Below are 216,986 nucleotides of genomic sequence, written 5' to 3' on the forward strand. Positions count from 1 at the left end.
CAAAATAGTAAGTTTGTTCGTCAGTCAGGTGGTCGTGGTCAGTATGGTCATGTTGTGGTTAAGTTTGAGCCTTTAGAAGTCTCTACTAATGATGCTGGCGAAGAAAAAATATTTGAGTTCGTTGACGAGATTGTTGGTGGTGTGATTCCTAAGGAGTTCATTGGTCCTGTTGCTAAAGGTATAGAAGAGCAAATGACTAATGGTGTATTAGCTGGATATCCTATGATTGGTGTTAAGGCTACTCTATTTGATGGTTCATACCATGATGTTGACTCATCTGAGATGGCATTTAAGATTGCTGGTTCTATGGCTCTTAAAGAAGGTGCTAAGAAAGCTAATGCTTGTATACTTGAGCCAATCATGAAAGTTGAGGTTGTAACTCCTGAAGATTATCTTGGTGATGTTATGGGTGACCTTAACAGAAGAAGAGGTATCATTGAGGGTATGGATGAGAATCCAAGTGGTAGAGTGGTTAGTGCTCTAGTTCCTCTTGCTGAAATGTTTGGTTATGCTACTAACGTTCGTTCTATGAGCCAAGGTAGAGCATCTTTCTCAATGGAATTTAAGAAGTATGCAGAAGTGCCAAACAATATTGCAGATGAAATCATAAAATCACGTAACTCATAATTAAAAGGATAAATTTAAAATGGCTATAAATAATCAGCGTATTAGAATTAGATTGAAAGCCTTTGATCATAAGCTTATCGATATTTCTACTCAAGAAATTGTTGATACAGCTAAGAAAACAGGGGCGCAAGTTAAAGGACCAATCCCTTTACCAGTTCGTAAAGAGAAATTTACAATTCTTATTTCTCCGCACGTAAACAAAAAAGCAAGAGATCAATATGAAATCAGAACTCACAAGAGATTGATTGATATTGTAGAACCTACAGATAAAACTGTAGATGCTCTAATGAAGCTAGATTTAGCATCAGGTGTTGATGTTCAGATCAGTTTAAGCTAATATATACGTTACTTTTTTGAAAATCTTTCAAAAACGGTATCAATTAGGTCTTCACGGTCAATCGTAATCGTGAAGTTAATATAATAATAATAGAGGATATAATAATGTCTTTAGGATTAGTTGGTCGCAAATGTGGTATGACTCGTATATTTACTGAAGATGGTGTTTCTATTCCTGTAACAGTTGTTCAGGTTGAGTCAAATAAAGTAACTCAAATAAAGACTACTGAAACAGATGGTTATAATGCTATTCAAGTAACTACTGGTTTTAAAAAGCGTTCTAATGTAAACAAGCCTATGGCGGGTCACTATGCAAAAGCTAGTGTTGAGCCTGGTAGAGGTTTGTGGGAGTTTGCTATTGATAATGCTTCTGATTATGAAGTAGGTGCATCTATTGATGCTACTATTTTTGAAGCGGGTCAGAAGGTTGATGTCAGAGGTGTATCTAAAGGTAAAGGTTTCCAAGGTGGTGTTAAGCGTCACAACTTTGCAACTCAAGATGCTACTCATGGTAACTCTCTTTCACATAGGGTTCATGGTTCTACGGGTCAAAACCAGACTCCAGGTAGAGTGTTTAAGAACAAGAAGATGGCTGGTCATTTAGGTAGCGAGAATGTTACTATTCAGTCACTTGAAGTTGTGAGAGTAGACGCGGAAAATGGTTTATTGCTTCTAAAAGGCGGTATTCCAGGTTCAGTTGGTGGAGATGTTATTGTTACTCCAGCTGTTAAAAGTTAGTAGATAAGTATTAATTATACCGGAGAGTTGTTGTGGACTTAAATATAAAATCTTTAGCTGGTGCAGAGGCTGGTGTAGTAGGTGTTGCAGAAGGAGTTTTTGCAGCAGACTATAATGAATCTCTAATTCATCAGGTTGTTGTTGCTTATATGGCAGGCGCTCGTCAAGGTACTAAAGCTCAAAAAACTAGATCAGAAGTGTCTGGTGGTGGAGCTAAGCCTTGGAGACAAAAAGGTACAGGTAGAGCAAGAGCGGGTACTATCCGTTCACCTATCTTCAGAAAGGGTGGTGTTACATTTGCAGCTAAGCCTAAAAGCTATAAGCAAAAAGTGAATCGTAAGATGTACTCAGGTGCAGTTAAATCTATATTATCTGAGCTTGTAAGATCGGATAGAATGACTGTGGTTGAGTCATTGAGATTAGAAACTCCAAAAACAAAAGAATTCAAGGCAATTGTGGATTCTTTAGGTGTTAAGGATGTTCTTTTTGTTGTTGGTGTAGAAGAGTTTAATGAAAATTTATACTTATCTTCTAGAAACCTTAAGAATGTAGCAGTATGTGATTCTGTGGAAATTAATCCAGTTTCTTTAGTTTGTTTTGAAAATGTGGTTTTCACTAAGCAAGCTATTAAAGAAATAGAGGAGAAGCTAGTATGAATTCTCAAGAAAAATTATTAAAGACAGTTGTGAGGCCTCATGTTTCTGATAAAACTTATGGTTTATCAGATGCTAATTCAACTATAGTGTTCGAAGTAGCTAGAACTGCAACTAAGCAGGATGTAAAAAGTGCTGTAGAGAAGCTTTTTGAGGTAAAAGTTGAGTCTGTGAATATCCTTAACGTTAAGGGTAAAGCGCGTAGATTTGGTCGTGTTGAGGGTAGAACAAAAGCATGGAAGAAGGCTTATGTAAAACTTGCCGAAGGACATGACATCAATTTTGTTGGTGCAGAGTAACTTAAAGAAGGTTTATAATCATGATTGAAATAAAAAAAGCTAAACCTACTTCACCTGGCCGTCGCCACGTAGTGAGCGTAAAGAATACAGAATTACATACAGGTAAGCCATTCAAAGGTTTGGTAGAAGTTAAGAAAAGTAAAGCTGGTAGAAATAATACTGGTAGAATTACAGTTCGTCATCAAGGTGGCGGACATAAGCAGCATTATCGTATTGTTGACTTTAAGAGAAATAAAGATGATATCGTAGCTAGGGTTGAGAGAATCGAGTACGATCCTAACCGTAGTGCAAACATTGCATTAGTATTGTATGCTGATGGCGAGAGAAGATATATCATTGCTCCTAAGGGTCTAAAGAAAGATATGTCTGTTGTTTCAGGTGAAAAAGTAGATGTTGCGGTTGGTAACTGTATGCCTCTGAGAAATATTCCTCTAGGTACTGTTATTCACAACATTGAAATGAAGCCTAAAAAAGGTGCGCAAATGATTAGAAGTGCTGGAACTTTTGCTCAGTTGGTCGGTAAGGATAATGCTTACGCAATTATTCGTCTAAGATCGGGTGAGATGAGAAGGGTACTTTTAGATTGTAGAGCGGTTATTGGTGTTGTTTCTAATTCTGAGCACAACTTGAAGTCTTTAGGTAAAGCTGGTGCGAAGCGCTGGAGAGGTATAAGACCTACTGTTAGAGGTGTGGCTATGAACCCAGTAGATCACCCACATGGTGGTGGTGAGGGTCGTACATCTGGTGGTAGACATCCAGTTACACCATGGGGTATCCCAACTAAAGGTTATAAGACGCGTAAAAATAAGCGTTCTAATAAGTTGATTGTTCAAAAACGTAAGTAATTAGGGAGAAAGTTGTGCCTCGTTCATTAAAAAAAGGACCTTTTGTAGATCATCATCTTTTAAAGAAGGTTTTTGAAGCGCAAGAAAGTAATTCTAAAAAGCCAATCAAAACATGGTCAAGAAGATCATTGATTGTGCCGGATATGATAGGTTTAACTATAGCTGTACATAACGGTCAGCAGCATGTGCCTGTTCTTATGACTGAAGAAATGGTAGGTCATAAGTTAGGTGAGTTCGCTGTTACTCGTAACTACCGTGGTCATGCAGCTGATAAAAAAGCTAAGAAGAAATAGTTGAGGTTAGGATACATGGAAGTACAAGCTAAATTAAAATTTGCAAAAATCTCAGCTCAAAAATGTAGATTGGTTGCTGATCAGATCAGAGGTCTACCTGTAGAGAAAGCTATTAATCTTTTGACTTTTAGCAATAAGAAAGCAGCAGTGTTGATTAAAGATGTTTTAAATTCAGCAATTGCTAACGCAGAACACAATGACGGTATGGATGTTGATTCTTTATTTGTTTCAACTGTATTTGTTGATGAGGGTCCTACTATGAAGCGTTTTGAAGCTAGAGCAAAAGGTCGTGGTAATCGTATTTTAAAGAGAACTTCACATATTACTGTGAAAGTTGCTGAGAAAAATTAAGAGGTGTAGTAAAAATGGGTCAAAAAGTAAATCCTAATGGAATTCGATTAGGCATAGTAAAAGAGCATAATTCAACTTGGTATGCTGACTCTTCTGACTACGCTACTAAGCTTAATGAAGATATTAAGGTTAGAGAGTTTTTACATAAGAAACTTGCTTCAGCTGCAGTTAGTAAAATCCAGATTGAGAGACCTGCTCAAAATGCTAAGATTACAATTCATACAGCAAGACCTGGAATTGTGATTGGTAAGAAAGGTGAAGATGTAGAGAAGCTTCGTGCTGATGTTAATAAGTTGATGGGTGTGCCTGTACAGATTAATATCGAAGAAGTACGTAAGCCAGAAATCGATGCTAAGTTGGTTGCTGATAGCGTAGCGCAGCAATTAGAAAAAAGAGTAATGTTCAGAAGAGCTATGAAAAAAGCTATGCAGGCTGCTATGAAATCTGGTGCTAAAGGTATCAAGATAATGGTTAGTGGTCGTTTAGGTGGTGCTGAGATTGCTCGTTCTGAGTGGGCTAGAGATGGTAGAGTTCCTCTGCAAACTTTTAGAGCGGATGTAGATTATGCTACATCAAAAGCTTTGACTACTTATGGAATTATAGGTGTTAAAGTTTGGATCTATAAGGGTGAAGTTCTTCCTGGTCAAATGAATCAGAAAAATAATAAAAAAGGAGCTAAATAATGCTACAGCCTAAGCGTACAAAGTTTCGTAAACAACAAAAGATGCGTAATAGGGGCTTGGCTCACAGAGGTAACAAGGTAAGCTTTGGTGAGTTTGGTCTTCAAGCAACATCTAGAGGTAGAGTAACTGCTAGACAAATTGAGGCGGGAAGAAGAGCGATAAGTCGTCACATTAAGCGTGGTGGTAAGATCTGGATAAGAATTTTCCCTGATAAACCAATTACACAAAAGCCTCTTGAAGTTCGTATGGGTAAAGGTAAAGGTTCAGTTGAATATTGGGTAGCTCAAATTCAGCCGGGTCGTGTACTATATGAAATTACTGGTGTAAAAGAAGAATTAGCGCGTGAGGCTTTTGCTAGAGCAGCGGCTAAGATGCCAGTACAGACAACTTTTGTTGAAAAGCAGGTGATGTAATGAAAAGAAAAGATACTTTAAAAGATTTTAGAGGTAAAAGTATTGACCAATTGCAAGAAGCGAAAATAGAGTTATTGCAACAGTTATTTTCTCTTCGTATGCAGAAGGGAACAGGGCAATTAAAGAAAAATCACTTGTTCAAAAGTGCTAAAAGAGATATTGCTCGTATAAATACAATAATATCAGAAAAGAATAAATAGGTGCCTTGAAGATGAGCGATAAAATTAGATTGTTAGAAGGTAAAGTTTCTAGCGTAGCTATGGATAAAACTGTAGTTGTAAGAGCTGAAAGATATGTTAAGCACCCTTTATATGGTAAGTTTGTTAAAAAAACTACAAAATACTATGTTCATGATGAAAAAAATGAATGTAAAGAAGGTGATGTTATCAAGTTCAAAGAGACTAGACCATATTCGAAAACTAAGAAGTGGTGTCTAGTTGATATTATCAATAGAGAAAAATAATAAATTTGATTTTATTATAGTTTATTGGTATATTTATCGGACTGCAAAATACTCAGCAGTCCTGTATAATAATAATTAAGGGTTATTTGTATGATTCAAATGCAAACAGAACTTCAAGTTGCTGATAATAGTGGCGCTAAGAGAGTTGAATGTATTAAAGTTTTGGGTGGTTCGCACCGTAGATATGCATCTGTAGGAGATGTTATAAAAGTTACTGTGAAAGAAGCTGCTCCAAGAGGTAAAGCTAAAAAAGGATCTGTATATAATGCTGTTGTTGTGAGAACTGCTAAAGGTGTGCGTAGAAAAGATGGTTCTAAGGTCAGATTTGATGATAATGCAGCTGTGCTTCTAAACAATAATGGTCAGCCTATCGGAACTCGTATCTTTGGTCCTGTTACTAGAGAATTGCGTACAGAAAAGTTCATGAAGATCGTATCTTTAGCACCAGAAGTACTATAGTCATATTTATTGAGGTGTAGATAATGAATAGATTAAAAAAAGGCGATGATGTAATAGTTATTGCTGGTAAAGACAAGGGTCGTAGAGGCGTTGTTAAGTCATTCGCTAAAGGCGGTTCTTTAGTTTTAGTGGAAGGTATTAATATTGTTAAAAAACATGTTAAGCCTAATCCTAACAGAGGTGTAGAAGGTGGGGTTGTTGAAAAAGAACTTCCTGTTGATGCTTCTAACGTTGCTATCTTTAACCCTGCTACTGAGAAAGCAGATAGAGTGGGTTATAAGTTTGTTGATGAGAAAAAGGTTCGCTATTTTAAATCTAATGGCGAGCTTGTAGACTTATAGGACTAAGTTTTTATGGCAAGATTAAAAGATTATTATCAAAATGAGGTTGTAGCTAAATTAAAGTCTGAGCTAAATCTAGATAATATAATGGAAGTGCCTGCTATTAAGAAGATAACTCTTAATATGGGTGTTGGTGATGCGGCAAAAGATAAGAAAATAATGACTTTTGCGTTAAATGATTTGACAGCTATTGCTGGTCAAAAACCAGTTGTTACTATGTCTAAGAAATCAATTGCTGGTTTCAAAATTCGTGACGGATGGCCTATAGGTGCTAAAGTTACACTGCGTGGTGAGCGTATGTATGAATTTTTAGATAGACTTATAACAATTGCTATTCCTAGAATTAGAGATTTTAGGGGTTTAAGTGCTAAATCTTTTGATGGAAGAGGTAATTATAGTCTAGGTATGAAAGAGCAGATCTCTTTTCCAGAAATTGATTATGACAAAATTGACTCTATCAGAGGTTTAGATATTTCGATAACTACTACAGCTAAAAATGATGATCAAGGAAGAGCTTTGCTTAAAGCATTTGGTTTTCCTTTTAAGTCTTAATTTAAATTGGGGTTTTAAATGGCAAAAAAATCAATGATTCAGAGAGAATTAAAGAGAGAGAAACTAGTAGCTAAATATGCTCAAAAAAGAGCTGAGCTTAAAGCTATTATTCTTGATATAAATTCTACTGAAGAACAAGTATGGGAAGCTCAAATTAAACTGCAAAAGTTACCGGTAAATTCTTCAGCTTCTAGAGTTCAAAGAAGATGTAAGGTTACAGGTAGACCACATGCTGTATACAGAAAGTTTGGCTTATGCCGTAATAAGCTTAGAGAGTATGCAATGGCAGGTGATGTTCCTGGTTTGAAAAAAGCTAGTTGGTAATAAGGAATTTAAGTTATGAGTATGCAAGATCCAATCGCGGATATGTTTACAAGAATTAGAAACGGTCTTTCTGCAGAGAAAGAAGTTGTTTCTGTACCATTCTCTAAAATGAAAATGGAAATCGCGAACTTTTTAGTTAACGAAGGTTATATTAAGGGTTGTTCTAAAGGTACAACTTTAGCTGGTCATCCTTCAATTGAGATTGAGCTTAAGTATCATGCTGGCGCTCCTGTGATTGAAATGATAAAAAGAGTTTCTAGACCAAGTTTGAGAATTTATAAATCTCATGAAGAGCTACCAAAAGTATATGGTGGTTTTGGCGTTGCTATCATTTCTACATCTAAGGGTTTAGTGAGTGATAGAAAAGCGAGAGATCTTGGTGTTGGTGGCGAAATTATCGGCTACGTAGCTTAAGTTAGCAAGGAGATTTGATATGTCAAGAATAGGTAAAAAACCTGTTGCTATCCCAAGTGGTGTTACGATAAATGTTGCTGCTGGAAATCAGGTTGAAGTTAAAAGCACTAAAGCAACTTTAAATAAGACTTTTTCTGCAGATGTAACTTTCAATATTGAAGATGGAGTTGCAACTGTAACACCTAAAAATAATAGCAAAAATGCTATTGCTCAATCTGGTACTGCAAGAGCAATACTTAACAATATGGTTGAGGGTGTAAGCAAAGGGTTTGAAAGAAAGCTTAAAATTATTGGTGTTGGTTACCGTGCTAAAGCTCAAGGTAGTGAACTAAATCTTACATTAGGTTTTTCACACCCAGTAGTTTACAAATTACCTCAGGGTATAACAGCTGAAACTCCAGCCCCTACAGAAATTATTCTAAAAGGAGCAGATAAAGAAGTTTTAGGTAAAGTAGCTTCTGAAATTAGAGAATATAGAAAACCTGAGCCATATAAGGGCAAAGGAGTTCGCTATGAAGATGAGTATGTAGCGAAAAAAGAAGCTAAGAAGAAGTAGTTAGGTAAGGGATAGTATTATTATGGATAAAAAAACTGCTCGTTTAAGTCGTAGTAAGCGTACTAGAATTAAACTAAAAGAGCTTGGTCATACTAGACTGTGTGTCTATAGAACGCCTAGACATGTATATGCTCAGGTTATATCTGGTGATGGCTCTACTGTATTAGCTGCTGCATCTACTGTAGAGAAAGATGTGAAAGCTAAATGTAAATATACAGGGAATGTTAATTCTGCTGCAATTGTTGGTGAGATTATTGCTAACAGATGTAAGGAAAAGGGTATTTCACAGGTTGCTTTTGATAGATCTGGATATAAGTATCATGGACGTGTTAAAGCTTTAGCAGAAGCTGCTAGAGAGCATGGTCTTCAGTTTTAATAAATAAAATATGGATGATTATTCATTATGTCTAATGAAGTGAAAAAAAACGAAGAGCTGATTGAGAAGTTAGTTAGTGTTAAGAGACACTCAAAGACAGTTAAAGGTGGTAGAATTATGAGCTTTGCCGCTTTAACTGTTGTAGGTGATGGTAAAGGTAGAATTGGTGTTGGTAGAGGTAAATCAAGAGAAGTGCCTGCTGCTATCCAAAAAGCTATGGAAAACGCTAAAAAGAACATGGTATCAGTTAACTTAAATAATGATACGTTATGGTACCCTGTAATGTCTAATCATGGTGCTTCTAAAGTATTTATGCAGCCAGCTTCTGCTGGTACTGGTATTATTGCTGGTGGTGCTATGCGTTCGGTTTTTGAAGCTGTTGGTGTACACAACGTTTTAGCAAAAACTTATGGCTCAACTAATCCAGCTAATGTTGTAAGAGCAACAATTGCAGGTTTGGCAAAAATTAAATCACCAGAAGAGATCGCTGAGAAAAGAGGTCTATCTGTTGAAGAGGTTCAGGGGTAATTAGAAATGACTCAAGCTAAAACTTTTAAAGTTACTTTAACAAAAAGCTTAATTGGTCGTAAAGAAAACCATATAGCATCAGCTAGAGGTTTAGGACTAAGAAAAATAAACCATACTGTTGAAGTATTAGATACTCCAGAGAATCGTGGTATGGCAAACAAAATATATTATATGGTTAAGATAGAGGGGTAGTATAAGATGAAATTAAATACAATTGCTCCTGCTGCTGGCTCTAAAAGTGCTCCTAAAAGACTAGGGCGTGGTATTGGAAGTGGCTTAGGTAAAACTTCTGGTAAAGGTCATAAAGGTCAAAAAGCACGTTCAGGTGGCTATCATAAAGTAGGTTTTGAAGGCGGACAGATGCCTATACAAAGAAGATTACCAAAATTTGGTTTTACTTCTGCGTCAAAAAGATATGTTGCTGAAATCAGGTTGCATGAATTGAATAGTTTAGCTCTTGAAGAAGTAACAGTAGATACTTTAAAAGATTCTGGTCTTATAAGAAAAGATATCAAATCAGTAAAAATAATAGCTAGTGGAGAAATCCAAAAAGCTGTTAGCCTTAAGGGTATAGCTTGCACAAAAGGTGCTAAAGAAGCTATTGAAAAAGCTGGTGGTAAGGTAGAGTAAGATTTAAGATATGTCAAAGTATAATAGTGCTTCTGGTACAACAGGCGAATTAAAATCAAGACTAATCTTCGTAGTCATAGCTATATTGGTGTTTAGATTAGGAGTTTATATTCCTATACCAAATATTGATCCTACTAAATTAGTTGAGATTATATCAAATCAACATTCATCAACAGGTGGCTTGATGAGTATGTTTAATATGTTCTCTGGTGGCGCTCTTACTCAAATGAGTATCTTTGCATTGGGTGTGATGCCTTATATTTCGGCATCTATTATTTTTCAGATGCTTTCTGCTGTATATCCTAAGTTTATAGAGCTAAAAAAAGAAGGTGAGTCTGGTCAAAAGAAAATAACTCAATATACAAGATACTTAACACTTGCTTTGGCTATAGTACAATCATTTGGTATTGTTGCGTTTGTATTGCATCAGGATGGTTTAGTTACTACAAACAATATGGGATTATTTTATTTGACCACAATTGTTTCTGTAACTACGGGTAGCATGTTCTTAATGTGGTTAGGTGAGCAAATTACAGAAAGAGGTGTAGGTAATGGTATATCACTACTAATCTTTTCTGGTATCGTTGCAAACTTGCCATTTGAGATCTCTAATACGCTATCACAAGCTAACCAGCATGTAATATCGTACTTATCTGTTTGGGTTCTATTGATACTTCTTTTGTTAGTAATCGCTTTTGTAGTATTTATGGAGAGTGCTCAAAGAAAAATTACAGTAAATTATGCAAAGAGACAGCAGGGTAGAAAAATGTTTGCTGCTCAAACTAGCCATTTGCCATTAAAGTTAAATATGGCAGGCGTGATTCCAGCGATCTTTGCATCATCTATACTTATGGTGCCTGGTGTATTGCTTGGTTGGTTGTCTAACTATAATTCACTTGGTTGGTTTGCCGATGTTGCAGAAATGTTGCAACCCGGTAGTATTGTATACACTGTAGTATTTGCTGCGACAATCATTTTCTTTTGTTTCTTCTATACTTCATTGGTTTTTAATCCAAAAGAAACAGCAGATAATCTTAAAAAATCTGGTGCTTACATTTCTGGTGTGAGACCTGGTGAGCAGACAGCTAAGTATATTGATGCAGTTATGACTAGACTAACTTTGGTTGGTTCGTTGTATATCACAGCTATATGTTTATTGCCAATTTTTGTGGTTAAGTTCTTTGCTCAAGGACTATCATTTACATTTGGTGGTACGTCTTTGCTAATTGTAGTGGTTGTGATGATGGACTTTATGGCTCAAGTTAGATCTCATATGATGTCAACACAATATGATTCTTTACTAAAGAAAGCAAATCTTAGTGGTAAGAGAAAATAGAGAAATATTTTTGGAGAAATATAATGAAAGTTAGAGCTTCAGTTAAAAAAATGTGTAGAAACTGTAAAGTTATCAAGCGTAACAGAGTCGTTCGTGTGATATGTACAGACCCTAGACATAAGCAAAGACAAGGTTAGTCAATCAAGCAAATTAAATAAAGCTTGATTATTTGTTTTTAAAAAGCTATCCTAGCAAGTTACAAAATGCAGCAGATAGCAACTAAATTAAGAATAATTATTAGGAGTGAAGTAGATGGCTCGTATAGCTGGTGTTAATATTCCTGTTCATAAACATACAGTGATAGGATTAACTTCAATTTATGGAATAGGTAAAACAAGAGCGCAACAAATTTGCCAATCTTGCAAAGTAGATCCAACTGTTAAGATTAAAGATTTGTCTGAAGAACAGATTGAAACTTTAAGAACAGAAGTTGCTAAGTTTACGGTGGAAGGTGATTTACGCCGTGAAGTTTCTATGGACATAAAAAGACTTATGGACTTAGGTTGCTTCAGAGGTAGAAGACATCGTCGTAGCCTTCCTGTAAGAGGACAGAGAACAAAGACTAATGCGCGTACTCGTAAAGGTCCAAGAAAGCCAATTAAGGCGTAATACAATTATAACTATAAAGATTAAAGGGTAGATTATATGGCTAAGTCTGTTAGATCATCAAAGAAAAAAGTAAAAAGAGTAGTGACTGATGCAGTTGCTCATATTTACTCATCTTTTAATAACACTATAGTAACTATTACTGATAGACAAGGTAATGCATTATCTTGGGCTACTTCTGGTGGTAGTGGCTTTAGAGGTTCAAGAAAAAGTACACCTTTTGCTGCTCAAGTGGCTGCTGAAAGAGCTGCTGATATCGCAGCTGAATATGGTGTTAAAAACGTAGATGTTTTAGTTAAAGGACCAGGTTCAGGTAGAGATTCTGCTGTTAGAGCTTTAAATGCTAAAAACTTGAAAGTGACAAGCATAACAGATGTGACTCCATTACCTCATAATGGTTGTCGTCCTCCTAAGAAACGTCGTGTTTAATATTTTAAAGGGAAATTAATAATGGCTAGATATCTAGGACCAAAATGTAAGCTTTCTAGAAGAGAAGGTACAGACTTATTTTTAAAAAGTGGCGTAAAAGCTAACGATGAAAAATGTAAAATGAATACTGCACCAGGTCAACATGGAGCAAGAAGAGCGCGTCTATCTGACTATGGTTTACAGTTAAGAGAAAAGCAAAAAGTTCGTCGTATGTATGGTGTTTTAGAAGGTCAATTCAAAAAATACTATGTTGAAGCTAATAGAAGAAAAGGTAACACTGGTGCTACTTTACTAGAAATATTAGAATCAAGACTAGACAATGTTGTTTATAGAATGGGCTTTGCTGCTACACGTGCTGAAGCTAGACAGCTTGTTGTTCATAAAGGTATTATGCTTAATGGACATACTTGTAATGTGCCATCAGCTCAAGTTAAAGCTGGTGATGTAGTCGCAGTTAGAGAGAAATCTAAAAAACAGCTAAGAATTCAGAACGCTATTGAACTTGCTAAGCATAGAAAAGAACTTTCTTGGATTGATGTAAATACTGATTCTTTAGAAGGTACTATGAAGTCTTCACCAGACAGATCAGAATTATCTGCAGACATAAATGAACAATTAATCATCGAGCTTTACTCTAAGTAATAATTTATTATTTTTTAAAGACTCGTATATAGCCTTATTTCAAGGAGATTTTTTTAGTGAGTAATAATAATTCAAATCAGGAATTTGTACCTAATATACAGCTTAAAGAAGAGTTAGGGGCTTTTGGATATAAAATTCAAGTTTCTCCTGTAGAAAAAGGTATGGCTCATATCCTTGGTAACTCTATTAGAAGATTTTTGTTATCTTCATTATCAGGTGCTTCTATTATTAAAGTTAATATAGATGGTGTTCTTCATGAATATTCGACTTTAGAAGATGTTAAAGAGGATGTTGTTGAGATTGTTTCTAATTTAAAGAAGGTTGCAATAAAACTTGATAAAAATGTATCAAAAGTGGAATTAGAACTATCAGTAACTAAATCTGGCGTTGTGACTGCTGGTGATTTCAAAACTACTCAAGGTATTGAAATAATTAACAAGGATCAACCTATTGCTACTCTAACTAATGAGAGAGAGTTTAGTTTAACAGCTACTGTTAGCGTAGGTAGAAATGTAGGAATTCTTTCAGCATTACCAACTGAGCTTGAAAAAGTAGGAGATATAGCGGTAGATTCTGATTTTAATCCAATAAAAAGAGTTGCTTTTGAAATCTTTGATAATGGCACTAATGAAACTCTAGAAGTATTTGTGAAAACAAATGGTACTATCGAGCCACTAGTAGCTGTTACAAAAGCTCTTGAGTATTTCTGTGAACAGATATCTGTATTTGTATCTCTTAGAGTACCTAGTAATGGTAAAACAGGTGATGCATTGTTAGATTCTAATATTGATCCTATATTGCTTAAACCAATTGATGATCTAGAGTTAACGGTTAGATCATCTAATTGTTTGAGAGCTGAAAACATCAAGTATCTTGGTGACTTAGTACAGTATTCAGAATCACAACTTATGAAGATACCTAATTTAGGTAAAAAATCTTTAAATGAGATCAAGCAAATTTTAATAGACAATAACTTATCTCTAGGTGTTCAGATTGACAATTTTAGAGAACTAGTTGAAGGAAAATAAATATATATAGTAATCATATAATATTAACTATAAAGGAGTAATTACTATGAGACATCGTAAAAAAGGTAGTAAGTTTGGAAGAACTAGTAGTCATAGAAAAGCTATGTTTAAAAACATGTCAGCATCATTGATTAACCATGAGCTTATCAAAACTACTTTACCGAAAGCTAAAGAGTTAAGAACAATAGTTGAGCCTTTAGTAACATTAGCTAAGAGAGAATTCAAACTAAGAAATGAATTAGATGTAAATTCTAATGAATTTAAAGCGCAATCAGTTGCTCTTAGAAGACAAGCTTTTGATTTCTTAAGAAACAAAGCAGCTGTGACTAAGCTTTTTGAAGAGTTTGGTGCTCGTTATGCAGAAAGAGCTGGTGGTTATACTAGAATTCTTAAGTGTGGCTATAGATTCGGTGATAAAGCTCCTATGGCTTTCATTGAATTGGTTGATAGACCTCAAGTTGAAGAAGCTGTTGAAGCAGAATAATAATTTTTTCAATACTTTACATTCTCAATAAAATATTTCTATTTTAAATTTAACTAATAATTATAAAATTTTGTTAAACTCTTGATATAAGAGTTTTCGAAATGCTGTTATATGTTACAAAAAATTTACCAAAGTATAATTATCGTTTTTGTTGTTATAAATTCTTTCACTCTAATTGCTCAGATCGATTATGGAGATACTGATTATCTTAATTACATTAATATAACATTTTCGGCTATATTCTCTATTGAGTATATTATCAGATTAATTATTGCTCGTAGAAAGCTAGTTTTTATTTTTAGCTTTTATAATGTTATTGATTTCATAGCTATATTTCTACCATTAATATTATCTTTGTTTGGTATTAATTCTCATGAGTTAATAGTTTTGAGATTACTACGAGTATTCAAAATTTTCCAAAATACAGCGATAATGAATAGATTGATTAATGTTTTTAAGAAAATTTATTTAGAGCTATTGGTCTCATACTGCTTAATTTTTGTTATATTGATAATATCTTGTATCTTGATGTTCTATGCTGAGCATGAAGCTCAACCTCAGGTTTTTTCATCTATATCTAATACTTTGTGGTGGGGTGTTATTACTCTAACAACAGTAGGTTATGGAGATATGTATCCAATTACACTCTTAGGTAGGTTAATAGCAGCAATAGTTTCTATGTTGGGAATTGGAGTTTTTGCTATTCCAAGCGGTTTGATTGGGGGTGCTTTTATTGATGAAATACGTCAAGAAAGAGAATTGGCTACTAAAAATAAACAAAAATTAGAATAATTATCTAAAAATGCATTTTTTATATGCTAAAAAATCTTGAAAAAATAGTAATAACTCTCATATACATACTTGTCATAAAGTTATTTGAAAAAGTATAACAAAAGAGGGTTATATAAATGTCAGAGAAAAAATATACATTTGAAACAGAAGTTGATAAATTACTTCATCTTGTGATTCATTCATTATATTCAAATCGTGAGATATTCTTAAGAGAGCTTGTATCTAATAGTTCTGATGCTATAGAGAAGCTAAGATATGAAAGTATCTCAAATGCTGCTTTGAATGAAGATGATACTGATTATGCTATTAGAATTGATTTTGATAAAGATGCAAAAACAATTACTGTTAGTGATAATGGTATTGGTATGACTGAAGAAGAAGTTATTGAAAACCTTGGTACAATTGCAAAGTCTGGAACGAAGAAGTTTTTAGAAAGTCTAACTGGCGACAAGAGTAAAGATAACGAGTTGATAGGTCAGTTTGGTGTTGGTTTTTATTCATCATTTATCGTTGCTGATAAAGTTACAGTTAGAACTAGGAAAGCAGGCCAAGATAAGTCTCAAGCTACTAAGTGGATTTCGGATGCTCAAAATGGCTTCACAGTTAAGACTATTACAAAAGAGAAGCGTGGTACAGAAATAACTCTTCATATTAAAGAAGATCAGTTAGATCTACTAGATTATCATTTATTAAAAGGTTTGGTTAATAAATACTCAGATTGCATCAATACGCCAATTCAAATGAAGAAAGTTGAGCATGATAAAGATGGTAAGCAAATTATCAAAGATGAGTATGAAACAGTAAATAATACTAAGGCTATATGGCTAAGATCAAAAGATGAAGTGACTGATGAAGAATATCAGGAATTTTATAAATATATTTCCCATGACTTTGCAGATGCTTTAATGTGGATACATAACAAAGTTGAAGGTAATCTTGAATATAATAGCCTACTTTATATTCCACAAAATAAACCTTTTGATTTCTGGAACAGAGATAAAGACTATGGTTTATCACTGTATGTACGTAGAGTCTTTATTATGGAGAATAAGGAATTATTACCTCCATATTTAAGATTTGTTAAGGGTGTGATTGATTCTGCTGATTTACCACTTAATGTATCACGTGAGATATTACAGCATAATAAAGTTATTGATAAGATTAAAAAAGCAATAACGACTAAAATCCTAAGCGAACTTAAGAAGCTAGCTAGTAAAGATACAGAAAAATATCAAAAGTTCTGGGATAGTTTTGGTCAGGTGTTGAAAGAAGGTGTTTCTGATGATTACTCAAACAAAGAAAAGATCGCGGGCTTATTAAGATTTGCGACTACTGAAAGTGGTGATGCTAAGCAAACAGTTTCTTTAGCAGACTATATCTCTCGCATGAAAGAGGGGCAAGATACTATCTACTATATTACATCAGATAGTTATAAGGCTGCTGTAAATAATCCGCAACTTGAAGCATTCAAGAAGAAAGGTATTGAAGTTATCTTGATGACAGATAGAATCGATGAATGGATGATGTCTACTTTGACTGAGTTTGATGGTAAGCATATGAAGTCTATTATTAAAGGTGATATCAATCTTGATAAATTTGAGACTCCAGAGAACAAAGAGAAATTTGAGAAAGAAGCGAAAGACTTTGAAAAAGTTTTAAAAGAAATTAAAGAAGTTCTAAAAGATAAAGTTGAAGATGTACGCTTGTCTAAGCGTTTGACAGATTCTCCAAGCTGTGTGGTTGTAAATGACTATGGTATGAGTCTACACATGCAGAAGATGATGGAAGAGGCTGGTCAAGGATTTATGCCTGGTATGGGTATGAAGCCTATCTTAGAGCTTAATGCAGAACATAATTTAGTACAAAAATTAAAAGATGAAGCAGATACAGAAATATTTGCTGATTTATCTGAGCTTTTACTTCTTCAGGCAATGTTTGTTGAAGGCGCTAAAATAGAAGATCCTATGTCTTTTGTTAAGCTTGTAAATAAATATATCAGATAGTTTTTCTCATTCTTACTACTATTCCTAAAATATCAATTGTAATATATAAGTATTATGATATTTCTAGTACTTATAATATTATGCATAAAGAATTAGTTTCATCTATATTTAAAAATGTTAATTCATGGCAGCTTTTTAAGAATGAATTTGAATGTTTTTATCAATATGATTTTTCTGAAATAGGTAGGAAATTCGAAGTATTTACAAAGTATTATTTTCTTCTTGAAAAATCTTTCTGTAATGATTTTAAGAATATTTGGTTATATAAAGAAGTTCCTTTAAATATTCAAGAGTATCTTAATATTACTAGTCAAGACTACGGAATAGATCTTGTTTTAGAAGACTATAATGGAAAGTATTATGTGGTACAGTGTAAATATCGGAAAGATGAAAATAGCTCTTTATCATGGAGCAAAGACAAGATTGCTAATCTTTTTGCTTATGGGGCAAAAGCAGATTATTTTATAGTTTTTAGCAATGCTTCTTGTTTAGATAGTATAAGTAAATCAAGAACTGATAAGTTTCAATTTATTAGCATTGCTGATTTACTCAATTTAGAAGCTGACTTTTTTAAAGATGTATATAAATATATAGAGAATGGGTTTAAAAATAATCATATTAAGTTCTGTCCTAGAGGTCATCAGCAAGATGCTATTTTAAAATCAAAAGAATACTTTAGTAAACATGATAGAGGTCAATTAATTTTGCCATGTGGTGCCGGCAAAACTCTTACAGCTCTTTGGATAAAGGAAGCTTTAAATAGTCAAGCTACATTAGTTCTAGTTCCATCATTAGCTTTACTGAAACAGATTAAAAATGAGTGGAAATCTCAAGCTAATGATTATTTTGATTATCTATGTGTTTGCTCAGATAAAGATATTAATACTGATGATGATATAAATACGCATTCTTATGATATTGATGTAAAGGTTTCTACAAATCCAAATGATATAAGTCTCTTTTTAGGAAGAAATATTAATAAGATTATTTTCTCAACATACCAATCTTTAGACAAAGTCGCTACAGCAATAAAAGATTTGGAGCTTAGGTTTGACTTAACTATTTGTGATGAAGCTCATAGAACAGCTGGAGTTGGTACAAATAATTTTACAATGGTTCATAAGGATAAAAAAATACCATCTTTAAAGAGATTATATATGACAGCTACACCACGAGTTGCTAGTACCACTATAAGAAATAGAGCGAAATCTAATGAGGAGATTTATCTATATGATATGGATGATGCTAAAACATTTGGCTTTGAAATTCATAGAATGTCTTTTAAGGAAGCTATAGATAGAAATATATTAGTTGATTATAAGATATTAGCAGTTGGTGTTTCTGATGAAGAAATTTATAGATTTATCAAGAAAAGAAGGTTTGTTGAAAATGAACTAAGTATAGATGAAATTGCAAACAACTATGCCTTAGATTTTGTCATGAATAAATATAATTTGAATCATGCAATAACATTTCATAGTAGAATTAGATCTGCAAAATCATTTACAGATTTTCATTCAAAACTTTTTCATGAAACAGAGTCCTTTCATATAAGTAGTAAATACAATGCAATCGAGAAAACAAAACTATTAGATTCCTTTAGAAAAGCAAATAAAGCTGTAGTTTCTAATGCTAGGTGTTTAACAGAAGGTGTGGATGTACCATCTATTGATATCGTTTATTTTTCAGATAATAAAAACTCAAAGATTGATATAGTACAAGCCTGTGGTAGAGCTTTAAGAAAGTATAAAGATAAGAAGCTAGGATATATAGTTATACCAATATTTCATTATAAGAAAGAAGAGCTTAATCAAGAGATTGATGCAAGTGTGTTTAATAACTTGATACAAGTTGTTAAATCATTATGTGACCAAGATGAAAGGCTACAAGAAGAAATTAATAATATCGCTTATGGAAAAAACCTAAAGAGAGAAGGTTCTAAGCATCTAGAAGTCGATATGTCTGAGATTAATAATATAGTCACTCTGGAGAATTTTTCGAGTAAAGTTCTAGAGAGAAACATATTTGATCAGGTAATAGAGAGAAACAGTAATAATTGGGACTTAATGTTTCTAAAATTAAAAGATTGGTTAGATAAAAATGATAATTATCCATCTAAAAATGATGATGAAATGTTGTATGGGTGGATTAGTATTCAAAGAACTAGGTTTTCAGATAATAAGCTAGAAAGAAGTAAAATTAAAAAATTAGAAAGTATTAACTTTGTATTTAATAAACAAGATTATAAATGGAATCAAAATTTTAATGAGCTTGTAGAATGGAAGAAAGAAAATCCTCAACCATATAAGTGGCCAACTCAAAAAAGAGGTGAACGAGACGAAGTAGCTGAAAGAGAAAATAGTCTTGCAGTTTGGCAAAATGCAAACAGAAAGCTATTTAGAGATGGAACGCTATCCGATGAGAGATTGCAAAAATTACAGTCAATAGGGTTTATTTTTGATGCTCATCAAGAAAAATGGGATTTGAAATATCAAGAAATAATTGCTTATATAGAGAATCATGATAGATGGCTTGATATAAATAATAAAAAAGAAGCTAAATTTGTAGCTTGGATAAATTCAAATTCTAATAAAAAGCTAACTAGTAAACAGAATAATAAATTTGATAAACTATTAGGAATGCAAGAGAAATATAAAGATTTATCTTTAGGCTCATTAGAAAAAGGATTAGAAAAATTAAAACAATTTATACAGGAAAATAATAGACTACCAGCATCTACAGCTCGACAAGCTGGGGATGAAAGAAAACTGTATGCTTGGATGACTCTCAGAAGGTTAGCTTATAGAAATAATGAGCTAAACGATGGGCAAATTCAGGCATTATATGAAGCTGGACTAGAGGAATTCTTAAATACAGAGATAGAGCGCAGAGATAAGAAAAGTTTTGATGATTGGTTATTCGACTTAGAAAATTTTTATAATGAGAATCAAAGATGGCCAAGATATAATACTGGTGACGATCAAGAAAAAGCTTTAGGTTTTTGGTTGTCTAATCAAAGAAACTGGTTTAAAGGGAATTTGAAAAACTATTCTGAGTATTCACAAGAAAATCATATAAAGCTTAAAAATATCGGTTATGATTTGGATGATTCACCAAAAAATAGAAACTCTTTTGAAGAAAGTTTAGAGAAATTTAAAAGATTTTATGAAACGAATCAAAGATTACCTAGTCCTAAAGAAAATAAAACTTTATATAATTGGATTAATAATACAAAAAGTCAGATTAATAGAAGTCTATTATCTAAAGACAATATTGCCTTAATTAAACCTTTTCTTAATGTTATTGGAGAAGGAAAGGAAGTAAAGTCACAATCCGAGAGGGTTGCTGAACTAAGAGAGTTTGTTTTAGAAAATAATAGACTTCCGAAAGTGAAAGAAAACGATTCTCTATATCAATTTATTGCTAGGTTGAGAGCGAAGTTTAAAAAAAGTATATTATCCAAGCAAGAAATTGATGAGATAAATAATATCAGCTCAGATATATTAGGTGTTTATGGTGAATTATTTTAAGTTTGGTTGGGATGACTTGCCAAGTATTTGTAGCGAAGACCAAGATATAGAAGTGCTTCTTGATGATATTTATGAGTTAAATATTTATCCAAATATGTATTTTGATAGTAATTATAGCAATTTATTTCAGTTAAAAGATGGATATGGTAAATTGGAAATAGATACTATCGCTGATATTAGAAAATTTAAGGTTGATATATACAAGAGGTTATCACAACTGCATATTGATGCCACTAAAAAAAATATAGCTAAAGTTTTTAATGATATTCTTAGTATTGATAATAATGGTCTTGGTGAAGTATTAATCTACCTTAGTGGCTTATGGAGATTGACTGTTACTGATTCTGAAAATGGAAATATTAGATGGAGTGATTTTAGTTCAAGAATTAAACTTAGTGAATCAGATGATTATTTTATTGAACTATCAAGAACTGATTTACATACATCTTTTACTATTCATACAGACAAACATTGTTATATTGAACCTATTGTTTTTCAACCAGAGATAAGTGAGATTACTTTTAATTCACAAAAAAGTGATTATCCATCATATTTTAGTAGAATTAAATTTAGAGATATTGAGTTAGCACCGTGTGAAATCTATCAAAATAATATTGACTGGTGGGGAGATGAAAAATTAAGTTTTAATATTGAATGTTTAACTCTAAAGGTAGATGATAGTGGTAATATTTCATCTGATGGAAATGTATTTGAAAACTTTCAAATGAGAATTACTAACACAGATAAAAGTTTAAAACTAAATAATCATAGTTGTTCTTTACTACTTTCGGATAGAATTTTAAAATTAAATATAAGTAACTGTAATTTTACAAAATTAGATTTTAAAAACTGTGAATTTACAAGCATGCCAAATTTTGATGAAAAGACATCAATAAAACACTCAGTAAATATCGACAAAAAGTCTTTTGATAATCTTTTAAATGTCGAAAATACTGGCTCATTAGAGTACAGTCGCCTTGCAGAGTTTTTCAATCGTAATAATGCTTATATAGAAGCTCAACAATTACATAGACACTATCTGAAATCAAAAGCTAAAGAGTCTAGAAGTTGTGGTCTAAAAGCTTGGGTTCGGTTGTATGATTTTATAAGTGGTTGTGGGACTAGTTTATTAAAGCCTTTTATAGCTATGTTTTTTGTTTGGATTGTAAATGCTGTAATTTTGCAATACCAATTCAGTGATGGTGCTAAGGTCTTTTATCATTCCATAAATAATATTTTACCTCTTGCAGGGATATTCAACAATGCTGATAATATAACGCTACCATTTGTTATTTTAGCTCTGAAATTTACATCAATACTAGCCACATTATTATGGTTTTTGATTGCATTACAAATTAGAAAATTATTGAAGTTAAAAGATTAAATTAGATATTTTACTATGTCACAGGATTTCCCAATAACATATACAAAAGGGCTTTTTGTACAAATTTTCTATTTAAACTTTGTTGGAAAATAACGGAGCACTTATCATCGGGAAGATCTTCGCTAACTTCTTTGCCTCTTTCCATCGGCATACAATGCATAAAGATGGCATTATCATTTGCATATGACATTAGCTCTTTATTTACCTGAAACCCTACAAAAGCATCTTCTGCTGTTGGTTCAAAGCCCATGCTACACCAAACATCAGTATATACAGCATCACATCCTTTGACAGCTTCTTTAGGGTCATCAAAGCCTTTAACAATACTTAGATCTTGAAGTTGATCTAAAATCTTTTGATCTGGTTTATGACCTTCTGGACAAGCGTAGTGTACTTCTAACCCGATAGTATTAGCTAATAATAACAAACTGTATAAGATATTGTTAGAATCACCTATATAAGCTATTTTTAGGGAGTCTAAACTACCAAAAACTTCTTTTAAAGTTAGTAAGTCTGCTAATGTTTGACAAGGATGATATAAATCTGTCAAAGCATTTATAATTGGAACTTTAGAGTAAGAAACCATTTCCTCAACATCGCTATCAGCGAAAGTTCTAATCACAACGGCAGAACAATAGTTTTGTATCACTCTAATAAAATCCTTGGGTTGTTCATTTTTTCTAGAGGCGGAGACGCTCTCGATTAGATTACCACCCATCTCGATAATAGCAGCAGAAAAACTAAAACGAGTTCTAAGAGATGGTTTATCAAAAATCAGTGCAATTATCTTATCTTTTAAGGCATTGTTATATTTTTGAGGGTTAGTTTTCATATCTTGGGCTATTTGAATTATATTTTCAAAATCCTTAGTTGTTATTTCTGCCCCAGAAAGTAGATGATTAAAAGATAAGTTTTTCATATTCCTCCTCCAAATACACAAGTTGTTCCTAGTTCTTCTGCATTAAATAATATTTTTTTGGTTAAAATTTGCTCTTGATTACCATTTAGTATGCTGATGGTTTTCTTTGAGCAATTTAAAAAGTTTTTTATTGAGTCTAGTTTGATGCTCATTCCACCAACAGCTGTTTTATTTTCAATTAGTTTTGAAATATCTTTTACAGATAGGCTTTTGATTAAATTACCATTATTATCAAGTACACCATTTTGATCGGTTATATAGATAAGCTCATCGACATCACAAATAATAGCTAGCTCTGATGCAACATTATCTGCATTGACATTTACTGACTCAAATTTATCGGTAAGACAAATCGTTGCAACTATAGGTATTAGCCCTTGAGGTAGAGCTTTTAGAATAACTGTAGGATCAACATCTTTGACTAAACCGACATAGCCATATTTATCTTTATCGATTAGGCTACAAGTAATTAAGTTACTATCCTCACCAGATATGCTAATACCATCTAAATTGATACTACTAAACATTTGCGAGAGCTTTTTGTTAACTCTGTATAGAGCCATCTGAATTATCTCCATATGTTCTTTTGGAGTAACTCTTAAACCATCTAGAAATTTTGTTTGAACATTGTGCTTTTCTAGACACTTGGTTATAAATTTACCACCACCGTGGACAATGATTATTTCTGCCCCAGCTTCTTTTAGGTTTTTTATATCAATACATAGGTTTTTCATCACTTTTTCATCTTCAAGTACTGAGCCACCTAGTTTTATTAAGATTCTTTTATTTGCTAATTCTTTCATGATAAATAATCCGCATTTATATTTACATATTGCTGAGTTAGGTCACAGCCCCATGCTATTGCTTGTTGGTTTCCTTGAGAAAATGTAACATCAATGGTTATAGTATCTTCTTTCATGGCATTTTTAAGATTTGTTAAATCATCTGAAACAGGTAAGCCATTAGCAAAGATCTTTTGTCCTTGCATAAATATCTGACAACTTTCTAGAGTTTGCTCATCTATATCAACTTCGCCAATTTTTGCTAAAACTCTTCCCCAATTTGGAGATTCGCCATATACGGCTGTTTTGACTAGAGAGCTAGAGATTATTTTCTTTGCTAACTCTTTGGAAAGTGTTTCATCGTTTAGACCTGTAACTTTTGCTTCAATAAGCTTGGTTGCTCCTTCGCCATCACGAGCAATGCTTTTAGCTAAAATCACAGCTATTTCATGTAATGCTTCTTTGAATATATTTATATCTTCATTAGATGAAACTTCAATACCACTTACGCCATTTGCCAGCATAAATACACAATCATTAGTAGACATATCACCATCTACTGAGATCATATTGAAACTGTTGTCACTTGATTCTCTAAGGATTTCTTGAGCTAGCTGAATATCTATATCAGCATCTGTTAGAAAGTATCCAAGCATTGTTGCCATATTTGGGTTTATCATTCCAGAGCCTTTGCAAATTCCAGTAATAGTTATTTCCCCTGTGGATAGCTGTATTTTTTTGTAAACTGATTTAGGTAGTAGGTCTGTCGTTAGTATTGAGATCGCAAATTTATCGGCAATATTCGATACGCTGTTTATTAGTTTTGGTATAGCAGATGTTATTTTATCAATAGATATTTGCTGACCAATAACACCAGTGGAGGCAATCAAGACTTGCTCAGATGAACAGTTTAGTTCTGTTGCTAAACTATCAACTACTTGCTGGTTATGTTTATCGCCTATTTCTCCTGTAGCAGCATTAGCTTGACCACTATTTGTTATGATCGCTTTTATATTATCTGCAGGTAATAAATTCATGCAATATTTAACTGGTGCGGCTTTACATTTGTTTTTTGTAAAAACTCCTACAGCTTTACAGTTTTTTTCTGAAATTATAACTCCTAGATCTGGACGATAGAGCCTAACACCACAATTTACACCACTTGCTAAAAATCCTTTTGGTAATTTTGTTCTAAATAAGCTCTCCATGTCTATCTCCTTTTTTATAATCCTGTGGTTATAGGAAGCCCGTAATAACTGTTTAAATTCTCAATCGCTTGAGTAACAGCACCTTTTAGTAAGTTATCGATAAAAGAAAAAATTATGATTTTATTATTTTTAATCGAAAATCCTAAATGAGTGTTGGGTGTGCCAACTACACTTTTAATTGATAAAAATGACGATACTTCTGAGTTCGTAGTTGCTGCAATATAAATAAATTTAAATAAAGGGTACTGAGCATATTCCTTGTTATAGGCATCACTAACTAAATCATTAATATTCTCTTCTGAAGTTGTATTTTCTAAATTTAAATTAGCATAAATTGTCATCGCAATGCCAGAATGAATCGGTAACATACTTGTGTTGAAATAAAGCTCATCTTCTTTAATATCAAACTCTGTTAAAGCTTTTAGAATCTCAGGAATATGTTGATGTTTACCAATCTTATATGGAAAAAAGTTGTTAAGCATCTCTGAGAACATTAAATCTTGTCTTGGTTTTTTCCCTGCTCCGGAGACTCCTGATTTGGCATCTATAATTATATTGTTGGGTTTTATTAGATTATGCTTTAGTAGAGGGAGTAGTGATAATAATGCACATGTCGCATAGCATCCAGGGTTCGCTATTATAGTATCTTGCTGAGTAAATTTAACATATGGGGAAAGTCCATATTTTGCACCTTGTTCTATGCCTTCAATAGAGTGAGATAATCCATACCAAGATGCTAATAAACCTTTATCTAGTCTAAAAGCTCCGCTCAAATCTAAGACCTTTGTTTTTATATTCTTCTCATAGAGTTTTTGTAGTATCTCAATAGAAATTTCTGCTGGTGTAGCTAATAATAAAAAATCCACATCGAAGTTTTCAGCACTTAATTCATCCAAAGAATATGTGTATTCTTTATTTTCTTGCTTAGATATTCCTAAGCTCCCAGCTAATTCAAAATTTGGGTGTTTACTTATTAATTCTTTAAGAAGCTGTCCTGTGTAACCATTTATTCCAGCTATGCATATTTTCGAAATCATTATTTATCCACAACTAATAATATTTGATGAACACTGTAACATTTTAAAAACTTGCTGTGAATAATTATTTACCAAAAAAGAATAAAAATTTACAATAAAGATTAATTTGCGTTTATTTATTCATTTATTGTGAGGGAGAAAGATATGAAAGCAGTTATTGATATTACAAAGCAGTATGGTGCAAATATAGTAGCATCCATGCCTATAAATATAGTTAAAGGGGAAAATGCTTACGTATATGATGGTTTGGGTAAAAAATATATTGATATGGCAACAGGTATTTCATCTGTAAATTTTGGACATAATAACCCTAAAATTTTGTCAGCTCTGTTTGAACAAGTGAATAAAATTTCAGTTGTGCCTAGACTTTTTCACAATGAGCCGTTGGCAAATTTATTAAAAAAAGCTTGTGAGCTAACAAATATGGATAAGGCTATAGCTATGAATAGTGGTGCTGAAGCTATAGAAACTGCAATAAAAGTAGCTAGAAAGTGGGGATATGTAAAAAAGCAGATTCGAGATGGTTTGGTAGAGATAATAACTTTTGATAATAGCTTTCATGGTAGAACAATAACGGCAATAGGTACATCATCGAATCATGCGTATAAAGATAAGTTTGGTCCTATGCCTCAAGGTTTTATCTCAATACCTTATGATGACTTAGATGCCCTTGAAAAAGCTATTACAAAAAATACAGCAGCAATAATTATTGAGCCTATCCAAGGTGAGGGTGGAGTGATTATTCCAAATGAGGAGTATTTGTATAAGTGCCAAGAAATTTGCAAAAAGAATAATGTGTTGTTTATTCTAGATGAGATACAAACAGGTATGGGGCGTACTGGCAAAAATTTTGCTAAAGAGCATTATGGTTTAGATCCTGATGGGATGACATTGGGGAAATCTTTGGGAGGAGGAGTTTTACCTATTTCACTATTTCTAGGCAAAGAAGATCTTATGGAAGTGTTACACCCTGGCGATCATGGTAGTACTTTTGGAGGGAATCCATTGGCTTCTGCTGTGGCGTATAAGGCTCTTAATATTTTGGATGAAGAGGCTTTAGCTGATAGAGCAGGAGTTTTAGGAAGCTTATTTGTAGATCAGTTAAAAAAAATAAATTCTAAATATATCCAAGAAATAAGAGCAAAAGGCTTATTTATTGCTTTACAGATATGTCCACAGTATTTTGAGAGTTTTTATCAAGAGCTTTTAAATCTAGGTATACTTGCTGTAAAAACTAGAAATAATACTATTCGTTTATTGCCACCACTAACTATAGACAGAGAAACTCTTATTGAAGCTGTAAATATAATAAAAAATCTAAAACTTTGAAAATAAGAAGTTTTCTATGTTTGTTCTTAGTTTTTTAATATTTTTGATTGATGATGGAGCAACAAAAATTGTATCATCTCCAGCTACTATACCGATTATTTCAAAGCTATTTTTGTTGTAGTCTAAAGTTCTAGCAACTAATTGTGCAGCACCTGGAGCAGTATCTATTACTACAACAGCTTCATTTGCGTCAATCTTGATAACTAATGATGAAATATTATCAGTCATTATCGGAGGAGCTGGCTCATTAGGTATTTTATATACTAGAGTGCTTTTTTCATTTTTGACTTTAACGGCACCAATTTTTTTGAGCATTCTATTAACTTTTGACTGGCTAGCACTATAGCCTAAGCCCTCCAAAGTATCACAGATATCGTTCTGAGAAGAAAATTCTTTGCTAAGAATGAGCTGTCTTAAATCGTTATAAATATCAGATTTATCCATAAATTTTCCTTAAATAAACTAACTTCAGCTTTCGTTATTTTAACGATATTGAGATATCGCAATTATAAGCTTTTCAGAAAAATATATCTATTTTTTGCAAAAATACTAGAATTATTTATTTAGTTTAAGTTTGATAGCTACATAAGCATCACGGAAAGACAGACCTTGTTCTACTAATTTATATACTTCTTCGGTAGCATACAAGTCAGGGGTCATCGCTTGCTCTAGCTTATCTATATGAACATTCAAATCCTTGATTGTTGAGTTAAATAATAAAGCGGTATCTTCGATTAGAGTTATAGCTTCAAAGAATGGTAGTTTTGTTAGTTGGTAGTCACGATTATAACCACTAGGGACACTATCAATTATAGACGTGATTTGTTGGAGGTAACCTTGATACAGTTTTGCATTGCCTCTCATGATTTCAAATAAATCATAATTACGCTTTTGAGGCATAATTGAAGATCCTGTCGTATATGAGTTGTTTAGACTAAAGTAATCAAATTCTGCCATTGTAAATAACATCATATCATTAGCAAATCTTGAGTAGATGCTTATAGGGTTTGAGAATGTTTGTAGCGTCAGTTTTTCAAAATACCCTCTAGATAATGCGCAATAAATAGGGTTGTCTTGTGTTCTATTAAAGCCAAGTAGTTCGGTAGTATACTCTTTATCATGTTTGAAGTTGTTGATACCAAATCCTGATGCTGATCCTAGGGGGTTTTGGTTAATAACTTTGCTAGTAGCTGAAATTAATAATAGAGTGTCTGCTAGCGCATCAGCAAAAGAACCCAACCAAGTTGCAACCGTAGTTGGCATTGCTTTTTGCATGTGCGTATAGCCAGGCATGGGTATGTTTTTGAATTTACTAGCTTTAGAGCGAAGAGTGTAGATATTCTCTTGAATAGTTTTTTCTAAGAATTGAATCTTATCTATCATGAAAAGACGTAGCATCACTAATGACTGATCATTTCTACTTCTACCTGTGTGTATCTTTTTGCCAACTTCACCATAATGCGTACATAAATACTGTTCAATTGCAGTATGACCATCTTCTTGATCTTGAGTTATTCTAAATTCATTGTTAGATAGGAGCTCTTGTATTTCTTGTAATCCTTTTTTGAGAAGATTAAGTTCATCTTTAGTAATGACTTTCATCTTATAAAGCATTTTTGCATGAGCTAAACTAGCTTGTAGATCGTATTTTAATAGTTTCTGATCAAGTATATAGTCCTGACCTACAGTATATTTTTCAACTATAGGTAAGAGCTTATCTGTTTCTGTTTGCCAAAGTTTTTTGCTCATAATATTATTTCTTATTTTTCATTATTGAATATGCTGTACGCTGAGCTAAGCTATGAAGTTCTATAAATCCGGCAGAAGCATTATGATTAAATAAATCGCCACCAGCTTCAAAAGTTGCTAACTCAGGTTTTAGCATAGAAAATGGTGATTCGACTGCTACTACTTCTATATTGCCTTTATATAAAGATACAGTCACTTTTCCCGTTACTTTTTTATTTTGCTCTTCGATAAATGCAAGGATATTATTCATAACAGGGTTATACCATTCAGCGGCATAAGCAAGGTAAGCCCATTTGTTGTCCATAAATGTTTTTAGCTCATTTTCTTGACGGGTAGAAACAAGTTGCTCAAGCTTTTTATGAGCAGCTATTATAATGCTAGCACCTGGGTTTTCATAAATACCTCTAACTTTTAGACCAATCAATCTATCTTCAATAAGGTTAAATACCCCAACACCATGTTCGCCACCTATTTTATTAGATTGCATTATTAGCTCTGCTAAAGGCATAGCTTTTCCATCTAGCTTGGTTGGTATACCTTCGACAAACTCTAGGGTGATATTTTGTGGTTTATCAAGGGCATTTTCGGGAGTCTTACACCATTGTAAGATAGCCTCTTTAGGAGCAATTAAATTTGAATGTTCTATTTCGCCACCTTCTGCGGTATTACCCCACATATTTTCATCATATGAGTATGGCTTGTCTTTTTGTTGTTTAACTGGAATACCATGTTTTTCGGCGTATTCTAACTCTTGTTCTCTTCCCATTCCCCATTCTCTGACAGGAGCAATTGTTTTTATATTTTCATCTAATGTTGTTAGATAGCTTTCAAAACGAACTTGATCATTACCTTTGCCCGTACAGCCATGGGCAACCACTTGGCAATCATATTTCTTAGCTACTTCAACAGCTATCTCTGAAATAATAACTCTGCCAAGAGGAGTTGAAAGAGCATAGCCACCTTGATAATCAGCATTTGCTTTAATAGCTTTGCTTATAACCTCATCTGCAAAACGATCTTTGGCATCATATACCACAGCATCTATCGCACCTAAGTTGATAGCTTTTTGTTTTATTTGTTCTAGATTATCAGCAACTTGACCAATATCTATAGTTAAAGCAACAACTTCAACACCATATTCCTCTTGAATCCATTTGAGCATGACTGATGTGTCAAGACCACCTGAGTATAATAGAAGACAACGTGTAAAATCACCTTTTTTTGCTTCATGACTTGCGACTTTTTGATATGAGGTAGACATTTTAATTACCAATTATTTTGAATATTTATTCATTTTATCAAATTAATATTCGACATCAAGGATTTTATCGCGGCTATGGTGAATAAATATTTATATGATTATGGCTTTATTTGTACCCTATATACACAGCTATAATTATCATAATAGTACTTAAAGTCATTAGATAGAGATAGAATTTAAAGATGAATTTTAGCCATAAACCATAAGGTATCCTAGCAACACCAAGCACAGCCATAAGTGTAGCTGATGTAGGCATTAAGCAGTGTGTCCAGCCATCACCAAGTTGGAATGCTAAGACAGCAATTTGCCTACTTAGGCCCGTTAGGTCTGCTAATGGTGACATAATTGGCATGGTAAGAGCTGCTTGACCTGAGCCAGATGTGACAAAGAAATTAAATATTGATTGGAAGAAAAACATCCCTATAGCAGATACATATTCATTGGTGCCTGAGATGGCTTCTGAAGCATAGTGTAATATAGTGTTTAGCATTGTGTAATCTTGGGGATTAGAGCCTCCCATAAGATATATCAGACCATAAGCAAAACCAATGATTAAACAGACAGGCAAAAGATCTTTGGCACCATTTTTGAAAGCATCAATAGCAATGCTTAAGTTCATACCATTTACTTTACCAACTATAGCAAACAGTCCAGTTAATAGTCCTAGTATTGTAAAAAGTGTCGCAATTTCGGGGATATAATAGCCTAGTTCTACTACGCCATACACTAGCCATATTATCGTAGCGATTAAACTCAAGAGTATTAACCATGAGTAGATACACATTTTTTGTGTTTGTTCTAAACTATGTTCATCAGAGTTTCTATAGAAATTATCATAAATATACATAGGTGAGGATTGAGGTTTCTTTTGTATTTTTAGTGCATAGATGATTGCAAAAATACTTATAGATAGAGTAAATATAAACCACATAATAATTCTAAAAAGGCTACCTGATAATATTGGAATTTCTGCAATTCCTTGAGCAATACTAACTGAGAAAGGATTCATCCAAGAAGTTGCAAACCCTATTTGAGTTGCTAAGTAGATAACCACAGTGCAAGTTAGAGCGTCAAACCCAATAAGTACAAAAATTGGCACAAGCAACATTATAAAAGGAATCGTTTCCTCTCCCATACCAAATACAGCGCCACCTAAAGAAAAAATAAAACATAAAACGGGTAGTAGAATGATTTTGTTATTTTGGAATTTATTCACTACTCTGAGAATTGATTGATCAATAACTTTTGTTTTAAGAAGAACTCCGAAAGAGCCTCCTATAATTAATAAGAAAGCTATAATTGCAACAGCACCACCATCTTTTGAGCCTGAAGTTATACCATCATATATAAAATTAGTAAAACCTCGACTTTGACTATTTTCAGTTGCAAAGACTTTGACAGGTGATGTCTCTGGATTGCCTTGAGAATCTAATTTATATTGAAAGCTATCAGCAACTAATACATTTCTAGAATATGTTTGGCCATCTGAAGAGTATTGGATTTTTTTTACATCAAATTTACCAACTGGTATGAAATAGCTTGTGATAGCTACGAGGATTGCGATACAGAATAGTATCACTAAAGTATCAGGCATTTGTATTTTTTTTTGACTTCTCATCTATGGAATAATTTTATTATGAGTGTTTATTTAGATTATCAGTATTTGATAAAAAGTAGGTATAAAAATTAACAAAGATTGTCATATTTTCAAATAGCAACATGCCTTTAAAAATGTTATTATTGTGTTCCATGATTTTTTATATTTTCATGTGTTCAAATGAATCCTAATACTAAAATTATTTTTGTGACTGGTGGTGTTGTATCATCGTTGGGTAAAGGCGTAACTGCAGCCTCTTTGGCAACTCTTTTAGAAAGTCGTGGCTTAAATGTGACTATGATGAAGCTCGATCCGTATATAAATGTTGATCCAGGTACTATGAGTCCACTACAACATGGTGAAGTTTTTGTAACTGAAGATGGAGCAGAAACTGATCTTGACTTGGGTCACTATGAGCGTTTTATTCGTAATAAAATGACTCAAGCAAGCAACTTTACAACGGGTAAAGTTTATCAAAGTGTTCTAAGAAGAGAACGTAAGGGAGACTATCTTGGAGCTACTATACAGGTAATACCGCATATTACAGATGAGATAAAAAGACGAGTATGTGAAGGGATTGCTGAAGATGTTGATGTGGCAATTGTTGAGATTGGTGGAACTGTTGGAGATATAGAGTCTCAGCCATTTTTGGAGGCAATAAGACAACTAAGAATTGAGCTTGGTAGAAATAGAACATTATTTGTACATTTAACTTTGCTACCGTACATAAGAGTTGCTGGAGAATTAAAGACAAAGCCAACACAGCATTCTGTCAAAGAATTAAGAGGTATTGGAATTCAAGCGGATGTTTTGGTATGTCGTTGTGAGAAAAGATTTGATGATAGTGAGAAACGTAAAATTGCTCTTTTCACAAATGTTGATCAAGACTGTATATTTACAGCTGAAGATGTTGATACAATTTATGAGGTACCTCTTAGATATAATCAACAAGGTTTTGATGCAAAACTTGTAGAACTTTTGAATTTAAATACAAAAGAAGCTGATCTATCAGAATGGCAAAATGTTGTAAACACTATCAGAAATACTAAAGGTCAAGTAACAGTTGCAATGGTTGGTAAATATGTTTCTCTAACAGAGGCATATAAGTCTTTAAATGAAGCTCTTTATAATGCAGGGTATAAGAAGGGTGTTAAAGTCAAAATAAAATTTGTTGACTCTGAAGAGGTTAATGATACTAATGTGGGATCATTCTTTGAAGATGCTGATGCTATTTTGGTTCCAGGTGGTTTTGGTAGTAGAGGAGTTGAGGGTAAAATAGCATCAATTAAATATGCTAGAGAAAATCAGATTCCTTTCTTGGGTATTTGTCTAGGGATGCAGCTGGCAGTTGTAGAGTATGCTAGAAATGTGTTAGGCATACAAGATGCACACTCGAGTGAATTAAACCCATCAACTACTAATCCAGTTATAGGTCTAATAACAGAATGGCAAGCAGAGGATGGTACTATACACCAAAGAACACAAGACTCAGACTTAGGTGGTACAATGCGTCTAGGTGGGTATAAATGTGTATTAAAAGCAGGTTCTCGTGCTAGAGAAATTTATCAAGCGGATGAAGTGATTGAAAGACATCGTCATAGATATGAAGTTAATAATAACTATGTTGAGCGTTTAGAAGATGCTGGTTTGATTTTCTCAGGAAGATCCGAAGATAATAAACTAATGGAGCTCATAGAAATCCCAGAACATAAATGGTTTATAGCTTGTCAAGCTCACCCTGAATTTACATCTACTCCTAGATATGGGCATAAATTATTTGAATCATATATTCAAGCTGCAGTTGAAAAATCTAATAAATAATCCCTAGTTTTGAAATTTTGTTAATAAAAGTGATATAATCTGAATTAACTAAGAATTGGAGAATTAATTAAAATGAATAAACAAAGAACTTTGTCTATTATCAAACCTGATGCGGTAGAAAAAAATATAATTGGTGAAATCTATAGACGTTTTGAGAAGTCTGGGTTGAAAGTTGTTGCTGCTAAAATGAAACATTTGTCAAAAGCAGAAGCTGAAGGTTTTTATGCAGTACATAAGGATAGACCATTTTTTAGTGCTCTTGTGGAGTTTATGATTTCAGGTCCTGTGATGATACAGGTATTAGAAGGTGACAATGCTATAGCTAAAAATCGTGAGTTAATGGGTGCTACAAACCCTAAAGAAGCTGAAGCGGGAACTATTAGAGCTGATTTTGCTGACAGTATTGATGCTAATGCTGTCCATGGTTCAGATGCTCCAGAAACTGCAGCACAAGAAATTAAATATTTCTTTAGTGATATAGAGATTGTTGGCTAAGCCAGTCTATATCGAATAATATCTAGGAGGAGATTGATAATGAGTTGGTTAACTAGAGTAATTGGTAGAAGTCTTGGTTTAGAAGCACAGAAAAAAGATATGCCTACAGGAGTTTGGAGTCAATGCCCAAGCTGTGGAGTAACATTGTATTCTGAGGAGTTACACAATAATAAGTCAGTATGTCCGAGCTGTAACTATCATTATAGAATATCTGCTAGACATAGATTGAATTTATTCTTTGATAGAGAGAGTACAAAAGAGCATTTTGCTAATATCTCTCCTGTTGATATGTTGAAATTTAAAGACACTAAATCTTATAAAGATAGGCTGTCACAAGCGCAGAAAAAAACTGAAGAGCAAGACGCACTAGTTGTGATGGAAGGAACTGTAAAAGGATTCCCAGTAGTTGCTGCAGCTTTTAACTTTATGTTCCTAGGTGGATCTATGGGTTCAGTTGTGGGTGAAAAATTTGTCAGAGGAGTCAAGCTTGCTATTGAGAAGAAGGTTCCTTTTGTATGCTTCACAGCAAGTGGTGGAGCTAGAATGCAAGAGTCATTATTCTCATTGATGCAGATGGCAAAAACTAGTGCTGCTTTACAAAAATTGGCAGAAGCTAAGCTACCATACTTAGTTGTACTGACAGATCCTACTACAGGAGGTGTGTCTGCGTCTCTAGCTATGCTTGGTGATGTACATCTTGCTGAGCCAAAAGCTCTGATAGGTTTTGCTGGACCTAGAGTAATTGAACAAACAGTAAGAGAGAAACTGCCTGAAGGATTCCAAAGAAGTGAGTTTCTAGTAGAAAAAGGCATGGTAGATATGATCGTTGATCGTAGAAATTTAAGAGAAGAAGTTGCAAAGCTGATAGACAAGCTTATGCCTAATTTGACTAAAATCAACCATAATCACTCTCTAGAATACAAATCTGAGCAACAAGCGTAGTTCTTAACAAAATGAGCATCGAAGTTAAAATAGCTAAAATAATGGCTAAGCCAGATGCTCGCAATTGCGATCTTTTAGATTTACTACTTATCCTCGATAGATTTAATTTTACCAAGAAGTTTAAAGTAATAACCATTGCTGGAACAAATGGTAAAGGTACTGCAGTAGCCATGTTAGAAGAGCTGTTAGTGTCGAATAATAAACAAGTGCTAAGTCATACATCTCCTCATGTTTTTAAATTTAATGAAAGAATTTCTTTAAACAAGCAGTCAATTGCCGATAATGTTCTTTTGGAGCTTTTGGAAAGATTAGACGAGATAACACCAGAGTATCGACTATCTTATTATCAGATAGCTTTCTTATGTGCTTGTATGTATTCACAAAGAGTCGCTATTGATTATCTGATTTTAGAAGTCGGTATAGGTGGGCGTTTAGATGCTGCAAATCTAATAGATGCTGATATGACAGCAATTACAAATATCGATTTCGATCATTGCGAGATTCTTGGTGATACTCTAGATAAAATAGGGCGTGAAAAGGTTGGTATAGCTAGAGCAGAAGTGCCTTTGTTTTTGGGTACAAGTATGCCTAGTGGTGTTTATGAGTATGCACAAGCATGTGGCGCAATAATTTGTGAAGAAACTCATGAGTATAGTTCTAAAGATTGTTTTGTTCATAGTTATAATATTGCGATGGGTATCGCTGATTATCTTTTCAATAGATTGTTAATATCCTATATTCCAAATTTAGAAGGTATAAGAGCTAAAGCAAGGTTTGCGACTTTGAAAAGTGACTCTATAGATAATAGTTATATTGTCGTAGATGTTGCACATAACCCAGCTTCTGTAAGACATCTATTTGAGCTTTTAGATTCAAAATTTGGCGATAAAAGTATTAGGTATGAAGCAGTCTTTGGAATTTTGGCAAGTAAGGATCTCCATGAAATATTAAATATTGCAAAATCTCATATATATAAGTGGGATATTGTTGATCTTGGATATCTAGATAATCGAGCAGCAGATTTGGATAAAATAAAGCAAGAGTTTAAGTCACAGCAAATTGTGAGAGTTGATTTTAACAAAGACTTAAGTAGTATATATCTGTCAAAAAAAGACACAGTAACAGTTGTGTTTGGATCATTTGTATTAGCTGGAGAGTTTATAAAGCAGTATGAAAAGCATAATAGTGAAAAGTGAAAAGCAGATGTTTGAGTTTGCTCAAGAGTATGCTAAGAAACTCCAAGCAGGTCAGATTATATATTTACATGGGGACTTAGGTGCTGGTAAAACTACTTTTGTAAAAGGCGTGCTTAAGTCTTTGGGTTATAAAGGTAATGTCAAAAGTCCAACTTATACCTTGGTTGAGAGTTATGAGTTTGATAATTTTAATATTTATCATTTTGACTTGTATAGATTAGCCGATCCAGAAGAGTTGGAGTGGATAGGTATTCGAGATCATTTAAATGATAACTCTATTTGTTTTGTGGAGTGGCCAGAAAAAGGTAGGGGATTTTTACCAAAAAATAGTATTGATATATATATAAAATACTTGCCGGAAGGCAGGCAAGTAGATTTTTGTTAAAAATCTCTACAAATATGGTACGAAAGTATATTATACTGTTAAAAATATTTGTATTTATATTACTTGTCTGTGGGAGAGAGGGATGAAAGTTAGATTCGTAATCGCCTTTTTATCAGTTATGTTCTTTGGTTCATCATATGCAACTCTAAAAGAGTGTTATAAAGATGGTGTTGATCAAGAGTATGAAAAAGTTTTGGAATCATGTAAGCCGTATCTTAAAACTGATGCTAGAGCTACAGGATTATTAGCTGAAGCTAATGTTCAGCTTGATATGAGCGATAAAGATGCGCTAGATTATGCGTTGTGGGCTTCAGATTTTTATGAAAAAAATGGTGCTCCAACTGATCCTGAAGGAATTAGGTCTTATTCATATTTGGTATATTTGATTGGTGAGTTATATTTCTTTGGTTCAGAAGGTGTTGATGTAGATCAACCAAAAGGCATTGAGTATATAACTAAATCAGCGGATCTAGGTTATGATGTTGCGCAAAATCAGCTAGGCAATCTATATGTGAGAAATGATAAAGTGCCTGGTATGAATGTTGCTAAGGCTTATATGTGGTATAAGCTAGCTATAGCTAATGGTAGCTTAGAGGCTAGAGGAGCTTATTTGATTAATAATCAGCAAAAATTTATTCAGGAATATCCATATTGTATGTCTCTTGGCAGGGCTTTTATTGCTGATGCTTATTTAGATGGAACTGGAGGTCTTCCAAAGAGTCCTGATTATGCTATTAAATGGTACCAGAAAGCATATGATTTAGATCATTCAGCTGAGATAGAAGCTGGCTTGGCTGAAGCATATTATAAAGAGTATAAGAATATTAATCATGGTAAGCATTCATTTAAGCATGCAGGAATGGCAGAAGCACTTGTTGCCAAAGATGATAAACAACGAGCATATAAGTATGCGCGTGAAGCTATAACACAACCATATGCACCAGCATTTGCTATTATGGCAGAATTGACTGATAACAAAGTTGCTAAGTATGCTTATTTATCAGAAGCTATCAAGTTGTATAACAATCCGTTGGTTGGTTTCTGGCGTCAGTTCAATCCTTACTGTATGCCAGATCTTTCTGATAAAAAAGGATTAAAGAAAGCAGAGCAGGAGCTAGCTAAAATAAAGCTTACACCAGAGGAAAAAGAGTTGGCAATCAGGGAACAAGAGAGTCTAGAAATTTACTGGAATCCTAATGTTAAGCAAGAGCAACCAGTGCAAGAATCCTCTCAAATACAGCAACAAGCTAGTAAAAAAACACAAGTAGAGTCAAGTCAGCCTTAATGAATAAGTTTGCGATTTGAGAAAATGAAAAAGTTCTTCTCAAATAGTTTAATTGTATCTATATTTTTATTTTTATCGAAACTTTTAGGTTTTGTCAGAGATTTATTATTAGCTAGTTTTTTTGGTAGTGGATCTGCTTTACAAGCATTTTTGGTGGCTTTTAGATTTCCTGAGTTTATGCGTAAAGTGACTTCATCTGGAGTTTTGACACAAATAGTTAATCCATATCTTGACGGTAATGCTAACGATAAAAATAAAAAATTTATTATAACTGTGCTTTATTTTATAGCATTGTTGTTGTTGATTATAACTGTTGTAGCAATCGTATTTAGTAATATCTGGGTTGAGGTATATGCATATGGTTTGGTCGATGATAGTAATACTCTAAGCTTGGTTAGAAGTATGTTTGTCATCATGATCCCATACTTGCTGTTTAATGGTGTTATGGGAGTAATATCAGCAGTATTGAATAGTTATAGTAAATATCTTATATCATCAATATTACCGATAGTGTTAAATATTGTCATGATAATTGGTGTAATCATATCGCCTAGATTTAGTATTCCTATATTTAGCGTTGCTTATGCTGTGTTGTTAGCAGGAGTAATTCAAGTTGCTATTGGTGGGTATAGTCTTATAAAGCTAATTGGTAAATTTAAGCTTGATAAAGGTATGGTTCTAGTCAAAGATGTACGAGCAAGGACTTTTCTCAAAAAGCTTCCATCAGCATTTTTCGGAACAGCAATATTGCAAATAAATGGATTGGTAGAAACATTTTTTGCATCTTTTTTGCTATCTGGAAGTTTAGCTTGGTTGTATTATGCTGATAGAGTTAATCAGTTTTTATATGGTGTATTTGGCACAGCAATTGCAACGGTTATGATTCCATACTTAATTAGTTGTAAAAAGGATAAGCAAAAATTTTTTCAAACATTGGGATTAATTATAAGATTTACTTTGATAGTTACAGTTCCTGCTGTAGTGGGTTTACTTATATTAGCTAAGCCTGTGGTTATTTCACTATTTTTTTATGGTAGGTTTAGTCTTCAAGATGTTGATTTTACTTATTTAGCTATGCTTGGTTACCTTATATCACTATTTTGTTTTGTGCTTGTTAGAGTGATTGTCTCAGCACTATATACACAGAATAAAACATCAATAGTTTTTTATATTAGTTTAATATGTTTAGTAGTTACCATAGTTGCAGATATGATGATTGTTAATTTGTTTGTAAGCGATGATCATGCATTTTTATATTTAGCATTGGTAAGCTCGTTTGTGGCATTGTTGAATTTGTTTATTCAGCTGTGGGTTCTTTGCGATTTTAGCTTTAGACTATTTATCAAAAGCTATTTACATTTTATGACAATTTTAAGAATAACAGTTGCGAGTATATGTATGGTTTTAGTATTAAAATCATTTAATCTAAGTGATAGTTATTGGATTACTTTATCAATGTTTGATAGACTCAAAAGTATAGCTCTAATAGTTTGTGCTGGTGTGTTTGTTTATTCTGTGATTATGATAATACTAGGAGGCTTAGGGTCTTTTAAAGAATTGAAGCGATAAGTTAGTTGAATAGTTTATTAAGTGATCAGAACAAATTTATTTAGGATAAAAATGTACGACTTTAAAAAAATAAATAATCTTAGAGGAATAGAAAGAGAAACTCTAAGGATTGGTCATAATGGAGCCCTTGCTAGCTCTAACCATCCGTATGCTCTCGGGCATAAACTAACTAATAGTAGTATAACAGTAGATTTTTCAGAGAATCTCCTTGAGTTAATCACAAAGCCTCACGATAGTATTGAAAATGCTTTTTGTGAGCTATATGATCTTTCAGCTTTTACATTAGCTAATATGGATAGTAATGAGATTATTCTCAACACTAGTATGCCATTATCAGCTAATGAAAGTGAAATACAAGAGGCTAACTTTGGCCGTTCAAACTCTGGGCAAATGAAAAGAGTTTATCGTAAGGGGTTATCTGCTAGATATGGTAAGATTATGCAGATAATATCAGGTATACACTATAATTTTTCTTTTGATAAGAAATTAATACAAAGTATTGCTGATGAAAAACAGATTTCAACCTCGGATGTTTATTTTGACGTTCTTAATAAATACTTTGAATTTATGTGGTTATTACCATATCTGTTTGGCGCGAGTCCAATATGTGCTAAAACTTCGGTTAAAAGTAAGCCTAGTTATTTATCAGATCTAGATGAAGAGTTCTATATTGGTAAATATGCTACAAGTTTAAGGATGAGTGATTTGGGATATACAAGTCCAGCACAAAAAGATTTGGCTATATCTTATAATGATGTTAAATCTTATGTTAAAGATTTAATACATGCTACAGATGACACTTTTAATGATTATAAAAAATTAGGTCTGTATGACACTAGCGGTCAAAGAATACAGCTTAATGATAGTATTTTACAAATAGAAAACGAATACTACAGTGCGATTAGGCCTAAGCAAATTGCTAAAAGATGCGAAAGACCTGCGTGTGCTTTATATAATCGTGGTGTTGAATATATTGAAGTTAGAGTTCTAGATGTCGATCCTTTTGCACCTATTGGGATAAGTAAGAATACAGCTCTTTTTGTCGAAGCAATGCTGATGACATGTTTAGATGAAGGTAATATAAGATATGATAAAGAGCAAATTAAACAAGCTAAGCAGAATTTAACAGCTGTAGCAATAGCAGGGCGTAATCCGGATCTTAGGCTTAATAAACTTGGAGATTTTAGTGAAATTTCACTAAAAGATTATGCATTAGAGTTATTCAATAAAATTGAGATGGTAGCGAGTAACATGCCACTAGAGTATCTAGAAGCTGTAAAACTAGAGAAGCAGAAAGTTTTAGATGTTAGTAAAACTCCATCCGCTAAAATAGTTAGAATTGCACAAAAGCAAGGATATAAAGATTTTGCACTGGAGGTGTCTCAAAAAGTATCTCAAGAATTTAGAAACTATAAACTATCTGCAGATGTTAAGTCTAAATTACAAAATCAAGTTTCTACATCAATAGTTACAGAAAAAGAATTAGTGGCAAGTGATAATATATCTTTAGATGAATATATTAGTCGATATTATGAATCATCAAAAGGATGTTATTAATTATCTTAAACTACGATTGTCTTTATTATTTGTAAATCATTAGGTATAAAAAAACCAGCATAAAGCTGGTTTAGATATTTTGATATAAGTAAAGTACAATTATACTTTCTTAATACCACCGAATCTCTTCTTGAACTTATCAACACGACCAGCTGTATCAACGATTCTTTGCTTACCTGTATAGAATGGGTGACATTCTGAACAAATATCAATATTTAAATCATTTTTACCGATAGTTGATTTAGTAACAAAAGAGTTTCCACAACTACAAGTTACTGTTACTTCAGTATATTTAGGATGAATTTCTTGTCTCATTTTTATAGTTTCCTTATATTTATAATCTGACATCGCCACTTAGACTATCTCATCTAAGCACCATATCCCTTATTAGAATAGCTCAGAGATTGTAGCTTAAATTATCCACAGTATCAAGTTTAATTAGAAGAAATGTATTTCTCTCTACGTACGCTTTTAGGATTGAAACCGGCATTTGTCAGCATCTCATAAGATTGGTCGATCATATTAGGATTACCACAAACATAAACAACATCAGTCTCTGGATTTAGTCCTATAGTATCAAATTGATTTTGTACATATCCTGAGATTTCATAATCTTTAAGATCTTGTGTTTCTCTACTAAGGCAAAGTTTAAAATGAATATTGTGATGCTTCTTCGCAAACTCTACAAATTCATCTTGATAAAGAGCATCCTTACGATATTGAACACCTAGAAGAATATGAATTTCAGTATTATCAGCTTTCTTTAGTAGTTCTGGGAACATCGATTTGTATGGGACGATACCAGTACCAGTACCAACTAGAACTAGTTTGTTTATTTGCTCATCCTTTAGGACAAGTCTACCAGCTGGCCCCATAGCTGGTGTTGTATCACCAACTTTCATATTGAAGAACGTATCAGTTGCAATACCACCTTTTACATAAGTGATACCTATTTCTAAAAGCATATTGTCAGTAGGTAGGGAGCCTAAGCTATAGCTTCTACGCTTAAGATTGCCTTCTTCATCAGTAAGTAAAAAGGTAATGAATTGTCCTGCGATAAAGTTAAGAGGTTTACCATCAGTTCTTTTAAATGCAAAGTGTCTAACATTATCAGTGATATCTTTAAAAGAAACTAATTCAAGTTCAAATTTTTCTAAAGCCATTTTATTTAAAACTATTATGATTTATAACAGCAGTAATTATATACCCAAAATACCTAGAAATATAGATATCTACAAAATCTAAGTCATTAGGATATAGCATATATACGGATTGATACAAAGTTATGCATTTAGTTAGCTTTTGTGTATATAATTATCCTATATGGGTCGTGATTTTATACTTTGAGAATGTATCGAATATTAGTGCTTTTGTTGTTTTTTCCATATTTTGGGCTGGCAGAGATGACTCAGGCTGAGATAGATAAGATATACACAAAACCTATTGTTCTAGATAGTAAACAATATACTTTTAATATCGAGTTGCCTGTGGATTCAATAGATGGATATAGATGGTTTCTTATCCCACCGGATTATGATTATGTAGATGATACTGGTTACACTCATGAGAGTGTTGATATTGAAAATTCAAAATGGGGCGGTATGGATAATTTTAAACTTAAACTTACTAAGAAATTTAGAAAAGTGCCTCATAAAATTGTATTACATTTTGAGTGTTTTCGACCGTTTGAGGAACACCCTAAGATTTTAACAAAAGATGTGACAGTATTATCACTTTTAGACTAGGAGTATATATGAAGAAAATATTGATAATGATATCTACAATGTTGATTGCTTTGAGTGCAACTGCTGCGGATTGTAGTGATAAAAGCTTTGATTCAATAAGAGCTAAAGCTAGGCAAATGGAGCAAGCTTGGGATTCTGCAGATCTTGAAAAAGTAGTTTCCTTTTATAGTGATGATTTTATGTATATGAGTGGAGGTAAACCTTATGCAACTAAAGATGCTGTATTAAAGCATTACGTTGATGGATTTGCTGCAAATAAAACTGGTAAAAGAGATGTGGGTAAGTTAAAACTTAACTATGAGTATTGTAGAAACCTTGATGAAAATAATCAGCTAGTCATATTAAAGTTTATTTGGACAAGTTCTGATGGCAAAGTTGCTTCAGGGCATGATTTACTTGTTTGGCAAAAAGATAGTGAGAATAACTATAATATAATAGTGGATTTTCCACAGTCATAATTTATGTAATATAGGGAGATGTTTATGTTTTTTTTAATATTTTTGGTAATAATTTCTATATTTTTACTGGCTTTCTCAATAAGTATAGTTGAGACTCAGTCTGTAAATATAATAGAGAGATTTGGTAAGTTTGTGAGAATCCAACGAGCAGGACTTAACTTTAGAATACCTTTTATCGAGAGAATAGCTGGTAGAGTTAGTTTGAGAGTTCAGCAACTTGATATCGTTGCAGAGACAAAAACAAGAGATAACGTATTTGTGCATATGAAAGTATCGGTACAATTTCTAGTTGAAGAGTCGAAGGCTGTAGATGCTTTTTATAAACTAACAAATGCTAGAGCGCAGATGGAATCGTATGTTTTTGATGTGATTAGATCATCATTACCACGTATGAGCTTAGATGAATCTTTTGAGAATAAAGATGCAATAGCATTAGACATCAAAAAAGAGCTATCAGAAGAGATGAGTACTTATGGATATACAATAATTAAGTCATTAGTTGTTGATATTAATCCTGAGGAAAATGTTAAACGTTCGATGAACGAGATCAATGCCGCACAAAGACAGCTTGAAGCCACAAAAGCAAAAGCAGAAGCTGAGAAACTTATTAAAATCAAAGAAGCAGAAGGGCAAAAAGAGTCAATGAAGCTGCTAGGTGAAGGTATAGCAGAGCAGCGTAAGGCAATAGCAAGAGGTCTGCGTGTATCTATAGAAGATGTCAAAGAGGGTACTGGAGGAAATATTTCTTCTGAATATATTTCATCTCTAGTAATGATGTATCAATATTTAGATACATTAGAGAATATGACAAAATCTGGCAAATCAAATGTGATTTTTACTCCAAATTCACCAAAAGGCTTCAACAATCTAACTTCAGAAATGATAAGTGCTTTGTCTGCGGTTAAGGATATGTAAGTATACGTTAAATATCTACTAAAAAAGGGCAGTCGACATGCTCTGTATATTGGCAACTGAAATTATTTAAATAACGGTTAGGATATTCAAAGATACTAGTATTTTTAGTTGAAGATATTGTAGATGTGATTAAGTGTCCTTCAATATTTGAGTAATAGTAACATTTTATATCACATAGACTACCCTTACAGTTGACTAGATCAGCACCTTTAAATGTTAGAGGGTACTCAGGGAATTGAGAAGGTGTCTTATCTTCTGCTATCCAAGTATATTTAAACTGATGATATTTTGTTTTAGCTATTAGTTTATTATCTATATTTATAAAATCTTCAGGTGTGGGACAGTAGTAAATACCTTGCCAAGCTGTAGCATTATAAAAATAAAGAAGCGGTAGAGCAAAAAGCAATTTTTTTAAAGCTTCATAATATTTCATTTTCAGAGATTTTCTATGTATTATTTTATTAATTATATCTGTAGCAATAATGAAATATCAAATAATATTTATTTTAGTGCTTATTAATAAATGCCCTCAAGTGTATTGTAAAGATACTTTAAAAATGTTAATTATATTTTGATTATTTTTTTATGAATTAATTATTAGTTCAAAATATTTATTAAATATGGTGTGAGGCTTGGGTGTTTATGCATAGTGGAATATATTCTTTTTGTCAGATTGCTAACTTCAATAAAATAGCAGTAGATCCCAAACAAATAATTCACGAATATGCAGATCCAGATGGTAATATTTCTCAAACAAATCTTTTAAGAGCAATAAAAGCACAAGGCTTCAGAGCAAAAGCAGTTTATCTAAAAACGGAACATTTTAATCCAAGAACATTTCCAATAATTTTACAAGATAAACAAGATGAATATTTTATCTTAGCAGCTATCAATAAAGGGCAATATCTTGTATTAAGACAAGGTGAACAGAATGTGAAACCTTTAACGCAAGAAGAGTTTGGGGAATTATATTCAGATAAAGCAATATTAGTTACTCATAAAGGTAATGAAACATCACAACAAGATACATTTAATATTAAATGGTTTATACCAGCACTATGGAAATATAAGCATATATTTAGAGATGTATTAATAGCCTCTCTTTTTCTACAGTTATTTGGACTGGTAACACCATTTTTCTTTCAGGTAGTTATGGATAAGGTGATTATGCATAATGGTCTGACAACACTTAATACATTAGCAATAGTATTTTTTGTTGTAGCTATATTTGAAGTTATATTTGGAGGTATTAGGACATATTTATTTTCTCATACGACATCAAGAGTTGATGTGGTATTGGGATCTAAATTATTTAGTCATTTAATGAAATTACCACTATCATATTTTGAAACACGCCAAGTAGGACAGAATGTAGCTAGGGTAAAAGAGTTAGATAAGATAAGAAGCTTCATCACAAGTACTGCACTTACTTTAATAATAGATCTATCATTTACATTTATATTTATAGCAGTGCTATTTATGTATAGCTGGCAATTAACATTAATAGTATTAGCAACTATCCCAATCTATTTTATATTATCAGTATTTATAACACCTATATTAAAACATCGTTTAGATAAAGTTTTCTATACTGGAGCGAAGAACCAATCTTTTTTAACAGAATCTATAACAGGTATTCAAACAGTAAAATCTAGTGCTATAGAACCGCAGATGCAAAGAAAGTGGGAAGATAATCTAACAGAGTATGTTAAGGCATCATTTAGGTCACAGAATTTAGGAAATGTCGCAGGGCAGATAGCGGAGTTGGTTAATAAGCTAACAACTATAGCAATTATCTTTGTTGGAGCACATATGGTTATAGCTGGTCATCTTACAGTTGGTCAGCTAATAGCATTTAATATGTTAGCAGGAAGAGTAACTCAACCAATCCTTAAACTTGTGAATATTTGGCAAGAGTTTCAACAAGCTGGAGTTTCATTGAAAAGATTAGGTGATATCTTAAATACACCTACAGAGAGTAGTAACAAATCAAGTAAGAGTGCATTACCTACATTTAAGGGGCAAGTTAGTTTTGTGGATGTTAAGTTTAGATATTCTGCTGATACTAGACTTATCTTAGATGGTGTTAATCTGAATGTAAAAACAGGGGAGTCTATAGGTATAGTAGGACGTTCTGGTAGTGGTAAGAGTACTTTGACAAAACTTATCCAAAGATTATATCAACCAGAAGCTGGTAAGGTACTAGTAGATGGAGCAGATTTATCAACTATAGATATAGTATGGTTAAGACAGAATATAGGAGTTGTTCTACAAGAAAGTTTTATGTTTAACCGTAGTATTCGAGAGAATATTGCCTTAACTAACCCAAGTGCGAGTATGGAGAGTGTAGTAGCTGCTGCTAAGTATGCAGGAGCACATGACTTTATATTAGAGTTAAAGGATGGTTATGACACAGTTATCGAAGAAGGTGGAGCAAACTTCTCTGGTGGACAGAAGCAAAGATTATCTATAGCTAGAGCATTAATCAATAATCCTAAGATTCTAATCTTAGATGAAGCAACATCAGCACTTGATTATGAATCAGAGAAAATCATCCAAAAGAATATGGCTAAGATAGCTAAAGATAGAACAGTATTTATCATTGCTCATAGACTAACAACAGTACAAGATTGTGATCGTATTATCTATATGGATAAGGGCAAGGTTGAAGAAGATGGGTCTCATACGGAGCTATTAGCTAGAGGTGGCCATTATGCTGAACTTTATAATGCTCAACATAGAGGAGAGGTGTAATGTCTAAGCTATTAGATTTTTGGAAGAATCGTAAGACCTTGGCAGAAGAAGATAATGCTAAGAAAGATGCTTATAGTTTTTTACCTGGAGTATTAGAAGTTACAGATAAACCACCGCATCCATTGATGAGAAAGGTTCTATATTGTTTGATATTCTTGATAGTTTTTGTGGTGGTTTGGGCATCTATATCTAATATAGATATTATAACATCTGGTCAAGGTAAGATAACACCAGCTGGTGATGTGAAGACTATTCAATCATCTGAGAAGGGTTCTGTAATTAAGCTAAATGTTGAGAATGGTCAGTTAGTTAAGAAGGGTGATATCTTAATGACATTAGAATCTGACTATACAGAAGCTGATATTAATAAGCTTAAAGAAGATGTTGAGTTCTATAAGTTGCGTATAGCAAGGCAAGAAGCTTTTTATAATATGATAAAGAGTGATTTACGTGAGCAAATTCCATTAGAAAAAATAAAGTTTGATGTGCCAGATGGAGTTACTGATCAGCTAGATATAGAACAAACAAAGAGATTGTTATGGCAACAATGGCAGTCTGGTATTGCTAAACTAATGACATTGGAAGCAACACTAGATGCAAAAGAGAAAGAACTAGATATAAGTTTAAATAAAACGAAACAACTACAAGAGACTGTAAAAATAATAAGAGAAAAGCTAGATGCTTATAAGACGCTATTAGAGAAGCGAGCAGTATCAAGGATGGAGTATCTGGAAGTACGAGAAAAATATCTTAATACCTATTACGAGTTGGGATCAGAGAAAGCTAAAGATAAGCAGTTAGAAGCAGAAATAGCAGAAGCGAGGAGTAATCTAGAATCATTTAAATCTGAGACATATTTGGAAACATTAAAAACTATTAGACAAGATAAGAAAGATTTATATTCCGCAGAGCAGGAGCTACATAAGGCAACTACACTAAATGGTAAGAATCAGATAAAAGCTCCAATATCAGGTGTGGTGCACGAACTTCAGATACATACTATAGGGGCTGTAGTTACACCGGCACAGGTGTTAATGCAGATAATACCGTTAGATCAGAAACTTGAGGCAGAAGTGTATGTCAAGAATGAAGATATTGGATACCTAAAAAAAGGTCAAGAAGCTGAAGTAAAAGTAAATACCTTCCCATTTGCTGAGTATGGTGTATTACATGGGACTGTGAAGAAGATCTCAGGAGATGCTATAGAAGATGAGAGATTGGGATTAGTGTATAAGCTAATAGTTTCCTTAAATGATAATACCTTACACAAGGATGACGAGGACTATAAGATAGTGCCTGGGATGGCAGTGGTGGCAGAGGTTAAGACTGGAACCAGAAGAGTGATAGACTTCTTCACAGAGCCACTTACAAGAGGTATCGATAACAGCCTTAGAGAAAGGTAAGATAAAAGAGAGATTTTGTATAAGTTAGAAGGATATGAAAATGAAACTAAGAAAACTACTACTAGCAACAACACTAGCAATACCAGTAATGGGATATTGTGGACTTATAGATTGGATAACTGGCTATCCAGAGATTAAAGGAAAGATAGAGCAAAGATTAGAGCAGAAATATCAAGGAGAAAAGTTTGATGTATCTGATGTTAGTTATTCTGATAACTTGGGTGGTTATAACTTTGATTATAAGCCAGAGGGTACAGACTATACCTATAGAGGTTCGTATTTAGTTAATCAAGATATAGTATCAGCTAATAGTTATATGAATACTAAAGTTAGTAAGCAGTGGAAAGCTATATTTGTACCATACGTTAGTAAAGTTAGTGATAACTATTTGTTTTTAGGAACTTTAAATTCAAGATCGCCATATAACCATGCAAAAATGAAAGTAGATTTAGAAAAGAAAACTCTAGATGATTTATATAATAGTAATCCAGTAGATATAAATAAGTGGATGGAAGAAGATCATAATACTCTACATGGAGCATTATCAATATTTATAGCAGTACCAAGAACAGTAGAGGGAGTTTATAAAACTCTTCAAATGATAGAAGAAATAAACAATAAATTGCGCTCCATGAATTTATATAGTTATGACTTAGAGGTTATAACTTATGATGTACCTAAAGGGCTTGATATAGCTAAATATCATGATGAAGTAGCCCCAAGTTTTCATACTAATATAGGTTGGTGGTTTGATAAAGGAATCCAAAAATATGCATGGGGATATTTAAAGATTAAGTCATGTACTAAGATAGATGCTTTTGAAAAGTTTTGTAATACACAATATGGTATTAAAAATGAAGTAGAAAGATTAGATATGGTTAAAAAACTAACTACAGCAGACAGGATAAATAGTTTAGATAATATAGTTGATAAATTTAGGATTTTATATTTTGGTAAACCATCATCTGATAGTTTTGGAGATGACAACTGGGCAGGTGTTTCAAGGGATTATATACCTTTGAAAAAAACTAAATACTACCCACAATTAGAAAAGTTAATATCAGAAAATAAGTAATAAAAAGGGATTATAAGTTATGAGTACGGAAACTGTAGTAAATCAAATAAATGAAAATTTAAATCAACAATTTAATAAGCCTGATTTTACAGCTCAGTTAAGTGAGCTGATGTATGCAGAATCTCTTAATACTAATACAGCGTATGTAGATAGTAATGGTAAAGCTACTTTGTACAGTCAATTTTATGATAATAGTGGCAATGTTAGAGGCAACATAACAGGAGATGTTAAGACATATTTAGAGAATCATAAAACTGATAGTAGCTTTGTTACGAAACTACAAGATTATAACGTAGTAGCTATCTCAGGTGATAACTTAGATGGTTATGCTGGTATGGTTATTAGCCCACAAGATAATAATAAGGAAGCTATACATATTAGTAGAGGTTCAGAGAGCCCATTAACACATCCAAATGATTGGATTAATAATGCAGAGATGGGTCTTTTAAATGTTGTAAACCCGCTCGGGATTAAAGTGCCCGAAAATAGCTTACAGTTTCAATCTGCTAAAGAGCTGTTAAAAGAAGCTAAACGTTTGCAACCACAAATTGAGGTAGTGTCAACAACTGGTCATTCTCAAGGTGGTGCTTTGGCGATAGCTATGGAGAGAGTGATAATTCAAACACAAGGTTTAACTTTGGGTTGGACAAAAGCTTATAATCCTCCAGGTTTTGCAACCTCTGCTACAGAGGGTATGACAGAGCATCAAGTATCTGAAATGAAATCAAAAACACAGATTATAAGTGTTGTTGGAGATCCTGTATCAGAGACATTTTCAGATCATCTAGTTCCTCCTATCAAAGTTTACTCAGATGCACCAGCTGGAGTAGATAAACATTATATGGCACCAATGGTTACCGAGAACAAAACTTCACTTTATACAGACTATATAAATTCAGATAATAGTATAAATGTGAAAAATGTAAGTGAATCCTACAATTCTTTAGTGAGTCAAGAAAATGCTATAAAATCAGAAATGGCAAACAATGCATCAGATTCATGGCTGGATTATGTTAAAAGCACTATACCTGATAGCATTCAAAGCTTAGCAGGGATAACAAATTATACAGCTCAATTAGAGAGTATTGCTCAACAAAAAGCTGGATTAGCAGAGATCTTAAAAGGATCTGTTACTTCTTTTGCAGGAGAAGTTGAGTTTTGGTCGCAAGAATTTGGTCAGCATAGTCCAGAGTTAGCAGAAATGCTTGAACTTAATAGATGTATAGAGCCATCATTGCTTATAAATAAAGGTGCAGAACAAACACAATCTACAATTCTTGATTTTATTGGTGGTGAGAATAATAAGAAGTTACTTGATAGCTTGATTGACTCTATAAAATCACAACCAACTACAGAAGCTAAAAATCAATTTATAGCTTCACTCAAAGATAATCCATTAATTAAGAATATAATGGATTCAACATTTGGCATACAAAGTGATGATTTAGTTGATATAGCCGATAATCTAGCAGATATAAATCGTAGCTCTCAACAAGCACAAGTATTTAGAGGAGATCCATTAACATTTGACTTGGATGGAGATGGAATAGAAACGGTATCTGTAGATGATGGTGTACTTTTTGATCATCAATCTACAGGTGTCAAGGAAGGTACGGGTTGGGTAAGTGCAGATGATGGCTTACTGGTACGTGATTTAGATGGTAATGGAACTATAGACAGTGGTAGAGAATTATTTGGAGATAATACACTTAAGGCAGATGGTACTAAGGCAGCACATGGGTTTGAAGCATTAGCAGAGCTTGATAGTAATGCTGATGGGATAATTGATGCTAATGATACCGAGTTTGAGAATCTACAAGTATGGCAAGATACTAATAGTGATGGTATATCACAAGCCAATGAGTTAAAGAATTTATCACAGGTAGGGGTTTCTAGTATAGATTTAACAGTTTCTCAACTGAATGAAACACTAAGCTTTATACAAATAAATGTAGATATGGTGGCGTAGATGAAAGTAATTCAAAAAGTATCAATATTAATTAGTTTAGTTTTTTCTTTGTATGGATGTAGTACTCCATTAAATATGCAGGCAGGAGACTTTGCTCAAAAGTATGCTGAAAAGAAATATGGTATAGATTTTGAAGTATCATCAAGTACTTATTTTCGTATTGATGATAAAAAAGGACTTTTCTATGTGATTTTACAGCCAGAAGGTAAAGGCATTTCCTCTTGTGAATCTACCATAGATTTTAAAAAACCTAATAGTTTTGAACTTGGTAGACAGGGTCGAAGAAGTATTCCTGATGACTGTGGTACATCTATAGTAAACTATAAATTTAAAAATTATTTAGAAAAAAATATTATAAGTAAATATTATGATCCTAAAGACATATATATGGGAGCGCAATTACAATGTCTAATTAATGGTAAAGATTGTGCCTTAGGTAATACTATGGATATATTTAATAGTGATCAAAATTGGAATTTGAGTACCAAAGAATTACTTCAAAAATATTCTGATAATTTGGGGGTCAAGTTAGTTTCAGTCAGTATATTTAATCAAAAAGAGACGCCTGAAAGTATAGCTAAGGCAATAGAATTTGCATTTGAGTTAAATAAATATTTAAGTAGCTTGACAGGAACTCATAAGATTAAAATCTTAGTTATATATGTATACACAGTTAGTAAAGATACTTTTATTAATAAATATCATAAAAAAGGTATTTTAAGTGTTAAATATACTAAAGATAATCCTGAAGGCATTATATATAGAAATATTGCAAGATTTGGTGATGGAGGATATTCAATTAAATATATACCTATAACAAAATCAAATCGTAAAGAAATTGAGAATATAAAAAACACCAAATACTACCAACCAGTTAAAGAAATATTATCAAAGTCAGAAGTTATTAAGTAATATAAAAAGGGAGAAATTAAATGAATGGGTTAACTAATAAAGAAGCAGCAATATTAAGTGAACTAGTTTATGCTAAACAGTTTTTTATAGATAGGTCAGATGCAAGTAAACTAAGAGGACTGACTTTATACGACATTTTCTTTGATAATGGTGAGGTATCACAAAGTATAGCTTCTTTAAATCCTGATATTGCAATGCATCTTACTAATAACTATGATCATTATGCAGAAGTACTTAATAAATATCAGCTTGTTGAAACTACAAGTACAATAGTTGATGGAAGTGGTGCTCCAATTAAATATAATCTTCTTGGAGAAGATAGTTATAGTGGTATAGTGCTTACAGAAGTTTCAAATCCAACTAATGCGGTGTTTGTAAGTAGAGGTACTGCTACAAAGATGGATGGACTTCAGGATGTAGCATTAGGAGCTGGATTTACACCTGCATATATGCAGGATGCGCATAAATTTTATCATGATGTTTTAGAACAACAAAAATATCCAGAATACAGACGGACTAATTTGGGTGTTGCTAAAGATAACATAAGTACAGCAGGTCACTCATTAGGTGGTACAGCTGCAGAGGCTATAGCTTTGGCGGCTTTAGCAAATGGTGCTAATGTTAATACAGCGCAAACATTTGAAGGATATGGGGTTGATCAACTATTATCAAGTCCAGTTAGTTTTGTTGATGATATCTTTGGTAGTTTAGCTGATACAACTATGAGTATTGCTGATGTCAGATCTCATTTAGAAACTTTATCTAATTTAGATATATCTCAAATATCAGATGTATCAGCGATAGGTCAAAGTATCAAAGATGCTGCTAGTTCCGCATTGACAAACTTAGATAATCTTATTAGTAGCACTCCTGATATAGTACTTGAAAGTTCTACCAAACTTATAGCTTTAAATTCAGATATTCAAGCATTGTTTGATAGTGATGTTGCTAATATTAAATTAGAATATCTTGAGCATAAAGATCAATTAATACCGATATCAGAAGCATTTATTAGAGAGGGAGATCCAGTAGCTAGCTATATGGGGAATCATGTTGATATTGATCCTGTATATTTAGCTACAGATGGAGCTGTATTAGAAGCTCACTCCATAAACAACTTTCTTTTTGATACATATAATCCAGATGGCAGCTTAAAACATAATGGTGATATAGGAGAGTTAAATGATGCTACTGTAAATAACCATTTTAGTAAAGAATACCTAGATAAGTTGTCAGATCTTACAGAAGAGATAGAGACAATTGATGCTATTCAAGAGACATCAGATTCTATAAGTACAGTAGAGACTATCCAACAACTAGATGCTATTTCACAAGGTATAGATCTTGAAGAAAGATTTCAGAAAGATATAGATAAATTTGAGAAAGTATTTGGAAGATATAGTAATGGTGATTTTATAATAGGTGAAATTGATAGTAAGTTTATTGAAGATTTTGATGCTGAAGTATACTCAGTTAGTAATCAAAAATCATTAGTTGAGGAGTATTTTAAACAAGATTTAAATAGTTTAGAAAAACAAATATCTGAAGCTGATAATGATATATCAGATATGCCAGGAACTGAGACTCTTGAGTTACTTCAAAAACATAAAGATAAGTATGAATTGGTAAAAGAGTTAGAGCAGGCTAAATTAGATTATGTTCAAAATTTGCCAGATGAAATAGCTGAATTTGAATCTGCATTAGTAGAATATTATGGAGAAGATCTTGATGAGAAAACAGAAGCAAGATTGGATTCGTTCAAAGAGTTATTAAAAGATCCAAATATACGAGATATAGATGAAGTAGCTACTTATGATCATATAGTAATTGAATCGATTATAGAGAGTTTAGCCGATGGTTATGTTCAACCACTAGAAGATAGGGCACAATCGTTAAGTAATAGTATTGAGCAATTAAATACAGAGATAAATGCTATTTCTGAACAACTAAACTCAGAAGATAATCAAGATGTAAATCTATCGGTACAGTTGCTTAAAAGACAGCAGGAAAAAATAGCGTTAGCAAAGGAGTTATCAAATAATACTAATGTATTTAATCAAGAGTTTGCGAATGTTTCTAATATACTTGGAACTGAAGGGTATGAAATAGAGCTCTTAGATAAGATAGCACAAGAATATTTAGATGCTGCAAAAATTGATAATGCAACAGAGCTTTTGAATGAGGGGCAGAATGATTTGCTAGATATAGCCGATAATCTAGCAGATATAAATCGTAGCTCTCAACAAGCACAAGTATTTAGAGGAGATCCATTAACATTTGATTTAGATGGAGATGGTATAGAAACGGTATCTGTAGATGATGGTGTACTTTTTGATCATCAATCTACAGGTGTCAAGGAAGGTACGGGTTGGGTAAGTGCAGATGATGGCTTACTGGTACGTGATTTAGATGGTAATGGAACTATAGACAGTGGTAGAGAATTATTTGGAGATAATACACTTAAGGCAGATGGTACTAAGGCAGCACATGGGTTTGAAGCATTAGCAGAGCTTGATAGTAATGCTGATGGGATAATTGATGCTAATGATACCGAGTTTGAGAATCTACAAGTATGGCAAGATACTAATAGTGATGGTATATCACAAGCCAATGAGTTAAAGAATTTATCACAGGTAGGGGTTTCTAGTATAGATTTATCACATCAAAGTATAAATAGAGCTACTGATGGTGGTGTTATCTCTGATATAAGTACATTTACTAAAATAGATGGAGCTACTGCAGAAATTGGAAATTTATTTTTAGATAAAGAACCAGCAAGAAGTGAGTTTACAGATGAAGTTGCTATCTCGGGTGAGATTCTAAGTACAGGAATAGATATTCGAGGAATTGGGGCAGTTAGGAATCTAAGTCAAGCAGCTAGTTTAAACTCTGATTTGGCCAATATTTTAGTAGAGGTTTCAGCTAATCCTGTGGCAGGTTTACAAACTGAGAGTATTGTTAAAGAATGGGTAAAATCAGCAAAATTTTCAGATACATTAAATCTTGAAAAAATTGTTTTGGCAGATGGTACAAGTTTTAAATTTAATATTTCAGAGAACACTAGATCAAAGTTAGAGCAGATACAGACATTAGAGACATTTACGGGTAATAAGATAATCCAAACCAAAGTAGATGGTAATCAGTTAACGATGACTTATGGCTCGGTTAGTATGAGTTATAACATCACAGCAGGGCAAGAGAATGTATTGAGTGATAGTGTTTTTACAAATAGTTGGAACACTATAAATAGAACTAGAGCTATAAATATAGATCAAATAACTAATGGCTATAATTCTATAGTTAGCAGTGTTGATAAGTCATTATTTAGTCAGACTATTTATCAGGAGTTGCTTAGCCAGTTAGGGTTTAATTATGATGATGTTAGTGGTGATATTTCCGTAGATTTTACTAATCTTAATGAGTTCTTAAGTAATAGTGTAAATGAGCAATTATCTAATAGTATGTTTTTATTAGAGAAAGTAAAAAACTATACAGAAAGTATTCTTGTAGAGTTAGGTTGGAATTATGATGATTTTTTCAAACAGATAGTAGTTGATACCATAGTGCCTAATATTTCAGATATAGATTTAACAGTTTCTCAAGCTAATGAAATAAATAGACATAATATTGAGATAGATGGAAGATTGTTGGAGGTAATAGGTGCTACAAATACTGCAAACACTGCAGGTTTATATCAAGGTACAAAAGATAAGTATATTTTAGGTAAAGCTAATGATGAAAGCATAGTATTGAGTAGTGATAGAAGTATCGTTGAAGCTGGGGGTGGTAACGATACCATAGTAGGGTATAAAGAAAGTATAGTAAAGTATAATCTTGGTGATGGTTTTGATACTCTTAAATTAAGCTCAACTAGCAAGATTCTTTTTGGAGATGGGATATCACAAGATAGTTTGAGTTTTTCTAGGAGTAATGATGGAAAAAATCTGATTATAAATGTAGATAACGACCCTACACAGGGAGTTGAGGTCATAGACTTTTATCATCTTAAAAGGAATCCTACAATTGAATTCTCTGATGGTTATGCTATCCAAAGAGATTCTGAAGTATTTAATCTTCCAATAATAGGCACAGATGGCGATGATGATATAGTTTTAAGTAGTATTTATGATAATTATGTTGAAGTAGGTAAAGGTAATGATCATATTAGTTATGGTCAGACTAATGATTATGCGAATGATACTTTCAAATATAATTTAGGCGATGGGTTTGATACGATAAACACAGGAAGTAATAGCCTAGCAGCAAGTGTAAAAAATAGTGATAAAGTTGTTTTTGGAGAAGGAGTATCTCAAAAGGATTTGGGTTTTAAAAGAGAGTTTAATGATTTAATAATAAATGTTAAAGGGGATATAAATCAAGGACTAAAAATAGAGGGTTTTTTCTCAAAAAGTGCTTATTATCAAACTCAATTAGATACGTTTGAATTTGCTGATGGTAGTGTGCTTACAAAAAATTCGGAGGTATTTAATTTAGCTATACTTGGAACAGACGATAATAACAATATATATACCTCTTTAAAAGATGATGTGATAATTGCTGGTAAAGGGGATGATTCAATTTATGATAGTGACCGTGGTGCAGGTTACTATGATGGTGGTTATTATAATAGTTCTGAGGATAAGTCTGTCGATACGATAATTTATAATTTGGGTGATGGCTTTGATACTATTTTTTCACAAGTTTCTCATCAGGAGGCAAGGGATACATTAGCGTTTGGAGAGGGGATATCATTAGATAATTTATCTTTTGCTAGAAAAGGTAATGAACTTACCATAAATATAAATAATGATCCTAGCCAAGGATTAAGAATAACAAATTTTTTCTCTAGTAGTAGAATTAAGGATATAAGACTTGTTGATGGAACAGTATTAGATAGAAATTCTGAGCAAATAAATTCTGCTATTATTGGTACAGAAAGTAATGACACTATATATACAGGTATAAGTAATGATGTTATAGAAGCTGGAGAAGGAGATGATGTTATAACTGGTGGTCAAGGAGATGATATTATCCATGGGGAATTAGGTAATAATACAATCCATTATGATCTAGGTGATGGCTTTGACACTATAGCAGGAGCTAAAGAAAATATTACAAATCAAACAGATAGAATAGTATTTGGTGAAAATATATCTCAAAATGATGTTCAATATCTTCAAAGAAATGAAGACTTGTTTGTACAAGTTGGTTCAGATACAGAGCAAGGTCTATTAATTAAGAAGTTTTATGCTACAGATGGAAATCAAACTAAAGTAACAGGTTTTGAATTCTCAGATGGTAGCTTTAAATCTATAGATGATGTTCAGCCAATAACTCTAGGCACAGATGCTAGTGAGACAATAACTGGAACAAATGATGCGGTAGATGTTGTATATGCTGGAGCTGGCGATGATATTGTTTATTTGGGTTCGGGAGATGACATAGCAGATGCTGGTGATGGAGATGATATAGTTAAAGCTCTAAATGGTGGTAATAACACTATAGAAGGTGGAGCTGGAGATGACACTATAGAGGTAGGAGCTGGAGATGACGTCATAACTGGAGGTCAAGGAGATGATGTAATCTTTGGAGGAGAAGGTTCAGATACCTATAAATATTCCCAAGGAGATGGTAACGATACCTTAGATGTATCATCTAATGATGGAACTATGGATACATTAGAGTTAACAGATATAGATCATGACGCTATTAATTTAAGTAGAGCTGGGGAAGATTTACTTATTAAATTTGCAAGCGATCCACTAGGTTCAGTAATAGTGGATGATTATTTTTCAAGTCAATATACAAATCAAGGATTAGAGATAGATGCTAGTGATGGATTTGCACTAGATTTATCTGCTAACTCAAATAAGATAGCGGAGCTATTAGCAGCGGCTGGAGCAGATGATATAGATATGGATGGAGGAGGTGTAGATGGAGCCCAAACTACTACCAAACTAAGCTCATCTGAATTAGCTGATCTATGGTTGCCTAAAGAGAGTAATGAGTTTTAGTTTAGCTATCTTTAAAATCTTTTTTTTATTAAAAAATAAACTTTTGCTATACAAAGTAAAATCAAAATTGATCTAAATTTGTTATTTAATCTTAATTTGAAAAAAATACAATAATAAGTGGTAGCTATGAGTGGACTTGAACCACCGACCCCAGCATTATGAATGCTGTGCTCTAACCAACTGAGCTACATAGCCACAAAAGATGAAACTTATTATATGTAATTTATAAAAATTGTCAATATTAATTCATATTGATGTTAAAAAAAATATTACTGATGTTTTATTGCTTGCTAAATATAATAGTTTTGTAGTACGATATAAACCAAGTATACACAGGGTTTACCCTATATAACTATTAATAAAATAAAGAAATGTCTGAAGGTAGAAATAAATTAAACGATTTTTCATTGTTACAATCATTGTTAGGTGGGTCATCTAAAATAGAAGAAAAGACTTCTAGAATGAGGCAGGCTAGAGATAAGAATATTTCTAAAAGTAAAAATATTCCAAAAGCTCCTGCTAAAAAAGTTGAAGAAAGAGATACTTCTTTTATTCGTATTCCACAGTATGGTCATAGAATAAATAATAAAACAGTAGATGAATTGCAGAATCCTCAATTAGAAGATGCTCAAGAAATTGTGATAACTGTTGATGTTGAGAAAGAAAGACAAAAAGAAGAAGCAAAACTGTTCAAGTGGTTGTGTCTTCGTTTTCCTAAATGTTTCGATCCGATCAATAAGAAGCCACTTAAAATCGGTATAAGTGAAGAAGTAGAAATAATTTATCAAAATGAGCATTTTGCTCCAGTAGATAAAATGGTTCTCAGAAATGTATTACGTCGTTATGTTGGTGATACGCGTTATCATAAGGCTGTTTTTGAACTCAAGCAAAGATTTAATCTACAGGGTCAACCAGTTGAAGATTACTCTCCTGAACACGTTGAGTATTCTAAAAAGCGTCTTGATGAAATAGCTGAGAAAGCCGAGTTTAGGGCAAAGGGCTTGACTATGAAAGACTATTACGAGTACAAAAAACAGCAACAAGAAGAAAAAGTAGATACTGAAGAATAAGTTTTTAAAATCACTGTAAATTATTGCCTCTTTTGCCTTTTAGGTTTATTCTTTTATTCATGAATTATCAAATCTGATTATCTGACAGTATGATAAAAATATTTTTTTCTAGAAAGTTTTTGGTAGTGTTGCTTCTATCTGTATCATTTCTCTTGAGTGGCTGTTCTACTACCGGTGATGGCTATCAAGGGCAAGTACTTCCGATTATAAAGCATGGTCATTCAAAGAAAAAACAGACAGCTTATAATATATACGGTTTTAAGTTTGAAAATACTCCTAGTGGTATTTATAACATTCTTGATAAAAAGCCTACTGAATTTTTAGTTAATGTATATGTTGGTGATAATTATGGTTGTAAGTTTACTTATACTATGGATAAAGAAGGTAAAAAAGAAGAGATTACCAAAACTAGTTCTTTTGTATCATACTTATCAGGCAGTAATGAGTTACTGAAATTAGAGTGTAAAGGTGAAGACTCGAATATTGACTATAAGATTGTCGTTTATGCTAATAATGTTGAATATGACAAGGTAGGAAATCTATCTTACTTAGCTGCTTCAGGAGGTTTGTAGTAGTATTATTTTCTCCAAAAATCTGGCATGAATAGTACTAGGATTGTAAATATCTCAAGACGTCCTGCAATCATTGCGAAGTCGCATATCCATAGAGCTTCCTTAGGTAAGCTTTTGAAGTTAGAACCAATTTCTCCTAGTCCTGGACCGACATTCGATAGTGTTGTTGCAATGGTAGAGAATGCTGTGGTTACATCTAAGCCACAACCTAGTAGTGCTAACCAACCACCGGCAAAGATTATAATATAAACAGAAATAAATCCAGAAACTCTATTTAAAGCTTGTTCAGATATATGAATGTCTCCAAGTTTAACAGTGAAGACTCCTTGAGGGTGGATTACTCTTTTAGCCTCTAGGATAGCTTTCTCTTTAAAAAGAATGGCACGAATCATTTTCAAACCGCCAGCAGTTGAGCCGCCACAACCACCAATTATTCCGATAAACATTAGCATTATTGGTAAGAAACTAGGCCATAGATAATAGTTTGTATCAGAAACAAAACCAGCACTTGAAGATATAGATATAACTTGAAAAACACTATTTGTAACTATACTAAAGACATTTGACAAGTCATCAGTATGAGCAATCATGGTTATACACACTATGAAAGAAGCAAAAAATACGAAGTAAAAGTATGCTTTGAATTCAACATTTTTGAAATAGTGACTTATTTTGAATTTCGATAAAGCTATATAGTGAGCTTTGAAACTAGTAGCTCCCAAGAAAAGAAAGATTCCACAAACTAAAATCATTCCAAAAGGCTTGTCAGCCATGCTTGAATCAGATGGTGCAAAACCACCTGTAGATACGGTAGAGAATGTATAGCATATGGCATTAAAAGGATCTACACCAACCAATAAATAAGAAATAAAGCATAAGAATGTTAGTAATAGATATACTAGCCATAGAGCTTTGGCAGTACTTGAAATTTTTGGAGCGATTTTGTCATCTTTCCATTGCCCAGATATTTCAGCTTTATAGAGCTGCATACCACCTACACCTAAGAGTGGTAAGATGGCAACTGATAAAACGATAATTCCCATACCGCCAAAAAATTCAGTTTGTTGACGATAAAATAGTATACTGTGTGGCAGTTTGTCTAGTCCTTCAATTACGGTACCACCTGTAGTTGTAAAGCCAGAGACTGATTCAAATACAGCATCAGTGAATGAGAGGTTTAAGCCCGGAAAGGACATATAGGGAATGGCACCAAATACGGTCACAAACATCCAAACTAATGTTACTATTAAAAACCCATCTCTGTTAGAAAGTTTCTTTTGCGTATTTCTAGAAATGAACCACAAAAAGAAGCCACAAGAAAAGGTCACAGCAAAGCTTAAAATATAAGGATAAGCATTTTTTTCGGCATATATGTAGTCAACTAATAATGGACTAAGCATAGTGATGCTTAAAAACATTAAGAATATACCAATTATCTTTGGTTTTTGACTCAACATAATCTGCTAATACTTAAAAGCTTAATGTTTTGTATATGACTTTGATGTTTAGTTTAGTATAATTACACACAAGCTACAAGATAATTTATATTTAGTATTTTAGGAGAAGTCGTCGTATGATGAAGCTTATATTGCGTTTGGCTCACTTGTTCGATAACAAAAAAGATAGAGCTTATGTGAGTGAAATAGACCAGTTTTTACAGGAATTCGATAAAGCTAACCCACAGAAGTCAGAATCACAAAAAAAAGAAATATTAAAGCATAGAAATATCTACAAAAGAGAAGCTAAGCCTAAAACAGATTTTCTTGATGGTTAGTTTTTTTACAAAAGTAACTTTACACAATTAGTCAGTTCTACATTTACAATCAGCTTTTATTAGCATCTCAAATATAATACACTTAGAGTATATTTGTGTATCTTTTTGATTATTAGTAAGTTATGAAAAAGAAGTATTTTATTATCGCTATTATATCGGTTTTTATAGTTGCATTTTTTTTGCTTTTAAATTATCTGCAACCAATGAGGGCAGATGATTTTGGTAGAGCTAATACAGATACCCTAGCAAAAGGGTTAATAATTATGGTTCACTCTATTCAGGCTGATTATTTTACGTGGACAGGCAGAGTTTCTGCTCAGGCTTTAATCTACTTCTTGATGAGTAAAACATATATAACTTTGTCGCTATTTATAGTCAATGTGGTTAATTCGACAGCGTTTTATATATTTATGTTGCTGACTTTCAAAATAATCACTTATGATCGAGGCAGAATATTATCTAAAGATTTTGTTATATATAGTTTTTTCTTTGTTTTTGTCTTTTATCAGATAGGGTTTATGGCAAATATCCTATGGAAAACAGGAGCTATTCAGTACTTTTGGGGATTAGCATTACTTACTGTTTTATACTATTTCTCTGTAGTCAAAAATAAAAATAGTATGTTGCTTGGCTTATTTATTGGATCAATTATTGGTTTATATAATGAGATATTTGTATGTGTCAGTATTTTACTTTGTCTAGCATACTTTTTTGAAAGAGTGCTTACAAAGAAAGTTATAAATGATACGATTGTTGCTTTTTTTGTAGCGTGTGGAATCGGAGGGTTTGTATTAATAACAGCACCTGGAAACTATGCAAGACTGGATCATTTATCATCAGGAGTTCAGTCATCACTATTGCAAAATGTTACTCGCTTGATAAGTGAGCTAATATTTACGCCACAATATACGCTTATACTGTTGATTATGATTGTGATCTTTTTAATATTAGCTTTCACTAATAAAAATTTCAAAAAACTATCAGTAGTTGTATATTCTGCAGCACTTGTATTATCACTGTTTGTATTAGTGCCAGTGGCAAAGTCATACGATCTAAATCAAAGAGTATTACTTATTTATTATGCGATATTTTTTATGGCTGCTTATATGCAAATTTATAGTCATAGTGGTTTATTTGTTATTAAACTATATGCAGCTCTCAAAAAGCTAAGTCCGATATTTGTGTTATTGTTGGTAGCACAATTATATTTAATATTTAGTATGAGTTTGTTTTTTTATAACTTCGAGCAAAAGCGTAATGTCTTAGTGGCTCAATACCAACATTCCGGAGTTACTGATCCAACATTACCGTGTATAGTTGATTATATATCACCAACTGTTTTTATTGATGATATTACACCTAATAAAGATCTTTATAATAATCAAGCGTATGCTGATTTTTATGGTTTTAAAAGTGTTGCTTGTAAGACTGTTGGTTAACTAAAAGCTAGGATATGAAATAATGTTAAATAAGAATTTTTTTATAAAAATATTGCTACTAATTGTTTTTGTTATAACTTTTTTTATTGTTATTGCAATTTATAGTTATGTGTTCGCTAGAGTGCAAAATTCGACAATATTTTTTAAATTTTTAGATGTTATCAGGGTGCATAGTTTAGCTCAGATAGCATCTTTTGTGTGGATTACTTCCTTACCAGTATTGCTAGCTATTTACTACTATCTTTTTTTCGGAGTGATTTTTAAGAAGTATATAAAATAAAACTATCAATCTTTAGTTTCATCAATTACATCAGTATCATCAGGAATTTTGAAATCAAATTTATTATTATCTATGTCAATATCGGTTTTGACATCTGAGAAAGAGATTTTAGTAAATTGATTTAAAGAAGTAGATATAGCTAGGTATTCAAGATTTTCATTATCAGAGAATTTAATTTGTATACTATCAATCATTTGATCATTTTTGGGTTTTAGTAGGTATGTGTTCTTATCTAGCTCTCTAACAGTAAATAGTTTATTTATATTGTTAGTGTTTTTAGAAAGTAAAATAAGATAAGGGAATTGTGCGATATTGTTAGATACTTTTTTTATGATGACTTGTTCTAAGTCGCCATCATAGATCCAAAGCTTTGATCCATTTGAGATGATTTCTTGATTATTAGGAGAAGTAGTTATCCATCTAAAGAACTTAGGCTTTTTTAAACTCATATAGCCTTTTGAGCTAATATTATCACTAGCTCTTCCACCATTAATGAGTTTTTGATCAAAGCTTGCGCTCATTGAGTGAATGTTTTTGATTTTATTTATAAGATCATCACTAGCATTAGCAAAACTATAGTTGATGCTAAATACAAGAGTAACGAGTAAAACTATTTTTTTCATTTAAGAATCTCTTTTAATTAAAACTTCACGCATGCCGTTTTGGTTCATTTCAGAAACAATACCGTTTTCTTCCATTTCTTCCATCAATCTTGCAGAGCGGTTATAGCCTATCTTTAATTTGCGCTGGACTGCCGATATAGATGCCTTTTGTGTTTTGATAACAATTTCTACAGCTTCGTTGTATAAAGGGTCTTCACTATCTCCATTGCTACCAGAGCCACCACTACCATTATCAGCATCCTCAGAGGCTTCTAAAATATCTTGGACATAGTCAGGCTCACCATACTCCTTCCATGATTCTACTACTCTATGTACTTCATTATCATCAACAAAGGCACCATGAATACGCATAGGAGCTCCAAAGCCGGGCTTTAAATAGAGCATATCGCCTTGTCCAAGAAGTTGCTCAGCACCTTGCTGGTCAAGGATTGTTCTAGAGTCAATCCTTGAAGATACCTGGAATGACATTCTTGTTGGAATATTTGCTTTGATTAGTCCTGTCACAACATCAACTGAAGGTCTTTGAGTTGCTAGAATGATATGAATCCCCGCAGCACGAGCTTTTTGAGCAAGTCTAGCAATTAGTTCCTCAACTTTTTTACCGACAACCATAATCATATCGGCAAACTCATCTGCAACAACTACAATGTATGGCATTTTTGTGAGTAATGGTGCTTCATGAGCTCGTTCTGGATTCATTTTGATAAACATTGTGTCTTTGAGAGGTCTGCCAGCTTTTTCAGCTTGCTCGATTTTGTCATTGAGTAATGCGATATTTCTAACTCCAGCAGCAGACATTAGCGCATAGCGGCGCTCCATCTCTTTAACACACCAGCGCAAAGAGTTAGCAGCTTCTGTCATATCTGTAACAACTGGTGTTAGTAGGTGAGGTATGCCATCATAGATAGAAAGCTCAAGCATCTTAGGATCAATCATAATAAACTTAAGCTCATCAGGACTACACTTGTATAGCATGCTGAGAATCATCGCATTTACACCAACAGATTTACCTGATCCGGTTGTACCAGCTACTAGTAAATGAGGCATTTTAGCAAGCTCAGCAAATGTTGGCTTACCAGATATATCGACACCTATCCCCATTAGGGTAGGGGCTTTTGACTTCATAAATTCAGGTGAGGCAAGTACTTCCTTGATACGTACCATTTGTCTAGTTGGGTTTGGCAATTCTAAACCTACATAAGGCTTGCCAGGGATTACCTCTACAACCCTAACAGCTGTGGTTGATAAGGCTCTAGCCAAGTCTTGAGCAATATTGGTAAGTTTACTAACTTTTGTACCTCTTGCTAAATCTATCTCATATCTAGTAATAACAGGGCCAGGATAAGCAGCAACAACCTTAGCATTTATATTAAAGTCATTTAGTGTTTGCTCTAGTAAAGATGATGTTTCATTAAGTTGTGCTTGAGAAATAACAGTTTGCTTAGGTTCAGGTTCAGTTAGTAGATCTAATGATGGTAAATTTGCTTTTTTTAAAGGTTTAACAATAGATTGAGTTTGGGTGATTGCTCTTAAATCTTCCTTGGTCATTTGTGGTGAAGTCAACTCTGAATCAAACAGATTGCTATCCTCGTTGTCATCAAAATCAATATCAAGTTCCGAGATAGTTTCTTCATGTATATCTGTGCTGGATTCTTTTTTAGGATCTTTAAATGATAGTTCATTATCAACTTTAGTACTTTCTAAAACATCACGGAAGATATCATCCTTTTTAGAGTTTTCATCTTTTCTTAAGCTAATAGAGGCTTCTTGAGGATTGTTTTTTTCAAGATTTTTTGTCGTAGTCGTTTGTCCCTCAAAAGCATCAAAACCATTTATGTCTGGAATATCTTTATCATCTTTAGGCCTAGCTTTTGTCAAGTAGTTCAGAGCTCGACCTAAAAACATTATTATATTTTTGAAAATATATATCCATGTAGTGCCTGAATATAGTATTAAGCCGATAGACAATGTTATCAGTAGTGTGAAAGAGCCACCTACTGTGCCTAAGTATTTTATAATAAATTTTGCGGTTTCATATCCTAATATTCCTCCAGAGCGCTGAGGTACCCAGTAATTAAAAAAGTTTAGGTAAAGCTCAGATAATCCACAGCAAGAAAGTATAAAAGTAATAATACCAATTGTTTTGATTGTAAACATCAAGTAGCTTAGGCTTTCTTGTTTTCTTTTTAGAAGTAGGATTCTGACAAAATCGATAAGTAGAAAAGGCAGAATGAAGCCAATAATTCCAAAAATTGCGAGTATAAAACTGGATATGTATGCTCCAACTGGACCAGCGTAGTTTTTGATTGTAGTCTCAGAAGATATACTGCTCCAGCCTGGATCATTTATGTTAAAGCTAAATAGTGCTATGAAAAGATAAATTATTATGGCAGTCAATATAACTATAAGAGTTATCTTTAGTCTACCTATCGCATGATTTGTTTTATTTATATTGTTGTCAGCCATAGTTTTATAAAATGTTTAAAATTTAATGATAAAAACCAATTCATAATTCTAACAAAAAAAACTCTAAAAATGTTAGACTATACTACTAATTTATTGAGGTTAAGGTTTAAAGGGGCAAGATTTGGCTAGATTTCATATTATTTTAGGATTTATAGTTTGTTTTTTTGCGTGGATATTTTTTCTAATATTTCCACATCTTGATATACAAATAGCGAGTCATTTCTATAACTTATCTGTGCACCAATTTATTGGTGGATATGATGGTTTTTTAGGCTTTTTGCATTGGTTTGCAAGGTTTTTTCCGATATTTTTCTCTATAGCTGTTATTTTGTTCCTATTAGGTTCACTTTTTATTGATAAATTCAAGATTAAGTATAGGAAAGCGATATTTTTTGTAGCTGTGTGTCTCTGGGTTGGTCCTGGTTTGGTTGTTAATTATGTATTCAAAGATCATTGGGGTAGGCCTAGACCTGTTATGGTACAAGAGTTCAATGGCGATAAAGTATTTCAGCCACCATTTGTAATATCATCACAATGTGATAAAAACTGCTCTTTTGTATGTGGAGATGCTTCAATGGGCTTTTGGATATTTGCCTTTATGCCATTAGTAGCTACACGTAGAAAAAAAGCTATAGTGTTTGCCGCTGCAATATTTGCTGGAGGTGGCTTGGGATTGATGAGAATAGCTCAAGGAGGGCATTTCTTTAGTGATGTGGTGTTCTGTGGCATATTTGTCTATATATGCACATGGATCGTTTATGCGGTTATGTATCGGCAAAAATAACATTGATTTATAGGTCATAAACATACATAATTGAAAATTGAAGATATTGGTTGGAGTAGCATTATGGATTTAGGTTTTATTTTTATGGCTAAGATTTGGAATATTTAGAACGTAGACAATACGTCTCTAATATTCTATTAATTTCATCGCTTTTAAAAAATCTTAAAACTCCTTAGATACCAGCCGTAATTGTGAAGAGCAAGTTTTTACTTTTGATTCTTCGAATTTTTAACAATGCCTTTGGGGAGAGAAATAGTAGATGTCACAAAAGCTCAAACGTGGATTACATACTCGACATATGTCAATGATAGCCTTAGGTGGCTGTATAGGTACAGGCTTATTTGTAGCACTTGGTGGAGCCATAGCAGATGCAGGACCTGGTGGTACGGTTTTAGCATATATTATAATTGCTGTAATGGTTTATTTTTTGATGGCTAGTCTTGGTGAGATGGCTGCTCATAGTCCTGTTAGTGGAACATTTTGTGAATATGCAACTCGTTATGTTGATCCTGCTTTGGGTTTCAGTACAGGTTGGAGTTATTGGTTTAATTGGGCGATAACTGTAGCAACAGAAGTAATTGCGGCTGCGATAATTATGCAGTACTGGTTTCCAGGAAGCTCTATATTATTATGGAGTGCATTTTTCTTTGTACTGGTATTTGCTTTGAATATATTCTCAGTGAAAGTATACGGTGAGGTTGAATATTGGTTATCATTTATCAAAGTTTCAACAGTTATTATATTTATTATTGTCGGTTTCTTATCGATTCTTGGTATGGTTGGAAATCATGGCAGTGTAGGTTTTGAAAATTGGCGTATAGGCGATGCACCATTTCATAATGGCTGGTGGGGATTTATCTCTGTATTTATGATTGCGGGATTTTCATTTCAAGGGAGTGAACTTATAGGTGTGACAGCTGGTGAAGCTAAAGATCCTGATACGTCTATTCCTAAGGCTATTAAACAAACTTTTTGGCGTTTGTTTATATTTTATATATTAGCAGTAGTGATAATTAGTTTTTTGATTCCATATAATAATCCTTCTTTGATACAGTCTAGTGCTGGAGATGATATTTCGGTTAGTCCGTTTACGATTGTTTTTGAGAGCGTTGGCTTAAGCTCAGCAGCTACTATTATGAATGTGATTATTCTTACTGCGATAATATCAGCATGTAATGCTAGTATGTACAGTGCAACTAGAGTTTTATGGCATTTAGGTAGAATTAAGCAAGCACCACAATTTTTTGCTACTACTAATTCAAAAGGTACACCAATGATTGCTCTTTTAATTACAGCTTTAATCGGTAGTTCATTTTTCTTTGTGTCATTTGTTGGTAGCGGACAGATCTTTACATGGTTAGTTAATGTATCAAGTTTGGCTGGATTTATAGCATGGTTTACAATTGCTCTGAGTCATTATCGTTTTAGAAGAGCATATATCAAGCAAGGAAAGAGTCTAAGTGACTTACCTTTTGTAGCTAAGTTTTTTCCTTGGGCACCTATTATCGCATTAATTTTGGTTTCTGTTGTTATAGTTGGGCAAGGTGTAACTATGCTGACAATGGAAGGTAGAAGTTGGTCGAGTGTTATAATTGAGTTTCTATCAACTTATGTAGGTTTCTTTGCATTTGTGATACTATATTTTGCATATAAGTTTATTAAAAAAACGAAACTGATAAAATTAGAGGATTGTGATCTTTCAAGAGAGTCATAGTTTTAGTTATTATGAACACTTTTTTTATTCAAGGTAAGGCTGGCCGGATTGAAGCAGCCTATGATAAAGTCAAAGATGCTAGTCAAGAAGTCGTGGCTGTAGTATGCCACCCTCATCCACTATATCAAGGTAGTATGCACAATAAGGTTGTAACTACTATCTCTAGAACTATGAAAACACTTGATATTGAGTCGTATAGATTTAACTATAGAGGAGTTGGGGATAGTCAAGGAGAGTACGGAGATGGGGCTGGTGAGTTAGAGGATCTGATTTCTGTCTGTGATTGGATTAGGGAAAATACTCACTTTAAAAAAATCATATTGTGTGGATTTTCATTTGGTGGAGCCATAGCATATATGAGTTTAAATAAGATTGATAATGTTGTGGGTTTAATAACTATAGCACCAGCAGTTGATAGATTTGATTTGACTAAATTTGATGAGCCTAAGAATCTTCCATGGTTAGTCATCCAAGGTATAGATGATGATACTGTAAACCCTAATTCTGTTTTTGATTTTACTCTTAAAACAGTTAAATCTGAGTTGACATTGGTTAAAATGAACGAGGTTGGGCATTTTTTTCATGGTAAGCTTATACAGTTAAAAGATGAAATAGAAAAATTTCTTATACCAATTGTAGATAAACTATAAAACAAAAAGGATCAAAGCAAATGAATAGAAATGTGGCACTAGAGGCAGTAAGAGTTACTGAGCTAGCAGCTCTAGCATCATGGAGTCAGATGGGTAGAGGTGATAAAATTGCTGCAGACCAAGCAGCAGTTGATGCAATGAGAAAAGCGCTAAATGAAGTGGCAATCGATGGTACTGTTGTTATTGGTGAAGGTGAGTTAGATGAAGCGCCGATGTTATATATCGGTGAAAAGGTCGGCTCTGGTGGGTGTGAGGTTGATATAGCTTTAGATCCGTTAGAAGGTACGACTATAACATCTAAGGGTGGTCCAAATGCTCTGACAGTTTTAGCAGTAGCTGATAAAGGTGGATTCTTAAATGCGCCTGATGTATATATGCAAAAAATTGCAGTTGGAGGTATTGGTGCTCCTAAAGGTATTGTCGATTTAGATGATTCTGTTACAGAAAATTTAAGAAGAATAGCTGAGTTTAAGGGTGTACACATGTCTGCACTAGTTGTTTGTACTATGGATAGACCTCGTCATGCCCACATCATTAAAGAAGCACGTGAGTGTGGTGCTAGAGTTGTTCTTATTGATGATGGTGATGTATCTGGAGTTATCTCTACAGCTACAGAAGGCTCTGGTATAGATGTTTTTATAGGTACCGGAGGAGCTCCTGAAGGAGTTCTTTCTGCAGCTGCTCTTAAGTGCCTTGGCGGTCAAATGCAGGCTAGATTAGAGTTTCATAGTGATGAAGAAGTCCAAAGAGCTCATAGGTTAGGTATAACAGATCTTAATAAAAAATATGATATTGATGATTTAGCATCTGGAGATATTGTTTTTGCAGCTACAGGTGTTACAGATGGTAATATGCTTAGAGGTGTTAAGAGAGTTAACAGTACTCGTAGAGGCTCATATGCTGTTACTCATAGTGTAGTTATGCGTTCAACAACCAAGACTGTTAGACATATTACCGCAGAGCATAGCTTTGATTTTAAAGATGGTGTCGAAAAATTCATGTCTTAATAATCATCTGAATATTTTAATTTTCTTTTATTTAACTTGCTAGTAAATATTATTAAATTAGTATTTTAAAATACTTTGTCAAGAGAATCTCTAATTTAAACTTCTGTTGTAAAACTTTCAAATAGCATTTGAAAATGTTAAGTTTATAGAATGTGTTTTTAAAATAGTCATTAGGTAATGAGTCAAAATAGCATACTTTGGGTTACATTTGTAATATATATTCTAATTGTATTTAGCATCGGAATATATTCGTATTTTCAAACGAAAAAAGTTTCGGATTATATGTTAGGAGGTCGATCCTTAAGTGCGCCAATAGCAGCATTAGGTGCCGGCGCTTCAGATATGGGATCATGGTTACTGTTAGCTCTACCAGGGGCATTTATGGTTTCTGGTTTTAACCAAATATGGTTGCCATTAGGTTTATCTTTAGGAGCTTTTGTTAACTGGGGTGTTATCGCTAGAAGGTTACGTATTTATACGGAAATTGCTAAGGACTCCATAACAATCCCAGCATATTTTGAAAATAGATTTCATGATAATAAAGGTACAATAAGATCGTTGACAGCAGTAGTAGTTGTTATTTTCTTCACTATTTATACAGGAGCGGGATTTGTTTCTGGAGGAGTGTTGTTTAGCTCAATGTTTGGTATCTCCTATCATGAGGCTTTATTACTAACAGCGACGATTATATTTGTCTATACATGTGTGGGTGGTTTTTTAGCAATATCATGGATAGATTTCTTTCAAGGAACTTTGATGCTTTTAGCTCTGTTGATTGTACCAGCAGTTGTTTATTTCAATTTAGGCAGTACAGATATTTCAGCTGCGTTATCAAATATAAAAGTGGATGGTTTCTTTGATGTAACCTCTGGAGTTCCTTTGATCACTATAGTGTCATTACTTGCGTGGGGATTAGGATACTTTGGTCAGCCTCATATTATTGTGCGATTTATGGCAATAAAAGATCCGAACAAGACTTCGCAAGCTATGTGGATTTGTATGATATGGATGATATTAGCATTAATAGGAGCTGCTTGTGTCGGTATACTTGGTGCTGCATACTATAGTGATAGTTTAGCTAATCCAGAATCTGTATTTTTGAAATTATCATCAGCGTTTTTTAACCCTTGGATGGAGGGTGTACTATTAGCAGCTGTACTATCAGCAGTGATGAGTACATCATCTGCACAATTGCTATCGTTATCTAGTGCTTTTTCGGTAGATGTATATGCTAAGTTTATCAGAAAGAATGCCTCTCATAGAGAGCTTTTGAATGTAAGTCGTTTGATAGTATTATTAGTGGCAATATTTGCAATTATCTTGTCATATAATCCTGAGACGAGTATTTTGAATTTGGTAGGTTTTGCTTGGGCGGGTCTTGGTAGTTCATTTGGTTCAGTAGTGATATTTTCATTATTTTGGTCTAGGATGAATAAAAATGGTGCTATTGCCGGAATCCTTGTGGGTTCATTGACAGTTTTAGTTTGGCCACTATTTGGTCATTTAGGTGGCTGGTTTAAGGTTTATGCTATGGTTCCAGGATTCGCTTTGAGTAGTATATGTATAGTGGTATTTAGTTTATTAACCTCGAAGCCAGAAGAATCTGTGCAGTTAGAATATCAAAAATATAAACAATCATTATAATTACTTATTGTTAGTGGTACTTTTTTGGAGTAAAATTCTCATCATTTGAATTCTATGATTTTTTATGAAAAAACTGTTATCTCTTATAGCAGCTTTACTAGTTCTTTATGGTCTTTCACAAGTCGGTGAGACTCTTGCAAGTATAGCTCTACTATCTTTTTTGTGTTGTTTTGTTGTCTATCTATTCGTGACATCTAAGTCTCGCAAGTTAAATCTTATAACGATAATATATGTATTACTAAGCTTTATTTTTGTTGTATTTACTACATGCGCGATATTGAGTGTTGATTATAACTCTCATCCATTTGTATCAATGTTGATATTGTGTATATTGCTACCTACTTTCTTTTTACTTGGTTATAGAATTATTTTGAGCATTCATTGTCTCATTGATAGTCTTTTCGGTAAAAATAAAAAGTTTGAGGAAACTGATGAAGAACTAGGGTGCTCTGTCGTTATAACCACACGTAATGAACCTTTTGATGTTTGTAAATTAACTTTTGATTCAGCATATCAACTTGATTATCCTGCTGATAAAATCGAGATAATAATAGTTGATAACAGTGATTTAGATCATTCAGACTTCTTGAAGTGGCAAGGTTATGTTAACAATCACAATATGCAAGATGGTATAAGTTGTAAGTTTATCCATAGAAATGGTACAGAGGGTTTTAAACCACGCAATCTTGATATTGCAATGCAACATATTAATTTTGATTATGTATTGTTTTTGGATGCTGATTCGACTTTACCTCAAAGTGCATTAAAAGTAGGGTTACCAGAGTTTAAAAAAGATAATAGACTTGGTTTTGTTAGTTTCTTGATAGAAAGTACTAACTACAGTACTAATTTAGTTACTAAGGTTGCTAGTATTTTCCAAAATACAATTCGCTATTTTAATGAGTTTGTAGGTAAATATGGCTATTGTAATTATCAAGGGCACAATGGTATTTGGAGTAAACAAGCGTTACAAGCAACATCTAAGTGGGAAGAATATTATAAATCTCAAGTTATGGTTACAGAAGATATTGCCGCTGGATTTAGGTGTTATGAAGCAGGATTTAATAGTAAGCCTATTTTTCTTAAAACAGGAGAGTGGGTTCCTACATCTCTAAAAGAGTTTGAGAAAATGTGGTTAAGATGGTCTTTTGGTGGTATGCAAGTAATGCATAAATATATGTCAAATATTATAAGCTCATCTAATCTAAATTTTAGAGTGAAGCTTGATATGTTATATTTACTATTTAAGGTTGTGGCTTCAGGTTTTCCAATATTTGCACTATTATTGGTTATTTTCCCAAGAAATAATATAGCTTTTGTGTCGATAGTGAACGTGACACTTATTCCATTACTTATACTAAGTGTTTGGTATTATTTATACGGTGATATAAAAGGTAGTTTTATAAGTAAAATTTCTCAAATTTATATTGCGATGTTTATGCTGTCTTCATTTGTATTTTGGTGTGGTATAAAAGCAGAAATAAATTATTATCTAAATAAGCCTCAGGGCTGGAAACCAACAAGTAAGGTCTTTGATAAAGTCGAAGGTTGGGCGCAAGTTATATATGATAATATTGGTAAGTTAAGCTTTTCTTTGGTTGGTTTGATTATAGCTATTTATTCTATTTTTACACTTTATTCTCAAACTGACTTTTATTTGTATATGTTATGTATGTTGCCGAGCATATTACTTTTTTTGAATACTATTTTATGTGTGCTAGTATTAGGTAGAGCGAGATACTAGAGAAATATTAATGATTGAATACGATAATATTGTCTATCTAATTGTTGCTTTTGGCTTTGTTTTACTTAATGCTTTTTTTGTTATCGCTGAATTTTCACTAGTTAAAATAAGAACCTCTCAGGTTGAGATTTTAAGTAAGAAAAAAGGGTTAAAAGGTAAGATACTCTATAAAGTTCATACTAATATCGATATTTATCTTTCAGCTTGTCAATTTGGTATCACACTAGCTTCATTAGGTTTGGGTTGGATTGGTGAGCCTGCTTTTTCTGAGCTTTTGGAACCTGTTTTTATGTTTTTTGGAGTGACAGGAAGTCTCTCAAAAATTATTGCTTTTGCAACTGGGTTCGCGATTATATCATTTTTGCATATAGTGATTGGTGAGCTTATGCCTAAATCGATGGCTATTAGACAAACAGAAAAACTATCCTTATTGACGTGTATACCATTGTATGCATTTTACTGGTTAATGTTTCCTTTTATATGGGTACTAAATATTACAGCGAATAAGCTTCTAAAGTTGTTTAAGTTAGATACGGTAGCAGAGGCTGAATATGGTTATACTACAGATGAAGTCAAAATTATCCTAAAGAGTAGTCATCTTAAGAAGCCACTTACAGAAGAGCATAGGGATATATTGCTTAGGATGGTTGAGTTTTCGCATTTACAGGCAATTGACGCTATGAGATCTATCGAAGAGATGGTTGTGATTAATTATAGTCTATCAAATAGAGAAAAGCTTGAAGTAGTTAAAGAAAACTTGTACACAAGATATCCTGTTTATCAAGGCAATAAAGATAATATTATTGGAGTTATTCATACAAAAGATATCCTTTGTGCTTTAGATAATGATTTACAACAAGAGAGTCTTAGACCAATATTGAAAGTGTCTCATCATGATCAGTTGATTGATGTTTTACGTAAATTTCAACAAGGTAAACCACACTTTGCATTAGTTTACAAAAAGAACAAGCTTATAGGCTTTATTACATTAGATAATTTGTTAACAATAATGATTGGTAGAATTTCAGATGAGTTCCATCTTGTTAAAGAGCCATGGATAACCTTGGCAAATAATAAGTTTTTGATAAAAGCTAACGCACCTGTCTACGCAATAGAAAGATTAGCAGATGTTGACCTATCTGAATATCTGGTAGATACAGTTATTGACTTATTAACTAATTTATTCGGACACCATCCATCTGTAGATGATATTTGGGAGCAACAAATGTTCATCGTTCGGCCATATCGTTTTGAAAACGGTTCTTTAGAAGAAGTTATTTTAGAACTTAAATAGGATATTTAAAATTAAATCTCTGAAAAAGTGACTTAAAAAAATAGCTATGTTAGTATATGGCAGAAATTTTCTTAACAAAATGATTGAATGTTTAAGTATAAGCTTTATAAGGCGAATAAACAAAAAGGAGTATCTCTGGTCGAGAGTATAATCTCATCAGGATTGATTTTGTTTGTTTTATCATCATCATTCTTGATAATAAACTCATCAATAACGACTTCAGTAATAGCAGAAAAGAAAACACAGCTAATACAACAGTTAGATAAAAAAATAGCTGTTTATATTTTAACAGGTAAATTTAATATAAAAGCTATTGGCGATGATTATTTCTCTCAGAAAAGAGTTAGTGATTCTAAAATGACTAAGTTTGTCGCTAAAAATAAAGATTTTAATATATGTGTTGCTAAGGAAATTATCAAATATGGCTCAAACTTATAGAAACCGAACTGCTTGTGGTTTTACATTAGTTGAGCTTATGGTTGGTATTACTATTTCGATTATTGTAATTACAATGGCTGTTAATATATATATTTCTACCAAAAAAAGTTACAACAAAGCCAAGCTTAATACCGAGCAAAATATAAAAATCATTTCCGCTCAGAAAGTATTATCAGATGCTATCATCAATGCTGGACTATCATGTAAATATGGAGATAATCATCAGACCTACGTAAATCGAACTGGAGAAAATCCTCAAGAGTTTAAATTTTTGTATGATGCTTCATCAGTTAGAGTGGGAAAGATATCGTCGATTGAAGGATTTCTTCAACAGTCTCTGTATACTAAACAAAAATTTTTGTATCAACCGAATGCAAATTACTTAATGATTAAAACAGACAGCTCATCTAGCGAGCTTACTCAAAAACCATTAAATTTAAGCTTATATTTACAAAATTTTCAGCAGTGGCAAAAAGGGGATTATTTGGCACTATGTAATAATGATTATATTGATATTGTGAAAGTACTAAAAACTGATAATACTACAAAAACGATTAAGCTGGTTTCAGCACCAACTAACGAATTTAATAAAGGTGATTATGTAGATAAGATAAATATCCAAATTTTTTATACGGCTGCGGTAGCTAATCTAAAGAATCCAGGTAAATATACTTACTCTTTATATATGTTTGTTAAAAGTGGTGATAACAATGCAGTTACATATCCTCTTGTGGAGGGTGTTTCTAACCTTAAGTTGGCTTATGCGATACTAGATAAAGATAAACTTAGTTGGAAAGAAATATTACAAGACACTAATATTGATCAAATAGATGCAAAAGCTCTAAAAATATCGTTTCAATCCCACAATCAATATTATGATAAAGTAGTGCTAATATGAGTTATTTTGGCTTAGTAAGTTTTACAAAAAAAACAGGATCATCATTGATGCCTGCGATGATATTTGCTTTTGTGGTATTAGTTACTGTATCAAGTCTTACCTATCTTGTTAGATATAATTTATTAAGTATAAAAAGTTTGCAATCACAAGAGATAGCATCGACAGTAGAGCAACAATATATTCAAGAAATATCTCAAAAAGGTGTTATTGCTATAGGAGATACTAGCTTTGGGGGCTACCATATAGAGAATACATTACAAGATAGTCAACCTGTATTTTCTAATAGAAATGTCACGATAAACCTCTATGATTCACAACCTGCGGCTATAAGTGTGGATATAAAACATAAACTTTTCTACAAAGATGAATTAATGTTAAACAAGGAGATTTTGTATAAAAAATTACCGTATCACTCAATGATTAATTATGATTCATCATTAGTGCCGATCAATGTTCCGTATATTGACGTTGCCAGAATGAATAGTTTACAGAAGTTCTATAGGCTTAATTCAAGTGAGCAAATTAGTGATACAGAGCGAGGTTATATAGGTTTTATTAAGAAAGAATATAATTGGTTAGGGTCTAGATAACTTTAGCACTAAATTTTCTTACTAAAGTACACATGATTTTATATAAATCATTATCTTTGTTATTCCACCTAAATTCACACTCTTTTAAATGTAAAACAAACTTATCATCACTTAATCCGTTAAATTTTGCAAGTCTTCTTTTAGAGAAAGACCAAAATGACTCTATACCATTAACATGGTTTTTACCACGAGCAAACTCATTGTGAGAGTGATAAATACGATAGTGATCATAACCGTTTAGAATAAGCCCATCATATGCTTTCCATCCATCAGTATAGATTGTGCTGCTTTCGAGTATTTTGCCTTGTATTATAGGCATTAAGGACTCTTTAGAGCAGTTTGGTACAATAGAAACGTAGACTTTATTATGTTCATCGCGTTTTAAAACACCGAATACTGGTGTTTTACCAACTGCACCACGACCACGTTTACCTCGTACTCGTTTAGCTCCAAAATAAGACTCATCTAGTTCAAACTCTCCAGTAGATGCTAAGAATTTTTCATCAGATAATAGAATTATTTTACGAAATCTATCAAAATAGCGGTTAATTGTTACTCTGCTAACATTAGTTATTTTACTCGTATTTGTCGCTGTTAAATCCAAGCAGAAACACTTCAAAATCTCTCTAATTTTAGCATCTGAAATATGCGAACGTTTTTTATACCTTCCAAACATAGATAAAATATAGCTCCATCAATGATTTTTGACAAGCTAAAGTTATCTAGACCCTTGGTTATTAATATCAGTAAACAAAAATGTTCAAATAATAAGTCTAAAAAACTTAGATCTTTCTGAAAACTATAGCTTAAAGATTGGTTGGCAACTTAGTAAGGGTAGTTGGCAAATGTTATTGGCAATATATGATAAACAACATTTGTATATATTCAAAACTAAGCTTAGTAATCTAATAAATAATTTACCTAAAGCAATCTTAGATTTATCAACACCAATCAAAATGACCGATACACCAAAAGATATAGTAACATTAGATTGGTATTATCAGTCAAATGAGTCAACGCCAAGTCTAGTAGTTTTGTCTACGCGCAAAGATAATGCAGGCAATATAAATGTAATTGTCCAAGATGTTGAGTATGATCAATCTAACAGCAGGTATATCATTTCAATAAAAGATATCATAGATACTAGAGTGGAGATTAGTGATAATAATATTTATGTGCAAGTATTAGATCCAACAAGAACTCTCGCAAAAAGCTTTTTATATCTTTTTATCGGAAATAAACTAGTAGTATATGGTTTAGGCAACTCTTTTGATACTAGTAAAAAACAAGTGAACTTAGATAGAGTTGTAGAAAATGAGCCGATAATTGTTAGAAAGAATCAGTATAGCAACTATATTTTAGTCTATGAAGGAGATCATTATTATCAGTACTTATATACTACTAATACGAAGCTCATAATCATATCAAATCCAGTAGTATATCCTAAACAAAAGATCCAAAATATAATAGTTAAATACGGTTTAAAATTTATAGTTACTGATAGCAAAATATATATAGAAAATTTTAATAATCAACGAATTGAAACGGTTCAAATATAGATAAATAATATGTTAAAACTAAAATCTGTCTTATTGATATCTATTTTTATTTTGGCTTCTAATTTAGTCTATGCTATTAATTGTCAACTTATTGATAGTCAGAGTGGTTATAAAGGATTTTTAGAATTTAGTTGTGATACAGATATATCATTAGACGATAATAAAGCGATTTTTTATTTAATTGGTAATAATGTTGATATCAAGTCCATAGATGTTTCTGATGCAAATGTTAAATATAGTATTGATACTATTGCTGAAAATATCAAGAGAGTTAGTTTGAATATTTCTAAGAAAACATTATTTGTTGATTTAGACTATACTGCATATAAAGATAAACCAATAAAGATAACAATAACTACCAAAAAAGATACTAATCTAGAATATAAGATTCTTTGGGGAGGGGTTGTAAAAAACTCATACAAAATTCAAAAAAGTAGTGGTAATAATCTTCAATTTTATAGAACTACATCAAGAGAGCTTTTTGCTGTTAAAGACGGTTTGGGATGTACTATAAAAGCGGATTGTGATGATAAAATAAGTCTTTTAAATCAAGATGGTTTACAAATGAGTAAGCTAGCTAGAGGCATTTCAGGTTATTTAAGTTTTGGAATTATTCATCAAGAATTAGTTTAGGATTAAGATTAAGATGGTTTGGAGCTAAATAAATATTTTTATGTTAAAATATTATCTACCAATAACTGTTTATTTAATGTGACTATATATTTTGAGAAGATGCAAAAAGAACATAAGTGTTAAAAATTTTAAAGGATTTACTTTTATTGAGGTATTAATAGCTTCAATATTAAGTATATTTGTTCTTATTGCAGCGTTTTATGCTATTGGGAATATATTGTCTAGCGCTGTCTTATCTGAAAAAAAAGTTGAATTAGTCGATGAGTTAGAGTCTAGAGTGGATAATTATATGCTAACTGGCAATTTTGATGATAGTCCTTTAGGAAATATTACTTTTTCTCAAGTTGGTAGTGGAAGTAGTGTGATTCGAGAGTTCGTTGCTACTAATCCAGATTTTTCTCTACAAGTAGTTAAACGAACATATTCAGTCGCTCCACAAATAAATGATGCTATAACTCAAGTCCTCGGTCCTTATATGGCCGCAGTATGGGAGATATATCGTAGTGCAGGAGCAACTCGCCTTGATGAAAGTCCAGAGCTTAGGGCAGCTGTTGAACAAGCTAGAAATGATTATTTGGATGATGGCGGTAGCACAATGATTTCTTCAGGGCATATAACAAATGTTTTGCTAAATGTCGGAACCACAGCAGTTTCTAGTACTGTACCAATGGATAATCCTCCTATTGATCAAGCAAATGTAGCTCTTAGGATAGAGCTTAGGACAGATGCTGATGTCACTTCTGAAGGTTTGACTTGGCATTGTGTAGCTGTTGGTGGATTTGATGGTGATTTACTCCCTTCATGGTGTGTTTTATAGTTAGGTAGTATATGATTTTGAAGTTTAGTCGGCGTAGAATAATTGGAACTTCATTACCAGAGCTTCTTGTAGCTACTGTTATAGCTGTAGTGGTACTTACTGCATTAATTAGTACTTATATGGGGGTTAAACATTCTTATCAAGAATATAAAGATAAAACTACAATAGATGCTAAAGAATTGCAGGTTAAGAGTATTTTTTATAATTTTATAAAAAGAACAGGATTTGCATGTCAGTTTGGTAGTCAAAATCAAACATATCATGATAGGACATCAGATTCTTTAGATAATTTTTTTCATGACTCTTCGATGATTCGTATTGGTCAGTTACCTTTGGGGACCTCTGATCATGTTGCACAGTCACTAGAGGCTAGCTGTTCAGGGGATTGTTTTCAACCTGGAACAGATTATATTATGATAAAGAGAGAGGAATCTCGAACTTTTCTTAGCGAAGTAAATTCTCTTAGTACAGAATTATCTTTGAATTCAGTCGAAGATATTTCGGCAGGGGATTATTTATTGTTATGTAATAAAAATGATATCAACTTGTTAAAAGTTGCTAGTATAAGTAGTGGTAGTAGTGTTGTTAATTTATCAGAATCTCCCCAAGGAAGTGATTATTATCCAGGCGATTATGTTGGAAAATATTCTCTAGAGGTATTGTATATTCGAGATAGTGGTGCTGTAGATGAGGCAGGGCAAACTATTTTTTCTTTATATGTATATATTAAGAATAGTGAGTCCAATGGTATGTCTTATGAATTAGTAAGAGGGGTACAAAACTTACAGATTGAAACAGCAACAGTATCTAATGGTAACCTAACTTGGAGCGCTATTCCTTCAGAGTTAGATTTAAGTAGTTCCAACTCACCAGCACTAAAAATATCATTTAGTATTGGCGAGCAGACATTTAGCAGAATAATTAATTTATAAGGTTTAGCTATGTATCAAAATATCAAAGGTTCAGCATTATTAGCATCTTTAATATTTGCCTTTGTTATATTGGTAGTAATATCAGCACTTGCATATAATTTTAGAATGGATTCTTTAGCAATAGAGACGATAGTCAATGAAAAACAAAGTTTACATGTGGATGAAGGTTATTTTAATAATATACCTGGAACACTTGATTTGACTACTGATGCTGATCAGACAATTGATAATTTTAGGTTTGTAACAACATCAAATTCTGTTTCAGCTAGATTTGATCATCAAAATACAAATACTGAGCTTTATTATGGAATTCCTTATGTTATAAGTTATGATATTTCTCATGAATTCTTTGAAAATAATATTTCAAAATATGTTCGGGGGCTAGTTTATAATACATTGCCAGGGACATTGATGACCCGCTATGATGAGGATTATTTTCCAGTAAATGTACCCTTTGTTAATACTGCTGGCATGAGTGGAGATCTAGCAAGTTATAAGTTAGGGCTAGGTGGGCGGCTTCAAGATTTAGAAAGAGGCTATATAGGCTATATCCATAAAAACAATAGTGTTTTAATTATAAGTAACGCTGGTGGTAGTTTTAATGTTACTGTGCCGAATGACTTATCACTTCTAAGTTATACTCTAGCTATTGGCTGGGATCTGCAAGATGGTCGTTGGAGTATATTTTTAGCTATATATGATGGCAATAAAGTTTATACATCTTCTACAACATTACGCAATCTTGTAGCTGGGCAAGCGCAAGCATTACAAGATTTATCTAACTGGCAAGCTATTGCTGATTTACCAGGAGGTTATGCCTCAAATTTTCCTGCGTACTCGCCAGGTACAGATTATGAAGTTGGAGATGTAGTTAATTCAGGTGGTAATTTATATAGCTGTAAAGTTGTTTCGTGGTGTTCTAGTGATGCTCAAGCAGACATTACAGCTTATGCACCGGGTACAGGAAGTGCATGGTCATTAGCATGGGATCTCGTTGAGTCTGGTACTGCTCCTAGTGAGGGAGGAGGTTCGGATAGTTATCCAACATACTCAGCAGGGACATCGTATCAAAATGGAGATATTGTAATATCTGGAGAGAATTTATATAGTTGTAAAGAATGGGGCTGGTGTTCAAATCCATCTGCTGCAGCTTATGCACCAGGTTCGGGGTCTGACTGGGTATCTGCCTGGGATTTGATAGGACCTGTAGATTCGGGAGCTGATGATGGTGGAGATGCCGATGGTGAGGCTGGGAGTGATCCTGAGGGTAATATCATATTAGTTACTTGGTATCATGACTTTAATAATCAGGTTCCTAAGCCACTAGTATTAAGAAAAATGCCTCGTAATGGTAATTATGATTTAGATGTGTATCGAGCAACATATAACAGTATTACTAAGATTTTTACAGCAGCTTTATCAGATACATTTACAACTGGATCAGCAAACTTTAGTGAGTCGTATGTTCATGTTGTAATTCCTGATACTATGTTTATGCTAGATGCAGGAGTTCCTCTTATATTTCAAGGTAATAATATACTTGATTATAATAGGCTAGGTACATATCTATTAGGTACGAGTAACTCTTCAACAATAAGAGGTACACTAGCAGCAGAATCAAGTCAGAAACCAGTTATAGTCAAGAAAAATACTACACAGATGTATATTATATTTTTCAATGGAGATAAATACTATAAGTACTTATATTCACATAGTTCTGAAGCACCATCTTTGACAGTACTAGATCCACCAGAGCCTTTTACAGGAGAGGAAATACAAAAGATAATAGCTAAGTATGGGGTGATTTTTGTCATTACAAATAGCTATATTTATCTCATGAATCCTACAGATAATTCGCGCATTAGTAGATTGGTAGCTACTGGATCAAATTATCAAATACATAGAGCTAGTGATGGTAGGATATATGCGTTAGATGATGGCTTGAATTGTACAGTAGGTTCTAGTTGCGGTAGTAGAGTTTATTTTGAAACTGGATGTGCTGATTATGCAGGTGGTTGTGATGCTCTTGCTGAATTGACTAATGTTGATCCATATCTGAATATAGTTTACAAGAGCCTTAACAGTTAAGATTTTTTCCAAAAATATTAAAATTTAGTTATACTGATAACTTATATTATAAGATTCGAGAGATGGACTTTTAGTTTATGATTTTTTATAACTCTTTATCTGGTAAAAAAGAAGAATTTAAGCCAATTGAACCTAACAAAATCAAGATGTATGTTTGTGGTATTACGGTTTATGATGATTGTCACATTGGACATGCTCGTACAAATATAGCCTTTGATGTTATCAATAGATATTTTAAATATCGTGGTTTTGATGTTACTTTTGTACGTAATATTACAGATATTGATGACAAGATTATCAAAAGAGCTAATGAAAATGGTGAAACAACAGATAAGCTAGTTGAGAGAACTATCAAATCAATGCATGATGCTTTTGATAAGTTAAATATCCTACGACCGACAAAAGAGCCAAGAGCAACACAAACTATCCCTGAAATGATAGCTATGATTGAAACTCTTGTTGAGAAAGGATTCGCCTATCAAGGTACTAATGGAGATGTGTTTTATCGAGTTGCTAAGTTTGCTGATTATGGTAAATTAAGTAAACAAAACCTTGAAGCACTTGAGCAGGGTTCGAGAGTTGATGTTGTTGAAGAAAAAGAAAATCCTATGGATTTTGTACTTTGGAAAATGGCAAAAGAGGGTGAGCCTGCTTGGGATTCACCGTGGGGAGCTGGTCGTCCAGGTTGGCATATTGAGTGTTCTGCAATGTCTAAGAAACTATTGGGGGATACTTTTGATATCCATGCGGGTGGTTCTGATTTAAGATTCCCTCATCATGAAAATGAAATAGCACAATCAGAAGCTTGTAATGAATGTACTTTTGCTAATTACTGGTTACATTCTGGTATGGTCAAAGTTAATGCTGAAAAAATGTCAAAATCTTTAAATAACTTCTTTACAATCAATGAAGTGATAGAAGAATATCATCCTGAGGTTATAAGATATTTCTTGGCATCTACTGTATATAGAAGTGAGATTAATTATTCAAAAGAAAATCTAGATAACGCTAGAGCATCGGTAGAGAAATTATTTAATGCTCTTCGAGATATAGAGCCAGTTGAGGTAAATCTACCAGATGATGCCAGTGAGTTTGAAGAGAAGTTTATCAAAGCTATGGATAATGATTTTAATACTCCAGAAGCTTTAGCTGTTTTGTTTAGCCTAGCTAAAGAAATAAATACTCTTAAGACAGTAAATAAGTATAAAGCAAGTGGTTATGCGTTTTTGTTACGTAAGCTTTGTGATGTTTTAGGTATTCTATTTACGGATATAGAAGAGTATTTCAAACAAGGTGACGGTATTGATGTTAGTGAAATTGAGAAGCTCATAGCAGAACGTGCTCAAGCTAAAAAAGACAAAAATTATGCTAGAGCTGATGAGATTAGAAATGAGCTTCAAAATCAAGGCATAATATTAGAAGATAGTGCAACTGGTACTACGTGGAAGAAAGGTTAGTAAATGTATTCAAATGAAAAACAACAAGATATTATAGATAATCTACATACAATTAGAGATTATATCCGTTGGACAATCTCCGAGATGACCGCAAATAATGTTTATTTTGGTCATGGTTCTGAGTCTATTTGGGATGAGGCAGTACATCTTGTACTTAGTGCAATAAATATATCTCATGATATTGATAGTAATATGGTGGCTGCAAGACTTTTAAAAGAAGAAAAGCAAAAAATCATAGAGTATGTATACCAAAGGACATGTCAGCGCAAACCGTTGCCATATATCTTAAAAAAAGCATGGTTCGCAGGTATGGAGTTTGATATTGATGAGCGAGTTATTATTCCTCGTTCTCCAATAGCTGAGCTTATACGTAATGAGTTTTCACCATGGATTAATGATATTGATGATGTCACTAATGTATTAGATTTGTGTACAGGCAGTGGCTGTATTGGTATTGCTTGTAGTAATGTCTTCGAAGATGCGAATATAACTTTGGTGGATATATCCGATGATGCTTTAGCTGTAGCAAATCATAATATCAAAAAACATCAGTTAAGTGATAGGGTAAAAGCTATTAAGTCTGATCTATTTGATAATCTTCAAGGTCAAAAATATGATTTGATTGTCTCGAATCCTCCGTATGTTGATAGAGAAGATTTAAATAGTATGCCACAAGAGTATCATTATGAACCTAAACTTGCTCTAGAAGCTGGAGATGATGGTTTAGACTTAGCAAAAAGAATAATTCTTGAAGCTGACCAGTATATGACAGAGAAAGGAGTATTAATAGTTGAGGTTGGCAATAGTCAGTATGCACTTATGGACTTATGTCCAGATATTCCATTTACATGGTTAAGCTTCGCAGATGGTGGGGATGGTGTGTTTTTACTTACTTATGAGGAGTTAGTTAAGTACAAAGATTCATTTAAAAAATATTTCCAAAACTAATACTTAGTCTATAATCTCTTAAAAATTTAATGTTTAAAAAAACTTAGGATTAGCATATGTCTAATGATCCTTTTAAAAAAATATCATCTGATAAAACAGTTATTCTTATAATTTGCTTTTTTGGTTTGATGTCACAATTTGCTACTGATAGTTTTACACCGTCATTACCTCATATTGCTGACTATTTTCATGCTGCTGCAAAAGATATTAAACTGACTGTTGGGATATACTTCTTTGGTATGACATGTTCAATGCTTGGTTTTGGTTATTTATCAGATAAGTATGGACGTAAGCAAGCATTACTAGCGGGATATTTGGTGTTTTGTGTTGCAAGTATTTTGTGCATGCTGGCTCAAAGTGAAAAGCAGTTATTATTTTTTCGCTTTTTACAGGGTATTGGAATGGGTAGTTCTTTTGTGTCTTTTCGTGCAATTATGAAAGATGTTTTTAAAGATAGTCAATCTCTTGCAAAAGCTAGCCTTGTAATCACTAGTATAGTCTCATTAACTCCACCTCTAGCACCAATAACTGGGGGTATTATTCAAGAGACTATAGGCTGGCGTGGTAACTTTGCTTTACATTCGATAATGGCACTTGCTATTACAGTTTTGATTGTGAAGTATTTACATCTAGAAGCTATACCAAAAAGCAATTACAAGCTTCTAGAGTCATATAAGAGAATATTATCTCATAAAGTCTTTGTCCTTAATGCAATGTGTAGCGGTTTGGCGTTGTCTTTGGTTTTTGTATTTGCAACACTTTCACCATTTTTCTTTCAAGTAAAGTTAGGGTTTTCACCAGTAGAGTTTTCATTTTTATCAGCAGCAGTAATTATACCTTCAGCAATATTTTTAATAATCTTTAAAAATAAGATTAGTAAACTAGATATGGATAAGGTAATACTTTATTGTGGGTCTTTTTCTGCGCTAAGTGGTATATTACTTGCCTTATCCTATTTTATTTTTGGATTAGATGCTAAGGTAATTGTTGTATTATGTGCTTTAGCCTTTTGCGGGAATGTCTTTCAGTATACAGCTACTTACATTTGTGCTTATAAGGATATACACACAGAGATTGGCGTAGCATCGGCAATATTTGGATTTATACAGATAGCTGTTACAACTATCTCATCATCGCTTGTTTCTAGTATTAGCCTTAATAATCAATTTTTATTTGGATTATTAATGATGGTACCACCATTATTGATAGTGATTTTAAAAATGATTGATCTTAAAAAACTTTTGTAAATTAAATGTTATGAAGCTATAGGATTTGAGAAAACTATAGAAGAATATATTGATATTCCTAGTTTAAAAGAAAAATGGAAGATAATCTCAATGGAGATTGAGATTTAAGAAAAGATTATCCTTCTATAACAATATTTGGGAAGTGAGCTTTAACACATTTAGTATAGTCACCTTCCGTAAATGCTGAGTATGGTGTTTGATAACCAACCAATTTACAAGCAAATGCTTCGCCATTAGGATTGCTTGCTATCCAACTAGAATCCTTCTCCCAGTATATTTGTGTAGCACCTGCACCATTGGCATCAAATTGCTTCATACCTTTACAACCCAGAACTTCAGTGCTTGGAATATTCAAGCCAAGATAGTTCATAAAGTTACCATAATAGTCTATACGATTCATAGATTGAGCAACTTCTACACTACCACCACACTCTACACCACCATTGATGATTTGTGTAGTTACCCCAAACCCTGGTGTTAGGTTATTTGCTTTATCAGCAGCATTTGGTTGCCAAGTACCATCGATAACATGAAGCATAGATGGCTTTGGTGGCTGTGGGTATACAAAAAAGAATACTGCAGATGCTAAATTTAACCATGTATCAGCAACCATATCAGGATTATCCAGTAACACTCTTACATCACCAAACATAGCTTGTGAGAATGGCCCATAGTTATAATTATAACTTAGCTGTTTTGCACCACGTCCGAAGTAAGATTTGAAATCACCATTTTCAAACTTACCACATGGCCAAGTTTGACCTTGCCATACATCTGGATTACACTCACCATTATAACCACCACGCATATTTTCATCCCATCCCATTTCACGTACATGGACTAAGCCTTGACGCCATTCTGGTACATCCCACCAACTAGTATGTCCGCCTGTTTCTTGAGTAAAGTGAGCAAACATAGTAGCTAGAGACTTGCGACAAATAGCATCTGAATCTCTACCATCTGTGTAAGTACCACAGAATGCTGGGAATTTAGCCACTGCCTTTAGGAAGTTTTCATATGTATATTCTGGCGAACGTTCTGGGAACATATAATTCCATACACCTTCAGCAGATTTTGTTTCAATGGCATTATCTTTTATAGCTACTTCTGTGAATATTTTTTCAACTCTTTTAACATTATCAGGATTATTTGGGTTACCTGCAGTTACAGCTTCAACCACACTGTTATCTCTTGTCTTAATAGACTCTTTCACTTGGCTTAAAACTGTTCCACTTGTTAATTCAGCTTCTTTTGCATCAAGTTTAGCTTGAGTCGTAACATATTTATCAGAAGTTGGCTCATCAGGGTCTGTAGGATCTGTAGGATCAACTGGCTCATCAGGATTGCTAGGATCGTATAAATCCCAAGCAGTCTCCCAAGCAGTACCAGAGCCTGGAGCATAAGCCCACCCAGCAGCGCTCGAACACCAAGCAGCGACACCAGCTTTACATTTGTATAATTTACCATCAGCAGAGACTATAGTACCACTTTCATATTTTGTACCAGCAACATAGTTCTGATAATCTCCACTTGGAGGATCAATCGGATCTACTGGGTCAATAGGGTCGACTGGATCCTCTGGATCTGTAGGATCAACAGGGTCGTCACTACCACCATTACCAACTGAAAAGCTTTCGACACTAAATACAGGAGCGCTTGGAGAGAAACTGAAGCTTGCAGTACTACCCGCTGTAACAATAGTTGGCTGACCACTCCATTGCTTAGAAGTAATCGATATAACTCCTCCATTTGACTGAGTCATACTAGCATTGCCGATACCCCAAATACTACCAACTTCTACACCATTGCTCAATTTAAATGAGATAGGATTTTCCTCTAGATTCGTATTTTTATCGCAGCTAAAAGTTATTTTACCTGTCCAACCTTTTTGTACATCTTCTAGTTTGCAATTAGCAAAAGCTAAAGATCCCATTAAAGTTAAGGTAAATGCTGATAAGATTTTTATCTTATTATTCATTTTTAGTTTCCTTATAATTTTTAAGATTATTTAATAATTATTAAGTAATTGTTATTACTTATTTAGCTCAAATATTTTTTATTTGAGTTGTGATTAATTATATATTAAGCATCGTGTGTGCGGGTATATTAGAATTTGATAAGGCTTGTTAAAAATTGATAAATAAATTCTAATGATTTAATGATTCAAATCAAAAATCTACTGCTGTTTTCTGGTGTGAATTATCTATATTGCGCGAAATATTAAGCTTATTATTTGATGTTTCTTAAATATATAAAGCTTTGACTTTATATTTTCTTATTGTACTATTTTTCTTACTCTCAGAGCGTTAAGCTTAGTGAGTGCTTCATCTTTAGTTATATTGTACATATTGGCATGTTGTTCTAAGCTCAAGCTATTAGGTCCAAATAGTTCAATCATATCAAGCATTTTTAGTTGATGTTTAATCGCTGATATATCTACGTATAAATAATCCATATTTATTGATAGGATAGGGCACTTAGTAGCATTGATAAGTAGATATGAGTCATGGTGGATTCCACAACCTAAACCATCAGCATAGCCAATATTTAAAATGGCTACAGTTGTATCTTTATTACAGAAATATTCATTATCATAGCTTATATACTCTCCTTTGGGGATATCTCTGATAGAGATAATACAAGCCTTAAGAGATAAGCTAAACTTGATTTCTTTAGGCTCTTGGTCATAGCCTAATACTGCCGAGCTAGAACGGATATACTCTTGTTGAAAATCGGTATCAAAAAGAGAAACTGGTGAGTTAGAAAAAGTATATTTAAGTTTGGTTTCTTCAGCTAACAAAAGAATTTTATCAATATATTTTTTAGATCTATCATAGCCATTATATCCTGTTGGGATATGTGAGAATAATATTATATTTGAAAATCCGGAACTTTTTAGTGTATCAAGATGTTTTATAAAGTCATCTCTATAAAAACCGAACCTTCCCATACCGCAATCAAAATCAAGCATAACTTGTTTCGACTTATCATCTTCATACTTTATATAGTCTTTGATTAGTAATTCATTACTAAGTATAGGAATAACATTTTTAGGTATTTTAAAGTCAAAGCATTCTGCATATATACCACTTAGGAAAACTATATCTTTTGTACAGCCTAAACTCTTTAAAACATAGTACTCTTCTATGCGAGCTATGCCGTAAGCATCAACTAGATCATTAGTTACCTTATAGATGTTTTCTATACCTATGCCATAGGCATTAGCTTTGACGATAAACATTATTTTTGAGTGAGGATTTTTATTACGTAGATACTCAATATTTGACTTTACTAATTTGCTATTTATTTCTACTATAGGACTTAAATTCATAAAAAATCAATGTTGATGAAAAATAATCTATCTTTATTAATGTTAACAGGTTTGATAATTATATCAGTAGATTCTGTGAGAAATTTGCCTTCTTTAGCTGTATTTGGCGAATATTTACCATTATTTTTTATAATTGGTGTTGTATTTTTTCTTATACCTGTAGCATTTATTTCGGCCGAACTTAGTGCAAACTTTGCCGATCAGCATCAAAATGGAATCTTTCAGTGGTGTTCAAGAGGTATCAGTGATAATGCCGGTATGTTTGCAATTTGGGCACAATGGAGTAGTAATGTAATCTGGTTTCCTGCTAGTTTGCTATTTATGTCATCAACTATATGCTCTGTGTTTGGTTTTGGCAGTCCTCTAGTCATCGCTAGTATTATGGTAACTTTATATTTGTTAATAATGGTTGTTAATCATTTTGGTGTCAAAGAATCTGCAGTAGTATCGTTTATATGTATGATTCTTGGAGTAGTAATTCCTGTTTTGGTACTTTTTATATTTCTTGGTTTTTGGTTAGTTAAGGGATATCCGCTAGAGCTTAAAGTATCACAGATATCATTTAATCTATCAGCACTGAAAGACATATCTGCATTAACGGTAGTTATTATTTCTTTTTTGGGGATAGAGTTATGTTCAGTATATGTTCCGATGCTAAAAGATCCTCAGAAGACATTTACTAGAGCAATTTTCTTAGCTGTAATATTTATTGTATTAATGATGTTTTTGGGAGCTTTGACTATAGCTTTTCTAATTCCAGCTGGCTCTATAAGTTTATATAATGGTCTTTTTGAGACTTTTAAAATTGGTTTTGAAAGACTAGGCTTACCAGCAGCAATGCCTTTGATTAGTATTGGTTTAGTTTTGGGGGCATTTGGTTCAGCTATCAGTTGGGCTTTAAGTCCCGCTGTGAGTTTGCGCCAGGCTGCTGAAAGAGGCTACTTACCAAAGAGATTTTCTACTAATAACAGTTATGGCGTTCCTAGTAATATTTTATATATACAAGGGTTAATTGTTATTGGACTATCATTGATGATAACTATGGTGGATAATATGAACTCTTTTTATTGGGTGCTAATATCACTTAATACAGAAGTATATTTGACTATGTATATCTTGATGTTTTTAGCAGCGTTACGACTTAGAAGAGCATCAAAAAAAACTATCATACACAATGAGCTAGTTTTTTATAGTTTATGTATGATGGGTATTTTAGGTATCCTAGTTGCTATGATAGCAGGATTTGTCATGCCGAAGAATTTGATAAGTATTGATTCATTAACTTATGCAGGATTATATTTAAGTGGATTTTTATTTGTTTGTTCATTATTTATGCTTTTTGTCTATTGGCGTAACAAACATTTGAGAAATCCGTTATAGATTATTTATGAGTGTTTTTTGCAATTTCTTTGAGACTATCGTTAATTTTAAAAAGCACCATAAGTATTTCACAAAAAATTTTAACAAAAATTGCACCAAAAATAATCTCTAAAATACCTGATAAAATATAACCCGAAAATATAGCTGCTAAACCGCTTAGGCACACTCCAATAATACTAAGCCAAAAAATAAAAACAATAATCGTTGGTGTAATAAAATTCTCAAAGCTTATAAATTTTTTTAGAAAATTAATAACAGGATTATTATTTGACTGTGCAGATTGATTCATTTTTATCTCCTAGTTTTTTTGTTTAAAGTTAAAATCTTATAATTTTTGAAATTTCCTTATTTAGCTCTGGTAGAAACATGTATTTTAATAATGAGCGTAAAAAGTTTAGTTTTCTATAGTCTTTAGAATATATATTAAGATTGTCATACATCTTTGAAATACAGGCTTTTATCGAGCTTGGTGTATAATTCATCAGTTTTGCTATTTGGTTATATTCTAGGTTGTGCTCAATTAGATATTTAAGAATCCGGTATTCTTTAGCTGTAAATTTAAGTGTTTCAAAATAATATTTAAACTCAACTATTGGTGCATCATTGAGCGTGTAAATTCTACATTTGGTTAAATCATTATTTTCTAGAATCTTAATTCTGACCAAAATATAGTTTTTATCATCCTCATCATAAAATGGTATTTTCTCTGTTAGAATTGTTATTGGTTCAATACTTGTTTGATTTGCTAATGACTCGGTTGAGAGATAGTACGATTTAGAATCAATTGATATTTTTTCTCCGATAGCATAATCATAGACATCATCTTTCCATAGTTCTATATCTTGATCTGATAGACCTTGCAATTCTTTTAAACTAGCTACTCCTGTCGACTCTAAGAACATCTGATTACAAGTTATTACTTGTCCTTTAGCATTCTTTATAGCGTAACCAAAAGAGCTGTGTTTATTATTATTAACTATATCTGTAGCCGTTTTAAGGTTAATTAGCTTATCTACTAACATTTTTTAGCTATTCAAAATATCAATTTGATCTAGAGTTTAGCTAAAATATTTGCTTATAACAAGCTAGGGGAGAAAGAGATTTTGATTAAATTATCGAGATACTTTAATCTTCAACAATATTATCTTTATTAGCAGTTTCTTTACAATATGCAACATAGCGCTTATCAGTAACTACAATATAAAATATAGCTCCAGCAATGGCATTAATTATATAGTTCTCTACAGGAGCCGTAGCACATATAAATATTATAAAAGGAAGTACTAGTATCATTAGAGTTTTGATACCAACACGTTTATATTCAAAAAAGCAGAATATAATAACCAGTACAGCGAGAATCACACCGAGATAAATATTAGATAAGATATCAACTGTATTTAATAGGAGTGTTAAAAGTACAAATACAACTAGACCAAATATTCTTAATTTAGGAGCAATAGCACCCATACTAACAGGAGCCGCCATATAACCTATGATATTGAAACCTGTGACAAATAGCATCAAAGCAGCCCAGTTATCAGCAAACATCAAGAATATTGCACATAAAATAAAGTTAGCAATAAGTGATCTTCTCGAAATATTAACTTTTTGATTTATTTTGGCAAAAAATCTTGGCATTTGACCTTCAGCAGACATTGCGTATAACATTCTAGAAGAAGCACCAAGATAACTATAGCCAGTTGCAGAAGGGCTAACAATACTATCGATGATTAATAGTACTGCAATATATCCTAGTCCTATCATTGTCGCAACTTGTAATAAAGGAGACTCGAAATCTAGTCCTGCCCAACCACCTTTTTCTATAAGGTAGCTATGAGGTACAGCCTCCATAAAAGCATATTGTAAAGCAATATAGAGTATTAAAACTATTGTTAGTGATAATATTATTGCAATAGGAACATTTCTAGAAGGATTTTTGATTTCACTACTGTAAGCAACTACTATTTGGAAACCATTGAACGTATACACAAGTCCACCAGCTACAATTGCAGTAAGAGCATTATAAGCTGTAAAGTTATTATTAGGTATCTCTGGAGATAATAAGCTATGATGTTCGCCACTATGAGTAAATGCGTAAATGATAAATATAACGACTATAAGCGCAGGCACAGTCATTTTGAATATAGTTATACCATTATTAACACTAGATAGGAGTTTTACACCATAAAAGTTAATAATTAGGTAAAGAAAAAGGATAAACAGAGATAGTATCATCCCATAAGTTGAGATAACACCACCATCCATTAACCAGCTAAAACTTTTTAATCCTGCTAAATATTGAGTAGTTGCTTGAGCCTCTGTGGAAATCATGACCACAACACCAAACCAGTTAGCAAATGCAAAAGGCATTGCGAATAAGCTGTTATGAGAAAGGGCACTAGATCTTGTAGTAGCACCTCTTACCGGAAATACCGAAACAACTTTTGCTAGACATAGTCCAACCATCATAATCACAATTGATGCTAGTACCCATGCCAAAAATGCCCAGTTCCCAGCTGCTTTTGCTGTAAGCTGGGCACTAAATAGCCATCCTGAGCCAACCATGGATGTCACCCCAATAAGTACAGCACTCAGCAGAGATATTTTCTTCGAATTAATCGTCCCCATTATAAGTTTTCCTATTTTTAAAAAATACACAGGTAATTTAGAATATACACTTTAATCGAGCTATTTAGCAATAGAGTTATTTGTTAAACTGAAAAATTAGAAGGTAAAGTTTTTGCTAATACCAGTATAAAATCCTGCGGGACTATTTTGACCTTGAAGGTTGACTTGATAAGGAGAAGAGTTTGTTTTAATAGGTTGATATTGTTGATTATAGAGTGGACCATAGTTACTAACATAGGGGCTTAGATTTTTATCATACTTGAAGTCCGGTTGTTCTATGGATCCTGTGTAAGGGTAGGGTGATGGCACTGCAGTCGCTAGATTTATGCTAAGTAAGTATGAAAAGAATACAAGTAGTTTATATCCATGTATCATCTACCACTATCCTTAAATCGAGTAAAATAGTAAATTTAATGGAGAGAAATGTAATGTTTCTCTGAAGGGGCTATCAACTTTCTTAATATATTTTTTTACCATTTTATAATGGATATTATTGATTTTCTCTAATGGCTTAAGCTTTTTGCTCAGGCTTATCTTTTTGTAATGTTGTAACCATTGATTAGCTATATTTCTAAAATCTTCATTAGAAATAGTAGGTGTGATCTTATTATTAAACGAGATCTGATTATAAAAATGTTTAGGCATACAAAAAATATGTCTTATTATCTCATTATTAATATTAACTTGTTTAACCAAAGATTCATCAATTGTTGCAAAATCATTTAGATACATAGCCTTCAAAGTTTCAATACCCAAAAAATTATTAGATATATGGTACTCAAAATTTCTTTCTGTAGCACTACTATTATCTATAGATGTACTTATATCATCTGCTAAATGCTTGTATAGGGTTGTAGCATCAAAAACTTCAGCTAATTTTTTTAGTTGAGGGGATGAAATACTTTTATCATTATTTAAACTATTTACTTCTTTTAGCCACCAATTCATTTTTTCATTGGCGATCTCAATATTACTGTATAGCTCGGTACATGAAATTATTTGAGATTTTATTTGATCAAGAAGATAAAGAATCTCTTGTTTTTCTGTACTAAGTTTACGATATGCAAAGTAAACTACCGATCCATATGGAGGGAGCTTCTCATTGGGATAATTAAAATAGTTATACTGCATAATTTATACCTTCTTGAACGCCACAATATAGTTAACATCGGTATTCTTACCAAGCTTAAAGCTATCAGTGATTGGATTATAGTGTACGCCAGTTATTTCGATTGCACTAAAGCCATATTTTTCAGCTGTTTTTATAAGCTCATAAGGTTTAATAAATTTAGTGTATTGGTGCGTTCCCTGAGGTACCATTTTTAAGATGTGTTCAGCAGCAACTATAGATAATAAATATGACTTAAGATTTCTATTTAATGTTGATGCAAAAAATAGTCCATCTTTCTTAATAAGTTTTGAGATAGAAGCAATAATGCTTTCAGGATCTGGAACATGTTCTAACATTTCCATGCAAGTTACAATATCAAATTTGTTATCATTTTCTGTGACAAAATCTTCGATAGTAGAGCTTATATATTCTATCTTAAGATTGTTTAGTTTTGCATGCTCTTTAGCCACACTAATAGCTTGTGAAGAAGCATCTAATCCATAAGTATCATTAGTTTGTTTTTTTAATGATTCTGTTAGGATTCCACCACCACAACCTATATCAATAATTTTCTTATTATCTAAGTCTATATGTTTTTTGATAAATTCTAATCTTAAAGGGTTTACTTGGTGTAGGGTTTTTAATTTTCCATTTGGATTCCACCAGTCACTGGCTAAACGAGAAAACTTATCAACTTCATTATTATCTATATTGCTCATGCTTATTATTTTTTTATTAGATATATATTTTTTAAATAATATCAAAGATATAGTATCTAAGAAAATTTTTATTAGAGTTTTTGACACTAATTTACTATAATAGGGTCTGTATATTTTTACCAACCTGAAATAAGAGACTAATTTTAATGAAATCAAGCTTTAAGAATATTTTAATGCTGTCAATTGTTGGGATGACTTTGGGTAGTTGTTCGAGCATGAAAGCAACTAAAGATAATCGAGATCCTTTTGAGAGTTATAACAGATCAATGTACGCTTTTAATGATAAGGCCTATGAAACATTGACTCCAGCAGCAAATGCTTATGATACGGCTGTTCCAGACTCGTTCAAAAGTGGTATATTTAATATATTCCAAAACTTAGCAGAACCTGCGAGAATTGTGAATGATTTATTCCAGGGTGAATTAGATTATGCTGGTGATGATAGTGTAAGATTCTTGACAAATACGACTTTAGGTCTTGCAGGTTATTTTGATGTCGCGGATAGTTGGTTCAATAAGCCAATGAGATATCACCAAAGCTTTGCTGTTACTTTACATAAGTGGGGCGTGTATGATGATAATGAGGCATCTCCTTATGTTGTATGGCCTTTGATTGGACCAGGTACTTTAGAGGATGTTACAACAGGTGTAGATGCGTTATTTAATCCATTGACGTATATATTCTTCTTCGCGCCTGTAGCGCCAGCTATTTCTTGGGGTGTGAGTGTTGGTACTACCGGTACATATTATGTGAATCAGGGTGTATCATACTTGCCTTCTTACTCGAATTTGAAAGAGGTATCAGTAGATCCATATATAGCAATGAGAAATGCTTATCTACAAAGTTATGACTATGGTATAGCTAAAGTGCTTAAGCAAGATCTACGTAAAGATGATGCAGCACTTCAAACAGATATGGCGGTACTTGGTGTATTAGGAATGGATAATGATAACATAGAAGGCAAAATTGCTACGACTGGTTCAGCAGCTGCTAAGTCTTCAGAGCCACCAGTGATATTTAAGAGTAATATTGGTACTGTTAATAAAGCTACTCAAGTTCAAGAAGCATTTGATCAAAGTTATTCAAAAGACAGTAGTGTTCTTGACTTGGCTCACACTGATAAAGATGACACTATCGAAACAGAATCAGAAAAACTTCAAACTCAAATTAATGATGCTAAAGCTGACTTACCAGGAGATGCAGATTCTCCAGCAGCCACTTTACAAACTCTTGCTGAGCAAGGTTAACTTATTATATTCTTTTAAAAAATTATAAATCTATCTATATTTCATTTTTTAGTTGTAGAAGCATGCTATAACAACTATAACAATTACTCTGTCTAGTTCACAAATTATAAGAGCAATCGATAGGAATTATATGTTTATATGATTTAAAGAGTGACTCAAGTACAAGAAATATTAGTTTTGATTCAGTACTATGGATGTATAGTAATTACTTAGCTTCATTAGTTGCAATAGTTTTCATTGCTATAGCGTGAAGTTCACCAGAAAGGATATACTCATTTATTTTAGAATAAACCAACTGTTGTCTTTTAACTTTGCTTTTCATATCGTTAAAATCATCAGCAATTATAGTAGCTGAAAAGTGTACATTATCATCGCTTTGAATATCTGCGTTACAGTTGGTTAGTGAATTTTCTAAAATATCTTTAAGTTGTTCTTTTGTCATATTTTCTCCCAATATTACTAAATCATGTATTCTTCTAGTATAGTGTTTGCACCGTGAACTTTCGCTAGAGAAAGTGTTTTTTGATCAATATTTTCTAGCTTTAGTTGTATATTATATTTTTTAGCGCATTTTATATATTCAATTATTAATGATAAGCCTGAGCTATCGATTTTTTTACATTTTGAAAAATCAATTCTCCATATATTGCCTAGCTTAGTCAGTTCTTTTTTGTATGTCTTATAGAGTTGTGAAACTGTTTTTAGAGTCAATTCTGATTCTATAACCCATTTATTGTTATTTATTGTTATCATTCTATACTTTGAAGATTATAGTTTTTGTCTAAAAGTTTTGGATATGTTTTTTCTTTGATTTTTTGAGTAACTTTTTGAGCAGCTTCTGTCATTTCTGGAACAGTTTTATAGGCTGCAAATTGTTGTTGATATGTTCTTAGAATACTTACACCTGCAACATCAAAGTCATATATATGCCATTGATTATCTTTTTGGAACATTTTCACTGCAAAGTCAGAGCTTTGATTGTTATCAATGTTAGTAATTTTACCATTTACTACAACTATAGGCTTTTTCTCCCAGCTATTGTCATCCTTGTTGAATGGGAATAGCGTCAATCTATATTTTCCTGCGTAGGCAACATTTTTAGCATACATAAACGCTAACATCTCAGTTGCTGAACGTATAAATTGTTTTTGTTCCTCTGGTGTTGCTTGTTTCCATTTTGGAGTGCCAACTACAAGTTGAGCAATCACTTTAGGTGCAACAATTGGAATAATTTCTGCATCAACAAGGCGAAGTAATTTATATGGGTCTTGTTTGTACTCATCAGCATTTTTGATTAGCTTATCTTGAGTTTTTACTATAGTTCTATTGAGCATATCAACAGGATTCTCTATAGCCCAAGCACTTGATATGGTTACCACCATAATTACAAACAAAATTGAAATTTTACGTAGCATAGTCAGTTTCCCTAGATTTAATTTACGAGCATAAATTTTAATACAAAAACAATATATTTAAAAGTAGCAAATTACATCACTTGCCTTTGTCTTCATCTTTTCCTGCAACAAAAGTATTTATCAGTGACCCAAGATCTAGAGCAGATTGCGTGTTCTCTAGCTCTATTACACTACCTTGGTGTAAATACTTATCTTGCTCAGAGTTATTTTCAGTATCACCAATACCAGCTATAGACATTATATCTTCACTAGGAGGAGTTAAAGCAACATAGTTATCTCCTAATATACCTGACATTGCTATTGCAGCAGAGTAGTTAGCAGGAATTTTCTTGTCGCTATTTATTGCTATAGTGACCGCAGCCATAAAGCCATTATAGGTTTTTTCTAACGAAATTTTTGTCACTCTACCTACTTCTACACCAGCAATTTTCACAGAAGCATTTGTGCGTAGAGATCCCACATTTTTAAAATCCGCTTCAATTGTATATTCGTTTGATCCAAAGGATTTAAAAGAGGTTCCACTTACTTTGAATGTTAAAAATATAAGGCATAAAACGCCTATAATGATAAAAATCCCTACAGAGGTTTCAAAATGCTTGTTCCTCATTAAATTCCTCCAAACATAATTGATGTTAAAATTAGATCTGCACCTAACACACTCATGCAGCAATATACTACTGTTTTTGTCGTGGCTTTAGCTATGCCGTTTGAATCGGCAATACAATAATAACCTTGGTATAATGCTATCCATGCAGTTATGAATGCAAAAACCAAACTTTTAATAATACCGTTTGTAATATCTGAGATTGTGACAGATGATTGGATATTACTCCAGAACTCTCCATAACTTATCCCTAATCCAGCTTCTGCGAGTACAAATCCAGCAAGTATTGCAACTGTTGCAAAGATAAGTGCTAAGATTGGTCCACTAATTACACATGCCCAGAATCTTGTGGATAATATAAAGCTAATTGGATTAACATTCATAACCTTTAGGCTATTGATTTGATCAGTAGCCTTCATTAGTCCGATTTCAGATGTGATTGAGCTACAAGCCCGTCCAGCAAAAAGCATAGCAGTAACTACAGGACCAAGCTCTCTTAGAACACTTAAAGCAACCATTACGCCTAGTAGTGAGTGAGCCCCAAATTTTGACAATGTATAGTAACCTTGTAGGCTTAATACTAATCCTATAAAAATCCCAGATGTCACTATAATAATAATAGAGTTAACACCAACTGCTTTTATTTGAGTTATGCAGTCTCTTATGCTTAATTTACTAAAAACTATTCTTAATACAAGATCAATAGATTTTAAAAAACTATATATAAGTGAAATTGTAAGTTTATATATATTATTAAAAACTGACATAATTACCTCAAAATTTCTTTATAAAAGAAGTTTTTATCTACAGAATTTTTACTGTTATTCTCTAGAGGCCTACCAGCCAAAAAATCTTGTATTTGTTTATCTTTACTATTTTTTATATTTTCAGGAGTATCACTAGCTATAACTTTCTTGTTGCCAACTATTATAATATGATCAGAAATGTTCAATGACTCTTGTATGTCATGAGAGACAATTAAAGAAGTCATTCCCAATGATTCATTTAGTGTTGAAATAAGTTCTAATAATTTGTTAAAAGAAGCTGGATCTTGACCTGTGAATGGCTCATCATACATCATGATGTCAGGATCCATAGCTATTGATCTTGCAAGCGCGACTCTACGAGCCATTCCTCCAGATAGTTCACTAGGCATCATGTCAATAGTATGTGCTAATCTAACTGCCTGAAGCTTTAGTAAAACAATATTTCTAATTAGACTCTCATTTAAATTAGTATTTTTACGTAAGGGAAAGGCTATGTTGTCATATACACTTAGATGAGTAAATAAAGCTCCTGACTGGAATAGAAAGCCCATTTTTTTACGCAGTTGAGCTAGATACTTTTCTTTGGTATTTTTTTTGATACTATAATCGTCAATATATATTTCACCACAATCAGGTTTAATCAGTCCGGCGATAAGTTGTAGAATTGTGGTTTTACCAGCGCCAGATGGACCTAAGACTGTTGTTATTTTATTTGTTGGGATCGAAAAAGTGACATCATCATAGATACAACGTTCACCCCTATAGAAAGATACATTTTTGAATTCAATATTGCTCATTATTTAAATGAATAATTAATTGAAGGGGATGTTAACTTCAATAGTCGAATTTTTGCTGCTATCCTCAACTTTTATGTCGATATCGCGAATATTATCTTCAGATAAAGCAACATATTTTTTGACAACTTCAATAATTTCATCTTTAAGTTCAGCAAGTAAATGACTACTTATTTTTGAAGATCTTGGATGTAGTTCATTTCTTTGATGAGCAACAATAATCTGAAGTCTCTCTTTTGCTAAAGATGCGCTTTGCTGTTTTTTACCCAATCCAAAAAGTTTAGCTAACATGGTTACTATTTACCTATTAATTTTTTGAAGAAACTTGTCTTCTGTTCTGTATATCTCATTGGTATATCTTTACCAAGAATTCTATCCACAGCATCAAAGTATGCTTTGGCAGCTATAGTATCATCAAGATGTGTTATAGGGTGCCCACTGTTTGAAGCCTCAAGAATATCTTTGGACTCAGGAATTATGCCTACGATAGGTGTATATAATATTTCACTAACATCTTCAGCCTTTAGCATAGCGCCAGCCTTTGCTCTAGCTGAATCATATCTGTTTAGAAGAAGATGAATTTCTTTGAATTCGCCTTCTTTTTGAGCCTTTAGAGTCTTGCTCGATAACATGCCTAATATTCTGTCAGAGTCTCTAACTGATGAAACTTCAGGATTAGTTACTATGATTGCCGCATCGGCACATCTCATAGCCATTAGAGAACCTTTTTCAATACCAGCAGGTGAGTCACATATAACGATATCAAAGGCTTGTTTTAATTCTTCAATTACTCTATCTACTCCTTCCTCAGTTAGAGCGTCTTTGTCTCTAGTCTGAGATGCAGGAATAAGATATAAATTATCGATTCTTTTATCTTTAATAATAGCTTGATTTATAGTCGCTTCTTCTCTTACAACATTTATCAAGTCATAAACGACTCTTCTTTCACAACCCATAATAAGGTCGAGGTTTCTTAAACCAACGTCGAAATCAATAACAACTGTTTTAAGGTTTCTTTTTGCAAAAGCATATGCAATAGCTGCACTTGAAGTTGTTTTACCAACACCGCCTTTACCTGAAGTAACTACGAAAACCTTACCTTGCTTTTTTTCACTCATTTTAGCTTAAGCCTCTTATTAAAAATTTTAAAAACCTTCTATATGGATTTTGTCATCTTGTAAGTACACTATATATCCATCAGTTTTAGAACTGTCGACAGGTATACTTTCATTGTTAAGTGTAACATATTTACCTGCAATAGATACTAACTCCGCTTTTAAGTCCTTACATACTATTTTAGCATCTTTATTTCCTGAGCTACCAGCGATTACTCTACCACCAACTCTACCATATACAATGATGCTACCATCAGCAATGATTTCTGCGCCATTATTGACATTGGCAGTAACAATTACGTCAGCATCACGAGCATTGATTGATTGGCCAGTACGAACAGGAGAGGTGATTATTTTTGTTGAATAAGACTGTTTTTCATCCTCGGCGTTAGCATCTTTAGCTTTTCCGCCTTTGAGTATGTTGTATCCAGCTTTAGCTAGTTGAGTTTTTATTTCCTTATTATCAACTACAAAGCCTATAGGAACCATACCATTGGATTTGAATGATTCAATAACTTTCTCTAAGAAGTTGATAGTGCACTTTTCACTTTTGTCTATATCACGAATATCAATCGCAAAAGGAGTATTTTGGAAAAAGGATGGTGACTGTGAAAGCTTAGAGTTTAGTAAACTCTCAATCTGTGTAATTTCAGTTACATTAATATTAATGGCACTGATAGTATAGTTACCACCTTTAAAATGAAAAGCTTGCTTCATGTGTAAGGCCTTAAAAGTTTAAGAATGTATCTTATTTGATTTTAGCTTCTTTATACATTACATGCTTACGAACAACAGGATCAAACTTTTTGATTTCCATTTTATTTGGCATTTCTCTTTTGTTTTTAGTAGTAGTATAGAAGTGTCCAGTTTTTGCAGAAGAAACTAATCTAATTTTTTCTCTCATTTTTTTATTCCTTTTTATAAAAAACTTTGATTAAATTTTGTGGCCTTGAGCTCTAAGATCACTAAGAACAGTATCGATACCTTTCTTATCGATGATTCTCATACCTTTTGAGCTAACTTTTAGCTTGATATATTTATTTTCACTTTCAACCCAAAATCTATGAGTATGAAGATTAGGTAAAAATCTTCTTCTTGTTTTGTTTTGTGCGTGAGAAACATTATTACCAGTAGCAGGTCTTTTACCTGTAACTATACAAACTTTAGACATCTAGAAACCCTCCCTGGGCAAATTTATTTATTATTTTTATACAATATCTCGAAGATTTTATTATTTTTTGTATAAAAAGTAAACCTGTAATATAAATAAGTTTTATTGTTTTGTCTGTGAATAATAACTTTTGAGTTTATATTATGGGAGTTCCGCCTGCTTGCTCTGAATCCAAAATATTGCTATTGTAATTAAAGTTGCCTTCTCCTTCATAAGCTTGAGCAGTAGTTGGGTTAACGTATCTTGATGGAGTGCTCGGATCGTAATCTATTTTCTCATTGGCATTGTTTGATGATGAGTTTTGTTGTTTGGATTTATTCATCATGCTAGAGCCTGAAGTAGCAATAGTAGAGCCGGAGCTTGCACTTTTTTCATCTGGTAAGTATAAAGCTCCAGTCTGTCCACATGCAGTTAATCCTAAAATTGATGCAATCGAAATCGCAATAAAAACTTTTTGTTTCATAATATTTATGCTTTTTAGTTATAAATAGATTATTCAAATTTAACAATAAATGATTGTATTAGCAATTGAATTGTTAATTTGACTTTTGAGATGTTAAAATTCAACTCAGTCGACTTTCTGATTTAAAAGTTTATGCAATTTAATGAAGTCAAAGGTGTTGGTGAGGCAACTATTAAAGCGCTAGCTAAATATAATCTGTATAATCCGGATGACCTTTTGACAATCTTCCCTAAAGAGTACAAAGATACTCGTTTTGTCAGCACCATAAGTTCTTTGGTGGCAGATAAGAAGTATCTCATTGAGGGTAGAATAACCAATTTAACATACAAGAAGTTTGGTAAGAAATTCTTACGCTTTATAGTAAATGATGAGACTGGAATTTGTACTATTGTAATGTTTAAATTTTACCCTAATCAAATAGTTGCACTTGAAAATGCTGAATATGTGCGCTGTTATGGTAAAGTCGATTTATCGTTGAATCCACAAATGGTTCATCCAGAATGGGCAGTTATAAAAGATGGTGTGTGTGCTATCAAAAAAGAGTTTTCACCAGTTTATCGGTTAAAAAAGGTCTCTGATAAAGTAGTGTCTAGAATAATTTTATCTTGCCTTAAGAGTAAAAGTGTTGCAGATATTTTACCAAGACAGCTATTGCGTGTATTTGGTTTGATAAGTTTTAGTGATGCCTTGTATTATGTCCATGCTCTTACAGATTCTATAGATGACAAACTTATAAATATTGCTAGATCTTCTATAAAGTTTGAAGAAATGCTTGCCTACAAACTTGCTGAGGAGAGTATTCGTAAAAGCATAACAGATAGTAGTGCTCCAAGATTATCTTTAGAAGAGTCTCAGCAAAATGAATTTTATAAAAAGCTACCTTATCAATTAACCCAAGCTCAGCAATGTACAATCACAGAGATTTTAGCGGATATAAGTCAATCAAGTGCAATGATAAGGCTTCTGCAAGGTGATGTTGGCGCTGGTAAAACAATTGTGGCAGCTATGGCTGTGTATACTGCAGTTAAGTCTGGATATCAAGCAGTTGTGATGGCGCCTACAGAGATTTTGGCTGAGCAACATTATAGTTTTTTTGCATCATATATGGCAGATTTGGATATTGAGGTTGTACCACTATTAGGTAAGTTAACTGTAAAGCAAACTAGAGAAAGTTTAGAGGTTATTAAGTCTAAAAAAGATTGTGTTATTGTCGGAACTCATGCTGTGTTTCAAGAGCGTGTTGAATATTGTAATTTGGGTCTGGTCGTTGTCGATGAGCAGCATAGGTTCGGTGTTGAGCAGCGTTTAGCTTTAATTAATAAATCATCTCTAAGTGATAAGCATTTGGTGCCTCATCAGCTCATAATTTCAGCTACACCTATTCCTAGGACTCTAGCGATGACTCTGTATGGAAATTTGCAATTATCAATACTTGATGAGTTACCGCCTAATCGTAAGCCTATAGTAACAACAGTCTTAAATAGAGCTAAAAAACAAAGTTTGATAGGTAAGGTTAAAGAAGCAGTATCTCGTGGCGAACAAGTATATTGGGTTTGTCCTTTGGTTGAAGAGTCTGAAAATATGGACTTTTTACAGGATGTCAAAACCTTACATAAAGAACTAGCAGAAGCTTTGGGCAAGGAAAATGTGGGTCTTGTATACGGCAGTATGAAATCAAAAGATAAAATACAAGAGATGAGTGATTTTAAAGCCAAAAAGTACACAGTGCTGGTCGCTACTACAGTGATTGAGGTTGGAGTAGATGTACCAAATGCGAGTATTATGATTATTGATAATGCCGAAAGATTGGGTATATCTCAGCTTCATCAGCTAAGAGGAAGAGTTGGTAGAGGGGCAAAGGAGAGTTATTGTATACTGCTTTATAGTGATAGGATAAGTGAAGTTGGCAAGAAGAGACTATCGCTTGTAAGAGAGTCGCAAGATGGTTTTTATTTGGCTGAGAAAGATCTCGAGATACGCGGAGCGGGAGATATCATAGGTAAAGAGCAGTCAGGAGTGTCAACATTTAAGACTTTTGATATAAATGAGTATTATGATAATTATGATAAAATATCTAGTGCTACAGCTATAGTAGAAAGTGAATATCCACATCTAAAAAAGAAATTGGTGGATAAGTGGTTTAAGCAAAGAGTAAATTACGTGGATGTGTGATTATTATGTTATTGGCTAGTGTGGTTGCAATTTTAATTGGTTTGATAGCTACGGTGGTAGTTGTTAGGACTTTGTATAAGCAAAGTGTTAGGAAAGGAACACTTAAATCTAAAAAAGATAAAGTTATTAATGGAGTTATCGTTGGCTTAGTGTTTTTTTGTGTAAGTAGTTTCTCATATGTGCTAATCATAAATATTTGAGGCTTACTTGGTTGCTTTAAGAACTATAGCAAATGGATATAATAAGATTATAAACTTAAAAAACATTCGCTAATATTGCTATAATAAAGGTGAATATTGTATTTAAAAACAAGAGGATTAGCTAATGGCTGTTATCAAGACAGAAGATCTAATAAATAGTGTTGCAGAAGCATTGCAATATATTTCATATTATCACCCGAAAGATTTTATTGATGCAATGTATGAAGCGTACCAACGTGAGGAATCAAAGCCAGCAAAAGACGCGATGGCACAGATTCTTATCAATTCAAGAATGTCTGCTATGGGTAAGCGTCCAATCTGTCAAGATACAGGTATGGTGTGTGCGTTTGTGAAAGTTGGTATGGATGCTAAGCTTGATAAAACTGATAGAACAATTACAGAGCTTGTTAATGAGGGAGTGCGTCGTGGCTATAATGATCCACATAACCCTTTGAGAGCATCTATGGTTTTTCCACCTCATGGAGCTAGAAAAAACACAAAAGATAATACGCCAGCAATTGTACATATTGATTTGGTTCATGGTGATAAGATTGAGATTGATATCGCTGCAAAAGGCGGTGGATCTGAGTTTAAGTCAAAATTTAAGGTTTTAAATCCTAGTGATAGCATTATCGACTGGGTAGAAGAGATGCTTCCACAGATGGGAGCAGGTTGGTGCCCACCAGGAATTATTGGTATCGGAATTGGTGGTACAGCTGAGAAAGCTATGCTTCTTGCAAAAGAATCTCTAGGTGAAGAGATTAATATGCAAGATATCATCAAAAATGGTCCTCAAAATGAGACTGAGCAACTAAGATTAGATATTTATAATCGTGTCAATGCTCTTGGTATAGGTGCTCAAGGTCTTGGTGGTTTGACAACCGTGCTTGATGTTAAGGTTAATGAATATCCAACTCACGCAGCATGTAAGCCTGTAGCTCTTATTCCTAACTGTGCGGCTACTCGTCATGTGCATTTCACATTAGATGGTTCTGGGGCGGTTGATTTGCCAGCACCTAAGATCGAAGATTGGCCAGTAATCGAGCAAGCACAAAATGATGATGTTAAGAAAATCAATCTTGATACAGTTACTAAAGAAGAAATCGAAGCTCTTAGATCTGGTGATAATGTTTTATTGACAGGTAAGATTTTGACTGGTCGTGATGCAGCGCATAAGCGTTTACAGGATATGTATAATGCTGGCGAAGAATTCCCTGTAGATCTTAAAGGTAGATTTATCTATTATGTAGGTCCAGTTGATCCAGTTGGTAATGAAGTTGTTGGCCCTGCAGGTCCTACTACAGCTACGCGTATGGATAAATTTACACCATTTATGTTAGAGAAAGCTGGTATTGCTGGTATGATTGGTAAATCAGAAAGAGGTCAGGCTACTATTGACTCTATTGCAAAAAATAAGGCTGTTTATTTTATGGGAGTAGGTGGCGCTGCTTACCTAATCTCTAAATCAATCAAGAAAGCGGAAGTTGTCGCTTTTGAAGATCTTGGTATGGAAGCTATTTATGAGTTTGAAGTAGAAGATATGCCAGTAACTGTTGCTGTAGATTCTCTTGGTGTTTCAGCGCATCAGCAAGGTCCTAAGCTTTGGAAAGCTAAGATTGCTGAAATCAAAAAAGGTTAATTCTATTTGTATCATTCTGTATATTGTGTAAATTTTTATTATATATTTACATATTCAGTAGTTAGTCATTTTTTATTTCTATAAGGTATAGAGGTAATAGATTTATGATGTCTTAATCTTCAAAGAATTAGAATTTAGTGACAAGTATTATAGTGATAATACCAATATATGTGTGGTATATTAAATCTATAATTCTTTTCATTTTTGATAGTTTAGGGAGCAAGATATGAAAAAAATGTTATTAATGTTGCTATTGGCTTCTCCAGTACTTATTTTTGCTGCAGATAGTGCAACAGATTCGAATACAAATGTAGATAATCAAGAGGTAAAGCAACAAAAGTTTGAGGTTAAAAAGCAACAAATCCTTAAAATGTTGCAAGAAAAACAAGCATGTGTAGAAAAAGCTAATTCAAAAGATGATCTAAAGAAATGTAAAGTCCATGGTGGTAAAAAACATAAAAACAAAAAAGATTAATTTATAGTAGGTTTTGATTTTTTGGTATAACGATTTTTTATTAGATTGTGATTTCTATTAAATTTTGTTCTGGGTCAAGTACACAGCTTTCATAATATCCATCGCCTGTGATTCTAGGTTCTCCTATAATTTTAAAACCATCATTTCTTAGTTGTTCTGTTAGTTGATCTACTTTTTCTTTAGATCCTACTGATATAGCAAGATGAATTAAACCAAATCTTTCTGTATTATCGAGATTTAAATTGTTCATGTTTTTTGAGTGCATAATTTCTAATCTTGCTCCAGATTCAAAAGATAAGAAATAAGAAGAAAAGCCTTTTATGGGGTTTATATATTTATCATTTGGTTTTGCATTAAAGTATTTACAATAAAAATCTTTCATTAGTTCAATATCTTTAACCCAAATTGCAATATGTTCTATTCTCATATATTGTGACTGCTTTAATGCCTTGTAAATAATATTATAGCTAAGTTTAGCCATTAATCTTAAGTTGCATATGTGATATATTTTACTTTATTTGTTTTGAAAAAATAAATTGATGCATAAAGATAAAATATTTGAGTTTATAAAGAAGGTTCAAGCAATATCCCATACGGGTGTTGTTTATTCTAAATGTCCATATGCCTTGGATAATTACCATGAGCTATTAGAGCTGAGCTCAAAGATGTTACATGAGTATATCAAGTCTGATGTGCAACCTTATGATATATACAGGGATATGTATTATGCAACACCGCAGCCAGGTGTGCGAGTGGTTATTTTTCAAAATAATAAACTTCTAATGGCTGAAGATGCCGATACTCCAAATGAATGGACTATTCCAGGTGGTTGGTGTGATATTGATCTTTCGCCAGTTGAAACATGTATCAAAGAAGTTAAAGAAGAAACGGGTTATGATATTAAAGTGACTAAATTTTTAGCGCTTATGGATAGAAATAATTATACTCAAAGTGAAATTTATAATGTTTATAGTTTGGTATTTGTAGCAGAAATTGTGGGTGGTGAGAATAGCCCAAATTTTGAGGTTAATAAGGTAGATTTTTTTGATATTAATGAGTTGCCAAAATTATCTCATAAGCTTACAAAAGAAGAGCTGGATATTATATTGAAGACATATAAGGATAATACTGTTTATTTTGAATAAAAATTGTATATTGCGGGTTTACATTTAGTTTCTAGGTAAATAGTATTTGTGTAACGTTTTATAAATTGAATTTTTATATTGTGATTTTAGGAGTCAAAATAGCAATTATCTTAAAGTTTATTATTAGCTTATTTGCAATAATTAATCCATTTTCATTAGCTGGAATATATCTTGATACTGTAAAACAATCAGATCAAAAAGAGAAGAACACAATTGTCTTCACAATGATATTAGCATTTTTAGCTATACTTAGTCTAATGGTATGGTTTGGTAAAGATATCTTATCTATTTTTGGTATTAACCAAGATGCTTTTCGTGCTGGTGGCGGGGTGATTGTTTTATTCTTTGGCTTGAGAATTTTGGGAGTATTAGCACAGCCAGTATCAGATACTACAATAAAAAGTGTTTCTGCTAGAGATTTAGCAGTTGTGCCCTTAGCTATACCTCTATTAGCTGGTCCAGGGACAATAGCTACTGTAATTACAGATTCACATGAATATTTTGCAACTATTGAGTCAAAGGTTATTGCAAATTTATGTTTATTATTCGTGGCAATTGTGTTGTGGCTGTTTTTTAGGTACTTGCCTAAGATATCAGCATTTCTTGGAGAGCATACTATGGATGTTATTTCAAAAATTATGGGTTTGATGCTAGTTGCTATTTCTGTAGAAATGATTTTTGATGGAGTTAAAGGTTTCTTTTATTAGTTTAAGAAGGAGAATAATATGATAAAGGTATTTGGGATAAATAATTGTACAAGTGTAAGATCTGCTCTTAAGTTTTTTGAGGAAAACGGCAAGAAAGTTGAATATATAAATCTCAGAGAAAATAAACCTACTTGGCAAGAAATGAAAGATATAAAACAAATTGGTAATTTTCAGGTAATAGATTTATTTAACTCTAAAGGTAAGCTTTTTACGGAAATGGGTCTTAAAGAAAAAATTGATGGCTTATCAGAGCAAGAAGCATTTGAGCTTTTAGTTACCGATGCCCTATTATTTAAAAGACCTTTAGTTGTAGATGGCAACTATGCTAGAACTGGCTGGAATAAAAAAGAATACGAAGAAAAATGGGGTTAGAATAGTTTAAAATTTGTGATGTTTTATTCTGTTGCGTCAGATTTTGCTTTCTCAATTTGTGCATCTAGGCTAGCTGCTTTTGAAAGATTTTGTTGAGCTTCCGCATTTAGAACATTTGCCTGATCTTTGTCATACTGAGACTTAGAAGTATCAGCTTTAGCTTCTTTATCAAGATTTCCAGCATCAGTTGTTAGTGTATTAGCTTCTAATTGATCTTGTTTAGCCTGTTCATTTAATTGACTTTGCTGTTGTTCTAGATCTTGCAAAGCACGTTCTTTTTTATTCGGACCACATGAAGCAAGTAAGCTTACACATATTACAGAAGTAAGTATTATTCCTGATAATTTTTTTATAGTCATTGGTTATTCTCCTAACAGTTATTAAAATCAAATTGACACAAATTGATTAGTATCATTTTAATTATGCTAAATGAATAATTATTAGTAAATACTAAATGGTTAATTTTTTATTAAAAATTGGCGGTTATTTCTTGAGCGAGTAATGAATAATTTCTAGTGATAGTGCCTTTAGAATAAATTGACGGCATGAAGAAACATGATTGCACAGAAAATTGTAATAATGCCGGCAGTAATATTTAGCTCTTTTCTATTGCAAAAAACAGATATTAAAAACCAGACTAAGATACCTGTAGCAATACCTGTTGATATCGATGATGCGAGAGTCATCATTATTATGGTGAAAAATGCCGGTGTAGCTTGAACGAAGTCATTCCAATTAACATTTGCTACTTGTTGCATCATCATTATACCTATTAGGACTAATGCTGGAGAAATCACTTCTATAGGGATAGAGCTAATTAATGGTGATAGGAATAAAAATGGTAAAAACATTAAACCCGCAAAGATAGCTGTAAGACCAGAGCGAGCTCCTTGAGCAATACCTACACCAGATTCTACAACTACTGTAGATGGACTAGATCCTAGTATGCCAGATACTGTAGCGCTTGTAGCATCAGCAAGGAAGGTTTTCTTTAGTTCTTTATCTCTATGATTGTGCTCTTTTTGCATACTTCCATATAAGCTTGATATGGTTCCAGTACCATCAAAAAGACTTAAAAAGCAGAACGTGAATATTGTTGGCAAAATAGCGAATTTTAAGCCACTTATAAAATCTATTTGACCTATCAAAGAGAAATCAGGAGCACTTACTATAGTAGTTGGTAGAGCTATTATTTTTTCATGAGAAAAATGCTCTAAAGGTATAGAGAATATATAGCCTATTATGATTACTATAATAATTGGGGCAGGAATTTTTTTTATGAAAAGTATTACTAATAATATTAAACAGGCCATAAATAATATGGTATGTGGATTGATGCTATTTAAAGTTAATAAGCCTTCATTAGAAGTAATAAAGCCACTATTTATAAAGCCGATATATGCAATAAAGAGTCCAATGCCAGCTCCTAGAGATTGCTTGATTGACTTAGGGAGGCTTAGCATGATTTTTGTACGAATATTTAAAATTACTAATAAGCTAAATATTATTCCTGACCAAAATGTTGCGCCTAATACGGTTTGCCATGGTAAGTGATACACTGATACAGCAGTATATGAGAAGAAAATATTCATTCCCATACCAGGAGCTACTACAAAAGGATTGCGTGTAAATAATCCCATAATTATGCTACCAAAAGCAGATACTAAGATTGTGCTTGTTACCAAAGCATTGCTAGGCATACCAGCAGCAGCTAGTATTTTTGGATTTACTACGATGATATAAGAAATCGCTAGAAAGGAAGCTAATGCTGCTAGGAATTCTTTTTTTATTGAGGTGTTATTTGCTTTTAGATCAAAGAATGACTCTATTGTTTTCAACATATTTTACAGCTAAATCACTAAAAGCTATATTGTAGTAATTAGTATGATAAAAGTCTATTTGGTTTTGATGTTTAGCAAGATTTTTTATATTCAGAATATAGGTTGTCTAATTGTTGTCTAATATTGATTCCTATATTTCTATAATCACACTCGCGTAAGTTTGCTAAAGAAACTCTAGCAGAAGGATGTAGATCATCAAAGCCATTACCAGGTAGAAGTACAATCCCCGTTTCAGATGCTAAAGTTTTTAGCATATCATTAACACTATGATTTTGTATTAACCATTTAGAAAAAAACTTATCATAAATTACAGTTGAGAGATGTTCTAAATCTAGAAGTGTATAATATCCAACATTATCTGAATTATAATGGTGCTGTATCTTAGGTGATATTGAATTAAATAAGATATTATAGCGTCTTCTGATAAGCTTTTTTGCTTCTTTACGATATATATCTTGATTATCTAATAAGCTAGAAAGTGCAAAAAGGCTCATTTGTAATTGTTGAGGTAGTGAGATACCAGCAGTATGATTTAGGGCAACAGAGCGACTATCAGCTACTAATCTATCAATAAACTTTAATGTTCTTGAATTTGTTGTAAGAGAGCTGTAATGCTTATCAAGCTCTTGCAGTTTTTTATCATCAAGTTCGCTAATTAGTTTATCAAAAATATTGTCTTTGTGTAGGGCAATCGTACCGATACGCCAACCAGTTGCTCCAAAGTACTTGGAGAATGAGTAAACGCAAAGGGTGTTGTAGGCGCATTTTGAGAATAATGATTCAAAGTCATCTGAAAAAGTTGCATAAACATCATCGGTAATAATCATTAGGTCAGATCGGTGATTTTCGATGATATTCGCTATTTTGTCTAGAACAGAGTCGCTAATTTTGACAGATGGTGGGTTACTTGGATTTACTAAGCAAAGAGTCTTGATAGTAGGATCAAGTAGCTTTTCAAGTTCTTTGTCAGTAACTTGCCAATCTGCTTGCTCATCAGCATAGATGTGAACTATAGTATTGTTATATTCTGGAAGTTCTGGAATTTCAAGATATGGTGAAAAAATAGGGCTAATCATCGCTATTTTATCATTGGCATTAAGCAGACCATTTATTTTCGCAGATTGGAAAATATATGTCATAGCAGCAGTACCACCTTCTGTCGCAAAAATATCAAATTCTAGTGGAATATCCGTATTCTTATAGAGTTCTTCACGCAGATAGTACATTACTATTTTTTCGGTGATAGAAAGCATCCTTGGTGGCGAAGGATAGTTACATCCAAGATATGCATTAGTCATTTCATATAAGAAGTCTTCTTTATTGATGCCTAAATGATCATCAACGAAAGAGATTGCAGCTTTAAGAAAACTAATTCCATCTAGCTTATCATTAGCCATGCAGTAGAAATCAAATCTTTCTAATATGCCTTTTTTCTCAGGTAAGCCACCAAAGATGTTATCAAGATAGGAGTAGGATCTTTCAGATTCTTTAAGTGCAAAGTCTCCAAGGCGTAAGAAAGCATGTCTTGGAACAGTTGCCAAAAAAATAGGATTGCCACGACCAGCATTCAACATTAATCTATCGGCTTTACTTGTTGCTAATTTTATTAATTCATCTTTAAATTCAAATGGACTTAAATCTTGTTGACTCATGAAAATATCCTTTTATTTGGGTATGATTGTGACTAATGCAACTATAATAGGACCCCATAGTGTCAGCCATATATTTGCTAAAGCATAAGATGATGTGAATGGAATTACAGGGGTAGCGTTGCCAGCTCGTTCTAATAGAGCTGCAAAACCAGGATTTGCGCTTCTACCACCAGCAATAGTTGCTAATAATACAATAGGGTTTTTGATTTTAAGTAAATAGTACGATATGTAAAAAGAAATTACTTGAGGTATGATAGTTACACCAATACCCAAGAAAAATAGTGTAAGTCCGTGCTCTTTGATGGCGATTATGGCTTGAGGTCCAGCAGTAATTCCAACACTAGCTACAAATATTGCTAAACCGAAGTCTCTGATAAAATTAGAAGCCCCTAATGGTAGATTGCTAAATTGAGGTTTCACTGATCTGATCCAACCAAAAATCAAGCCTGATAGCAAGCAACCAACACCAGCGCCTAAAGTTATTGAAATACCAAAGATATTGAAACTTATTAGGCCCAAAATATAGCCTAAAACCATTCCTAAACCAAAGAAGATGAAATCAGTGATCGGAGCTTCAGAAATATAAGTCCCTATTTTGTCGCTAATTTTATCAAGATCTTCTGGTTTGCCTACTAATACAATTTCATCACCTCTTCTTAGCTTTAGTTCGTTAGAAATAGGAAGCTTTTGACCAGAACGAATAATTTTTTGTAAAAATACTCCATAGTAGTTTTTGTCTTGAATTATAGTTTTGATTTCTTGGATAGTTTTGTTGAAAAGATTCTTGTTTGTTAATATCAAAGATCTTTTTTCTTCAATAAAGTTGAATTGCTCAGGTTTGGTAACTTCATCATCATTTGAAATGATAGATTGTATGTCTAAATCTTCGTAGAATGTTATGGCTACTATATCATCAGTATTTATGTTGGTTTCAGGGGTTATGGTTAGTAGCTTATCATTACGAATGATATTTTCTATTACTACTTTATACTCATATGCTTTATATATTTCTACAACTGATCTGTTTAGTAGTTCTGAGTTGTGACTAATTCTATATGCTCGAGTAGTGTATTCGCTAAAAGCAGAGAATTGACCAGCTTCTAAATCCAAGCTACCATCTGATTGTTCAGTCGCTAGCTTAATAGCTTCTTTTCTGACATCCCATCTCATTATAAGGGGGAAGATTGTAGCTAATAGGATAATTGGCCCAAAAGATCCAAAGATATAACATACTGCATATCCAACGGCGACGTTAGCTTGCATTGTATGAATAATTGACTCTGGCAGTGAGTTTATGGCAGCTATTGCATTATTTGCTGAACCTATCATGGCTGATTGAGTTAATCCTCCAGCACCTAATCCAGCTGCAGTACCTTTATCTAATTGGAATATCCAAGCAAAAGCTAATACACATATTAACCCTAAGAGACATGTTATAGTCGAAGAAGCTAACAATAAAAAAGTACTTTTATTTAATGATCTAAAAAATTGTGCCCCTCCTTGATAGCCAACGGCATATATAAATAAAGCAAAAAACAAAGAGCCTATCTCTGGTGGAATCATAATATTAAGTTGTCCTATGATCACTCCAATTATCAGAGATCCTGAAATACCACCTAATACAAAAGTCTTATATTTTATCTTTCCGAGTAGATAACCAATACTCACTGTTAAAAATAGTGCTATGAAGGGATTTTTGAGTATGTTAAGCACTAACTGTAGAACCATCTTGAGTCTAAGTATGACTGCATGTGTAAAGTATAGCAGACCTTAGTAGTTATGGTAATTACTGAGTTGCGATTTATTGTGTATTTATATATCCACCTGGCACTGATTCGATCAGCGATTTGAGTTCGAGTTCAAATAGGATTGGAGTTATTTCCATATAAGGAAGTTTTGACTCAGTAACTATTTTGTCAATCGTTGTGAGCCCCTGACCTATAATGTCTAGAATTACTTTTTCGGAGTTGCTTAGGTTTGGATCATTGTCAGTCATTTTTGTAGAAGTTTCTTGTAAAGAGTTGTTTGGGTCAATATTTATCTCTTCTAAAATATCATTAATATCACAAACAAGTTTCGCTCCTTGTTTGATTAACTCATTACAGCCTTGACTTGATGTACTAAAAATACTTCCTGGTACTGCAAATACTTCTTTGTTTTGTTCAAGAGCATGTTGAGCAGTTATTAATGAGCCACTTTTGCTAGCTGCTTCAATTACAACTACTCCTTTAGATAGTCCACTAATTATACGATTTCTCTGAGGGAAAGTATAACGTGAAGCTGTTGTTCCCAGAGGTAGTTCAGATATTATTAATCCATTATTGGAAATAATATTGCTATATAGTTCTCTATTTGAACTTGGGTATATAATATCAACTCCAGTACCTACTACCGCAATAGTGTTTAAACTGTTTTCAAGAGCATATTTATGAGCTAGAGTATCTATTCCATATGCTAGTCCACTCGTTATTGTGATATTTGAGTCTTTAAGTTCTTCGCAAAGTTTGCAGGTGGCATTCTTTCCATAAGTAGAGTTTTTTCTTGCACCAACAATTGCTAATTGAGCAGTCTCTAAAAGCTTTGTATTACCAGTACAATATAATACAAAAGGAGGATTGCTAATATGTTTGAGACTTTCTGGATAAGCTTGATCTGTGTATGTTATCAATTTATTATGACTATTTTCTAGCCAGTTATACAGCTTGTCAAGATAGCCTAGATACTTTCTGTCGTTGAGATATTCTATGCTTTCAGAACGTAGCGATAAGCTTTTAGTATATTTGTTTGGATTATCAATAATATCATTAAAGTTAATGTTAAGCTCTAATGCTTTTAGAAGACGACTGTTGCCAAAGTATGGAGTGCATGAAAGAGCTATGATAGACCGTGTGGTATTATTCATTATAGTCGAGTTGTTGCCATTGAGTTGCTGGTAATTTCTTGTAGTGAATTTACGATTATTGCTATAGAGTAGTTGTTTGATTCTCTATATATAAAACCGTAACCTATATATTTAGGTGGTATAGGAAATCCATCAGTTCTACTCTCTGGTTCGTATAATATAACTTCTGCTCCTAGCTTTAGGCCATCAGTAGCTCCTTTATTAAGCAAAATGCTATTGTAAGAAGAGGAGAATGTGTTTGTATTCATGACATCTTCGAGTACATTGGCTGTTACTTTACTATTCATTTTAAAGGTTTGACTTGGAAGTTTCTGATCTGCAATAGCATCAGGTATAACATAGTTACCAACACTAGCCTCTCTAGTTAGATTGGTAATTGTCAGAGCTGTTATACCTTTGTAAGTATGATCATATTTTGCTGTTCCTAACCTATAGTATTTTGTATCATCATTAAATGATGATAGTGGCTTAGGCTCTGAAATAATAATAAAGTTTTTGTTATCGACATTTTGAGGATACTCTTTGTTTGCAAAAATCTTAAAGCCTATGCTAAGCACAGGTCTTTTTTCTCTGGAATCATATATTCTCGATACATTATCAACTTCATTACCATTTAGTAAGTAAACATTTGAAAAGAACTTAGTGTAATCCGCAGGCTTCACATGTTTTAGATTCTGTTCTATATTATCTATTTGTTCGATTAGCCTGCTTTTTAGAGTGATTTCAACTCTTTGGTTTATTGCTCTATTTAAACTTGTATCATTTGGAGCAATAGGGTCTTGATAACCTAGAGCCTTGATTATAATACCATTGTTTTTATCTAATCCTCTTCTTACAAGATACTCTTCAACACTTTCTGCACGATTTTTAGATAGTCTGATATTATATTCAGTTAGTATGTTTTTGTCAGTTAGAAGTTTTGACTCTACTTTTCCAGCATATCCTCGTATTGTAAATGTTGTAGTGTCTGTAAGCTTCAGGTATGCGTATAATTTATTCAGAATTTGTTTGGCTTGATCATTAAGGTTATAGCTATCAGCATCAAATTTTATATTTGTTTGAATTAGATCTGGGCCTTGCTGTTCTTTTAGGCATATAAAAGACTGGTTAGATTCTATTAACTTTTTTGTACATGGTTCTAATGTTGGGAAGGAGAGGTTTTCATCACTAGGGTTTTCACTCCCTGTAAAAGTTTCACAACCTGCTATAGCAAATACTAGTAGCAATACTATGGCAAAGTTAAATAGTTTTTTCATAAGTAGTAATAAAGCTTGTAATTTATTAATACGATTCTACTATAAAGTTTTTGTTGAGAATAGTATTTGTAGCTAAGGTTGTTAACATATATCCATAAAATCAAGTTGTTATGTAAACAAAAGATGAATAAAATCTCTAAATATGGTATCTTGAAGTTCAAAAATTATAATTAGAATTTGTATGAAAATAACTTCAGATAGCTTTGTGAAAATGCATTTTAAATTTAGATTAAAAGATGGTTCTATAGCTGAAGATACAGAAAACTATAACAGGCCTTTTATATTTCAAATGGGTCAAGGATGCTTTACTGATAAAGTTGAAAATGAGTTAGAGGGTGCATCCATTGGCGATAGTAAAAGAGTTGTTTTAATGCCAGAGGAGGCTTTTGGAGAAAAGCATCCTGCAAGTATATACTCTGTGCCTAAATATAGATTTCCAAAGGATATGGAGTTAGAAGAGGGCTTAATTGTATCATTTAGCCAAAAAGATGGCTCTAAGCTACCGGGTTTGATTACGGAAATCAATGAAAATGATGTTACGGTAGATTTTAATCATCCATTATCAGGTCAGATAATTGTATTCGAAGCTAAGATTTTAGATATAGCTGAAAAAGAGGAAGATTTAGGTGAAGATATTATTAGCTAATCCAAGAGGCTTTTGTGCAGGTGTTAGTAGAGCAGTTGAGACTGTTGAAAAGGTTTTAGAAGTTGAAAAATCTCCTGTTTATGTACGTCATGAAGTTGTTCATAATAAGGTTGTTGTAGATTCTTTGAAGAAAAAAGGTGTAGTATTTGTTAAAGAGGTTGATGAAGTTCCAGATGATGCTGTGTGTATATTTAGTGCTCATGGTGTCTCACTACAGGTTGAAGAAGTCGCAGCTAAAAAAAATCTTGTTCTATACGATGCTACATGTCCATTGGTTACTAAAGTCCATAGAGGTGTTCGCCTAGCAAGTAATAATGATGCTGAATGTATTTTGATTGGTCATAAAGGACACCCTGAAGTTCAGGGTACTATGGGTCAGTATCGCAGTAAAAAAGGAGCTATATATTTAGTCGAAAGTGAACAAGATGTTGCTAAGCTAGATATAAAAAATCCTGATAATCTATATTATGCGACACAAACCACTTTATCTGTAGACGAAACTCAGGGAATTATAGAGTCCTTAAAAAATAGGTTTCCAAATATCAAAGGGCCAAAAAAAGAAGATATTTGTTATGCAACACAGAATCGTCAAACAGCAATAAAGTCAATGCTTAAAGAAATAGATGTCTTAGTTGTTGTAGGCTCACAAAATAGCTCGAATTCTAATAGACTGAAAGAGCTAGCGACACTAGAAGGGATTGATGCTTATTTGGTAGATAATCCTGCGGATATTAAAAGCACCTGGTTTGAGAATAAGAAAGTTTGTGGAGTCAGTGCTGGAGCGTCTGCACCTGAGTATCTTGTTCAGCAGGTGATTACAGAGATATCTAGAGTTTGTGAAGGTGATGTTGCTGTTGAGGAGTTTGATGGTATCAAAGAGGAAGTTTATTTTCCTCTTCCAAGACTTCTGAAGCAAAAAATTATTGGTACTAATTAAGGAAAGGTCTTATGCAGAGATCAGTTAGAGGTGCAACAACAATAGAAAAAGATACTAAAGAGAATGTTTTAAGTGCGACAAAAGAGCTTTTGCAGCAGATGATAAGCCGTAATAACATTAAGTCTGAAGATATTGTTAATATTATATTTACTGTAACTAGAGATATTGAATCCGAATTTCCTGCTGTTGCAGCTCGTGAGGTGGGTTTAGTTAATGTTCCTTTGATTGATTGCCAACAAATGGTACGTGAAGGAGCATTAGAGTTTTGTATTAGGATTATGTTGACATATAATACAACTAAGTCGCAGCTTGATATAAATCATGTATATTTGCATCGAGCACAGGTGTTGCGACCAGATTTGTTAATAAAGTAGTAGGATTATAGTTATGTGGTTATTAGAAAATATTGATATGAAAAAGTCAAAATATATACTTCCTAGTTTGTTTACTAGTGCAAGTTTGTTATTTGCCTTTTTAGCTATTATTGCTGCCTTTCAAGGCAACTTTATATCATCTGCAGTTTATATGTTATTGGCAGGTTTTGCTGATGCATTTGATGGTAGAGTTGCAAGATATACTCACACTCAAACAGAATTTGGTGCTGCATTAGATAGTCTTGCTGATGTGGTTTCTTTTGGGGCGACTCCTGCTTTAGTGATGTATTTTTGGAGCTTACATAATTTGGGAGCTTTAGGAGCAGCTATTGCATTTTTATATTTACTTGCTGTTGCTCTGAGATTAGCAAAATTCGATACTATGCCTGCTAGTGATAACTCAGAAGAAAGCATGCTTGAGCGTCGTTTATACTTTTATGGTATGCCTTGTCCAGCTGGAGCTGTAACTATCTCAGGATTGATTTGGATGGGTCAAAGATTTTTAGTTGGTGACTCTACATTCTTAAGTATTGTGGTTGTTGTTCTTACAGCATTTACTGCGCTATATTTAGCATTTATGATGGTTAGTGATATTAAATTTAGAAGTTTTAAAGATAGTGATGGTAAAGGTAACATTAGTAAGCTATATGTTATTTGTTTTATACTAATAATTTTGATGTTATTTACAATGCCTGATAAATTACTGTATTTTATAATGATTGGTTATGCGTTATCTGGTCCGGTATCTCATTACAGATATAAGCAGAAAATCAAAAATAGTGACTTTAATGAAGATTCTGTAGTAGATGGTAAAAAAATTATAGATGCTGATTAGTGTATAGAGTTATTCTTTAATTGTAACAAAAGCATCGTGGCTAGCATGGCCTTGTTCGCTTATGATGCCCGCAGATACTCCCCCAGGTTGTTGCATGTATCCTGGTTCATTAGAATCTAAGTTTTGGTCAGTTGGTGGAGGAGCTACATAGCCAAAAGAGTCTCCATTTGAGTTTGAACATGATATCAAAGCTGTAGCAACTAAAGCTAATACTAATAAAGTCGTTTTTTTCATTACATATCAATCTGAAATTTTATTATTTATAAATAATAACAGATTTATATTTAATTTAGATGCATTAAATGGTTTATAATTTACATTAGTTTACGTATAATTAGCGACAACACGCGCGAAAATATATGAAAATATAAATCTGTCAGGAATATTTATGGATAATTCTATTTCTCTAATTCAATTAATTTTACATGCTAACTTTATAGTTCAGCTTATTATGTTAGGCTTAGTGGCCATGTCTGTTTACTCTTGGGCTATTATGTTTGAAGTTAACAATCGTGTAAAAAAATATCGTAATGAACAGGTCCAGTTTGATAAGTTGTTCTGGGCAGGGCATCACATACAGAAACTATATGACTATTATCTTCAGCATAAAGAGAATATCTTTGGTAAATCAATAATATTTTGCTCAGGTTTGAGAGAGTTTAATAATCTTAAAGATACTGGGATACTAAGAGGAGATACCATTCTAGAAGGTATGGAAAGAACAGTAAGTATAGCTATAGCTCAAGAAGCTAAAGAGCTAGACAGAAAATTACCAGCCTTAGCTACTATAGGCGCTGTGTCTCCATATATTGGACTAGTTGGTACTGTTTGGGGTATTATGTCGTCATTTAATACTTTAGGCGGTGTAGAACAAGCTACTATTTCTGTAGTTGCTCCTCATATTGCAGAAGCATTGATTGCTACAGCATTAGGTCTTTTTGTGGCAATTCCGGCAGTTATTGGTCATAGTAGGTTGTCTAATCAGGTTGATGATGTTTTATCTGGTTACGAGTCGTTCCAAGATGATCTATGTATATTACTTTTGAAGGAAGCGCATAGAGATGAACTGCAACAGCAACATCAAGAAAGCTTTTAAATAAAGGCTTTTTAATATGAAAAAGAGAAACAAAAGATTTTTTAGAAAAAAAAGACCAATGGTACAAATCAATGTAGTACCTTACATTGATGTAATGTTGGTGCTTTTGGTTATTTTTATGATTACAACACCTATATTAACACAAGGTGTAAAGGTCGATTTACCTAAAGCTCAATCTGAGAAAATACCTTCTAACGATAGTAAGCCTATTGTTGTTACTGTCAACAGGGATGGAGAGTATTTTGTTAATCAAGGAGTTAGTGATCCAAAAGCACCACTAAGTGCTAGAGATCTTACGAATGCAGTTGTTAGTTTATCTCAGCAATCTCCTGGTAAGCCCGTATATGTACGAGGTGATAGTAGTGCAAGTTATGGTGAAGTAGTAAAAGCTATGGCTCTGATACAAAGAGCAGGTGTAGATAAAGTGGGGTTAGTCACCGAAGATGGCAAATCTTAATTATCAAAAAATTATTCGTTTCTGTAAAAAAACAGTCGATGAAAATCCATTCTTAGTAAAAGCAATACTTGTACATATTGGTATTGTAATTTTGCTATATACGCTAGCCTTTATAAGTGATCTTAAGTTTGAAACTAGTCAGGCAGCTTTGAGTGCGCAGGTTGAGAATACACCTAAGAAACTTCAGATTATTCAAGCAACATCGATAAGTAGTAGTGAGTTAGACAAACAAATTTCTGCTTACGAAAATCACCAACAAGAATTAAAACAGGCTAGAGAAGATATTAAGCAAGCAAAAAAACAAGCTCTTATAAAGCATCAACAAAAATTAAAAGAACAAGCTGAGGCCGAGAAAAGAGCAAAGTTGGAAGCAAAGCAAAAGGCTATTTTAGAGGCTAAGAAAAAAGCCCAAGAAAAAGCGAAACGTCAAGCTGAACAAGAGAAACAGGCTCAAGAGGAAGCTCAACGTAAGAAAGAGCTAGAAGAGAAAAAGAAAGCCCAAGAAGAGGCAAAACGTAAAAAACAACAAGAGTTAAAAGCTAAACAAGAAGCCGAAGAAAAAGCTCGTCAAGAAAGGTTAGCTAAAGCAAAAGCGGAAGCTATCGCATCAGCTAAGCGCGAGGCGGCTAAAAATCAGGCAGATTTAGCGGTTAGTAAGTATGTTACGGAATATACTGATAGAGTTGGTTCAAACTGGATTAAAGATGATTGTAGAGGTATATATGATTTACCAAGAGCAATAATCAGAAATGGAGAGTTTATTAAGCTCACTGGAACTTCAGGTGATTATAGTTGTGATCAGTCACTTATAGATGCTATCAAAAATACAACACCACCTGAGATTACAAATCCTATAGCTAGAAGAACTATACAAACAGAAAATATAAGCTTTATATTTAAACAAAGTTAATGAGGAATAATATGAGAAAAATCATTACCGGCTTCTCGATATTTGTTTTTTTGATTTCTAGTCTGTACGCAGACTTAGTTGCTGAGGTAACTACTGGAGTAATTCAAAAACCATTGGTAACTGTGATAAGTAATAATGTTGTAGATCAATTTCCTCAACAAGTAAATTCTATAATAGTTTCAGATCTTAATCATAATGGTAAGCTACAAGGTGATGACTCTATTAAGTATGAAATTAATCAAAGTCAGAATATACCTTGGAAGAGTTTGAAGTCTGATTATGTTGTTTTAACAAAATATACAAAAGATTCAAATAATAGCTACACTGTTGAAGTACAGATATATAAAAGAAATGATACAAGCTATATCAGATCTATAACATATAAAAATATAAGTACATCTTTGGTAAGACCTTTAGCTCATAAGGTTGCTAATTATGTATACCAAAAACTTACTGGAGAGCAAGGCTTCTTCTTGACAAAGTTGGCATATGTGCAAGTAAGTAATCCTTATGCTAGATATGGCAGAATTTATGAGCTTGTGATATCTGATTATGATGGGTATAACAAACATACTGTTCTTAGACAGAGTGATAATCCAATAGCTACACCATCATGGTCGAATGATGGAAGATATATAGTTTATTCAAGCTATAGTGGCGGTAGCATGGGTGTGTACACTTTAGAGATAGCTACAGGAAAAGTTACAAGGATAACTAACTTCAAAGGAATCAATAGTTCGCCATCATTCTCTCCTAATGGCAAAGAAATTGCTTTAGCTTTATCTAAAGGTTATTCTGATCAAACTAATATCTATATATTAAATTTAGCTACTAAAGCCTTAAAGAGAATAACTATAAATGGTATAAATACAGCTCCAAAATTCTCACCAAATGGTCAAAGAATAGTATTCACATCTGATAGAGATGGTCGTCCAAATATCTATGTTGCACCGGTTAACTCAAGATACCCTCAATCATCTAAGCTAAGTAGTAGGATATATCAAGGCTATGAGCCAAATTATACTCCAGATGGTAAAGATATTGTATTCATGAACCAATCTAGATCAAGTGGTACTCAGATAGCAGATTTTAATTTAGCTAATGGAAGTGTAACAAATATTACAAATGGTAAATCAGATAGTTCACCTACAGTATCTCCATTTGGCAATATGATTGCGTATATATCTACAAACTCTAGAGGTTATAGTTCATTAGATATGGTATCATTAGATGGAGACAATCATTTTAATGTTGATACAGCTAATAATGGTAATATTTTAATTCAGTCCCCAAGCTGGTCACCAAAAAACTTTTAAGGAGCTTGTATGAGAGTTTTGGTTAAAAATTATTTTGTTTTAGCTTTAGCTTTAGCTTTATTAATTACAGGTTGTACGTGGTATAAAGGACCTCCTTTACAAGCTAATGCAAATGGTAGTTTAGATGGTTCATCTTTGAATGAAACAAGTGGTCCAGGTTTTATTAGTACGCTTAAAAGTGGTGAAAATTATGGATCAAGTTATACTGGCTATGCAGATGATGGTGGTAATTATGAGGTTTCAAGTTTTGAAAATAGCTAAAAATAGGAGTTAAATATGATGAAAAAAAGTATTGTGAGTATAGCGGTTGTAAGCTCTATGCTTATGTTGGCGAGTTGCTCAAGCACTAGACCAGATAATAGTGATTTAATCAAGGATAAGTATGCTGGTGTTGATAGTTCACAAGCTTTAGAGATGTCTTCGCAAATATATGGTTCTGATAATATGAGCTCAGATCAAGTTGAGCAAATGAAAAAAGAGCTAATGGATATTAACTGTAGATCAGTATACTTTGGTTTTGATAGTTATAATATTACTGATGATGCTAAAGAGTGCTTAGATAAGACAGCGGACTATCTAATAGCGCATCCAGATCAACCAATCAAATTATCAGGTAATACTGACCCTAGAGGTAGCGAGAAATATAACTTTAACCTAGGACAAAAGCGTGCTGAAGCAGTATACAACTACTTATTAGGTAAAAATGTAAATAAAGATCAAATCTGTGTTGTAAGCTATGGTAAATTAAAACCAGCGGCAGAACCAACTCAGTTCTATGATGAGTTCTGTACAGATGGTGTTAATGATACGTGTTCATATAAAGCATCTGAAAAAGCTTTCTACTTAGATAGAAGAACGGAAATTGATTTCGGTGTGAAATGTGATGAGAGTAATTCTTCAAACTAATTAATAACCTTTCATCTCGATTTGTAATTTTATCTTTAACTATTTTTTTATCTCAAATTGTTCTACAATAGTCGCATAATTTTTTGTTTGAATTAAATATTATGATTAAAATTCCTAAAATTGGTTTTGTGAGTCTTGGTTGTCCAAAAAACCTTGTTGATTCTGAGCGTATAATAACTAAGTTAAAAGCTGAAGGTTATGATTTAGTTGATAGCTATGATAATGCTGATATGGTTATAGTTAATACTTGTGGTTTTCTAAACTCTGCTATTGATGAGTCTTTGGAAGTTATTGGTGAAGCAATAGCTGAGAATGGCAAGGTTTTAGTAACAGGATGTCTGGGAAATAAGGCAGATCTTATCAAAGAAAAACATCCAGAAGTTCTAAGTATTACAGGGCCTCAAGATTATGAGAACTTGATAGAAGCGGTGCATACTCATGCTCCGATATTTGCAAATGATTTTGTATCTTTAGTACCACCACAAGGTATTAAGCTTACACCAAGACATTATTCGTACTTGAAAATATCAGAAGGGTGTAACAACACTTGCACTTTTTGTATTATTCCAGATATTCGTGGTAAGCTAAAAAGTCGCTCAATTGACAATATCATGAAAGAAGCTGAAAAGCTTAAAAATGCTGGTGTTAAAGAGCTACTTGTAATATCACAAGATACTTCTGCGTATGGTGTCGATATTAAATATAAGTCCGGTATTTGGAATAATAAAGAATATCAAAGTAATATTTTAGATCTTGCTACTGCTCTTGGCGATTTAGATATGTGGACAAGATTGCATTATGTGTATCCATATCCTCACGTTGATAAAATTGTGCCGCTTATGGCACAGGGTAAGATACTCCCTTATCTTGATGTACCTTTACAACATTCATCTCCTGAGGTTCTAAAAAGGATGAAGCGCCCAGCTCATACGCAAAAAACTCTTGATAGAATCAATAAGTGGCGTGATATATGTCCGGATATAACTATTCGTAGTACATTTATAGTAGGATTCCCAGGTGAGACAGAAGCTGACTTTGAGCACTTATTAGATTTTGCTGAAAAAGCTCAGCTTGATAGAGTCGGTTGCTTTAAGTATTCTGAAGTAGAGGGCGCAAAGGCTAACCAGTTTGATAATCTAATTTCTGAAGAGATCAAACAACAGCGTTTAGATGAATTTATGGGGTTACAAGCACAAATAAGCGCTGATAAATTACAACGATTTGTTGGAACAGAACAGCAAGTAATCATAGATGTCATAAATAAAGATGAAAACTATGCGATTGGTCGTACTAAATATGATGCTCCAGAAGTAGATGGACAAGTAATTATCGGCGATGCGCTAGAAAGAAATCTAAAAGTAGGTGAATTTGCAACCGTCGAGATTACAGAGTCGACTGAGTATGATCTGATAGCTGATTAGTTTCTGTATATTAAACTTTCTTAATATTCATTTATCTGTATAAAAAATCCATAATCTTATTTGTATACTTGTAGTACTAGAGCATAATTTTGGGAGAGTGCTATGAGTGGTAATTTAGTTGTTATAGGTGGCTCTGGTGCTATAGGTCATGCTGTAATTAAAAGACTAAGACAGTTATATCCTAATGCAAATATATATGCATTTTCACGTGCTAAAGTAGTTGATTGTGTAGAAGGAGTAGTCTATAAGCATATTGATTATACTGATGAATCAACAATTGAAAAAGCCGCGAAAGATGTTTATGAAAAATCAGGAGCTATTAATCTAGTTTTTGTTGCTACCGGTATATTACATACTTCCGAGATAAAACCAGAGAAAGCTTTAAAAGAACTATCGGCAGATAAATTCATTGAGCTTTTCAAAGCAAATACAATTTTCCCAGCTCTTGTTGCAAAGCATTTCATACCCAAGTTAGCTAAGGATACTAAGTCTATATTTGCAGCTATTTCTGCACGAGTTGGTAGTATCTCTGATAACCAACTTGGTGGTTGGTATGCTTACAGAGCTTCAAAAGCTGCTTTAAATATGTTTATCAAAACAGCAAGTATTGAAACTAAGCGTTTAAATCCGAATGCTGTAATAGTTGGGCTACATCCAGGGACTGTCGATAGTCATTTATCAGAACCTTTCCAAGCAAGAGTGCCTCAAGGTAAGCTTTTTACGCCGGAGTATTCAGCTAGTAAGTTAGTTGAAGTTTTAGATGGTTTGAAATTAGAAGATAGTGGTAAATGTTTTGCATGGGATGGTGAGCAGATTATTCCATAGTTAAAGTTTTTAGAGGTATTTTTATGAATGATAAGGATATAACGATTAGTGAAATTATAGAAATGGCTTGGTGTGATAAAACATCATTTGATTCAATCAAAAATATAACTGGATTGTCAGAGCCACAAGTTATAAAAATCATGCGAAATAATCTTAAGCCGAGTAGCTTTAGACTTTGGCGTAAAAGAGTATCAGGACGAGTTGCAAAACATCAAAAAAAGCTGAATTATATAAATGCAAGTAGTCTGGTTTAAGCGTGATTTACGCATAAATGATAACTTAGCTTTATCTTTAGCATCTGAAAAAGAAGATGTTTTACCATTATACATAATTGAGCCTAAGCTTTGGCAACAGCCTGATATGAGCCATAGACAATATCTGTTTTTATCAGAGTGTTTAGAAGAGTTAGATAGTGAGCTTACAAAGTTAGGTCAGCCTTTAATTATAATGGTTGGAGACGTTGTAGAGGTTTTTGAGAAGTTAATAAAACAATACTCTATCAAGGATATTTGGTCTCATCAAGAAACTTGGAATGACTGGACATATCAGCGAGATATTAAACTTGAGAAGTTTTTTAAACAGAATGATATTACATGGCATCAACCATATCAAAACGGTGTAGTTCGTTGTTTAGCTGATAGAGATAAATGGGCTTTAGTATGGCATAAACGCATGAGCGAGAAGATCGTTGAAGCACCTAATAAACTTAAATTTATTTGTGAAAATCAAACTAAAATACCTACTGCTGAGAGCCTTGGTCTAGAGTATGATAATTGTTACAAAAGACAAAAAGGCGGTCGAATTCGCGCACTTAGAATTCTTGATAGTTTCTTGTATCAAAGAGGTTGTGGTTATTCTAAAGAGATGTCTTCACCAGTTACTGCCTTTAAAAGTTGTTCGAGATTGTCGCCATATATAGCTTTTGGAGTTATCTCGATAAAAGAGGTATATCAGTTAGCTAATCAGTATAAAAATGAAATCAAAGCTAGTAGTATAAGAAATAAAACAAAGTGGTTAAGCGCAATGCGTTCATTTTTATCGCGCCTGCGCTGGCATTGTCATTTTATGCAGAAGTTAGAGGATCAACCAAGTATTGAATATGAAAATTTGCATTCAGCCTATGATCAACTACGCAAAGAGCCGATAAATCAGCAATATTTCGAGGCATGGAAAACTGGTAACACTGGTTATCCAATGATAGATGCGTGTATGCGAGCATTGATTGCAACAGGGTGGTTAAACTTTCGTATGCGTGCAATGCTCATGAGTTTTGCAAGCTATCATTTGTGGTTAGATTGGCGTGTTACATCGCTATATTTAGCAAGATTATTTACTGATTATGAGCCAGGTATTCATTACTCACAAGTACAAATGCAATCTGGGACTACAGGTATTAATAGTATCCGTATTTATAACCCTATTAAGCAAAGTATTGACCAAGATCCTAATGGTAAGTTTATCAAAAGATGGATACCTGAGCTAGAAAATGTAAGTAATGAAAATATTCATACTCCATGGTTAGAAAAACATAATGCTGTAGATTATCCAGATCCAATCATTGATGAGAAACAAGCACGGAAATTTGCAGCAGATAATATTTATAAAATTAGAAAAGACTCAAAGAATAGTCAAGAAACTAAAAATATTATCAAAAAACACGCCAGTAGGAAAAAGCCCAGAAAAATCAAATCTAAACAACAAAAGGTAGAGAATATTCAAGGGGAGTTATTTTGATGAGGACTTTACGGCTGATTCTAGGAGATCAACTTTCGCAGAGTATTTCTAGTTTGAAAGATTGTGACAAAGCAAATGATGTTGTGATGATGTGTGAGGTAATGCAAGAGGCTAGCTATGTTAAGCATCATAAAAAGAAGCTAGTGTATATTTTCTCAGCGATGCGCCATTTTGCACTACAGTTGCATAAATTAGGTTATAAGGTTTGCTATACAAAACTAGATGATCCAAAGAATACTGGTTCATTTTATTCAGAGGTTAAGAAAGTCGTTGAAAAGCTTGGCGTACAAAAGCTTATTGTCACAGAACCAGGTGAATATCGTGTATTAAAAGATATTCAAAGCTGGCAAAAAGATTTTTCAATAAATGTTGAAATACGCACAGATGATAGATTCTTAGCTACAATAGATGAGTTTGCGAAGTGGTCAAAAAATTATAGGCAACTACGCATGGAATATTTCTATCGTTATATGCGTACTAAGCACGATATTTTGCTTGATAATGATGGTAAGCCAGAAGGCGGACAGTGGAATTATGATAGTCAAAACCGTAAAACACCAAATTCTGGTATGCAAATCCCAAAATCATATAAAAGTACAGCAGATGATATAACTAAGCGAGTAATTAAGCTTGTTGAGAAAACTTTTGGCAATAATTTTGGTGATATTGAGCCATTTAATTATGCTGTTACTAGGGAGCAAGCACTCGAAGCTTTAGATTTATTTATTAATGAGAGGCTTAGCAGTTTTGGAGATTATCAAGATGCTATGCTTGAAGGGCAGGCATGGATGTATCACTCTCATATTTCTATGTATATCAATAGTGGCTTACTGTTACCTATGGAGTGTATAAAGGCTGCTGAAAAAGCATATTATAATGGTAATGCTCCTTTAAATGCTGTAGAAGGTTTTATCCGTCAAATTCTTGGTTGGCGAGAGTTCGTACGCGGTGTTTATTGGTTGAAGATGCCAGATTATCGCGATATGAATTATCTTGAAGCTACGCGTAAATTACCAAGTTTTTATTGGGATGCCGATATTAAGATGAATTGTCTGCATCAGTGTGTCAAAGAAACTAAACAAAATGCCTATGCGCACCATATTCAAAGACTAATGGTTTTGGGAAATTTTGCATTGTTAGCTGGGATTGATCCTAAGTATGTCAATCAGTGGTATTTGTTAGTATATGCAGATGCCTATGAGTGGGTTGAGTTACCAAATGTATCAGGAATGGTACTTTTTGCAGATGGTGGGTATTTGGCAAGTAAACCCTATGCTGCTAGTGGTAGCTATATCAAAAAAATGTCAAATTATTGTGATAATTGTAGTTATAAAATTAGTGAGAAAAATGGAGATGATGCTTGTCCATTTAATTACTTATATTGGGATTTCTTAGCTAGAAATAAATCAAAGCTAGCTAATAATCCTCGTTTGGCAATGATTTATAAATCTTATGAAAAGATGACTAATGAGAAGAAAGAACTAATTAGACAAGATAGTAAAAAGTTTCTTGAGGAATTAGGTATATGAAAAAACAGCATTTGCCTACGAAGGTTTGTGTAGTATGTGGTTTACCATTTACTTGGCGTAAGAAATGGGCAAAAGTATGGGATGAAGTAAAATACTGCTCTGAAAGATGTCGGAGAGCAAAAAATAAAAAGTAAATATTAAAACATGAGGAATATTTTAATCTGGCCGAAGTTATAAGTAAGTCGCTATTTACTAATATGAAAAACAGAAAAAAGCACTAAAAAAAATAGAATTATTTTCTAGTAAAACTTATTTGTAAAATAGTTTACTTTGAATCTGCAAGTTTTTGATTAATTTGATTAAGTATGATTGTTGCATCAGTTTTACTATCATCTTTAATATAAATAGCTGATTGATTAGGATTGTTTTTAGCTGATTGAACTACTATATTAATAGAATCACCTGTTGGCGAAACAGCTTTGATTTCAGATTTTTTTTCATCAACTGTTTGTTCTTTTGTAGTATAATTATTTTCTTTTAATACTTCTGTAGCAGTAGAGAATACGGTTTCTCTATTTTTAGCATAAGCATTGTACGCATCAGGGTTTTCCATCCATTTATATGCTAAAGCCCCCACAGCAACACTGGCTAAGACTAGACCAGTTACAGCTACAGCTTCGGCTGTACACGATGTAATCGCCACTGAAGCAGCTAAAAGAGTTGCGATTGTTATTAGTTTTTTCTTCATCATAATTTTACCTCACGAGGTTGTTGTTTGTGTATGAATTAATAGTCTAACAAATTCATTATATCAAGCTGTTATAGTTTTCCAAACTTGTTTCTTATTTTCGATGTTATAAAAGATGTAAATCTATTTTTATCTTTAATTAGTATATAAAATGGTTTGAAAAAATTAGGTAATAACTATAAAAATGAACTTTATCCAAAAATATTTTGCGATTATAGTTATGGCAGGGGTTGTTTTAGCTATATCAGTACCTTACATATTTATACCATTAAAGCCATATATTACTTATTTGTTGGCTACTATTATGTTGGTAATTGGACTTCATCTACAACCAAAAGATTTTGTAAAAGTCGCTAACCTCAAGGGGAAGCTACTTGTTATATTGTTTTTGAAATTAACTGTTACATCAATAGCTGCTTTTATAATTGGTAAGATTTTTGGGTTGAGTTTAACCGCATTGATAGGTCTAGTTATTGTTGGCGCTTGTCCAGGAGGCACGGCTTCAGGAGTTATGGCTTTATTGGCTAGAGCAAATATTTCACTTACTGTTAGTTTAACTTTCTTAACAACATTGTTAGCACCAATAGTTATGCCACTAATCATCTATTTTTTCTTTGCGAAGAGTATTGAGTTAGACTGGTTTGGTATGTTTGAAACAATGGCAATAATAGTTATCTTACCGATAGTTTTAGGAATTTTAATTAGTAAATTTACTAAACTAAATGATTCAACTTTAAAGAAAATCTCTAGTATTCCAATACTCTTGATTATGCTAATAGTAATGGTTGTAACAGCTTTAAATAAAGATGCTATTATACTTGTGCCTTTAGATATTATTTTGAGCGTTATAATCCTTAGTATATTTGCTAATGTGTTTGGATATTTAATAGGTAAAGTTTTGGGTCTAGATTTTGATAGTAGATTAGCTTTGCTATTTGAGTTTAGTATATTAGATGTTGGTTTAGGGATTGTAATAGCTTTGACCTTCTTTGGTAATCAAGCAGCCATTGCTGCAACTTTTTATGCAATTTGGCAGAATATTATTGGACCTATAATTGTTAACTTTGTAAATATATGTCGCAGTACTAAGCTTAAATCTTCTTAAAATATTTTATTGACAAAAAAGTCTAAAATAGACTAATATATCTAAAAAAATGGTTTTAGATATCAAAATGAATTCTGAGTTAGAAAAATTTATAAATGTCGCGGAGGCTATAAGCATGCTTTTGCATCCTTTTGCAGAAGTTGTAATTCATGATTTATCTAAGAACAAGATAGTAGCGATTTTTAATCCTATCTCTAAAAGAGAAATTGGAGATATATCATATTTAGACCATATAGATTTAGATGCGTACGACGATTTTGTAATAGGGCCGTACGATAAAATAAATTATGATGGGCGAAAAATGAAATGCATTATCACTGTAATTAAAAGCTTAACAAATGATGTTATAGGGACATTATGCATAAATTTAGATGTTTCTGTATTTGATAGATATCAAAATTTAATAAACGTATTTCTAAATAATAACAATATGCAAATGTCGCAGCAGCAACAGAGCCTTTTTAAAGATACTTTTTATGAAAAAATTAACAATTTTGTGCAGAGATATTGTATAGATAATAATTTATCAATCGATAATTTAACAAGGGATCAAAAGAAAAATTTGATTTTAGAACTTAAACAACAAGGCGCACTAGATGGTAAGAATGCTAGTAAATACATTGCAAATGCACTAAATGTTAGTCGAGCTACTGTCTATAACTATCTTAAATAATCATAGGGAAAAAAATAATGTTAATCATATTAGGAGCAATTATCGGTTTTGTAGCTAGTTTTATTTCTACGCTACTTGGTGGAGGAGCCGGTTTGATAGCGGTTCCAGCTTTTTATTTTATAATTGTACATACTTATGGAGCGGACTTTGCTATGCAAATAGCTATAGCGACTTGTTGTGGGATGTCTATATTTTTAAGTTCTATAGCAACATACAAACACTATCGTAAGGGTAATATACACTTAGGAGAATTAAAGTATTATTTAGTATATTTATCTATAGGGGCGTTAGTAGGCTCAATAGTTGCAAAACATATAAATACAGATCTTTTGAAAATAGTCTTTGCAATATTGTTATTTGGAAGTGGTATCTGGATGATATTGCATAATGATAATAAGGTTGTTAAATTACCTAGAAGTGCTAGATATAGTATTTTTAGTTTTTGTGGTGTGTTGAGTGTTTTAGCAAGCTCAACAACATTTGCAACAATGTTTTTTATAAAGATTGGTACAGATATCAAAAAAGCCATAGCTATAACTAGTATCTGTGTACTTATAAACTCATCAATTGCAGCATTTGTACTTACTTATGGAATTAGTGTTAATGTACCATCAACACTTGGTTATCTAAATATTCCATTGTTAGTATCATCGGGTATATTTGCATTGGCAGGTAGTCTTTTGGCAGTTAATTATTTAGGGATAATTTCTCCAAAGCTTCTAAAGAATTTATTTATAGTTTTGATGTTTATTTCTGGCGGTGTAATGATTATCTAAAAGTTGAAAATATAAGCTTTTGCTGTATACTTAATATCTCTTTGGAGAGGTGTCCGAGTGGTTGAAGGAGCACGCCTGGAAAGCGTGTATAGTTTAACGACTATCGAGAGTTCGAATCTCTTCCTCTCCGCCAGTTTTAAATAAAAGAATAATCTGTCTTTGTATAAGTTACCAAAACACTTTCTTGATGATATGTTTTCTCGTAGACATTAACTAGATTGTTTACTTTTTGCTCAAGTTGTTTTGATTTATCATCTGCAAGTATTGTAACAACTTTGGTTTTTTCACTATACGTAGTTCCTGTTGGGCTACGCCAATAGCCTCTAGCATCATTTTCAGTATAACCATCAGGGAAAGCGGGTGTTATGTATTTGTTCTCAAAATTTTTGAACATCTTATCTGAAACGTAAGAGATATTATCTTTATCATCTTTCATAGTTCTGCCAAAGTAAAGTTTGACTATATATCCTTGATTATCTTTGGTATCTGCAAAGCCAGTATCCGATAAGACAAATATACATAATGCTAGTGTAATTATATATTTCTTCATAAGCTTCTCTTTAGGTTCTTCTTCAAAAAAACAGCAGCTAAAATTAGCATTAGCCAGCCTATCATCAGTGTGGTACCACCTAATGGTGCTAGCTTCAAAATAATAGGTATATTATAAACCACAGAAATATAAATACTAAAACTAAATAATATTGTGCCAACTATAAAAAATAAGTTGCTTAGTTTAAGAGTTAAACATCGTGATAAGCTCTTACTACTTAAAAGAGCTATTCCAATACCACTAATTAGGATAGCATAGGTTTGATTATAACGTATAGCTGTCATTATAAATTCAAAATGTTCAGCTGAAATTTGAGATTTTAAACCATGTTCTGCGTAAGCACCAAAAGCTACTGATATAAAACCTAAGATCGCACCAATTATTAAGTTCATCTACTCTCCAGTTTAGGTTACTTTATTTTACAATGGGTTAAACGATTAAAACGCCATTTCGCAAACAGACTATATATAATTTTAGCAAAACCATATATTAGTGGTAGTTTAATAATAGTTGCTAACTTTTTCCATTTGTTTAATTGGCTCCATATTATGATAAAGGCATCAACTCCAGTATGAAATTTACCTTCGTTATCTTTGACATGAAATAGCTTCAGACAAGATAGAGTATCTAAATCTTCTTTGTTAAGACTTTCTTCAGATATTTCGGTAATATCAATCCATTCAAAAATATTTTCTGGTACTATATTTTTATAGTGATTTATCTCTTTTGAGCATAATCCGCATTTACCATCATAGAAAACTTTAATCACAAAAAAATCCTTTACTAAAGATATTGTATAACCACTACGATAAATATTATCAAGCCAATCCAATGATTATCAGAAAAAGCTTTTATACAGTTAGCTATACCTAGTTTTTTGTATAAGAAATAATTTCTGATAAATAAAAAGGCACTAATAACAACACCTATGTAAAAAATAATATTAAAGCTTAGATATATACCTAGAGCTATCAAAAGTATTAATGATATGAAATTGAATAAAAAGATGTACTTAAATACTTCATCTCCAAATAAAACAGCTGATGACTTAATACCAATTTCTAAATCAAAATCTCGATCAGCTAATGCATAGATAGTATCGTAAGCTATAGTCCAACATATTGTTGATAGATAAAATATCCAAGCTTCGAGTGGTATCTGATTTTCTATAGCAGAAAATGCCATAAAAATACCAAAGTTGAATGCTAAACCAAGGATTAGCTGAGGTATTGCAAAGAACCTTTTACAAAATGGATATAAAACAGCTAAAAATAGAGCTACAAATGATAGTAAAATTGTGTATAAGTTTAAGAACAATACACAGATAAAAGCAATTATTGTAAGAGCTAGACACAAATATAAAGCATTCTTGACACTAAGTTTACCACTAGTTAAAGGGCGAGTATTAGTACGCTCTACATATTTGTCAAAATCTATGTCTGCGATATCATTAACAATACAACCCACCGTACGCATTACAATTACACCAATAGTGAAGATAATTAAATATTTAATATCTGGAATACCATGACTTGCCAAAACCAATGCAGTAAGAGTTGGCCAAAGAATTAGTAGTATTGGAATAGGGCGATGCAATCTCATTAGCATAATATATGCTTTGAACTTTGTATTATTCTGCATTACAAAACTCCGGTAAAACTAGAAAATATTCTGTAATTAAAAATTTAAGCTTTTGATTATCTTTGTATGTAAATATCGAACTACGAGAAAAGATTTCCTGCTGAATATGCCTATTTGCTTCTTGATAAAAATCATCACTAGATAACTTCCGGATTATGAATTCATCACGAGTAAATTTAGATTTTTCAAAAAGTAGATTATCACCAATTGGTTTTGTACCAAGGTTATCAACTTCTTGTGAAAAAAAATCATAAGTATCACAGGGAATAATTGTCCTAGCAAAAATTAATGTTTGATTGATGCTTGAAAGAGTTATTTGTCGTACTAATGCAGACTTAATATCTAATAGTGATGCTTCTAACTGATTAACATTTGTAAAACTCTGAGAGATCTTATCTAATATAATTTCACCATAGCCTTTTGATAGGCTTGTAACTAAGTTTTTTGCATCATTAAGCCAGTATCTTTCTACTTTTGATAAGTTTTGTTTATTAATAATATTCATATATCAGAAATACCTTAAACTTAAGGTTTCTTATTTTAATATCGATTTGTATAATTATACACTTAATACTTATGAATTTAATTAAAAGGGTTCCAAAATGCGTCCAAGTGGAAGAAATAACGATCAATTACGTACTTTAAAAGTTACACATAATTTTACAAAACATGCTGAAGGTTCAGTTTTAATAGAATTTGGTGATACTAAAGTTTTATGCACAGCTTCTGTAGTTGCTGGCGTACCAAGATTCAAAAAAGATTCTGGTGAGGGGTGGTTAACTGCTGAATATGGTATGTTACCGCGTTCAACTCATACTCGTATGGATAGAGAAGCTGCTAGAGGTAAGCAATCTGGTAGAACACAAGAAATCCAAAGACTAATTGGTAGAGCATTACGTGCAAGTGTTGATTTAACGAAAATAGGTGAGAATACTATCAAAGTCGACTGTGATGTAATCCAAGCAGATGGTGGCACACGTACAGCGTCTATTACTGGAGCATCATTAGCTATCAGGGATGCTATAGATTATATGAAGCAAAATGGTATGCTTGATGAACAAACTAGTCCATTAATGTCTCAGGTTGCTGCAATATCTGTAGGTATTTACAACAATGAGCCTGTACTTGATTTAGATTATGATGAAGACTCTAATGCTGAAACAGATATGAATGTAGTTATGAACTCAAATGGTGGTATGATTGAAATTCAAGGTACAGCAGAAGGCAAAGACTTCTCAGAAGAAGAGTTTGCTAAAATGCTAGGTCTTGCTAAAAAAGGTATTAAAGAAATATTTGAAAGTATATTCTAGTTCTTAATAAACATAATTCTTATAAAATAGAATCTTAAAGAGTATTTATATAAGAGTTTATCTTAGCTAGTAGATCAAAATCTTGTGATTTTAATTCAAATAAAAACTCTTGCAATGGCTCACTTTTTGCAAAAAGAAGCCTTTGTTCGATTTGTTTGATCTGATCCTCTAATGTTTGTCTTTGTTGATATAGCTCACGAAGCTCTTTATTAGCGTTATTAAAAAAGTTTTGGATATTATCTTCTTTTTTGGCTTGTAGTCTAGTTTTAAGGTTTGTGCTTAGACTAGAAGTTCTGTTTACTGATAGCTTTTTTCTACTACCTAAAGAAAGTTTTTTACGAGGTTCTTGTTCTGACATTTATATCTCTTTGTTATTTAAATTTTAGATCTAATGTGTTGAAATTGTTTAAGAATAACAATTTAATGTAATGATTATAATATATTTGTTACTAAATTTATAGTTCCAAGCTTTAGAACTTTAAGTGATTTTATTAGGGGTAACTCTAAGTGATTCTAAATCTATTAAAGCACCATAGCTATCATCTCTACCTGATTCTCTTAGAGTTAGTGTTTTGCCTGAAGCACTAGTATTTTGTAAATCAATATTAATAGTTTGCCAGCCCTTAGCAAAACTATCGTGTGTGTAGACAAGCTCATCTCCTAGATAAATTTCAAAGTTACTTGAGTTATCACCTGTTCTAGAGTAGTAGTCGAATGACATCTGCATACTGTCAAAACCTTTTGATGCCAAGTCATAAGAGAAATCTACAATTTCATTTCTATCACCATCAAGTTCAGCAACATTTGGTCGGATATCATCAATATTATCGAAGTTATTCCAGATTTCTATTTGCTCATCTCCTCCAGTTATATACCATTTACCAAGAAAGTCACTATCAGTATCAACTTTGCCCCAGCTATCATTATTCACAGATGTTTGATCATATTGGAAACTATCTTCACTGAAAATCATATTATTTTCTTTTAATATTCTAAAGAAGGTTGCATCACCTAGTATACAGTGTTTTGGTATATTAGATTCGTTGAGTATGTTACCAGCAACTACACATCTCCATCGCACGGAATCTTCTGGTACAAGTTCAGGCCGTACCATAATCTCAGCATATCCATTTACTATGCCACTTCCTCCAGCTGTACCGATATTTTTCGTAAGAGCTGCATATTCATTAACTTCAGAGTAATCACCATTAAGATAAAAGTCTTTATTATCTTTTTTAAAATCCCATATTTCTTTTGCGCGTGCTGTTAATACAGACACTTCAGTAGCTATTTTTGTCTTAATTATGTAATCAGAGTATGTTGCATAACCAAGAGTTGCTAAGATAGTAATTATTGCTATAGTTACAATTAACTCAACAATTGAAAATCCTAAATTTTTTTGTTTAGTTTTTGATGCCATATATCTTAGTTACCCCATACCCTACATAATTATTATAGCTTATCTACTGAGTAATAGTATATTAGTTTTATATTAAAATGAATTAGATTATTATCTAGTTTTCACACCAATTGAAGCTAATCTCTTTTCGATAGATGGATGAGTAGAGAACATATCAGACATATCTCCACTGCCTATACCAGCACTTAGTGGATCAAAGATATATGACGCACGACGGAGATTTTCATTTTTATTATGCTTATAGCTATATTGAGCTTCTGCTGTTTTACTATCGCCAGCAATCTTTAGTAGAGCATTTGCCATTGGTACATTTGTACGCATTAGCTCAACTGCTCCAGCATCTGCCATATACTCTCTTGTACGACTTAAGAACAGCATCATAAATATCGTAAAAATTTGTAACACATATCTTAAAATCATAATAATGATAAAAAATACGGCAGCATTATTGTTACGATTATTGCTACTGCTATTATTATTGTTTCCTGAGAAAAGTGCGGAGTAAAATAAGAAATCCATAATAATAAGCATCATATTAGATAAAACCATAGTAAACAAGTTAAGCTTAATGTCTTGGTTTCTAATATGAGTTAGCTCATGTGCCATAACTGCTTGCAACTCATCACGATTAAGAGCGTTTGCAAGTTTTGTTGTAATAGCAACCATTGCAGATTTTTCTGAGTAACCTGATGCAAAAGCATTCATATAGTTTGCATCAATTAAAAAAACCTTTGGCATATATCGCATACCAGCTGCTACTTTCATTTCTTCAACAACATTATATACACGACGAGCTAGGGGATCTTGATTATCTGCTGAGATCTCATGATATTCAGTTCCAGATAGCATGATTTTGTCATACATACTAAAAGTGATAAATATCCAAATTACTGCTATAGCAGATATGATCATGGTAGCATAAGGTGGTATTTGAAATGTTGCTAATGCATAAAATACTTTTGATATAGGTAGCTCAATACCATATCTATTGTAGTAAGCACTTGCAAATTCACCATATCGCCAAAAAGTGTCAACAAAAATTCCTAGCAGAAAAAAAACAATTAGGAATGTTGCTATGACAAAATATGTGCGATAAGTATTTTTGCGAACAACTTCACGCCAGTCAACAGAGCCATATTGTAGATTATCAGTATTTGACATCTTATAATTCCACTCTAGAGTCTTCTAGTTGTTGTTTTTTCTCTTCTGAGATATTCCAATATACAAATTCTTCATTTAGTTTCTTGAAGATATTAACTACCATGCCAGCAAAGAAGGATTTTTTATGGGCATTGTATCTTTCTATTGAGTCATTAAGAGCTTGTTTAGCAAAAGCTAATTTATTTTCAGTAGATGTAATTTCCTCTTGTAACTGAATTACGTTTTGATTAGCTTTTAACTCTGGATAATTCTCAAATTGAACATTTATACCTTTCGCTAGATCTGAGATTTGATTTTCAGCATTTATTCTCTCTTGAATATCGCCATTTGCTTTAGCTAGATTAGCTTGGTTTCTTAGTGCTACAACTTGCTTTAATGTTGTTTTCTCGTAGTCCATATACTTTTTGACAACATTTACTAATGAGTCAAATACTTTAGCTCTACGATCAAGCTGTACATCGATTTGTTTTTCAGAATTTTTGACAGTTTCGATCTCTGCTATTAGTTTGTTGTAAGTCATAACTATATATACAGCAGCTATAGCTATAATTATCAGTAGAATTATTCCTATAGACATTTTATTATCTCCGTTTATTTGAATTTGTGTTACTTATGTAAAGATGACTCCAAAGCCTGAGATTTTCAAGTTTTATCTTAGCTATTTGATATCATCTTCTATAAATTTACAAAAAGCTTGTGTCAATGCGGTGTGGTATTTCTTCTCGTGAAGTAGTTTGTAGAAGTTTCTAGATAAATCGAGGTCTTTAGTTTCAAGTATGCAATATTTAGCAGTATCTAAAGCTTGAGTTGTAATTACTTCAGATATACAAGCTAAGCAGTCGCTATATGCAATATACTGCTTTATTGCTTCTGAGCTGCGTAGAGTTATAGCTTTTTTTATGCTTGATACTTTATCTTCAAGAGCATTGAAAAATATTTCAAATGTTCCAGAGCCCTGTTCTCTCATTGCCCACTCATAATCTAAAAGATCTTTTATCTTGATATTTTTTTTCTTAGTTAAAGGGTGGTCAATACGACAAATTACTTTTAGACTATCTTTTGTCCAAAGGTAAGTCTCTAATGTTTTACTATTACATTCGCCTTCGACAAAGCCTACATCACAGTTTAGTGACTCAACGCTATTTATAATTTCTTTTGTATTACCAGAAATAATTTCAAAATCTGTATCTGGATGTAACTTTCTAAACATCGCGACATATTTTGGTAATACATAGTTAGCTATTGTGGTACTGGCACCAATAATTATCTTTCCAGATAATTGAGTGCTATTTAAGCTAAATAATTCAAACTCTTCAATTTCATCTAAAATTTTGATAGCCTTTGCTAGTAGGTTTTTACCATTATCATTTAGTTTCATTCTTTTACCAACACGATCAAATAACGTCGTATCAAGCATATTTTCAAGTTGTGATAGTGACATACTTGCAGCAGCTTGTGAGATGAAACACTTTTCAGCACCAGCGCTAATTGATTCAGATTTTGCTGTATTTACAAATACCTGTAATTGTTTTAATGTGATTCGCATATTTATATTTTAGTAATACTTATATTACAAAATTTTATTATAAGATTTTCTGATATTCAATATAGATAAGATTTATTAAGACAGTATATTGATGATTGAGTATAATATGTTTTAGGTAAATAAATTAGGTTAGTTATGGAAAGCTTTATAAGATATAAGTGGGCAGTGGTAGGTGCTGGTCCTGCTGGTATGGCAACTATCGGACAATTATTAGACAGTGGTATAAATGCAAAAAATATACTTTGGATTGATCCGAATTTCGGTGTTGGTGATTTTGGTAAAAAATGGGGCGAAGTTAGTAGTAATACAACAGTAGAGTTATTTTTGAGATTTCTTAATGATATGAAATCTTTTGAGTTTGAAAAAAGATTACAAAAATTTGCTCTAGAAAATTATGATAAGCAAGGATTCTCGCAGTTAAAGGATGTTGCACAACCTTTGCAATACATTACGGACAATTTACTCCAAAAAGTTGACTATAGTTTAGATACTATTGCAGAAATGAAAGTGGCTCAAGGCGTATGGAATCTCTATGGCGCAAGAGAAAACTATATGGCTGAGAAAGTTGTTCTAGCTACAGGCTCTATACCTAAAACTTTGAATATTCATAATCCTGAAACTACAAAAGAAATTGATCTTGCTTCGGCATTATCGCCATCTAAGTTAAAAAAAGAGCTTCTTGATGGTGATAGAGTGGCTGTATTTGGATCATCTCATTCGGCAATGATAATTATTAGAAATTTAATTGAGCTCGGTATTGAAGAGGTTGCTAATTTCTATCGTCAACCATTGAGATATGCTATCAACATGGGGGATTGGATTCTTTACGATAACTCAGGTTTAAAAGGTGAGACAGCTAAATGGGTTAGAAAAAATATCTCCCAAAATTTAGATAGTCGAGTCAAAAGGTATCTATCAACTAGTGAAGAGATAAATAAACATTTACATGAATATAATAAAGTTATTTATGCAGTAGGTTTTGATCAAAGAATACCTTGTGTAGAGAGTATCGATGCTAGAGTTTATGATCCTACAACTGGAATTATAGCACCAGGGCTTTTTGGTGTGGGTATAGCATTCCCACGTAAAGTAACAGATCCTAATGGTAATATTGAGTTAAATGTAGGTTTATTTAAGTTTATGAATGATATTAAGCGCTTTCTACCATTGTGGTTAAGATATGATATTTAGCTTATTTTAGTAATCTGAGTGAATTTATAATTACAATCAGAGTAGCTCCCATATCAGCAGCTATTGCCATCCATAAAGTAGCTAAATCAGTTATCGCAAGAGATATAAAAATCGCTTTTATAGCAATAGCAAAAGTTATATTCTGTTTTATTATTTTTAATGTTTTCTTTGAATGCTTGATAAGCCAAGGTAGCTTTGCAATATCATCAGACATTAAGGCAATATCTGCAGTTTCTATTGCGATATCATTACCTATAGTACCCATCGCAATACCTAAATTAGATCTTGCTAGTGCAGGAGCATCATTGATACCATCTCCAACCATAGCAATATTCTCATACTTATTAGCTAGTTCCTCAACTTTAGCAACCTTATCTTGAGGTAGTAACTCTGCATAGAATTTATCAATTCCAGCTTGTGTAGCGATAGACTGAGCTGTTGCAGTATTATCACCTGTAAGCATGATGGTTTGATTAATCCCAAGTTTTTTTAGTTGTTTGAGAGCATTGTTGACGTTATTTTTTATCACATCTTGTATAGCAATGATACCAATAATATTTTCATCACTACCAATGAAAATCAATGTTTGACCATTATTTGCAAGTTTTATCGCTTGCGCATGTAGATCTTCATTATTACATAGCCGTTTTTCATGAGCAAAAGCATGGTTTCCAAGCCAAAAGCTACTTTCATTGACTTTTCCTATTACTCCTTTACCACCTAAAACCTCAGTATTTGTCGCCTGTGTAAACGTTATATTGTTATTTTTGGCATAGTCTAAAATAGCCTTAGCGATTGGGTGATCAACAGAACTCTCAAGACTTGCAGCTATGGTGATTAATTGTTGTTGCGAATAATTTTGTGTGATGATTATTTCTGTAATAGAAGGATTGTCTTGTGTTAATGTACCTGTCTTATCAAAAGCAATAGCTTTTAACTTAGCTGGTATTTCTATAAACTCACCACCTTTGATCAAGATCCCATTTCTAGCAGCTTTTGCCAAACTTGAAACTATTGAAATTGGTGTAGATATCACTAATGCACAAGGGCAAGCGATAACTAGTATTACTAAAGCTTCATAGCCCCATTTAAGCCAAGATTCATTTAGTAAGAGTGGAGGGATAGTAGCTATTATAATGGCTAAAAATATCATTGTAGGGGTGTAAATCTTAGCAAACTTATCAACCCATTTCTCTGCTTTTGAGCGTTTTGATTGAGCATGTTCAATAGCTTGGATTATTTTTGCAATCGATGAGTTTTCAGCTGTACTTGTTGTTTTTATCTCAATCGCGGAGTTTCCATTTATACTTCCTGCAAAAACTTGATCACCAATGGTTTTTTCCACAGGAATAGATTCACCTGTTATAGGTGCTTGATTTATATAGCTATTACCTTTAAGTATAATTCCATCTAGAGCAATTCTTTGTCCAGGTTTTATTAGAAGAGTTTTGCCTATATTTATTTCTGCTAGAGGCTTTTCTTCAAATTGTTTATCATGACAACAATAAACTAGAGCTGTATCTGGAGTTAGTTTCATAAGCTTTGTTATCGCTGATCGAGCATTTGCGACACTCCATGATTCAAGCAAAAGTGAAAAAGCAAACAAAAAGCTTACTACGGCTGCTTCAAATAATTGACCAATAATAATTGCGCCAGTTATGGCAATTAACATTAATAGGTTCATATCAGCATCAAGCCTTTTAATAGCAGAGATTGCTTTGGGTAAAACAAACCAGCTGCCAAATAAAATAGCTATTAAGTAAGAAGCTTGAGATATAAGAGGAACTGTTTGAGAGATGCTTTCATCACCTATAAATGCATGTACAAAGCCATGATTTATACTATGATACAAGTATGCAAAAATGATGAATACTCCACTAAGTAGTGTCGTAATTAGTCGAGAGTATTTAGTTAAAAAACTGATGTTTTGACTTTCTGTAATATGCTCATCCCAAGTAATTGCTTTTAACCCTACTTTTTTTATTAGAGTTATAATTTCTTTTTCAGAAACATTTTGATTATCAATAGATAATTTACCGTTGAGTAGGTCAAATTGCATACTATCTGCGGCGATTTTTTTACTTAATGCTTTTTTAATAATATTGACCTCTTCAATACAGTCTAATCCATATACTTTAAAGCTTTGATATTGTTTACTCATACAATACTCTCCTTTGCATGTATCTCTGGTAAATGTTCTAGATTTTGTTGTATTAAGTTCTTGACTAGTTTTTGATCGGCTTGAATAATTTCGTCATCATTAAGAGTGTCTAGTAGCCAATTTAACTGCTCTTTGAATGCAGAATTAAAATAAAAGTAGTGGAATCTGCCTTGTTTGCGCTTACGTATGAAACCATTACGTCTAAGTATATCTAAATGTTTAGATAATGTTGAGTTTGCAAGTTTGAAAATATGAGCTAGATGACAAAGGCATAATTCATGCTGATATATAACCATTAGAATTCTAATTCTAGTTTCATCACCTAATGCTTTTTGAAAATCTACGATATTTGCTAATTTCATTTTTATAAAACCATGTTTCGCGAATTAACGAAATAATATCTATAAAGTTTATTATATTCAAGTGATATAGCAGATTTTAATTTCTTTTTTCAAAGTTAATGCTAAAATCTCTCAAATTTCTAAATTAGAGGATTAAATAATATGTCTAAAAGAGTGATTTTTATTTTATTAACTTTAATTTTTTCTATGAGTTTAAGTTATAGTTCTGGAGAATATGCTAATAAGACTTATATAGAAAATGTTGTCAAAACATTTGATTTATCAACAGATAAGAATATAAAAATACTAGACATAAAAGATCATCAACAAACTACCGATTATACTTGTGGACCATCTGCAGTTATGAGCTTACTTAATTATTATGGAGTTCTTGAGGATTCTCAAATGAATCATCAAATGGAGTTGCAAATAGCTAAAGAAATGGGTACAAATGATGATTATGGTACTACAGCGCAACAGATAGCTAACTGGCTAGAAAAGCATGGTTTTGAGGCGAAATATGCTACTGATGGTGATATCAAACTGATTTATCAGAGTATAGATAAAGGTGTACCTGTACTTGTAGATTGGATTGATTGGGGAGGGCACTGGACATTAGTATCGGGATATCAGAAGTTGGGGAAAACAATTGATGATGATAAAGACACATTATTTATGATTGATCCAGCAGCACATTTTAATAATGTGAAAACAGTTTATGGATTGAGTGCTATTAATCCAGATAGATTTCAATATATGTGGCAAGATTCAAAAGGTATAAAAGGAATCTATGTTATAGCACAACCTAAATAATAGCTTTTACTCTGCCAAAATTATTACAGGTGCTGGAAATGATTTAGATGAAAAACTATTTATTTGATGTAAGTTACTAGCATTAGACACTGAAATAATACTTAAAATTGTTACCACTGCTAACATAATCTTTTTCATTTCTCATTCCTTAAAATACTTTCTAATATTTGATGTGTGTATTATCTCAGCATATTTACGCAATGTTAAATATATTAAATGTATAAGTTTGATAACAAAAACTTATGATGTGTAAGTGTTTACAGTTTAACAACTATAGAATATAGTAGATATAAAAAGAAAACAGGTTTAGTTTATGCACAAGAAAATACTTGTTTTAGGTGCTGGTGCTTGGGGTACTGCACTGGCATTGCAGTTAGCTTATAAAGGCCATGAAGTGAGAATTAACTCTTGGAAAGCGGAGCATAACGATCAAATGCTTGCAGAAGGTAATAATCAAAAATATTTACCAAGCATAGAAAAATTCCCGGATACACTAAAAGCTATACAAAATTGGCAAGCTAGTATTGAATATTTTGATGATATATTAGTTGCAACTCCTAGTTCGGGTTTTAAGAAGACTATTTTTGAGCTAAAAGACTGTATGCTGCCTCATCAAAATATTATTAGTGCTACGAAAGGGTTTTGTCATGATACCTATGCGCTATTGAGTGAAATAGCAGAAGATATTATACCAAATACAAAATTCGCCTTATTAACAGGCCCAAGTTTTGCCAAAGAGGTAGCTAATAAACTTCCGACAGCTGTTGTAGTAGCATCTAAAGATATTGAGTACGCTAAATATACACAAAAGCTTTTCAGTAATGAGAATTTTAGGTGTTATACAACTACAGATATTATAGGTGCTCAGGTTGGAGGAGCTGTTAAGAATGTCTTAGCAATTGCTGCAGGTATTGCTGCGGGTATGGATTTTGGTGTTAATGCTCATGCAGCACTAATTACAAGAGGTCTAGCAGAAATTAAAAAGTTAGGACTTAAGCTTGGAGCTGATGTTGAAACATTTATGGGCTTGAGCTGTCTTGGTGATTTGTTGCTTACTTGTTCAGACAATCAATCGCGTAACCGTAGATTTGGATATTACCTAGGTCAAGGCATGTCTATAGAGGAGTCTTTGCATAAGGTAAATAATGTCGTAGAAGGATATTCTACTGCTATAGCAGTGTATAAGCTTGCTCAAAAGCATGGAGTAGATATGCCTTTGGTCTTTGCTACTTATAGAGTTCTATATGAGAATGTAGATCCAAAAGATATGGTTAGACAACTTATGACTAGACAATTAAAAAATGAAAATTAATCTCCTCCAGCCGCTTGCTCAGGAACATAATCTTTTAGATTAGTTTGTTGCATTTTTACTTTTGTATTAAATGCATAGTCTCCTACTTTAACCAAAGGTTTGACAAGTATAGAGTTTTCCCATAGTGAATTATCTTTTACAGAGTCGAAAGAATTAAGTGTTGAGCAAGCGATTGCAAATATAAAGCCAAAACGCACTAAAGCTATAAAAAATGCTAAAAGCGTATTTGATAGACTTTCTTTTTCTTTATTATTACGCATAAATACTTTCATTACACCAAATATGATTAAGTATGCGCAGACTAATACTAAAATAAATGACACAACATAGGCTGTAGCAGGATCCTCTATTAATGAGTTTATATATGCAAGCTGTACTTTTTGGGCTAAGATTCCAGACATTATTACAGCAAATACCATAAGTATTAGTAATACAATATTCTTAAAAAGTCCTTTGACAGCAGCAAATAAGCTTAATATTAAAATTACAATTACCAATAAGATATCTAAAAAATTAATACTTGCTAAAAAATCCATTTTCTATCCTGCTATTATATCTTTAATTTGATTCAAGTTTGTTATCCCAATAATCTCAATACCATTAGCCTTTAGAGATTTTGAAACATTGGCTTGAGGTATAATAATTTTCTTAAATCCATGTTTCTTTGCCTCATTTATTCGTTCTATACCATAAGGTACGGGTCTAATTTCACCTGATAAACCAACTTCTCCCATTATTAGCATATCATGAGGAATCTCTATTTCCTTTATACTAGAATATATAATCAATATTAGTGCCAAATCAATACTTGTTTCACTAATTTTGATTCCACCAACAACATTTAAAAATACATCTTTGTCATATAAGTCAATATGCATATAACGTTGAATAATAGCTAGTATCATTGCTAGTCGGTTGCTATCAATACCTACACACAATCTTCGTGGAGGTTGGTTGATGTTTTTGTCCACAACTAATGATTGTAGCTCAACAAGTAGAGGGCGTGTACCTTCCCAAACTGAAACGATAACACTACCAATTAAATTTGTGCGACCATTATTTAAGAAAATCGCGGAAGGATTTTTGACTTCTTTCATACCTTTATCAGTCATTGCAAAGACACCAATTTCATTTACTGCACCAAATCTATTCTTTAGTGCGCGCATCATACGATATCTGCCATTGTCTTGGGATTCTATAAATATTACCGCATCAACAATATGTTCTAATACTCGTGGACCAGCAACCTCGCCAGACTTAGTGACATGTCCTACCAAAAAAATAGATATCTCGTGTTGCTTAGCTATTTGAGTGATATAAGCTGTAGATTCTCTTACTTGCGAGACGCCTCCGACCATAGATGAGATATCAGGGTTATACATAGTTTGGATTGAGTCTATTACAACTACTTCTGGCTTGTGTTCTATCATATAGCTAGAGATCTGTTCTATATTTGTCTCGCACATTACTAGGAGATTATCTTTAGGGAGATTTAATCTTTCTGCTCGTAGAGCTATTTGCTCAAGAGATTCTTCACCACTGACATAAAGAACTTTTTTTTGTAGTGATAAAAAGGACATAATTTGTAGTAGTATTGAAGACTTACCGATACCAGGATCTCCACCAACTAGTGTTACGGATCCTTTTACAATTCCACCACCAAGTACTCGGTCAAATTCAGATATGTTAGTAGACATTCTGGAGTGTTCTTTACCTTTGATATCAGCTAGTGCTGTAGCTTTTGAGATACTGCCAGCAAATCCAGCTCTGGCTATAGGTGTTTTTTTTGGATCAGGTTTTATCTCTTCAACAAATGTATTCCATTGATTACAATTATGACATTGCCCTTGCCATCTAGGTGAAGAAGCTCCACATTCTTGGCAAATAAAAATAGTTTTTTGTTTAGCCATAGCTCAATTTACTTTGCCTTATAACCTAATAGATATTTAGAAAGCACTCTCTCTGTTTCAGAAGCATTAGGGCCTATGAACTGTACTATATAGCGATATCTTTCTGTATTTTCATTATTAAGTGAAATACTTGGTGGGAAAACAGAAATAATACGACCTTCGCAGCCAACTTGTTCTTTTAGTTCAGATAAGGTTACAGATATTCTTACTATATCATCTAAATGTAATAGTTTTGAGCTACTAATCTCTAGACCACCATTTTTAATTAATTTAACAAAGTGATTGTATAGTTGTTCACGATGATCAAAAGAGTATTCTTTTTCAAATTTAATATCGTTTTCACTATAGTCAACATCTGTATGCCCTTCAACTATTTCGCTAGAGTCATCACTGTCTTCATCATTTGTATTAATTAATTCATCATTAGTTATGTTATCGTCATCAATAATTTCACTATTGTCACTATCTTCATCTATGATCGAATGATCTATATCAAGTCCTTTAGTTTCGCCTAGATCAATTTCAATAATATTCACATTTTCATCATCGATATCGATATCATCACTGATATCATCATCTGTGTCATACGTATCAGCGGTAGTCTCAATCAAGTCATTTTCAAAATCATCTTCTAATAATAAATCATCAGCTAAATCATCTGAGTTTTGTTGTGACTTTTGTCCTAACATTCCACCTCGAGGACTACTTTTAGTACTAGTCTTTTTTTGACTAGTAGAGGAAGTTTTTTTTAGGAGATCTAATCTACTCATTTTATGTGCCTCTTAGCCCTTTTTGAGCGAAATTTTCTATATCCATAGTATATGATGCTTGAGATAAATATGAGAATAAATAACGATGAAAGTTTATGCTCATATATCCACAATTTAATATTTGCTTTATTTACTATTTGTAATAAAGCATTGCCAAATATATATCCTAAAGAGATATATATAGTTGACCAAATAAAACTGCTTATAGCATCTAAGATCATAAATTTAGCTCTTTTTACTTTACTAATACCCACAATCAAAATAGTAACTGTTCTCAAGCCATATAGAAATCTTATACTTAATATTGCTAATGTTTCATGTTTGTCTAAAATCTCCAAAGATTTTTGAGCTTTATAATGCCAAGAAGCCTTCTTTGTAAGAATTCTCTCCCCCATGAATTTCGAAATAGTAAATATTGTGTTGTCATGGAGTATAGCTCCTATTGTAGCAGCCAAAATAACTAGAGGATAATTAAACATAGCAGCAGCTGTTGCTATACCAACCATAATTAGAAATATTTCACCTTCTATAAAGACTGCTAGTATGACCGCTAAATATCCCCAGTCTATTAATAGGCTCCAAAATTCAGCTTGGGTCATACTCACCTCCTATAGGAATTTGTGATTAGCAATTCATCTATCAAAACTAATGCTAGCATTGCTTCAGCTATAGGAACACCTCTAATACCAACACAAGGATCATGCCTGCCTTTTGTGATAACTGTAGTATCATCGCCATTTATATCTATACTTTTACCAGGTTGTAAAATACTTGATGTTGGTTTAAAAGCAAGTTTAGTAATAATATCTTGCCCTGTTGATATACCACCTAATATTCCCCCGGCATGGTTTGTTAAGAAACCTTGTTTTTGAGTTATTTCATCGCGATGTTCGCTGCCTTTTTGAGCAACACAGTCGAAGCCATCGCCAATGCTGACTGCTTTTACAGCATTAATACTCATCATAGCGTAAGCAATAGTAGCATCAAGCCTATCAAAAACTGGTCTACCAAGCCCTGCTTCTAAGCCAGTAGCAATGACTGTAACCTCTGCACCGATTGAGTCTCCTTGTTTACGAATATTATGAATTAAGCTTTCACAGCTTGTAATAGCATCTCTATCAGCTATGAAAAAGGGATTTTGATTAATAAAATCTTTTTCTATAAAGTCGATCTTGAGATCACCAATTTGGGAACAGAAGCCAAAAATTTCGATGCCATGATGTTTAAGTATTTTTTTTGCTATTGCACCAGCAGCTACACGCATTGCTGTCTCTCTAGCAGAAGATCTTCCGCCACCACGATAATCACGAATTCCATATTTTTTGAAATATGTATAATCAGCATGGCCTGGGCGAAATTTATCTTTTATTTCGCCATAATCTTTTGATTTTTGATCTTGATTTTTTATTATCAGACCTATTGGAGTTCCTGTAGTTTTACCTTCAAAAACACCCGAGATGATTTTAACCTCATCAGGCTCTTTGCGTTGAGTTGTAAATTTTGATTGACCTGGTTTACGTCTATCTAGCTCAAGTTGTATATCTGCCTCACAGAGAGGGATATTACTTGGGCAACCATCGATAATCGCTGCAAGTGAATCACCATGGCTCTCGCCACATGTTGTTACTGTAAAAATTTTACCAAAAGTATTTCCTGACATAGTCAACAATAATAAATAGTGTATTTTTTTATAATAGCATAAATGATAACTAAATTTGTCTAATCTAATATTCATTTTAGACAAAAAGCTTCTTTGTTTCTAATATTGCCCTAGTATGTAAGATTAAACTTATTAGCTTTTTATATATTAGGATTTTTAGATTTTTTAGTTTAAAGATGTTTCTGTTAGGTTTTTGAGTTTTTATAGAACAGTTTTTGAACAATTAATAAAGGTATTGTTACAGTTACTGCAATCAGTCCTATTCTTATACTTGGTGGCGCGCAAAGCAAGAAGCTATTAATTACGAGGCACAAAAGTCCTAACCAAGCTAAGATAATAAATGGTGAGCAATATCCTGTAAAAAGTTTTTGCTTGTGGTTTTTGTATGTCTGAGGTAACCAGTATATAAAGCATATCAACACTGCAAGAATAGTTGTGATTGTATACATAATATTAGGTTTATAGCGAATAGCTAATATTGCAATTGTAATTAGCATCACAAAAACCAAATTGATTACTTCAGGCATTCTTTTGTTATTAAAAGATATTTGTAATTGTTGTATTGTGATTCCAATTAGACAACCCATGGCGATAACTAGAAATCTCCAATCAAGGTTTAGACTAACTATTTGTACAATACAACAAAGTGTAAAAATAAGTAGACTAAATTGAGTAAACATACTTATATTATTTAGAGCTTCTTTATTTTTTGAGTTGTGCACAACCTGAGGAACAAATTGTATCAAAAAGATTACGAGCGATATATTTAGGATTAGTTCACTAAGTTCTTGAGTGTTGGTTGATAGTTCCATGCGTAATAAATTTATTAAACTCAATATTTAATTTATTAATAAATTATATGGTCGTAGTTAACTAAAATCTAGCTATTATTGGATAATCATTGTAATACAAGAGTTATTTTTTGTAATAAAATTTCTGTACTAAAAGTATTATCAATGCAGGAAGAATTATTAATGCATTTGGTGTAAATGTTGGTCCCCATGAGAGTATAAAACTACTTGCTATATAAAGGCTAGTTCCTATTAATGCTATCAATATAAAACATAAGCAAAAACCGTCAGCTCTTTTTTGTTTATGGTTTTTGTAAATTTGTGGTAACCAATACAATGTATTTACAATAAAGCCAATGTATTCTATTAAACTATATATTTTTTCATTATCAGAACCCATCGCAAGCAATGCAAGCATAAACAGAATAATAAAGCTGAAGTTAACTATTTCAGGTAATTTCTTGTGAAAAATAGAAATTTGTAGCTGTTGTATGGATACTCCTATTAAATATATTATGGCAACTGTTGCATACTGCCATTCATATCCAAAACTAATGGTTTGTATAATGTCACATAATACGGTTATGAAAATTCCAAGTTGAGTTAATACACTAATATTAGATAGAGAGTTTTTGTTTTTATAATTGTGTATTATTTGTGGAATAAACTGGACACAGTATAATATGATAGAGATATTAAAAATAATTTGGCCAAAAAATATACTGTCCATTACCTCTATCCTTATTTAAACATAATGTATTTAAATGATAGCACTTATTAAAGTTTTAACAAATAATTACATCAAAGGTTTATTTGAATAGGTATAAATATTTACCATAACCTTCTTTTTGCATATCTTCTTTAGGTATAAATCGCAAAGCTGCGGAATTCATGCAATATCTTTTGCCGCTAGGTTGCGGACCATCATCAAAGACATGACCTAGATGAGAGTTTGCATATTTAGACAGAACCTCCGTTCTACTTATAAACCAGCTATTATCATTTCTAGTTTTGATAAATGAATTATCTATAGGTTTTGTGAAGCTTGGCCACCCAGTTCCAGAATCATACTTATCTGTAGAGCTAAACAAAGGTTCACCAGATACCACATCAACATAAATACCTTGTTTATGGTTATTCCAATATTCGTTATTAAAAGCTCTTTCAGTACCACCTTGTTGAGTTACATAGTATTGTTGTTTACTTAGATTAGCCAAGGCTTTTTGTTTATCAAAATTTTGCCAACTAGGTGTATCTGCAAAGCTAATTAATGGAATAATCATAAAAATGATCGATAGTATTTTATTCATAAAATTCTCCTCTTAGCAACATACTTTAGATTATATATTTTTTTATAGTTGATAACATTAATTGCAATTTAAACTATGGATTAAAAAAATAAATATTTGTATGATTGTAAATGTATAAACTACAATTTTTAGAGGTGTATATATGAATAATGTTTATAAATTATTAGGTGTTGGGATGATTACGTTTTTGTTGGTGAATTGTTCACTTATGCCTGAGAAGAAAGAGTATGACCTTAATCATGATTTTGAATTAATTGTCCATATGAAAGATGTTAAAACTCAAAAAGAAGTAGGCACGGTTACAATATCTCCTTATATTCATGATGGTAAGCAAGAGGGTATGCTTATTACTCCTTATTTATATAATTTACCAGCGTCAAGTGTACACGGTATGCATATCCATATTAATCCTAGTTGTGATGATGGTGGTATGGCTGCAGGTGGGCATTGGGATCCTGATAATACTGGTAAACATCTTGGTCCTTATAATGACAATGGACATAAAGGGGATTTACCAGAGCTGGTTGTAAATGCTGATGGTACAGCGACTGAACCTGTAGTAGCACCAAGACTTGATTCTTTAGAAGAGCTTGAGGGACATAGTTTGATGATTCATGAAGGAGGCGATAATTACTCAGATACTCCAAAACCTCTAGGAGGTGGAGGCACTAGAATGTGGTGTGGGGTTATTACGGATTAGATTATGAGTTATGAGGTTATAGCTAGGTTAGGTTTTTTTCTATTTATTCTTCTTGGGATTTCTATTTGGGAGATTGTCGCTCCTATGCGCAAACTAAAGATTTCTAAAGTCTCTCGTTGGTTTAATAACCTATTGCTAGTGTTTTTAGATACTTTGATATTAAGAATCTTATTTCCTACAGCTGCTGTTGGAGTGGCTATATTTTGTCAGCAATATAATTTAGGATTATTGAATCTTTTTGATATACCTGCTTGGTTTAAGATTGTAGTAGCTTTTTTAGCTCTAGATTTTACAATATATCTTCAGCATTTATTATTTCACTATTTACCATTGTTATGGAGATTTCATAAGGTTCATCATATTGATTTGGATTATGATGTTACCACAGGACTACGTTTTCATCCTGTAGAGATAGTTTTGTCAATGTTAATAAAATTTATGGCAATATTTCTTATTGGAGCACCTGTATTAGCAGTTATCATTTTTGAAATTGTTTTAAATGGTACTTCGTTGTTTAATCATGGCAATATTCGCTTACCAAAATCGTTTGATAAATTTTTGAGATTGTTTATGGTAACACCAGATACGCATAGGGTACATCACTCTACAATACTTGCTGAAACAAACTCTAATTTCGGTTTTAATCTAATTTGGTGGGATAAGATAATGGGCACTTATATTGCTCAGCCTAAGAAAGGACATATTGAAATGGATATAGGATTAAATAATTATAGAGATTCTAAAATTACTCAACCTCTTTTAAGTATGCTTAAAATACCTTTTTCAAAAAAATAGGCTCTTTGATTATTTTTGTACTTTTTCTTCTTGAGATAAAAAAATACACACAACAAGGGATAATCATCGCTGGAGCACCAAAATAAAAAGCTCCTCTTATATCTTCGTTAAATAGTGTTAGTACTAAACATAACACTTGTATCCAAATTCCAAAAAGAGGTATGTATGGGAATAATGGCGTTTTGAATACCATTTTTTCAACAGCATTTTTTTGTACCATTTGCTTTCTAAAGTTATATTGTGACCAACATATACAGATCCAGCAGATTGTAGCGGTGAAGCCTGACATAGCAAGTAGGTTTGTAAACGCAGCCGAAGCAGTTAGCTTAAATGAAAGTATCAAAAATATCCATACTCCAGCTATACTGACATATACAGCATAATGCGGTATTGAAGAGCTATTTAATTTTCTAAAAATACTAGGAGCCATTCTCATTCTAGATAATCCATATAGAGAACGAACAGCTGCATAGAAGCCACTATTTGCACATGAAAATGCAGCTACAAGTACTACAAATGCAAATGCTCCAGCAAATTTATCAAGGTGATAGTGTTGTAGTGCTGTAGCAAATACAGAGTCGCTTAAATTCATTTGTTGCCAAGGAAAAATTGTTGCTAACAGGAATACTGGGATTACATATAATCCTACAATTCTTACTGCTACATGTTTAGCAATTTTAGGCATTTGCTTTCCTGCATCGTTAGATTCACTTGCAGCTAATCCAATGATTTCAGAGCCTTGGAAATTTACTAGTAATATGACCATTGTTGTGATTAGGATTAATTTTCCTTTAGGAAAAAAACCCTCTTCACCAACAATATAAGTGCTACCTAGTACACCACCAGTATCATTATTGATAATATTGAAAAATATAAGTATAGCAACTAAGCTAAATAGTCCTAGAGCTATGATTTTTATAAGAGCTAACCAGAACTCAATCTCACCAAAGAGCTTAACTTTAGTAAGGTTTATGATTGTTATAAATAGCCCAAACAGAGTTGCCCACAGGTAAGTTGGTACAGAGGGCAAAAATGTATGCATGATTATTCCGCCAGCTATACATTCCGAAGGAATATAAATTATCCAGTTAAGCCAGTATGACCATCCCATACCGCACGCTATTGAAGGAGAGACGTATTTTGCAGTATAGTGAATAAACGATCCGGAGTTTGGCGAATTTGCCGTTAACTCAGCCAAGCATAGCGTAACGCAGTACACAATTATACCGGCTAATATATATGCTATGATAGCTGCTGGACCAACTTCTGAGAGAACATACCCTGTACCTAAAAAGAAACAGGAGCCAATAATACCGCCAAGAGCTATTAGCTCAATGTGGCGAGGTTTTAGAGTTTTAGCTAATGCCATAACACTACCTCCAAAAATTGTTACACAAAGTACCTGAAAATACAGATTATTATTTTTTTTTTAGTTTATTGGTTTTTTTAGCGCTTTGAATTTTAGTGGATAGTTAGTTGCTATCGTAATTCAAAGCAATAAACTCATACAAAAATACTTAGATATGATTTCTGTATTCTCACGTACTTCATGTATGAGGTGAGCGAATTATAGACCTGTTTTTAAAATTTCTCAATTAAAATTTACACCTAGTGAAAACTTGAATTAATAATAGTTTTATTTGATAATGTTGTTTAGATAAAAAATACCTTAGACACAGGAGTTGGTATGTCTAATTTAAATGAAGTTGGTAAAGTCTATGAGCGTCCTTGGGGAACTTATCAAACAATTAATTTTACAGATAAGAGTCAAACTAAAATAATCACTGTAAAGCCTAAAGGACAATTATCTTTACAGAAGCATTTCAAAAGGGCTGAGCATTGGGTAGTGGTAACAGGTAAACCAACTATAACTGTTGATGAAAGTGTCAAAGAATATAATGTTGGCGAGCATATTTTTATCCCTAAAGAAGCGGTGCATAGATTAGAGAACTTCACAGATAGTGATATTCAAATTATCGAAGTTCAAGTTGGTGACTATCTTGGTGAAGATGATATTGTACGCTTAGAAGATATTTATAATCGCGGTTAATTCTTTATTTTCCATAAAAAAATTCTTATTGAATCTCTAATCATCTAAAATATACCTTATAGCTAATTTAAATCAATCATTAGGGATTTACTGATGAGTATAAAATCAAAAGCAGCTGTAGCATATAAAGCAGGCGCTCCATTATCTGTAGAGATAGTAAATGTGGCATTACCAAGAGATAATGAAGTTCTAGTTGAAATTAAGGCTACTGGGATATGCCATACAGATGCATATACGCTTTCGGGTAGAGATCCGGAGGGACTTTTTCCGGCTATATTAGGTCATGAAGGAGCTGGTGAAGTTGTAGCAGTTGGCAAAAATGTAACATCTGTTAAACCTGGTGACCATGTTATTGCTTTGTATACTCCAGAATGTAGAGAGTGTGAGTACTGTTTAAATCCTAAAACAAACTTGTGTCAAGCAATTAGAGAAACTCAAGGAAAAGGTCTTATGCCAGATGGTAGTTCAAGGTTTACTACTCAAGATGGTAGAGAGATTTTTCATTATATGGGTTGTTCAACTTTTTCAAATTATACTGTTCTACCGGAGATTGCTGTAGCTAAGATTCGTAAAGATGCGCCTTTGGATAAAGTTTGCTATATCGGCTGTGGAGTGACAACTGGTGTTGGCGCTGTAGTTAAAACAGCAAATGTTGAAGCTGGTGCTAGTGTTGTTGTATTTGGTCTTGGTGGGATTGGTCTAAATGTTATTCAAGGCGCTAAGCTAGTTGGAGCAGGGCAGATTGTTGGTGTTGATACTAATAATGATAAGAAAGCATTAGCAGAAAAATATGGTATGACAGATTTTGTTAACCCTAATGAAATTGATGAAGACTTAGTGCAGTATTTAATCCGTTTAACAGGAGGCGGAGCTGATTATAGCTTTGAGTGTATTGGCAATACAAAAGTTATGCGTCAGGCTTTGGAGTGTGCTCACAAAGGCTGGGGTGAAAGTGTGATAATAGGCGTTGCTGGAGCTGGTGAAGAGATATCTACTAGACCATTCCAGCTTGTAACAGGTCGTACTTGGAAGGGTTCAGCATTTGGTGGTATGCGTGGCAGAACAGATGTGCCAATGATTGTTGATTGGTATATGGATGGTCGTATTGATATTGATAGTCTTATTACTTCAAATATTAAGATAGAAGATATTAATAAAGGCTTTGAAAATATGCATAACAATATAAGAACAGTAGTTACTTTTTAAATTCTCTATATATTTATTTCCTGCGGACATTCTCGTGAATGACTTGATGATTAAATCAACAGTCTTTAGATTAATTCATTATCGATGTTTGATAGTAAATTTGTTAGATAAGAAATTATAGGAAAAACTTAGAAAATAAATTACTTGTTGTTATAAGCTTTGATAGCTTTATCTAGAAGCTCAAGAGCTCTTTTTAGAGCTTTTTCTTCTAAGATGTATGCAATTCTTATTTCATCTTTACCAAGACCTTTAGTTGCATAGAAATCCCCAGCAGGAGAAACCATTACTGTTTCTTTATTATCTTCAAAGTCTGTTAGTAACCATAATGCGAACTTCTCAGCATCATCAATAGGAAGTTTAGCAATTACATAAAAAGCTCCAGTAGGCTTTTCACAAACTACATTATCCATTTTTGAAAGAGCTTCAAAAGTTATATCTCTTCTTTTTTGGTATTCTGTGTTTACTTCTTTTAAGTAATCTTCAGATACTTCATAAAGAGCTGCAGCACCAATCTGTTCAAGAGTAGGTACACATAGTCTAGTTTGGCATAGTTTAGTAACTTCTTTGATGAACTCTTTATTTTTTGTACAAAGAGAACCAATTCTAGCACCACAAGCACTGTAACGCTTAGATACAGAGTCAACGATGATAACACGATCTTCAACACCTTTAATATTACCAAAAGATGTACAAGTAAGACCATCATAAGTGAATTCTCTATAAACTTCGTCACTTATTATGAATAAGTCTTTCTCTTTAGCTACTTCTGCCAAAGTTTCTAGTTCTTCTTTAGAGTATACAACACCAGTAGGGTTACCAGGGTTAGAGATCATGATAGCACGAGTTTTATCAGTTACACATGCTAGAATTTCTTCTTTTGAAGGTAAGTGGAAACCTTCTTCAGCTTTTGTAGTGATTGGTCTAATTGCTACATCAACTGCAGTTGTAAAACCATTGTAATTTGTATAAAAAGGTTCTGGTACAAGTATCTCTTCGCCAGCATTACAAACAGCAATCGCTGCAAATATTAATGCTTCTGAGCCACCATTTGTGATTAAGATCTCGTCTTCAGCAAAATCCATACCGAATCTTTTGTAGTATTTTGAGATTGCCTTGATTAGGCTAGGCTCACCGTTAGCTACTGAGTATGCGATAGTCTCTTCATCAAAAGCTCTGATAGCATCCATAAACTCACTAGGAGTTTTGATATCAGGTTGACCTATGTTTAGGTGGTAAACCTTTTTGCCTTGCTTTTGAGCTGCTATAGAATACGGCACTAACTTACGTACAGGAGAGGCTTGCATAGCCTTAACTCTTCTTGATAATTGCATTTAGTAAATCCTTTTTGTTTGACATTGGTTAAGATATACAATTTGATTATAATATATTTTCAAAGCTTAAAAAATTATAAATTAGTAAAAATAAGCTAATTATTTGAACTTGTTACTTGTTATTTATTACCAGCTATTTGATCGAATGCCTTTTTCGATTATTAATAAATTTAGAATTTCTACAAAAGTATATATAATGAAGGGGTTACAATATTTCGGGTGATATTAGTATGCTACAACATCTGGCTATTAAAAATTTTGCGATTATAAAATCTACAGAAATTGACTTTAGAGAGGGTATGACTGTTCTAACTGGAGAGACAGGAGCCGGCAAGTCAATTTTACTTGATGCTTTGAGTTTTGTACTTGGTGCGAGGTTAGAGAAGACATTTTTACAAGATGGTAATGTAACTGAAGTTTCAGCGACATTCTGTATCAAAGATAATCAGAAAGCAAAAAGACTATTAGATGAACTTTTTGTTGATTATGAGAATGATGAATGTACATTTAGAAGAGTGGTTAATAAGTCTAAACAAAGTCGCTTATTTATAAATGGTAGTGTTGCTAAGGCTACAGATGTCAAAAAAATCTCAGATAAGCTTATAAATATTTATAGTCAGAACTCTCATCAAGATTTGCTTGATCCTAAATCACAATTGGGCTTATTAGATAGTTTTGCAAATAATGATGAAGTTTTAAAAAAAGTCTCTGGAGCTTTTTATCAGTTACAAAAAGTCAATGCAGAAATATCAGAGCTTCAGGAGTATGTAGATGGACAAAATAGCCAGCGTGAACTCTTGGAGTATAAGCTTGATGAGCTTGTGGGATTAAATCTAGAAGAGAATGAGTTTGAAGAGTTATCCCAGCGTCAAAAAGATCTCTCAAGTGTTGATGATATTGGTTATAGTCTTAACTATATTTCAAACTTAATGTATGATGCTGATGTTAATGTTATAGCGATGTTAACGGATCTTGAAAAAGAAGTATCTAAACTTGATGAAGTATCTTTCAAAAACCTTCAGGAGCTGATTTCACAAACTAAGGTGTATGCTCAAGAAAGCTATGATGAGGCACAGACTAGACTGGAATCTCTAGAGCAAGATCCAGAAGAGCTAGCAAAAGTTGAGCAAAGAATGAGTGAGATATATGAATTCGCGCGTAAACATAAGGTTGAACCTAGCTATATGTATCAGTATATCCAAGAGCTGCATAGTGAGTTAGAAAACTTTAGTCAAGATGGTGAGAAGCTAGTACAACTTAATCAACAAAAGCAAAAGCTTGAGCAAGAATATGATAATTATGCTAAAGAGCTAAGCCAAGCACGTCAAATGGCAGCAAAAGAGTTCTCTAAACAAGTTGAAAAAAATATTCGTTCGCTAAATATACCTAAAGGCAGTTTTGTAGTACAGATTTTGTCATCTCAGAGTAAGACATCTAAAGGTATAGATGAGTGTCAATTTATGATTAATTTTAATCTTGGTGAACAATTAGCACCAGTTAGAAAAGTCGCATCAGGTGGTGAGCTAAGTAGGATAGGGTTATCAATTCAGGCTGTATCAGCTGCTAAGAGATCTTATCCAACTCTAGTTTTTGATGAGGTTGATGTCGGTATATCAGGGGCTACTGCAGAGATAGTTGGCAAATTGCTCAAGAAGCTGTCAGAGAGACTACAGGTGTTGTGTATAACACACCAGCCACAGGTAGCAGCTCAAGGTCATACACATTTGCATGTTACTAAGAAGTATCTCAAAGATACTACAGAATCAAAAATTATCGAACTAAATCAGCAACAGCGTATTGAAGAAATAGCTAAAATAGTAGGGGGAGTAGATATTTCAGAAAATACTCTATCACATGCTAGAGAGCTTTTGGGTTTATGATATAAATATATGGTTAATTAGAATGAGTCATGTAAAATAAAACCATTCATTCCCAATTAGGTGTGAATCTTTTGGTTTTATTTACCCCATTTTTTATTGATGTTTGCACCACCACTTTTTTTAGATTTATATAAACAGGTATATACATGATTTGTAGCAATGTTATATTTGAGTTATGAGAACATAGATACAAAGTGCAGTATAATTAGGGTTAGTAGTATTAAAATTTTAACTTCTAATTTGATTATACTGCCAAGAGCTATATTTATCAGAAGTTTGAGTAAAAGCGCTTGGAGATATGTTTTCAGCTTGGTTAGTATCTAGTCTTTCAACATTTACTGAACTATTAAGACTAGATTGTAGTGAATCCATGGCACTATTATATTGCTCATAAGAGCCATTATAGTCACTATCAAATCCCTGACTTTCAATACTATTGATTGAACTAGATACATTTCTTTGTTCATTTTGAAGCTCTAAAGATCTTGCATTTGCATCTTGCCTATTTGTATCATAGATGTCTCTTTGTTGGTTGAAGTATTCAGCAGCTTCTGTAGCATTGTTATAGTTGCTGCCTGCTTGGCTAGACATTGTCGCTCGTGTACTATCAATTCTACCTTGGTAGTAGTCGACACTATTTTGCCAAGATGTTGTATCAACACCATCTGCAGCATTATCAATTAGTCCTTGATAGTAGTCTAAATTAGATTGATTACTTTGTATGTTTTGATATTTTTGATAATCACTGAAAGCAGTATCTGCATTGCTTTCAGCTGAGCTCATAGCACTTATAAGGTCACTGTATTGACTATCTTGTGCTAAAGCTTCTGTTGTTCTATTTTGCCATGCTGTGACAGCATTGCTATGACCATTCATTAAGGCACTATCAAAATTTGCTCTTTGCGATTTATATGCTTCATAATCACTATCTTGGTTTTCGCTAGATGCATTGCAACCGCTTGGTAAGATACTACTACTAGGAGCCACATAAGAACCACTATTATTATAAAATTCAAAATTAAGCCCAAAGTAGCCATCATTAATACTAGACTCTTCTTCAACTATAGATACTGAACAAGTCCATTTAAAAGTATTGTTTTCAATGCTCGGTGAAAGAGCTATCTGATAGGTTTTTCCATTGATATTGCTTACACCTACGATTCTACCATTATGCCCAACTATATCACTCATAACATTGGTATTTTCATTACCAATGTCAGTATAATCTGTGACATCAAAACTTTGTAACTGCTGTTCAGTTGATACGCCATTGCTGATAAAAAAATCTTGAACATCTTTTTTATAATTATCTAGGGTCTAGATAACTTTAGCACTAAATTTTCTTACTAAAGTACACATGATTTTATATAAATCATTATCTTTGTTATTCCACCTAAATTCACACTCTTTTAAATGTAAAACAAACTTATCATCACTTAATCCGTTAAATTTTGCAAGTCTTCTTTTAGAGAAAGACCAAAATGACTCTATACCATTAACATGGTTTTTACCACGAGCAAACTCATTGTGAGAGTGATAAATACGATAGTGATCATAACCGTTTAGAATAAGCCCATCATATGCTTTCCATCCATCAGTATAGATTGTGCTGCTTTCGAGTATTTTGCCTTGTATTATAGGCATTAAGGACTCTTTAGAGCAGTTTGGTACAATAGAAACGTAGACTTTATTATGTTCATCGCGTTTTAAAACACCGAATACTGGTGTTTTACCAACTGCACCACGACCACGTTTACCTCGTACTCGTTTAGCTCCAAAATAAGACTCATCTAGTTCAAACTCTCCAGTAGATGCTAAGAATTTTTCATCAGATAATAGAATTATTTTACGAAATCTATCAAAATAGCGGTTAATTGTTACTCTGCTAACATTAGTTATTTTACTCGTATTTGTCGCTGTTAAATCCAAGCAGAAACACTTCAAAATCTCTCTAATTTTAGCATCTGAAATATGCGAACGTTTTTTATACCTTCCAAACATAGATAAAATATAGCTCCATCAATGATTTTTGACAAGCTAAAGTTATCTAGACCCTTATCTAAATTAGCAAGCGCTTCTGTAAGCTTAGCTCTAGTTACATAATTTGAATATGCTGGTATTGCTACAGCTGCTAAGATTGCGATAATTGCGATTACAACCATCAACTCAACCAATGAGAATCCTTTTTTAATATTATGGTTTATCACGGTGATTAGATTAATAAAAAATTAATTTAATTATATATTATAAAAGTATAAATTCAATTGCATAATTTATATCAATATGTCAAATTTGAAATTATGAGATCGTTTGGTATCAATTTGTACCTGAGGGATATTTAGGAATACTACAGAATCAAAAATTATCGAACTAAATCAGCAACAGCGTATTGAAGAAATAGCTAAAATAGTAGGGGGGGAGATATTTCAGAAAACACTCTATCACATGCTAGAGAGCTTTTGGGGCTTATTTAATTTTTAAAATAAATTAAAACACTATCTATTTTATTGTGGGCATAATGGTGTTGGTAGCTGGTTAGCTTGAAAGCCTGTGCTAGTACATTCCCAAGTCATAGACTGAGCAGCAGTGTTGTAATATGGTGTAAGGGTAATGCTACCGCTGACAGGAGCTGTGAAGTCAATGATTATAGAGCTACTTGAAACAGTGGTTGTATAGCTTAAAGAAGCTGACGATTTTGATGGAAGCCTTTTGCTATTAAAACTAGCATTAGTACCGCTGCCGGTAGAGTTGATATTAGTCATATCTCCGGAGTGCATTACTATTTCAGCTATATCCATTTTGGTTGAGCCTATGGCTGTTACAGCAGCTCCAACTTTTGAGCGAATTACATAGTTTGAATATATTGGAAAAGCTACCGCAGCCAAGATTGCAATAATTGCAATCACAACCATCAACTCAACCAAGGAAAATCCTTTTTGAAATTTAAGCATATTGTAAAAAAATAGTTAGTCATTACGTCAAGTATAAACTAAATATTTTTCTTTGTAGAGATAAACCAAATAAATTAATCGGATAAAGTAAAAGAATAAAGTATAAAGAAGAATATAAGAGAGAAATTATGCACCAGTACAAGGACTTGGTAGTAAAGACTGCGCAATCTGAGCTTGTGTAGCTGTACCGCCTAGTACAGGAGAATTCGCATTAACCGCAGAACCACTTGCAGATATTGCAGCAGTTGTTGAGATACAGTTCCAAGTTACAGAGCCGCCATTATCATTTGGAGCAAGAACTACACTTCCTGATACTGGACTTGTAAATGTAAGTGTAATATCACCAGCAGCGTTAACACCAGTACCATAAGCCATTCCACTCTTACTTTCACCAACATAAGTAAGGTTTGAATTTCCAGCAACATTATTTGCTAAGTTCTCAGCTACTTGAGCTTTAAGACCACCAACTGAAGCTAATGCAGTACCTATCTTAGCACGAGTAGTGTAGTTAGAGTACATTGGGATAGCAACAGCTGCCAAGATTGCGATAATTGCGATCACAACCATTAACTCAACAAGTGAGAAACCTTTTTGCATTTTCTTTTTCATAATTGTTTTTCCTTTTTTATCATGTTTTAAATTTTAACAATCCAGTAAATTAATATTAATCACTGTATCGGATATTATATTCTTAATATTATATGATGCAAGTTTTTTTATTATTATTACTCAAATTTAATGTTTTTATATTTAATTTTAATTATAGTTGTTATTGTCCAATGCGATCATATACAGTAATTCAAATAAATTATGCTGCTATTGCTAAGTAATAGTCTAGTTTTTATACAGCAATAATAACTCTAAGATGTTGATTTAATATTTGTCGTCATTTCCAAGTAGGTGGGAATCTCTCAAGTAGTCAAGATATCCTTGTGTCCACTTCAACAGGCTCAGTAACCGAGAGGATGACTACGAGTATTAGAACTAAAGCTTTGATTTATAACTCTGCCGAGTGGTTAATATTCTGCTATAATTAAAGTTCTAATAAAATACTAACTGCCGAGCAACTATGCTTAAAAATGTACTAAAAACTAATTTTAAAGACTTCAAAGAAATCTTTAAAAGATCTAAGCAACACAACTATCATTTACCTAAATATTTACAACTTAAATATACATTTGTGCCAATATTAATTTTGGTTGTATTTGCATTTTATAATCTTGATACACCCGTTGAGAACTATATCAAGCATTCCATGCCTGAAGCTGTCGGCAATGCTTTTAGGTATATTACAGATGTTGGTAAAGCAGAATATATCTTGATAATATGTGGAGTGATAGTTTTAGTCAGACTATTTATCAATATTGATAAGCTTTCTGAGAGTACCAAAGTTGCTTTTAATAAGATTTGTATATATTCAGGATTTATTCTAGCAACTGTAGCAATAAGTGGTATTGTAGGCCAGGTTCTTAAAATTATAATAGGCAGAGCTAGACCGAAATTTTTCTTAGAATATGGTTCGCATTATTTTCAGCACTTTCATGCTCCAGGTTATGATTTTGCAAGTATGCCTTCAGGGCACTCAATTACAGTCGGTGCGATGTTTATAGCATTTTTTTATATTTTTCCAAAATTTAGATACTTGTGGTATGTACTTATAGTTGTATTCGCGGGTAGTAGAATTATAGTTGGTTCTCATTATCCTAGTGATGTGATTTTTGGAGTAGCTTTGGGTTGCTACTGTACGGCATACATATATTATTGGATGTTAAATAGAGAGTTGCTTCCAAAAAAATAAAACTCTAAAAATATTTAATTATCTCTTAATTTATTTTTATGAAAAGATTTCTAAAAAAGCTCCAAAGATTCTACTAAATTTGATATCATATCTAATATCTTTTTTATTCATTAAATTAAGTAATCAAAAAATGACTTTAATCGATGGCAAAAAGCTTTCTATAGATCTAAAAGAGAGATTGACCGATCAACTTCGAGAATACAAAGAACAAACTGGCATAGTTCCTAAATTAGTGGCAATAATCGTCGGCGATGATCCTGCTAGTAAGACTTATGTAGGCTCAAAGGAAAAAGCCTGTGAAAAAGTTGGTATAAATTCAGAAGTTATAACACTTCCTGAAGCAACAACTGAGCAAGAGTTGTTAGAATTAATTGATAAGTTAAACGATGATTCTAGTGTGCACGCTATTTTAGTACAGCTACCATTACCAACTCATATTAATAAGCAAAAAGTTATCTATGCTATCAAACCAGAAAAAGACGTGGATGGCTTTCATCCAGCAAATGTTGGTAGACTACAGCTTAGAGACAAAAAGTGTCTAGAGTCTTGTACACCCAAAGGTATCCTGACTATGCTTAAAGAGTATGGTATACAGACAGAAGGCGCTCATGCAGTAGTAGTTGGGGCTAGTAATGTAGTCGGTAAACCTGTCTCTCAGTTACTATTAAATGCCAAAGCAACTGTCACAACGTGTCATAGGTTTACTAAAGATCTCAAATCCCATACAACTAAAGCAGATATTTTGGTAGTAGCGGTAGGTAAGCCAGGTTTTATCACAGCTGACATGGTCAAAGATGGTGCTGTGGTTATAGATGTTGGTATTAATCATGTCGATGGTAAAATTGTTGGTGATGTAGATTTTGAAGCAGTGAAAGATAAAGTCTCTGCGATTACTCCAGTACCTGGTGGTGTTGGACCTATGACTATTACAGAGCTTCTTTATAATACTTTTCAGTGTGCTCAGGAGTTAAATAGGTAGTGAATTTGTTATGGCAAGTTATATCCTCTTGGGTGGACATCTCTAGGCTAATGGATAAGATTGAAAAATATTCCCGCTTGCTCGGGTATACTAATTTATGTAGAAAGGAAATAACATGGCAAGCTTAAAATATGAAGATGCTGGCGTAAATATTGAAGCAGGTAATGAAGCTGTTAATAGAATGAAAGAACATGTCAAAAAAACATTTACAAAGAATGTTTTGACAGGTTTAGGAAGTTTTGGGTCTCTTTATTCACTAAAAGATATCATCAATAACTATGATGATCCTGTTTTAGTACAATCAATAGATGGTGTTGGAACTAAAACTAAAGTTGCAGTAATGTGTGGCAAGTTTGAAAATCTTGGTTATGATCTTTTCTCAGCTGCGACAAATGATATTGTTGTGATGGGTGCTAAACCAATCACTTTTCTAGATTATGTTGCTCATGATAAGCTTGATCCAGCAATTATGGAAGAGCTTGTAAAAGGTATGTCAAAAGCTTGTGCTGAATGTGGTGTATCTCTTGTTGGTGGTGAAACTGCTGAAATGCCAGGGGTGTATCAAGCAGGTGAGATTGACATGGTGGGTGTCATTACAGGTATCGTTGATAAGAATAAAGTCATCAATGGCGAGAATATCAAAGAAGGCGATGTTGTGTTTGGTCTTAGTTCATCAGGCTTGCATACGAACGGTTATTCATTCGCGCGTAAATTGTTCTTTGATGTCGCTGGTAACAAGCATACTGATACATATCCAGAGCTAGATGGCAAAACTATTGGCGATGTATTGCTAGAGCCGCATATTAACTATACTAATATTATCCATGATTTCTTAGATAATGGTGTTGATATCAAAGGTATGGCACATATTACAGGTGGCGGTTTTATAGAAAATATCCCAAGAGTATTACCTCAAGGATTAGGTGCAGATATCTCTAAAGATAGCTTTCAAACTCCTGCTATCTTTAGAGTTATGCAAAGAATTGGCGATATTAGTGAGTTTGAGATGTATCGCTCATTTAATATGGGTATAGGTATGACTATAATCGCCAGCCAAGATCAATTCGATAAGATGAAAGAGTTAGCTAAAAAGCATACAAATACAAAACTATATCAAATAGGTAAGATTACAAATACAGGCAAGGTGGAAATTATCTAATGATTGATAAACAAATCATCATCAATAATATACAAAACGTTTTAAAATCAACGGATCTTAATATCAAAGATAAATACACTGGTAAAGTTAGAGATATGTACTTTACTGATGATAAAAGTATTTTGATATCAACTGATAGACAGTCAGCTTTTGATAGATCGTTAGGGTTTATTCCATTTAAGGGTCAGATTCTTGCTCAATCATCAGTTTGGTGGTTCAAAGAAACTGCTCATATTGTCAAAAATCATTTTATAGCTTCTCCAGATGCAAATGTCGTAATAGCAAGAAAGGCAAAGGTGTTGCCAATTGAGTTCGTAGTTAGAGGCTATATAACTGGTTCAACTTCAACATCGTTGTGGACTCATTACAAAAATGGTAGTCGTGACTATTGTGGTAATATTCTCCCAGAGGGTTTGAAAAAGAATCAAAAGCTACCACAAAACATTTTAACACCTACAACAAAAGAGCAAGAGCATGATAGACCAATTTCTGCTGAAGATATCGTCAAAGAAGGTTGGTTAACTCAAGATCAATGGGATTACGCTTCACAAAAAGCATTAGAGTTATTTGAATTTGGTCAGCAGAAAGCCTTAGAACATGGTTTGATATTAGCTGATACAAAGTATGAGTTTGGAGTTGATGAAAAGACTGGTGAAATTATTTTAATAGATGAGATTCATACACCTGATAGCTCAAGATTTTGGCTAAAAGATAGCTATGCTGAGAGATTTGAAAATGGTGAAGAGCCAGAAAATATTGATAAAGAATTTTTTAGATTATGGTTTGCAAAAAACTGCGATCCATACAATGATGATGTCTTGCCAGAAGCGCCACAAGAGTTGGTTGTAGAGCTATCACAAAAATACATAACACTTTTTGAGATGATAACTGGTCAAAAGTTTGAAGTGCCAGAGGATATAGAAAATATTAATCATAGAATTGCAAAAAATGTTGCAAATTATTTAAATACGGAGAGTCAAGTGAATATTCTTCTAGTAGGTTCAGGAAGTAGAGAACATGCAATAGCTGAGGCGGTTAAAAGAAGTGCGATTAAGAACAATCTCTTTTGTATAAGCACAGCGGTAAATCCTGGTATTGATAGAATAGCTCAAGGATATAAGGTTGGTGATATTTGTAACTGTGAAGAAGTTCTTGAGTATGCAAAAGCAGAGAGTATTGATATAGCTATTATTGGTCCAGAGGCGCCGCTTGAAGTTGGTCTTGCTGATACTCTTAAAGCAAATGGTATAGGTGTGGTTGGCCCAACTAAGAAGCTTGCTCAACTTGAAACATCAAAAGGTTTCACTAGAGATCTAATCCGTGACTATGATATAGGAGCAAATCCTTTTTTTAGGAAGTTCTCAACCATGGATGGTGTGGAAGAGACTCTCAAAGAGTATAGAAATCAGTTTGTTATAAAAGCAGATGGTCTAATGGGTGGAAAAGGAGTTCTTGTATGGGGAGATCACTTACATACGATGAGCGATGCACTTAAGCATTGTCAGTCATTGATAGACGCAGGTAAGGAATTTGTGATTGAGGAGAAGCTTGTTGGTCAAGAATTCTCTTTGATATCTTTTACTGATGGTGAGCATTTTATTCATATGCCAGCTGTACAAGATCACAAACGTGCACATGAAGACGATAAAGGCCCAAATACTGGTGGTATGGGTACTTATTCAGATGCTAATCATAGCTTACCATTTTTATCAGACTCTGATATAGCTAGAGCAAAAGAGATAAATGAGAAAGTTGCAAAAGCATTGGCTGATAAGTTTGGCGAACCTTATCAGGGTATTCTGTATGGTGGTTTTATGGCTACCAAAGATGATACAAAAGTTATTGAGTATAATGCTCGGTTTGGCGATCCAGAGGCTATGAATTTGCTAACTTTACTTGAAACAGATTTTGTTGAGATAGTGCAAGCAATAACTAACGGTACTCTTGATAAGGTAAAAGCTGAATTTAAAAATCAAGCTAGTGTATGTAAATATCTAGTACCACTAGGATATCCAAATCAATCAGTCAAAAATTTTGAAATAGATATTTCAAAATGCCCTGATAATGTTGAAATTTTCTTAGGAGCTGTAGATTTTAGAGATGGTAAATTAATTGGTACAGGCTCTAGGGCAATAGCAGTATTAGGTCTAGGTGATACAATAGCTGAAGCTGAGCAAAAAGCTGAAAACGCAGTCAAAAACATTTATGGTAAGCTATTTCATCGTCCTGATATTGGTACTAAAGAGCTTATCAATAAGCGTATTAAGCATATGAACTTACTGCGTGGTGATAAGTATCAGGAGCTATAGAAATGTCTAGGCTAAAACTTGTTATATTGGGTTCTACGCGTGGGACTAATATGCAGGCTATAATAGATGCTATAGCTGATAGGCAAATAGATGCTGAGATAAGTTTGGTCATTTCTAATAAGCAAGATTCTTATATCTTACAAAGAGCAAAAGATCGAAATATAGCTAATAAATTCATAGCTTCAAAAGGTCTATCAAGAGAGGTTTATGACAAGCTTCTTGTCGAAGAAATCCAGAAATACAATCCTGATTTGATTTTATTAATTGGTTTTATGCGTATTTTAAGTCCAGTCTTTATAAAGGCTTTTGAGGGTAAAATTCTAAATATTCACCCATCACTATTACCAAAGCACGCAGGATTAATGGATTTGGCTGTCCATAAGTCAGTTATTGACGCTGGAGATAGTGTATCTGGGTGTACTATCCATCAAGTAAGTGAAGAGGTTGATGGTGGTGATATAGTTTTGCAGTTGAAATGTGATGTAACAAAAGATGATATTGCTGAAAGCTTAAAAGAAAAAGTACAAGCTCTCGAGAGTAAAGCTTGGATAGAAGTTATTAAGAGTTGGGGTGAGTAATTCAGCATTGTTATTCTGAGCTTGGCTAATGAATGAAATCGAAGCACAGAATATAAAAATAGCAGGTCATTCCGGAACAAGTTCAGGATGACATATTTTTTTGATTACTAGGGAGGCAAAGAGATGAGTATAGATGTTGGTGTAATCATGGGCTCTAAATCTGATTGGAGCACAATGAAAGAGTGTTGTGATATTTTAGAGAGTCTAGGTATTAGCTATGAATGTGAGGTTGTTTCAGCTCATAGAACTCCTGACAAAATGTTCGATTATGCTGAGACAGCTAAGTCTAGAGGCCTAAAAGTAATAATTGCAGGTGCTGGTGGTGCAGCCCATCTACCTGGTATGGTTGCTGCAAAAACAGATCTACCAGTATTAGGTGTACCTGTGAAGTCTAGCACGTTAAGTGGCAAAGATAGCTTATTATCTATCGTACAGATGCCAGCAGGTATTCCAGTTGCTACTTTTGCGATTGGTGTGGCAGGGGCTAAAAATGCTGCTCTTTTTGCAGCAAGTATATTGCAGCTTGTAGATTCAAAAGTTGGTCAAGCATTAGCTAAGTTTAGAGCAGATCAAACTCAATCAGTACTAGATAATCCTAATCCGAGGGAACAGTAATATGAAAATAGGTATTATTGGAGCAGGTCAACTTGCAAGGATGCTAAGTATAGCTGGTACGCCTTTAGGTCTAGAGTTTCACTGTCTTGGTAAAACTGGTGATTGCGCTGAAGAGGTTGTAAAAAGTGTAACAGATATTGATTTAGATCAAATTAATGATGTAGTTACATGGGCAAAACAGTTTGATGTAATAACTTTTGAGAATGAAAATATATCTCACGAGCTTATCAAAGCAATTAATCATGATGTGAATGTATATCCATCTGCGAAAGCCATCGCTATCTCTCAAGATAGATTACTTGAGAAATCTTTTATGCAAGACCATGGCATAGCTACTGCTAAATTTGTAAATATTGATAGTCTAGACAAGCTTGAAAAAGCAGTGCAAGATTATGGACTACCGGCTATAGTCAAAACACGTAGATTTGGCTATGATGGCAAAGGTCAATTTGTGATGAAATCTCAAGAAGATGTATCAAAAGCTTGGGATGCTCTTAAAAATGCTCCAGATGGTCTTATTTATGAGGCTTTTGTTGATTTTGATTATGAAGTTTCGCAGATATGCACAGCTGATATTAAAGGCAATATAGCTTTTTATCCATTAGCTAAAAACACTCATAAGCAAGGTATTATAGTTGAATCCGAAGCGCCTTTTGAAAATCCGGTTTTAGCTGAGAAAGCACAACAGATAGCTAAAACATTAGTCAAAGAGTTTGCCTACGTTGGTACTTTAGCCATAGAGTTCTTTGTCAAAGGTGATGAGTTAATAGTCAATGAGATAGCTCCTAGAGTGCATAACAGTGGACACTGGAGTATTGATGGCTCAATTACCTCACAATTTGAAAATCATGTTAGAGCTATCGCAGGTTTGATCTTGGGAGATACAACAAGTCGTAAAACAGTGATGTTGAATTGTATTGGTGGTATGCCAGCTACAAAAGATTTAGCAGCACTTGATAGAGTTAAGATTCACAGTTATAACAAAGAACCACGTAAAGGCAGAAAAGTGGGCCATCTAAACCTTAATCTAAATGATGAAACCGATGCTTATCAGCTATTGCAAGCTAAAAAGCTTATAGAACTTTCTCAAGAGCTTTAATTTAAGATAAAAGCATTTTTTATCCAGTTAATATCTTCTTTGTTAATTGCTATTAAATCGAATCTACATTCGTAGTTTTCAAACTTAGGATTCTCTTGTAAGAAAATATTTGCTGCATTAATAAGTTTTTGCTGTTTACTGTAAGTTAGCATTTCTTCTGCTTTAGCAAATTTTGTTTTGCTACGATATTTTACTTCGATAAATACAAGAGTGTTTTGGTCTAAAGCAATAATATCAATTTCACCATAAGGTAAGGCTTTAAAATTTTGAGCTAGAATTTGTAAGTTTATAGTTCGTAAAAATTTAGAGGCTTGTTCTTCAGCTTTATTACCTATTTCAATTGTTTTCATATTTTTAGAAGTTTTTATAACTGTGATATATATTGTACGAATAAATGTTATTGGTAGATTAAAGATCTATAGCCACATTCAGTTTTGTTACTTTAATTAATCCCACTGTGTCGAAGTAGAGCTTCTTCATTTGGTTTACGCCCCATAAATGCTACAAAGTTATCCATAGCATTACGTGAAGAGCCCTTTGAAATTATGTTTTCTAACAAGTCATTACCAACTTTATTACTAAGGATTCCTTCATTTTCAAAACGTGAAAACACATCTGAAGAAAGTATTTCAGCCCATTTGTAACTGTAGTATCCAGCAGCATAACCTCCAGCAAAAATATGCGAAAATCCATTTTGGAATCTATTGTAGCTAGGAGTTTTAAGTAAGTTGACTCTTTCTCTAATGCTATCTAATTCATTTTGAACTTCAGTCGCGGTAGTTAATTTTTTGTAGTGGATATTCATATCAAATATAGCAAATTCAAGTTGTCTAACCATCATCAATGCAGATTGAAAATGTCTGGTGCCTACTAGTTTATCAATTTGTTTATTACTAAGGGCTTTACCATCGCGTGATCCAGATATAAGTGCTAGTCCTTCTTCGCACCAGCAGAAATTCTCCATGAATTGGCTAGGTAATTCCACAGCATCCCATTCAACTCCATTAGTTCCAGAAATTGAAGCAATAGTTACACGTGATAAGATATGATGAAGAGCATGACCAAACTCGTGAAATAATGTTACGACATCACTATGAGTTAGGTTTGCACCATCTTTTGATGGTGGCATAAAGTTACAGTTTACATAAGCCACAGGTTTTTGAGCTAAGCCATCTAACTTGATAAATGCTGTGCGTGAGCCATCCATCCATGCGCCACCACGCTTATTATCACGAGCAAAAAAATCACAAATTATACTACCAATATATTCGCCATCTTTGAAAAAATCAAAAGTTTGTTGCTCTGCAACATATTTTGTATAGTTTCTATTTTCTGTGATTTCTAAATTATAGATTTTATTAAGTATCTTGAATAGTCCTTCCAAAACTCTCTCTAATGGGAAATATTCTCTAAGCTCTTCCTCTGTAAAGTCAAATTTAGCTTTTTTGAGTTTTTCAGAGTAATATGCTGTATCCCATGGTTGAAGAGCATCTACTAGTCCTGCATCTTCAGCAAATCTACGTAATTCATTAAGTTCTTTTTTTGCTTGAGGTAATGATTTTTGAAGAAGATTATTAAGTAGCTCAAGTACTTGGGTTGGAGATTCTGCCATTTTGGTAAATAGAGAATTCTCTGCATAATTATCAAAACCCAGTATTTGCGATTTTTCAGCACGTAGTTTTAGGATTTTTTCAATATTGTCATCATTATCGAAGTTTTTGTTGTCTGCCTCTTTTGATGCCCTAGTACAGTATGCTTTATATAGTTTCTCACGTAATTTGCGATTGTCAGCTTGTTGCAATACTGCTAGGTATGTTGGAATATCTATTCCTAATGCATATTTTTCAGAAATATTTTTTTGTTTAGCTTTATTTATTGCTGATTCAATAGTATTTTGAGACAGACCTTTTAGCTCTTTCTCATCATTTGTGGTGTATAGCCAATCCATAGTAGCATCTAACACATTATTTTCAAATTTTGTAGTTAGCTGAGCTAACTCTTGCGAGATCTCTTGCAATCTTTTTCTTTTTGATTCGTCAAGATTTACGCCTGATTGCTCAAATCTGACAATAGCTTTTTTTATGGCTTGGGCTTGTTCAGCATTAAGCTCGTGATTTTGAATTTGTTTATATAGATTGTATAAATCTTTATTTTGTCCAAGCTTGGTATAGTAATCTGTAAGTTTTGTTACAGCGTATTCGTAGCTCTCGCGTAACTCTTTAGAATTACAAACAGCATTCATATGAGCAATTGTAGAAAATGCTTGGCTTATTTTCTCATCATCTACTTCTAATTGTAGGAGAGTTTGCCAGCTAGGATTTTGTTCTTGAAGTGCTTTTTGTAGATTGGTTTCGGCATGCTCAAAAAGATAGTCTATTGCTGGCTTGACTTCATCAGTTTTAAACTCAGCAAGTTTAGGTAAATTAGATTCTTCTAGTATTGAATTCATGGTAGCCTCAAAATAATGTTTAGATATAATATTGATAAGTTATAATTTATATATGTTAACTATATTATTATAATCAAGGTTTTTTTGCTATGATGACTTTACAAGAAGAAAAAATTCAAGCCCCAGTTTTTTTCAAAGAATACATAGATGGGCGAATTATTCTTAATATTGGCGAATATAATCAGCCCTTAATTTTATCTTCTACTGAAGTGCTAGAATACCAAGACAAAATTAGTGATATAAATAGTATTAATAAGAGTCATCTTGATCTTGTGCTATCAACTAGTCCAGAAATTATCATTATTGGTACAGGGAAAAAACAATTATTACCACCAATAGAAATAATTAATGAGCTAGCAAAAGCTGGTAGAAGTGTTGATTTTATGGCAAGTGATACTGCTTGTAAGACATATAATTTACTTGTTAATGAAAATCGTAGTGTCAGTTGTATAATCATTTGATAAACAGCTATTTATTTAACAGTAATTAGTGTTATAATCGATTTTGAGTGTATAAACTTAAAGGAGTAATATGTATGAAAAAAATAATTAAACTTAGTCTTTTATCTTTGTCAATCGCAGGTCTTGCTAGTTGTTCTACAGTATCAGGTGATAAGCCTGCTGCTCAGGATCAAGCAGCGCAAGCTTCAGATGCGACAGCTGTTCAAGCTTCTACTGCAAGCACAGCACCTACAGCTAAGATAAAGCTAAAGAAAACTAACCAAGATGATATCAAAGCTACTATCTATACTACTTACAATAATAACCCTCAAGGAAGTGTAAGATTACAATGGCAAGCTCCGGAAGGATCTAAGTGTCATGACACTAGTTTCCCTATAACTAAGTATGCTGAAAAGAACGATAAAACTTGGGCTACTGTAGAAATCAAACAGGGTAATAAGTATTGTAGCGGTAAATGGACAGCAAACGTTCTTTTTGATAAGCAAGTAATTGCTTCTGATTCAATCACTGTATAGTCATCCTGAAAATTGACTGAATTCTTTTAAATATCTACTCTTTAATTTAGAAAATCAGATTATTATTAAATAGCACTTTTTGCTATACTTTATTACTCAGTAATAATAACGGTAATAAGTTTTATGAAAAAAGTTTTAATAACATCTGTGGTATTATCGGCAGTATTAAGTCTTAGTTCTTGTGGATCTAGTACTGCAGAACAAATCCAACAGCTTCAGCAGACACAAAAACAATTGAGTGAACAAGCATCTCAGAATCTTGCTAATATTGATAGTTTACAAACTAAAATAGCCAAGTATAGGTTACAAGCAGATGATTTACAAAAAGAATCAGATAAATTAGGCAGTGATATTGATGATCTCAAGAAAGCGTATAGTAACTTTAGTGATCCAAATAATGATAGTGCAATAGCTGTTAATAAAGAACTAGTGCAAAAGACTCTTCAAAAAGCTAAAATTGATGAGAAAATAAATGAGTATCGAACTCTTGCAAATGGGTATCAATCGCAGATAAATAATCTAAAAGCTACTTCACAAACTCAAGCTAATCAAGCATCTAAAATAGCTCAACAAATTGTAGAGCTTCAGTCTAAATCAAAATAATATATATATTTGTTATCTTGAGTTGTTAATCTTCTTTACTTAAGGTGTCTAGCTGATAAAATATATGTTTATAAGACTATACAGATAAACTTAATATATGAAAAATAATCTAACAGCTTTGTTGATTTGTGCAATTTCCTTAATAGCTTTAATGCTAACAGCTTGTGCTTCTGATACAGAAAAATTAGCTGAGCTACAAAAAAATCAGCAACAAATGCAGCAGCAGACTGTAGTTCTCCAAGAGGAAATAGCTAAGGTTCAGCAAAAAGCCAATAAATATGAGAAATTAGCTAACAAATATAAGATCTTATTAGATAAGCAACAGCAAGAGATTGATACGCTAGAAGCTGAACATGCTAAGCTTAGTAAAGAGAGTACTGCTGAAGCATTAGCTAAAAAGCAAGAGTTAAAAGAACAGTTGATGAAATCTGCTCAAGATTCTGTACATATTCAAAAAGTATTTAAACGCTACACGAAAAAAGCATCTGCTTATAGAGAAAAGTCTCAGACATTGGAAGAGCAAACAAAACAAACTCAAGATAATCTTGAGCAAACAACTCAAGAAATTCAACAACTTAAAGATAAGATAGTAGTTGAGCAAACTGTAAATTAAAAAAAGTAATGGATAATAATACAATGAAAAAATTTTTGCTATTAGCTTTAGTAACAGCTGGTTTAGCTGGATGTAGTACATATAACTCATTTGTTGATAAGCTGTACAGTTCAGATGATTCAATACAAGTTAATCCTGATGATAATTTAGATAATCCGGATCAAGAAGATCGTCAGGATAGCTCAGAAGATAAGCCAACAGCTATATTGAATTTAAACTATCAATCAGAATCTCATGAGATTGAAGCAAAGATAATAACTAATTGGAATGGTGCTCCTCAAGGGACTATTTATTTAACATGGAGAGCTCCTAAAGATACTAATTGCTATAGTACATCTTTCCCTATTACTAAGTTTAAAGATGTACAAGACTATACTGTAGATAATCAGAGCGTGCTTAGCGATGATAAGGTTTGTGATGGCACTTGGACTGCTACTATCGTCAATAAGTCTGATAATTCAGAGCTAGCTAAGTCATCAGTTGAGATTAAATAAACTCTTTCAAAAAACTTTCTAGATAATACACTATCAACATAAATTTCTAACTTGAGAATTAACTGTGAAAAACTTTGTAAAAAAAATTAATTTTGATGACTATATATTTTACTTTCTTGCTATTTCACTATTTTGGGTATTTTTAATGCCTTTTATGAAATATACCCCACTAAATTTAGTGCCGGTATCATCAGGGGGTAAGATTACTCATTATTTTAATGATACTTTTAGTGCGAATATTTATCTGTTTTTAGATAGATATTATATTTTTTTCTATACGCTTTGTATTGCTAGTGTAGCTATTTTAGTGAATAAACAAAGTCTTTCTAAGCTTTTACAAGTATTTTGGGGCTTTAGTAATCTCGTAAGATATTCAATCTTTATGTTTTTTATGTTTGGTATTGTATCTTCAGTTTTTGCAATTTCACCATCAATTGCATTTAAGGGAGTTAGTGTAACATTTTTGCAATTTTTTTGTGTGCTATTTATAGCTGGGTATGTAAGAGATAATTTTAAGTCTGTACAGTATTTTTATGTGATTATATTGCTATCTTTGATTTTTTTTGGAGGAGCGTTGTTTCTACAGTTATCATTGGCTAATTATTCGGTGTATGGAGCTGTAGTTGCTGGTAACATCCAAAAAGTTTTATTGTTCATATATAACTGCCTAAATCCAAGATTTTTGGATAATTACTTTAGCTGGTTTCTGCCTTTGTTATTATTACCATGGTTTATTAATTTAAGACCTATTTATAAGATAGGTTCTTTTATAGCATTAACTATAGTTTGGTTTGTATTGATAAATCATGCTTTTAGAACAATATTTGCTGAGTATATTGTAATAATGCCTTTGCTTTTTATTTTTGCTCGTAAGTATTTTAAGATAGTTGTTTTGATGCTTGGCTTAACTCTGGTTTGTGGAGGTTTACTAGACTTGTTCTATACTCATTTTATATCAGCGATTGATAATACTAATATTAAGTCATCAGCTGATCTTATTAGAGGCGGTTTTAGTGGTAGGATTCCCCTATGGAATGAGGCATTCTGGGTAGGTATAGAACATCCCTTTACAGGTGTTGGGCAGTGGAACTATCTTGCAATCACTAAACGCCCAGATGGTTATCCTCATAATTTGCTATTGGAAATATGGTCACAATGGGGTATTCCAGCTTTTATTGCTGCGATTATAGTTATTATTACAGCGGTTAAAAATTTACTTAAAAAACGTGTAGATATTTGTGCTAATCCTTATCATTGTATATTTATGATGATGCTAACAGCTGGAATGATAGATGGCATGTTAAATGCTATGTTTAAAACATCGCTAGGATTATTTGGTTGTGTATTTGTCTTTGGCTTTTGCCTATCTATTTTTGTAAAACAATCTAAGCAGAGTACTGATGTTTCAGTTGTAAGCTATATAGTAGTTGGAATAGCTATATTTGCTAGTATATTTTGTATAACAATACTACCTTTGATATTTCAACCTATGTGGATCTAAGTCTTCAATTAATCGATATTATTGAGACTTAATTTAAAAACTATCAATTATTTTATATTTAACTACACAAAAATATCATCCTGAATTTATTTCAGCATCTCGCTATAAATATTGATTTTATTGAGGTTTAGGGGCGATCTTAGGATGACATAAGTTGCTATTTTATGCCTAAGCGGAATAGATTTTTCTTGATGGATTTATATTAGTATTAGTTATTTTCTTCCCAAGGTACAGCATAATCACATTCTGGATTTGGGCATGCTTTTTGTTCGCCATCTTTTTTAGTTGTTTTATGTAGAAGTATTGGTGATTTACATTTTGGACAATCTTCTTTTATTGGTGGATACCAGTAAGCATTTTTACATTTAGGAAAACCTGAGCAAGCATAAAAAACCTTACCTTTGCGAGATTTTTTCTCAACGATATTGTTTTTGTTACACTTCGGACATACTACACCTGTATCTTTAGGTTTTTCAAGAGGTTCCATGTGTTTGCATGTTGGGTAATTAGAACAACCAATAAATTTACCATAGCGCCCTTGTTTAATGTGTAGATCCGATCCACATTCGGGACACTTTCTATCTTCGACAACAGTAGGCTCTTCTTTTTCAACTTCTTTACCATCGCTATCAACACGACGTGTATATTTACAAGTTGGATAGTTCGTACATCCGATAAATCTACCATTTTTACCTAAGCGAGATGATAGTTTGCTGCCGCATTCAGGACAGTCTTCGTCAAGCTCTTCAGTAACTACATCTTTACGAGATACGTCTTCTGAAATCTTATTTATTTTTTCAATAAATGGATGCCAAAAGCTATTTAGTACAGATAAGTAATCATTTTTATGATTAGCTATCTCATCAAGCTCTTTTTCTAGTCCTGCAGTATAAGAATACTCAACATATTTTTTGAAATACTCGGTTAAGAATTTATTTACAATACGACCCTTATCTGTAGGTATAAAACGACGTTTTTCGACTTCAACATAGTCTCTTTGTTGGAGTGTTGAAATTATAGTTGCATATGTCGAAGGTCTACCGATACCATGTTTTTCTAAAGCTTTGACTAAAGATGCTTCAGTATATCGAGGAGGAGGCTCAGTTGAGTGTGCTTTAGTTATAATATCTTTTAACGGTACTTTTTCACCTTTTTCAAACTCTGGTAGAGTTTGTTCATCATCAGAGTCTTTTTCATCTTCATCTTTTTCAACATTATAGATTTTCAAAAATCCTGCATCGACAATAACAGTTCCTGTAACTCTGAATTTGTGTTTTGAGTTTTCTGTGATCAAATCAACAGAAGTGCTATTTAACGTTGCTTGCTTCATTTGACAAGCAATAGTTCTATTGTATATTAGGCTATACAGTTTAAACTCGTCTGAGGTTAAGTGTTGCTTGATTGACTCAGGAGTTCTATTTGCTGCTGTTACACGGATAGCTTCATGAGCTTCTTGAGCATTTTGTGATTTTTTGCCAAAAACTCTAGGCTTGGAAGGAAGCATATCTTTATCAAACTTTGATTCAATAAAGTTTCTTATGTCATTTAGAGCATCATTAGATAAGTTAGTTGAGTCTGTTCTCATATAAGATATAAGACCTACAGATTCACCATTGCCAAGATCAATACCTTCATAAAGCTTTTGGGCTGTAGACATAGTTCTCTTAGCAGTGAAGCCTAATTTTTTTGAAGCCTCTTGTTGAAGAGTTGATGTTATAAAAGGAGGGTAAGGGTTTCTTCTAGTTTTCTTTTCTGTGACTCCCTCAACTATCAAAAATCCATTGGCATCTTTAACAATTGTAGATTTAGCTTTTTTAGCATCTTTTTCAGCTATAAATGTAAACTGTTCTACTTTAGTGTTGTTAAACTCTATCAAATTTGCAAATATCTGCTTTTGCTTAAATGTATCTGCAGTCAAACTCCAGTAATCTTGTTTTATGAAGTTTTCACGTTCTATTTCACGCTCAACGATCATTCTTAGAGCTGGACTTTGAACTCTCCCAGCGGATAATCCACTAGTTATTTTACGCCATAGTAAAGGGGATAAATTAAAGCCAACTAGAAAATCTAATGCTTGACGAGCTTTTTGAGCGTTAACTAAATCCATGGATAGTTCTTTTGGATTTTCTATAGCATTTGTTACAGCAGATTTTGTGATCTCATTAAATGTGACACGATAAACATTTTTATCTTTCAGTAAGTGAGCATTTTTAAGTACTTCTTGCACATGCCAAGATATAGCTTCCCCTTCTCTATCTGGATCGGTAGCAAGATATATGTTTTCAGCACTTTTTGCAGCTTTTTTTATTGCATCTAAATGTTTCTTACTTCTTTCACTTGTTGTGAATTTGATTTTGAAGTTATCATTTACATCAATAGACGTATCTTTAGACGGTATTTCTCTAACGTGTCCAAATGATGCCAAAATATCAAAATCATTACCAAGATATTTTTTTATAGTCTTCGTTTTGGCAGGAGACTCAACAATTACTAAATTTTTTGCCATTTTCAACCTTTGAAATATTTATGTATAAAAAGAGTATTTCTGTGAATACTCGCAAGTGAATTAATAAAATATAAGAAAACAGTCAGCTTATCAATAGTTAATGTATAAAAGTTGGTTTTATAGCAGGCAAATATAGACTATAATTTCTTAAGTACTCTATATAATAAGTTAATTTATATATTTTAAGGTTTTTTTAAAATGAAGCAAAAATGTGCAAAAGTTATATCTTTGTTGCAACAAAAAGGCGGCTCAGGAAAAACAACAACAGCAATTAATATTGCCTGTGGCTTAAAAGAGCAAGGATACAAAGTTGCTATAGTTGATATGGATAAAGATAAGCCAGATGCTTACATGTGGATGACAAAAAACAATGATGCTAGTGATTTTGTTTATAACCTTGATGAGAAAAATGTAAGAGAAAAGGTTTTAGAATTAAAGCAGCATTTAGATTTTGTAGTTATTGATACGCCACCTAATTTTCAAACAGCAGCCCTAAAGTCAGCATTGCTCTCTGACTTGGTAGTTATACCATGTTCTCCAAGTGGTATGGACTTGTCAGGCTTGATAGAGGCTAAAGATTTAGCTCTGACAGCAGAGAAGCCTTATAAGTTTTTTGCTAATAGAGTCCAAATGCAATCGAATATGGCTAAGAGCTTGCTGGAGTTTTTTGAAGAAGATGGAAATTATTTTGAAGCCTATGTTTCCCAAAGTGTTAAGTTCATTGAGGCTGAAGCTGAAGGGGTATATGTCGGTGACTATGCAAAACAAAGTAAGGTACATATTCAAGTTAAAAAGTTAGCTAGAGAAATAATAGAGTTCTTCGGAGAATAAAAAATGGCTAAGAAAATTTCTTTAATGAACCGTAAGACTAATCCTAAAATTCATGATGCAGTAGCTCAAGAAAAAAAAGATATTCTCAGAGCTATGCAACTACAAGAACTCAGTGATCAAGCAAGTAAAGTAGGTCAGCTTTTTGAATTACCCTTGAATCTTGTTAAACCTGATGTTAATCAGCCAAGAAAGACATTTAAAAATATTGATTCTCTTGCGGAAAGTATTCGAGAAAATGGTGTTATTCAGCCGATTATTGTTACTGCTAAAAAAGATGATGGAGTACATCATATAATTGCGGGAGAAAGACGATATTTAGCAAGTCAAAAAGCAGGTTTGACAACTATACCGTGTATTGTAAGACAAGAAGAGTCTGATGCTAATATTATCTTATTGCAGCTTTTAGAAAATGATCAAAGAGAGAATGTATCGCCATTTGAAGAGGCAGATGCATTAAGAGATTTGATTGAAAATAAGAATGTCAAAAAATCTGATATAGCTAAAGTTTTAGGTCGAGATAATAGTTGGATATCGATGCGTCTGAAGATAGCTGATGCCGAAGATAATATTCGTGAATTATCAAACAAAGGTATTATTGAAGATGTAAGAACTTTATATGAGCTTAAAAAATTTGCAGAAGAGATACCTGAAGGAGCTCAAGAATTTGTGCAAAAAGCTCTAGAAAATAAAATATCAGGCTCCTATCGTAGTGCTATCACTAGATATAGAGATAATTGGAAGCGTAAGGCTGAGATATTAGATAGTGAAAAAATGGATGTAATAAATATCAAGAATATCTCTAAAGATGGTAATCTACTTACAATAAAAGGAGCTAGAGGTAGTTCAAAGAATTACAGCTATACTTTTGAGATAACAGAAGAATTTAAAAAAATATTATTTGATGCATTAATAAGTTAATAAAAATTAAGATGAAAATAGCTATACTACAAACAGATCATATTCCAGAGCATCGACGTGGGGTTGCAGGTGGTAATTATCCTGAGATGTTTGCTAATCTTTTTTTTAAGTTGTCTGTAGTTGTTGATTTTGATATTTATGATGTAACTATTCAAGAATATCCAGAAAATTATGATATTTATGATGGTTTTATTATTACAGGTAGTAAAGCTACGGCTTTTGATAATCTTGGATGGATAGTTAAGCTAAAAGCAGAAATAAAGAAACTTTATGAACAAAACAGAAAGATTATAGGTATCTGTTTTGGACATCAAATTTTAGCTCAAGCACTTGGTGGGAGAGTAGAAAGAGGTCCTAAGGGGTTTGCGGTAGGGGTGCGTAATGTTGAGGTTCTAATAAAGAAACCATGGATGAATCCGTTTCACAACTATCTGAGCTTATTGTTTTATCATCAAGATATGATAGTGGAGCTCCCTAAGAATGCGGAGCTAATAAGTACAAGTGATTATTGCAAAGTTCAAATGTTTTGTATCAATAATCATATTTTAGGAATACAAGCCCATCCTGAAATGTTAAAAGTACACAATCATGCTCTTATAAAAGAATATCAAGATGATATAAAAAATGAATTTCATCACGCTTTAGAAAGTTTGAGAATTAGAGATAATAGTTTAATAATAGCCCACTGGATGGCTAATTTTTTTGAGTATAAGGATTAGGTATGAGACAAATAGGTAGAATTGTAGTCTTTGGAGATAGCCTTTTAGATAATGGTAATATTATGAAGACATTAGATATACCAGGTAAACCATACCATGACGGTAGGTTCTCAAATGGGCTTGTTTCAACAGAGGTCTTGGCCGATATTTTAGCTAAAGATCAAAAAGTGCAAGAAATTAAACATAAAAATTATGCAATAGGTGGAGCGTTGACTCATGGCGCTAATCCTTCATCTCTATTGCGATATCATTCGTTTGCAGTATCTGATCAAGTTGCTAGATTTGAGAATGAAGAAGGGCGCTTTGCAGACGATGATTTAGTTATTGTCAATGGAGGAGCGAATAACTTCATGTTTATGGTATACAATGAAATACCATATATCAATTTGATGCCAAAATTTAGAGTGGCTAGGGATTTAAGTAAAATTGTTAGCAAGGTTATAAAAATGGGAGCTAAAAATATAATCTTGTGGAATATTCCAGACGTAACTAGAGCACCAGGATACAAAGAATATCTTTCTAATTGGGTTGGTAAATTCTTTAAGTCATATTTGAAAACCAATGTGAATTTGCAAAATGGATTATTAAGAAATCGTGTAGCAGAGCTTCAAATGCTTTTTCCAAGTGTTAATCTTAAGCTTTTTGACTTTTTTACACTATTAAATGATTGTATTGATTCTCCAAGAAAATATGGGTTTGAGAATGTTACGGATGCCTGTGTTGATAGCTATGGTGGAGCAGATTCTTTAGGCAATATTCAATATGATATCGAAGTTCTTGGTGATCCTGAAAAGTACTTATGCTGGGATTATTGTCATCCAACTGCAAAGGCTAATAGGGTTGTGGCAAATAAGATGCTAGAGCTATGGAAACATGATATGTAATTTTGTTTTATCCTTTGAAGCTTGTAGCCACAACATAAAACTCTCTTGATTTGGGTCTTGATGATTTTGGTTTAAATTGTGTTACTTTATTAAAAGACTCTCTTACTAATTTAAGGTATTCATCACTTCCTTGACCTTGAAAAACCTTCGCAACAAAAGAACCATTTCTGTTTAGATTTGTAGTTGCAAAGTCTAGAGCAAGTTCAAGAAGATGGATTGATCTTGCTTGATCAGAGGTTTTGTTTCCACTTAGGTTTGGAGCCATATCAGATATTACACAGTCAATTTTCTTATCATTTATAAGTTGGTTTAACCTTTCGTAAGTTTCATCACTAGAAAAGTCTCCTTGGATAAACTCTACGCCAGCAATAGGAGCCATTTCAAGTAAATCTAGAGCAATAAGTTTACCATTGTTGCCTATAAATTTTACTACCTGTTCTGACCACCCTCCTGGAGCAGATCCAAGATCAATTATAAACATATTCTGCTTGAATAGGTTGTATTTATCTTGTATCTCAAGAATCTTGAAACTTGCACGACTACGATAGCCAAGTTTATTAGCTTGAAGCACATAATAATCAGAAGTATGATCTTGAATCCATTTTTTAGTAGTAGAACCTTTAGACATAGTTATCTTAGAATTTTTTCTTTATATTGTATGGATATTTTATAGATAAATAAAGTATCCTAATGATATTGTTTTTATCCATATCAAAAGCTTATAAAACAGCTGTTTTAGAGTTATAATTAATTCACTAGAATTTTCATTTTTTGAGTTTAGAATGTATAGAAAAATATTCATCGTCTGTTTGATAGGCTTGTCAGCAGCATCTTGCACTATAAAGGAAGATATTCAAGATAATATTGATCATTATGATAAGCTAACAAGGTATAGTCAAGCTAAAGAGGTTAGTTATAGTAAGCATACAAATGACATTGATGGGGCTAGATTTTTAGTTGCAAACTATCCAGATCAAGTTATTCGTTTAGATGGTAAAGATTTTGATGAAAGATATAAGAAGTTAGTGGAGTATCTCAAAGATAATGGCTATACAATTATGGCAAACGAGAAACTACCTCAAACAGCTACTATTATCGCGGAACTTAATAAGCCTCTTCCTGATATGAAGTATATGGGAGTTATAATGGAGCAAGATTCAAAAATGGGTCAAACTGTATATAGTATATCTTATGGTGGCAATGAATTTAAAGCTAGGCAGTTCTATACTGACTATAAGAAAACATTATGATTTTTTGGTAAATAACGAAGCAAGTATCAGAAGTATTACACCACAGGTTATTGCTGAATCAGCTATATTAAAAGATGGCCAGTGATAATTACCAATATGAAAATCTAAAAAGTCTATGACATAACCTTGAAAAGCTCTATCATAGAAGTTACCTAGAGCTCCTCCTAATATAAGTGAGAATGAGATTAGGTTAAGTCTTGCACTAGTAGGTTGTCTGACTATTAGATATATAAGCACAATTGCAGCGATTAATGAAATAGTGGCAAACATAATCATTTGCCATGATGTTTGATCATTGCTCAGTAAGCTAAATGCAGCTCCATGATTGTATAGTAAAGTAAAATTAAAGAAGCTAGTCACTTTTACAGGTTGGGCAAATTCAAGCCAAGTATTAGCTAAATATTTCGTGTATAAATCTACAGCTATAATAATAAATGCTAAGATGAAATATTTAAGCTTAGGTTTAAGCGAATTCACGTGATTCTCCAGCTTCTGTAGTAATATTTTCAACGCAACGACTGCAGATATCTTGATATTCTTCATTTTGACCCACAGTAGCGCTACGATGCCAACATCTTTCACATTTTGGTTCTTCAATCTTATTAACTTCAATATTTAGACCAGTGATATTTGACTCAATAGAGTTATTTGTTTTTTCTTCAATAGCTCTTAAACTTGCTTTTGATGATATCAGTAAGAATCTAAGCTCATTGCCAAGCTTCTCTAGAAGTTTATAGTTATCGTTATCTGCATATATGATAATTTCTGCTTCCAATGATGCCTTAATTACTTCTTCATTTCTTTTAATCTCAAGTATTCTATTAACTTCTGAGCGTATTTCTTGAATTTTTGCCCAGAATTCTAGATTTAACTCATCTTCACTATTAAATGATTTAAGATCGGTATACCACTCACAAAGCTGAATAGGTAAATCAGTTGTTTTTGGGGTAGCCTCCCATATTTCATCAGCTGTATATGAAAGTATAGGTGCCATCCATCTTACAAGTGCATGAACTATATGATATATGGCAGTCTGAGCTGATTTACGTGGATGACCATCTGCTTTTGCAGTGTATTGCCTATCTTTGATAATATCTAGGTAGAAGCTGCCCATTTCAATAGAACAAAAATGGTGGATTAATTGAGCTACAGTATGAGTTTGATATTTATCGTAAGCTTCAATTATTTTGTCTTGGAATTCTTTTGTTTTAGCTATTGCCCATTGATCTAACTTGACTAGTTTGTCAAACTCAATAATATCTGTTTCTGGATTAAAGCCTTCTAGGTTTGATAATAAGAATCTAGCAGTATTGCGTAATCTACGATAAGTGTCAGCAGTTCTTTTTAGAATCTGATCAGAAACAGCCATTTCACTCTTGTAATCAGTAGAAGCTGTCCATAGACGAAGTATATCTGCACCTAAAGTATTATAAATATCTTGAGGTGAAGTTACATTGCCTAGAGATTTGGACATTTTGCGTCCATGTTCATCAACTACAAAACCATGGGTGAAGACTTCTTTATACGGTTGGCTACCTTTAGCAGACATAGCGACTAATAGAGATGTTTGGAACCAGCCTCGATGTTGATCAGACCCTTCTAAATACAAATCAGCTGGGTAGCTTAAACTTTTGTCTATATCTAAAATACACATACTTGATGAACCAGAGTCAAACCACACATCCAATGTATCTTTCACACGTTTATATTTATCTGTCTCAGCTATGAATTCATTATCATCTGCATTAAACCATGCCTCAATACCACCTTTTTCTATCTTTTGAGCTACTTTGTGAAGTATCTCAATAGTATTAGGATGTAGTTCTTCAGTTTCTTTATGAATGAATAATGGTAATGGTACGCCCCATGTTCTTTGACGAGATATACACCAATCTGGTCTATCTTTAATCATACCCTCTATACGAGCTTGTCCCCAACTAGGAGCCCAACTAGTTTCTTTAATTGCTTCTATAGCCTTTTCACGCAAGCCTTCTTTTTCCATGCTAATGAACCATTGAGGAGTAGCTCTGAATATCAATGGAGTCTTGTGGCGCCAGCAATGAGGATAACTATGTTTTAGTTTATCAAAGTTCATTAGACGCTTTTTCTCGCCAAGAAGTTCAATAACTCTATCGTTCGCTTTAAATACAAATTCGCCAGCGAATAGTTTAGTATTTTCGCTATAGCAGCCATTACCTTTTACAAAAATCTCCATTGATAAATCATGCTCTTTTCCAAGAGTGAAATCTTCAACACCGTGAGTAGGTGCTGTATGAACCATCCCTGTACCTGAGTCATCAGTTACATGATCACCATGTAAAATAGGCACGTGGCGGCTATAGAATGGATGCTCTGCAATAATACCTATTAATTTATCTCCACTAGTGTTAGCTATAACTTGAGCATTTTCAATAGCATATCTTTTGAGTGTTTGCTCTACTAAATTTTCAGCTAAAATAATATAGAAGTCCTCAATTTTAACTAAGCTATATTTAAGCTGATTATTAACAGCTATTGCTTGGTTAGCTGGTAATGTCCATGGAGTCGTTGTCCAAATTATTGCAAAAGCATCATGGTTTAGAGATTCTAAGCCAAAAGCTTTAGCAAGCTTCTCTTTATCTTTGATTTTGAACTTTACATCAATTGCCGGTGAGATTTTATCTTTGTATTCGACTTCAGCTTCAGCAAGTGCTGATCCGCAGTCAGTACACCAGTGAACAGGTTTAAATCCTTTTGTTAGATGCTTGTTCTCAATTATTTTAGCTAATGTTCTAATCATATTAGCTTCATAGCTAAAGTCCATAGTTAAATAAGGTTGATCCCATTGACCCAATACGCCAAGTCTCTTAAAGTCTTTCTTTTGTATTTCTACTTGCTGCTTTGCATATTTGCGACATTCTTTTCTAAAAGCGTCTTCAGATATTTTCTGACCAGCTTTACCGTGTTTCTTTTCGACTTGTAATTCTATTGGTAAGCCATGACAGTCCCAAGTTGGAATATAAGGAGCATCATAGCCACTTAGTGTTTTGGATTTGACGATTATATCTTTTAAGATTTTGTTTACAGCATGTCCGACATGGATGCTACCGTTAGCGTAAGGAGGTCCATCATGTAGCACAAACTTTTCACGACCAGCAAAATGCTCTCTAATCTTTTTGTAAATACCTTGTTTTTCCCACTTATTGAGGATCATGGGCTCTTTATTTGCTAAGTTACCTTTCATTGAGAAAGAAGTTTTTGGAAGATTTAAGGTGTCTTTATAGTCACTCATTTGGATTCCTTAGGTATTTAAAGGTTATATATTGAAAATAAAATTACTTAAACAGTGATTATAAAGTACAAAGGTTGTTATGTTAATACTCTTTATAATGTAGTTATTAATTTTTTTGCAGTTTCTATATCTTTGGATATTTGCTCTTTTAATTCATCAAACGAGTTGAATTTTTTTTCAGGTCGGATGAAGTCAATGATTTCGGTTGTTATGTGCTTACCATATATAAACTTATTGAAATTGAAAATATGTGTTTCTAAAAGATTATTTTTACCATCTATTGTGGGTCTAGTTCCAGCATTACTAATGCCAAAAAATACTTGATCATCTATATAGACTTTTGATAAATATACGCCTTTCAAAGCCGAGTTCTTAAGCAGTTTCTGATTTACAGTGTGAAAGCCAATTTTTCTGCCGTTTTTTTGACCATGTAGCACTCTTGAATTAATTTTTAGAGAGCTACCTATTAGTTTATTGGCTTGTTGGATATCATGCTCAGCAATGGCTTGACGAATCTGACTACTGCTTATGCGATGATTATCAAGATTTAGAGTAGAAATTCTGTCAACTGTGAAATCATGAGTCAAAGAGTATTGCTCTAGTAAACTATAGTTGCCAGCACGATTTTTGCCAAATTTAAAATCATCGCCGACTATGATGTGTTTTGTGTTTAGTTTCCTAACAAGAAACTCTTCAATAAATTCTTTTGCTTCAATATTTGCAAACCTTTGATTAAATTTGTGACAGATTATATGTTCAATTCCTAGTTTGTTGAGGTTGATAACTTTATTTCTAAAGTCATATATTCTTGTGGGAGCTATTTCTTTGAGAAAGAACTCTTTAGGCAGAGGTTCAAAAAACATGATATAAGGTACTAGATTATTTTCTTTAGCAATATGTATAAGTTTTTGTATGATTGCTTGATGTCCTAAGTGGACACCATCAAATGAGCCTATAGCTACAGCTTTAGCTAAAGAATTATCAGTTTTATTTAAGTTTGTAATAATTTTCATTATAAAAAAGAAGGTTTAAAGCTATTTTAATTGGGAGTATAATAGCGTATAGTATTCATTTTTTGTTGAAAAAAAGCAACTACTGATAGATACTTATCTGTTAGATGTTCGGGTTATTGTGTAACACAAATTTTATTGAGTGGTTTAGTCATGGCAGGTGAAAAAAGAATTAGAAAATTAAGAAATAAAATTGGTAAGGTTTTTGCGATCGAAACGAATCTTACGGGTAGGCAATTATTAAATAACCGTGTCTTAAACAAAGATGTTGCCTTCAGTCAAGAGGAGAGAATTGCTTTTGATCTTATTGGTTATCTTCCTGAGAAGGTTGAGAGTCTTAATGAACAGGCAGCTAGAGTAAAGAGGCAGTTGAAGCTTAAGCCAAACGCACTAGAGAAGTATGTTTTTTTGAATAGACTGCATGATCTAAATACAACACTTTTTTATCACTTTGTCCGAGAAAATCTTGAAGAAATAATGCCGATTATATATACCCCTACTGTTGGTGAAGCGGTACAAAAATATAGTAGTTCTTTTAGAAAGCAGAGTGGACTTTTCTTGTCTATAAGTCACAAAAAACACATTGCTAAGATTTTAGAAAGATATGAGTACAACAGTATTGACTTAGTGCTTGTTACAGATGGTGAGGCAGTTTTAGGTATAGGCGATCAAGGTATCGGTGGTATGAATATTAGCATTGGTAAGATCATGGTATATGTTGCTGCTAGTGGTATAGATCCAGCTAGAGTGTTACCAGTTCAGCTTGATATGGGGACAAATAATGATTCATTGTTGAATGCTCAAGGTTATCTAGGCATTAGATTACCTAGAGTATCAGGCGAGACTTATGACGAGTTTATTGATGAGTTTGTAACTCAAGTTAAGGCAAGATTCCCTAACGTCTTCTTGCATTGGGAAGATCTAGGACGTGATAATGCTACTCGTATTCTGGAAAAGTATAAAGATAAGCTGTGTACGTTTAATGATGATATAGAAGGTACAGGTATTGTTGCTGCTGCAAATTGTATAGCTGCTGTTAAAACGGCAAATGGCAAAAGAATTGCAGCAGGCGAGTTAACAGTCGAAGAAGCTTTAAGCAGTATATGCGATATCAAAATAGTTGTGTTTGGTGCTGGAAGTGCAGGTTGTGGTATCGCAAGACAGCTCGCTGATGTGATATCAGATAGAGCGGGAGTCTCTATAGAGGAGGCAATGAAGAGTATTTATTTGGTTGATAGATATGGTTTAATTTGTGATAAGTTAAGAGCCAAGAGAATTACTCCAGAGCAAAAGCCTTTTATCAAGTTTAGTGAAGAGATTGATAGCTGGAAAATTGAAGACCCAAGTTATATAACCTTAGAGGAAGTCGTAAAAAATACTAAATGTGATATTTTGATCGGAACATCTGGTCAACCTGGATCATTTACTGAAGAGATTATTAAGACTATGGCTAAAAATAATAATTATCCAATTATTATGCCTTTGTCTAATCCTACATCACTATGTGAAGCATTACCTGAAGATATCATCAAATGGACTGAAGGTAGAGCTCTGATAGCTGCAGGTAGTCCATTCCCGGATGTTACTTATAATGGTTGTCAGTATCGTATATCTCAGGGTAATAATGCGTTTATATTCCCTGGTTTAGGTTTAGGATCAGTTGCAGTGCACGCTAGAGTGCTAACTAAAGGTATGATTAGAGCAGCTTGTTATAGATTGAGTGAGTTATCACCAATGGTAATTAATGAAGATATAACTCAACCTTTACTTGCTAAGATATCTGACTTGGTAGAGGTGACGAAGGAGATAACAAAAGCAGTAGCTAAGCAAGCTATTTTAGAAAATGTTCACGGTGTGGATGTTGACCTAGAAGACCTTACAGAAAGCGAGTTTGATAGTGAGGTGGAGAGATTGATCAATTTATCTTCATGGACGCCAACATACGCGCCATACATGCCTATCTAAAATTCATAAACACTATCTATATTTAATGCATAAAAAATCTTGAAACGAGCTATAAGATTGTGCTATGCTCAAAAAGATTTTTCTATGTCGCTGGTTAAATTTTTTTAGAGGAAGATTGATTGTGGTAATAAGTAGATTGAAAAAAACTTGTTTGTTAGTCGGTAGCTTGTTAGCTTGCTATGGTTATGCTTATTCTGAAGACTCTCCTCAAGTAGTCTCACAAGGTGGTCCATTAGGAGCAACAAGTATTGGAGATCAAAGTCTTGGTCAACAAGCATCTCAAGGTAGTGCAAATTCAGCTTCTAGCACAGCAAGTTCTTCGCAGCAGTCTAGCGGTAATATTAACGAAAGAGAGTTGCTGCTAAGCTTACAAAGACAAGTTCAACAGCTTCAAGGTCAGTTACAGCAATTGAAGTCACAAGATGGTGGTGGTTTAAAGAATACTTCTAATGGCAAGTCATCATTTACGACTTACAGTTCAAAAGTAGATGGCAATAGTAATGCCGGCTCTCTTGGTGGCAACGGTGATGGTAGGGATTTAAGTAGAGCTCTAGTATCAGATAGTAATCCATCTGATATCATGCAGAATGTAAGTGCGAGTGATTCCATTGTTAATTTGGGTGACCAACCTGTTGGTGGTATCTTCAGCTCAAGTGGTGGTATTGACGTTGGTGGTGGTCCTGCAATTACAACACAGGGTCAGGTAACTTATCTAGGTTCATATTCTGGTAACAACAGTATTCCTATTGGACAGATATCTTCTAACCTTTTTGCATCTACACTATTAGGTCAAAGAGAAAAGTTTGATGATTATTCAGTATTCTTTGGTGGCTTTATCGAGGCAGATGCTCAAGCATGGTTTGGTAGTGGTATTTCTAAGTGGGATCCTAGTAATAATCGACTTTCTAGTAATGGGCAGAACATATATCTGACAAATGCTAAGCTATATTTCTTATCAAATTTAGGTCATTATGTGACAGCTCAGTTTGATTTTGATACAGATGAGTCAGGAAACTTTGGTCTTGGTAATGCTTTTGTTATATTTGGTAACCTTGATACATCGCCATTCTTTGTTACAGCAGGTAGAAATAAGCTGACAGTTGGCTCTTATGGTGGGGGTGGTACTTGGACTGGTGGTATCACTGGTTTCTTGGCACCGGGATCACCTACCAACGTTTCTCTTAACTATAAAGATAGCGTATGGAACGCTGCAGTTGCTGTATTTGGTTCAGATGATAAGCATGCTAACTTCTCGACGGGATTATTTTATGCAGATAGTTGGACACCTAATTTGGGAGCTGGTTTTAACGTTGGTTATGTATACAATATTGCGGGCGCGCAGAACGGTAACATTCAAGATTCATTGAAAGCACTTAATCGTGCTGGGGATACTGTAGGTGCTTTAAACGTTGATGGAAACTTAGCTTATAGTATTTGGGGCGGTATTGTCAACATGGCTGCAGGCTGGGCAAGTACAACAAACTCAGAAGAGTTTAATGGTGTTGGTACAGGAAATGTGTTGGCTGGGGCATGGTATGGCGCGCTTAACTATGCTGCTATGCTAGGAGGTAGAAATACTAACTTTGGTGTAACATATGGTCAGACTTATAATGCTGCCGCTATTCCAATGGGTACTTCAAATGCCTCACCATCGTTTGGTAATACTGCAACGGGTATTAAACAACAGCTTGTTTTCTCGGCTCAGAGAGCATACTTTGATGATAATGTCTTATTTGGTCCAGAATACTCATACCAAAGACTATACAGCGGTGAGCATCTGAATACAATCACTCTCGATATGTCAGTATACGTATAAAATATTTTTATGAATGTTTAAAAAAAACATATATGCTGTCGTATTAATATTTTTGTTTTTTAGTATATCTTGTGCTGATGGTCAGAATCAGCATCTTGATCAGCAACAGCAGTTGAGTCAGCAAGAAGTTGAGCAACTTGCTAATCAAATTAAATTATTGCAAGCGGAAATTAATAACTTAAATAAACAAGAAAGTAGCGAAGTTGCTGTTGGGTTGGGTTCTCAACAAAAAAATACGAATATTGAATTTGGTGATTTTGATAAAAATGTAAAAATTAGAGAGCAATATCTGCAAGAGCAAATGGTTATCGGAGCTCCTGCTAGTAGCGATAGTGATCAGGTCGATGTTGGTGATCAAGTTAAGATTACTACACAAGGTGAGGTTACTTATGTTGGTTCATTCTCAAGTAACAACACCGTACCAATCGGACAGTTGCCTAGTAACCTTTTTGCATCAAGTATTCTTAAACAAAGGGCTTTTTTTGATGATTATGCAATTTTCTTTGGTGGATTTATTCAAGCAGATGCTCAGACATGGAATGGTAGTAATATAACTACAAGATCTGGCGGAACCTTTGACGGTAATGGCGAGAATATATATTTAACTAGCGCGACATTATACTTTTTGGCAAATCTTGGTCATTTTGTAACTGTTAATATGGATTTTGCTGCTGATCAGAATAATAATTATGATCTTCAGGATGGTTTTGTTATTTTTGGTAATCTTGATACAACACCGATGTTTGTATCTGTTGGTAAGTATAGGCCTTCTGTTGGCTCATACGGTGGTGGTGGACCATGGACAAATAGTATCACTGCTAATATGTTTAGACCAAATAGGGTAACCAATGCTGCTATTAACTTTCGTGGAGATACTTCTAACTCAAACATTACGCTTTTAAACTCCGAAAATCATGCTACTTTTTCATTGGCATATTTCGATGCTGTGAAAATAGAGAATCTAGCTCAGATTGGTTTTAACTTAGGCTATATGCATGATATCAGAGGTGCTAATAGTCGATTTAATTTTATAAATAACCGTGTAGGTGAGTTTAATATTGATACTGCGGTAAGTTTTCAGAGTGTACCTTTTTTGCCTGGTAGTCTAAATCTTGGTGCTGGTTGGGCTACGACTACAACACAAAGTGCTCAGTATAATGGTTATAGTAATGCTTATGCGGGGGCATTTACGGTACAGGCAGCTTATACTATGAAGTTGTTTGGTAAGGGGCAAAATATTAACGCCAGTTATGGGCATTCATACAATGCCGATAATATACCTATGCCTCTATCTGCAGGTGTGGGAACATTCAAGACTGCTTCTGGTATTAAAGATCAAATCTTGATATCTACACAAAGATCTTTGTTTGATGATAATGTCTTGGTTGGTCCAGAGTATTCTTGGCAAAGTTTATATAATGGTCAAAAAATGAATACATTTACTATAGATTTATCAGTATATGTTTAATATAAGCTTTAGCTTTATAAAAATCGATAAATAGAGTAAGATTGATTATAAATTTATAATATTTAAGATTACAGAATAATTATGTCTTTTTTAGTTGCAATAGTTGGTAGAGCCAATGTTGGTAAATCTACACTTTTTAATGTTTTGACGAACTCTCGTGATGCATTGGTCTTTGATTTTGAGGGAGTAACTCGTGATCGTCAATATGGTCAAGCTAAGTATGATGATTTGGGTTATCTTGTAGTTGATACAGGTGGTATATCAGATCAAGATGCTGGCTTTGATGAGTTTATGGCAAAACAGTCACAGATGGCTATAGATGAAGCAAATTTAGTTTTCTTTGTCGTTGATGGTAGGTCAGGTTTGACATCTGGAGATGAGTATGTTGCGAATCTTTTGCGTCAAAAGGACAAAAGAGTTGTTGTGGTTGTAAACAAAGTTGATGGTGTTGAAGAAGAGTCAGCGATGGCAGAATTTTATGAGCTTGGGTTTGATAAGGTTTTTGCAGTATCAGCTGCTCATAGAAGAAATACTCAAAAATTACTTGATAAGTTTCTTAAGAAGCCTTTGAATGAGTTTTATCGAGATTATACTCAAACTCAAGAACACAAAGAACAACAGCGTCATGGTATACATTTCTCACTTATTGGACGTCCTAATGTGGGTAAATCTACTCTTACAAATAGGATGCTTGGAGAAGATAGGGTTGTAGTTTTTGATATGCCTGGTACTACTATTGACAGTGTTAGTATTCCATTTGAGCGTCATGGACATAAATATACAATCGTTGATACAGCAGGTGTTCGTAGAAGAGGCAAAGTAAAGCAAACTCTAGAAAAATTCTCAGTAATCAAAACTCTGCAGGCGATACAAGACTCAAATGTTGTAGTGGCAGTAGTAGATGCTAGGGAAGGAATTTCAGATCAAGATTTAAGTTTGATACATTTTGCTATCAAAAATGGTAGGGCATTGGTACTAGCTATAAATAAATGGGATGGCATGACTGAAGAAGATCGTAATCAAGTTAAACAAGATTTGAAAAGAAAATTATTTTTCTTAGAGGACTATGTTGATGTTCACTTTATTTCAGCATTGCACGGTACAAATGTTGGCCATGTGTTTGAATCTATAGATACTGCATATGCTTGTGCGAATAAAAAAATAACTACAGCAGATGCTACTCGTTTGATGCAACTTGCAGTAGAGGCACATTCACCACCTATGGTTGGCAAATTTAGAATCAAACTTAAGTATGCCCATGTTGGTGGACATAATCCTCCAGTTATTGTCATACATGGTAATCAAGTTAATAGATTGCCTAACTCATATAAGAGATATTTAGAAAATTTCTTTAGAGAAGCTTTAGATTTCCGTGGTACTCCTATAGTATTTGAATTTAAGCAGTCAGAAAATCCTTTTGCAGATAGAAAAAATAAGAGAACAAAAGATGAAGGCAGTAAGAGTAAAAAAACTAAATAAAATTGCTGATGAAATATCGATTAATATTAGTGGTGCAAAAAATGCTCTTCTGCATTTGATCTTTGCGGCTTTGATTCCTGATACTAAAACTAAATTTTCTAATGTACCTACGACTCTTTTGGACTATAAAGGAGCCAAAGAAATATTAGAAAATGTTGGTGCTAAGGTTGTTGAGAAAGGAGAGTGTGTAACTATTGATACTAGCCTTATCTCAAATGAGCCTTTAGAGCTTTGTGGTGAGATGACATCAAAGACTAGATGTTCACTGATGCTTTTAGGCTCTATGCTGAAGAAAAAAGGTCGTGTAAGGATTGGTTTTCCTGGGGGATGTAGCTTTAGTGAGAAGCGACCGTTTGATATCCATCTTAATGGTTTAGAGGCTTTAGGAGCTGAGGTTAAATTAGCTGATGATTATATAGATGTTATCTATAAAGAAGAAAAAGATGCTGAGTTTAAGATGCCTTTTCCTTCTGTTGGAGCAACTATGAATTTAGTCATGTATGCTGTTATAGGTAGCTCAGAAGTTGTGCTTGAGAATGTTGCATTAGAACCGGAAGTTGTTACTTTAATTGATTACCTAAATCAATGTGGAGCTAATATTTATTTTGATACCGATAGTAGAAAAATTAGAATTATAGGTGTATCGAGACTATCTGGATGTGAATTTGAGATAATCTTTGATCGCATCCAAGCAATGACTTATGCAGCTATGGCATATCTGTATAAAACAAATGTCACAATCACAAATATCAATACTCCTGATACTTATAGTATCGAAAAACCTCTTGAGAAGCTTACTAGTATAGGAGCTAAGTGGGAGTATGATCAGGCTAGTCGTAGTATTAAGTTTTTTGGTAAAGAAAGCTCTATTCAAGGTGAAGATATAATTGCTGCACCTTTTCCACATTTCCCTACTGATCTACAGCCAATATATGCAGTTATGCTATTTATGGCAAATAGCTCAAGTACTATTCAGGATACTGTATATCCTGAGCGCATTAATTATGTGTATCAAATTCGTAAGATGGGTTTTAATATCTCGATAGATAATAATCTAATAAAGATCAATCCTGTTAATGATTTGAGAAATATACGTCCTGCTGTTATGAGTGTCAAAGATTTGCGTGCAGGCATGGCTTGTTTGATGGCAGGTTCATTATTGAATGAGTTTTCGATTATTAATAATGCTCATCAAATTTTTAGAGGGTATAATAATCTTGTAGAAAATATGTCTCATTTTATGCAGATTGAAATTATAGATGATAATATTTAGGTAGCAAATGTCAGAGTATATATCTTTAGAGCAATATAATACATATCGTATCAAATCTTACGCTAAACATGTTTATTTTCCAAGTAATGAACAACAGTTGTTAGAAATCATAAATAAGCATAATCAAGTATTTTTCCTTGGTAATGGTAGTAATATTATTTTCTCAAAAGAGTATTATGATGATGTTGCATTTGTGGTTTTTTGTAAGAATTTTAACTCGTATACTATTAGAGGTAATTGTCTTGATGTGCAGGCAGGTGCTTTGTTGCAAGATCTTGCCTTAGCAACTTATCATGCAGGTTTAAGTGGTATAGAGACTTTTTATGATGTTCCAGCTAGTGTCGGTGGTGCATTGATCATGAATGCTGGAGCTTATGGGGATGAAATATATACCTATATCAAAAGTGTTACAGTGTTAGATCTTGAGGCTAAACAAATAAAAAAATATTTCAAAGAAGATATAGAGTATGGTTATAGATATTCTATGTTTAAGTATCTTAAGAATATTTGTATACTATCGGCAGAGTTCGAGTTTGAGCCGAAATCTAAGCAGGATATTAAAGCAAAGCTTGATGATATTTATTCACGTAGATTATTGAATCTACCTCAAAAGCCAACTGCAGGAAGCGTGTTTAAAAGACCTCAAGCAAATGTGCCAGTAGGTGTTATGGTCGAGGAGCTAGGGCTTAAGGGTAAGCAAATTGGCGGCGCACAAATATCGCTTAAGCATGGTGGAATTATAGTTAATAACGATAATGCAACTGGACAAGATATACTACAACTTATTGAGTTTATAAAACAACAAATTTTAGAGCATTATAATATCGAATTGCATGAGGAGCAAATCGTTATTTAGTATCTTTAGTTGAAAGCTCTTTTTTATATGTTTAATATCTAATATACTTTGCTTAGGAATAATATTTTTGATTAATTATGAAAATAAAGATTTTATCTTATTTTGTTATGGTATCTTTATTTTTTGGTAGTTCTTTTGCCGATACTATTACAGCTAAATCTAATCAAGCAGTTGATGTGGATACAAATTATAATCCTTTACGAGACTATGCCAAAAAAACATCTATAAATACTGATTCTGCAATTACAACACCAGATGTTTCTAGCAATGAAGCTTCAATGAACATGACAACACAGACTGAAGATAATGCTCCCCAAGCAAATGATTATGGAGAGGCGTTGAGTAGTCTTGTAGATACTAGTGATGATGATTATGATAAATTAATTGCTGAGGCGAATGCTATTTTAGCTGATAGTGCGCCATCTGAAACTAAAAAAAAGATTGATGCTTTTAATAAAGAGTTAGAAGAAAGGTCTAAAAAAGAAAAAGATGAGTTTATTAAAAGTACAGCAAGTAATACTTTGAGTAAAGCAAGTGATATAGTTAATAGTAATCAAATTCAGAAAGTGGATCAGAAATTTGATAAATCTTATAATACATATTCAGAAAAATCTTCAGGTGACTATATAAATGAAAATGTTGAAAACTATGATAAGGATTATAAGCCAAAAAATTATGATGGACTTATTGAAAGTATCAGTACTCCTAAGGATATTGAAGAGTCTTTTAATGATATAGATGAAGATGAGAAAGACAATTTTAGGTATAAGCTAAAGGATGGTTATCCAATAGAGCAAATTACAACAGTTGGGTTGTTAGATGGGGAGCAAAAGCGCTATAAAAAATGTTTAATAATGAAGACTTATGGTGGTGGTACATGGAGAACCTACTGTCAGCCACTTAAAAAACCTACAAAATGTCCTGATTATGACTGGCAACAGCTGTCATCTATGTCTATCTTGTATTGTTAAATGTTTGTAAAATTTTAGAAGTGTATTAGTTTTTCTTAAATTCAGTTATTTGCTTTTTGAGCTCATCTAGACTTATTCTATTAGGGTTTGCACGTGGAGTAGTATTATTATTTTCACTCTTTCGAACTGCATAACCATATAGAGCTTCTATTTCTAATTGTAGGTTTTGCTTAAATTTATTAATAAAAGTATTCCACATATTTTTACCAGTAAAACAAGTATGCATATTTGTATCTGCTAGAGGCTCATTGAGATGTCTAATATCTTCAAAGACAGTATTAGTGTTCTCATAAGTAAATCTAATAAGATCTGATTCGATAGCAGGAGTTTTGTATCTGCTAGTTTGTAGGGTATTACCCCATGTTAGAAGATCTATCATATCATTTGTATGCTTTGACTTACTAATAGTTGCAAAAGCCTTTTTCATGGTAGCAAAAGATTTATCGCCAAAGGTCGAAAATAACAGGATCCCATCATCATTTAGTAGCTCATAGTAGTCATCTAATTCTTGAGCTAAATTATCGGTTAGATGGATAATACTATTTGATATAATTATATCGAAAGATTGGCTCTGATCTTGGTTTTTATGTATTCTTGCATTAGGAAAGCGACTTTGTAAACTGTTTAAATAATCATCATCACAATACCCAGTTATCAAGATATCTGATGGATTAAGCTTTATGAAGTCAAGTCTTTTGAGTAGTCTATGGGCTATCTCATTTTTAATAAAAGATTGTCGATATAACTTTCTGTTGGATATTCTATTTAAGAAGAGATTATAATTAAACATAAGTGATCGCAATATCATATTTGTATGAAGATTATAACAAAAATACTGCAAATACTCTCTATTCAGAATTGTTTATTATGTAGACAGTCAGCAGAAGATATAGTTTGTAATTACTGTTTACATAATCTAGAAGAAGACTTGAATACACAGAAGTACAAGTTAGATTTTAATATTGAGTATGATTACTATCATCTACTTAGTTATACTACAGAAGTTAGATATTTATTGCAAAAGTTTAAGTTTCAAAAAGATTTGTTAGTAATGCAGGTGTTCAGTAAGCTTATGCAGAAATGGTGGGATAAGATGGGCGATAAATACTTCGCTGATGTTGATGCCATTGCTGTAGTACCTATACATAGGTTTAGATATATCTATAGAGGATTTAATCAATCTGAGCTAATTGCTAGTAAATTGGCAGAATATGCAGATATTAAAACAGTGTTTTCAAATTATTTGCGTATCAAATATACAAAATCACAAGCTAAGTCATCTAAACAGAAAAGAGCTTCACAGATAAAGGGAGTATTCCAGCTTAATCAACCTATTATAGCTAAGCATTTATTGATATTTGATGATGTTTTGACAACAGGAGCAACGATTAGAGAGTTTATTGAAACTATTTCTAAGGATAGCCAAATTGATAAGATATCTATAGTTACACTAGTGCGTCCAGAATAAGAAGTCTGCAATGTAGCTAATCCGAATAACTTTTGAAACTATTTTTGTCATCCTATGGCTTGACCATAGGATCCATTTATTATGAGTTTTAAACTTGGATTCTACGATCAAGTCGTAGAATGACATTTTTCTTTCTGATGAATTATTTACTATAAGAAAATATTATAAATATTATAAAATCAATATATTTAACAATCGTATATAATTTTGTAATAATACTTTCAACAAATTATGAGATGATATAAAAGGATATCAAAATGAAAAAATTAGTATTAGTAGTAGTTTCAGTTATGGGCTTAATAAATGTGAGCTTTGCTAGTGGTTTGCATGAACTAAATAGTTTCTCAAGTAGCTCATTTCCACCACCAGTGATGATATTAGCTGAGTAAGGCTTATTCAGGAAGTTTTAGTTTAATTCTACCACCTAGTATATGAGCATGAATATGAAAAACCATTTGGCCACCTTCTTTACCTGTATTAAAAACAGTTTTAAAACCTTTTAAACCAAGCAGCTTAGCAACCTTAGGTATACTTAACATAAATTTACCCATAAGCTCTTCATCTTCTTCAGTTAGTTCATTTAGGCTAGCTATATGTTTCTTTGGAATAACTAAAACATGAGTATCAGCAGCTGGATTGATATCATGAAAAGCAAAAACATTTTGATCTTCATAAACTTTCTTTGATGGAATCTCGCCAGTGATAATCTTACAAAAAATACAATCAGACATTTATTTCTCCTTTTTGAAAATATAATAAGCCAAGCAAACAACACCTGCTATCAATATGGTTGTACTATGAGTGGTAATTAAATCCTGTAATTTAATCAGGGAGCTAGTATCTTTAGTTACACTTGCAATAGCGCCTGTAGCTATTAATACAATACTTACGCCTAATGCAAATCGATGCTTTTTCTTTGGCTCTTGAGTATCACTAGTAATTTGGTTAGGAGAGGTTGCTTTTAGATTAATTTGTGTCTGCTGTAGTATATCAAATACCATACGTGGCAGCTCTGGTAGTTTATCACTAACCCTAGGCATATTTTCTAACGAACGATGATAAAAACCTCTTAATCCCATTTGCTCTTTCATCCATTTCTCTAATATTGGACGAGATGTTTCCCATATGTTAAGTTCTGGACATAGTTTTTGCCCAAGACCCTCAACATGAAATAGAGTTTTCTGCAATAATGTAAGCTGAGGTTGTATATTCATATTGAAACGACGAGCAACAGCAAAGAGTTGCATCAAGGTATAACCCAGTGAAATCTCTTTCATTGGTTTCTCAAATATAGGTTCACAAACTGTTCTGATGGCAGATTCCAATACGTCTTCACGTGTATCACTAGGAACCCAGCCTGACTCTATATGTAGTTCAGCTACCTTGCGATAATCACGTTTAAAAAATGCCAGAAAATTACCTGCTAGATAGCGCTGGTCATCACGATTAAGTGTGCCAACAATACCAAAGTCGATAGATATGTATTTTGGATCTGCAGGGTTTGTGACATCGATAAACATGTTACCAGGGTGCATATCTGCATGGAAGAAGCAGTCATCAAACACCTGAGAGTAGAATATTTCCACACCTCGCTGTGCTAATAAACGGCGATCTACCCCTAGAGCATCGAGAGTTTCGATATCAGATACTCTGACACCACTGACACGTTCCATAACCATTACTGTAGAGCTAGTATATTCCCAATATATCTTAGGTACATAATGTATAGTTGAACCCTCGAAGTTTCTGCGTATTTGAGATGCATTAGATGCTTCGCGTACTAGATCAAGTTCATCAAAGAAGCTTTGATTAATTTCTTTGACAATTTCAACAGGCTTGAAACGCTTAATTTCTTTTAATTTGCTAAGTAGTGTTGCAAAGAAAAGCATCAGAGAAGTATCAAGTTTTAGGATTTTCTCTATACCTGGTCGCAATACTTTAACTACAACTTTTTCATCATTTTGAAGTACTGCACCATGAACTTGAGCAACTGAAGCAGAGGCTAGCGGGGTGCTTTCAAAACTTTTGAATATCTTATTTATTGGTTTTTTTGCAGCCTTTTCAATCTGTTGAGCTGCAATATCGTTATCAAACGGTGGTACATTATCTTGAAGTTTAGAGACCTCTTTTATTACTTCAGGAGGAAGCAGATCAGCACGCACAGATAATGCTTGTCCAAACTTAATAAATATAGGTCCAAGCTTCTCTAACGCCTCTCTTATGCGTACACCGTGCTCTAGCTTGCGTACTCTTGGAGAGTAGTAAAATGGATTTATCAAAAGTATAAGTTTAAGACTTCTTATTTTAGTTGCTCGGATTGGTTCATTGAGAAGGCAGTACCTATTTATAATATAAAAAATATATATAAGTCTTAGAAATTTTCTAATCATTGTATAAGCTCTGTAATAAGTTTAGTTTAGCTTCTATTCTATCAGTAGCCTGTTTTAGCTCTTGAACTTGACGATAAAAAATATTTATCTCATTTTGTGATATTAATGTTCTCTTTTCTTCAGTTAAAAAATCTTTAATATCAACTATAGTTTCTTGGCGTGATGTTCTAAGGTATTCTTTCGCTTTAGTAAAAGGTTTCGCTATCGTTGCTGCAAATTCTGGACTAGTAATCTCAGATATTTTATAAACTAAATCAATATCAATAGCACTTATGAACTTATTAAACTCATTTAGGTCTTTAAGACTACCTTGATAATCAAGTTTATTGGCAATTATAAGTTCTTGAAGATTTTTGTTAAATATCAGTTCAAGTATATAAGCCAGTTTACCTTTTAGCACATTTTTAGAATGCTCATCAGTAGCATGGATTTTTGATTTTTCGACTTTTAATGTAACCGAAAAATCAATATCAGTAATCTCTACCCTTAATGTTTTGTTATTAAGAGGTAGCAGCAAACTACTCATTTGTGGGTCAAGTTTAGATAATAATATTAGGGCTCTATCTATTATTTGAATCATCTTAATACTTATATCCGATATGTAAAGCTACGATTCCACCAGTCATGTTCTGATATTCAACATTATCAAAACCAGCATCATACATCATTTGCTTTAGTGTTTCTTGATCTGGATGTTTGCGGATTGATTCAGCGAGATATTTATAACTTTCAGCATCTTGAGTGATGATTTTGCCTAAAAAAGGTAAGGCTTTGAAAGAATACTCATCATAAACCTTAGACAGCATAGGTACTATGGGTTTTGAGAATTCTAGTACTAGTAATCTTCCACCTGGTTTTAGTACTCTGCACATTGATGCTAAGGCTTTAGCTTTGTCAGTTACGTTTCTTAAACCAAAAGATATTGTTATACAGTCAAAATAATTATCAGGAAATGGAAGACATTCAGCATTAGCTTGAACATATTCGATATTACCGACACATCCTTTATTAGTAAGTTTCTCTTTACCCACTTCTAACATTGATGAGTTGATATCACTTAAAACTACTTTACCCTGTGAGCCTACCATTTGACAGAATTTATATGCTAAATCACCAGTTCCACCTGCTAAGTCAAGGACTTTGTCTCCTTTGCGCACCCCAGTTTTTGCGATAGTTTGTTTTTTCCAGATACGGTGAATACCAAAAGACATTAAATCATTCATTAAGTCATATTTAGCTGCTACAGAGTGGAAAACTCCGGCAACTTTTTTTTGTTTTTCTTCCCAAGGTACTTCTGTAAAACCGAAATCTGTTGTTTTATTTTCTTTAGACATTTAAACTAAAATCATAATATTAAGATATAATTTCATTATAGCAGAATATCAAGTATTTGTATTGGCAAGATACCATTAAATAAGGGAGTGTGACTATGTATATATTATCTGGAGATATCGGTGGAACTAATACTAGGTTAGAGGTTTCTCTTCTAGAAGATGGTTTAACACAGAGCATTGCTATTAGAAAATATAAAGGAGCAAACTTTAATTGTTTGTCTGATATTATTGATAAGTTTTTACTAGAAGTTGATCTAGTGGGGCAGATTGATTCTGTGTGTCTAGCTGTTGCTGGATTTGTCGCAAATGGAGAAGTTCAAGTAACAAATTTACCATGGTTAGTCTCAGAGCAGTATATCTCAGAAGGCCTTGGGATAGATAAAAGTAAAGTCAAAGTTATAAATGACTTTGAAGCCATAGGTTATGGTATAGAATCTTTAGATAGAGAAAAAGATCTTATTACCCTTCAAGACGGTAAAAAAGATGATGAAACATTATGTGCTGTAGTCGGTGCTGGTACAGGTCTAGGTATGTGTCTAGTTAGTTATGATAAAGATCATAATCCTAGAGTGTACAAAACAGAAGGCGGTCATGTTGACTTTTCACCAGTTGATGATGAGCAAATTCAACTCTTTAGATTTATGCGTAGAACTTTTCATCGAATCTCACCAGAGAGATTTTGCAGTGGCTATGGTATTTTCAATATATATAAGTATGTTGTACGTAATCCTTTATATGATCAGCCAGAGTGTCAATCGCTACGAAGAGAATTATTTAGCGTATCAGATTCTGATAAAGCAGCAGTTATTGTTAAGTATGCCATAGAGCATAGAGAACCCTCTGCGTTGAGAACTATAGATATATTTTTAAGTATATATGGATCAGTAGCAGGTAATTTAGCATTATCAAGTTTACCTTTTAGAGGGTTGTACATTGCTGGAGGTATTGCACCTAGACTTATTAAACAAATCAAAGAAAGTAAGTTTTTAGAAAAGTTTAGAGATAAAGGTAGAATGTCTAGTATGATGAAAGATTTTCCTGTTCATATAATTATGAATACGGATGTCGGTCTAATTGGTGCGCGCACCTATGCAGCAGGATTAGTTAAAGTAGAGTAAAATTATTTTTTTTCTTTGAGATATTTTGATAATCTCATTATTCCTAGATATATTAGATAGGCAGCTACACATCCAGCTATCAATATATAAAAGGCTGCGAAAGTCAAAAAAATACCAACTAATATAGCTAGTTCAGTAATAAAAAATATAGCTAGTATAGCAATTAGGCAAATACACCCAAATATATTGCGATATTTACAGATCCTATTTGCTGGATTTGGTTCTTTATTTATGTTTAAGCTTTCCTGATTCATATTATTTATACATTGTTGTAATGTGTCAATTATACAGTTGATAATTATTCCAATGCAAATTAAATGTTAAAATTATCTTTTGATATGTTTTGATAAATAAATAGATTGAATTATTAAGAAAATAAAAGTTATACCAAGAAGACCAAAAAGTTTAAAGTTCATCCATATATTCGTTGAAAAAAAGTAAGCAACAAATAAGTTAAGAGTTCCCAATACTGTAAAGTAAGCGCCCCACATATTATTAATTTCTCTCCATTTATGTCTTTTTAACTCAACGGTTTCTTTGAGAATTTTTTGCATTGGAGTTTCTTTCATGGTGTATGTTGATATTATCAAGCCAATTCCTATTAGCCAGTTGATTATGCTAACTTTCCATTTGATAAACTCTTCATTATGGAAGTATAAAGTTGCTCCGCCAAATACTACAACAAGTACAGCTATTAAAATTTGTGCTTTAGCAATTTTTCTATGAGCAATATACTCCCAAATTACTTGAGCAACTGTAACTATAATCAATGCAGCAGTAGCATAAAAAATATCATAAACCTTATAAACTGTGAAAAATACGATTGCTGGTAGCAAATCATTAATCATTTTATTCATTTGTATTAATGTTAAGTGTTGTATAATGTCATAAAAGTATAACTCTTGTTGTTAAGATAATGAAGAAATTAATTGAACTATATAGTTATGGTAATAATGTTGCTGAATTAAAAGAGATAGCTAATATTTTGGATAATGACGGTGTTCTTGCTGTACCAACTGATTCAGGATATGCTTTAGCTTGTAGGATGAAATCAAAAAAGGCTATAGATAAGATCATCAAAATACGTGAATTAGACGGAAAACATAACTTTACTTTATCTTGTAAGGATTTATCTGAAATATCTGAATATGCAAAAGTTGATAATAGCGCTTATCGAATTCTAAAAAGACATACACCAGGACCTTTTACTTTTATTTTAAATGCAACAAAAAAGGTATCATCATTATTGGTTACTAAATCTAAAAATACAGTTGGTATAAGGGTAAGCGAGCATTATGCTCTTCAAGCAATATCAGCAGAAATTGGTGAACCATTAGTGATTGGAAGCTTTATTTTACCTGGGCAAGATCATGTTGTTACCGATTGCTCAGTTATTGATGATGAAGTTATGAATTATATAGATGTGGTTATAGAGTCGGATTATTGTGGTTATGAGTCAACTACAGTTGTGGAAATGCTTGAGTTGCCATATCAGATTTTAAGACAAGGTGCTGGAGAAATAGATCTCTAATCCTAGATGTCATAGATATTGAACATTAATACGATAGTTAAATATGAACTCTTACAAAGCTATATTTGAAAATTTAGAGTTTGAAATTTTACCAATAAAAAAATCTCGCTTTATATCTTTTGTCTACAAGGTAGCTAGTCACGAAGAAGTGCTAGAGGCAATAGATAATGCAAAGATTATTTATCCTGGAGCTAATCATTATTGCTGGGCATACTCTTTGGTAGATAATAATCAGCTTAGATTTAGTGATGATGGTGAGCCAAATGGTTCTGCGGGTAAGCCAATACTTTCACATATTCAAGGTCTTGGTATATCAAATGTTTTGGTTGTGGTCGTAAGATATTTTGGGGGGACAAAGCTTGGTGTGGGTGGACTTGTTAGAGCGTATGGGCAGGCCGCTAAAGAAGGGTTGGCTTTAGCCAAAATTATCTATGTAGAGCCTCAGAGTGAAATTTTAATAGAATATGATTACTCAGAAACAGCAAATGTCGATAATTTACTAAATCGCTATAATATTCAGATTATAAAGGAGAACTATTCTAATTTGATATCCAAAGTTATCAAGATATGTACATCCGAAAAATCTATCTTCTTAGAAGAAATAACAAATATAACTAAAGGTAGAGTGAAGGTGATAGAGTACTAAATCGTTTAAGTTTGAACTCTACTATTACGAATAAGCATATATATAAATGAGCCAAATAAGCAAATAACCCCACTAAATATAAATACGAACATAAAATTATCATTTGTTGATTGTAGTATTATCCCAGTAATAAGCGGGGCAAGTCCAGCACCAACAAAATTAGCAAAATTCTGTAATCCACCAATTGTTCCTACTAAGCTATATGGAGAGATATCAGCAACTAATGCCCATGTTGGAGATATCCGTAGCCCCAAACAGAAAATAGTAACACTTATTACGCATACTATAATAAAGATGTTGTCTATAAATGGTAGCGCTAAGATTGCTATAGATGCAACTAGACATCCGATGATTATAGGTGTTAATCGTGAAAATACTGCTGTAAATCCTTTTTTTATCATAAGATCGGATACTATACCGCCTAACATTACTGAAGCAATTCCTGAAATGAAAGATATAGATGTTGCTATACTCATTTGAGAAAGGCTTAGGTGTTTTACTTTAATAAAATAAAAAGGTAACCATGTTAGAAATAACCAGTAAGCGTAAGATGAACATAGATTTCCTAAACATAAAAAAACTACATTCTTATTCTTTAGTGCATCAGAGATAGAAACCTTTTGAGTCTTTTTGTAAGTTGGTCTACATTCAATAGTTTCTTCTGTATGTAGAAGTTTCCAACCTAACGCAGCTAGCAATCCGATAATACCTAACAAAATAAACATACCTCGCCAATCTATCAGTAGCATTAAACCAACTAAGATTAATGGTGCTAGGATGTTTGCTAATCTAGGACCTAGAGCAACTATTGATGACATTAGTCCCCTTTGAGAACTTGGAAAACGATGTTGTATTATTCTAGTAGCAACTATGAAAAAGGGGGCTTCTGCGAGACCGAGTAATATCCGTGTTAGTAATATTGAATAAAACCCTATTACTAAGCCTCCTAATACACAAGCTACAGACCATGCAACCATACTTATTAGCATTACTTTATTTACACCAAGACGATCAACCATGTATCCCGCCGGTAGACTAGCGATAGCATACGGCCACATAAATGCTGATAATAATATTCCCATTTCTGTTGGTGTTATATTAAAAGCATTAGCAATTTCTGTATTTGCAATACTTAGAGTAGATCTGTCAATATAATTTAATAATGCTAAAAAGAATAATAGAAAAATTATTAAAATATTATAGTAGGATTTTTTCATTACTAAATACTTGGCTTATTTAACACGCATACCAGGCTGAGCACCTTCATGCGGTTCTAGTATGTATATTCCTTTGCCATCACCAGCTGCTAGAACCATACCTTCTGACATTCCAAATTTCATTTTTCTAGGAGCTAAGTTCGCTACCATTACAGTATGTTTGCCTACCAAATCTTCTGGCTTGTATGCTGATTTTATACCTGCAAATACTTGTTTTGTAACACCGCCTAGATCTAATGTTAGCTTAAGTAGTTTGTCTGCACCTTCAACATGTGAGGCTTCAGCAATTCTAGCTACGCGTAAATCAACTTTCATGAAATCATCAAAAGTACATTCAGCAGCGATATCTAGTTTAGGTTCTTCTTTGGGTTGTTGGTTTTGTTCATTTTCTAACATTTTTTTTGTATCCTCTAAAATCTTGTCTACTTTTTCTTTTTCAATACGAGTTGCTAATGGTTTGAATTTGTTTATCTTGTGAGATTTTAGGAATACGGGAGCATCACGCCATTTTGATAGCTCTATATTTAAGAAAATTTCGGCATTTTTAACAATTGAAGGCACAATTGGCTTAAGATAAGCAACGAGTACCTTAAACATATTAATTCCTTGTGAGCATACCTGATGAACTTTTTGTTCTTGTCCTTCTTCTTTTGCTAATTGCCATGGTTTATGGTGATCTATAAATTGATTTGCTTTATCAGCTAAGGCCATTAATAGTCTTACAGCATGTGCAAATTCTCTTTTCTCAAAAGCTTCTGTAATTGCGTGATGACTTTTAGCAAACTCTTTTTCCAATTCCTTATCAAAGACTTCGTTAGCTAAAGTGGCATCAAATTTTTTGTATATAAAGCCAGCACAACGACTTGCTATATTTACTACTTTACCAACTATATCTGAATTTGATTTGGTGACAAATTCTTCAAGGTTCAAATCTATATCATCTATACGAGATGTTAGTCTAGAGGCAAAGTAGTACCTTAAGTAACTAGGCTCTAGATTGTCAAGATATGTTCTGGCTTGGATAAATGTGCCGCGAGATTTCGACATTTTTTTGCCATTTACGGTTAAGAATCCGTTTGCGAAGACACTTGTAGGAGTTTTGTAGCCTGTAGATGATAGTATTGCTGGCCAAAATAATGCATGGAAATAAATAATATCTTTACCAATAAAATGATAAAGCTCGCTTTCACAAGAGTTATCTCCCCAAAATTCATTAAAATCAATATTGTGTTTATCACAGTAATCTCTAAAACTTGCAATATATCCCATCGGAGCATCTAACCAGACATAGAAGAATTTTTGCTCATCTGTACCTGGGATTGCAAAACCAAAGTATGGAGCATCTCGCGAGATATCCCAACTTTGTAGGCCTTGCTCAAACCATTCTGCTAGTTTGTTAGCTACTTCTGGTTGGAGTAGTTTGTTGGATTCTATCCAATCTTTGATATTTTTTTCCAAAGAGGGTAAATCAAAAAAGAAGTGTTCAGAATTTTTTTGTATTGGTGCTTTTCCTGATACTACTGATTTTGGGTTTATTAGTTCTGTTGGATCATAAGTTGCACCGCAAACCTCGCAACTATCTCCGTATTGATCTTCAGCCTTACATTTTGGACAAGTACCTTTTACAAATCTGTCTGGTAAAAACATCTTTGCTTCAGGATCATATGCTTGAGCTATTTCTTTTTTTGATATGAGTTTTTGAGCATTCAGCTTACCGTAGATATCTTCAACAATTTCTTTATTTATTGGACTATGAGTTGAATGATAATTATCAAACTCAATTTCGAAGCTTAAAAAATCTTTTTGGTGATTATTTGAGTATTTTTTAACAAGCTCTTCTGGTGTGATACCTAAGCTTTTAGCTTTAAGCATTATTGGAGTGCCGTGTGTATCGCTGCCACAGACAAATATACATTCATTACCTTGTAGTTTTTGGAATCTAACCCAAATGTCTGACTGTATATATCCAAGCATATGGCCTAAATGAAGATCGCCATTTGCATATGGTAGTGCATTAGTAACTAGAATTTTTCTCATAATAAAAATACTTATATAATTTATGTATGTTTAAAGTAATGGTTGTATTATAAAGTTTTTTCAAAATTTTGTTTAGTAATATATTAGTAAAAAATAATAGTTAGTGTAAAAAAATGATACGAGTACTCTTGACACATTGTTATATGTATATATAATATCCTCTCACATGGTTTAGGAGAGGTGGCCGAGCGGCTGAAGGCGCTCCCCTGCTAAGGGAGTATAGGCGTTAAACCCTATCGAGAGTTCGAATCTCTTCCTCTCCGCCATCAAAAAAGTTTTCGATCTTTTCAAAATCGGGTGCTTAGCTCAGCTGGGAGAGCATCGCCCTTACAAGGCGAGGGTCGGGGGTTCGAACCCCTCAGCACCCACCACTAAATAAAAAGCGACTTAGGTCGCTTTTTTTTATGTCTTAAATTTTTGTATATCACTTTTATTGGACTTTGTGAAGTTGACGGTATAGAGAGTGTTTTAATATTTGTGCTAAGTAAATACGGTGTTAGATTAGTATTCTTATATAGGGGCAATTAGCCAAAAGCTAATAATTGGGGTATGTTGTAGATATATCTTTTAGTGAGTAATTGTGATAACTGTATTTTTAGTTTTCTTTGAGGTTAAGAGTCATTTAGGTTTAGAAGTGCCTATATCTAAATCTAATCAAAACTTGACCTTGAAATTTTATATATAATATATTTCTATTACTATTTTTTTAAGCTGCGCCTGTGCGTTTTTTTATTGGGAGTGTTGCATTTCCTAATTTCTCATGTACAGATTTATAAAAAGAGTAGAGATTATATCTAATGCTTATGTCTCTTTATTATTTGTTTTTCTTTGAATTTTATAATATTACTAATCGCCAAAGTTAGATAAATCAAATTGTTAATGCAGCAGATATGTATATCAAACACAAGTAATTAGATTAACAGAGTTGGAGGTGTTTAGACTTAGCACATTTATTGAAAGAGCAATAGATAGATAAAAAAGTATTATTTTTTTAGATAAGTAGGATATTTGTTTTTTTGTTATAAAACAGGGTGAATGTGCTGTAAAGTGGCAAAAAGGCTATATAAACGGTGCTTTTATGTATTGAAATTGCTGTTGAAATAAAAAAGTTGTAAAAAGTATAAATTTTTTTAAAAAAGGTGTTGCATTTTGATTGGAGGATGCGTATTATATGTCTTCACCGGCTGACGAGTGATGTTAACGGTGAGAGGCTAAGGCTTCAAAGATATTTAAGAGATATATTATATACAAACACTTTGTTAAAGAATTTGAGTATCAGTAGTTAGAGTCAGAATTTGAGAATTAAACTGAAGAGTTTGATCCTGGCTCAGATTGAACGCTGGTGGCATGCTTAACACATGCAAGTCGAACGGTAACAGGTCTTCGGATGCTGACGAGTGGCGGACGGGTGAGTAACGCGTAGGAATCTGCCCATTTGAGGGGGATACCAGTTGGAAACGACTGTTAATACCGCATAATATCTGTGGATTAAAGGTGGCTTAGGCTGCCGCAGATGGATGAGCCTGCGTTGGATTAGCTAGTTGGTGGGGTAAGGGCCTACCAAGGCTACGATCCATAGCTGATTTGAGAGGATGATCAGCCACATTGGGACTGAGACACGGCCCAAACTCCTACGGGAGGCAGCAGTGGGGAATATTGGACAATGGGGGAAACCCTGATCCAGCAATGCCATGTGTGTGAAGAAGGCTCTAGGGTTGTAAAGCACTTTAGTTGGGGAGGAAAGCCTATGAGTTAATAGCTTGTAGGAAGGACGTTACCCAAAGAATAAGGACCGGCTAACTCCGTGCCAGCAGCCGCGGTAATACGGGGGGTCCGAGCGTTAATCGGAATTACTGGGCGTAAAGGGTCTGTAGGTGGTTTGTTAAGTCAGATGTGAAAGCCCAGGGCTCAACCTTGGAACTGCATTTGATACTGGCAAACTAGAGTATGGTAGAGGAATGGGGAATTTCTGGTGTAGCGGTGAAATGCGTAGAGATCAGAAGGAACACCAATGGCGAAGGCAACATTCTGGACCAATACTGACACTGAGGGACGAAAGCGTGGGGATCAAACAGGATTAGATACCCTGGTAGTCCACGCTGTAAACGATGAGTACTAGCTGTTGGATTCGGTGTAAAGGATCTAGTGGCGCAGCTAACGCGTTAAGTACTCCGCCTGGGGACTACGGCCGCAAGGCTAAAACTCAAAGGAATTGACGGGGACCCGCACAAGCGGTGGAGCATGTGGTTTAATTCGATGCAACGCGAAGAACCTTACCTGGTCTTGACATCCTGCGAACTTTCTAGAGATAGATTGGTGCCTTCGGGAACGCAGTGACAGGTGCTGCACGGCTGTCGTCAGCTCGTGTTGTGAAATGTTGGGTTAAGTCCCGCAACGAGCGCAACCCCTATTGATAGTTACCATCATTAAGTTGGGTACTCTATTGAGACTGCCGCTGACAAGGCGGAGGAAGGTGGGGACGACGTCAAGTCATCATGGCCCTTACGACCAGGGCTACACACGTGCTACAATGGGTATTACAGAGGGCTGCGAAGGTGCGAGCTGGAGCGAAACTCAGAAAGGTACTCTTAGTCCGGATTGCAGTCTGCAACTCGACTGCATGAAGTCGGAATCGCTAGTAATCGCAGGTCAGAATACTGCGGTGAATACGTTCCCGGGTCTTGTACACACCGCCCGTCACACCATGGGAGTGGGTTGCTCCAGAAGTAGATAGCTTAACGAATGGGCGTTTACCACGGAGTGATTCATGACTGGGGTGAAGTCGTAACAAGGTAGCCGTAGGGGAACCTGCGGCTGGATCACCTCCTTAACGGAAATACGAAAAAATAGAAATAAGCTCTAATTACATATTCAAGTGATTTGGCATAGTGTTTGTAGATAATATATTTTAGTGTAAATAGAATACGGGTCTGTAGCTCAGTTGGTTAGAGCGCACCCCTGATAAGGGTGAGGTCGGTAGTTCGAGTCTACTCAGACCCACCAGTAATTTTGGGGCCATAGCTCAGCTGGGAGAGCACCTGCTTTGCACGCAGGGGGTCAGCGGTTCGATCCCGCTTGGCTCCACCATATTTATTTACACGAAGATAGAGATATTTAACAATTTAGTATAGAAATAGACTTAAGAAAATAAGTGCAAGCGGTGGATGCCTTGGCATTCAGAGGCGATGAAGGACGTGTTAATCTGCGATAAGCTTCGGGGAGCTGGTAAATAAGCTTTGATCCGGAGATTTCCGAATGGGGGAACCCACCTAACACAAGTTAGGTACTCACTCGATATAGAGTGTAGAGCGAACGAGGGGAACTGAAACATCTAAGTACCCTTAGGAAGAGAAATCAATTGAGATTCCCATAGTAGTGGCGAGCGAAGTGGGAAGAGCCTGGTATGATTTAGCTGTAATTATAGTAGAACAAGTTGGGAAGCTTGACGATAGAGGGTGATAGTCCCGTATACGAAATAATCACAGTGGAACTAAGCATACGAACAAGTAGGACGGGGCACGTGGAACCTTGTCTGAATATGGGGGGACCATCCTCCAAGGC

223 protein-coding genes, 6 tRNA genes, 2 rRNA genes and 6 pseudogenes (2 of these 237 running past the window's edge) are annotated in these 216,986 nt (G+C 33.2%); 148 read left to right on the top strand and 89 right to left on the bottom strand.

Annotated features, from left to right (window positions below; all coding sequences use genetic code 11):
- The 33 genes from fusA to IMS64_RS01035 all read left to right on the top strand — a co-directional run.
- Positions 1-627: the 3' end of an elongation factor G gene (gene fusA / locus IMS64_RS00875; protein ID WP_004286619.1), read on the top strand. Its footprint begins 1,491 nt before the window's first position; only the last 627 of its 2,118 coding nucleotides appear in the window; the start codon falls outside the window, past its left edge; its stop codon occupies positions 625-627.
- Between the two features lie 19 nt (positions 628-646).
- Positions 647-964 (top strand): 30S ribosomal protein S10, encoded by a 318-nt coding sequence (gene rpsJ / locus IMS64_RS00880; protein ID WP_004286618.1) that lies wholly within the window; start codon positions 647-649, stop codon positions 962-964.
- A 104-nt stretch (positions 965-1,068) separates the two neighbouring features.
- Complete coding sequence (rplC, locus tag IMS64_RS00885) at positions 1,069-1,701, top strand: 50S ribosomal protein L3 (protein ID WP_004286617.1); 633 nt, start codon at positions 1,069-1,071, stop codon at positions 1,699-1,701.
- 32 nt (positions 1,702-1,733) lie between these two features.
- Complete coding sequence (rplD, locus tag IMS64_RS00890) at positions 1,734-2,357, top strand: 50S ribosomal protein L4 (RefSeq protein ID WP_004286616.1); 624 nt, start codon at positions 1,734-1,736, stop codon at positions 2,355-2,357.
- The gene (gene rplW / locus IMS64_RS00895; protein ID WP_004286615.1) at positions 2,354-2,653 is read left to right on the top strand and encodes a 50S ribosomal protein L23; all 300 of its coding nucleotides are present in this window, start codon (positions 2,354-2,356) and stop codon (positions 2,651-2,653) included. Before rplD ends, rplW begins: the two co-directional genes overlap by 4 nt.
- A gap of 20 nt (positions 2,654-2,673) precedes the next feature.
- Positions 2,674-3,498 carry a 50S ribosomal protein L2 gene (gene rplB, locus IMS64_RS00900; protein WP_012280034.1) on the top strand — a complete coding sequence of 275 codons (825 nt, stop codon included), beginning with the start codon at positions 2,674-2,676 and terminating at the stop codon, positions 3,496-3,498.
- A 14-nt stretch (positions 3,499-3,512) separates the two neighbouring features.
- A complete protein-coding gene (rpsS, locus tag IMS64_RS00905) occupies positions 3,513-3,791 on the top strand; it encodes a 30S ribosomal protein S19 (RefSeq protein ID WP_004286613.1) in 279 nt (92 codons plus the stop codon).
- Positions 3,792-3,806: 15 nt separating this feature from the next.
- Positions 3,807-4,142, top strand: a complete 336-nt coding sequence (gene rplV, locus IMS64_RS00910; RefSeq protein WP_012280033.1) for a 50S ribosomal protein L22 — start codon at positions 3,807-3,809, stop codon at positions 4,140-4,142.
- Positions 4,143-4,156: 14 nt separating this feature from the next.
- Positions 4,157-4,825 carry a 30S ribosomal protein S3 gene (gene rpsC, locus IMS64_RS00915; protein WP_004286611.1) on the top strand — a complete coding sequence of 223 codons (669 nt, stop codon included), beginning with the start codon at positions 4,157-4,159 and terminating at the stop codon, positions 4,823-4,825.
- On the top strand, positions 4,825-5,238 hold the full coding sequence (gene rplP, locus IMS64_RS00920) for a 50S ribosomal protein L16 (protein ID WP_004286610.1): 414 nt from the start codon (positions 4,825-4,827) through the stop codon (positions 5,236-5,238). The genes rpsC and rplP overlap by 1 nt, the downstream gene beginning before the upstream one ends.
- Entirely contained in the window at positions 5,238-5,438 is a 201-nt protein-coding gene (rpmC, locus tag IMS64_RS00925; protein WP_004286609.1) for a 50S ribosomal protein L29, read from the top strand. Before rplP ends, rpmC begins: the two co-directional genes overlap by 1 nt.
- Positions 5,439-5,449: 11 nt before the next feature.
- Entirely contained in the window at positions 5,450-5,701 is a 252-nt protein-coding gene (rpsQ, locus tag IMS64_RS00930; RefSeq protein WP_004286608.1) for a 30S ribosomal protein S17, read from the top strand.
- A gap of 90 nt (positions 5,702-5,791) precedes the next feature.
- Positions 5,792-6,160, top strand: a complete 369-nt coding sequence (rplN, locus tag IMS64_RS00935; protein WP_004286607.1) for a 50S ribosomal protein L14 — start codon at positions 5,792-5,794, stop codon at positions 6,158-6,160.
- 23 nt (positions 6,161-6,183) lie between these two features.
- Positions 6,184-6,501, top strand: a complete 318-nt coding sequence (rplX, locus tag IMS64_RS00940) for a 50S ribosomal protein L24 (protein WP_004286606.1) — start codon at positions 6,184-6,186, stop codon at positions 6,499-6,501.
- A gap of 12 nt (positions 6,502-6,513) precedes the next feature.
- Entirely contained in the window at positions 6,514-7,053 is a 540-nt protein-coding gene (gene rplE, locus IMS64_RS00945; RefSeq protein ID WP_004286605.1) for a 50S ribosomal protein L5, read from the top strand.
- Between the two features lie 18 nt (positions 7,054-7,071).
- Positions 7,072-7,377 (top strand): 30S ribosomal protein S14, encoded by a 306-nt coding sequence (gene rpsN, locus IMS64_RS00950; RefSeq protein ID WP_004286604.1) that lies wholly within the window; start codon positions 7,072-7,074, stop codon positions 7,375-7,377.
- A gap of 15 nt (positions 7,378-7,392) precedes the next feature.
- Positions 7,393-7,791 (top strand): 30S ribosomal protein S8, encoded by a 399-nt coding sequence (rpsH, locus tag IMS64_RS00955; RefSeq protein ID WP_004286603.1) that lies wholly within the window; start codon positions 7,393-7,395, stop codon positions 7,789-7,791.
- A gap of 19 nt (positions 7,792-7,810) precedes the next feature.
- On the top strand, positions 7,811-8,347 hold the full coding sequence (gene rplF, locus IMS64_RS00960; protein ID WP_211490637.1) for a 50S ribosomal protein L6: 537 nt from the start codon (positions 7,811-7,813) through the stop codon (positions 8,345-8,347).
- Between the two features lie 22 nt (positions 8,348-8,369).
- Positions 8,370-8,723 carry a 50S ribosomal protein L18 gene (gene rplR / locus IMS64_RS00965; RefSeq protein ID WP_044525525.1) on the top strand — a complete coding sequence of 118 codons (354 nt, stop codon included), beginning with the start codon at positions 8,370-8,372 and terminating at the stop codon, positions 8,721-8,723.
- A 27-nt stretch (positions 8,724-8,750) separates the two neighbouring features.
- The gene (gene rpsE / locus IMS64_RS00970) at positions 8,751-9,251 is read left to right on the top strand and encodes a 30S ribosomal protein S5 (protein ID WP_004286600.1); all 501 of its coding nucleotides are present in this window, start codon (positions 8,751-8,753) and stop codon (positions 9,249-9,251) included.
- Positions 9,252-9,257: 6 nt separating this feature from the next.
- Complete coding sequence (gene rpmD / locus IMS64_RS00975) at positions 9,258-9,443, top strand: 50S ribosomal protein L30 (RefSeq protein WP_004286599.1); 186 nt, start codon at positions 9,258-9,260, stop codon at positions 9,441-9,443.
- A gap of 6 nt (positions 9,444-9,449) precedes the next feature.
- Positions 9,450-9,881: a 50S ribosomal protein L15 gene (gene rplO, locus IMS64_RS00980; RefSeq protein WP_004286598.1), complete on the top strand. Its 432-nt coding sequence runs from the start codon at positions 9,450-9,452 to the stop codon at positions 9,879-9,881.
- A 10-nt stretch (positions 9,882-9,891) separates the two neighbouring features.
- On the top strand, positions 9,892-11,217 hold the full coding sequence (gene secY, locus IMS64_RS00985) for a preprotein translocase subunit SecY (protein WP_004286597.1): 1,326 nt from the start codon (positions 9,892-9,894) through the stop codon (positions 11,215-11,217).
- A 23-nt stretch (positions 11,218-11,240) separates the two neighbouring features.
- Positions 11,241-11,354: a 50S ribosomal protein L36 gene (gene rpmJ, locus IMS64_RS00990; protein WP_003017816.1), complete on the top strand. Its 114-nt coding sequence runs from the start codon at positions 11,241-11,243 to the stop codon at positions 11,352-11,354.
- A 115-nt stretch (positions 11,355-11,469) separates the two neighbouring features.
- Positions 11,470-11,826, top strand: a complete 357-nt coding sequence (gene rpsM, locus IMS64_RS00995) for a 30S ribosomal protein S13 (protein WP_004286596.1) — start codon at positions 11,470-11,472, stop codon at positions 11,824-11,826.
- A 36-nt stretch (positions 11,827-11,862) separates the two neighbouring features.
- A complete protein-coding gene (rpsK, locus tag IMS64_RS01000; RefSeq protein WP_004286595.1) occupies positions 11,863-12,252 on the top strand; it encodes a 30S ribosomal protein S11 in 390 nt (129 codons plus the stop codon).
- Positions 12,253-12,273: 21 nt separating this feature from the next.
- Entirely contained in the window at positions 12,274-12,894 is a 621-nt protein-coding gene (gene rpsD, locus IMS64_RS01005) for a 30S ribosomal protein S4 (RefSeq protein ID WP_004286594.1), read from the top strand.
- 56 nt (positions 12,895-12,950) lie between these two features.
- A complete protein-coding gene (locus IMS64_RS01010) occupies positions 12,951-13,922 on the top strand; it encodes a DNA-directed RNA polymerase subunit alpha (RefSeq protein WP_035737605.1) in 972 nt (323 codons plus the stop codon).
- 46 nt (positions 13,923-13,968) lie between these two features.
- Complete coding sequence (gene rplQ, locus IMS64_RS01015) at positions 13,969-14,406, top strand: 50S ribosomal protein L17 (protein ID WP_004286592.1); 438 nt, start codon at positions 13,969-13,971, stop codon at positions 14,404-14,406.
- Between the two features lie 111 nt (positions 14,407-14,517).
- A complete protein-coding gene (locus IMS64_RS01020; RefSeq protein ID WP_211490638.1) occupies positions 14,518-15,198 on the top strand; it encodes an ion transporter in 681 nt (226 codons plus the stop codon).
- Positions 15,199-15,314: 116 nt separating this feature from the next.
- Complete coding sequence (gene htpG, locus IMS64_RS01025) at positions 15,315-17,201, top strand: molecular chaperone HtpG (RefSeq protein WP_211490639.1); 1,887 nt, start codon at positions 15,315-15,317, stop codon at positions 17,199-17,201.
- Between the two features lie 80 nt (positions 17,202-17,281).
- Entirely contained in the window at positions 17,282-20,731 is a 3,450-nt protein-coding gene (locus tag IMS64_RS01030; protein ID WP_211490640.1) for a DEAD/DEAH box helicase, read from the top strand.
- Complete coding sequence (locus tag IMS64_RS01035; RefSeq protein WP_211490641.1) at positions 20,715-22,115, top strand: hypothetical protein; 1,401 nt, start codon at positions 20,715-20,717, stop codon at positions 22,113-22,115. The genes IMS64_RS01030 and IMS64_RS01035 overlap by 17 nt, the downstream gene beginning before the upstream one ends.
- A 13-nt stretch (positions 22,116-22,128) precedes the next feature.
- Here the strand turns inward: IMS64_RS01035 and argF are convergent, their stop codons facing one another.
- The 4 genes from argF to argC are packed head-to-tail and all read right to left on the bottom strand — an operon-like array spanning position 22,129 to position 26,061.
- The gene (gene argF / locus IMS64_RS01040) at positions 22,129-23,034 is read right to left on the bottom strand and encodes an ornithine carbamoyltransferase (protein WP_211490642.1); all 906 of its coding nucleotides are present in this window, start codon (positions 23,032-23,034) and stop codon (positions 22,129-22,131) included.
- Positions 23,031-23,837, bottom strand: coding sequence for an acetylglutamate kinase (gene argB / locus IMS64_RS01045; protein ID WP_211490643.1), 807 nt, complete (start codon positions 23,835-23,837; stop codon positions 23,031-23,033). The genes argF and argB overlap by 4 nt, the downstream gene beginning before the upstream one ends.
- Entirely contained in the window at positions 23,834-25,024 is a 1,191-nt protein-coding gene (argJ, locus tag IMS64_RS01050; RefSeq protein ID WP_211490644.1) for a bifunctional glutamate N-acetyltransferase/amino-acid acetyltransferase ArgJ, read from the bottom strand. Before argJ ends, argB begins: the two co-directional genes overlap by 4 nt.
- Before the next feature lie 14 nt (positions 25,025-25,038).
- The gene (argC, locus tag IMS64_RS01055) at positions 25,039-26,061 is read right to left on the bottom strand and encodes an N-acetyl-gamma-glutamyl-phosphate reductase (protein WP_211490645.1); all 1,023 of its coding nucleotides are present in this window, start codon (positions 26,059-26,061) and stop codon (positions 25,039-25,041) included.
- A 144-nt stretch (positions 26,062-26,205) separates the two neighbouring features.
- Here argC and rocD point away from each other — a divergent pair, with 144 nt between their 5' ends.
- Positions 26,206-27,390: an ornithine--oxo-acid transaminase gene (gene rocD, locus IMS64_RS01060; RefSeq protein WP_211490646.1), complete on the top strand. Its 1,185-nt coding sequence runs from the start codon at positions 26,206-26,208 to the stop codon at positions 27,388-27,390.
- Here the strand turns inward: rocD and IMS64_RS01065 are convergent.
- The 4 genes from IMS64_RS01065 to yfcC form a co-directional block, all read right to left on the bottom strand.
- A complete protein-coding gene (locus IMS64_RS01065) occupies positions 27,379-27,834 on the bottom strand; it encodes an arginine repressor (protein WP_200151433.1) in 456 nt (151 codons plus the stop codon). The genes rocD and IMS64_RS01065 overlap by 12 nt on opposite strands.
- Positions 27,835-27,945: 111 nt before the next feature.
- The gene (gene argH, locus IMS64_RS01070; protein ID WP_211490647.1) at positions 27,946-29,139 is read right to left on the bottom strand and encodes an argininosuccinate lyase; all 1,194 of its coding nucleotides are present in this window, start codon (positions 29,137-29,139) and stop codon (positions 27,946-27,948) included.
- Positions 29,140-29,143: 4 nt separating this feature from the next.
- A complete protein-coding gene (locus IMS64_RS01075) occupies positions 29,144-30,400 on the bottom strand; it encodes an argininosuccinate synthase (protein WP_211490648.1) in 1,257 nt (418 codons plus the stop codon).
- Between the two features lie 106 nt (positions 30,401-30,506).
- On the bottom strand, positions 30,507-32,018 hold the full coding sequence (yfcC, locus tag IMS64_RS01080; RefSeq protein ID WP_004286582.1) for a putative basic amino acid antiporter YfcC: 1,512 nt from the start codon (positions 32,016-32,018) through the stop codon (positions 30,507-30,509).
- A gap of 159 nt (positions 32,019-32,177) precedes the next feature.
- Between yfcC and pyrG the strand changes: the two genes are divergently transcribed.
- The 8 genes from pyrG to gshA all read left to right on the top strand — a co-directional run bounded on the left by pyrG (position 32,178) and on the right by gshA (position 41,247).
- Positions 32,178-33,818: a CTP synthase gene (gene pyrG, locus IMS64_RS01085; protein WP_211490649.1), complete on the top strand. Its 1,641-nt coding sequence runs from the start codon at positions 32,178-32,180 to the stop codon at positions 33,816-33,818.
- Positions 33,819-33,890: 72 nt separating this feature from the next.
- Complete coding sequence (gene ndk / locus IMS64_RS01090) at positions 33,891-34,313, top strand: nucleoside-diphosphate kinase (RefSeq protein ID WP_004286580.1); 423 nt, start codon at positions 33,891-33,893, stop codon at positions 34,311-34,313.
- A 39-nt stretch (positions 34,314-34,352) separates the two neighbouring features.
- A complete protein-coding gene (gene accD, locus IMS64_RS01095; RefSeq protein ID WP_044525542.1) occupies positions 34,353-35,255 on the top strand; it encodes an acetyl-CoA carboxylase, carboxyltransferase subunit beta in 903 nt (300 codons plus the stop codon).
- An 11-nt stretch (positions 35,256-35,266) separates the two neighbouring features.
- Positions 35,267-36,451 carry a bifunctional folylpolyglutamate synthase/dihydrofolate synthase gene (locus IMS64_RS01100; RefSeq protein ID WP_211490650.1) on the top strand — a complete coding sequence of 395 codons (1,185 nt, stop codon included), beginning with the start codon at positions 35,267-35,269 and terminating at the stop codon, positions 36,449-36,451.
- Positions 36,426-36,836: a tRNA (adenosine(37)-N6)-threonylcarbamoyltransferase complex ATPase subunit type 1 TsaE gene (gene tsaE, locus IMS64_RS01105; RefSeq protein ID WP_211490651.1), complete on the top strand. Its 411-nt coding sequence runs from the start codon at positions 36,426-36,428 to the stop codon at positions 36,834-36,836. Before IMS64_RS01100 ends, tsaE begins: the two co-directional genes overlap by 26 nt.
- Before the next feature lie 82 nt (positions 36,837-36,918).
- Entirely contained in the window at positions 36,919-38,121 is a 1,203-nt protein-coding gene (locus IMS64_RS01110; RefSeq protein ID WP_211490652.1) for a tetratricopeptide repeat protein, read from the top strand.
- A gap of 24 nt (positions 38,122-38,145) precedes the next feature.
- Positions 38,146-39,690, top strand: coding sequence for a murein biosynthesis integral membrane protein MurJ (murJ, locus tag IMS64_RS01115; RefSeq protein WP_211490653.1), 1,545 nt, complete (start codon positions 38,146-38,148; stop codon positions 39,688-39,690).
- 51 nt (positions 39,691-39,741) lie between these two features.
- Entirely contained in the window at positions 39,742-41,247 is a 1,506-nt protein-coding gene (gene gshA / locus IMS64_RS01120; RefSeq protein ID WP_211490654.1) for a glutamate--cysteine ligase, read from the top strand.
- Between the two features lie 99 nt (positions 41,248-41,346).
- On the opposite strand, the gene rpmE is transcribed toward gshA, so the two are convergent.
- Positions 41,347-41,562, bottom strand: a complete 216-nt coding sequence (gene rpmE / locus IMS64_RS01125; RefSeq protein WP_041268076.1) for a 50S ribosomal protein L31 — start codon at positions 41,560-41,562, stop codon at positions 41,347-41,349.
- A 119-nt stretch (positions 41,563-41,681) separates the two neighbouring features.
- Positions 41,682-42,410, bottom strand: coding sequence for a ferredoxin--NADP reductase (locus tag IMS64_RS01130; RefSeq protein WP_042516919.1), 729 nt, complete (start codon positions 42,408-42,410; stop codon positions 41,682-41,684).
- A gap of 186 nt (positions 42,411-42,596) precedes the next feature.
- Here IMS64_RS01130 and IMS64_RS01135 point away from each other — a divergent pair, with 186 nt between their 5' ends.
- From IMS64_RS01135 to IMS64_RS01145, 3 genes are read left to right on the top strand one after another with little or no spacing between them, the layout of a single operon-like run.
- A complete protein-coding gene (locus IMS64_RS01135; protein ID WP_211490655.1) occupies positions 42,597-42,992 on the top strand; it encodes a hypothetical protein in 396 nt (131 codons plus the stop codon).
- Between the two features lie 8 nt (positions 42,993-43,000).
- The gene (locus IMS64_RS01140) at positions 43,001-43,450 is read left to right on the top strand and encodes a YybH family protein (protein WP_211490656.1); all 450 of its coding nucleotides are present in this window, start codon (positions 43,001-43,003) and stop codon (positions 43,448-43,450) included.
- Between the two features lie 18 nt (positions 43,451-43,468).
- Positions 43,469-44,365: an SPFH domain-containing protein gene (locus IMS64_RS01145; protein WP_173405906.1), complete on the top strand. Its 897-nt coding sequence runs from the start codon at positions 43,469-43,471 to the stop codon at positions 44,363-44,365.
- Positions 44,366-44,372: 7 nt separating this feature from the next.
- Here IMS64_RS01145 and IMS64_RS01150 read toward each other — a convergent pair whose 3' ends face one another.
- Entirely contained in the window at positions 44,373-44,798 is a 426-nt protein-coding gene (locus IMS64_RS01150) for a hypothetical protein (protein WP_211490657.1), read from the bottom strand.
- A gap of 209 nt (positions 44,799-45,007) precedes the next feature.
- Here IMS64_RS01150 and IMS64_RS01155 point away from each other — a divergent pair, with 209 nt between their 5' ends.
- Genes IMS64_RS01155 through IMS64_RS01180 form a run of 6 tightly spaced genes read left to right on the top strand, consistent with a single transcriptional unit; the run spans position 45,008 to position 58,492 of the window.
- Complete coding sequence (locus IMS64_RS01155) at positions 45,008-47,119, top strand: type I secretion system permease/ATPase (RefSeq protein ID WP_211490658.1); 2,112 nt, start codon at positions 45,008-45,010, stop codon at positions 47,117-47,119.
- Complete coding sequence (locus IMS64_RS01160) at positions 47,119-48,522, top strand: HlyD family type I secretion periplasmic adaptor subunit (protein WP_211490659.1); 1,404 nt, start codon at positions 47,119-47,121, stop codon at positions 48,520-48,522. The genes IMS64_RS01155 and IMS64_RS01160 overlap by 1 nt, the downstream gene beginning before the upstream one ends.
- Positions 48,523-48,562: 40 nt before the next feature.
- Positions 48,563-49,597 (top strand): hypothetical protein, encoded by a 1,035-nt coding sequence (locus IMS64_RS01165; protein ID WP_211490660.1) that lies wholly within the window; start codon positions 48,563-48,565, stop codon positions 49,595-49,597.
- A 19-nt stretch (positions 49,598-49,616) separates the two neighbouring features.
- Complete coding sequence (locus tag IMS64_RS09860; RefSeq protein WP_211490661.1) at positions 49,617-51,566, top strand: alpha/beta hydrolase family protein; 1,950 nt, start codon at positions 49,617-49,619, stop codon at positions 51,564-51,566.
- Entirely contained in the window at positions 51,567-52,478 is a 912-nt protein-coding gene (locus IMS64_RS01175; protein ID WP_211490662.1) for a hypothetical protein, read from the top strand.
- Positions 52,479-52,498: 20 nt separating this feature from the next.
- Positions 52,499-58,492: a calcium-binding protein gene (locus IMS64_RS01180; protein WP_211490663.1), complete on the top strand. Its 5,994-nt coding sequence runs from the start codon at positions 52,499-52,501 to the stop codon at positions 58,490-58,492.
- A gap of 118 nt (positions 58,493-58,610) precedes the next feature.
- Here IMS64_RS01180 and IMS64_RS01185 read toward each other — a convergent pair.
- A tRNA-Met gene (locus IMS64_RS01185) sits at positions 58,611-58,687 on the bottom strand.
- Positions 58,688-58,863: 176 nt separating this feature from the next.
- Here IMS64_RS01185 and IMS64_RS01190 point away from each other — a divergent pair.
- Positions 58,864-59,562, top strand: a complete 699-nt coding sequence (locus tag IMS64_RS01190; RefSeq protein WP_211490664.1) for a ProQ/FINO family protein — start codon at positions 58,864-58,866, stop codon at positions 59,560-59,562.
- A gap of 89 nt (positions 59,563-59,651) precedes the next feature.
- A complete protein-coding gene (locus IMS64_RS01195; RefSeq protein ID WP_042516915.1) occupies positions 59,652-60,134 on the top strand; it encodes an FTL_1709 family lipoprotein in 483 nt (160 codons plus the stop codon).
- Positions 60,135-60,139: 5 nt separating this feature from the next.
- Here IMS64_RS01195 and IMS64_RS01200 read toward each other — a convergent pair whose 3' ends face one another.
- The gene (locus IMS64_RS01200) at positions 60,140-61,594 is read right to left on the bottom strand and encodes a potassium transporter TrkG (RefSeq protein WP_088820818.1); all 1,455 of its coding nucleotides are present in this window, start codon (positions 61,592-61,594) and stop codon (positions 60,140-60,142) included.
- Between the two features lie 113 nt (positions 61,595-61,707).
- Between IMS64_RS01200 and IMS64_RS01205 the strand changes: the two genes are divergently transcribed.
- The gene (locus tag IMS64_RS01205) at positions 61,708-61,908 is read left to right on the top strand and encodes a CBU_0585 family protein (protein ID WP_004286565.1); all 201 of its coding nucleotides are present in this window, start codon (positions 61,708-61,710) and stop codon (positions 61,906-61,908) included.
- 122 nt (positions 61,909-62,030) lie between these two features.
- Entirely contained in the window at positions 62,031-63,347 is a 1,317-nt protein-coding gene (locus tag IMS64_RS01210; protein WP_211490665.1) for a DUF6056 family protein, read from the top strand.
- Positions 63,348-63,632: 285 nt separating this feature from the next.
- On the opposite strand, the gene lolA is transcribed toward IMS64_RS01210, so the two are convergent.
- The 3 genes and pseudogenes from lolA to IMS64_RS09905 all read right to left on the bottom strand — a co-directional run.
- On the bottom strand, positions 63,633-64,250 hold the full coding sequence (lolA, locus tag IMS64_RS01215; RefSeq protein ID WP_035737666.1) for an outer membrane lipoprotein periplasmic chaperone LolA: 618 nt from the start codon (positions 64,248-64,250) through the stop codon (positions 63,633-63,635).
- Positions 64,251-65,966: pseudogene (locus IMS64_RS01220) on the bottom strand (DNA translocase FtsK); the annotation flags it as partial.
- A gap of 95 nt (positions 65,967-66,061) precedes the next feature.
- Positions 66,062-66,716: pseudogene (locus IMS64_RS09905) on the bottom strand (DNA translocase FtsK 4TM domain-containing protein); the annotation flags it as partial.
- A 121-nt stretch (positions 66,717-66,837) separates the two neighbouring features.
- Between IMS64_RS09905 and lpxF the strand changes: the two are divergent.
- The 10 genes from lpxF to IMS64_RS01270 all read left to right on the top strand — a co-directional run bounded on the left by lpxF (position 66,838) and on the right by IMS64_RS01270 (position 77,479).
- The gene (gene lpxF / locus IMS64_RS01225; protein WP_004286561.1) at positions 66,838-67,500 is read left to right on the top strand and encodes a lipid A 4'-phosphatase LpxF; all 663 of its coding nucleotides are present in this window, start codon (positions 66,838-66,840) and stop codon (positions 67,498-67,500) included.
- A 259-nt stretch (positions 67,501-67,759) separates the two neighbouring features.
- Positions 67,760-69,214 (top strand): amino acid permease, encoded by a 1,455-nt coding sequence (locus IMS64_RS01230; protein ID WP_004286560.1) that lies wholly within the window; start codon positions 67,760-67,762, stop codon positions 69,212-69,214.
- Positions 69,215-69,225: 11 nt separating this feature from the next.
- Positions 69,226-69,864, top strand: coding sequence for an alpha/beta hydrolase (locus IMS64_RS01235; protein ID WP_211490667.1), 639 nt, complete (start codon positions 69,226-69,228; stop codon positions 69,862-69,864).
- Positions 69,865-69,884: 20 nt separating this feature from the next.
- Positions 69,885-70,871 carry a class II fructose-bisphosphatase gene (glpX, locus tag IMS64_RS01240; protein ID WP_004286558.1) on the top strand — a complete coding sequence of 329 codons (987 nt, stop codon included), beginning with the start codon at positions 69,885-69,887 and terminating at the stop codon, positions 70,869-70,871.
- A gap of 177 nt (positions 70,872-71,048) precedes the next feature.
- Positions 71,049-72,515 carry a sodium/proline symporter PutP gene (gene putP / locus IMS64_RS01245; RefSeq protein WP_211490668.1) on the top strand — a complete coding sequence of 489 codons (1,467 nt, stop codon included), beginning with the start codon at positions 71,049-71,051 and terminating at the stop codon, positions 72,513-72,515.
- A gap of 64 nt (positions 72,516-72,579) precedes the next feature.
- Positions 72,580-74,259 (top strand): glycosyltransferase family 2 protein, encoded by a 1,680-nt coding sequence (locus tag IMS64_RS01250; RefSeq protein ID WP_211490669.1) that lies wholly within the window; start codon positions 72,580-72,582, stop codon positions 74,257-74,259.
- 10 nt (positions 74,260-74,269) lie between these two features.
- Positions 74,270-75,553, top strand: a complete 1,284-nt coding sequence (locus IMS64_RS01255; RefSeq protein WP_088820827.1) for a hemolysin family protein — start codon at positions 74,270-74,272, stop codon at positions 75,551-75,553.
- Positions 75,554-75,640: 87 nt separating this feature from the next.
- On the top strand, positions 75,641-75,991 hold the full coding sequence (locus IMS64_RS01260) for a type II secretion system protein (RefSeq protein ID WP_211490670.1): 351 nt from the start codon (positions 75,641-75,643) through the stop codon (positions 75,989-75,991).
- Complete coding sequence (locus tag IMS64_RS01265) at positions 75,975-76,889, top strand: PilW family protein (RefSeq protein WP_211490671.1); 915 nt, start codon at positions 75,975-75,977, stop codon at positions 76,887-76,889. Before IMS64_RS01260 ends, IMS64_RS01265 begins: the two co-directional genes overlap by 17 nt.
- Positions 76,886-77,479, top strand: a complete 594-nt coding sequence (locus tag IMS64_RS01270) for a hypothetical protein (protein ID WP_244972909.1) — start codon at positions 76,886-76,888, stop codon at positions 77,477-77,479. The genes IMS64_RS01265 and IMS64_RS01270 overlap by 4 nt, the downstream gene beginning before the upstream one ends.
- On the opposite strand, the gene IMS64_RS01275 is transcribed toward IMS64_RS01270, so the two are convergent.
- Complete coding sequence (locus IMS64_RS01275; protein WP_200404587.1) at positions 77,472-78,155, bottom strand: IS1595 family transposase; 684 nt, start codon at positions 78,153-78,155, stop codon at positions 77,472-77,474. The two genes, IMS64_RS01270 and IMS64_RS01275, sit on opposite strands and share 8 nt — an antisense overlap.
- Positions 78,156-78,324: 169 nt before the next feature.
- On the opposite strand from IMS64_RS01275, the gene IMS64_RS01280 reads away from it, so the two are divergent.
- From IMS64_RS01280 to IMS64_RS01320, 9 genes and pseudogenes are all read left to right on the top strand, one after another.
- Positions 78,325-79,038, top strand: coding sequence for a hypothetical protein (locus tag IMS64_RS01280; RefSeq protein WP_244972910.1), 714 nt, complete (start codon positions 78,325-78,327; stop codon positions 79,036-79,038).
- Between the two features lie 9 nt (positions 79,039-79,047).
- Positions 79,048-79,671 carry a hypothetical protein gene (locus IMS64_RS01285; protein ID WP_211490672.1) on the top strand — a complete coding sequence of 208 codons (624 nt, stop codon included), beginning with the start codon at positions 79,048-79,050 and terminating at the stop codon, positions 79,669-79,671.
- A 91-nt stretch (positions 79,672-79,762) separates the two neighbouring features.
- Entirely contained in the window at positions 79,763-80,488 is a 726-nt protein-coding gene (locus tag IMS64_RS01290; RefSeq protein ID WP_211490673.1) for a prepilin-type N-terminal cleavage/methylation domain-containing protein, read from the top strand.
- 11 nt (positions 80,489-80,499) lie between these two features.
- A complete protein-coding gene (locus IMS64_RS01295) occupies positions 80,500-81,420 on the top strand; it encodes a type IV pilus modification PilV family protein (protein ID WP_211490674.1) in 921 nt (306 codons plus the stop codon).
- Positions 81,421-81,429: 9 nt separating this feature from the next.
- On the top strand, positions 81,430-83,508 hold the full coding sequence (locus tag IMS64_RS01300; RefSeq protein WP_211490675.1) for a hypothetical protein: 2,079 nt from the start codon (positions 81,430-81,432) through the stop codon (positions 83,506-83,508).
- A gap of 77 nt (positions 83,509-83,585) precedes the next feature.
- Positions 83,586-84,965, top strand: coding sequence for a cysteine--tRNA ligase (gene cysS / locus IMS64_RS01305; RefSeq protein ID WP_211490676.1), 1,380 nt, complete (start codon positions 83,586-83,588; stop codon positions 84,963-84,965).
- A 3-nt stretch (positions 84,966-84,968) separates the two neighbouring features.
- Positions 84,969-85,913, top strand: a complete 945-nt coding sequence (gene prmB / locus IMS64_RS01310; protein ID WP_211490677.1) for a 50S ribosomal protein L3 N(5)-glutamine methyltransferase — start codon at positions 84,969-84,971, stop codon at positions 85,911-85,913.
- A gap of 56 nt (positions 85,914-85,969) precedes the next feature.
- The gene (locus IMS64_RS01315; RefSeq protein WP_211490678.1) at positions 85,970-87,160 is read left to right on the top strand and encodes an MFS transporter; all 1,191 of its coding nucleotides are present in this window, start codon (positions 85,970-85,972) and stop codon (positions 87,158-87,160) included.
- Positions 87,161-87,268 (top strand): annotated as a pseudogene (locus tag IMS64_RS01320) (GNAT family N-acetyltransferase); the annotation flags it as partial.
- A gap of 7 nt (positions 87,269-87,275) precedes the next feature.
- Here IMS64_RS01320 and IMS64_RS01325 read toward each other — a convergent pair.
- Positions 87,276-89,138 carry a chitinase gene (locus tag IMS64_RS01325; RefSeq protein WP_244972911.1) on the bottom strand — a complete coding sequence of 621 codons (1,863 nt, stop codon included), beginning with the start codon at positions 89,136-89,138 and terminating at the stop codon, positions 87,276-87,278.
- A 297-nt stretch (positions 89,139-89,435) separates the two neighbouring features.
- Positions 89,436-90,491 carry an alanine racemase gene (gene alr / locus IMS64_RS01330; RefSeq protein WP_211490679.1) on the bottom strand — a complete coding sequence of 352 codons (1,056 nt, stop codon included), beginning with the start codon at positions 90,489-90,491 and terminating at the stop codon, positions 89,436-89,438.
- 15 nt (positions 90,492-90,506) lie between these two features.
- On the opposite strand from alr, the gene IMS64_RS01335 reads away from it, so the two are divergent.
- Positions 90,507-91,871, top strand: coding sequence for an APC family permease (locus IMS64_RS01335; protein ID WP_211490680.1), 1,365 nt, complete (start codon positions 90,507-90,509; stop codon positions 91,869-91,871).
- Between the two features lies 1 nt (position 91,872).
- On the opposite strand, the gene IMS64_RS01340 is transcribed toward IMS64_RS01335, so the two are convergent.
- The 5 genes from IMS64_RS01340 to ubiG all read right to left on the bottom strand — a co-directional run bounded on the left by IMS64_RS01340 (position 91,873) and on the right by ubiG (position 96,329).
- Positions 91,873-92,160: a DUF4282 domain-containing protein gene (locus IMS64_RS01340; protein ID WP_012279981.1), complete on the bottom strand. Its 288-nt coding sequence runs from the start codon at positions 92,158-92,160 to the stop codon at positions 91,873-91,875.
- Positions 92,161-92,188: 28 nt separating this feature from the next.
- Positions 92,189-92,893: a hypothetical protein gene (locus tag IMS64_RS01345; protein WP_211490681.1), complete on the bottom strand. Its 705-nt coding sequence runs from the start codon at positions 92,891-92,893 to the stop codon at positions 92,189-92,191.
- Between the two features lie 103 nt (positions 92,894-92,996).
- Positions 92,997-94,499 (bottom strand): APC family permease, encoded by a 1,503-nt coding sequence (locus IMS64_RS01350; protein WP_004286538.1) that lies wholly within the window; start codon positions 94,497-94,499, stop codon positions 92,997-92,999.
- A 387-nt stretch (positions 94,500-94,886) separates the two neighbouring features.
- The gene (locus IMS64_RS01355; protein ID WP_211490682.1) at positions 94,887-95,630 is read right to left on the bottom strand and encodes a hypothetical protein; all 744 of its coding nucleotides are present in this window, start codon (positions 95,628-95,630) and stop codon (positions 94,887-94,889) included.
- Positions 95,631-95,633: 3 nt separating this feature from the next.
- Positions 95,634-96,329: a bifunctional 2-polyprenyl-6-hydroxyphenol methylase/3-demethylubiquinol 3-O-methyltransferase UbiG gene (gene ubiG / locus IMS64_RS01360; protein WP_200148343.1), complete on the bottom strand. Its 696-nt coding sequence runs from the start codon at positions 96,327-96,329 to the stop codon at positions 95,634-95,636.
- A gap of 146 nt (positions 96,330-96,475) precedes the next feature.
- Between ubiG and IMS64_RS01365 the strand changes: the two genes are divergently transcribed.
- Positions 96,476-97,576, top strand: coding sequence for an MlaA family lipoprotein (locus tag IMS64_RS01365; protein ID WP_035735037.1), 1,101 nt, complete (start codon positions 96,476-96,478; stop codon positions 97,574-97,576).
- A 205-nt stretch (positions 97,577-97,781) separates the two neighbouring features.
- Here the strand turns inward: IMS64_RS01365 and IMS64_RS01370 are convergent, their stop codons facing one another.
- The 12 genes from IMS64_RS01370 to lptM form a co-directional block, all read right to left on the bottom strand.
- Positions 97,782-98,018, bottom strand: a complete 237-nt coding sequence (locus IMS64_RS01370) for a BolA/IbaG family iron-sulfur metabolism protein (protein WP_004286528.1) — start codon at positions 98,016-98,018, stop codon at positions 97,782-97,784.
- Positions 98,019-98,035: 17 nt separating this feature from the next.
- Positions 98,036-98,329: an STAS domain-containing protein gene (locus IMS64_RS01375; RefSeq protein WP_042524440.1), complete on the bottom strand. Its 294-nt coding sequence runs from the start codon at positions 98,327-98,329 to the stop codon at positions 98,036-98,038.
- Complete coding sequence (locus tag IMS64_RS01380; RefSeq protein ID WP_004286526.1) at positions 98,326-98,991, bottom strand: MlaC/ttg2D family ABC transporter substrate-binding protein; 666 nt, start codon at positions 98,989-98,991, stop codon at positions 98,326-98,328. The genes IMS64_RS01375 and IMS64_RS01380 overlap by 4 nt, the downstream gene beginning before the upstream one ends.
- Before the next feature lie 76 nt (positions 98,992-99,067).
- Positions 99,068-99,598 carry an outer membrane lipid asymmetry maintenance protein MlaD gene (gene mlaD, locus IMS64_RS01385; RefSeq protein WP_012279976.1) on the bottom strand — a complete coding sequence of 177 codons (531 nt, stop codon included), beginning with the start codon at positions 99,596-99,598 and terminating at the stop codon, positions 99,068-99,070.
- On the bottom strand, positions 99,598-100,362 hold the full coding sequence (locus IMS64_RS01390; RefSeq protein ID WP_004286524.1) for an MlaE family lipid ABC transporter permease subunit: 765 nt from the start codon (positions 100,360-100,362) through the stop codon (positions 99,598-99,600). Before IMS64_RS01390 ends, mlaD begins: the two co-directional genes overlap by 1 nt.
- Positions 100,363-100,364: 2 nt before the next feature.
- A complete protein-coding gene (locus tag IMS64_RS01395; RefSeq protein WP_012279975.1) occupies positions 100,365-101,159 on the bottom strand; it encodes an ABC transporter ATP-binding protein in 795 nt (264 codons plus the stop codon).
- A gap of 15 nt (positions 101,160-101,174) precedes the next feature.
- Positions 101,175-101,447 (bottom strand): cell division topological specificity factor MinE, encoded by a 273-nt coding sequence (gene minE, locus IMS64_RS01400; RefSeq protein WP_012279974.1) that lies wholly within the window; start codon positions 101,445-101,447, stop codon positions 101,175-101,177.
- A 5-nt stretch (positions 101,448-101,452) separates the two neighbouring features.
- Entirely contained in the window at positions 101,453-102,274 is an 822-nt protein-coding gene (minD, locus tag IMS64_RS01405) for a septum site-determining protein MinD (RefSeq protein WP_004286521.1), read from the bottom strand.
- 27 nt (positions 102,275-102,301) lie between these two features.
- Positions 102,302-102,988 (bottom strand): septum site-determining protein MinC, encoded by a 687-nt coding sequence (gene minC, locus IMS64_RS01410; protein ID WP_211490683.1) that lies wholly within the window; start codon positions 102,986-102,988, stop codon positions 102,302-102,304.
- Positions 102,989-103,019: 31 nt separating this feature from the next.
- Positions 103,020-103,175 (bottom strand): 50S ribosomal protein L33, encoded by a 156-nt coding sequence (gene rpmG, locus IMS64_RS01415; protein ID WP_004286519.1) that lies wholly within the window; start codon positions 103,173-103,175, stop codon positions 103,020-103,022.
- A gap of 30 nt (positions 103,176-103,205) precedes the next feature.
- Complete coding sequence (gene rpmB, locus IMS64_RS01420; RefSeq protein ID WP_004286518.1) at positions 103,206-103,442, bottom strand: 50S ribosomal protein L28; 237 nt, start codon at positions 103,440-103,442, stop codon at positions 103,206-103,208.
- A 136-nt stretch (positions 103,443-103,578) separates the two neighbouring features.
- On the bottom strand, positions 103,579-103,905 hold the full coding sequence (gene lptM / locus IMS64_RS01425; RefSeq protein ID WP_211490684.1) for an LPS translocon maturation chaperone LptM: 327 nt from the start codon (positions 103,903-103,905) through the stop codon (positions 103,579-103,581).
- Between the two features lie 132 nt (positions 103,906-104,037).
- Between lptM and IMS64_RS01430 the strand changes: the two genes are divergently transcribed.
- The 4 genes from IMS64_RS01430 (at position 104,038) to IMS64_RS01445 (ending at position 108,391) form a co-directional block, all read left to right on the top strand.
- Positions 104,038-106,077 carry an ATP-dependent DNA helicase RecG gene (locus tag IMS64_RS01430; protein WP_211490685.1) on the top strand — a complete coding sequence of 680 codons (2,040 nt, stop codon included), beginning with the start codon at positions 104,038-104,040 and terminating at the stop codon, positions 106,075-106,077.
- Positions 106,078-106,082: 5 nt separating this feature from the next.
- Positions 106,083-106,277 carry a hypothetical protein gene (locus IMS64_RS01435; RefSeq protein WP_014714414.1) on the top strand — a complete coding sequence of 65 codons (195 nt, stop codon included), beginning with the start codon at positions 106,083-106,085 and terminating at the stop codon, positions 106,275-106,277.
- Positions 106,278-106,401: 124 nt separating this feature from the next.
- Entirely contained in the window at positions 106,402-107,916 is a 1,515-nt protein-coding gene (locus IMS64_RS01440) for a fumarate hydratase (RefSeq protein WP_088820847.1), read from the top strand.
- A 226-nt stretch (positions 107,917-108,142) separates the two neighbouring features.
- Positions 108,143-108,391, top strand: coding sequence for a hypothetical protein (locus tag IMS64_RS01445; protein ID WP_211490686.1), 249 nt, complete (start codon positions 108,143-108,145; stop codon positions 108,389-108,391).
- A gap of 40 nt (positions 108,392-108,431) precedes the next feature.
- On the opposite strand, the gene IMS64_RS01450 is transcribed toward IMS64_RS01445, so the two are convergent.
- The gene (locus IMS64_RS01450; protein WP_200162529.1) at positions 108,432-108,818 is read right to left on the bottom strand and encodes a VOC family protein; all 387 of its coding nucleotides are present in this window, start codon (positions 108,816-108,818) and stop codon (positions 108,432-108,434) included.
- A gap of 112 nt (positions 108,819-108,930) precedes the next feature.
- Between IMS64_RS01450 and IMS64_RS01455 the strand changes: the two genes are divergently transcribed.
- From IMS64_RS01455 to IMS64_RS01465, 3 genes are all read left to right on the top strand, one after another.
- On the top strand, positions 108,931-109,536 hold the full coding sequence (locus IMS64_RS01455) for an NUDIX hydrolase N-terminal domain-containing protein (RefSeq protein ID WP_211490687.1): 606 nt from the start codon (positions 108,931-108,933) through the stop codon (positions 109,534-109,536).
- Positions 109,537-109,601: 65 nt separating this feature from the next.
- The gene (locus IMS64_RS01460) at positions 109,602-110,243 is read left to right on the top strand and encodes a MarC family protein (RefSeq protein WP_244972912.1); all 642 of its coding nucleotides are present in this window, start codon (positions 109,602-109,604) and stop codon (positions 110,241-110,243) included.
- Positions 110,244-110,261: 18 nt separating this feature from the next.
- Positions 110,262-110,615: an arsenate reductase family protein gene (locus IMS64_RS01465; RefSeq protein WP_211490688.1), complete on the top strand. Its 354-nt coding sequence runs from the start codon at positions 110,262-110,264 to the stop codon at positions 110,613-110,615.
- Between the two features lie 23 nt (positions 110,616-110,638).
- On the opposite strand, the gene IMS64_RS01470 is transcribed toward IMS64_RS01465, so the two are convergent.
- From IMS64_RS01470 to IMS64_RS01495, 6 genes are all read right to left on the bottom strand, one after another.
- Complete coding sequence (locus IMS64_RS01470) at positions 110,639-110,974, bottom strand: hypothetical protein (RefSeq protein ID WP_159184234.1); 336 nt, start codon at positions 110,972-110,974, stop codon at positions 110,639-110,641.
- Positions 110,975-111,142: 168 nt separating this feature from the next.
- Positions 111,143-112,456, bottom strand: coding sequence for an NCS2 family permease (locus IMS64_RS01475; RefSeq protein WP_200149244.1), 1,314 nt, complete (start codon positions 112,454-112,456; stop codon positions 111,143-111,145).
- Between the two features lie 71 nt (positions 112,457-112,527).
- Positions 112,528-114,108 carry a bifunctional aspartate transaminase/aspartate 4-decarboxylase gene (locus IMS64_RS01480; protein ID WP_211490689.1) on the bottom strand — a complete coding sequence of 527 codons (1,581 nt, stop codon included), beginning with the start codon at positions 114,106-114,108 and terminating at the stop codon, positions 112,528-112,530.
- 12 nt (positions 114,109-114,120) lie between these two features.
- Entirely contained in the window at positions 114,121-115,836 is a 1,716-nt protein-coding gene (gene aspT / locus IMS64_RS01485) for an aspartate-alanine antiporter (RefSeq protein WP_088820854.1), read from the bottom strand.
- 73 nt (positions 115,837-115,909) lie between these two features.
- Positions 115,910-117,010: a DNA-processing protein DprA gene (gene dprA / locus IMS64_RS01490; protein WP_088820856.1), complete on the bottom strand. Its 1,101-nt coding sequence runs from the start codon at positions 117,008-117,010 to the stop codon at positions 115,910-115,912.
- On the bottom strand, positions 117,010-118,266 hold the full coding sequence (locus IMS64_RS01495) for an OmpA family protein (protein ID WP_211490690.1): 1,257 nt from the start codon (positions 118,264-118,266) through the stop codon (positions 117,010-117,012). The genes dprA and IMS64_RS01495 overlap by 1 nt, the downstream gene beginning before the upstream one ends.
- Positions 118,267-118,447: 181 nt before the next feature.
- Between IMS64_RS01495 and fkpB the strand changes: the two genes are divergently transcribed.
- Genes fkpB through IMS64_RS01515 form a run of 4 tightly spaced genes read left to right on the top strand, consistent with a single transcriptional unit; the run spans position 118,448 to position 121,058 of the window.
- Positions 118,448-118,912: an FKBP-type peptidyl-prolyl cis-trans isomerase gene (gene fkpB / locus IMS64_RS01500; protein WP_012279960.1), complete on the top strand. Its 465-nt coding sequence runs from the start codon at positions 118,448-118,450 to the stop codon at positions 118,910-118,912.
- Complete coding sequence (ispH, locus tag IMS64_RS01505) at positions 118,893-119,849, top strand: 4-hydroxy-3-methylbut-2-enyl diphosphate reductase (RefSeq protein WP_088820859.1); 957 nt, start codon at positions 118,893-118,895, stop codon at positions 119,847-119,849. Before fkpB ends, ispH begins: the two co-directional genes overlap by 20 nt.
- A gap of 11 nt (positions 119,850-119,860) precedes the next feature.
- Positions 119,861-120,223, top strand: a complete 363-nt coding sequence (gene aroH, locus IMS64_RS01510) for a chorismate mutase (protein ID WP_211490691.1) — start codon at positions 119,861-119,863, stop codon at positions 120,221-120,223.
- 13 nt (positions 120,224-120,236) lie between these two features.
- Positions 120,237-121,058, top strand: coding sequence for a CDP-alcohol phosphatidyltransferase family protein (locus IMS64_RS01515; protein ID WP_004286499.1), 822 nt, complete (start codon positions 120,237-120,239; stop codon positions 121,056-121,058).
- 9 nt (positions 121,059-121,067) lie between these two features.
- On the opposite strand, the gene IMS64_RS01520 is transcribed toward IMS64_RS01515, so the two are convergent.
- Positions 121,068-121,292, bottom strand: coding sequence for a hypothetical protein (locus IMS64_RS01520; RefSeq protein WP_004286498.1), 225 nt, complete (start codon positions 121,290-121,292; stop codon positions 121,068-121,070).
- Between the two features lie 154 nt (positions 121,293-121,446).
- On the opposite strand from IMS64_RS01520, the gene tolQ reads away from it, so the two are divergent.
- The 12 genes from tolQ (at position 121,447) to IMS64_RS01580 (ending at position 131,386) form a co-directional block, all read left to right on the top strand.
- Positions 121,447-122,154 (top strand): protein TolQ, encoded by a 708-nt coding sequence (gene tolQ, locus IMS64_RS01525; RefSeq protein WP_012279957.1) that lies wholly within the window; start codon positions 121,447-121,449, stop codon positions 122,152-122,154.
- Positions 122,155-122,170: 16 nt separating this feature from the next.
- Positions 122,171-122,611 (top strand): protein TolR, encoded by a 441-nt coding sequence (gene tolR, locus IMS64_RS01530; protein ID WP_004286496.1) that lies wholly within the window; start codon positions 122,171-122,173, stop codon positions 122,609-122,611.
- A complete protein-coding gene (locus IMS64_RS01535; RefSeq protein WP_211490692.1) occupies positions 122,598-123,521 on the top strand; it encodes a cell envelope integrity TolA family protein in 924 nt (307 codons plus the stop codon). The genes tolR and IMS64_RS01535 overlap by 14 nt, the downstream gene beginning before the upstream one ends.
- Before the next feature lie 11 nt (positions 123,522-123,532).
- Positions 123,533-124,837: a PD40 domain-containing protein gene (locus IMS64_RS01540; RefSeq protein ID WP_211490693.1), complete on the top strand. Its 1,305-nt coding sequence runs from the start codon at positions 123,533-123,535 to the stop codon at positions 124,835-124,837.
- A 9-nt stretch (positions 124,838-124,846) separates the two neighbouring features.
- The gene (locus IMS64_RS01545; RefSeq protein WP_211490694.1) at positions 124,847-125,098 is read left to right on the top strand and encodes a hypothetical protein; all 252 of its coding nucleotides are present in this window, start codon (positions 124,847-124,849) and stop codon (positions 125,096-125,098) included.
- A gap of 15 nt (positions 125,099-125,113) precedes the next feature.
- Positions 125,114-125,743, top strand: coding sequence for an OmpA family protein (locus tag IMS64_RS01550; RefSeq protein ID WP_012279953.1), 630 nt, complete (start codon positions 125,114-125,116; stop codon positions 125,741-125,743).
- 101 nt (positions 125,744-125,844) lie between these two features.
- Positions 125,845-127,164: a 30S ribosomal protein S12 methylthiotransferase RimO gene (gene rimO, locus IMS64_RS01555; RefSeq protein ID WP_042516874.1), complete on the top strand. Its 1,320-nt coding sequence runs from the start codon at positions 125,845-125,847 to the stop codon at positions 127,162-127,164.
- A gap of 102 nt (positions 127,165-127,266) precedes the next feature.
- Positions 127,267-127,989 (top strand): SDR family NAD(P)-dependent oxidoreductase, encoded by a 723-nt coding sequence (locus tag IMS64_RS01560; protein ID WP_211490695.1) that lies wholly within the window; start codon positions 127,267-127,269, stop codon positions 127,987-127,989.
- A gap of 23 nt (positions 127,990-128,012) precedes the next feature.
- Positions 128,013-128,243 (top strand): TIGR03643 family protein, encoded by a 231-nt coding sequence (locus tag IMS64_RS01565; protein WP_211490696.1) that lies wholly within the window; start codon positions 128,013-128,015, stop codon positions 128,241-128,243.
- Entirely contained in the window at positions 128,224-129,723 is a 1,500-nt protein-coding gene (locus IMS64_RS01570) for an FAD-binding domain-containing protein (protein WP_211490697.1), read from the top strand. Before IMS64_RS01565 ends, IMS64_RS01570 begins: the two co-directional genes overlap by 20 nt.
- On the top strand, positions 129,723-131,252 hold the full coding sequence (locus IMS64_RS01575; RefSeq protein WP_211490698.1) for a cryptochrome/photolyase family protein: 1,530 nt from the start codon (positions 129,723-129,725) through the stop codon (positions 131,250-131,252). The genes IMS64_RS01570 and IMS64_RS01575 overlap by 1 nt, the downstream gene beginning before the upstream one ends.
- A complete protein-coding gene (locus tag IMS64_RS01580) occupies positions 131,249-131,386 on the top strand; it encodes a DUF2256 domain-containing protein (protein WP_004286486.1) in 138 nt (45 codons plus the stop codon). The genes IMS64_RS01575 and IMS64_RS01580 overlap by 4 nt, the downstream gene beginning before the upstream one ends.
- A 131-nt stretch (positions 131,387-131,517) precedes the next feature.
- Here IMS64_RS01580 and IMS64_RS01585 read toward each other — a convergent pair whose 3' ends face one another.
- Positions 131,518-131,943: a DUF3568 family protein gene (locus tag IMS64_RS01585; RefSeq protein ID WP_200151476.1), complete on the bottom strand. Its 426-nt coding sequence runs from the start codon at positions 131,941-131,943 to the stop codon at positions 131,518-131,520.
- Between the two features lie 181 nt (positions 131,944-132,124).
- Here IMS64_RS01585 and IMS64_RS01590 point away from each other — a divergent pair, with 181 nt between their 5' ends.
- The 4 genes from IMS64_RS01590 to IMS64_RS01605 all read left to right on the top strand — a co-directional run bounded on the left by IMS64_RS01590 (position 132,125) and on the right by IMS64_RS01605 (position 134,627).
- A complete protein-coding gene (locus IMS64_RS01590; RefSeq protein ID WP_211490699.1) occupies positions 132,125-133,045 on the top strand; it encodes a bile acid:sodium symporter family protein in 921 nt (306 codons plus the stop codon).
- Positions 133,046-133,094: 49 nt separating this feature from the next.
- Complete coding sequence (locus IMS64_RS01595) at positions 133,095-133,718, top strand: helix-turn-helix transcriptional regulator (RefSeq protein ID WP_211490700.1); 624 nt, start codon at positions 133,095-133,097, stop codon at positions 133,716-133,718.
- A 17-nt stretch (positions 133,719-133,735) separates the two neighbouring features.
- Positions 133,736-134,494, top strand: coding sequence for a sulfite exporter TauE/SafE family protein (locus IMS64_RS01600; RefSeq protein WP_211490701.1), 759 nt, complete (start codon positions 133,736-133,738; stop codon positions 134,492-134,494).
- Positions 134,495-134,537: 43 nt separating this feature from the next.
- A tRNA-Ser gene (locus IMS64_RS01605) sits at positions 134,538-134,627 on the top strand.
- 3 nt (positions 134,628-134,630) lie between these two features.
- Here IMS64_RS01605 and IMS64_RS01610 read toward each other — a convergent pair.
- The 5 genes from IMS64_RS01610 to IMS64_RS01630 are packed head-to-tail and all read right to left on the bottom strand — an operon-like array spanning position 134,631 to position 137,190.
- Entirely contained in the window at positions 134,631-135,044 is a 414-nt protein-coding gene (locus IMS64_RS01610; protein WP_200149260.1) for a DUF3574 domain-containing protein, read from the bottom strand.
- On the bottom strand, positions 135,041-135,436 hold the full coding sequence (locus IMS64_RS01615) for a DUF423 domain-containing protein (protein WP_088820867.1): 396 nt from the start codon (positions 135,434-135,436) through the stop codon (positions 135,041-135,043). Before IMS64_RS01615 ends, IMS64_RS01610 begins: the two co-directional genes overlap by 4 nt.
- 17 nt (positions 135,437-135,453) lie before the next feature.
- The gene (locus IMS64_RS01620; RefSeq protein WP_211490702.1) at positions 135,454-135,813 is read right to left on the bottom strand and encodes a thiol-disulfide oxidoreductase DCC family protein; all 360 of its coding nucleotides are present in this window, start codon (positions 135,811-135,813) and stop codon (positions 135,454-135,456) included.
- Between the two features lie 14 nt (positions 135,814-135,827).
- Complete coding sequence (gene ubiA / locus IMS64_RS01625) at positions 135,828-136,685, bottom strand: 4-hydroxybenzoate octaprenyltransferase (RefSeq protein WP_211490703.1); 858 nt, start codon at positions 136,683-136,685, stop codon at positions 135,828-135,830.
- Positions 136,675-137,190 carry a chorismate--pyruvate lyase family protein gene (locus tag IMS64_RS01630; protein WP_012279940.1) on the bottom strand — a complete coding sequence of 172 codons (516 nt, stop codon included), beginning with the start codon at positions 137,188-137,190 and terminating at the stop codon, positions 136,675-136,677. Before IMS64_RS01630 ends, ubiA begins: the two co-directional genes overlap by 11 nt.
- Before the next feature lie 97 nt (positions 137,191-137,287).
- Between IMS64_RS01630 and rph the strand changes: the two genes are divergently transcribed.
- A complete protein-coding gene (gene rph / locus IMS64_RS01635; protein ID WP_211490704.1) occupies positions 137,288-137,995 on the top strand; it encodes a ribonuclease PH in 708 nt (235 codons plus the stop codon).
- Between the two features lie 34 nt (positions 137,996-138,029).
- On the opposite strand, the gene IMS64_RS01640 is transcribed toward rph, so the two are convergent.
- The 5 genes from IMS64_RS01640 to IMS64_RS01660 all read right to left on the bottom strand — a co-directional run bounded on the left by IMS64_RS01640 (position 138,030) and on the right by IMS64_RS01660 (position 142,122).
- Positions 138,030-138,353, bottom strand: coding sequence for a hypothetical protein (locus tag IMS64_RS01640; RefSeq protein ID WP_004286458.1), 324 nt, complete (start codon positions 138,351-138,353; stop codon positions 138,030-138,032).
- A 120-nt stretch (positions 138,354-138,473) separates the two neighbouring features.
- On the bottom strand, positions 138,474-139,415 hold the full coding sequence (locus tag IMS64_RS01645; protein WP_211490705.1) for a type IV pilin protein: 942 nt from the start codon (positions 139,413-139,415) through the stop codon (positions 138,474-138,476).
- 90 nt (positions 139,416-139,505) lie between these two features.
- On the bottom strand, positions 139,506-140,576 hold the full coding sequence (gene htpX, locus IMS64_RS01650) for a zinc metalloprotease HtpX (protein ID WP_211490706.1): 1,071 nt from the start codon (positions 140,574-140,576) through the stop codon (positions 139,506-139,508).
- 1 nt (position 140,577) lies between these two features.
- Complete coding sequence (locus IMS64_RS01655; protein ID WP_211490707.1) at positions 140,578-141,153, bottom strand: LemA family protein; 576 nt, start codon at positions 141,151-141,153, stop codon at positions 140,578-140,580.
- Between the two features lie 81 nt (positions 141,154-141,234).
- A complete protein-coding gene (locus IMS64_RS01660) occupies positions 141,235-142,122 on the bottom strand; it encodes a LysR substrate-binding domain-containing protein (protein ID WP_211490708.1) in 888 nt (295 codons plus the stop codon).
- Between the two features lie 135 nt (positions 142,123-142,257).
- Here IMS64_RS01660 and IMS64_RS01665 point away from each other — a divergent pair, with 135 nt between their 5' ends.
- On the top strand, positions 142,258-143,313 hold the full coding sequence (locus tag IMS64_RS01665) for an FAD-dependent oxidoreductase (protein ID WP_211490709.1): 1,056 nt from the start codon (positions 142,258-142,260) through the stop codon (positions 143,311-143,313).
- Between the two features lies 1 nt (position 143,314).
- Here the strand turns inward: IMS64_RS01665 and IMS64_RS01670 are convergent, their stop codons facing one another.
- The gene (locus IMS64_RS01670; protein ID WP_211490710.1) at positions 143,315-145,474 is read right to left on the bottom strand and encodes a heavy metal translocating P-type ATPase; all 2,160 of its coding nucleotides are present in this window, start codon (positions 145,472-145,474) and stop codon (positions 143,315-143,317) included.
- Positions 145,471-145,836 (bottom strand): ArsR/SmtB family transcription factor, encoded by a 366-nt coding sequence (locus IMS64_RS01675; RefSeq protein WP_211490711.1) that lies wholly within the window; start codon positions 145,834-145,836, stop codon positions 145,471-145,473. The genes IMS64_RS01670 and IMS64_RS01675 overlap by 4 nt, the downstream gene beginning before the upstream one ends.
- 141 nt (positions 145,837-145,977) lie before the next feature.
- On the opposite strand from IMS64_RS01675, the gene IMS64_RS01680 reads away from it, so the two are divergent.
- Entirely contained in the window at positions 145,978-146,628 is a 651-nt protein-coding gene (locus IMS64_RS01680; RefSeq protein WP_211490712.1) for a C39 family peptidase, read from the top strand.
- Positions 146,629-146,634: 6 nt separating this feature from the next.
- Here IMS64_RS01680 and IMS64_RS09865 read toward each other — a convergent pair whose 3' ends face one another.
- The gene (locus IMS64_RS09865) at positions 146,635-146,766 is read right to left on the bottom strand and encodes a hypothetical protein (protein WP_269077520.1); all 132 of its coding nucleotides are present in this window, start codon (positions 146,764-146,766) and stop codon (positions 146,635-146,637) included.
- 175 nt (positions 146,767-146,941) lie between these two features.
- Here IMS64_RS09865 and IMS64_RS01685 point away from each other — a divergent pair, with 175 nt between their 5' ends.
- Positions 146,942-147,940 carry an NAD(P)H-dependent glycerol-3-phosphate dehydrogenase gene (locus IMS64_RS01685; RefSeq protein ID WP_042516860.1) on the top strand — a complete coding sequence of 333 codons (999 nt, stop codon included), beginning with the start codon at positions 146,942-146,944 and terminating at the stop codon, positions 147,938-147,940.
- Here the strand turns inward: IMS64_RS01685 and IMS64_RS01690 are convergent.
- The 8 genes from IMS64_RS01690 to msrB all read right to left on the bottom strand — a co-directional run bounded on the left by IMS64_RS01690 (position 147,937) and on the right by msrB (position 154,381).
- Positions 147,937-148,476: a CvpA family protein gene (locus IMS64_RS01690; protein WP_012279928.1), complete on the bottom strand. Its 540-nt coding sequence runs from the start codon at positions 148,474-148,476 to the stop codon at positions 147,937-147,939. The two genes, IMS64_RS01685 and IMS64_RS01690, sit on opposite strands and share 4 nt — an antisense overlap.
- Positions 148,477-148,479: 3 nt before the next feature.
- Entirely contained in the window at positions 148,480-149,850 is a 1,371-nt protein-coding gene (radA, locus tag IMS64_RS01695; protein WP_042524471.1) for a DNA repair protein RadA, read from the bottom strand.
- Between the two features lie 8 nt (positions 149,851-149,858).
- On the bottom strand, positions 149,859-150,620 hold the full coding sequence (locus IMS64_RS01700; RefSeq protein ID WP_211490713.1) for a PilZ domain-containing protein: 762 nt from the start codon (positions 150,618-150,620) through the stop codon (positions 149,859-149,861).
- Positions 150,617-151,219 carry a DedA family protein gene (locus IMS64_RS01705; RefSeq protein WP_012279925.1) on the bottom strand — a complete coding sequence of 201 codons (603 nt, stop codon included), beginning with the start codon at positions 151,217-151,219 and terminating at the stop codon, positions 150,617-150,619. Before IMS64_RS01705 ends, IMS64_RS01700 begins: the two co-directional genes overlap by 4 nt.
- Before the next feature lie 2 nt (positions 151,220-151,221).
- Positions 151,222-152,280 (bottom strand): chorismate synthase, encoded by a 1,059-nt coding sequence (aroC, locus tag IMS64_RS01710; protein ID WP_035737703.1) that lies wholly within the window; start codon positions 152,278-152,280, stop codon positions 151,222-151,224.
- A gap of 185 nt (positions 152,281-152,465) precedes the next feature.
- Positions 152,466-153,092: a PQ-loop domain-containing transporter gene (locus IMS64_RS01715; protein WP_200162504.1), complete on the bottom strand. Its 627-nt coding sequence runs from the start codon at positions 153,090-153,092 to the stop codon at positions 152,466-152,468.
- A 103-nt stretch (positions 153,093-153,195) separates the two neighbouring features.
- Positions 153,196-153,801, bottom strand: a complete 606-nt coding sequence (locus IMS64_RS01720) for a PQ-loop repeat-containing protein (RefSeq protein WP_042516857.1) — start codon at positions 153,799-153,801, stop codon at positions 153,196-153,198.
- Between the two features lie 79 nt (positions 153,802-153,880).
- Positions 153,881-154,381: a peptide-methionine (R)-S-oxide reductase MsrB gene (msrB, locus tag IMS64_RS01725; protein WP_211490714.1), complete on the bottom strand. Its 501-nt coding sequence runs from the start codon at positions 154,379-154,381 to the stop codon at positions 153,881-153,883.
- Positions 154,382-154,523: 142 nt separating this feature from the next.
- Here msrB and IMS64_RS01730 point away from each other — a divergent pair, with 142 nt between their 5' ends.
- Entirely contained in the window at positions 154,524-155,081 is a 558-nt protein-coding gene (locus IMS64_RS01730) for a superoxide dismutase family protein (RefSeq protein ID WP_211490715.1), read from the top strand.
- A 3-nt stretch (positions 155,082-155,084) separates the two neighbouring features.
- The gene (locus tag IMS64_RS01735; protein ID WP_211490716.1) at positions 155,085-155,876 is read left to right on the top strand and encodes a sterol desaturase family protein; all 792 of its coding nucleotides are present in this window, start codon (positions 155,085-155,087) and stop codon (positions 155,874-155,876) included.
- Here IMS64_RS01735 and IMS64_RS01740 read toward each other — a convergent pair.
- Positions 155,851-157,245: an amino acid permease gene (locus IMS64_RS01740; protein WP_211490717.1), complete on the bottom strand. Its 1,395-nt coding sequence runs from the start codon at positions 157,243-157,245 to the stop codon at positions 155,851-155,853. The genes IMS64_RS01735 and IMS64_RS01740 overlap by 26 nt on opposite strands.
- 318 nt (positions 157,246-157,563) lie before the next feature.
- On the opposite strand from IMS64_RS01740, the gene IMS64_RS01745 reads away from it, so the two are divergent.
- Together IMS64_RS01745 and IMS64_RS01750 are read left to right on the top strand one after the other, a co-directional pair.
- Positions 157,564-157,926, top strand: a complete 363-nt coding sequence (locus IMS64_RS01745) for a phosphomannose isomerase type II C-terminal cupin domain (RefSeq protein ID WP_012279917.1) — start codon at positions 157,564-157,566, stop codon at positions 157,924-157,926.
- A gap of 93 nt (positions 157,927-158,019) precedes the next feature.
- A complete protein-coding gene (locus tag IMS64_RS01750) occupies positions 158,020-159,132 on the top strand; it encodes an S-(hydroxymethyl)glutathione dehydrogenase/class III alcohol dehydrogenase (RefSeq protein WP_211490718.1) in 1,113 nt (370 codons plus the stop codon).
- A gap of 140 nt (positions 159,133-159,272) precedes the next feature.
- Here the strand turns inward: IMS64_RS01750 and IMS64_RS01755 are convergent, their stop codons facing one another.
- Positions 159,273-160,463: a pyridoxal phosphate-dependent aminotransferase gene (locus tag IMS64_RS01755; RefSeq protein ID WP_004286435.1), complete on the bottom strand. Its 1,191-nt coding sequence runs from the start codon at positions 160,461-160,463 to the stop codon at positions 159,273-159,275.
- A 230-nt stretch (positions 160,464-160,693) separates the two neighbouring features.
- On the opposite strand from IMS64_RS01755, the gene recN reads away from it, so the two are divergent.
- A complete protein-coding gene (gene recN, locus IMS64_RS01760) occupies positions 160,694-162,343 on the top strand; it encodes a DNA repair protein RecN (protein ID WP_211490719.1) in 1,650 nt (549 codons plus the stop codon).
- A gap of 228 nt (positions 162,344-162,571) precedes the next feature.
- On the opposite strand, the pseudogene IMS64_RS09795 reads toward recN, so the two are convergent.
- The 5 genes and pseudogenes from IMS64_RS09795 to IMS64_RS01785 form a co-directional block, all read right to left on the bottom strand.
- A pseudogene (locus IMS64_RS09795) lies at positions 162,572-163,660 on the bottom strand (pilin); the annotation flags it as partial.
- A complete protein-coding gene (locus IMS64_RS01770) occupies positions 163,661-164,344 on the bottom strand; it encodes an IS1595 family transposase (RefSeq protein WP_200404587.1) in 684 nt (227 codons plus the stop codon).
- A gap of 56 nt (positions 164,345-164,400) precedes the next feature.
- A pseudogene (locus tag IMS64_RS09895) lies at positions 164,401-164,550 on the bottom strand (prepilin-type N-terminal cleavage/methylation domain-containing protein); the annotation flags it as partial.
- A 297-nt stretch (positions 164,551-164,847) separates the two neighbouring features.
- On the bottom strand, positions 164,848-165,294 hold the full coding sequence (locus IMS64_RS01780) for a pilin (RefSeq protein ID WP_211490720.1): 447 nt from the start codon (positions 165,292-165,294) through the stop codon (positions 164,848-164,850).
- A 195-nt stretch (positions 165,295-165,489) separates the two neighbouring features.
- Positions 165,490-165,903, bottom strand: a pseudogene (locus IMS64_RS01785) (pilin); the annotation flags it as partial.
- A gap of 460 nt (positions 165,904-166,363) precedes the next feature.
- Here IMS64_RS01785 and lpxE point away from each other — a divergent pair.
- From lpxE to IMS64_RS01820, 7 genes are all read left to right on the top strand, one after another.
- On the top strand, positions 166,364-167,092 hold the full coding sequence (gene lpxE / locus IMS64_RS01790) for a lipid A 1-phosphatase LpxE (RefSeq protein WP_211490722.1): 729 nt from the start codon (positions 166,364-166,366) through the stop codon (positions 167,090-167,092).
- 130 nt (positions 167,093-167,222) lie between these two features.
- On the top strand, positions 167,223-168,071 hold the full coding sequence (gene folD / locus IMS64_RS01795) for a bifunctional methylenetetrahydrofolate dehydrogenase/methenyltetrahydrofolate cyclohydrolase FolD (protein WP_211490723.1): 849 nt from the start codon (positions 167,223-167,225) through the stop codon (positions 168,069-168,071).
- A gap of 115 nt (positions 168,072-168,186) precedes the next feature.
- On the top strand, positions 168,187-169,230 hold the full coding sequence (gene purM, locus IMS64_RS01800; protein ID WP_211490724.1) for a phosphoribosylformylglycinamidine cyclo-ligase: 1,044 nt from the start codon (positions 168,187-168,189) through the stop codon (positions 169,228-169,230).
- Positions 169,230-171,539 (top strand): phosphoribosylaminoimidazolesuccinocarboxamide synthase, encoded by a 2,310-nt coding sequence (locus IMS64_RS01805; protein WP_211490725.1) that lies wholly within the window; start codon positions 169,230-169,232, stop codon positions 171,537-171,539. Before purM ends, IMS64_RS01805 begins: the two co-directional genes overlap by 1 nt.
- Positions 171,540-171,541: 2 nt before the next feature.
- A complete protein-coding gene (gene purN, locus IMS64_RS01810) occupies positions 171,542-172,117 on the top strand; it encodes a phosphoribosylglycinamide formyltransferase (RefSeq protein WP_211490726.1) in 576 nt (191 codons plus the stop codon).
- Between the two features lie 123 nt (positions 172,118-172,240).
- Positions 172,241-172,732 (top strand): 5-(carboxyamino)imidazole ribonucleotide mutase, encoded by a 492-nt coding sequence (purE, locus tag IMS64_RS01815; RefSeq protein ID WP_088820891.1) that lies wholly within the window; start codon positions 172,241-172,243, stop codon positions 172,730-172,732.
- A 1-nt stretch (position 172,733) separates the two neighbouring features.
- Positions 172,734-173,831: a 5-(carboxyamino)imidazole ribonucleotide synthase gene (locus IMS64_RS01820; protein WP_211490727.1), complete on the top strand. Its 1,098-nt coding sequence runs from the start codon at positions 172,734-172,736 to the stop codon at positions 173,829-173,831.
- Here IMS64_RS01820 and IMS64_RS01825 read toward each other — a convergent pair.
- Entirely contained in the window at positions 173,828-174,181 is a 354-nt protein-coding gene (locus IMS64_RS01825; RefSeq protein ID WP_211490728.1) for a YraN family protein, read from the bottom strand. The two genes, IMS64_RS01820 and IMS64_RS01825, sit on opposite strands and share 4 nt — an antisense overlap.
- 92 nt (positions 174,182-174,273) lie before the next feature.
- Positions 174,274-176,280 (bottom strand): M3 family metallopeptidase, encoded by a 2,007-nt coding sequence (locus tag IMS64_RS01830; protein ID WP_211490729.1) that lies wholly within the window; start codon positions 176,278-176,280, stop codon positions 174,274-174,276.
- An 89-nt stretch (positions 176,281-176,369) separates the two neighbouring features.
- On the opposite strand from IMS64_RS01830, the gene IMS64_RS01835 reads away from it, so the two are divergent.
- The 6 genes from IMS64_RS01835 (at position 176,370) to IMS64_RS01860 (ending at position 180,467) form a co-directional block, all read left to right on the top strand.
- The gene (locus IMS64_RS01835) at positions 176,370-176,741 is read left to right on the top strand and encodes an Mth938-like domain-containing protein (RefSeq protein ID WP_012279902.1); all 372 of its coding nucleotides are present in this window, start codon (positions 176,370-176,372) and stop codon (positions 176,739-176,741) included.
- A 74-nt stretch (positions 176,742-176,815) separates the two neighbouring features.
- A complete protein-coding gene (gene lpnA, locus IMS64_RS01840; RefSeq protein WP_012279901.1) occupies positions 176,816-177,256 on the top strand; it encodes an outer member lipoprotein TUL4/LpnA in 441 nt (146 codons plus the stop codon).
- A gap of 123 nt (positions 177,257-177,379) precedes the next feature.
- Positions 177,380-177,859 carry a hypothetical protein gene (locus IMS64_RS01845; RefSeq protein ID WP_004286419.1) on the top strand — a complete coding sequence of 160 codons (480 nt, stop codon included), beginning with the start codon at positions 177,380-177,382 and terminating at the stop codon, positions 177,857-177,859.
- A gap of 97 nt (positions 177,860-177,956) precedes the next feature.
- Positions 177,957-178,472, top strand: coding sequence for a hypothetical protein (locus IMS64_RS01850; RefSeq protein WP_088820896.1), 516 nt, complete (start codon positions 177,957-177,959; stop codon positions 178,470-178,472).
- Between the two features lie 23 nt (positions 178,473-178,495).
- A complete protein-coding gene (lpnB, locus tag IMS64_RS01855) occupies positions 178,496-178,966 on the top strand; it encodes a TUL4 family outer member lipoprotein LpnB (RefSeq protein WP_211490730.1) in 471 nt (156 codons plus the stop codon).
- A 145-nt stretch (positions 178,967-179,111) separates the two neighbouring features.
- Entirely contained in the window at positions 179,112-180,467 is a 1,356-nt protein-coding gene (locus IMS64_RS01860) for an O-antigen ligase family protein (RefSeq protein WP_244972927.1), read from the top strand.
- 208 nt (positions 180,468-180,675) lie between these two features.
- Here IMS64_RS01860 and topA read toward each other — a convergent pair whose 3' ends face one another.
- A complete protein-coding gene (gene topA / locus IMS64_RS01865) occupies positions 180,676-182,973 on the bottom strand; it encodes a type I DNA topoisomerase (RefSeq protein ID WP_035735116.1) in 2,298 nt (765 codons plus the stop codon).
- 198 nt (positions 182,974-183,171) lie between these two features.
- On the opposite strand from topA, the gene IMS64_RS01870 reads away from it, so the two are divergent.
- From IMS64_RS01870 to IMS64_RS01885, 4 genes are read left to right on the top strand one after another with little or no spacing between them, the layout of a single operon-like run.
- Positions 183,172-183,804 (top strand): ParA family protein, encoded by a 633-nt coding sequence (locus IMS64_RS01870; protein WP_012279896.1) that lies wholly within the window; start codon positions 183,172-183,174, stop codon positions 183,802-183,804.
- A 3-nt stretch (positions 183,805-183,807) separates the two neighbouring features.
- Complete coding sequence (locus IMS64_RS01875) at positions 183,808-184,722, top strand: ParB/RepB/Spo0J family partition protein (RefSeq protein WP_012279895.1); 915 nt, start codon at positions 183,808-183,810, stop codon at positions 184,720-184,722.
- Between the two features lie 11 nt (positions 184,723-184,733).
- Positions 184,734-185,441 carry a glutamine amidotransferase-related protein gene (locus tag IMS64_RS01880; protein ID WP_004286412.1) on the top strand — a complete coding sequence of 236 codons (708 nt, stop codon included), beginning with the start codon at positions 184,734-184,736 and terminating at the stop codon, positions 185,439-185,441.
- A gap of 2 nt (positions 185,442-185,443) precedes the next feature.
- Positions 185,444-186,325 (top strand): SGNH/GDSL hydrolase family protein, encoded by an 882-nt coding sequence (locus tag IMS64_RS01885; protein WP_088820897.1) that lies wholly within the window; start codon positions 185,444-185,446, stop codon positions 186,323-186,325.
- Between the two features lie 7 nt (positions 186,326-186,332).
- Here IMS64_RS01885 and IMS64_RS01890 read toward each other — a convergent pair whose 3' ends face one another.
- Complete coding sequence (locus IMS64_RS01890) at positions 186,333-186,953, bottom strand: RlmE family RNA methyltransferase (RefSeq protein WP_211490732.1); 621 nt, start codon at positions 186,951-186,953, stop codon at positions 186,333-186,335.
- Positions 186,954-187,107: 154 nt separating this feature from the next.
- Here IMS64_RS01890 and IMS64_RS01895 point away from each other — a divergent pair, with 154 nt between their 5' ends.
- Positions 187,108-187,575: a hypothetical protein gene (locus IMS64_RS01895; protein ID WP_042516832.1), complete on the top strand. Its 468-nt coding sequence runs from the start codon at positions 187,108-187,110 to the stop codon at positions 187,573-187,575.
- Here the strand turns inward: IMS64_RS01895 and lspA are convergent.
- The 3 genes from lspA to ribF form a co-directional block, all read right to left on the bottom strand.
- Positions 187,570-188,052 carry a signal peptidase II gene (lspA, locus tag IMS64_RS01900; protein ID WP_042516831.1) on the bottom strand — a complete coding sequence of 161 codons (483 nt, stop codon included), beginning with the start codon at positions 188,050-188,052 and terminating at the stop codon, positions 187,570-187,572. The genes IMS64_RS01895 and lspA overlap by 6 nt on opposite strands.
- Positions 188,039-190,846: an isoleucine--tRNA ligase gene (gene ileS / locus IMS64_RS01905; protein WP_211490733.1), complete on the bottom strand. Its 2,808-nt coding sequence runs from the start codon at positions 190,844-190,846 to the stop codon at positions 188,039-188,041. The genes lspA and ileS overlap by 14 nt, the downstream gene beginning before the upstream one ends.
- Positions 190,847-190,938: 92 nt before the next feature.
- A complete protein-coding gene (gene ribF, locus IMS64_RS01910; RefSeq protein WP_211490734.1) occupies positions 190,939-191,859 on the bottom strand; it encodes a bifunctional riboflavin kinase/FAD synthetase in 921 nt (306 codons plus the stop codon).
- A gap of 150 nt (positions 191,860-192,009) precedes the next feature.
- Between ribF and IMS64_RS01915 the strand changes: the two genes are divergently transcribed.
- The 7 genes from IMS64_RS01915 (at position 192,010) to IMS64_RS01945 (ending at position 201,684) form a co-directional block, all read left to right on the top strand.
- Positions 192,010-193,821: an NAD-dependent malic enzyme gene (locus IMS64_RS01915; protein WP_042524497.1), complete on the top strand. Its 1,812-nt coding sequence runs from the start codon at positions 192,010-192,012 to the stop codon at positions 193,819-193,821.
- A gap of 64 nt (positions 193,822-193,885) precedes the next feature.
- Positions 193,886-195,637: a DUF3573 domain-containing protein gene (locus IMS64_RS01920; protein ID WP_211490735.1), complete on the top strand. Its 1,752-nt coding sequence runs from the start codon at positions 193,886-193,888 to the stop codon at positions 195,635-195,637.
- Positions 195,638-195,650: 13 nt separating this feature from the next.
- Complete coding sequence (locus IMS64_RS01925) at positions 195,651-197,105, top strand: DUF3573 domain-containing protein (protein ID WP_211490736.1); 1,455 nt, start codon at positions 195,651-195,653, stop codon at positions 197,103-197,105.
- A gap of 81 nt (positions 197,106-197,186) precedes the next feature.
- On the top strand, positions 197,187-198,584 hold the full coding sequence (der, locus tag IMS64_RS01930; RefSeq protein ID WP_042524500.1) for a ribosome biogenesis GTPase Der: 1,398 nt from the start codon (positions 197,187-197,189) through the stop codon (positions 198,582-198,584).
- Entirely contained in the window at positions 198,553-199,857 is a 1,305-nt protein-coding gene (locus tag IMS64_RS01935) for a UDP-N-acetylglucosamine 1-carboxyvinyltransferase (RefSeq protein WP_211490737.1), read from the top strand. Before der ends, IMS64_RS01935 begins: the two co-directional genes overlap by 32 nt.
- A gap of 7 nt (positions 199,858-199,864) precedes the next feature.
- Positions 199,865-200,713: a UDP-N-acetylmuramate dehydrogenase gene (gene murB, locus IMS64_RS01940; protein ID WP_200151518.1), complete on the top strand. Its 849-nt coding sequence runs from the start codon at positions 199,865-199,867 to the stop codon at positions 200,711-200,713.
- Positions 200,714-200,790: 77 nt separating this feature from the next.
- Positions 200,791-201,684: a hypothetical protein gene (locus IMS64_RS01945; protein WP_211490738.1), complete on the top strand. Its 894-nt coding sequence runs from the start codon at positions 200,791-200,793 to the stop codon at positions 201,682-201,684.
- Between the two features lie 25 nt (positions 201,685-201,709).
- Here the strand turns inward: IMS64_RS01945 and IMS64_RS01950 are convergent, their stop codons facing one another.
- Positions 201,710-202,474, bottom strand: a complete 765-nt coding sequence (locus IMS64_RS01950; RefSeq protein WP_211490739.1) for a methyltransferase domain-containing protein — start codon at positions 202,472-202,474, stop codon at positions 201,710-201,712.
- A 24-nt stretch (positions 202,475-202,498) separates the two neighbouring features.
- Here IMS64_RS01950 and IMS64_RS01955 point away from each other — a divergent pair, with 24 nt between their 5' ends.
- Positions 202,499-203,152 carry a ComF family protein gene (locus IMS64_RS01955; protein ID WP_211490740.1) on the top strand — a complete coding sequence of 218 codons (654 nt, stop codon included), beginning with the start codon at positions 202,499-202,501 and terminating at the stop codon, positions 203,150-203,152.
- Positions 203,153-203,409: 257 nt separating this feature from the next.
- Positions 203,410-203,541 (top strand): hypothetical protein, encoded by a 132-nt coding sequence (locus tag IMS64_RS09875; protein WP_267906353.1) that lies wholly within the window; start codon positions 203,410-203,412, stop codon positions 203,539-203,541.
- 3 nt (positions 203,542-203,544) lie between these two features.
- Here IMS64_RS09875 and IMS64_RS01960 read toward each other — a convergent pair whose 3' ends face one another.
- From IMS64_RS01960 to ubiE, 4 genes are read right to left on the bottom strand one after another with little or no spacing between them, the layout of a single operon-like run.
- Complete coding sequence (locus IMS64_RS01960) at positions 203,545-203,883, bottom strand: histidine triad nucleotide-binding protein (RefSeq protein WP_004286395.1); 339 nt, start codon at positions 203,881-203,883, stop codon at positions 203,545-203,547.
- Positions 203,884-205,542, bottom strand: coding sequence for a ubiquinone biosynthesis regulatory protein kinase UbiB (gene ubiB / locus IMS64_RS01965; protein WP_004286394.1), 1,659 nt, complete (start codon positions 205,540-205,542; stop codon positions 203,884-203,886).
- The gene (locus tag IMS64_RS01970; RefSeq protein ID WP_200155846.1) at positions 205,535-206,122 is read right to left on the bottom strand and encodes a ubiquinone biosynthesis accessory factor UbiJ; all 588 of its coding nucleotides are present in this window, start codon (positions 206,120-206,122) and stop codon (positions 205,535-205,537) included. Before IMS64_RS01970 ends, ubiB begins: the two co-directional genes overlap by 8 nt.
- A gap of 1 nt (position 206,123) precedes the next feature.
- A complete protein-coding gene (gene ubiE, locus IMS64_RS01975) occupies positions 206,124-206,876 on the bottom strand; it encodes a bifunctional demethylmenaquinone methyltransferase/2-methoxy-6-polyprenyl-1,4-benzoquinol methylase UbiE (RefSeq protein ID WP_012279875.1) in 753 nt (250 codons plus the stop codon).
- 95 nt (positions 206,877-206,971) lie between these two features.
- Between ubiE and glk the strand changes: the two genes are divergently transcribed.
- Positions 206,972-207,994 carry a glucokinase gene (gene glk / locus IMS64_RS01980; RefSeq protein WP_004286391.1) on the top strand — a complete coding sequence of 341 codons (1,023 nt, stop codon included), beginning with the start codon at positions 206,972-206,974 and terminating at the stop codon, positions 207,992-207,994.
- Positions 207,995-207,996: 2 nt separating this feature from the next.
- On the opposite strand, the gene IMS64_RS01985 is transcribed toward glk, so the two are convergent.
- Complete coding sequence (locus tag IMS64_RS01985; RefSeq protein WP_004286390.1) at positions 207,997-208,248, bottom strand: hypothetical protein; 252 nt, start codon at positions 208,246-208,248, stop codon at positions 207,997-207,999.
- Between the two features lie 72 nt (positions 208,249-208,320).
- A complete protein-coding gene (locus IMS64_RS01990; protein ID WP_004286389.1) occupies positions 208,321-208,851 on the bottom strand; it encodes a septation protein A in 531 nt (176 codons plus the stop codon).
- A 59-nt stretch (positions 208,852-208,910) separates the two neighbouring features.
- On the opposite strand from IMS64_RS01990, the gene IMS64_RS01995 reads away from it, so the two are divergent.
- Together IMS64_RS01995 and IMS64_RS02000 are read left to right on the top strand one after the other, a co-directional pair.
- The gene (locus IMS64_RS01995; RefSeq protein ID WP_211490741.1) at positions 208,911-209,525 is read left to right on the top strand and encodes an L-threonylcarbamoyladenylate synthase; all 615 of its coding nucleotides are present in this window, start codon (positions 208,911-208,913) and stop codon (positions 209,523-209,525) included.
- Positions 209,526-209,568: 43 nt separating this feature from the next.
- Complete coding sequence (locus tag IMS64_RS02000; protein WP_211490742.1) at positions 209,569-210,171, top strand: YigZ family protein; 603 nt, start codon at positions 209,569-209,571, stop codon at positions 210,169-210,171.
- 5 nt (positions 210,172-210,176) lie between these two features.
- On the opposite strand, the gene IMS64_RS02005 is transcribed toward IMS64_RS02000, so the two are convergent.
- Positions 210,177-211,388, bottom strand: a complete 1,212-nt coding sequence (locus tag IMS64_RS02005) for an MFS transporter (protein ID WP_211490743.1) — start codon at positions 211,386-211,388, stop codon at positions 210,177-210,179.
- A gap of 15 nt (positions 211,389-211,403) precedes the next feature.
- Positions 211,404-213,425 (bottom strand): methionine--tRNA ligase, encoded by a 2,022-nt coding sequence (gene metG / locus IMS64_RS02010; RefSeq protein WP_211490744.1) that lies wholly within the window; start codon positions 213,423-213,425, stop codon positions 211,404-211,406.
- 174 nt (positions 213,426-213,599) lie between these two features.
- On the opposite strand from metG, the gene IMS64_RS02015 reads away from it, so the two are divergent.
- The 6 genes from IMS64_RS02015 to IMS64_RS02040 all read left to right on the top strand — a co-directional run.
- Positions 213,600-213,691: transfer RNA gene (locus tag IMS64_RS02015), tRNA-Ser, on the top strand.
- 29 nt (positions 213,692-213,720) lie between these two features.
- A tRNA-Val gene (locus IMS64_RS02020) sits at positions 213,721-213,796 on the top strand.
- Between the two features lie 933 nt (positions 213,797-214,729).
- Positions 214,730-216,255: ribosomal RNA gene (locus IMS64_RS02025) — 16S ribosomal RNA — on the top strand.
- A gap of 96 nt (positions 216,256-216,351) precedes the next feature.
- A tRNA-Ile gene (locus IMS64_RS02030) sits at positions 216,352-216,428 on the top strand.
- Between the two features lie 8 nt (positions 216,429-216,436).
- Positions 216,437-216,512, top strand: a tRNA-Ala gene (locus tag IMS64_RS02035).
- A gap of 50 nt (positions 216,513-216,562) precedes the next feature.
- A 23S ribosomal RNA gene (locus tag IMS64_RS02040) occupies positions 216,563-216,986 on the top strand; it runs 2,463 nt beyond the window's last position.
- The 16S and 23S rRNA genes sit together here with 2 tRNA genes alongside, the layout of an rRNA operon.

Source organism: Francisella philomiragia (genome assembly GCF_018135955.1).
Classification (GTDB): Bacteria; Pseudomonadota; Gammaproteobacteria; order Francisellales; family Francisellaceae; genus Francisella; species Francisella philomiragia.

What these genes read in the sequence shown, in the direction of transcription:
- rpsJ (WP_004286618.1), top strand. Translation starts at nt 647, where the DNA reads ATGGCTATAAATAATCAGCGTATTAGAATTAGATTGAAAGCCTTTGAT.
- rplC (WP_004286617.1), top strand. Translation starts at nt 1,069, where the DNA reads ATGTCTTTAGGATTAGTTGGTCGCAAATGTGGTATGACTCGTATATTT.
- rplW (WP_004286615.1), top strand. Translation starts at nt 2,354, where the DNA reads ATGAATTCTCAAGAAAAATTATTAAAGACAGTTGTGAGGCCTCATGTT.
- rplB (WP_012280034.1), top strand. Translation starts at nt 2,674, where the DNA reads ATGATTGAAATAAAAAAAGCTAAACCTACTTCACCTGGCCGTCGCCAC.
- rplV (WP_012280033.1), top strand. Translation starts at nt 3,807, where the DNA reads ATGGAAGTACAAGCTAAATTAAAATTTGCAAAAATCTCAGCTCAAAAA.
- rpsC (WP_004286611.1), top strand. Translation starts at nt 4,157, where the DNA reads ATGGGTCAAAAAGTAAATCCTAATGGAATTCGATTAGGCATAGTAAAA.
- rplP (WP_004286610.1), top strand. Translation starts at nt 4,825, where the DNA reads ATGCTACAGCCTAAGCGTACAAAGTTTCGTAAACAACAAAAGATGCGT.
- rpmC (WP_004286609.1), top strand. Translation starts at nt 5,238, where the DNA reads ATGAAAAGAAAAGATACTTTAAAAGATTTTAGAGGTAAAAGTATTGAC.
- rpsQ (WP_004286608.1), top strand. Translation starts at nt 5,450, where the DNA reads ATGAGCGATAAAATTAGATTGTTAGAAGGTAAAGTTTCTAGCGTAGCT.
- rplN (WP_004286607.1), top strand. Translation starts at nt 5,792, where the DNA reads ATGATTCAAATGCAAACAGAACTTCAAGTTGCTGATAATAGTGGCGCT.
- rplX (WP_004286606.1), top strand. Translation starts at nt 6,184, where the DNA reads ATGAATAGATTAAAAAAAGGCGATGATGTAATAGTTATTGCTGGTAAA.
- rplE (WP_004286605.1), top strand. Translation starts at nt 6,514, where the DNA reads ATGGCAAGATTAAAAGATTATTATCAAAATGAGGTTGTAGCTAAATTA.
- rpsN (WP_004286604.1), top strand. Translation starts at nt 7,072, where the DNA reads ATGGCAAAAAAATCAATGATTCAGAGAGAATTAAAGAGAGAGAAACTA.
- rpsH (WP_004286603.1), top strand. Translation starts at nt 7,393, where the DNA reads ATGAGTATGCAAGATCCAATCGCGGATATGTTTACAAGAATTAGAAAC.
- rplF (WP_211490637.1), top strand. Translation starts at nt 7,811, where the DNA reads ATGTCAAGAATAGGTAAAAAACCTGTTGCTATCCCAAGTGGTGTTACG.
- rplR (WP_044525525.1), top strand. Translation starts at nt 8,370, where the DNA reads ATGGATAAAAAAACTGCTCGTTTAAGTCGTAGTAAGCGTACTAGAATT.
- rpsE (WP_004286600.1), top strand. Translation starts at nt 8,751, where the DNA reads ATGTCTAATGAAGTGAAAAAAAACGAAGAGCTGATTGAGAAGTTAGTT.
- rpmD (WP_004286599.1), top strand. Translation starts at nt 9,258, where the DNA reads ATGACTCAAGCTAAAACTTTTAAAGTTACTTTAACAAAAAGCTTAATT.
- rplO (WP_004286598.1), top strand. Translation starts at nt 9,450, where the DNA reads ATGAAATTAAATACAATTGCTCCTGCTGCTGGCTCTAAAAGTGCTCCT.
- secY (WP_004286597.1), top strand. Translation starts at nt 9,892, where the DNA reads ATGTCAAAGTATAATAGTGCTTCTGGTACAACAGGCGAATTAAAATCA.
- rpmJ (WP_003017816.1), top strand. Translation starts at nt 11,241, where the DNA reads ATGAAAGTTAGAGCTTCAGTTAAAAAAATGTGTAGAAACTGTAAAGTT.
- rpsM (WP_004286596.1), top strand. Translation starts at nt 11,470, where the DNA reads ATGGCTCGTATAGCTGGTGTTAATATTCCTGTTCATAAACATACAGTG.
- rpsK (WP_004286595.1), top strand. Translation starts at nt 11,863, where the DNA reads ATGGCTAAGTCTGTTAGATCATCAAAGAAAAAAGTAAAAAGAGTAGTG.
- rpsD (WP_004286594.1), top strand. Translation starts at nt 12,274, where the DNA reads ATGGCTAGATATCTAGGACCAAAATGTAAGCTTTCTAGAAGAGAAGGT.
- rplQ (WP_004286592.1), top strand. Translation starts at nt 13,969, where the DNA reads ATGAGACATCGTAAAAAAGGTAGTAAGTTTGGAAGAACTAGTAGTCAT.
- IMS64_RS01020 (WP_211490638.1), top strand. Translation starts at nt 14,518, where the DNA reads ATGTTACAAAAAATTTACCAAAGTATAATTATCGTTTTTGTTGTTATA.
- htpG (WP_211490639.1), top strand. Translation starts at nt 15,315, where the DNA reads ATGTCAGAGAAAAAATATACATTTGAAACAGAAGTTGATAAATTACTT.
- IMS64_RS01030 (WP_211490640.1), top strand. Translation starts at nt 17,282, where the DNA reads ATGCATAAAGAATTAGTTTCATCTATATTTAAAAATGTTAATTCATGG.
- IMS64_RS01035 (WP_211490641.1), top strand. Translation starts at nt 20,715, where the DNA reads ATGGTGAATTATTTTAAGTTTGGTTGGGATGACTTGCCAAGTATTTGT.
- argF (WP_211490642.1), bottom strand. Translation starts at nt 23,034, where the DNA reads ATGAAAAACTTATCTTTTAATCATCTACTTTCTGGGGCAGAAATAACA.
- argB (WP_211490643.1), bottom strand. Translation starts at nt 23,837, where the DNA reads ATGAAAGAATTAGCAAATAAAAGAATCTTAATAAAACTAGGTGGCTCA.
- argJ (WP_211490644.1), bottom strand. Translation starts at nt 25,024, where the DNA reads ATGGAGAGCTTATTTAGAACAAAATTACCAAAAGGATTTTTAGCAAGT.
- argC (WP_211490645.1), bottom strand. Translation starts at nt 26,061, where the DNA reads ATGATTTCGAAAATATGCATAGCTGGAATAAATGGTTACACAGGACAG.
- rocD (WP_211490646.1), top strand. Translation starts at nt 26,206, where the DNA reads ATGAAAGCAGTTATTGATATTACAAAGCAGTATGGTGCAAATATAGTA.
- IMS64_RS01065 (WP_200151433.1), bottom strand. Translation starts at nt 27,834, where the DNA reads ATGGATAAATCTGATATTTATAACGATTTAAGACAGCTCATTCTTAGC.
- argH (WP_211490647.1), bottom strand. Translation starts at nt 29,139, where the DNA reads ATGAGCAAAAAACTTTGGCAAACAGAAACAGATAAGCTCTTACCTATA.
- IMS64_RS01075 (WP_211490648.1), bottom strand. Translation starts at nt 30,400, where the DNA reads ATGTCTACCTCATATCAAAAAGTCGCAAGTCATGAAGCAAAAAAAGGT.
- yfcC (WP_004286582.1), bottom strand. Translation starts at nt 32,018, where the DNA reads ATGAGAAGTCAAAAAAAAATACAAATGCCTGATACTTTAGTGATACTA.
- pyrG (WP_211490649.1), top strand. Translation starts at nt 32,178, where the DNA reads ATGAATCCTAATACTAAAATTATTTTTGTGACTGGTGGTGTTGTATCA.
- ndk (WP_004286580.1), top strand. Translation starts at nt 33,891, where the DNA reads ATGAATAAACAAAGAACTTTGTCTATTATCAAACCTGATGCGGTAGAA.
- accD (WP_044525542.1), top strand. Translation starts at nt 34,353, where the DNA reads ATGAGTTGGTTAACTAGAGTAATTGGTAGAAGTCTTGGTTTAGAAGCA.
- IMS64_RS01100 (WP_211490650.1), top strand. Translation starts at nt 35,267, where the DNA reads ATGAGCATCGAAGTTAAAATAGCTAAAATAATGGCTAAGCCAGATGCT.
- tsaE (WP_211490651.1), top strand. Translation starts at nt 36,426, where the DNA reads ATGAAAAGCATAATAGTGAAAAGTGAAAAGCAGATGTTTGAGTTTGCT.
- IMS64_RS01110 (WP_211490652.1), top strand. Translation starts at nt 36,919, where the DNA reads ATGAAAGTTAGATTCGTAATCGCCTTTTTATCAGTTATGTTCTTTGGT.
- murJ (WP_211490653.1), top strand. Translation starts at nt 38,146, where the DNA reads ATGAAAAAGTTCTTCTCAAATAGTTTAATTGTATCTATATTTTTATTT.
- gshA (WP_211490654.1), top strand. Translation starts at nt 39,742, where the DNA reads ATGTACGACTTTAAAAAAATAAATAATCTTAGAGGAATAGAAAGAGAA.
- rpmE (WP_041268076.1), bottom strand. Translation starts at nt 41,562, where the DNA reads ATGAGACAAGAAATTCATCCTAAATATACTGAAGTAACAGTAACTTGT.
- IMS64_RS01130 (WP_042516919.1), bottom strand. Translation starts at nt 42,410, where the DNA reads ATGGCTTTAGAAAAATTTGAACTTGAATTAGTTTCTTTTAAAGATATC.
- IMS64_RS01135 (WP_211490655.1), top strand. Translation starts at nt 42,597, where the DNA reads ATGTATCGAATATTAGTGCTTTTGTTGTTTTTTCCATATTTTGGGCTG.
- IMS64_RS01140 (WP_211490656.1), top strand. Translation starts at nt 43,001, where the DNA reads ATGAAGAAAATATTGATAATGATATCTACAATGTTGATTGCTTTGAGT.
- IMS64_RS01145 (WP_173405906.1), top strand. Translation starts at nt 43,469, where the DNA reads ATGTTTATGTTTTTTTTAATATTTTTGGTAATAATTTCTATATTTTTA.
- IMS64_RS01150 (WP_211490657.1), bottom strand. Translation starts at nt 44,798, where the DNA reads ATGAAATATTATGAAGCTTTAAAAAAATTGCTTTTTGCTCTACCGCTT.
- IMS64_RS01155 (WP_211490658.1), top strand. Translation starts at nt 45,008, where the DNA reads ATGCATAGTGGAATATATTCTTTTTGTCAGATTGCTAACTTCAATAAA.
- IMS64_RS01160 (WP_211490659.1), top strand. Translation starts at nt 47,119, where the DNA reads ATGTCTAAGCTATTAGATTTTTGGAAGAATCGTAAGACCTTGGCAGAA.
- IMS64_RS01165 (WP_211490660.1), top strand. Translation starts at nt 48,563, where the DNA reads ATGAAACTAAGAAAACTACTACTAGCAACAACACTAGCAATACCAGTA.
- IMS64_RS09860 (WP_211490661.1), top strand. Translation starts at nt 49,617, where the DNA reads ATGAGTACGGAAACTGTAGTAAATCAAATAAATGAAAATTTAAATCAA.
- IMS64_RS01175 (WP_211490662.1), top strand. Translation starts at nt 51,567, where the DNA reads ATGAAAGTAATTCAAAAAGTATCAATATTAATTAGTTTAGTTTTTTCT.
- IMS64_RS01180 (WP_211490663.1), top strand. Translation starts at nt 52,499, where the DNA reads ATGAATGGGTTAACTAATAAAGAAGCAGCAATATTAAGTGAACTAGTT.
- IMS64_RS01190 (WP_211490664.1), top strand. Translation starts at nt 58,864, where the DNA reads ATGTCTGAAGGTAGAAATAAATTAAACGATTTTTCATTGTTACAATCA.
- IMS64_RS01195 (WP_042516915.1), top strand. Translation starts at nt 59,652, where the DNA reads ATGATAAAAATATTTTTTTCTAGAAAGTTTTTGGTAGTGTTGCTTCTA.
- IMS64_RS01205 (WP_004286565.1), top strand. Translation starts at nt 61,708, where the DNA reads ATGATGAAGCTTATATTGCGTTTGGCTCACTTGTTCGATAACAAAAAA.
- IMS64_RS01210 (WP_211490665.1), top strand. Translation starts at nt 62,031, where the DNA reads ATGAAAAAGAAGTATTTTATTATCGCTATTATATCGGTTTTTATAGTT.
- lolA (WP_035737666.1), bottom strand. Translation starts at nt 64,250, where the DNA reads ATGAAAAAAATAGTTTTACTCGTTACTCTTGTATTTAGCATCAACTAT.
- IMS64_RS01230 (WP_004286560.1), top strand. Translation starts at nt 67,760, where the DNA reads ATGTCACAAAAGCTCAAACGTGGATTACATACTCGACATATGTCAATG.
- IMS64_RS01235 (WP_211490667.1), top strand. Translation starts at nt 69,226, where the DNA reads ATGAACACTTTTTTTATTCAAGGTAAGGCTGGCCGGATTGAAGCAGCC.
- glpX (WP_004286558.1), top strand. Translation starts at nt 69,885, where the DNA reads ATGAATAGAAATGTGGCACTAGAGGCAGTAAGAGTTACTGAGCTAGCA.
- putP (WP_211490668.1), top strand. Translation starts at nt 71,049, where the DNA reads ATGAGTCAAAATAGCATACTTTGGGTTACATTTGTAATATATATTCTA.
- IMS64_RS01250 (WP_211490669.1), top strand. Translation starts at nt 72,580, where the DNA reads ATGAAAAAACTGTTATCTCTTATAGCAGCTTTACTAGTTCTTTATGGT.
- IMS64_RS01255 (WP_088820827.1), top strand. Translation starts at nt 74,270, where the DNA reads ATGATTGAATACGATAATATTGTCTATCTAATTGTTGCTTTTGGCTTT.
- IMS64_RS01260 (WP_211490670.1), top strand. Translation starts at nt 75,641, where the DNA reads ATGTTTAAGTATAAGCTTTATAAGGCGAATAAACAAAAAGGAGTATCT.
- IMS64_RS01265 (WP_211490671.1), top strand. Translation starts at nt 75,975, where the DNA reads ATGGCTCAAACTTATAGAAACCGAACTGCTTGTGGTTTTACATTAGTT.
- IMS64_RS01270 (WP_244972909.1), top strand. Translation starts at nt 76,886, where the DNA reads ATGAGTTATTTTGGCTTAGTAAGTTTTACAAAAAAAACAGGATCATCA.
- IMS64_RS01275 (WP_200404587.1), bottom strand. Translation starts at nt 78,155, where the DNA reads ATGTTTGGAAGGTATAAAAAACGTTCGCATATTTCAGATGCTAAAATT.
- IMS64_RS01280 (WP_244972910.1), top strand. Translation starts at nt 78,325, where the DNA reads ATGTTATTGGCAATATATGATAAACAACATTTGTATATATTCAAAACT.
- IMS64_RS01285 (WP_211490672.1), top strand. Translation starts at nt 79,048, where the DNA reads ATGTTAAAACTAAAATCTGTCTTATTGATATCTATTTTTATTTTGGCT.
- IMS64_RS01295 (WP_211490674.1), top strand. Translation starts at nt 80,500, where the DNA reads ATGATTTTGAAGTTTAGTCGGCGTAGAATAATTGGAACTTCATTACCA.
- IMS64_RS01300 (WP_211490675.1), top strand. Translation starts at nt 81,430, where the DNA reads ATGTATCAAAATATCAAAGGTTCAGCATTATTAGCATCTTTAATATTT.
- cysS (WP_211490676.1), top strand. Translation starts at nt 83,586, where the DNA reads ATGATTTTTTATAACTCTTTATCTGGTAAAAAAGAAGAATTTAAGCCA.
- prmB (WP_211490677.1), top strand. Translation starts at nt 84,969, where the DNA reads ATGTATTCAAATGAAAAACAACAAGATATTATAGATAATCTACATACA.
- IMS64_RS01315 (WP_211490678.1), top strand. Translation starts at nt 85,970, where the DNA reads ATGTCTAATGATCCTTTTAAAAAAATATCATCTGATAAAACAGTTATT.
- IMS64_RS01325 (WP_244972911.1), bottom strand. Translation starts at nt 89,138, where the DNA reads ATGAATAATAAGATAAAAATCTTATCAGCATTTACCTTAACTTTAATG.
- alr (WP_211490679.1), bottom strand. Translation starts at nt 90,491, where the DNA reads ATGAATTTAAGTCCTATAGTAGAAATAAATAGCAAATTAGTAAAGTCA.
- IMS64_RS01335 (WP_211490680.1), top strand. Translation starts at nt 90,507, where the DNA reads ATGAAAAATAATCTATCTTTATTAATGTTAACAGGTTTGATAATTATA.
- IMS64_RS01340 (WP_012279981.1), bottom strand. Translation starts at nt 92,160, where the DNA reads ATGAATCAATCTGCACAGTCAAATAATAATCCTGTTATTAATTTTCTA.
- IMS64_RS01345 (WP_211490681.1), bottom strand. Translation starts at nt 92,893, where the DNA reads ATGTTAGTAGATAAGCTAATTAACCTTAAAACGGCTACAGATATAGTT.
- IMS64_RS01350 (WP_004286538.1), bottom strand. Translation starts at nt 94,499, where the DNA reads ATGGGGACGATTAATTCGAAGAAAATATCTCTGCTGAGTGCTGTACTT.
- IMS64_RS01355 (WP_211490682.1), bottom strand. Translation starts at nt 95,630, where the DNA reads ATGCAGTATAACTATTTTAATTATCCCAATGAGAAGCTCCCTCCATAT.
- ubiG (WP_200148343.1), bottom strand. Translation starts at nt 96,329, where the DNA reads ATGAGCAATATAGATAATAATGAAGTTGATAAGTTTTCTCGTTTAGCC.
- IMS64_RS01365 (WP_035735037.1), top strand. Translation starts at nt 96,476, where the DNA reads ATGAAATCAAGCTTTAAGAATATTTTAATGCTGTCAATTGTTGGGATG.
- IMS64_RS01370 (WP_004286528.1), bottom strand. Translation starts at nt 98,018, where the DNA reads ATGACAAAAGAACAACTTAAAGATATTTTAGAAAATTCACTAACCAAC.
- IMS64_RS01375 (WP_042524440.1), bottom strand. Translation starts at nt 98,329, where the DNA reads ATGATAACAATAAATAACAATAAATGGGTTATAGAATCAGAATTGACT.
- IMS64_RS01380 (WP_004286526.1), bottom strand. Translation starts at nt 98,991, where the DNA reads ATGCTACGTAAAATTTCAATTTTGTTTGTAATTATGGTGGTAACCATA.
- mlaD (WP_012279976.1), bottom strand. Translation starts at nt 99,598, where the DNA reads ATGAGGAACAAGCATTTTGAAACCTCTGTAGGGATTTTTATCATTATA.
- IMS64_RS01390 (WP_004286524.1), bottom strand. Translation starts at nt 100,362, where the DNA reads ATGTCAGTTTTTAATAATATATATAAACTTACAATTTCACTTATATAT.
- IMS64_RS01395 (WP_012279975.1), bottom strand. Translation starts at nt 101,159, where the DNA reads ATGAGCAATATTGAATTCAAAAATGTATCTTTCTATAGGGGTGAACGT.
- minE (WP_012279974.1), bottom strand. Translation starts at nt 101,447, where the DNA reads ATGTTAGCTAAACTTTTTGGATTGGGTAAAAAACAGCAAAGCGCATCT.
- minD (WP_004286521.1), bottom strand. Translation starts at nt 102,274, where the DNA reads ATGAGTGAAAAAAAGCAAGGTAAGGTTTTCGTAGTTACTTCAGGTAAA.
- minC (WP_211490683.1), bottom strand. Translation starts at nt 102,988, where the DNA reads ATGAAGCAAGCTTTTCATTTTAAAGGTGGTAACTATACTATCAGTGCC.
- rpmG (WP_004286519.1), bottom strand. Translation starts at nt 103,175, where the DNA reads ATGAGAGAAAAAATTAGATTAGTTTCTTCTGCAAAAACTGGACACTTC.
- rpmB (WP_004286518.1), bottom strand. Translation starts at nt 103,442, where the DNA reads ATGTCTAAAGTTTGTATAGTTACAGGTAAAAGACCTGCTACTGGTAAT.
- lptM (WP_211490684.1), bottom strand. Translation starts at nt 103,905, where the DNA reads ATGAAACAAAAAGTTTTTATTGCGATTTCGATTGCATCAATTTTAGGA.
- IMS64_RS01430 (WP_211490685.1), top strand. Translation starts at nt 104,038, where the DNA reads ATGCAATTTAATGAAGTCAAAGGTGTTGGTGAGGCAACTATTAAAGCG.
- IMS64_RS01435 (WP_014714414.1), top strand. Translation starts at nt 106,083, where the DNA reads ATGTTATTGGCTAGTGTGGTTGCAATTTTAATTGGTTTGATAGCTACG.
- IMS64_RS01440 (WP_088820847.1), top strand. Translation starts at nt 106,402, where the DNA reads ATGGCTGTTATCAAGACAGAAGATCTAATAAATAGTGTTGCAGAAGCA.
- IMS64_RS01445 (WP_211490686.1), top strand. Translation starts at nt 108,143, where the DNA reads ATGAAAAAAATGTTATTAATGTTGCTATTGGCTTCTCCAGTACTTATT.
- IMS64_RS01450 (WP_200162529.1), bottom strand. Translation starts at nt 108,818, where the DNA reads ATGAGAATAGAACATATTGCAATTTGGGTTAAAGATATTGAACTAATG.
- IMS64_RS01455 (WP_211490687.1), top strand. Translation starts at nt 108,931, where the DNA reads ATGCATAAAGATAAAATATTTGAGTTTATAAAGAAGGTTCAAGCAATA.
- IMS64_RS01465 (WP_211490688.1), top strand. Translation starts at nt 110,262, where the DNA reads ATGATAAAGGTATTTGGGATAAATAATTGTACAAGTGTAAGATCTGCT.
- IMS64_RS01470 (WP_159184234.1), bottom strand. Translation starts at nt 110,974, where the DNA reads ATGACTATAAAAAAATTATCAGGAATAATACTTACTTCTGTAATATGT.
- IMS64_RS01475 (WP_200149244.1), bottom strand. Translation starts at nt 112,456, where the DNA reads ATGTTGAAAACAATAGAGTCATTCTTTGATCTAAAAGCAAATAACACC.
- IMS64_RS01480 (WP_211490689.1), bottom strand. Translation starts at nt 114,108, where the DNA reads ATGAGTCAACAAGATTTAAGTCCATTTGAATTTAAAGATGAATTAATA.
- aspT (WP_088820854.1), bottom strand. Translation starts at nt 115,836, where the DNA reads ATGGTTCTACAGTTAGTGCTTAACATACTCAAAAATCCCTTCATAGCA.
- dprA (WP_088820856.1), bottom strand. Translation starts at nt 117,010, where the DNA reads ATGAATAATACCACACGGTCTATCATAGCTCTTTCATGCACTCCATAC.
- IMS64_RS01495 (WP_211490690.1), bottom strand. Translation starts at nt 118,266, where the DNA reads ATGAAAAAACTATTTAACTTTGCCATAGTATTGCTACTAGTATTTGCT.
- fkpB (WP_012279960.1), top strand. Translation starts at nt 118,448, where the DNA reads ATGAAAATAACTTCAGATAGCTTTGTGAAAATGCATTTTAAATTTAGA.
- aroH (WP_211490691.1), top strand. Translation starts at nt 119,861, where the DNA reads ATGCAGAGATCAGTTAGAGGTGCAACAACAATAGAAAAAGATACTAAA.
- IMS64_RS01515 (WP_004286499.1), top strand. Translation starts at nt 120,237, where the DNA reads ATGTGGTTATTAGAAAATATTGATATGAAAAAGTCAAAATATATACTT.
- IMS64_RS01520 (WP_004286498.1), bottom strand. Translation starts at nt 121,292, where the DNA reads ATGAAAAAAACGACTTTATTAGTATTAGCTTTAGTTGCTACAGCTTTG.
- tolQ (WP_012279957.1), top strand. Translation starts at nt 121,447, where the DNA reads ATGGATAATTCTATTTCTCTAATTCAATTAATTTTACATGCTAACTTT.
- tolR (WP_004286496.1), top strand. Translation starts at nt 122,171, where the DNA reads ATGAAAAAGAGAAACAAAAGATTTTTTAGAAAAAAAAGACCAATGGTA.
- IMS64_RS01535 (WP_211490692.1), top strand. Translation starts at nt 122,598, where the DNA reads ATGGCAAATCTTAATTATCAAAAAATTATTCGTTTCTGTAAAAAAACA.
- IMS64_RS01540 (WP_211490693.1), top strand. Translation starts at nt 123,533, where the DNA reads ATGAGAAAAATCATTACCGGCTTCTCGATATTTGTTTTTTTGATTTCT.
- IMS64_RS01545 (WP_211490694.1), top strand. Translation starts at nt 124,847, where the DNA reads ATGAGAGTTTTGGTTAAAAATTATTTTGTTTTAGCTTTAGCTTTAGCT.
- IMS64_RS01550 (WP_012279953.1), top strand. Translation starts at nt 125,114, where the DNA reads ATGATGAAAAAAAGTATTGTGAGTATAGCGGTTGTAAGCTCTATGCTT.
- rimO (WP_042516874.1), top strand. Translation starts at nt 125,845, where the DNA reads ATGATTAAAATTCCTAAAATTGGTTTTGTGAGTCTTGGTTGTCCAAAA.
- IMS64_RS01560 (WP_211490695.1), top strand. Translation starts at nt 127,267, where the DNA reads ATGAGTGGTAATTTAGTTGTTATAGGTGGCTCTGGTGCTATAGGTCAT.
- IMS64_RS01565 (WP_211490696.1), top strand. Translation starts at nt 128,013, where the DNA reads ATGAATGATAAGGATATAACGATTAGTGAAATTATAGAAATGGCTTGG.
- IMS64_RS01570 (WP_211490697.1), top strand. Translation starts at nt 128,224, where the DNA reads ATGCAAGTAGTCTGGTTTAAGCGTGATTTACGCATAAATGATAACTTA.
- IMS64_RS01575 (WP_211490698.1), top strand. Translation starts at nt 129,723, where the DNA reads ATGAGGACTTTACGGCTGATTCTAGGAGATCAACTTTCGCAGAGTATT.
- IMS64_RS01580 (WP_004286486.1), top strand. Translation starts at nt 131,249, where the DNA reads ATGAAAAAACAGCATTTGCCTACGAAGGTTTGTGTAGTATGTGGTTTA.
- IMS64_RS01585 (WP_200151476.1), bottom strand. Translation starts at nt 131,943, where the DNA reads ATGATGAAGAAAAAACTAATAACAATCGCAACTCTTTTAGCTGCTTCA.
- IMS64_RS01590 (WP_211490699.1), top strand. Translation starts at nt 132,125, where the DNA reads ATGAACTTTATCCAAAAATATTTTGCGATTATAGTTATGGCAGGGGTT.
- IMS64_RS01595 (WP_211490700.1), top strand. Translation starts at nt 133,095, where the DNA reads ATGGTTTTAGATATCAAAATGAATTCTGAGTTAGAAAAATTTATAAAT.
- IMS64_RS01600 (WP_211490701.1), top strand. Translation starts at nt 133,736, where the DNA reads ATGTTAATCATATTAGGAGCAATTATCGGTTTTGTAGCTAGTTTTATT.
- IMS64_RS01610 (WP_200149260.1), bottom strand. Translation starts at nt 135,044, where the DNA reads ATGAAGAAATATATAATTACACTAGCATTATGTATATTTGTCTTATCG.
- IMS64_RS01615 (WP_088820867.1), bottom strand. Translation starts at nt 135,436, where the DNA reads ATGAACTTAATAATTGGTGCGATCTTAGGTTTTATATCAGTAGCTTTT.
- ubiA (WP_211490703.1), bottom strand. Translation starts at nt 136,685, where the DNA reads ATGCAGAATAATACAAAGTTCAAAGCATATATTATGCTAATGAGATTG.
- IMS64_RS01630 (WP_012279940.1), bottom strand. Translation starts at nt 137,190, where the DNA reads ATGAATATTATTAATAAACAAAACTTATCAAAAGTAGAAAGATACTGG.
- rph (WP_211490704.1), top strand. Translation starts at nt 137,288, where the DNA reads ATGCGTCCAAGTGGAAGAAATAACGATCAATTACGTACTTTAAAAGTT.
- IMS64_RS01640 (WP_004286458.1), bottom strand. Translation starts at nt 138,353, where the DNA reads ATGTCAGAACAAGAACCTCGTAAAAAACTTTCTTTAGGTAGTAGAAAA.
- IMS64_RS01645 (WP_211490705.1), bottom strand. Translation starts at nt 139,415, where the DNA reads ATGGCATCAAAAACTAAACAAAAAAATTTAGGATTTTCAATTGTTGAG.
- htpX (WP_211490706.1), bottom strand. Translation starts at nt 140,576, where the DNA reads ATGTCAAATACTGATAATCTACAATATGGCTCTGTTGACTGGCGTGAA.
- IMS64_RS01655 (WP_211490707.1), bottom strand. Translation starts at nt 141,153, where the DNA reads ATGTCTATAGGAATAATTCTACTGATAATTATAGCTATAGCTGCTGTA.
- IMS64_RS01660 (WP_211490708.1), bottom strand. Translation starts at nt 142,122, where the DNA reads ATGCGAATCACATTAAAACAATTACAGGTATTTGTAAATACAGCAAAA.
- IMS64_RS01665 (WP_211490709.1), top strand. Translation starts at nt 142,258, where the DNA reads ATGGAAAGCTTTATAAGATATAAGTGGGCAGTGGTAGGTGCTGGTCCT.
- IMS64_RS01670 (WP_211490710.1), bottom strand. Translation starts at nt 145,474, where the DNA reads ATGAGTAAACAATATCAAAGCTTTAAAGTATATGGATTAGACTGTATT.
- IMS64_RS01675 (WP_211490711.1), bottom strand. Translation starts at nt 145,836, where the DNA reads ATGAAATTAGCAAATATCGTAGATTTTCAAAAAGCATTAGGTGATGAA.
- IMS64_RS01680 (WP_211490712.1), top strand. Translation starts at nt 145,978, where the DNA reads ATGTCTAAAAGAGTGATTTTTATTTTATTAACTTTAATTTTTTCTATG.
- IMS64_RS09865 (WP_269077520.1), bottom strand. Translation starts at nt 146,766, where the DNA reads ATGAAAAAGATTATGTTAGCAGTGGTAACAATTTTAAGTATTATTTCA.
- IMS64_RS01685 (WP_042516860.1), top strand. Translation starts at nt 146,942, where the DNA reads ATGCACAAGAAAATACTTGTTTTAGGTGCTGGTGCTTGGGGTACTGCA.
- IMS64_RS01690 (WP_012279928.1), bottom strand. Translation starts at nt 148,476, where the DNA reads ATGGATTTTTTAGCAAGTATTAATTTTTTAGATATCTTATTGGTAATT.
- radA (WP_042524471.1), bottom strand. Translation starts at nt 149,850, where the DNA reads ATGGCTAAACAAAAAACTATTTTTATTTGCCAAGAATGTGGAGCTTCT.
- IMS64_RS01700 (WP_211490713.1), bottom strand. Translation starts at nt 150,620, where the DNA reads ATGAGTAGATTAGATCTCCTAAAAAAAACTTCCTCTACTAGTCAAAAA.
- IMS64_RS01705 (WP_012279925.1), bottom strand. Translation starts at nt 151,219, where the DNA reads ATGACCCAAGCTGAATTTTGGAGCCTATTAATAGACTGGGGATATTTA.
- aroC (WP_035737703.1), bottom strand. Translation starts at nt 152,280, where the DNA reads ATGTCAGGAAATACTTTTGGTAAAATTTTTACAGTAACAACATGTGGC.
- IMS64_RS01715 (WP_200162504.1), bottom strand. Translation starts at nt 153,092, where the DNA reads ATGGAACTATCAACCAACACTCAAGAACTTAGTGAACTAATCCTAAAT.
- IMS64_RS01720 (WP_042516857.1), bottom strand. Translation starts at nt 153,801, where the DNA reads ATGGACAGTATATTTTTTGGCCAAATTATTTTTAATATCTCTATCATA.
- msrB (WP_211490714.1), bottom strand. Translation starts at nt 154,381, where the DNA reads ATGAATAAAATACTATCGATCATTTTTATGATTATTCCATTAATTAGC.
- IMS64_RS01730 (WP_211490715.1), top strand. Translation starts at nt 154,524, where the DNA reads ATGAATAATGTTTATAAATTATTAGGTGTTGGGATGATTACGTTTTTG.
- IMS64_RS01735 (WP_211490716.1), top strand. Translation starts at nt 155,085, where the DNA reads ATGAGTTATGAGGTTATAGCTAGGTTAGGTTTTTTTCTATTTATTCTT.
- IMS64_RS01740 (WP_211490717.1), bottom strand. Translation starts at nt 157,245, where the DNA reads ATGGCATTAGCTAAAACTCTAAAACCTCGCCACATTGAGCTAATAGCT.
- IMS64_RS01745 (WP_012279917.1), top strand. Translation starts at nt 157,564, where the DNA reads ATGTCTAATTTAAATGAAGTTGGTAAAGTCTATGAGCGTCCTTGGGGA.
- IMS64_RS01750 (WP_211490718.1), top strand. Translation starts at nt 158,020, where the DNA reads ATGAGTATAAAATCAAAAGCAGCTGTAGCATATAAAGCAGGCGCTCCA.
- IMS64_RS01755 (WP_004286435.1), bottom strand. Translation starts at nt 160,463, where the DNA reads ATGCAATTATCAAGAAGAGTTAAGGCTATGCAAGCCTCTCCTGTACGT.
- recN (WP_211490719.1), top strand. Translation starts at nt 160,694, where the DNA reads ATGCTACAACATCTGGCTATTAAAAATTTTGCGATTATAAAATCTACA.
- IMS64_RS01770 (WP_200404587.1), bottom strand. Translation starts at nt 164,344, where the DNA reads ATGTTTGGAAGGTATAAAAAACGTTCGCATATTTCAGATGCTAAAATT.
- IMS64_RS01780 (WP_211490720.1), bottom strand. Translation starts at nt 165,294, where the DNA reads ATGCTTAAATTTCAAAAAGGATTTTCCTTGGTTGAGTTGATGGTTGTG.
- lpxE (WP_211490722.1), top strand. Translation starts at nt 166,364, where the DNA reads ATGCTTAAAAATGTACTAAAAACTAATTTTAAAGACTTCAAAGAAATC.
- folD (WP_211490723.1), top strand. Translation starts at nt 167,223, where the DNA reads ATGACTTTAATCGATGGCAAAAAGCTTTCTATAGATCTAAAAGAGAGA.
- purM (WP_211490724.1), top strand. Translation starts at nt 168,187, where the DNA reads ATGGCAAGCTTAAAATATGAAGATGCTGGCGTAAATATTGAAGCAGGT.
- IMS64_RS01805 (WP_211490725.1), top strand. Translation starts at nt 169,230, where the DNA reads ATGATTGATAAACAAATCATCATCAATAATATACAAAACGTTTTAAAA.
- purN (WP_211490726.1), top strand. Translation starts at nt 171,542, where the DNA reads ATGTCTAGGCTAAAACTTGTTATATTGGGTTCTACGCGTGGGACTAAT.
- purE (WP_088820891.1), top strand. Translation starts at nt 172,241, where the DNA reads ATGAGTATAGATGTTGGTGTAATCATGGGCTCTAAATCTGATTGGAGC.
- IMS64_RS01820 (WP_211490727.1), top strand. Translation starts at nt 172,734, where the DNA reads ATGAAAATAGGTATTATTGGAGCAGGTCAACTTGCAAGGATGCTAAGT.
- IMS64_RS01825 (WP_211490728.1), bottom strand. Translation starts at nt 174,181, where the DNA reads ATGAAAACAATTGAAATAGGTAATAAAGCTGAAGAACAAGCCTCTAAA.
- IMS64_RS01830 (WP_211490729.1), bottom strand. Translation starts at nt 176,280, where the DNA reads ATGAATTCAATACTAGAAGAATCTAATTTACCTAAACTTGCTGAGTTT.
- IMS64_RS01835 (WP_012279902.1), top strand. Translation starts at nt 176,370, where the DNA reads ATGATGACTTTACAAGAAGAAAAAATTCAAGCCCCAGTTTTTTTCAAA.
- lpnA (WP_012279901.1), top strand. Translation starts at nt 176,816, where the DNA reads ATGAAAAAAATAATTAAACTTAGTCTTTTATCTTTGTCAATCGCAGGT.
- IMS64_RS01845 (WP_004286419.1), top strand. Translation starts at nt 177,380, where the DNA reads ATGAAAAAAGTTTTAATAACATCTGTGGTATTATCGGCAGTATTAAGT.
- IMS64_RS01850 (WP_088820896.1), top strand. Translation starts at nt 177,957, where the DNA reads ATGAAAAATAATCTAACAGCTTTGTTGATTTGTGCAATTTCCTTAATA.
- lpnB (WP_211490730.1), top strand. Translation starts at nt 178,496, where the DNA reads ATGAAAAAATTTTTGCTATTAGCTTTAGTAACAGCTGGTTTAGCTGGA.
- IMS64_RS01860 (WP_244972927.1), top strand. Translation starts at nt 179,112, where the DNA reads ATGCCTTTTATGAAATATACCCCACTAAATTTAGTGCCGGTATCATCA.
- topA (WP_035735116.1), bottom strand. Translation starts at nt 182,973, where the DNA reads ATGGCAAAAAATTTAGTAATTGTTGAGTCTCCTGCCAAAACGAAGACT.
- IMS64_RS01870 (WP_012279896.1), top strand. Translation starts at nt 183,172, where the DNA reads ATGAAGCAAAAATGTGCAAAAGTTATATCTTTGTTGCAACAAAAAGGC.
- IMS64_RS01875 (WP_012279895.1), top strand. Translation starts at nt 183,808, where the DNA reads ATGGCTAAGAAAATTTCTTTAATGAACCGTAAGACTAATCCTAAAATT.
- IMS64_RS01880 (WP_004286412.1), top strand. Translation starts at nt 184,734, where the DNA reads ATGAAAATAGCTATACTACAAACAGATCATATTCCAGAGCATCGACGT.
- IMS64_RS01885 (WP_088820897.1), top strand. Translation starts at nt 185,444, where the DNA reads ATGAGACAAATAGGTAGAATTGTAGTCTTTGGAGATAGCCTTTTAGAT.
- IMS64_RS01890 (WP_211490732.1), bottom strand. Translation starts at nt 186,953, where the DNA reads ATGTCTAAAGGTTCTACTACTAAAAAATGGATTCAAGATCATACTTCT.
- IMS64_RS01895 (WP_042516832.1), top strand. Translation starts at nt 187,108, where the DNA reads ATGTATAGAAAAATATTCATCGTCTGTTTGATAGGCTTGTCAGCAGCA.
- ileS (WP_211490733.1), bottom strand. Translation starts at nt 190,846, where the DNA reads ATGAGTGACTATAAAGACACCTTAAATCTTCCAAAAACTTCTTTCTCA.
- ribF (WP_211490734.1), bottom strand. Translation starts at nt 191,859, where the DNA reads ATGAAAATTATTACAAACTTAAATAAAACTGATAATTCTTTAGCTAAA.
- IMS64_RS01915 (WP_042524497.1), top strand. Translation starts at nt 192,010, where the DNA reads ATGGCAGGTGAAAAAAGAATTAGAAAATTAAGAAATAAAATTGGTAAG.
- IMS64_RS01920 (WP_211490735.1), top strand. Translation starts at nt 193,886, where the DNA reads ATGCTCAAAAAGATTTTTCTATGTCGCTGGTTAAATTTTTTTAGAGGA.
- IMS64_RS01925 (WP_211490736.1), top strand. Translation starts at nt 195,651, where the DNA reads ATGTTTAAAAAAAACATATATGCTGTCGTATTAATATTTTTGTTTTTT.
- der (WP_042524500.1), top strand. Translation starts at nt 197,187, where the DNA reads ATGTCTTTTTTAGTTGCAATAGTTGGTAGAGCCAATGTTGGTAAATCT.
- IMS64_RS01935 (WP_211490737.1), top strand. Translation starts at nt 198,553, where the DNA reads ATGAAGGCAGTAAGAGTAAAAAAACTAAATAAAATTGCTGATGAAATA.
- murB (WP_200151518.1), top strand. Translation starts at nt 199,865, where the DNA reads ATGTCAGAGTATATATCTTTAGAGCAATATAATACATATCGTATCAAA.
- IMS64_RS01945 (WP_211490738.1), top strand. Translation starts at nt 200,791, where the DNA reads ATGAAAATAAAGATTTTATCTTATTTTGTTATGGTATCTTTATTTTTT.
- IMS64_RS01950 (WP_211490739.1), bottom strand. Translation starts at nt 202,474, where the DNA reads ATGTTTAATTATAATCTCTTCTTAAATAGAATATCCAACAGAAAGTTA.
- IMS64_RS01955 (WP_211490740.1), top strand. Translation starts at nt 202,499, where the DNA reads ATGAAGATTATAACAAAAATACTGCAAATACTCTCTATTCAGAATTGT.
- IMS64_RS09875 (WP_267906353.1), top strand. Translation starts at nt 203,410, where the DNA reads ATGAAAAAATTAGTATTAGTAGTAGTTTCAGTTATGGGCTTAATAAAT.
- IMS64_RS01960 (WP_004286395.1), bottom strand. Translation starts at nt 203,883, where the DNA reads ATGTCTGATTGTATTTTTTGTAAGATTATCACTGGCGAGATTCCATCA.
- ubiB (WP_004286394.1), bottom strand. Translation starts at nt 205,542, where the DNA reads ATGATTAGAAAATTTCTAAGACTTATATATATTTTTTATATTATAAAT.
- IMS64_RS01970 (WP_200155846.1), bottom strand. Translation starts at nt 206,122, where the DNA reads ATGATTCAAATAATAGATAGAGCCCTAATATTATTATCTAAACTTGAC.
- ubiE (WP_012279875.1), bottom strand. Translation starts at nt 206,876, where the DNA reads ATGTCTAAAGAAAATAAAACAACAGATTTCGGTTTTACAGAAGTACCT.
- glk (WP_004286391.1), top strand. Translation starts at nt 206,972, where the DNA reads ATGTATATATTATCTGGAGATATCGGTGGAACTAATACTAGGTTAGAG.
- IMS64_RS01985 (WP_004286390.1), bottom strand. Translation starts at nt 208,248, where the DNA reads ATGAATCAGGAAAGCTTAAACATAAATAAAGAACCAAATCCAGCAAAT.
- IMS64_RS01990 (WP_004286389.1), bottom strand. Translation starts at nt 208,851, where the DNA reads ATGAATAAAATGATTAATGATTTGCTACCAGCAATCGTATTTTTCACA.
- IMS64_RS01995 (WP_211490741.1), top strand. Translation starts at nt 208,911, where the DNA reads ATGAAGAAATTAATTGAACTATATAGTTATGGTAATAATGTTGCTGAA.
- IMS64_RS02000 (WP_211490742.1), top strand. Translation starts at nt 209,569, where the DNA reads ATGAACTCTTACAAAGCTATATTTGAAAATTTAGAGTTTGAAATTTTA.
- IMS64_RS02005 (WP_211490743.1), bottom strand. Translation starts at nt 211,388, where the DNA reads ATGAAAAAATCCTACTATAATATTTTAATAATTTTTCTATTATTCTTT.
- metG (WP_211490744.1), bottom strand. Translation starts at nt 213,425, where the DNA reads ATGAGAAAAATTCTAGTTACTAATGCACTACCATATGCAAATGGCGAT.